The sequence below is a fragment of the Spirillospora sp. NPDC049024 genome (assembly GCF_040649235.1).
Taxonomy (GTDB): domain Bacteria; phylum Actinomycetota; class Actinomycetes; order Streptosporangiales; family Streptosporangiaceae; genus Spirillospora.
In genome coordinates this window covers 112,138-331,321 of the sequence record NZ_JBEZFD010000006.1, presented here as the reverse complement: position 1 = coordinate 331,321, position 219,184 = coordinate 112,138, and the positions used below count along the sequence as shown (strand labels likewise).

Below are 219,184 nucleotides of genomic sequence, written 5' to 3'. Positions count from 1 at the left end.
GCCCCATCTCGGCACCGGCGCTCACCCCGAACAGCGAGGCCGCGATCTTCGCCGTGCCCTCCTTGCCGACCTTGGTGTACTGCGACTGCACCATGCTCCGCCGGAGCCCGTTCAGCGCCGCCTTCTTCATGATCAGTTCGTCGGGCGACTTCACCTCCCCGGTGAGGACGCCCATGTTGAGCTCCCCGTTCGCCTTGAAATACGCGAGGTACCGGTCGCGGTCCTCCGGAGTGGCGAAATAAAGGATCTCGCCCTGCTCGACGATGTCGTTCGAGGTCAACTGGACCGAGCCGCTCACCCCTTTCGGCAGGTCGAAACCGAAGCCGATCGACGTGCCCTCGCCGTGGACCGTGCCCTCCTTGAGGACCGCCGCGCCGTTGGAGAAGATCTGCACGCTGCGCGTCTCCCCGTCGATCTCGGTGTCGAGCCCGAGGAGGGTCTGGCGCACGGTGTTGCGCTCCACGGTCGACGTCACGCAGGGCTGCTGCGCGGCCACGGGCCTGGGGTCGTCGCCGTCCTGCCCGTCCCCGGGCTCAGCGGGTTTCCCCGGCTTCCCGGAGTCGCACTCACCGCCGAACATCCGGCAGACGGCGTCGCGGATCTTCGGCTCGGCCACATCGGGCACGGCGGTGACCAGCACGCCGATGATCACCGAGGCGACCGCCAGAAGCGCGCCGTATTCCAGCGCGCTGGCGCCCCTGTCATTTCCTGACTTCGGCCCCCGAACCATTTACGGCCCCGTTCGATCGCCCCCGCGTCGTCCCTTCTTTAGATGACGAAGGCCGCTTTCCGGTTCCCTTCCCCCATGTTGGGCGATAGTGGAGGCATGCTGCGGGACGAGTTGTTACGGCGCGCCGAGCGCGACCAGCGGGTCCGGGAGGCGGCGACCGCGCGCGGGGGACAGTTGACGATCGTGCAGGGGCTGCGCTTCCTCTGGACCGACCTGCGGAACGCCGGATGGCTGGCCCGGACCGTCCGCCGGCACGGGTGGCCCGGTGTCGCCGCGGTCGGCACGGAGGGGGCGCACGCGGCCTGGCTCCTCGCCCAGCACGCCGACTGGCGGCCACGCCTCCAGCGCCGGTTCCTGGAGGCGATGCGCGAGGCGGTCGAGGCCGGGGACGCCGACCGGGCGGACCTCGCCTACCTGGAGGACCGCGTCCGGGTCAACGCCGGGCGCCCCCAGCTCTACGGGACGCAGTACCACACGACCGAGACCGGCTTCGGGCCGCGGCCGATCGAGGACCCGGACCGCGTCGACGAACGCCGCGCCGAGGTCGGGCTGCCGCCGATGGCCGAGAACGACGCCCGCATGCGGCGCCTGGCCTCCGGCGAGGGGCCGTGACCCCGGGTCAGCCGACCGTCGCCTCGACGGGGGCGGGGCGTCCGAGTCGCTCGTCCAGGAAGTCCTCCCAGGTGCGCTCGCCCCGGTCGGCCCCTTCGACGGACAGGTTGTCGCCCGCGCGGTAGGCGCGCCCGGCCTTTCCGGGGATGCGGACGGGAATCGTCGCGCGACGCTTGCCGCTCGCCCGCAGGTAGCCGCGCACGAGCACGCCGATGGGGTAGACCGTGGGCCCGGCCAGGTCGGGGACGCGTCCGGCGGGCTCGTCGAGGGCCAGTTCCACGAGCCGCTCCGCGACGTCGCGCGCGTCCACCGGCTGGAAGCGCAGCCCGCCCGGGAGCGGGACCACCGGGGACTTCGCCATGCCCTGCACCACCTTGAGCACCAGGTCATGGAACTGCGCGGCCCGCAGGATCGTGTACGGCACCCCCGACTCGGCCACGGCCCGCTCCGTCTCCAACTGGGTCTTCAGCCAGGCCAGCGGCACGCTGTCGGCCCCGATGACCGAGATGAGCACCAGGTGCCGCACGCCCGCCCGCGACGCGGCCCGCACCAGGTGCCGCGCGGCCACGTCGTCGCCCTTGGTGGCGCCCGCGAGGTGCATGACGATCTCGATGCCGTCCAGCGCGGCGTCGATCCCCTCGTCCTTGAGCAGGTCGCCGGTCACGTACTCGACGCCGTCGGCGGACTCGTGCGCGCGCCTGCTGAGCACCCGCACGTCGCGCCCGGCGTCCCGCAGCAGCGGGACGACCCGCCGCCCGATCGTGCCCGTGCCACCGGTGACCAGGATGGTTGATGCCATGACCCCTCCAAGCGAACCCGCTTTGCAGTTACCCGTCACGACTGCTGCGGTGCCCGGAAACGTGACATCCGCGCGGAACTTTTCGTCCGTGCCGCCGGCCGGACAGGACCGCCGATATCCCGCCTATTGGCGCCAGGCGTCCAGTACATCGTCCGGACCCCAGCTCAGAGCGACATCGCCGGTGAGATCCGTGCCGGAAAGGGACACCACGACGAGGCCCGCTGTCGCCGGGTCCAGGCCGGGCACCTCGTTCGCGGCTCGGCGGAGGTCCGCCAGATCGCGGTCGTCGAACGGCCCGTTGAGCCATTTGATCGAGCCGGCGAAGCGGATCCGGTTCGCCACGGGAGCGCGGTCGGCGCCGACGAGGTCGACCTCCGGGTCGAACCGCCGGTTCCACCAGCCGCCGACCGCGCCGACGTCCGGCCAGGGCAGGTCCGACAGCTCCAGGGCCTGCCGGACGAGCGGTTCCACGGCCCGGCCCCGCCAGGACGTCCAGCGGCGCTCGATCAGGCGGAAGCCCGCATCCGGCCGCCCTCTGCGGGCCTGCTCGTGGGCCGCCCGGAGGACCGCCAGGTAGAGGCGCAGGTTGCTGTCGGCGACCCGGTACAGGGCGGGCTTGCCGGGCTTCGTGGAGAGGGGGTGCTCCTCGGCGAGGACGTGCTTCTCCCGGGTCAGCCGGCGCAGGAGGGGCGAAAGGGTCCCGGACGGGAGGGCCTCGCCGCGGCCGCCGGCCGCCGCGGCGATGTTGGCGTGCGTCCGGTCGCCGGAGCCGACCGCCTCCAGTACGCGCCGCGCGGTGTCGGGGTTGGGGAACTCCGCCAGGAGGGACGCCTCCGGGACGCCGAACAGGGCCGCCGCCGGGTCGGCGCACTCGTCCCGCATGAAGTCCAGCGCGGGCGTGCCATGGGGCCAGGTCCGGACGATGCCCGGCAGCCCTCCCGAGATCAGGTGCGCGTCGATGGCGTCGGCGGCGCCGAGTCCGAGCGCACCGCCCACGTCGGCCGGGTTCAGCGGACCGAGCACCAGGTTGTCGGCCCGTCCGTAGAACGGGCGGTCGTACGCGGTGAGACGCTCCATCATGTGGAGGTCGCTGCCCAGGAGCAGGAGCAGGACGGGCTTGGACGACAGCAGCCGATCCCACGCGGTCTGGAGCGCGCCGTCGAACACGGGGTCCTGCTCGGCGAGCCACGGCAGTTCGTCCAGGACGACGATGGACGGTGCGTCCGGCAGCATCGACGCCAGGACCCTGAACGCGTCGGGCCAGTTGCCGCCGTCCAGCCTGGGCACGAGGTCGGGCTCGCTCGGCAGCGCCGACTCCCTGAGGTCGCGCGCGAAGGCGGCCACCGCCTCGACGGGCGACGCTCCCTTGGTGGCGGCGGAGAAGAGGTACGGCACGCCGGCGCGGTCGCAGAACTCCTGGACGAGCCGCGACTTGCCGACCTGCCGACGCCCGCGCAAGGCCACCGCCGCCCCGGCCCTCGTGGCCGCGACCCGCTCCAGCCGCTTGCCCAGCAGCGCCAGCTCGGCCCTCCTGCCGATGAACACCGCGCCTCCGAACCAGGTAGCACGAATCTATGTAGATTCAATCTACATAGATTGCCGCTACCAAGAAAGACCGCCGCCGGTGGACTGTCCGAGGCGCCTGGTTGGCTGCCCGCCATGACCGACGAGCGATTCTGGGACCTGATCGAAGCCGCGTGGGCGCCGCTGGGCGCCGAGGTCGGTGCGGCACGGCGGGCCCTCACCACCCGGGATCCGTCCACGGACGCCTGGGAGATGCCCGAGAACTCCGTGGTCGAGAAGGCCCTGGACGCGTTCCTCGGCAACCTCGAAGCCGCCGCCCGCGACCTGTCCGCCGACGAGCTGACCGACCTCGACCGGACGTGCGAGCGCCTCCTCTACGACATCGACCGCGCCGACATCCACGAGGTGACGGACGGCTCCGACGACGGCTTCCTCTACGCGCGCGGCTTCATCGTCGCCATGGGCCGCGACTTCTACACCGCGGTCGCCGCCGACCCCCGCGTCGCCATCCTCGACGCCGACTGCGAGTCGATGTGCTACTTCTTCGCCCACGTCCACCACGAACGCTTCGGGACGTTCCCCGACACCGGCTCGGGCATCTCCCGCGAGAGCTGCTCGAACCGCGCCGGCTGGCCGGACTGAGGCCGCCGACTCCGCGAACGGCACCCGGCCGGTCGGTGAGGCGGACCTCAAGGCGTCGACCCGCTGGAGGCGTCAGAACCGGACGCTGGCACCCGGTCGGTTTCCCTCTGCCCGCTTGTCAGCCGGCGGCGTGATATTGGCGGATGAGCCAGGCATCGTCACAGTGTTCGGCGACGAGCGACAACCGCACACGGCGATCCTCACCGGTGGGGGCGATGAAGGTCACTTCGGCGAACCCGCTCACCAGGCGTTCACTCAGACGGGTCTCGCCCAGCACATCGACCGTGGCCGTCGCGCCTTCGGGGACGTCGCCGTAGTAGCCGGCGATCTCCGCCGTGCCCCGGCGCAGTGACGGGGTGGTGCCCTGGAAGAGCGCGTCCGAGCTGAAGAGCGAGGCCATCTCGGTGGGCCGGTGCCGGTCGAAGGCGCGTCGCCAGGCGTCCAGCAGCCCCGCGAGGACGCCGGTCGGCGCCGGCCGCGCGGTGTGCAGGACCTCGTGCTCCCACCGGTGCCGCGGCTGGACGTGCAGGCGCCAGTAGTGCTCGGCGATGTCGTCGGGGTCGAAGTCGGTGCCGGGCGCCACGGGTCCGTCGACGGTGACGCTGGCGGCGTGCACTCCGGCGGCCCCGTACTGCTGGTCGAGGATTCGGACCAGTGTCCGAACCCCTGCCTTGCCCAGGGAGAGGCTGGTGTACTGCCATTTCGGCTCGGGCATGCCTCCCGTGACGAGGATCGATCCGCTTCCTCGCCGCGCCATCGCCGGAGCCAGATGGTCGGCGGCGGTGAGCGCGCCCACCACGTTGACCGCCCAAGCCTCCAAATTCGCACGCGCAGGCAGTTCCCCAGGCGCGTCGGCCTGGACGACGGCGGCGTTGTAGACCACGACGTCGGGCAGGCCGTGTTCGGTGACGACCCGGTCCAGGGCTCCCCGCAGGGCGTCCTCGTCGGCGCAGTCGGCCGCGACGGTGACGACCGGCACCCCGCTCGGCCCGACGGCGCGCGCCGCGGCTCGCAGCGTCTCGTCGCCGCGGGCTATGAGGGCGATCGGGTATCCCTCCCGGGCGAACCTGCGCGCGACCGCCTGACCGATCCCCGGACCTGCTGCGATGACCACCGCTCCGGACACTCTCCGCCTCCTCGAAATCGTTCGGTCGGGAATATTCGGCACGCTAAGGCGTCACATTCGTGTGAGGGTCAACTCCGGAGGGGGAGAAGCATGCGGATCGGTGAGCTCGCCGACACGACGGGGGTGAACCGGCGGCTGCTGCGGTACTACGAGGAGCAGGGCCTGCTGCACCCGGTGCGGCTGGCCAACGGCTACCGGGAGTACACCGGCGCCGACGTCGCGGCTGTGCGCCACATCCGCGCCCTGCTCGCCGCCGGACTCCCCACCACGACCATCGCCCAGCTCCTGCCCTGCGTCCACGACGAGGAGGGCCGGATGGTGCCGTCGTCCTGCCCGACCACGATCACCAGGCTGCGGCAGGAGCAGACCCGCATCACCGGGGCGATCACCCGTCTCAGGACCGCCCAGCAGGCGCTCGACTCGATCCTCGCCACCGCCCTGGAGCGCCTCGACCCCGTCCCCACGAACCCCCCACCACCGCAACCACAAGAGGCATGAGTCCGCAGCCTCCAAGCCGCGGCCCGCGACCTGTCCGCCGCTGAGCCGACCCTGACCGGGCGTGCAAGCGTCTCCTCTACGCCATCGACCGCGACGGCCGGCCGGACTGAGGCCCGCGGCTCGGCGGTGTGATTGAGTCGACCGGTGCGACTCACCATGATCGCGGTCCTCGCCGTCACGGCCCTGGCCGCCGTCGGCTGCGCGGACACCACGGCCGAAGAGAACGCCGCGAACGACGCGCGCGACAAGGCCAAGCAGGTGGGCAACGCCATGTACGGCACCCGGCTGGTCAAGGCGGACGACATCGGCCACCACATCGCGGACCTCAAGGGCGTCGAGGTTCGGAACGTGACAGGTGCCGGAACCGGCGATCCGCGCGGCGTCCGGGTGACCGTGCGGGTCTCCGGTGTCGCGCAACGAAGCGAGGGGCTGTTCCATGGGCCCGGGCGGGTCACCGTTGACCGCTGCTTCGAGCTGGCCTTCGACGGCGGGCCCGGCGAGTGGAACGCCGTCCCGCCGCAGACTCCCTGCCCGGCCGGAGCTCCCCCGACGTTCACCCCTTGGCCCGAGGCACCGCCGATCTCCGCTGCGCGGATCGAGCAAGCCCTGCCCAAGGTGAATACACTTCCCTCAGGCCGGGGTGTGGAGGAGAAGGACGTCCGAGCCGCGCTCGCGAAGCTCGGCCTGCACCCCGCGATCAGGGTCGAGACCGAGGCCGAATCCGACTTCGCCGTCGGCGTGGCCCTGGTCACCGGCACGGCACCCCAGGCGAAATCGCGCTGCGTCCTCGCCAGGGTCGTCCCGGGCAAGACGACGGCGTGGCTTCCGTCCCCGACCGAGGCCGGGCAGGGCTGCAACGCCCACACCGCCCTGGGGACCGGCCGTTAGCACGGCCCGCGATCGACAGCACATCCGAGGCCGCATGCCGCCGGCATGCCGTCCGGCCTCGCCGCCACATGGACTCGGGCCGCATCCGGTTCACCGCCGACCGGACCGTCGCGGACGCGTGGAGCGCTCTCCGTGCGGCCGGCCGGACCGCTAGATCGGGTAGCGGGTGGCCTCGTCGATCGGCGTGGGGGTCGTTTCCGCTATCGCCTGGGGCTTGGGCGGGACCTCCTGGCCTGGAACCGTGTCCTCCAACTGGACGCGCGGCGGCAGCGCGCGCCATCGGCCTTCCGGGTTCTCGGACCGCTCGTGATCGCTCATATGTCCATGATGCCCGTCAACGAGGGCGGGGTGGGTGTTTGGCTATGAAGAGGCCCTCGGCGGTCACGCAGTCGTGGCCGCCGGCCTGGATCGCTCCGACCGTGCGGATCTTGCGGCCGTCTACGGAGACCTGGCGGGCGCTGATCGTGAGGGGCTCGAAGAGGGGCGTCAGGCGGTGGTAGCGCAGGGTCAGTTCCGCCGTCATGCCCGACTTGCCCGCCCAGCCGTTCGCCACGCCGAGGGTGTGGTCGAGGAGGAGGGCCGAGATTCCGCCGTGGACGCTGGACGGCGGCCCCTGGTAGGGCAGGCCCAGCGTCGCGGTGGCCTCGATGGTGCGGGAGTCGGCGGCGGTGTATTCGAGGGGCGGGGCGATCGGGTTCTCCGGGCCGGTGACCGGGTCGTGGCGGGTGTTGCCGTCGCCGCGCCACATGTGCACCAGGCGGTCGCGCAGCGGCGGGGCGGCCGCCTCCAGGTCGTCGGCCACGGCGTTCAGGCGGTCGGCCACGTCGGACATGTCCGCACCCGAGAGGTCGCCGGAGCGGACCAGCGCGTCGAGGACGCGGCGGGCCGCCGCGGCGGCCGCGTCCACGCCGGTCGCCTGGAACTCGGCCTGCAGATCAAGGGTCATGACTTCGCCTGGGGGTCGCGAGGGAGGCCGAGGAGGCGCTCGCCGATGATGTTCAGCTGGACGTCCGTGGTGCCGCCCGCGATCGACATGTTGCGGGAGTTCAGGAACATCCAGGTCGGGTCGTCCATCCCGCCCTCGCCCTCGCCGGAGAGGGCCTCGGGGCCGAGCCAGTCGACGGCCGTCTCCCACACCTGCTGGATGTGCTCGACGCCGATCAGCTTGCCGATGCTGGACTCGGCACCCGGCTGGCCTCCGGCGAGGGAGCGCAGGGTGGTGCGCAGGCCGAACAGGCTGCTCGACTGCGCGTCGCAGAGGATGCCGCCGAGCGTGCTGAGACGCTCGTCGTCGGCGTCCGTCGCCAGCTTGAGGAGGGCCTCGCCACCGCTGCCCAGGGACGAGTCGTTCGAGAGCGAGACGCGTTCGTTGGCGAGGGTGGTGCGGGCGAGCTTCCAGCCGTCGCCGGGAGCGGCGACGAGCAGGTCGTCGGGGATGAGGACGCCGTCGAGGAACACCTCGTTGAAGAGGGTGTCGCCGGTGAGTTCGCGCAGCGGGCGGATGTCGATGCCGGGCGACTTCATGTCCAGCAGGAAGTAGGAGAGTCCCTTGTGCTTCGGGACGGACGGGTCGGTGCGCGCGAGCAGGATGCCCCAGTCGGCCTCGCGGGCCATGGACGTCCACACCTTCTGGCCGGTGATCCTCCAGCCGCCCTCCACCTTCTCGGCGCGGGTGCTGAGGGCGGCGAGGTCGGAGCCCGCGCCGGGCTCGGAGAACAGCTGGCACCAGCGGATGTCGCCGCGCAGCGAGGCGGGCAGGAACCGCTCGTGCTGGGCGGGCGAGCCGTGCGCGATCAGCGTCGGGACCACCCAGTTGCCGATGACCATGTCGTGCGCGCGCAGGCCGGCGGCGCGCATCTCCTCGGCGATGACGAGCTGGGCCACGGCGTCGGCGCCCTTCCCCCAGGGCTCGGGCAGGTGCGGGGACGTGTAGCCGCGGTCGGCGAGGTAGGCCGTGCGCTCCTTGCCGGTGAGCGCCTTCGCCGGTTCGAGTTCCGCGCGGACGCCGGCGCGGACCCGCTCGGCCTCCGGAGGGAGTTCGACGCGGAGTTCGCGGCGGACGCCGTCGAGCGTGAGGCGGGCGACGCGGCGGCGCCAGGACGCGGTGGAGCCGAGCAGGACGCGGAGGGTCTGGGCGCGGCGCAGGTAGAGGCTCGCGTCGTGCTCCCAGGTGAAGCCGATGCCGCCGAGGGTCTGCACGCAGTCCTTGGCGGTCTGGAACGCGGCCTGGACGCTGGTGGCCCCGGCGACCGCCGCCGCCAGCGACGCCTCCGGAGTCCGGCCCTCGTCGTGGGCGCGGGCAGCGTCCCAGGCGCAGGCGCGGGCCTGCTCGGCGTGCGCGAGCATCCGGGCGCAGCGGTGCTTGACGCCCTGGAACTGCCCGATGGGACGGCCGAACTGCTCGCGGACCTTGGCGTACTCGGCGGCGGTCGTCGTGGCCCGGTCGGCCAGGCCGGACGCCTCGGCGGCGAACAGCACCGCCGCGAGGTCGCGCACGGCCTGCGAGTCCAGGTCCAGGACCGAAGCTTCGGGGACGGTCAGGTTGTCCAGGCCGATCCGGGCCAGCCGCCGGGTCAGGTCGTGGCTGGGCAGTTCGTCCACGCTCGCGGCGTCCCGGGGCAGCACGATCCAGGCCGTCGCGTCGCCGTCCTTCGCCGGGAGGACGAGGACGTCCGCCAGCGGGGCGCCCATCACAGGCCCCGATGTGCCGGTGACCGTGACCTCGCCGCCCGCGCGGGACAGCACGAGGCTTCCCGCGTCCAGCCCCACCGCGCCGACCGTGCTCCCGTCTGCGAGGGACGGCAGGTGCTCGGTGCGCCCCGCCCGGTGCAGGACGGCGCTCGCCAGCACCGTCGGGAGGAACGGCCCCGGAGTGACCGCGCGCCCCAACTCCTCCAGGACGACGGCCAGTTCGACCAGACCGTAGCCCGCGCCGCCCGCGTCCTCGGGCAGGTGCAGGCCGAGCAGGCCCTGCGCGGCGAGGTCGTCCCAGAACGCGGGCGCCTTCTCCCGCTCGGCGTCCACGGCCTCGCGGACGGCCGCCGAGGTCACCTGCCGCGAGGTGAACGCGCGCACGGCGTCGCGCAGGTCGCGGTGCTCCTCGGTCAGTCCGATGGTCATGTGCTCCTCAGATCCGTTCGATGATGGTGGCCGTCGAGTGCGCGCCGCCCGCGCACATCGTGACGAGCGCCGTCGACCCGTCCGACCGCTCCAGCTCGTTCACGGCCTGCGTGATGAGGCGGGCGCCGGTGGAGCCGACCGCGTGGCCGAGGGCGATGGCGCCGCCGTTGACGTTGACCCTGTCCATGTCCGCGCCGAGCACGGACGCCCACGACAGGACGACCGACGCGAACGCCTCGTTGATCTCCACGAGGTCGATGTCGGACAGCTTCATGCCGGCCCGTTCCAGGACGTGCCGGGTCGAGTCGATCGGGCCGTCCAGGTGGTAGTACGGATCGGAGCCCACCATCCCGGACGCGACGATCCGGGCGCGGGGGCGCAGCCCCAGCTCGGCGGCCCGCTCCGCCGACATCAGCAGCACCGCCGCGGCGCCGTCGCTGATCTGCGAGGAGTTCCCCGCGGTGTGGATGCCGTCCGGGATGACCGGCTTCAGCCCCGCGAGCGCCTCGGCGGTGGTGTCGCGCAGGCCCTGGTCGCGGGTGACGACGGCGGTCTCCCCGGTGGGGCCCTCCCTGGTCATGACCGGCGCCTCGATCTCCAGGATCTGCCCGGCGAAACGGTCCTCCGCCCATGCCGCCTTGGCCTTGACCTGCGAGGCCAGCCCGAGCGCGTCCACGTCCTCCCGGGTGATGCCGCGCAGCTTCGCGATGCGCTCGGCGGCGGTGAACTGGTCGGGCATGTCCAGTTCCCAGCCGTCCGGCGCGGGACTGCCGGTCTCCGGCGTGAGCGCCTGGCCGAGGAAGACCCGGCTCATCGCCTCGACGCCGCAGCCGATCCCGGTGTGGACCGCCCCGGACGCGATCAGCCCGGCGACGATGTGCACGGCCTGCTGGGACGACCCGCACGCGCAGTCGACCGTCGTGCACGCCGTCCGGTACGGCAGGCCGGCGTACAGCCATGCGTTGCGGGTCACGTTGTTGGACTGCTCGCCCGCCTGCGTCACGCACCCGCCGACGACCTGACCGACCGTCGCGGCGTCCACGCCGGCGCGTTCGAGCAGCCCGCGCTGCGTCGCCCCGAGCAACTGCACCGGGTGGAGCCCCGACAGGGCCCCGTACCGCTTGCCGACCGGGGTCCGGACGGCGTCGACGATGACGGCTTCGGGCATGAAGACGCTCCTTTACTGCGAACACGCTGAACTGGGGCAAGCTGATGGGTCCGCCGGCGGTGGTCCGGCGGCGGCGTTCTCGGGGCCGGAAGTCAGGCCGTGGGGGTCTCGCCGGTGAGGACGCGTCTGGCCCAGCGGTAGTCGGCCTTGCCGCTCGGGGAGCGGACCACCGGGGTGAAGGCGACCAGGGCCGGGAGCTTGTAGCCCGCCAACTGGGCGCGGCAGTGGGCGCGCAGGTCGTCGGCGGTGGCGGACGTCCCGGGACGCAGTTCGACGACGGCGGCGACGCGTTCGCCGAAGCGGTCGTCGGGGACGCCCGCGACCAGGGCGTCCATCACCGCCGGGTGCGACTTGAGCGCCTGCTCGACCTCTTCGGGGAAGACCTTCTCGCCGCCGGAGTTGATGCAGCCCGAGCCGCGCCCGAGGACGACCACCGTGCCGTCGGCCTCGACGCGGGCCATGTCGCCGAGGATCGACCAGCGCCTGCCGTCGATGACGGGGAACGTCCGGGCGGTCTTCACCGGGTCGTTGTGGTAGCCGAGCGGGACATGACCGGAGCGGGCGACATAGCCGACCTCATCCGAGCCGGACGGGATCGGCTTCATGTCCGTGTCGATGACGGTGACGCGCGGGTCGGCGGCGAGCCGCATGAGGCCGTCCTCGCCCACGCTGATGTTCCCGTCGACGCCGGACTCGGAGGCGCCGAAGCCGTTGGCGATGTGGAGACCGGGGACCAGCTCGGCGAACTCCTCCTGGACGCTCCGCGACAGGATCGCGCCGCCGGACCCGAGCACCTTGAAGGACGACAGGTCGTGGCGGGAGCCGTGCGCCCGGATCGCGTCGGCGAGCGGGCGGGCGATCGCGTCCCCGACCACCGCGACGATCACCGGCTTCTCGCGGTCGATCAGGCCGAGCGCCTCGACCGGGTCGAAGCGGCGCATCAGGATCGTCGTGGAGCCGGTGAACAGCGCCATCAGCAGCGTGTAGGCGGCGGCGCCGTGCATCAGCGGCATGGTGAGCAGGTAGCTGAGCGCGAACCCTTCCCGTGCGGCCTCGGCGAGGGACTCGGCGGTGAGGTGCGGGTCGCCGTAGGGGTTCCCGCCCCTCACGGCGGCCATGTAGAAGTCCTCGTGGCGCCAGACGACCCCCTTGGGCAGCCCGGTGGTGCCGCCCGTGTAGAGGACGTAGTGGTCGTCGGCGCTGCGGCCCTCCCGGAGGGACGGGTCGGGCTCGCGCTCGTCCGCCTCGTACGCGGTGACGTCGATCTGGGGCGGCCATGTCGCGGATTCGCCGTCCGTCCCGACGACCTCCACATGGCGGAGCGCGGGGCAGTCGCCGGCCACCCGGGCGGCGGCGGGGGCGAACTCCGCGTCCACGACCAGGCCCGCCAGCTCGGCGTCGGTGTAGATGTGGCGCAGCTCGCGGTCGGTGTACCGGTAGTTGACGTTGACCGGGACGGCGCGGGCCTTCAGGCAGCCGAGGAGCGTCTCGACGTACTCGGCGCTGTTCAGCATGTGGACGCCGACGTGCTCCCCGGGAGCGACGCCCGCCGCGCGCAGCCGATGCGCCACCGTGTCCGCGCGCCGGTCGAGCTCGGCGAAGGTCAGCCTGCGGTCGCCGCAGACCAGGGCGGGACGGCCGGGCACGGCCGCGGCCACCGCCTCGAAGAGGGTCGCCAGGTTCAGCGTCATGGCGCGAGACTAGAATTCATTCTCATCAGCGGGCAACCGATGTCCCACTCAGCGGTCGCCGCCCCTCGCACTACCTGCGGACATCCGCTCAGCGGGACGCCTCCGGCGGCGAAACTAGAATACGTACTAGCCTCCCCGGCGGACGATCCCGAGAAGACCGAGCCGGAGGCTCCGATGAACGCTGACCTCTCCCTGGCGGGCCGTACCGCCGTCGTCACCGGCGCGGGCGCGGGGCTGGGCCGCTGCGAGGCCCTCGCCCTGGCCGCGCGGGGCGCCAACGTCGTCGTCAACGACATGGGCCCGGCCGCCGAGGAGGTCGTCGCCGAGATCAAGCAGGCGGGCGGCCAGGCCGTCGCGGTGACCGGGGACGTCGGCGACTGGTCGATGGGCGACACGCTGGTGTCGGCCGCCGTCGACACGTTCGGGTCGCTGGACGTGGTGGTCAACAACGCGGGCGTGCTGCGCGACAAGATGCTGTTCAACCTGTCGGAGTCGGACTGGGACGACGTCATCCACGTCCACCTGAAGGGCCACGCGTCGGTGTCGCGGGCCGCCGCCGTGCACTGGCGCGCCGCGAGCAAGGCCGCGGGCGGTCCGGTCTACGGACGGGTGATCAACACCGCGTCGGAGGCGTTCCTGTTCGGGTCGGCGGGCCAGCCGAACTACTCGGCGGCGAAGGCCGGCATCGTCGCCCTCACGCTGTCGACGGCGGCGGGCCTCGGCCGGTACGGGGTGCGCGCCAACGCGATCTGCCCCCGCGCCCGGACGGCGATGACCGAGGCGACGTTCGCCGAGGGCACCTCCCCCGGCGGGCTCGACTCCATGGCGCCCGAGCGGGTCGGGACGTTCGTCGGCTACCTCGCGTCCCCGGCGGCGGAGAAGATCAGCGGGCAGGTGTTCGTCGTGTACGGCGACATGGTCGCGCTGATGGCCGCGCCGACCGTGGAGCACAAGTTCACCGCCGCGGAGGGCGTCTTCTCCGTCGAGGAGCTCGGCGAGCAGATCAGCCCGTACTTCGAGGGGCGGGACGCGCACCGGACCTACGCCGCCTACAGCGTCGCCTCGCTCGACAACACCGGCACCAGCAAGCACTGATCCCCCGAACGCCGGTGGCCGCCCTCGGCGCGAGGGGCGGCCACCGGTTTCCACGCGGGCGGTCGCGCTCAGAACACGTCCGGGCCGCGGAGGGTGGCCTCGGCGCCGCCGTCGACGTAGATGACCTGGCCGGTCATGTGGGTGTTGACCGGGGAGATCAGCCAGCGCAGCGCCTCCGCGATCACCTCGGGGCCGGCGAAGCCGTTCAGCGGCATCGGGACGGCCTCCTTCATGATCTCGAACATGCCCTCGTCCTCGAACAGCGGGACGGTCATCGGCGTCCTGACGACGCCCGGCGCGATCGCGTTCAGCGCGATGCCCGCGCCCGCCCACTCGGGGGCGGTGCAGACCCGGCGCATCCACTGCGCGAGCGCCGACTTCGACGACGGGTAGAGCCGGCCGCCGGCGCCGCTCTCCTCGACCTTCGTCGCCGCCGCGATCGCCGCCGGCTCGTCCAGCTCCAGGCAGGCGCGGACGGTGTCGTCGTCCACCGGGTGGGTGCCGGAGATCGAGCCGACCACGGCGGCGCGCGGCGCCTCGGCCTTCGCGAGCGCGGGACGCAGCCCGTCCAGCAGCCCGACGACGCCGAAGAAGTTCACCTTGACCGGCATGATCGTGAAGTCGGAGACGCCGGCGCAGGCCACGACGGCGTCGAGCCGCCCGCCCGCCTTGTCCAGCGTCTGCGCGACCGCGCTCGCGCGGCCGTCGGGGACGCTGAGGTCGGCGCAGACGTCCGCGTCGTGGCGGTCGATCCCGATGACGGTCTCCCCCGCGTCGCGGAGCATCCCGGCGAGGGACTCGCCGATGCCGGACGCCGAGCCGCTGACGGCGATGGTGCGTGCCATGGTGGGGTGTCCCCTCTCAGGTGTGGGCGCCGCCGTCGACGCGGAGGTCGGCCCCGGTGAAGTAGGCGGCGTCGGACGAGGCCGCGAACGCGATCGCCGCCGCGATGTGCTCGGGCTCGGCCGCGCCGTAGTAGGAACGGATCTTGGTGAAGTAGTCGAGGTCCAGCCCGTCGGGGAACATGCCCGGTGCCCTGGTGAGCGGGGTGTCGACGGCGCCCGGGGAGATCGGCACGACGCGGATGCGGCGGGCGGCCAGCTCGGCGGCGAGGCTCAGCGAGAACGCCAGCACGGCGCCCTTGGACGCCGCGTACGCCGTCATGAACGGGTTGCCCTGCGTCGCCGCCAGCGAGGCGGTGTTGACGATCACGCCGGTGCGGTCGGGGAGGTGCTTGAGCGCCTCGCGGCAGAACAGGGCGGTGCCGACCAGGTTGACGGAGAACATCCGGTGCAGGTCGTCGACCGTGAGGGTCTCGATCGGGGTGGTCTTGTGGACGCCCGCCACGTTGACGAGGACGTCGATGCCGCCGAGCGTCTCCGCCGCGCCCGCCACGGCCGCGATCACGGCGGACTCGTCGGTCACGTCCGCCACGCGGGTGGCGACGGTGCCGGGGCCGCCCGCCGCGGCGGCCGTCTCGGCGAGGCCGGGCTCGGAGACGTCCACGGCGTACACCGCGGCGCCCTCGGCGGCCAGGCGGATCGCGGTGGCCCGTCCGATGCCCGACGCCGCCCCGGTGAGCAGCACTTTCACGCCGTCAAAGCGATTCATGGCGGCACGCTAGCCGCCGTCGCGGGCCGGCCGCCGGGACCATCCCGATCACCGGGAGGCGTCGGTCCCGCCGTCCGGCGCGGTGCCCGTGCCGCCGCCTCCCGGGGCGTTCGAGCGGGGCGCGAGCAGCAGCTTGCAGGCCAGGCGGATGTCGCTCTCGACGTCGGCCATGGACGCGCGGCCGTTCAGGCTCGACTGGAGCACGCCGTACCAGCACTGCATCAGCAGCCGGACGAGCGTGACGTCCCGCGCGGTCGGCACCTCGATCCCCACCGCCCGCAGCAGGATCTCCCGGAACGTGTTGTCGATGTGGACGGTGTCGGCGACGGTCGCGACGTGCGCGGTGTTGGACGCGTGCAGCATCGACGTCGACAGCACGGGCTGCGCCATGAGGTGGCGGCTGGCCTGCACCAGCAGGTCGGCGACCGCGTCCTCGGGGCTCGTGCCGGGAGAGGGCTCGGTGACCTGGTCGCGGAGCCGGTCGACCTGCTTGGCCATCACCGCGGTGAACAGGTGGACCTTGGACGGGAAGTACCGGTACAGGGTGCCGATCGCGACCCCGGCGGCCTTGGCGACCTCGTGCATCTGGACGCGTTCGAGGGACTTCTCGGCGCCGATGCGGGACGCGGCGCGCAGGATGCGCTCGCGCCGGTCGTGCTGCTCCGGCGAGCTCGGCTCGGCGGACAGCCTGCCCGCTGCGATCCTCGCCACGGTCCTCCCCCGGTCCCCTCGTGTCCGGCCGGTCTCGTCCCGCCGGTCCCGTCCTGCTGCTCCCGTCCTGACAGGGAACAATATCCGGGCTCCGGGCCGTCCCCGCGAACGTCCGTACCGGTCAGTGGGACCGTCCGCCCCTCCCGGCGCGGGCCGCGCTCTACGGTGTGCCGCGCCGAGATCCCGAGGTCGGAGGGGCTGCCACATGGGACGAGCCGGGTGGGACGACGAATACGACGTGGTGGTGGCCGGCTCCGGGGCCGGGGCGATGGCGGGCGCGCTCGCCGCCGCGTCGGGAGGGCTGCGCACCGCCGTCCTGGAGAAGACGGGCCTGCTCGGCGGGACGTCCGCGTACTCGGGGGCGGCGATCTGGCTGCCGGGGACGCGGGTGCAGGAGCGCGCCGGGCTCGCCGACTCGACCGAGGGCGCGCGGGCCTACCTGCGCGCGCTGCTGGGCGACGCCGAGGAGGAGCGCCGCGAGGCGTTCCTGGAGACGGCTCCCGAGCTGGTGGACTTCCTGGAGGGCGACCCGGCGATCGAGTTCCGGTTCCAGGCGTTCCCCGACTACTTCGACGCGCCGGGACGCCTCGACATGGGGCGGTCGTTCGTCCCGGTGGAGCTGCCGTCCGAGCGGCTCGGGGAGCTGGCGGGGCTCGTCCGGCCGCCGGTCGACCGGGACAGGGCGGGCCGGGGGCACTCCGCGACCAAGCCGCTGGCGCAGGGCCGGGCGCTGATCGGGCGGCTGCTGCTGGCGTTCACCGCGACCGGCGCCGGGGAGGTCCGCACCGGCACCGCCCTGACGGACCTGGTCGTCGAGGACGGCCGGGTGGCCGGGGTCGCGGCGATGACGGCGGACGGCCCGGTGCGGCTGCGGGCCCGGCGCGGCGTCCTGCTGGCGGCGGGCGGGTTCGAGGCGTCCGCCGCGCTGCGGGCCGAGCACGGCGTGCCGGGCGGCGCGGGCTGGACGATGGCCCCCGACGGCGCGAACACCGGCGACGCGATCGAGGCCGCCGTCCGGATCGGCGCCTCCACCGGCCTGCTCGACCAGGCGTGGTTCTGCCCCGGCCTCGTCACCCCCGACGGCGGGCCCGCGTTCACGCTCGGGTTCCGCGGCGGGCTGATCGTGGACGCCGCGGGCCGCCGGTTCGCCAACGAGTCCCTCCCCTACGACCGGATGGGCCGCCGGATGGCCGCCGCCGAGGGACCGTTCCACCTGGTCTGGGACTCGCGGTCGGACGGCCTGCCTGCGGTCTCCGTCCCGCCGCTGCGGGCGGACGAGCAGCTCGCCTCGGGCGCCTGGGTCCGGGCGGACCGGCTCGACGAGCTGGCCGGGATGATCGGGGTCCCGGCGGACGCGCTCACCGGCACGGTCGAGCGGTTCAACGGCTTCGCCGCCAAGGGCGCCGACGAGGACTTCCACCGCGGCGAGGACGCCTACGACCTGTACTTCTCCGGCGGCAGGCCCTGCGTCGTGCCCGTCGACCGGCCGCCGTACCTCGCGGCGCGGGTCGTCCTCAGCGACCTCGGGACGAAGGGCGGGCTGCGCACCGACGCCGACGCCCGGGTCCTGGACGCCTCGGACCGCCCCATCGCCGGCCTCTACGCCGCCGGCAACACCAGCGCCTCGTTCACGGGCCCCGTCTACCCGGGGCCCGGCGTACCGATCGGGTCGGCGATGGCGTTCGCCTACCGCGCCGTCCAGGACATCAGGAGGAACCACACGTGAGATCCACCGGAAGGGCCGCCGTCGCGGCCGCCGCGCTGGCCGGGGTCGCGCTGGCGGGGGTCGCCGCCGCGCCCGCGCAGGCCGCTCCGGCGAAGCGCGGGACGCTGGTCGGCGTCCGGCCGCTGGCGAACGCGGCGGCGCTGCCGAGCGCGGCCGCCAACCGCTTCGTCACCTACGTCTCCGAGGGGGTGGGCGGGAAGCGGATCACGGTGTCGGGAACGGTCGCCGTCCCGAAGGGCACCCCGCCGCGCGGCGGGTGGCCGGTGCTGAGCTGGGCGCACGGCACCACCGGGACGGCCGACGCCTGCGCCCCGTCCGCGGACACCGCCGGCGGTCCGGCCCACGACTACCTGTCGATCACCGAGTCGTACCTGGACAGGTGGGTCGCGAACGGCTTCGCCGTCGTCCAGACCGACTACGAGGGCCTCGGCACGCCCGGCGGACACCCGTACATGAACGGGGCCAGCGAGGCCAACACCGTCACCGACATCGTCCGGGCCGCCCGCAGCGCCGACCGCCGCATCGGACGCGACTGGTTCGTCGCCGGGCACAGCCAGGGCGGCCAGGCCGCGCTCTACACGGCGGCGGCCGGCCAGAAGCCCCGCGACATCCGGCTCAGGGGCGCGGTGTCGATCGCGCCCGGCTCGAACATGAGCCAGACCGCGCAGTACGTCAGGGCGCAGTACCCGGGGGCGGAGACGGCGCTGCCGTTCCTGTTCGTCCTGCTGAACGGCGCCTACGCGGCCGACCCGTCGATGCCGCCGGAGGACCTCCTGACCCCCGAGGCCGCGTCGGTCGCCAAGGCGGGCCGGACGAACGCCTGCCTCGCGCAGCTGCGGCAGCTCGGCGCGAGCCTGCCGCTCGACAAGGTCTTCCGCCCGGACGCCGACCTGACGCGGTTCGAGAGCTACTACGACTCGCAGGAGGCGCTGGGCCTGACCCTGAAGGTCCCGACGCTGGTCGCCCAGGGCACCGCCGACCGCGAGGTCTCCCCCGCCGCAACGCGGAACATCGTCACCGACCTGTGCAAGCGCTACGGGACCGTCGCCTACCGGACGTTCGAGGGCGCCGACCACCGGGGCAGCGTCAACGCGTCCTTCGAGGCGTCGCTGGCGTTCGCCCAGGCCGTCCGCAGGGGCGAGACACCGTCCACGACCTGCTGAGCGCACGCGTGGTCCCGCCCGCGGTTCCGTCCACCGGACCGCGGGCGGGACCGCGCCCGAGGCAGCAACTTGACCCTCTATGGGCCCGATTCGGGTGGTGCTTATGACCGCTGCTCACTACATGTAGTAATTGTCCGACTGCATGGAGTGAACGACCGTCTGAGAGGAAGAAGATGACCACCTCAGGGCTCACCCGGACCTGCGCCGGCCTCGCGGGGGCGGCGCTGCTGATCGGGACCCTCGTCCCCGCGGCGACCGCCTCGGCCAAGGAGCCGCCGTCCGCCTCGGCCGCGGAGTCGCCGTCCACCTCCACGGCGATCGCCTGGCGCAGGACCATCGAGAACACCCTCACCGCGATGCGCGGCGAGGCCCTGGCGCATGCGAGCTACCACTTCTACGGCGAGCAGGCCGGGTACGAGCATCTGCCCAAGGTGCGCGCACTGTTCGCGAAGACCGCGCACACCGAGCTCCACGACCACTTCACCAAGGAGGCGCAGCTCATCCACTACGTCCGCGACGACGCCGCCAACCTGCGCAGGAGCATCGCGGGCGAGATGGAGGAGGCCACCCGCACCTACCCGCGGTTCGCCAAGGAGGCGCGGGAGGACAAGGACTACAACGCCGCCCGCCTGTTCACCGAGCTCGCGGGTGACGAGAGGTCGCACGCCCGCAACTTCGCGAAGGCGCTCTACGCGATCACGCATCACCGCGGGGAGATCCCGGAGGGCCCGACCGTCGACCCCGTCAAGGTCGTCGCGGGCAAGCCGAAGGTGCACTCGGCGAGGACGCTCCGCAACCTGGAGACGGCCCTGCGCGGCGAGTCGTTCGCGAACGCGAGCTACACGCTCTACGCCGAGCACGCCAGGGCCCGCAGCCCGAGGCTCGCGCAGCTCTTCGAGCGGACCGCCGCGGTCGAACTCACCGAGCACTTCGCCGAGCTGGCGAACCTCGCCGGGTACGTCCACCGCACCAGGGAGAACCTGCGCAGGAGCATCGCGGGCGAGACCTACGAGGCCACGAAGATGTACCCGGGCTTCGCCCGCACCGCCCGCGAGGAGCGCGCCTACCGGGCCGCGGCCCTCTTCACCGAGATCGCCGGTGACGAGGCCGCCCACGCCCGCGCGTTCGCGTACGCGCTCAAGCACCTCCACCACCACGGCCACCACGGCAAGCACGAGCAGCACGGCCAGCACGGCCAGCACGGCCAGCACGGCCAGCACGGCCAGCAGAGCCAGCAGAGCCAGGGCCAGCAGGGCCAGCAAGGTCAGCAGAGCCAGCACCACATGATGGGCTCCGACTTCTGACACGGCCCCGGCGCACGCCCCCCGAGGGCGTGCGCCGGATGTCAGACCAGGTTGTCCTCCACCTTGAGCCCGAACTCGCCCCGTCCGTACATGGACAGGGCGTGTTCGACGTCGTTGGCGACGTGGACGCTGCCGGCGTGGGCGTCGCGCCAGGCGCGCTCGATGACGTTGCCGCGGTGCAGGGAGTTGCCGCCCGCGGTCTTGAAGAGGATGTCGATGGCCTCGATGGCGCGCTCGGTGCCGCGGACCTGGTCGCGGCGGGCGCGCAGCCGCAGCTCCATCGGGATCTTCTCGTTGCGGACGGCGTACTCGTGGATCTCGCGGACGTTGCGGTCGGTCTGCAGGATCGCCGCATCGATCTCCGAGGCGGCGCGGGCGACGGCGACCTGGGCGAACTGGTCCTCGACGAAGCGGCCGCCGCCGAGGCTGAGGCGGATCCGGTCGCGCATCCGGGTCACGTACAGGTCGTGGCAGCCGGACGCCATGCCGATGACGCTCGCCGCGACGGTGCTGGTGAAGATCGTCCCGAAGGGCATGCGGTAGAGCGGGCCCGTGTTGACCTTGCGGCCCGGGTTGCGGAGCTGGGCCTGCTCGAAGTTGCGCATCGCGCGGTGCGACGGAACGAACGCCTTCTCCACCACGATGTCGTCGCTGGCGGTGCCGCGCAGGCCCATCGAGTCCCAGACCTCGGCGATCTCGTAGTCGCGGCGCGGGACGAGGACGGTCATGAAGTCGACCGGGCGGCCCTCGGCCCCCACGACGAGCGCGCCGAGCAGCGCCCATGAGGCGAACTCGCAGCCGGACGAGAACGACCAGCGCCCCGTCACCTCGTAGCCGCCGTCCACGGGGGTGAGGCGGCCGATCGGGGCGTAGGAGGAGGCGATGAGGGTGTCCGGGCCGGCGCCCCACACCTCGCGCTGCGCCTCGTCGGCGAACAGGCCGAGGTGCCAGGAGTGGACGCCGAGCACGGCGGCCACCCACCCGGTCGAGCCGCACGCACCGGAGATCGCGCGGATCACCTCGTAGAAGGCGACCGGGTCGTCCTCGGCGCCGCCGTACCGGGTGGGCTGGAGCATCCGGAACACCCCGGCGGCGGTCAGCTCCCGGATCGACTCGGCGGGGATGCGTCCCTTCTCGTCCACGGACCGGGCCCGCTCGGCGATGCCGGGCAGCAGTCCGCGCACGGCCTCCAGGACCTCGTTGCTCATCCCCGCTCCTTTCCTAGTACGGCCATTGCAGGAGACCATGGTCGCGCGTCGGCGCGGGGACGCGCGTCCCGGCCACCGGGACTCGGCGGTCGGGACGGTGACCTGCGACCTAACGTTCGAATCACCCGTCCATCGCCGAAGGGATGATCCACGTGACCGCAACCGAGTCGGACGCCGTCCGCGCCATCGAGGCGGAGGCGATCAACCGCCGTTTCGCCCGGGGATGGCACTGCCTCGGGCTGGCCGAGAAGTTCCGGGACGGCAAGCCCCACACGGTCAACGCGTTCGGGCAGAAGCTGGTGGTCTTCACCGGTGAGGACGGCAAGACGAACGTCCTGGACGCCTACTGCCGGCACATGGGCGGGGACCTGTCCCAGGGCACCGTGAAGGGCAACGAGATCGCGTGCCCGTTCCACGACTGGCGCTGGGGCGGCGACGGCCGCTGCAAGAAGATCCCTTACGCGCGCCGCGTCCCGCTGCGGGCCCGCACCGCCGCATGGCCGACGATGGAGCAGGACAAGCTGCTGTTCGTCTGGAACGACCCGGAGGGCAACAAGCCGCCGGCGGACGTGACGATCCCGGTGATCGAGGGCGCCACCCGCGACGACTGGACCGACTGGCGGTGGACGGAGACGGTCGTCCACACCAACGCCCGCGAGGTCATCGACAACGTCGTGGACATGGCGCACTTCTTCTACATCCACAAGTCGTTCCCGACCTACTTCAAGAACATCTTCGAGGGCCACACGGCCACGCAGATCATGAAGGGCCGGACGCGCGAGGACGCGCGCCGGGAGGGCGGGGGCGGCGGGCCGCGGATGCTCGGCAACACCTCCGTCGCGTCCTACCACGGCCCCTCCTTCATGATCGACGAGCTGACGTACCACTACGAGGGGTACGACCTGCACTCCGTCCTGATCAACTGCCACTACCCGATCGACGAGAACTCGTTCTCGCTGCACTCGGGGATCATCGTCCAGCACAGCGACGCGCTGCCGCCCGAGGCGGCCGAGGCGACCGCGCAGAAGCTGTCGGAGTTCATCCTGCTCGGCTTCGAGCAGGACATCGAGATCTGGCGGAACAAGGCCCGCATCGACAACCCGCTGCTGTGCGAGGAGGACGGCCCCGTCTACCAGCTGCGCCGCTGGTACGAGCAGTTCTACGTGGACGTCGCCGACGTCACGCCGGAGATGACCGACCGGTTCGAGTACGAGATCGACACGACCCGTCCGGTGGAGTCCTGGCAGAAGGAGGTCGACGCGAACATGGCCCGCCGGGAGGCCGAGGGGGCGTCGGCGTGACGACCCGCCAGGACGAGCGCCTCCTGGACGGGCCGCTGCTGCCGGTGAGCTGCCGCCGCTGCGCCGCCGAGGTGCTGGTGCGCAAGTCGAGCTGGGAGCAGACGAGCATCCAGTGGAACGCCGAGGCCAGGCAGGCGTGCACGGGTCTGGACGACCCGCACGCGACCTGCCCGGCGCTCCGCTCGGCGATCCAGGAGGCCGCGCTGAACGGCGCCATCACGGTGGTCGAGTGACGGGCGGTCCGGTGGCGGGCGGCCGGCTGGCCGGGCGGGTCGCGGTCGTGACCGGCGCGGGCGACGGCATCGGGCGCGGCGTCGCCCGCCGCTTCGCCGCCGAAGGGGCCCGCGTGCTGGTCGCGGAGCTCGACCCGGAGTCCGGGGAGCGGGTCGCCGCGGAGATCGGGGCGGACGCCCGGTTCGTCCGGACGGACGTCACCGACAAGGCGCAGGTCCACGCGATGGTGGCCGCGGCCGTCGACACGTGGGGCTCGGTGGACGTCCTGGTCAACAACGCCTGGGGCGCCGGGACGGTGGGCCGGGTGGAGGCCAAGACCGACGAGCAGCTCGCCCGCGGCTTCGCGATGGGCTACTACGGCCCGCTGTGGGCGATGCAGGCCGCGTTCCCGCACATGAAGGCCCGCGGGTGGGGGCGCGTCATCAACATGTGCTCGCTGAACGGCGTGAACGCCCACATGGGGACCCTCGAGTACAACTCGGCCAAGGAGGCGCTCCGCACGCTGACCCGGACGGCCGCCCGCGAGTGGGCGCCGACCGGCGTCGTCGTCAACGCGATCTGCCCGGGCGCCAAGAGCGCCGCGTTCCGCCGGATGGCGGCCGCGCACCCGGAGATCGAGGCGGCCGCCGACCGGGCCAACCCGATGGGCCGCCTCGGCGACCCGGAGGCCGACATCGCCCCCGTGGCGGTGTTCCTGGCGTCCGAGGACGCCCGCTACCTGACCGGAAACACCCTGTTCGCGGACGGCGGCTCGCACATCAACGGCGTCGCCTGGACCCCGGACCTGGACGGAGAACAATGATCGACCGATACGGCCCGTGGGCCGTCATCGCGGGCGGCTCGGAGGGCGTCGGCGCGGCCTTCGCGCACCGCCTCGCCGACGCGGGCCTGAACCTCGTGCTGATCGCCCGCAAGCCGGGACCGCTGGCGGAGACGGCCGCGGCCGTCCGCGCGAAGGGCGTCGAGGTGCGCACCCTCGAACTGGACCTGGTCGCCCCGGACCCCGTCAAGGCGGTCCGCGAGGTGACCGACGGCCTGGAGGTCGGGCTGCTGGTCTTCAACGCGGGCGCGAACAGCTACGGCCACGAGTTCGTCACCGGCGACCTGGACCGCTTCCAGGGCGTCATCGACCTCAACATCACCGCGCAACTCGCGCTCACGCACCACTTCGGCGCGCTGATGAAGGAGCGGGGCCGCGGCGGCATCCTGCTGGTCGGCTCCCTCGCCGGCTACATGGGCCAGCCGCAGATCAGCATCTACTCGGCGGTGAAGGCGTTCGGCCGCGTGTTCGCCGAGGGGCTGTGGCTGGAGATGCGCGAGCACGGGGTGGACGTCCTGGAACTGGTCCTCGGCGTGACCCGCACCCCGGCGATGGAGCGCGCCGGCCTCAACATGGACATGCCGGGCCTGAACGTCGCCGAGCCCGACGACGTCGCCCGCGAGGGCCTCGAACACCTGGCGGACGGCCCGGTCTGGGTCGCGGGCGGCAACTACGACATGGCGCGCAAGCGCGCCGGCTTCCCTCGCGAGAAGCTCGTCGCGGGGGCGCACGCCGCGATGAAGCGGATACTTCCGAAACCGTCCTGACACCCGCCGCGGTCCGCGTCCAGTAGGGGTGATGGACGCCGCGCCGCCCGAGGCCCGCCTCATCGCCGTCGACCTGCCCGGCATCGATCGGATTTCACTTGTCTCCCCCTCTCACACCCCTTCAGAATCGGCTGCAAGCTTCCGTGAAGCGCACCTCGATCCTGCGAACAGGGGGCGACCGTGATTTCGGGCACAGCATGGGCGACGCCCGCCGGGCAGTCGGGCAGCGGCCTGGCCGCGGTCCTCTGGGGCCTGGGCACACTCGCCCTGTGCATACCGGTCGTGTTCAATTACCGTGGCGCCGCTGATTGGCTCGCAGGCATACGCTGGAACAGGGCGCAGCACAAGACCACTCGCCAGGCCGTGTGGTATCAGCGTGGTTCGGCGGCCGTCTTTGCCGCATTGGGCGTTGCCGTCCTCGTCATTGGCGCCACTGAGATGATCCGCGGATAGGCCCGGCATCCGGAATGGCGCCCCCGACGCGTCGCCCTCCGATTGCCACGAAGAACTGCTCGACGCGGCGACGCCGCCCGCCGCTGCCTTGACCAGCCCGTCTCGGCGGGGTTCGTCCGCTCATCTGGGTTCGTAGGTGCCGTCGCGGTGCTCGTAGACGGGGTCCTGGGTGTCGCGGCCCTCGGCGCGGAGCGTGCGCTTGACGACCTTGTTGGTGGGGGTGCGGGGCAGCTCGGTGACGATGCGGATGTAGCGGGGCGTCCACTTCGTGCCGAGATCGGGCTGCGCGTCCAGGAAGGCCGTGAAGGCGGACGGGTCGAACGCCTCGCCCGGGGCCAGGGTCACGGCGGCCATCGCCTGGTCGCCCACGCGGTCGTCCGGGACGGCGTAGACCGCCACGTCGGTGAAGGGCTCGAAGCGGGCCAGGAGGCGCTCGACGGGGGCGGCGGCGAAGTTCTCGCCGTCCACGCGCAGCCAGTCGTCGTCGCGGCCGGCGAAGTACCAGTAGCCGTCGGCGTCGCGGTAGGCGAGGTCGCCCGACCAGGTCCAGCCGTTGCGGACGCGCCTCGCCGTCGCCTCGGGGTTGTTGTAGTAGCCCTCGAACTTGGCGGCGCCCATCGTGTCGACGATCTCGCCGATGGCCTCGTCCGCGTTGAGCAGCACCCCGTTCGCGTCGAACTCGGCGCGCGGGCACTCCCGGAGGGTCTCGGGGTCCATCACGACGGTGCCCGCCTCGGCGACTCCCAGCGATCCGGGCGGCGTGCCCGGGACGCGGTTGAGGCGGATCTCCCCCTCGCTCGACCCGTAGGAGTCGATGACGGTGCAGCCGAAGCGGCGGGCGAACGCGTCGATGTCGCGCTGCGCCGCCTCGTTGCCGAACGCGATGCGCAGCGGATTGTCGGCGTCGTCCGGCCGCTCGGGGACGGCCAGGATGTAGCTGAGCGGCTTGCCGACGTAGTTGAAGAACGTGACGCCGTAGCGCCGCACGTCCGGCAGGAAGCCGGAGGCCGAGAACCTGCGGCGCAGAACGATGCGGCCGCCCGTGGCGACGGCGGGCGCGATCCCCGCCATCAGGGCGTTGGAGTGGAACATCGGCATGACCACGTAGAACACGTCGTCGCGGGTGAGGCCGCGCCGGTCGCGCTGCTGGACGGCGATCCGGCCCAGCCTGCGCTGCGTGCAGATCACCGCCTTGGGCGCGGACGTCGTCCCGGACGTGAACACCAGCGAGAAGATCGTGTCGGGGTCCACCGGGGCGGGGGCGGTCAGGCGGGCTGAGGCGAGGCGCTCGGCGTGGGCGGGCGTGTCGACCGCCAGGGACGGGACGTCCGCGAGCCCGTCGAGCAGCGGCGCGCGGGACGTCTCGGTGACCAGCAGCGCGCAGTCGGTGTGGGCGATGTCGCGGGCCAGCTCGGCGCCCCGCCGCGTCGGGTTCAGCTCCACCACCGGGACGCCCGCGAGCGCCGCGCCCAGCAGCCAGAACAGGTGCTCGGGCCCGTTCTCCAGGAACAGGCCGACGTGGCCGGTCAGGTCCCGGACGAGCGAGGCCCGCCGCAGCGACTCCGCGACGACCTCGCGCCAGGTCCAGGAGCGGTCCTCGAAGCACAGGCCGGTCCGGTCGTCGTCGCCGCGCGCCGCCACCAGCTCCGCGAACGCGGGCTCGCGGGCCGGGCGGTCGTCGCCCAGCATCGTGCCCTCCTTCGGCACCGCGCCCTCCTGTGGCACCGCGCTCTCCTGTGGCACCGCGCTCTCCTGTGGCACCGCCGTCTTCCCGTCCTGCATGCGACACGGCCCCTCTCGTCTCGAAGCGCCCCCTAGGCGCGGTGCGGGCGGTTCGTCCAGCCCTGGTCGTCGGCGCGGACGAACCAGCCGGATGCGGCGAGCGTGCCGCCGTCCACCGGGATCGTGTGGCCGGTGACGAAGCGGGCGTCGTCAGAAGCCAGGAACGCGACGACGGCGGCGTAGTCGTCCGGCTCGCCGAAGCGGGCCAGCGGGACCCAGGTGTGCTCCAAGCCCTCGTCATAGCCGCGTCGCATCCACTCGACCGGGGTCTGTTCGGTGTTGGCGAGGTCGGGAGCGATGGCGTTCACACGGACACCGTGACGGCCGACGGCGACTGCGAGGCTGCGAGTGAACGCCGACACGCCCGCGTTGAACGCCGAGTACACCGGATGCTGCGGGATCCCCCGGAACGCCTCGACCGTCGAGTTGTTGACGATGCTGCCGGACCCCTGATCGATCATGGTCGGGAGCAGCGCGCGGGTCAGTTTGAAGACATGCAGCAGGTTCAGCTCGTAGAGCCGCTGCCACTGGTCGGGCGTGCTGTCCTGGAAGGACGGCGCGGCCGGACGGAAGTCCCCCACGTTGTTCACCAGCACGTCCACCCGACCGGGAACCGCCGCCGCGACCCGCTCGACCGTCTCGTCCTCGACGATGTCGCCGATGACCGCGACGCACCGGCCGCCGGCCGACTCGATGCCGGCCTGTGCACGGGCGGCGGCGTCCGCGTCGATGTCGTTCAGAATCACCAGGTCGCCCCCGGCCGCCAGGCGGCGGGAGATCGCCCCGCCGATGCCGAGCGCGCCGCCCGTGACGACACTGACCCGAGGGCCGTCACTCACCGCGCCACCTCCTGACGGGACGGGTCTCGATCGAGTCGATGCGCTGCTCGCGCCGGGCGATCCGCCAGGTCCGGCCGTCCGCCCGGTAGGTGTCGGTGTACCGGCAGTGCCAGACGAGGTCGGACACCTTGCCGTCCTCGCGAGAGGTCACGTGGTGGGCGACGCAGGCGATCTCCCCGATGGCCGTGCCGGGCTCCGGCCCCGCACCGAACACCTGCCCCACGAGCGCGTGGAACGTGAGGGGGATACCGTCCAGCACCGACAGCGTGGCGGCGATCTCCGAGCGCCCCGTGAAGACGCGCACCGGGTCGAGTTCGTCGGGAGCGTCCGGCAGGACGAGGACGGCGTCCTCGGTGAACAGGTCCGCCATCGCGTCGATCTCGCGGCGGTCGGCGTGCAGCGCGTACCGGGCGACCAGATCGCCGAGGGCGATCCGGTCCACGACTCCCGGCGTCATGAGAGGCCCAGGCGCTCGGCGCAGGCCGACAGCTCGTCCTTCGCCTCGTTCAGATCCTTGGTCGGCGCACCGCGCAGGACGAGACGGCCCGCCCCCAGCCCGGCGAGCCTCTCCGCCTTCTCCGGCGTGACGGCCGACAGCGAATGGCCGAGCGTCAGTTCCAGCGCGTCCGGGTCGCGGCCGTTCTTCTCGGCCACCTCCCGCATCAGCGCGACCAGCGAACGAAGCTCGTCCCCCGCCACGCCCAGCGGCTGCAATCCGTCCCCGTACCGGCCGGCACGGCGTGCCGCGGCCCTGGTGTGCCCGCCCACATGAATGGGCACGCCACCCGCCTGGACGGGCTTCGGGTAGCTCATCGCCCCCTTGAACTGGAAGAACTCCCCGTCATGCGAAGCCCCCGAAGGCGCCGTGTCGGCCCACAGCTTCCGGAGCACTTCGAGCTGCTCATCGCCGCGCCGCCCCCGCGAGTCGAAGTCGACGCCGCACGCCTCGATCTCCTCGCGCATCCAGCCCATCCCGACGACCAGCCGCAACCGTCCGCCCGACAGGGCGTCGATCGTGGCGAGCCGCTTGGCCAGCACCACCGGGTGATGGTCGGGCAGGACGAGCACGCCGGTGGCGAGCCCGATCCGCGACGTCTGCCCGGCCAGGAAGGCCAGCAGGTCCAGCGGGTCGGGGATGTCCAGATCGTCGGCCAGCTCCATGCGCCCCGACGCGTCGTACGGGTAGACGCTCGAATAGGAGCTCGCCACCACCGCGTGCTCGACCGCGCCGACCGACTCGAAGCCGCAGGCTTCGGCGTGCCGGGCGTACTCGCCGATCCACGCGGGATCGGCGGTCACGCCCGCCGCCACGGGGAGCAGGACGGCGTACTTCATTCAGAAACCTTCCTGGAGGCGGCGGCGCGCCCGGCGCGGCGGCCGAAGAACGTGCCGTCGCCGAGGGACGTCCCGCTGATGTAGCCCTCGCCGTGGATCCCGGAGGCCGCGCGCCCCGCGGCGTACAGGCCGGGGATCGGCTCACCGGAGTTGTTGCGGACCTCGCCGTCCACGCTGGTGTCCAGGCCGCCGAGGGTGAATCCGCCGGCGCCCGTCCCGGCGCCGTGCCTGCCCGCGCCGAAGAACCCGTCGGCGGGGTCGATCGCCGCGAACGGGCCCTTCAGGGGACGCAGCCACTTGGGGTCCTTGTGGAAGTAGGGGTCCTCGCCCCTCTCCGCGAACCTGTTGTAGGTCTCGACGGTCGCCTCCAGCGAACCGGGCGGCAGGCCGAGGGACTCCTCCAGCTCCGCGATCGTCTCCGCCGCGTGCTTGGGGCGGACGCCCCACATGTCGGCCTCGGCGATCTCGTCGTGCCCGGCCTCGTCGATGATCGCCCAGTAGGGTCCGGGCTGGTGCTGGACGGCCTGGTGGCTGAACAGCCCCGGGTAGACGTCCTCGTTGATGAACCGGCGTCCGAGGCCGTCCACGAGCATGCCCCGGCAGACGACGGCCGGGTTGGCGGTGAGCGCGATCTCCACCGCCGCCATGCGGCGCGTCGCGGCGCCGAGCGCGGTCGCCATCCGGATGCCGGACCCGTCGCTGGTGCCGTCGCTGACCTTGTCGTGCCCGAGCAGCACCGGGGCGTGGTCGGCGAGCATCTCCTCGTTGTCGACGAACCCGCCGGAGGTCAGGACGACACCCCGGCGCGCCCGGTAGGCCACCCGGTCGGAGAACTTGCGCGCGACGACGCCGGCGACGCGGCCCTCGTCGTCCACGACGAGGTTCGTGGCGTAGGTGTCCTGATGGGCGACGGCACCCGCCTCGACGGCGGCCGCGATCAGCTTCTCCATGAGGATCCCGCCGGCGAACATCGGCGCCTCGGGGCGGTGGCCGCGCGGCACGGGCCGGGCGATCGTGTTGTACGGCCAGGCGTTCTCGCCGAGCCACATCAGGCCGTCCTCGGTGTACGGCATCCAGCCCGGCGCGTCGAACAGGCTCTCCTTGAACGGGACGCCCCGCGCGCGGAACCACTCGAAGTGCTCCACGCTCCCGTCGCAGTACAGCCGCAGCTTCTCCTCGTTCGCGTGCGGGCCGAGCGCCGCCTTGAGGAACGCGAACATGTCGTCGGGCGTGTCGTCGAAGCCGCACGCCTTCTGCACCCGCGTGCCGCCGCCGAGGTACAGCTCCCCGCCCGACTGGGCGGACGTCCCGCCGGGGCCGCTCGACCGCTCCAGGACGAGCACGTCCGCGCCCGCCGCCGCGGCCTCGTACGCCGCGGCGGCGCCGGCCGCTCCGAAGCCGACCACCAGCACGTCGCACTCGTGGTCGAACTCCACCTCCGCGGCGCCGACCGGTTCCACCGAGGACCTCGCCACCGGCGTCAGCCCTTCTTCGGCGGGACGAAGGCGGCCAGCGGTTCGGAGCCCGACCAGTCGTGGCCCCAGTAGCTGTCCCTGGTGATCTCCTCGGCGGTGTAGTACGCCTCGTCCACGAGCATGCCCTCGCAGCCGTACTCGACGTCCCAGCCGCCGGGGGCGCGGACGTAGAACGACACCATCTTGTCGTTGGTGTGGCGGCCCAGCGTTGAGGAGATCGAGAAGCCCCTCTCGGTGACGGTGTCGAGCGCGATGCCGACGGCGTCGAGGGTGTCGACCTCCACCATGAGGTGCACGAGGCCCGGGTCGCCGTCGAACGGCGCGGGGCAGATCGCGATGCTGTGGTGGCGCTGGTTGACGCCCATGAACCTGACTTTCGCGCCGCCGCCGCCGACCTTCATCGCGCCGCGCGGCAGGAACCCGAGGACCTCGGCGTAGAACGCGGTGGTCTCGGCGAACCTCGGCGTGGGCAGCACGACGTGGCCCATGCCCATGCCACCGGTGACGAACTTCTGCGCGAAGCCGGTGCGCACCGGGCTGTGGTCGAGCACCGGGCCCCAGAACACCTCGACCGGCGTGCCGCCGGGGTCGGTGAACGCGATGGCCTCCTCGGCGTCGCGCTCCGCCGCCTCCTTGGACGTCAACTCCGTCACGGCCGTCCCGGACTTCTCGACGGCCTCGCGGACGGCGGCCAGCGCGTACTGGTCGCGGACCTCCCAGCCGACGGCCAGCACCCGGTCGCTGTCGCCGGGCAGCACCCGCAGGCGCGAGCGGCGCTCGTCCATGCGCAGGTACAGGCCGTCCGGGTCCGGTCCGCTCCCCTCGGCGAACCCGAGCCCGTCCAGGGCGAACTCGCGCCAGCGGTCGATGTGCCGGGTCTGGACCTTCAGATACCCCAGCCCTCGGATCTGCGTCACTGTCCTCGGTCCCTTCTGGATAGCCCGCCGCGGCGGGGTGGTCGATGCGCGGCGTGCCGGGCGGTGGAGGCGCCCACGCTCCCGGCACGCCGCGGGTCTGCGGCGCTCAGATCATCGAGCGCATCGGGCCCTGGGGCGGCTCGATGTCCAGCTCCGTCAGGGCGGAGACGTGGTAGACCGAGCCCGGGACGTGGATGGCGTGGGCGAGGCCGACGTGCGCGTCCCGCCAGAACCGCTGGATCGGGTTGTCGTTGCGCATCGCGTTGCCGCCGGACCGGACGACGATCTCGTTCATCGCCTGCACCGCCCGCCACGCCGCGCGGACCTGGGTGCGGCGCCCGGCGGCGCGCTCGGCGAACGTCGGCTCGTGCCCGGCGGCGACCATGTCGTACATGCGCGAGCAGTTGTCGAGCAGCGCGGTGCGGGACGCCTTGATCTCCTCGGCGGCCTCGCTGATCGCGTACAGCACGTACGGGTCGTCCTTGATCTTCGTGCCGGTGATCTGGACGCGGTTGCGCTGGTAGGCCAGGTGGTGGTGCAGCGCGCCCTCGGCGATGCCGATCACCGCGGAGGTGATGCCGAGCGGGAACACGCAGGAGAACGGCATCAGGTAGGACGGGTTGGTCAGCCCCGCCTCGCGCGGCGCCGACCCGTCCACGACCTTGGAGTACTCCAGCGTCCGGTACGTCGGGACGAACGCGTCCTTGACGATGATGTCCTTGCTGCCGGTGCCCTTCAGCCCGGCGACGTCCCAGGAGTCCTCGACGATCTGGTAGTCCGAGCGGGGCAGGATCATGTGCAGCGACCGCGGCGGCTGCGCCATCTTGCCCTCGTCGTCGCCCAGCATCGCGCCGAGGAAGATCCAGTCGCAGTGGTCGGTGCCGGAGGAGAACTGCCAGCGGCCGTTGAAGACGTAGCCGCCGTCGACCGGCCGGGCGATGCCCATCGGCGCGTACGGGGACGCGATCCAGGTGTCGGGGTCCTCGCCCCAGATCTCCTCGCGCACCTTCGGGTCGGCGTAGGCCATCTCCCACGGGTGGACGCCGACGATGCCGGCGATCCAGCCGGTGGAGCCGTCCAGGGAGGCGATCCCCATCACCGTCTCGGCGAACTCGCGCGGGTGGACCTCCAGCCCGCCGTGCGCCTCCGGCTGCAGCAGCCGGATGACGCCCGCGTCGCGCAGGATCCGCGCCGCCTTGTCGTCGAGCCTGCCGAGCGCCTCGTTGGCGGGGCCGAGCTCGCGGATCTGCTCCGCCCTCTCCATGATCGTGTCAAGCACGCGGTTGGCCATCGCCTGTCTCCCGTATGTGTCGTCAGCCGTCGTAAGTGATCTTCAGCCGGTCGGTGACCGGCCTCGCCTGACAGGCGAGGATGAGGCCGTCGGCGAGATCCTGCTCGTCGAGGACCGTGTTGGCGTCCAGGGTGACCTCGCCCTCCAGCGCCACGCAGGCGCACGCAGAGCAGGAGCCCTCCCGGCAGGAGAACGGGGCGTCCACCCCGGCGCGCAGCAGCGCGTCGAGGAGCCGCTCCGACTTCGGCCACGGCACCGTGCGGGTCTCGCCGTCCATCTCGACCTCGATCTCCCCCGCGTCGCCGTCCTCCGCCTGCTCCTCCGGCGCGTCGGGCTCCTCGAACGGGTCGCCCTCAAGGGAGAAGAACCGCTCGACGTGCACCCGCGCGCCGAGGCCGGCGAGCGTCTCGGAGACCAGGTCCATGAAGATCTCGGGCCCGCACACGTACGCGGAGCGGCCGGAGTAGGGGCCCGCCAGGGACCGGACGGCGGCGGCCGTCGGCAGCCCCTGCACCGACTCCAGCAGGTGGAGGACGGTGAGCCTGTCCGGGTACCGCTCGGTCAGCTCCCTCAGCTCGTCGGCGAAGATGACCGACCGCTCGTCGCGGTTGGCGTAGAGCAGCGCCACCTTCGCGGAGCCGCCCGCCAGGCACGACTTGAGGATCGACATGACCGGGGTGATGCCGCTGCCGCCCGCGACGAGCAGCAGGTCCTCGTCCAGCGAGGGCGGCGTGAACGTCCCCGCCGGGCGCAGCACCTCCAGGACGTCGCCCGCCGTGACGTTGTCGCAGATCCAGTTGGACCCGAGACCGCCCGCGACCCGCTTCACCGTCACCTTGAGCCGGTCGTCGGTGAGCGGTGAGCTGCACAGCGAGTAGCAGCGCGCGGCCCAGCCCCCCTCGGCCGGCACCCGGACGGTGAGGAACTGCCCGGGACGGTAGGTGAACCGGCCCCGGTCGCCCTCGGCGGGTTCGAGGACGAGCGAGTGGGCGTCGGCCGTCTCGTGGACGACCTCCACCACCCGCGCCTTCAGTGCCGTCATGAGCTTTCCGCGGCCTTCCCGGCGGGCGTGCCCGCGGCGTGCAGGGCCGCGATGTAGCCGAACACGATGGCCGGGCCGATCGTGGCGCCCGGGCCCGCGTACTCGTTGCCCATCACCGACGCCGACGAGTTCCCCGTCACGTACAGGCCCTCGATGACCGAGCCGTCCTCGCGCAGGACGCGGGCGTGCTCGTCGGAGACGAGGCCGCCCTTGGTGCCGAGGTCGCCGACCTCCATCCGGAACGCGTGGTACGGCCCGCCCTCGATCACGTCGAGGTTGGGGTTCTTCAGGTTCGGGTCGCCGTAGTAGCGGTCGTAGGCGGAGTCGCCGCGGCCGAACTCGGGGTCCTTGCCCTCGCGCGCGTACCTGTTGAACGTTTCGACGGTCTCGGTCAGCGCGTCCGCCGGCACGCCGATCTTGCCGGCGAGCTCGGCGAGGGTGTCCGCCTTGAACGCGATGCCGGCCTCGTAGAACGCCTTCGGGATCGGCGCGCCGGGCAGGATCTGCGCGAACGGGTAGCGCGCCCGCGCCTTGGCGTCCATCACGAACCAGCAGGGGACGTGCCCGCCCTCAAGCTGGTCGTGGACGAAGTTGACGTACGGGGCCGACTCGTTGGTGAACCGCTTCCCGTCCTGGGAGACGATGACCGACCTCGGGATGCACCGCTCGGACAGCAGCGGGATCGTCGCCCCCGCCGGGTGCCGGACGGCGGGCATCCACCAGGCGTCGTCCATCAGGTCCAGTGCCGCGCCGACGCCCTCACCGGCGCGGATGCCGTCGCCGGTGTTCTCGCGGGCGCCCATCGCGAAGTCCTCCTGGCCGCCCTTCGGGAGGTACTTGTCGCGCATCTCCTGGTTGTGGTCGAAGCCGCCCGTCGCGAGCAGGACGCCCTTGCGCCCCCGGACGCGCAGCGTCTCGCCGTCCCGCCGGACGACGACGCCGGTGACGCGGCCGTCCTCGACGACCAGCTCGGTCATGGGGGTCTTCAGCCAGAGCGGGACGCCGGCGTCCTTCAGCGCCATCCGCAGCCGCGCGGCGAGCGCCCGGCCGCCCGTCGCCATGTGGCGGCGGCGGACCATGTTGGACGACACGCGCCACGCGGCGACCAGCGACGCGCGCCGGCCCGTCCAGGTGCGCTTGGCCATCGCGAGGTCGTGGTAGTCCTTCGCGGTGATCCACAGGCCGAGCGGGCCCTTCATGCTGTTCGGCCGCTGGTACCGCTCGTCCTCGCCGAGCTTGCGGGTGTCGAACGGCTTGGCCTCGATGGACCGGCCGAGCGGCCGCCCGCCCTCGTACTCGGGGTGGTAGTCGGCGTAGCCCTTCGTCCAGAAGAACCGCATCCACTTGCTCTTGCACAGCAGCTCCATGGCGGCGGGCCCGTGGTCGACGAACGCGTCCAGCCGCGCCGCCGGGACGCGCCCCTCGGTGAGCCGGTCCAGGTAGGCGCGGATCGACTCGCGGCTGTCGTCGTGCCCGCGGGCCTTCAGCGTCGGGTTGTTGGGGATCCAGATCCCGCCGCCGGAGATCGCGGTGGAGCCGCCGAACTTCTTGCCCTTCTCCACGATCAGCGCCGAGAGCCCGGCGTCGTGCGCGGTCAGCGCGGCGGTCATCCCGCCGCCGCCGCTGCCGACGATGACGAGGTCGTACTCGTGGTCCCAGCCGCTCCCGGGCTTCGTGCCGCCGTCGCTCATTCCTCGTCCTTCCGGGTCAGGAACGCCAGCACGGCGCTCTCCCAGGCGGACTTCTGCTCGATCATCACCCAGTGCCCGCAGTTGGGGAAGATGTTCACCTGGACGTCGGGGATCGTGCGCATCGGCACGAGCACCATGTCGACGGGACTGACCCGGTCGTCGCGGCCCCAGGTGATGAGGGTCTTGGCCTTGAGCTTGTGGAGCATCGCCCAGTAGGGCGGCTCGTTCGAGGCGGCCATCGCCTTGGCGCGGGCCGCCATCGCCTTCGACCCGTACATGCGGCGGGCGCTCGCGAGGGTGTCGGGGTCGGTGGCCTGCCGCCAGCGCTCCTCGATCATCTCCTCGGTGACGATCCGCGGGTCGTACACCATCGAGTTCAGCCACCGGACGAGGCCCTCGCGGGTCGGGTCGTCGGTGAACTCGGCCAGCAGCCTGATCCCCTCGCCCGGCGCGGGGCTGAAGACGCTGGTCCCGATCCCGCCGATGGTGACCAGCCGCCCGACGCGGCCCGGATGCCGGATCGCCACCTGCGCCGCGACGATGCCGCCCATGGAGTTGCCGACCACGTCGACCCGGTCGAGGCCGAGGCCGTCCAGGAACCGGACAACGGCGCCGCCGGCGGCCATCATCGGGTGCTCGTCGGTCGGGTCGCTGACCCCGAAGCCGGGGAACTCCAGGACCAGGCAGCGGAAGTGCTCGGCGAACCGGGCGAGGTTGCCGCGGTAGTTGCGCCAGCCGGTGACGCCGGGACCGGAGCCGTGCAGCATCAGCAGCGGCGGGCCCTCACCGGCCTCGTGGTAGCGCAGGACGCCCTGGTCGGTGGCGAGCTCGCGCAACGTCGACTCGTAGGTCAGCTCCGCAGGCATGATCTCCCAGTCCTTCGACGGTGGCTTGTCCGGAACGTAATCGGCGGGGCGGCGCGGTCACGCCGTGGATCCCGATCAGCGGGACGCGGGTCCCAGGGCGGCTCCGCGGGGCCGCCGGGGCGCCCGCTTCCACTCATCGGGATCGCGGGGAGTGGCCGCGGCGGAGCGTGCCTACGTTCGAGCCCACCGGCCGCCGCTTGACCGGTGCCGGGTGGGTACCCCTTAGTGGAAATACCGCATAGTTGACCCGACCGACCGCACGCTCGCAGCCCCGAGGTGAACACATGCCAGCCGAGCCAGCGCTCACCCCCCTGCACGACGCCGACGCGAACGACTGGCAGGCGGACGCCGCCGCGGCGGCGCCGGAGCCGGCGGACTTCCGCAAGGCCATGGCGGAGTTCGCCACGGGCGTCACCGTCGTCACCGCCCTCGACGGCGGCGAGCCGGTCGGGTTCGCCTGCCAGTCGTTCGCGTCGGTGTCGCTGGACCCCCCGCTGATCCTCTTCTGCGCCGACAAGCGCGGCCGGTCGTGGCCGCGGATCCGCTCGGCGGGGCGGTTCTGCGTGAACGTGCTCGCCGAGGAGCAGCGCGAGCTGTGCGAGCGGTTCGGGTCGAGCCGGGGCACCAAGTTCGAGGGCCTGGACTGGGAGGTGTCGCGGTGGGGCGCCCCCGCCCTGCCGGACGTCCTGCTCGCGGTCCACTGCGTCGTGCACGACGTGCACGAGGCCGGCGACCACGAGGTGGTGATCGGGCGGGTCCTCGCGGTGGACCGGCACGAGGTGGTCGACGGCGCGTGGCGGCGCCCGATGGTGTTCTTCCGCAGCCGGTTCGGCGTCGGCGAGCCGGACGCGCCGATCGCCCCCGACCCGTGGGGCATCGGCGACCGGTGGGGCTGGGGCTGAGGTCTTCGGGCCGGCCGTCACATCGGGTCCGCCCGTCACATCCAGTCGCCGCGGCCGTCGACCGCGAGCAGCCGGTTCATGGTCTCCGGTGACCAGCTGGTCTCCTCGCCGGTCCGGACGGCGCGCCGGGTGCGCCCGCCGGGGCGTCCCGCGCGGGAGCCCGGGGCCGAGCCGGGGAACAGGATCTGCGACGCCTCGCGGGCGGCGGTGACGACCAGCGGCGCGACGTTCTCCAGGGGCGCCCGGATGTCGCCGGCCAGCGAGATGCCCGCGACCGGCCCCTCGGCGCCGCGGATCGCCGCGGCGACGCAGGCGATGCCCGGGTAGGACTCGCCGCGCTCGAACGCCAGGCCGCGGCGCTGCCGGATGCGGTGCAGCTCCTGGTGGAGCGTGCCCAGCTCGCCGATCGTGCGGCTGGTGAACCGGCTGATGCCCGAGCCGAGCAGCGCGTCCACCTGCTCCGGCTCCAGCCAGGCCAGCATCGCCTTGCCGAGCGCGGTGCAGTGCGCCGGGGCGCGGCCGCCGACCCGCGACGGGACGGAGGTGGCGAGCCGCCCGCCGAGCTTGTCCAGGTAGAAGACCTCGGCGCCGTCCAGGACGGCCAGGTGCGCGACGAGCCCGGTGGTGACCTGCAGCTCGTGCAGCAGCGGCGCGGCCGCCTCGCGGATCTTGCCGTGCCCGCCGTCCTGCCCGCCGAGGCCGAGGGCGCGCTGGCCGAGGCCGTAGCCGAACGAGTGGTGCGCGAGCCAGCGCTGCTTGACGAGCTGGTCCAGGATCCGGTGCGCCGTCGAGCGCGGCAGCCGGGTGCGGCGGGCCACGTCCTCCAGGGTCAGCCGGGCGGTCGGTCCGTTGAACGCGTCGAGGATCAGCGTCATCCGCTCGATCATCGACGGCGGCGACTCCCGGCGCGCGTTCGCCGTCGTCATGACGCCCCGCCGCGTCATCGACTCCGGCGCGGTCATGGCCTCCGGCGTCGCTGCCTCCGGCGTCATGGCCTCGGTCATCGCACCTCCCAGAACATGACTGAAATGAATTCTTGTTACCTGGAATGTAGCAACCGCTTGCTCTCAACGGAAGAGGTGACGTAAGACCAGGTCAGCCGGAGCATACGAGACGGGGACCGCGGCCCAGGTCGTGCCGGGGGCCGTGATAGAACGTTTTTCTGCCAACGAGGGGAGCAGCGATGCGTGTCGGGATCGTCACGCCGGTGGCGGCCCAGCCGCCCGGCCATGCCGCCTGGGAGCGGGACGCGGGCGTCGAGGAGATCGGCCTGATCGCCGCGACCGCCGACCGGCTCGGCTACCACCACCTGACGTGCAGCGAGCACGTCGCCGTCCCGGCCGAGGCCGCCGAGCAGCGCGGCGGCGTCTACTGGGACCCGCTCGCGACCTTCGGGTACCTCGCCGCCCGGACGTCCCGGATCCGGCTCGCCACGCAGGTGCTCGTGCTCGGCTACCACCACCCGCTCGCCATCGCCAAGCGCTACGGCACGCTCGACCGGATCAGCGGCGGGCGGCTCACGCTCGGCCTCGGCGTCGGCAGCCTGGAGGAGGAGTTCGACCTGCTGGGCGCGCCGTTCGCCGACCGAGGGGCGCGCGCCGACGACGCGCTGGCCGCGCTCCGGGCGTCCCTGTCGCGGCGGACGCCGGAGTACCGCGGCGAGTACTACGCCTACTCGGGGCTGGTGGTGGAGCCGCACGCCGTCCAGGAGCGCGTGCCGCTGTGGATCGGCGGCCGCTCCGGCCGCTCCCTGCGCCGCGCGCTGACCGCCGACGGCTGGGTCCCGTTCGGCCTGCCGCTGCGCACGCTCGCCGGGATGCTCGCGGACGCCGACGTGCCGCCCGGCTTCGACGTGGTCCTCGCGCCGACGCGCCCGCTGGACCCGATCGGCGCGCCGGACGCGTCCGGGACGGCGCTCGCCCGGCTGCGCGAGGCGGGCGCGACGATCGCCGGCGTCCGGATGGAGTCTCGTTCGGCCGCGCACTACTGCGAGCAGCTCGCCGCCCTCCGCGCGCTGGCCGCCGACTACGACCTGGTCTTCGGGGAGGAATCGTGAGCGTCGAAGCCCGCCTGGCCGCCCTCGAGGAGCGTCTGCGCGCTCTGGAGGACGAGCGCGAGATCACCCGGCTGATCCTGTCGTACGGCCCGCTGGTCGACAGCGGCTGCGCGTCCGAGGTCGCCGCGCTGTGGGAGCCGGACGGCGTCTACGACGTCGACGAGCTGATGATGGCCGGCCGCCCGGAGATCGAGGCGATGGTCCGCTCCGACGGCCACCAGCGGTGGATCTCCGGCGGGTGCGCGCACGTCGTCGGGCCGCCGCACGTCACCGTCTCCGGCGACGAGGCCACCGCCGTCGGCTACACCCTCATGATCGTCAAGCGGCCGGACGGCTTCGTCCTGCGCCGCGCGACCGCCAACCACTGGCGCCTGCGCCGCACCGCGTCCGGCTGGCGCGCCGTCACCCGCACCAACCGCGTCCTCGACGGCCGCGAGGAGTCCCCCGACCTGCTCGCCTCCCACTTCCCGGGCGCCGTCCGCCACCGCTGACCGCCCCGGAGGGAAGCCGCTTTACCCGCCCGGCGATGACATCATGCAGTAGTATTCCGATTACTTAGAGCAGGGGTTCCGAAGCTCCGCTCGAGCCGTACTCGAGCTTGATCGAACATACTTTCGACAGACCCGGAGAGGTGGCGGGCTTGAGCCGCGGACATACACTGGTCGACGTGACGGCTCCTGCGCCCCTTCGCGGTCCGGCGGCGGCCATCGCCTACCTGCTGGCGTCCGCCCGAGCCCACGGCATGCGCGTGAACCGCACCAAGCTCACCAAGCTCCTCTACCTGGCCGATCTGCGAGCCGTCGAGCACGGCCTGCCGCCGGGCTCCGGCGTGGAGTGGAGATGGCGGCACTACGGGCCGCACAGCCTCCGCCTCAAGGAGATCGAGCGCGACCTGCAAGACGCCGGGCACGTGCAGGTCGAAGGGACCGTCGATCCCTTCACCGGGAACTGCGAGTACACCATCCACCTGATGGACGCCCCGCAGACCGTCGTCGACGCCGCGTTCACCAGGATCGTGGACAGCGTCCTCGACGATTTCGGCGACTGGTCCGCAAGCCAGCTCCGCGACCTCACGTACCAGACGCCCCCCATGCAGGAGGCCGCGAAGCGCGGCAAGCGCGAGGTGCGGCTCGACCTCTCCGGCGGGGCGCCCTTCCCGGACCTCGGCCCAGGGCTCGCCCACCTGCGCGACTGGGCCGCGCGCAACCCCCTCCCCGCGGACGAGCCGGGCGGCACCGACGACCTCGCCGAGGAACTGGACGACCTCGCCGAGCACCGGGCCGACGCCACACGGCGCTACCTGGACGAGTGATGCCCGGCCCTTACCTGGCCGGCGGCATCTACCTCGTCCCCGACAAGACGCTGCGCCTCATTCCCGAGGAGGGCAGGGAGGTCCACGACGAGCGCCGTCCCGTGGTGGTGGTCACCGGCGGCGAGACCAACGGTGACGCCGACTGGCCCTTCGTCCTCATCTGTCCCGTCTCCGGCTCGACACGGCGCCGCACCCGTTTCGACGTGCAGCTCTCCAAGGGCCAGGGCGGCGCCACCAAGAAGTGCTGGATCCGCGTCCCCGCCGTCCAACCGCTCATGAAGGACGTTCTGGAAGATCGTACGGGCGTCCTGGACGAGGACCTGCTGACCCAGGTCCAGGGACGGCTCGCGCAGTATCTCGGGCTGCTCGGCTGATAAGGGGCGAGCGTCAGGGTGTGATGCCCATGGTGGAGACGATCCTTTCCGCCAGCTCCCGGTCGCCCTCGGTGCGGACGGTCACGTCGGCGGCGGTGCAGCGGCCGGCGGCCAGCCGGACGTAGGTCTCCCAGTCCATGGCGAGCCGCGCCGACGGGGACTCCGGAACGTCCGACCACGTGCCGCGGCCGTCGTCGCCGACCGTGACGGCGACCTCGAAGTCGGGCGGCCCGGAGATCGCGAAGACGGCGCTCCGGCCGGGGACGCCCTCCGCGGCGCGGGAGGCGATGCGGGGCAGGGCGCGGCTCAGCAGCTCCCAGAAGCACCGCGCCGCCGGGGCGTCGAGGTTGCCGGGACGGCCGACCGCGCGGCGGATGTCCTGCTCGTGCGTCCAGCAGTCCATGGCGCGGAACTTCATGAACCGCGTGTAGGGGCCCTGCTTGCCGTCCGGGCACATCAGGACGCGGTCGGGGTCCTCGCCGGCCACCTGCACGAGGCGCCGTTCGAGCGCGTCGGCCAGCTCCGCCGCCACCTGCGGGCCGGGGACGGGGCGCCGCGCGTGCACCGCGGCCTCCAGGTAGCGGCCGAAGTCGTTGCGGACGTGGCCGAGCTCCGGCAGCTCGACGGGCTGGGCGGGATCGCCGAGCAGGTCGCGCTCCACCCCGACGAGGTGGGCGAACTGGTCCTTGACCGTCCAGCCGGGACATTCGGTGGGGCGGTCCCAGTCGTCCTCGGCGAGCGTCGCGGCGAGCGCGAGAGAGGAACGGATCGTCTGCTCGTAGGCGGCGCAGTTGGCGCGCATCTCGTCGTTCATGTCGGCCCTCCATCGGCCGCCCGAGCCGCGCGGCCGGGCGTTCGGCGCGTTGCCGACGATAGTGGCACAGGCGGTGTCCTTCCCCGCGTCCGGGTGCGCCACCGGGCGGCGGAACCGGGTATTGCGCGGAGATCATTTATAAGTGATCATGGTCGCGTGGCCACGGCCGACCGGTAACCCAGTTCCTGGGAAAGGACGCCTGTCGTGATTTTCGCTTCAGTGGGGCTGATATTGGTCGGCGTCGTCGGTGTGCTCAACCTGGCGATTCTCCTCACCATGCTCCGGCGGTGGCGGGAACTGGCCGAGACGGGCGGGGTCCCCGCCGCCGGAGCCGCCTCCACCGTCCGGATGATCGATCGGATTCCCGCCTTCTCGGCCCGCGCCCTCGACGGCACCGCCGTGACGGAGCGGACCCTGCTCGGGACCGAGACCCTGGTCGGCTTCTTCTCCCTGACCTGCAAGGCCTGCGCCGACGCCGTGCCCCTCTTCGCCGAGCACGCCGAGCGGCTGCGGGCCACCGGGGGGTCCTCCCTGGCGATCGTCCACGGAGACGGCTCGGCCGGAAGCGACCTGGCCGCGGCGCTGAGCGAGGTGATGGACATCGTGATCGCCGAGGACGCGAAAGCCGAACTGTCACGGCGGTACGGAGCCAAGAATTACCCGACCTACGCCTGGTACGACGCCAACGGAATAGTGACGTCGGCAGGCGCGGGCATCGCCGCCATGCGCACCGAACTGGTCACTTCATAGCGCGCCGGAAAAGCCGCTACCGAATGCCCCGCGGGCCCCGGCCCACCGCGTATCACCCGTTCTCGGCGGTACTCGGCCCGTGCGCGGAAACAGATCCCCCACTCCAAGGAGGAACCATGCTCCAGAGCGTGACCCGGCGCGTCACCCGCGCCATCGAGGTGCTGCTTCCCGCGGCCGACGCCGACGCCGGCTGCCCGCCGGACTCCTGGATGGAGTTCAAGTACATCAACGGCATCTGCTTCGGCCGCACCTGCTCGGTCAGCGGCGACTGCAAGACCCACTGCGGCACCTGGTACAGCTACAGCAGCAACTACTGCTGATGCCCCGCAGGCCGGTATGACACCTGCCTGACGCCGGTGCGGCCGCCCTCGGGCGAGAGCGGCCGCACCGGCCCCGGTGCTCCCCGGCCCCGCCTCGGTCCAGCCCTCGTCCAGGAGCCCCCGTGCTGTTCGTATCGTTCGCCTGCCGCCTCACCCTGATGGCGGTGCTGACGCTGGCGGCGGTGGCCAAGCTCCGCGCACCGGGCGTCTTCGCCGCCTCGCTGGAAGGCCTCGCCTTCGTTCCCGCGCGGCTGCGCCGCCCGCTGGCCGTGCTCGTCCCGGCGGCCGAACTGCTCATCGCGCTGCTGCTGGCCCTGCCCGCCACCGTCACCACCGGGTTCCTCGCCGCCGCGCTGTTCTGCTGCGGCCTGACGGCAGTCCCGGTCCTCGTCGTCGCCCGCGGGCAGAAGGTGGAGTGCGCCTGCTTCGGAGCGGCCAAGGCGCCCATGGACGGCTGGCACATCGCACGCAACGCGGTGCTGCTGGCCGCGGCGTGCGCGGGCTCGTCCGTGGCGATGACCCGCGGCGGCGGCGTCCCCGGCGAGGCGCCGGGGATCGCGCTGGCCGCGGTCTCGGCGGGCCTGCTCACCACCCTCACCGTCTTCGTCGACGACATCGCCGCCCTCTTCCGGTCCCCGGTCGCGGCGGGGAACCGCGGCCGGTGAGGCGCCGGAACCGGAAAGGACATCCGTGGAATTCCTCGTCGCAGGGCTCGTCCTGGTCGCGGTGCTCACCGCGCTGAACCTCGCGCTCACCGCGGCCGCGGTGCGCCGCTGGCGGGCCGGGCCGGCCGCTCCGCCGGGCGCCGGCCACCACGGCCGCTCCGGCGGGGAGCCGGAACTGGGCATCGCGCCCGGCGACCGGATGCCGGAGTTCCGCGCGACCGCCGCCGACGGCGCGACGCTCACCAGGGACGGGCTGGCGGGCCGTCCGGCGCTGATCGCCTTCCTGTCGCTGGACTGCCCCGGCTGCGACGACAGCGTGCCAGGGTTCGCCGAGCACGCGCGCCTGGTCCGGGACGCGGGCGGGCGGGTGCTGGCCACGGTGGTCGGCGCCGACGCGGCCGGCAGCGACCTGGCCGCCCGGCTCGCCGGCGTCGCCGACCACGTGGTGCCCGAGTTCCTCGACGCGCCGCTCGGCGCCGCCTTCGGCGTCCGCCGCTACCCCGGCTTCGCGCACTACGGCCCGGACGGGATCGCCACCGCCGCCAGCGTCGGCCTGCGCGGACTGGACGAGTCCCTGCGGCCCTCGACGCCGTGAGCGGCGGCGACGACGTGACGGGGCCCGGTGTCTCCGTCCTCCGCGGTATGAAGGCGGCCTACGCGCTCGCTTGGCGGGCATGCCCCGGCATGCTGCTCCTCCAGCTCGCCATGGCGGTGACCGGCGGCGCGGCGCCGGTGGCGACCGCCTGGCTGACCAAGGTCGCGCTGGACGAGCTCACCGCCGCGCATCCCCGCATGGGGGCGCTGCTGTGGACGGCGGCCGGCATCGGGGCCGTCGGTGTCGCGACGGCCGCCGCCTCGGCCGTCACCGCCTACGCGCAGGGGCGCGCCCGGCGCGCCATCGGCCTGCTCTCCCAGGACCGCCTGTTCGACGCGGTCAACCGGATGAACGGGTTGTCGCGCCTCGAGGAACCGCGCTTCCACGACCGGCTGCGGCTGGCCCAGCAGTCCGCCGAGCACGCCCCCGACCAGCTGGTGCAGATGGGCCTGTCCACCCTGCGGGGCACCCTCGGCATCACCGGGTTCCTGGGCACCCTCGTGGCGATCAACCCGATCATGGCGGGCGCCGCGCTGGTGGCGGCCGCGCCCGCGCTGCTCGCCCACCTGGCGCTGAGCCGGCGGCGGGCCGGGCTGCTCTGGCACGTGAGCCCCGGTCTGCGGCGCAAGCTCTTCTACCAGATGTTGCTGACCGACCTGCAGGCCGCCAAGGAGGTCCGCCTGTTCGGGCTGGGAGGCTTCCTGCACGGCCGGATGCTCACCGAACTGCGCGCGGCCAACGGTGCCGAGGACCGGCTGGAGCGCAGCGTCGTGCGCGTCCAGGTCCTCCTCGCCGCCCTCGGTGCGCTGCTGGCGGCCGGGGGCCTGCTCTGGGCCGTGCACGCCGCGGCCGTCAGGACGATCAGCATCGGCGACGTGTCGGTCTTCATCGCGTCCCTGGCCGGCGTCCAGTCCGGTCTCCTGGCCCTGGTGGAGGGCATCGCCCAGGGGCACCAGTCGGCCCTGGTCTTCCACCACTACATGACGGTGGTCGGGATCGGCGACGACCTGGCCGAGCCCTCGCGGCCCCGCGAACTCGCCCCGCTGACACGTTCCATCGAGCTGCGCGATGTGTGGTTCCGCTACAGCGAGGACTCCCCGTGGGTGCTGCGCGGGCTGGACCTGACCATCCCGCACGGCACCAGCCTGGCCGTGGTCGGCCTCAACGGCGCCGGCAAGAGCACCCTCGTCAAGCTGCTGTGCCGCTTCTACGATCCGGAGCGCGGCGTCGTGCTGTGGGACGGGGTGGACGTCCGCGACGTCCCCGTGGAGCAGTTGCGGCAGCGGATCGGGGCGGTGTTCCAGGACTACATGGACTACGACCTCACCGCCGCCGAGAACATCGGGCTCGGGGACCTGGAGGCGATCGGCGACCCCGACCGGATCCGGGTCGCCGCCGAGCGCGCCGGCGTCCACGAGACCGTCGAGCGGCTGCCGGCCGGCTACCGGACGATGCTGAGCAGGCTGTTCCACGCGGGGGACGAGGACGGCGACGAGGAGGAGGCCGCGCGGACGAGCGGGGTGCGCCTCTCCGGCGGGCAGTGGCAGCGCTTGGCGCTGGCCCGCGGGCTGATGCGCCAGGGCCGCGACCTCATGATCCTGGACGAGCCCAGCTCCGGTCTCGACGCGGTGGCCGAGCGGCAGGTCCACGACCGGCTGCGGGAGATGCGCGCGGGCGCCACGAGCATCCTGGTCTCGCACCGGCTCAGCGCCGTCCGCCAGGCCGACCGGATCGTCGTCGTGCAGGACGGCCGGATCCTGGAGAGCGGGGACCACGCGTCCCTCATCGCGGCCCCCGGCGGGGTCTACGCCCGGCTCTTCCGCAGCCAGGCGGAGGGCTACCGGGAGGACGTGCCCGCCGTGCAGGAGCGCCCGGCACCGCCCGAGGTGCCGGGAGACGCCGTGCCGCCCGCGGTGACCGCCGGATGAGCCGGGCTCTCGGCCGGGCCGTGCTCCCGGCTCTGGTGGCCGGGGCCGCGGCGCTCACGGCCCGGCTCCTGCTGTCCACCGTCACCGTGCGGGGCGGCAGCATGACCCCGACCCTCCACCCCGGTGACGTGCTGCTGGTGCTGCGCCACCGCCGCCGGGCCCGGCCCGGCCGGATCGTGGTCGTCCAGCGGCCCGACCGGCACGCGGGGTGGCGCGGCCCCGCGGCCCCCTCCGGCGGCGCCGGGTGGTACGTCAAGCGGATCGTCGCGGCGCCCGGGGACCCGGTGCCGGCCTGGGTGGCGGGGGACCTGCCCGGCCGCGTGCCGCCGGGCATGCTCGTGCTGCGCGGAGACCACCCCCGCTCGGAGGACTCCAAGCAGTGGGGCCTGTGCCCGGCGGACCGGATGTACGGGGTGGTCCTGGTGCGGCTGCGCACCGGCGGGAGGGTCGGCTAGCGGCCGGGGTGCCCCGCCGACCCGGCCTGGAGCACCGGCCCGCCGGTGCGTCCGCGAAGGAATCCTCGAGTTCCCCGTGTCAGGCGTTGAGGGCGGCGCCGATGACGGCGGCGTAGGCGGCCTCTCCCTGCGCGTTCGGGTGGAGGGGTGCGGCGGAGTGGACGGGGACGTAGCCCTCGACCCAGCGCGCGGACGCCGACTGGCAGGCGTCATGGCCGGCGCTGGGCGTGACCAGGTCGATGTAGGTGCCGCCGTGGGCGGTCGTCTGCTGGCGGATCACATCGTTCATGGCGTTCACGGAGCCCTGGAGGAAGTTGGCGTCCGTGGGCAGCACCGGCTGGACGGGCCAGCATCCGTTCTTCTTGATGTAGAGGCCGTACCCGGTGACGACGATCCGGGCCTGCGGGGAGCGGGCGCGGATGCCGTCCAGGACGGCGGAGAGCTTCGGGCCGAGGTCGCTGGTGCGCTGGGCCACCTCGTCCTCGAACTTGCCCTTGCACGGGGTGGCGGTGGGGTCGAGGGTGGCGCAGTCCTGGGCGATGCCGACGAGGCCGACGTCGTTGCCGCCGATGGTGAGGGTCACCAGTGCGGTGGACGCGGTGAGCGCGTCGAACTGCGGCGGGACGGTCCCGGTGTCGACGCCGCCGACGCTCGTGCTCTGCGACTGCGTCATGTGGGTGGTCTTGGCGCCGCTGCACGTGACGTCCCGGAGGCTCGCGCCGATCTTGGACGCCAGTTCGTGCGCGTAGTTGTGGGTGGAACGCCCGCAGCCGATCGGACCGGTGATGTCGGGGATGAGCGGGCCGGAGGCCATCGAGTCGCCGAGCGCGACGTACTCCACCGCGGCCGCCGACGCGGGCACGGCCGTCCCGCCGAGGGCCGCCCCCGCCAGAACGAGCGCGCCGGCCGCGCTCCTGACGACCCGGCCCTTGCCGGCCCTGCTCTTGCCGGTTCCGCCTTCGACGACCAGGCCCTTGCCGACCCTGCCTCTGCGGACCACGCCAGTGAACGGACGGCCGTTGAACAGACGCTTCATGAGCTGACTCCCGGCGCCATGGACGATGTCGCCGTGATCGTCCAGAATCTGGACACGCCGTTCAATTGGCGTAAAAACAGACTCTTTCGGGAGCCGTTGTGACGCGGGACAAGACGCCGGCGCTGCGGGTGGCCGGCCGGCCGATGGCGGCCCATCTGCGGGTCCGCGCGCCGCTGCTGACCCGCCGCGTCGTGGCGCGGCTGCTCGCCGAGCTACCGGTCTACGCCGAGCTTCCGCAGGAGGAGGTCGCCGGGGACATCGCCGGGATCGTCCAGCACAGCCTGCGGCAGTTCGCGGACGTCCTGGAGCGGCGGCGCCCCGCCCGCGCCGCCGACTTCGCCCGGCAGCGCGACTCGGCGGCGCTGCGGGCCGAGGAGGGCGTGCCGCTGGACGCGATCCTCGCCGCGTACCAGATCGGCGCGGCCATGGCGTGGGAGGAGCTGACCGCCGGGGCGGAGCCGGCCGACCTGCCCGCCTTCCAGGAGGCGCTCGGCTACTTCCTGGACTTCCAGCGGCTCCTGACCTCGGCCGTCAGCGCCGCCTACCTGGAGGTGCGGCAGATCCTCGACAGCCAGGAGCACGGCGGCCGGCACGCCCTGATGACCGCGCTGCTGGCCGGGGAGACGCAGGGGCACCGACCGGCGCCCCGGTACGCGGTCCTGACGCTGGCGTTCGCCCCGCATCCGGACGAGTCCGGCTCCGGCCAGCGCGCCCGCATCGCCGCCCGCCGCAAGATCCGCCGCGTCCGGACCGCGCTGGACGCCGTCGCCGACGAGCCCGCCCTCACCGCCCTGGACGCGTCCGGCGGGACGGCCCTGCTCCCCTTCTCCGCGGGCTGGGAGGCGCTCGACGACCTGGTCTCGGGCGCGGCGAAGGCGGCCGACATCGACGTGACGGCCGCGGCGGAGATCACCGGTCCGGCCGGCGTCCCGGCCGCCGTCGCCCAGACCGCAGAGATCATGGACCTGGTCCGCCGCGCGGGCCGCCCGCCCGGCCTGTACCGGCTCGCCGACGTGCTGCTGGACTACCAGCTGAGCCGGCCGAGCGGCGCGCTCGCCGCGCTCGCCGCCCTGCTGGCGCCCCTGGAGCGCAGGCCCGACCTGCTGAGCACGCTGGAGCGCTATCTGGCGTTCGATCTGGACCGCAGGGCGACCGGGGCGGCCCTGCACGTCCATCCGAACACGGTCGCCTACCGCGTCCGCCGCATCAGCGTCCTCACCGGCCTGGACCCCGCCCGCCCCGGCGACCTGCAACTGCTGAACGCCGCCCTGGTGGCCCGCCGCTCGCTGGGCGAGCCGCCTCGGCGGCGATGATCCTGAACTGTGATCCCCTGATCACGAAAACGCGCGCCGGGCACGCCCGTGGAGCCGGGGGGGTGCGTCAGGCGTGCTCGGTGCGGAGGTGGTGCTTGAGCGTCGAAAGCTCGAGGTGCGGCTCGTGGCAGCGGTCGCACGCCCAGATGCCGCTGGGCACGGTAATGCCGCGCGCACGCGCGTCCTCGCGTGCGCACAGCAGGTTGTATGACTGGACGAGGCGCCGCCACGTCCGCCGGACCGCCGTTGACATTCCCGCTCCCCCTCCGAGCCGGTTCGTACTCTTTGGCTCAGCATAGGGTAACGGGAATGTCAAGGCGAAACGCCGGACATCACTGCCCGATCTTCACGCCCGGTTCGCCCTGCCGGTACTCCAGGGGCCGGACCGCCCGGCCGCCGGGCAGGTTGGCGCCTCTGCGGATCTTGCCGGTGGGCAGGATCGTCCGCCCGTAGCTGTTCTCGAACATCAGCGAGGCGGCTCCGTACAGCGCGATCACCGCGGCCGCGACGAACAGCCAGCCGCCGACGTCCAGCGGCCATGTCGAGCCCGCCCAGAACCCGGCGGAGGTGAACCCTGCGGCGACTCCCATGCAGGCCCACACCAGGGCGATCACGAGGTTCTCGCCCAGCGCGGCGAACGCGCCCAGGCCGCTGATCACCGCGAGCGGTACGAACCAGATCGCGAAGCCCTCGTAGGTGGAACCGAGGACCGGCGCCAGCGCCACCGGCGCCGCGCCGATGCTGACCAGCAGGAACAGCAGGCTCCAGCCGATGAACAGGGCGCCCCACATCCCGTGCATCGCCGTGGCGATGCCGTCGCGCGCGCGGTAGCCCCACAGGCCGGCCAGCAGCTGCGCGATGCCGCCGAAGGTCAGCACCAGCGGCCACAGGACGAGCGGGGTTCCGGCGTTGCCGTACCAGCCGGCCTGCCAGGCGCCCACCATCATGGCCGCGGTGGCGAGCCCGAACAGGCCGAGGATCGACGGGGCCGCGATGGGCTGCAGGAAGACGCGGGTGCGGTCCTCCCAGAGCGCGTGCTCGCCGGGCTGGTCGGCGCCCCTGCCGGGCGCCATCGCCGCGCCGCGCGACGGTGCGGCCGCGCCGTATCCCGGTTCGGCCGCGCCGTACCCCGGCGTGGCCGCGCCCTCCGCGGGCATCGCCGATCCGGTGTGCTCGCCGGGCGTCGGCGCGGATTGATGCTCTCTACGCCTTGCCATGAGATCCCCCTCTGAATCGGAGAGCTGTAAACCCCTCCTAACCGTGTTCTAGCAGGTCAAACGGCATATGACCGTTTCCTGAAGAGGTTCGTATTTGTCCGGATGATCCTTTGCCGCCCGGTGACGCGGGCATGGTCGTCCGGTGATCCAGGGGCCCCGGACGGCTCAGGCGGCGGCGCCTCGGCGGGGCGGGGGCACGACGGTCCGGCGGCTCAGCGGCGCGGCGGGCAGTGGATCTCCAGGCCCGGGGAGGCGTTCCACCCGATCAGGCTGAAGAGCCGCTCGATGTGCGGGGGGACCCCGTGCAGGACGAGCAGGCCGCCGCGGTCGTGCAGGGACCCCGCGGCCTCGGTGAAGGCGCGCAGGCCGGCCACGTCCATGAACTCCACGCCCGCCAGGTCGGCGTGGACGTCGCCGGGCACGCGGTCCTGGACGGCGCGCAGGGCGCGCGTGACGGCGGCGGTGTTGGAGACGTCGACCTCGCCCGTGATCAGCACCCGGGGCAGGCCCGACGCGGCCGTGATGCGCAGCAGCGCGGACTCGTGCTCGACGATGTCGTAGCGGGGGCCCTCCCGCGCACCGGGATCCGGGCCGCCCTCGCCGCCGGTGATCCGCCAGACCGTCATCCGCTCCTCACCCTCAACGGGGCGCCGCCGCTACCGTGCGCGGCCCCGTATATGCAAGGCTCTCACCTGTCGGGACCATCTGGCCCCCACCAGAGCGGAAAACCACGATCGGAAGCCATTTCATGGACGAGAAGGCGATCCTGGAACGTATCAACGACTTCATCGAGGAGGAGCACGCCCTTCGCCAGTCCCACGAGCGGGCCGAGACCTCCAACGCCGAGGCCCAGGGACGGCTACGCGAGCTGGAGGTCGCCCTCGACCAGTGCTGGGACCTGCTGCGGCAGCGGCGCGCCCGACTCGCGGCGGGACAGAACCCGGAGGACGCCGCGGTCCGTCCCGCCGGCGAGGTGGAGGGCTACCAGCAGTAGCCCGAGACTCCAAGAGAAACGGCCCGTATTCGCAGGTCAGCGGCCCGCGTGGCCCTAGGTCCAGTTTTCGCGTCAACATCCTGTCATCACGTCGCATTCTCGCAGGTCAGCGCGTTGCGCTAATGCGCCGCAGTGCTGACGCCAAGGTCACCGGAGGAGAACGCGTCATCGATGGCGTTACGCGTCCGGTCATCCTCGGCCGGGTACAGATGCCCGTAGATATCAGCGGTCACCTTGATGGAGGCGTGCCCCATCCGGTCGCGAATCACCATCAGGTGAGTGCCTGCTGCGATCAGGAGTGATGCATAGGTATGGCGCAGCACGTGGAAGCACACCGACGACGCCAGCCCCGCCGCGTTCCGCGCCCGGACGAACGGCCGGCGCACGTTGTCAGCGTTCGCCGGAGTCCCATCGTTGCGGGTGAACACCAGCGCCGTCCGGTGCACCGTCCTGCCGTCGCAGTCCCCCACATCCTGAACAACGGGCGGGAACGCCTCACGGTGCGCTCGGAGCGCGTCAGCGACCATCACCGGCATGGGCACTACCCGCCGGGATCGACGGGTCTTGACCGGCGCCAGGAGCCGCCCAGTCGTCATCTGACGATCTACGGTGATGGTCCCGGCGTCCAGGTCGATCCGGTCCCAGGACAGCCCCACCACTTCGGAGATGCGCAGGCCCGTACCGGCCGCCAGCAGTACCGCAGCACGCCAGGGTTCGGGCATCTTGGCCGCTAGCGCGCATACCTGCTCCGCAGTGAGGATCTCTACCGTGCGGTCGGGGATCTCGGGGAGGACGATGCCGACACACGGAGAGGCGGGGATCTTGTTGTCTAGGTTCTGCGCAGCGCCGAACAGCGCAACCAGGGTCTTGTAGACGGCCCGCACTGTGCTGGGAGCCAAGTCCAGCCCGTTGACGAACTTCTGTACGTCGTCACGCGTGACGGCCCTGAGCTGACGACCCCCCAGCGCCGGAACGATGTACAGCCGCACGTACTTCTCATAGTTCCGGTAGGTGTTAGCGCGCTTCGCCCGCGCCACATCCAGCCATTGATCAGCGTACGCGGACACCGAGATGCGGCCCGCTTTCGGATCGATCGTAAAACCTTCGTCACGCTGCCGCCGAACCTTGTTACGAAAGCGCTCCGCCGCCTTGAGCGTCGCGAAAGTTTCGCTGGTCTGCTTTCCGTTGGCGTCCCGGTATGGCACCTTGAAGGAGTAGACGTCTTTACCTGCCGACTTGGAGGCCCGAGCGTTCCGCACCTTGCGGATACCGTCCCGCATTTCGCCGTCTCGCCATTCGCGACCCATGGCCACCTGACCTTTCGTTGACCGATGCCACAATTCTATTCTTGTTGACGTGCGGAAAGCCGCGCCACCAGGACCACTTTCGGCCTTTTCTTTTCGCGAATTAAGCTTGACGGCCAAGTGGCGGCACTCCCACCATTCCGTCCCCCGACCACCCGCCCCAATAAATGAGCCGCGTTCGCGGCGCTGAATTCATTCATGCGGCTCGGCCGGCGTCGGCCTGGGCGCTATGTCGCAAGTCGCCCAGGCCGATCGGCTATCTCATCTGCTCTCAGCCACTCCGCTGCCTGCGCACCATCGGCAGTCTTCGCGCCGAGGCTCAGTACACCCAGCGGGGTCGAGGGCCCGTAGCGTCAGGGACCGTGCGGGGCTGACCAGTTTCCAGCCGCGCCCGCCACAGGAAGGGCAGGGGCTATCGTCGTTCACCTCCTCCATCCGCTCCCCTCTCGCCTACTTCTCGACGCTCACGCCACGGAGCGCAGCCCGGACCTCGGCAGGGTCGAAGCGGACTTGTTGCCCGATCTTGTAGTACGGGAACAGGTCGCGGTAATTGTCGTACACCCAGGATTTTGGTTTGCGGAGGAAGTGCGCGAGTTCTGCGATCGTCCACAGCGCTTCGTCCGATTTCATGACGCCTCCGAATCGCCCGGCTCCGCCGTTTGGTCGGAAGTGGAATCGGACTCTCTTTCTACGCGTTCGGTGGCGATTCTTCGTGCGGTTTGGGCACGCTGGCCGATGTGCTCTGCAAGGAGTTGCTCGGCTTCGCTGTAGCCCTGCCCGGCGAATCGCCAGTGGCCGAGCACTTCCGTGGTTTCGGGCGAGGGGAGCCCTTGCCGTTCACGTGCATCGGCGGCCCGGTGATTGGCGCGCGTCTGGCGGAGCGCCCCGAGAGTGGTGGAGTACCGGCGGGATTTGGTGGCGAAGTGGCCCCGGAATCTGAGCATGTGCGCCCAGGGCCGCAACCGCAGGTCCGCCAGTTCGGGAAGCCCGCCCAGGTCCCAGCACGTACGGATCATCCGGCGGGCGTGGTCGGAGACCGGGAGCCGGTCCAGGTCCACCCCGAAGGCAGTACCGAGGCCGCCGCACCGCTTGCACACCCCGACGCCGCCGTAACCGTCCACCCGCCCGGCACCCTTGCAGCGGGCGCAGGTGAGCCGCCGGTCGATCGTCCCCGACACCTCCGCGCCCTTGGTGGAGTACTTGGCGATGTAGCCCGCCACCGCCTGATCCGACAGGCCGCCGCCGTCCCCGGACACCAGGATGGGCCGAACGTCGATCTGCGCGCCCCACCGCAGGATCCGGTCGCCGCGCTCAGGATCCAGCGACCGCACCTGGACCCGTCCGGCCGCTTGCGGAACCGCGTTGGCGAGCAGCTCCGCCGTGGCCCAGCGCGGCGGGGGATCGTCGTAGCCGCCCGGACCGTCGAGCCGGATCACCGCGTGGAAGTGCACCAGGCCGCGCCGCTGGTACTCGGCGACCTTGGCGAACGACACCCGCACCTGCGCCTCGAACCGCCGCCGCGACATGTCGGCCCGCCGCGCCATCTGCCGCCGCAGCTCCAGCGAGAACCGGTGCCACAACTGTCCGGCGTGCGCTTGCCACAGCACCGCCCCGACGTAGTCGTAGCAGTCACCGCACAGCGGTTGCCCCACCGCCGGATCGTCGGTCATGTGCGGCACCCCGCAGCCGTCCGGCACCCCGTGCTCGCATCGCACCGGGCGGCGGCGGGGATGGCACGCCACCGGCTTGCCGTTCCGCTCCCGCAGGGTGTGCACGGCCCCGAACGAGGGCGCGGTCAGGGTGGCGAACACGCGCGGGTGATCCCGCACCGTCTCCGCCAGACCCTTGCCGCCCGCCAGGCCCGCCCGGATCAGGTGGAACACGTCCCGCCGGTAGGTCTCCGAGCAGGCCGGGCACACCGACGCCCGCCGGTTCCCGCACGCCACCAGCAGATACCCCGTCGCCTCGTCCGCCGTCCGGTAGACGTGCAGTACCTCCCCCGTGCTCTGGTCGATCACCGCCGACTCGCCCACCAGCCGAACCGGCGCGCTGCAACCGCCCGTCCCGGCGACCTGCTGAGTCCACCGCTCATACCCCGGTGCCGACACCACCTCCGCCACCGCCCGCAGCCACGCGGGCGCACCCTCCGGCAACCCCCGCGATCCCGGATCCGAGTCCGGGTCGTCCGCACCTTCTTTCTTCTTTCGCGCGCCGTCGTGTGCTCCCTGCTCCGTCACGACACCACCTCTGCACGATCCACGAGACGTAGGCCGACATGTGCTACATCTTGCGCCATGCGTGACACGTTACACGAGACGTGCTACATCTTGTATGTACGAAGTGAGCCCGACAGCCGACTTTCGAAGGGGCGGCATTGATGACCAGCCACAACAAGGCCGGAGACACCCGGACCGAGGACAAGAGCGCCGCACGCTGGCGTCAGATCACCGAGTTCATGCGCAACGATCTGGCCGACGGCTACTACCAGCCAGGGCAGGCCCTCCCCGGCGAGACCCAGCTCGCCGAGTTCTACAACACCTCACGCCCCACCGTCCGCAAGGCCATCGCGCAACTGGCAGCCGAAGGACTCCTGACCGTCTCCCACGGACGCGGCACCTTCGTACGACCCCGCCCCGACCGCCGACTCATCACCACCGAGCACGGCGGCGGTCCACGCGCCGACCTGCTCAGCCCCGCCTACGACCTGCACGCCGCCGGATGGGAACCAGTCACCGTCCCCAGCGACGCCGAGCGCGAAGGGATCGAGCATTTGGCGCCTCTCCCCAACCCGTGCGGCATCGAGACAGCCGAGATCTTGGGCGTGCGCCCCGGACACACCGTCATCTACCGCTTCGCCTACTGGCAGCACAGCAAGACCCGCGCCCGCATCCACCTCGAATCCAACACACCCGCCGAACTCCTCGGCACCGTCGAAGGCCAGGGCCTCGACCGGCATTTCACCGCCGACACCGAGGCAGCCGACTACTACGCCCACCTTGCCGCCAAGCACGGCCCCCTCAACTGGACCACCACCGTCCATGCCGAGATGCCGACCGGCGACATGATCGAAGACCTTCGCATGGAGCCCACCGGAACACCCGTGCTGGTCATCCGTCGCGTTATGCTCAGCCACGACGGCCGCCCCCTGGAGTACACCCAGCTCTACGCCCCCGGCGACCGATTCGAGGCAGCCAGCAGCCACGACCACGGCAGCGACAACGCAGCAGCCGACTATGCGGTTCTGCGCCTCTGACCAAGGATGCGTGATCTTGGTGGGCTCATAGTTTCTTTACTAGTTCAAGGGCCCGCGCAAGCGCGGGCCGAGCGCGTGGCCGGGCCCGCCCACCGCAGGCCAGGGGCCGATGGACGGCCGCACGCGCTTTGCGCGTGCGGCGCTGGGGCGCCGTTCGCAGCGCGGCGGCCGCCCACAGCCCCCGGCAACGCCGTGGACGGCCCGCACCCACCGCACCGCGCAGAGCAAGCCACAAACCCAGAACCCGCCCAGGCAGCGCACGCTATTTCCAGCCCATCCCGCCCTTTCGCCGCCGCCGCAGCTTGCCCGCCGGAGCGGGCTTACTCAACGCCCCCGTGATGTGGTACGCGTCGCACTGCTCGCACTGCTGGACCTGCGTCGGAAGCCGCGACCCCGCCCGCGCGTTCCCGCTCTCCCGGTAGCGCCGCATATCCGCTTCCGCCTCCTCGTAGGTGGCGAAGGGCTTCTTGCGGCACGCCCCCGACCGGTCCACCCGCCGCCCGCTGGCACTCCGCCCGTCCCAACTCTGCGCACGCTTACGCCGACCCATGGCACTCTCGCCTTTCCTTGATGAACACGTACCGAACCCGCACCGGCACCAGCCCGACCCAGCAAGGCCGGAACCGGGCAGCGGCCCCTACGCCGACGACGCCTTAGGCGGAATCTGCCCAGGGACGGGGCAGCGCCGGCCGAACTCCCTTAGCGGTCGCCCCTACGGGGTGGCCTACGGCCATATCCGCCGGCCCTGCCCCTCAGCCATCCCCACCAGGGGCCGCGGCCCTTCACCCAGCGGCCCGCCTACACCTCGTCGCGCGCCACCCGCAGTACCTCACTACGACCGAGCCCCAGCAGATGACGTGCCACCATCAGCCCTTCCTTCCCGTAGACCAGGTGCACCAGCGCGTCATCCACCACATCAAGCGCCGACCCCTCCCGCCGCTCCAGCAGTTCCCGGTCCCGGATCTGCTCGGTACGAGCCGTCACCGCCCCCACGATCGCCCACACCACATCCAGCGCATCGACGGTGGTCTCCAGCGCCCGGCCCGCCCCCTCCAGCGAAAGACCGTCCGCGCCGCGCTTGAGCACCGCCCATGCCACTTCGGCGTGCCGGTACAGCGCCTCCAGCGCCTCATCCACCGTCAACGACTCCGAGCCGCTCATCCCGCATCCCCATCTACGCCCGACGACTCCCCGGCCGCCGTCCTCAGCCGAGCCCGGACGGTGTTGTCCGCCACCCCCAGCTCCGCCGCCAGCCGGGCCACTGACTCACCCGCTTCCCGACGCCTGCGCAACTCCACCAGCGGGATCGCCAGCGTCACCAGGTTCCGCCCCTGCCGCCCGCCCACCGGCCGCATCGTGGTCCCGGCCTCCAGCAGCCGGATCTTCACCGTCCCGACCGCCACCCCCAACTCGGCCGCCAGGTCATACAGGGACTCGCCCTCTTCGTATCGCCGCCGCAGCACCTCTGGGGGCAGCGGCAGTTCCATCCGCCCGCCCGGCTCCTCACGCGACCGCAGCACCGCCCCCGCCTCGGCCAGCCGCACCTTCACCGAGTTGGCCGACACCCCCAGCGCCCTGGCCAGCCCGCTCAGCGATTCACCCGCCTCGTACCAGCCCCGCAACTCCTCCAGCGAGATCGGGAACTCATCCCACATCGGCGCTCCCGGAGGCCGCCGATTGATCCGCTCATGACGCATCCAGCGGTACACCTGACGCGGCGTCAGTCCCATGCCCGCCGCGATCGACGGCACCGACCATCCAGCCGCGTACTTGTCCCGCAGTACCTCCACCGACACCACAAGGCTTGCCTTGCGGTTCATGTGCTCGCTCACCAGGGGGTTCCATCTCGTTGAAGGTGACAACGGCAGGCGCAGGCGGAGGCACTTCCACACCCCGCATGGCCAGGACGAGCCGGGCGTGCCGGACACGCGCGCACGCCGTGCGCCACTCTCCGCACGGGAGTACGTCCGAGGACAGCCACGGCTCGTAAACGCGCACCACCGCGCGTTGATACAGCAGATCGGCGGCGATCTGTTCCGAGGAACTCACGACGCCGCCCACTCGGCGAACACGGTCTTGCCGCCTTTCTCGTCGAAGCGAACACCCCAGCGAGTGACGCACTCGGCGACAGCCCGTAGACCCCAGCCACCCTCACCGAGGGTCTCGGCCTCCCGAAGGACCGGAAGGGTTATGTCCCCGTCCCAGACCTCCACGACATACGCGCCACCGGACGCGTAGGCGTTCACCGTGACCAGCTCCGTCTTTGCGTGACGCACGGCGTTGGTGACCAGTTCGGTCGCGATCAACCGGGCCGAGTACTCATCGACCGGCCACCCCTCGGCGGCGATCTTCCCGACGTAATCGCGAGCGGCCTTGACACTGGCCGGTTCAGCCTTCAGATAGATCATCTAGCTTTCACCTCCCGAGCATCTGCTGAGCCGACGCATCACCGACTACGCAGGCCGCCCATCGCGACCACCGCTCAGCGCGCTTGAGCCGTCACCGAATGTTCGGGTGCCGCACTCAGGAGGACTTTAATGGAAGTCGCGATAAGCACACAAGTGGTTCGCGCGCGAACCCCACCTGCGGCCCGGAGAAGGTTTATCTACCTGGGCGGTCAGGCGGGCAAGCGGTAGACCAGTTCGTACAGATGGGAGCCCTTGACCAGCACTGATACCTCTACGGGCCGGTCATCGTGAGAGTAGGCGACCCGGAATTGCCGGATCACCGGAACGTCTGGCAGCGCCAGGAGGTCGATCTCTTCGTTCGTGGGCATCCGGGAGGACACAGCGTCCACGAAGTGCTGTAGGTCGTATCCCAGGTCAGCCAGAACACGTGGCGCTCCGCCGGGGATCCTCTGCGAACCAGCCAGCTCGGTCCCAGCCGCCAGCTCCAATGGGTAGTACGACCACTCGACCTCCACCGGCCGACCAGCATGGCGCAACAGTCGCCGCCGCACGAGCACCCGTTCTCCAGGGCCGATGTTGAGCGCCTCCGCAACATCATTCGGCGCGGGCAGCTCCGCGACTTCCAGCAGCTCGTAGGAGTAGCCGCCGGGAGTCGGCTCGAAGTAGGCCCCGACCTCTACCCGGAACGGCTGACGGTCGCGCACGAAAACGCCCTTGCCCTGACGGCTGGTCAGGTACCCCTCAACCTTGAGCACCGCCAGAGCCTTCTGCACGGTGGTGTTCGAAACACCGAACTCCGTGACCAGGTGCGCCGTGGAAGGAAGCTGCGTACCCGCCACCAGATCCCCGGCCATGATCCGAGCCCGCACCTCCGCCGCCATCTGCTAGTACGGCGGCCGATCATCCGCTCGTTGTGTCAACGTCGGGAACCCGCCACGAGTCGGTAACGCAGATGGCGCCCCTCAGCGACCATCACCATCACCGATGCTTCAAACGCCACGCCGTCCGCGTTCAAGCAGGTACGCGACAGGACGATCACCGGCGTACCCGGAGACAGTCCCAGCTCGGCGGCTTCATCGCCGGTAGCACTCCGAAACACGATGTCCTCCCGAGCTTCGTGCACCGCGTAGCCCATGTCTGCAAGCAGGGTGACGGCTCCGCCTTTGATCTTCCCCGGAGAGGCCAGAGCCGTTCCCTCTGCAATCCTTGCCGGGTACCAGGAGTCGGTCAGTTCCACAGGCTGACCGTCGAGGAGCATTGTCCTGCGCCGGGTCACCGCAACCTCTCCCGGAGCAAGACTCAGCGCCGAGCGCACGTCTGAAGGTGGGACCTCCCGCGACACCCCGCGCAGCCGCTGAGTGCCGACGCGGCCAGCCTCTGCGGCTTCCTGCGTCCAAGCGTCAACCTCGCCCTCCTGTCGAGGAGACAGGTATGGCAGCGAACTCACGATCCACACAGCACTTCGCCCTTCCTGTCACTTCCCGCGAAACCCATTATGGTCTCGGCCAGCCCCGGCACGCACATCAACGATCACCGACTCAACCGCATACCCAGCAGCCAGGTCATACGACACCTGCGTGAGGGATTTAGCGGCGGTGGTGACCATGACGGCTGAGCGTGCGCACGGGCGGCCGGATGCGACCTTGACCGGGGACCCCTCCGGCAGGCCGCCCCTGGCCTGATGTGGGCAGCCCCAAGGGCAGCCCGAAGCCCGGAGAGGCTAGCAGCCCGCCGCCCCGGTCAAGGCCGCATCCGTCCGCCCACACCGTTGCGGCCCCAAGGCCCCCGAGGTTCGATGACACTGGGGAGAGAGCGTCCACCGAGGGGAAGCGATGAGCCACGATCAGGACCAGGCCGCCGCACTGGCCGCCGCACTGGCCGCCGCCTGGATCCCCGACCTACGCCGCACCGGAGGCGTACGAGTCCCCTTCGACACCGACGCCGACCGCGATCTCTACCGAGCAGCCGCACGCGAGGCCGCCCGTATTCTCGACCGCCCCGTCGAAACCACGACCATCGGCACCCAGGTGCACGTACTTGTCAGCGATTGGGCAGAGCGCCCCCTAGAGCAACGGCTTGAAGACGCGCGCACCCGCAACGCCATCGACGCTGCATTCGCCTCGCTGGATGAACCGCCCACCGACCGCGCCAGCGTCACGCCGCTGCGACCCGAGCAATAGCCCCACCAGCGCGCCCGAGGCGTCATCACCGCGTCAACACCACGTCATCCGGAGGGGTCACAACGCCCACGAACGGACCCGAACGGATCCCAACCGCGCCAGGCTCTCCGGCCCGGAAAATCGGGGTTGACCTGGGCGGACGCCACCATACCGGACTCATCCGGAACGGGCGGGAACACCCAGGCCAACCCCTACCAGGAACCAGCAGTAGCCCTCCACGACCCGTTACGGGACCATCCAGCCGAGCACGGCGGTGGACTGGAGGCCGGACAGCAGGCACATCCCGGCGAGGAACAGCAGGCTCCACAGCACGACGCGGCGGAAGATGTCGCCCTCGCGCCCGTCCAGGCCGACCGCCGCGGCGGCGATGGCGAGGTTCTGCGGCGACACCATCTTGCCGAGGACGCCGCCCGAGCTGTTGGTCGCCGCCATGAGGACCGTCGACAGGTCGGCCTTGTTCGCCGCGGTGACCTGGAGGGCCCCGAACAGCGAGTTGGACGAGGTGTCCGACCCGGTGACGGCGGTGCCGAGCCAGCCGAGGATCGGCGACAGCAGCGCGAAGGCGCCGCCCGCCCCTGCCATCCACGTGCCGAGCGTCACGGTCTGCCCGGAGGCGTTCATCACGAACGCCAGGGCCAGGACCGCCATGACGGTGATGATCGCCCACCGGAGCTGGACGAGGGTCGTCCAGTAGGCGCGCAGGGCCGTGCCGAAGCCGACGCCGAGCGCGGCCATGGTGATCAGACCGGCGACGAGCATCTGCGTGCCGGGCGTGGTCAGGTAGTTGAAGTTGAAGGTCGGCAGGGCCAGCGGCTTGCCGGACGGGCTCGTCAGGTGCAGGCCCGGCCAGGAGAACGTCCGCGTCGCCCGGTCCAGGAGGTCCTTGACCGGCCCGATCTGGCAGACGACGAACACCGCGATGATGATCGCGTAGGGGGCGTAGGCGCGGGCGACCTCGGCGCGCGAGTCCCCGCCGTGCCCGCCCCGTCCCTCGACGCGGGCGGCGAACTCGGGGGTCGGCTCGTCCGCGGCGCCGCCGGCGACCGGGGCGGGCTTCGCCGGCGCCGCGGACGGGCGCAGCCGGACGGCGAGGACGACGGCGGCGGCCGACACCAGCGACGCCACGACGTCGGCGAGCGGCACCGAGATGAAGTTCGCGGTGACGTACTGCGCGGCGCCGAACGCGGCGCCGCACAGCAGGGCGATCGGCCAGGTCTCGCGCAGGCCGCGCCGCCCGTCCACGATGGCGACGAGGACGAGCGGGACGAACAGCGCGAGGATCGGGGTCTGCCGCCCGACCACGGCGCCGAGCGTGTCGCTGGACTCGCCGGTGACCTTGCCGAGCGTGAGGATCGGCGTCGCCATCGCGCCGAACGCGACGGGCGCGGTGTTGGCGGTGAGGGCGAGGACGGCGGCCTTGAGCGGCTGGAAGCCGAGCGCGATCAGCATCACGGAGGTGACCGCGACCGGCGTGCCGAACCCGGCCAGCGCCTCCAACAGCGCGCCGAAGGAGAACGCGATCAGCACGGCCTGGAGCCGGCTGTCGTCGCTGACCTGCGCGAACGACCGGCGCAGCACGTCGAAGTGGCCGGTGGTGACGGTGATGTTGTAGACCCAGAGCGCGTTGATGACGATCCACAGGATGGGGTAGAAGCCGAACGCGGCGCCTTCGGAGCCGGCGAGGAGCGCCTGGTCGGCGGGCATGCCGTACGTCCAGACGGCGACGGCGAGCGAGACGGCCAGCGCGATCAGGGACGCGAGCCAGGCGCGCATGCGGACGCCGCCGAGCAGGACGAACAGCACGGCCAGCGGCAGCGCGGCGACCAGGGAGCTCCAGCCGAGCGAGTCGGCGACGGGATCGAGGACCTGCTGGTACACGGCGATCACCTCGCGGGTTGGCGGTGGCCCCCGAGTACGTCTTCTCTACCCGCCCGGGTGACGGAGATCACCTTGATAGTGAACTTTTCAACTGGTCAGAGCTCCTGAAGGATCCGGGCGGGGGTGAGGGGCAGGTCGCGGAAGCGGACGCCGGTCGCGTGGTGGACGGCGTTGCCCACGGCCGCCGCCGCGCCGACGATGCCGATCTCGCCGATGCCCTTGGCGCCCATCGGGTTCAGGTGGGGGTCTGACTCCTCCACCCACACCGCGTCGATGTCGCGGACGTCGGCGCAGGCCGGGACGTGGTACTGGGCCAGGTCGCGGTTCAGGTAGTCGCCGAACTCCCGGTCCATGACGCTCTGCTCCATCAGCGCCATGCCGATGCCCATGGTCATCCCGCCGATGAACTGGGACCGGGCCGTCGTGGGGTTGATGATCCGTCCGGCGGCGAACACGCCGAGCATCCGGCGGACGCGGACCTCGCCGGTGTCGGCGTCCACCTCCACCTCGGCGAACTGCGCGCCGAACGCGTGCCGGGCGTACTCCTCCCGCCCCTTCAGCTCCTCGCCCGTGTCGGCGGACGCCTCGATCCCCTCGGGCGGGACCTCGCCGTCCAGCTCGCCGAGCAGCGCCTCGCAGGCGCGGACGACGGCCGTGCCCCAGCCGGCCGTCCCGCCGGAGCCGCCCGCCACCGACGCCCTGGGGAACGAGCTGTCGCCGATCTCGACCCTGACGTTGCCGAGGTCCTCCTTGAGCGTCTCGGCGGCGATCAGGGCCAGGGCGGTGCGGGCGCCGGTGCCGATGTCGGCGGCGGCGATCCGGACGGTGAACGTCCCGTCGGGCTCGGCGCGCGCCAGGGCCCGGTTGGGGCGCTGGTAGGCGGGATAGGTGGACGAGGCGACGCCCATGCCGACGAGCTTGCGGCCCTCCCGGCGGGCGCGCGGCCGGGGGTCGCGCGCCGCCCATCCGAATCGCTCGGCGCCCTCCCGGAGGCAGGCGACGAGGTTGCGCGAGCTGAACGGCAGCCCGCTCTCCGGGTCGCGGTCGGTGTCGTTGCGCACGCGGAGTTCGACCGGGTCGACGCCCGCGGCGACGGCCAGTTCGTCCATCGCGGTCTCGAGCGCGTACATGCCCGGCGTCTCACCCGGGGCGCGCATCCAGGACGGGGTGGGGACGTCCAGGGCCACCACACGGTGCGCCGTACGGCGGTGCGGCGCCTGGTACAGCATGCGGGTGGGCGTCGCGGTCTGCTCGGCGAACTCCTTGACGGTCGAGGTCTGCTCGGCCACCTCGTGGATGATCGCGTTGAGCCGTCCGTCCTCGTCGGCGCCGAGCCGGAGGCGCTGGACGGTCGGGGTGCGGTAGCCGGTGGTGGCGAACATCTGCTGGCGCGGGACGGCGAACTTGACCGGCCGTCCGGCGGCGCGGGCGGCCATCGCGGCCAGGACGACGTTCGGCCTCGGCGTCCCCTTGGAGCCGAACCCGCCGCCGACGTGCGGCGACACGACACGGACCTGGGAGGGGTCGAGCCCGAACACCTTCGCGATCATGGACTGGACGGTCGACGCGCCCTGGTTCGAGTCGTGGAGCGTGAGGGACCCGTCCGCGTTCCACTGGGCGATCGTCGCGTGCGGCTCCATCGGGTTGTTGTGCTCGGCCGGCGTCGTGTAGACGGCGTCCACCCGCACGGCCGAGTCCGCGAACGCCTCGTCGGGCTCGCCCTGCTCGGTGTCCGCCGGGAACACCGGGTTCACCTTGTCCGGCTTGTAGAGGCCCTTGTGGTCGGCGACGAGCCGAACGTCCGGCGCCTCCTCGGTGTACTCGACGCGCAGGAGGCGCGCCGCCTCCCGGGCGGTCTCCAGGGTCTCCGCGACCACGGCGGCGACGAACTGGCCGCGGTAGGAGACCGTCCGCGACTGGAACAGGGCCAGCTCGCCGTCCGAGACGTCGCTGAGTTCGGGGGCGTTCTCGCAGGACAGGACGGCGAGCACGCCGGGCAGCTTCAGCGCGGCCTCCGCGTCGACCGACTCGATCCGGCCCTTGGCCACGCCCGCCTGGACGGCGGCGGCGTACGCGGCGTTCTCCACGGGGTACTCGAACGCGTACCGCGCCGTCCCGGTGACCTTCTCGCGGCTCTCCAGCCGGTCGGTCATGAGTCCTCCCCCAGCTCGATCAGCGTCCGAACGATCAGGTTGCGGGCCAGCGGCACCTTGTAGGCGTTGTCGCGCAGCGGCTCGGCGGCCTCCATCTCGGCCTCGGCGGCGCGCAGGAACGACTCCTCCGTGGGCTCGGCGCCGCGCAGGGCCTCCTCGGCGCGGCGCGCCCGCCACGGCTTGTGCGCGACGCCGCCGAGGGCCAGCCGGACGTCCCGGATCCGGCCGTCGGCGACGTCCAAGGCCGCCGCGATGGAGACCAGCGCGAACGCGAACGACGCGCGCTCGCGGACCTTGCGGTAGCGGGACGGCATGCCCAGCGCGGGAACTTCCACGGCCGTGATGAGGTCGCCCGGTTCGAGCGTGGTGTCGCGCTGCGGCTCGTCGCCGGGCAGCCTGTGCAGGTCTTCGAAGGGGATGGTCCTCTCCCCGCCGCGCCCCTGGACCCGCACGGACGCGTCCAGGGCCGCCAGGGCCACGGCCATGTCGGAGGGGTGCGTCGCCACGCAGGCGTCCGAGTGGCCGAGGATCGCCAGGTTGTGGTGCTCGCCCTCACGCGCCGGGCACCCGCTGCCGGGGTCGCGCTTGTTGCAGGGCTTGGAGGCGTCCTGGAAGTAGGAGCAGCGGGTCCGCTGGAGCAGGTTGCCGCCGACGGTGGCGAGGTTGCGGATCTGGCCGGACGCCCCCGCGAGCACGGCCTGCGCCAGGACGGGATGCCCTTCGCGAACGGTCCGGTCGGCGGAGAGGGCGCTGTTCGTCACCGCCGCGCCCACGACGAGGCCGCCGTCCGGCCGCAGTTCGATCCGGTCGTAGGGGAGATGCGCGACGTCGACGAGCCTGGTGGGCTCCTCCACACCGAGACGCATCAGGTCCACGAGGTTGGTTCCGCCGCCCAGGTAGACGGCTCCGTCGTGGTGGCGCTGGAGGGCGTCCTCGGCGCTGGTGGCGCGCTCGTAGGTGAAGGGCCTCATGCCTCGGCCGCCTCCGTGCGCCGGGAGGCCTGCTTGAGGGCCGCGACTATGCCGACGTAGGCCCCGCACCGGCACAGGTTGCCGCTCATGCGCTCGCGTATCTCGTCGTCGTCCAGGACGGGGTCGGTCCCGAGGTCTGCGGTCACGGCGCTGGGCCAGCCGCGTTCGGCCTCGTCCAGCATCCCCGTGGCGGAGCAGAGCTGGCCGGGGGTGCAGTACCCGCACTGGAAGGCGTCGTTCTCGATGAACGCCTTCTGGACGGGACTGAGCTCTCCGTCCCGCGCCAGGCCCTCGACCGTGACGACGTCCGCTCCGTCGTGAGCGACGGCCAGCGCCAGGCACCCGTTCGCCCGGCGCCCGTCGAGCAGGATGGTGCAGGCTCCGCACTGGCCGTGGTCGCAGCCCTTCTTCGACCCCGTCAGGCCGAGATCCTCGCGCAGGACGTCCAGGAGGGACGCTCGTGTGTCGACGTCGAGACGGTGCTCCGTCCCGTTCACGACCAGGGTGATGCCGGCGTGCACCGGGGAGGCTTCGCTTTCCATGCGGGGGTGCCTACCCCGGATCTCCCTCTCGGTCACAGAAGACCGGGGCGGCGTCCGGGTGGTCTCCCCCACCGCCCTCAGTCGGAGTCGGTGAGGATCTCCACGACCTGCCGCGCCGTATCGGTCGGCAGCGGCGCCGGCAGCCCCTTCCACTTGCGGGACGCCGCCACCGCCGCGGCGCCCGCGCCGCCCCCGTACACGGCGGCGGTGATGAACGACGCCAGCTCGGGCGGCAGCTTCTTCTCCAGAAGCAGCACGTTCATCCGGTAGGTGGCGGCGGTGGCCATGACGCCGAACGCCCCGGCCACGGCCCCCAGCCGCAGCGCCGGGATGCGCTGCCTGGCCTTATCGATCATTTCCTGCTGCGCCGCCTCGACCACACGCCGGGCGAGCACGAGGTTCTGCTCCAGCGGTTCGGCGGCCGCGGCGGGTTTGCGCGACTCCGACATGACCTCGGCTTACCCGTCTGAGGGGAGGAGATTCCGGCAAGCATGATGTCACTTTCCGTGACTTTGACGGTGCTGTAAGTTGCCGGAACGGACCCGACAGAGAGGCCGGTTCATGCAACCCTTCGAGCTGCCCGACTTCTACGTCCCGTACCCCGCCCGGCTCAACCCGCATCTGGAGGGCGCGCGCCGGCACACCATGGCGTGGGCGCGGGAGATGAGGATGCTGGACGACCACCGCGACCCCGGCACCCCCGACATCTGGGACGAGCGCGCACTCGAAGCGATGGACTACGCCCTGCTCTGCGCCTACACGCACCCCGACTGCACCGCCCCCGAGCTCGACCTCGTCACCGACTGGTACGTCTGGGTCTTCTACTTCGACGACCACTTCCTGGAGGTCTTCAAGAAGCCGCAGGACCAGGAGGGCGCCCGCGCCTACCTCGACCGGCTGCCGGCCTTCATGTCGCTCGACCCGCCCGAACCGGTGAACGCCGTCGAGCGCGGCCTCGCCGACCTGTGGGCGCGCACCGTCCCGGCGCGGTCGGACGCCTGGCGCCGCCGCTTCTCCCTGAGCACCCTGAACCTGCTGCGCGAGTCGCTGTGGGAGCTGTCCAACATCAGCGCCGGGCGCGTCCCGAACCCGGTCGAGTACATCGAGATGCGGCGCAAGGTCGGCGGCGCGCCCTGGTCGGCAGACCTCGCCGAGCACGCCGCGGGCGTCGAGATCCCCGAACGCGTGGTGGGGACGCGGCCGCTGCGCGTGCTGAAGGACGCGTTCGCCGACGGCGTCCACCTGCGCAACGACATCTTCTCCTACCAGCGCGAGACCGAGTCCGAGGGCGAGGTCAACAACTCGGTCCTGGTGATGGAGCGCTTCCTGTCGGTGGCGCCGCAGGTCGCCGCGGACACCGTCAACGACCTGCTCACCTCGCGGCTGCGCCAGTTCGAGAACACCGCGGTCACCGAGCTGCCGCACGTCTTCGAGGACCACGCCCTCGACCCCGCCGAGCGGGCGGGCGTGGCCGCCTACGTGAAGGCCCTCCAGGACTGGCAGTCCGGCGGCCACGAATGGCACCTGCGGTCCAGCCGGTACATGAACGACAGATCGCTCGGCATGTCCGCCGCGCGCATCCCCGCGCTGCTGAAGTCGGCCCGGATCAGCCTTCCGCACATCCCGTTCCAGAGGGTGGGGCCCACGCCGCTGCCGGAGTTCGACGTCCCGTACCGGGCCCGTGTGAACCCGCACCGCGACCGCGCGGGGCGCGACCTCCTCGCCTGGGCGCGGGACATGGGCATGTTCTCTCCCCATCCCCGCACGCCCGTCCCGGTGTGGGACCCCGACCGGCTCTCGGGGATGGCGCTGGAGGTCTGCGCCGCGTCCCTCGCGCCGGACGCCGATCCGGAGGCGCTCGACCTCGCCGTCCAGTGGCTCGCCTGCGGCACCTTCGGCGACGACTTCTTCCCCGCCGTCTTCAACCGCGACCGCGACATGGCGGGCGCGAAGGCCTTCAACGCCCGCGTCCCCCGGTTCCTGCCGCTGGACCTCGGGCCCGCCCCGACTCCGGAGAACCCGTTCGAGGCCGCGCTGGCCGACCTGTGGCCGCGCACCGCCGGGCCCATGGACGACGCCGGCCGCCGCGAGTTCCGCGCGTCCGTCGAGCACATGGTCGAGAGCTGGCTGTGGGAGCTGAACAACCACCTCCAGGCGCGCATCCCCGACCCCGTCGACTACGTCGAGATGCGGCGGCACACGTTCGGCTCCGAGCTGACGATGAGCCTGACGCGCATCGGGCGCGGCAAGGAGATCCCCGCGCACGTCTTCGAGACCCGCACCCTGCGCGAGATCGACGCCTCCGCCATGGACGTCGCGTGCCTGCTGAACGACTGCTTCTCCTACCAGAAGGAGATCGAGTACGAAGGGGAGCTGAACAACGGCATCCTCGCCGTCGAGAACTTCTTCGGCATCGGCCGCGACGAGGCGCTTCCCGTCGTCAACGACCTCATCACCTCGCGCCGCCGCCAGTTCGAGCACCTGGCCGGGAACGAACTCCCCGCGCTGTGCGACGAGCTCGACCTGGACGACACCGCCCGCGCCGCCCTTTCCGCGTACGTCGAGGAGCTGCGCGACTGGATGGCCGGCATCCTCAAATGGCACCGCGAGACCGACCGCTACGACGAGCGCGAGCCCGTCTTCCACCTCCCCCGGCCCTCCGGCCTCGGGACGTCGGCCCTCCACCTGTTCACCCGCGCCTCGCACTGAGGCGGACTTTCAGACCGGTTTGTCAGGCCCTTCCCCAGGTCATCCCGCACATCACCGCCCCGGGTCCCCGCCCCGGGGCGGTGGTCCGCGGGATGAAGCGAAATGCTGTGCCATGTGCGGACATGTGCCCTGCGTCCGGCCAGAACGCCGCGACGAGAGGAGAGGGCTTGCCATCCCCATTGCAGGCATCGCACCCGCCCGACGACAGGCGGCGCCGTTTCGAAGACATCTACGCGGCCAACCGCGCCCGGATCCTCGGGTACGCGCTGCGCCGCACCAGCGACCCGCAGGACGCCGCCGACGTCCTGGCGGAGACGTTCCTGACCGCCTGGCGGCGGCTCGACGACGTCCCGCCGGGTGACCAGGCCCGGCTGTGGCTGTACGGAGTGGCGCGGCGCGTCCTGGCCAACCACCACCGCGGCGAGCGCCGCCGGTCCGCGCTGGCCGCCGACCTCGGCGCCCGGCTGCGCGACGGCCTGGGCGTCCAGGACGCGTCCGGCGACGACCTGACCCGCGTGGGCGCCGCGTTCCGGAGCCTGTCCGAGGCCGACCGCGAGCTGCTGTCCCTGATCGGCTGGGAGGGGCTCGGCCACGCCGAGGCCGCGACCGTCCTCGGCTGCTCCCGCAACGCGCTGCGGATCCGCCTGCACCGCGCCCGCCGCCGGTTCGCCCGCGCCCTGGCCCGCATGGACGCGGACGTTCCCGCCTCCCTGCCCGCCACGACGCTTCCTCCCAAGGTGCGGATCCCGAACGGAGACACCCCATGAACCGCGACATCGACACCCTGATCGGCGGACTCGCCTCCGTCACCGACCGCCAGGCCGCAGACCTCCTGCCGGAGGACGCGGCCGCCGCCCTCGCCGACCGCATCACCGCCACCGCGGTGCCCTCGGCCGCCCCGCGCAAGCGGCGCTCGCCGATCACGTTCGTCGGCGTCCCGCTCGCGGCGGCCGGCCTCGCCTGCGCGGCCGTGACGGCGGTCGTGGTGACCCACGACGGCGGCTCCGGCGGAGCCCCGGCCGTCACGCCGTCGAGCCCGCGCGTCCAGCTGGCCGCGGCGCTGGCCTTCACCCGGAAGGGCGAGTACATCGACGTGCGGGTCCGCGACCCGCTGGCCGACCCGAAGCGCTACAAGGAGGAGTTCGCCGCCCGCGGCCTCAACGTGACGCTGTCGATGGTGCCGGCCTCCCCGTCCATCGTCGGCACGGTCGTCATGGAGGAGGCCAGCGACAACACCGACGAGCGGGACTTCAAAACGATCATCTCCAAGGGCGAGTGCGAGACCGGCGGCGGGGGCGACATGTGCCCGGTCGGCGTCCGGATCCGCATCGGCTACAAGGGCGCCGCTTCCGTCGTCTTCGGACGGGAGGCCCGCCCGGGCGAGAAGTACAACAGCACCGGGCCCGTGACCGCCCCGGGCGAGGTCATGCATGGCATGACCTACCGCAGGCACCACGTCGGCGAGGTCCTGGCCGCCCTGCGCAAGCGCCACGTCACCGTCCCCGAGTACCGCGTCATGGAGGGGAACATCAGCATGGTCCGGAAGCCCGGCCAGATCCCGCCAAACTGGTACGTCCACGGCGCGAGCCCCTGGGCCAAGAACCAGGTCCTCCTCTTCGTGGGGCCCAAGCCCACCGAGGAGATGTCGAACCAGCCGCCCGCGTCGGCGCCCGCCTCGCCCACCCCCACGGCGACCCCGTAAGGAACGCCGGACCGCCCCTCGCCGGGGCGGTCCGGGCTTCCTTCACAGGCTCTTATGGCCTCTTCCCTGCGGTCTCGCCCGCTGACGGGGGCGGCGGACCGTGCTCTGGGGCCAGAGCCCGTCCATGCCGCGGGGGCGCCGCCCCCGTCCGCGGTCCGCGCCGGGAGAGCGTCCGGTCGAGGAGGACGGCCGGCACGACGGCCGCCGCCAGCCCGGCGCCGATCCAGGTGACGGAGGTGAGGTCCGCGCCGGCGTTCATGGCGGCCCCCGCGAGCGCCGGGACGAGGCTGATGCCGAGCTGGAACGCCGAGACGGTGGTGGCCCCGGCGAGCGTCGGCGCGTCCGAGGCGATGGCGAACACCCGCCCGTAGATGGCCGGGTTCAGCACGAACCCGGCGACCCCGAGCAGTAGGACGAGCGGGACGACGGCCAGCGCGTGCCGGGCCAGGAGGGCCAACAGGACGGAAATCGCCGCGATCCCGAGCGCCCCGGCCAGAAGCGCGGGCGTTGGCCGCCTGTCGGCGATCCTCCCTCCGATGGACAGCCCGACGAAGGCGCCGCCGCCGAACAGCGCGAGGATCGCGGGCGTCCAGACACCGGGAACGCCGGTGACATCGGTCAGGAACGCCGCGAGGTAGTTGAACGAGATCATGTAGGCGGCGGTGCTCAGGACGGTGACGGCATAGACGGTCCACAGCCGCGGCCGCGTCATCGCGCGAAGCTCGCGCCGCACGCTCGGCCGCGCGTCCGCGCTCGCCGCGGGCACCGCGAGCAGGCAGAAGACCGCGCCGGCGCCGGTCAGGACGACCACGCCCCAGAAGCCTCCCCGCCATCCGGTGAAGTGGCCGAGCAGCGCGCCCGCCGGACCGCCTGCGATCATCGCCAGGCCGAGCCCGCTGACGACGACCCCGGACGCGCGCGCGGCCCGGTCCGGGGCGACGAGGCCGATCGCGGTGACGGCCGCGACCGCCCAGTACCCCGCGTAGGCCAGGCCGCACAGGAAGCGGGTGGCCAGCAGCACCGTGTAGCCGTCGGACACGAGGCCGACCGCCACCGAGGCCGCGAAGACGACCTGGGTGGCCACCAGCGTGGCGCGCCGCGGCCACCGCAGCGTCAGGACGGCGAAGGGCGGCCCGCCGACGACGACCCCGACGGCGAACGCCGAGATCAGCGCGCCGGCGGACGACAGGCTGATCCGGAGGTCGTCGGCGATCTCCGGCAGGACCCCGGCCAGCAGGAACTCCGCACTGCCCATCGCGAACAGGCTGAACGCGAGCAGGTAGACCCCGAGCGGCAGGCTCCCCTTCGAGCCCGGCACCCGCCGTGCCGCGCTCTCGCCGCTCACCGCCCTCCGCCCCTCACCCCGGCCCGGGACTGCTCGACTGCGGCGGGCTGGTCGGGGGCGCGGTGCCGCTCGACGGCGCGGGCGATGTCCTCGTCCAGCAGGTCGGTGTTGACGGCGATGGCGGCGGCGGAGCCCGCCCCGGCGGCGGTGACGACCTGGGCACGCGGGTCGGCGACGTTCCCGACCGCCCACACGCCCGGCACGGTGGTGCGCCCGGTCCGGTCGGTGACGACCCGGCCGTCCTCGGTGGCGCAGCCAAGCCCGGTCAGCAGGGCGTCGTTCGGGACCATGCGCGGGAACAGGAAAACCGCGCGGCGCCGCACCGTCCGGCCGTCGGCCAGCTCGACCCCGCTCAACCGGTCGTCCTCGGCCACCACGCGCTTGATCTCGCCGTCGACGACGCGCACGCCGCGGGCGGTGAGACGCTCGTGGTCCTCCCCGCTCAGCTCCAGGGTGTGGGCGAACAGCACCACGTCGTCGGACCACTGCCGCAGCAGCAGCGCCTGATGCACCGCGCCGGGCGAGGTGCCCAGCACGCCCACGGGCTCGTCACGGACCTCGTACCCGTGGCAGTACGGGCAGTGCAGCACGTCCTTGCCCCACCGTCCCGCCACGCCGGGGACGTCGGGCAGTTCGTCGCGCAGACCGGTGGCCACCACCAGGCGCCGTGCGCCCAGCGCCGCGCCGCCGACGAGCCGCACGGTGAATCCGGGGTCGACGCGGTCCACCCGAGCATTGATCAGCGCCGCTCCGTACCCGGCGATCTCGGCCCGGCCGGCCTCCAGCAGCGCATCGGGCGGCATCCCGTCCCGCGAGAGAAATCCCTGCATGTGCGCGGCAGGAGCGTTGCGGGGCTCGCCCGCGTCCACCACCGCGACCCGGCGCCGCGCCCGTGCCAGCACCAGTGCGGCGTTCAGGCCGGCGGCGCCCCCGCCGACCACCACGACGTCGTAGTCCGTGCCTTGAGTCACATCGCTCATCGCGATCACCTCCGCCGCGGAGGATGCCTTCGCCGCTTTGAGAACGGCAATCTTTGTTGCCATTTCCGGGACGGCCGAAGTGGAATGGGGGCATGCACCACCCTCCCGCGATCGCCGACGCGCTCGCCGAAGTCGGCCCGCGCCTCAAGCGGCTGCGCACCGAGCGCGACGTCACGCTGGCCGAGCTCTCCGAGACCACCGGGATCTCCAAGAGCACGCTGTCGCGGCTGGAGTCCGGTCAGCGCCGTCCCAGCCTGGAGCTGCTGCTGCCCATCTCGCACGCCCACCAGGTCCCGCTGGACGAGCTGGTGGGCGCGCCCGAGGTCGGCGACCCCCGCGTCCGGCTGTCCCCTCGGCGCGTGAACGGCAACACCGTCCTCCCCCTGACGCGCCAGCCCGGCCCGATCCAGTCGTACAAGATGGTCCTCCCGGCGTCCCGGCGCGTGCCCGACCTGTGCACCCACGAGGGCTACGAGTGGATCTACGTGCTCTCGGGGCGGCTGCGCCTGGTCCTGGCCGACCACGACCTGCTGCTGGGCCCGGGCGAGGTCGCCGAGTTCGACACCCGGCTGCCGCACTGGTTCGGCACCACCGGCGAAGGCCCGGTCGAGATCCTCAGCCTTTTCGGCCGCCAGGGCGAACGCATGCACATCCGCGCCAGACCGCGCCCCAAGCACGAACCGACCTGGCCCTCTTCAGCATCGCGGGCGACGAACTCGACGGCCTGACCATCCCGATCGGCGGCCGGCGGCGTTCGGTCAGCCTCGCTCTCGCACCTGATGGCCACCCCATGGCGGTGGGCGACGACCTCCTGCTCCTCGAACTGGATCGGCATGCGTCCGCGCCGCATCCGGCCACCGCGACCCCGTGCCGGCACGCGTCTGCGGGGCCCGTTTGTCTGTCGGCGCTGCCATGATCTAGAAGCCATGCCGCCAGCCCCCCGGAGGAGCCATGCTCAAGGTGACGGACGACGACCTCGAGTGGGCCGAGACGCTCGGTGAGATCTTCTGTGTCACCTTCGTCAGAGGAGTCGACGAGACCGAGGCGCTGTCACGGCTGGGCGCTCTTCCCGACACGCTGGGCCGCCGCACCCTGGAAGAGGCGCGCGAAGCCTACGACTCCTACGAGGCGGGCTACCCCGACTTCGCGTCCGCGATCAGCCTCGGCGCCTGGACCGTGCTGATCGAGCCCAACGGCTTCCTGGGCTCGCAGACCGAGTCGCTGGCGGCGCTGTCGCGCGGCACCGAGGCCGTCTCGGTGCTGCGGCACGACTACGCCGACCACGGCTTCCGCTATGTGGTCGACGGCACGCTGGTCACCGGGTTCGAGCCCACCTGGCCCGAGCACCGCTGGGGCAGCGAGCCCGACCTGCTGCTGGGGAAGATGCGGGCGGCGGGCCTGGACCCCGACGCCGAGGACGACGACGACCTCGTCCCGGGCGCCTACCTCTCGGCCCTTCTGCTGGCGGGCCTGGTCACCCGCGTCCTCCCCCATCCCGACTCGCTGGACGGGGAGCTCCTCACCGCCGCGATCGAGCCCTGGTTCTGCGCGGCCCCGCCCCCGCTCACCCACGGGCCCGCCGCTCCCGCCATGCTCGAAGCCCTCGACGCCGCGCCGCCGCACCTGCTCCGCGCGGTCGCCGCCCGCGAGACGATGCGGCTGGCCGCCGTCCTGGATCTCGACGGCACTCCGGGCCTCGCCGAGGCGGTCGCCGCCGCCGAGCGCGGCGAGCGGGTCACGGTGTCCCCCGGCTCGGAACTCGGCACGCACGTCCGCTCCTGGGTGACGCGCTCGCGCCAGGCAGGACGATCGCTCAACGATCCCGTCGCCCGCCACCACATGAGCGACGCCGAGCGGGACGCCGCCCCCCTGCTGGGATGGTTCGCGAGTGCGCTGCAAGCCGCGCTGTGGCACGAGCCTCACGCCGCCGCGCGTGCCGCGCTCCGTCCGCTCACCCAGGGCCCTCCCGCCCTCCGCGACCCGGCTCAGGAGGCCGCCATCCTGGAGACCCTCCAGGGCCGCACCGCTTAGCCGCGACGCCGCCGCCGGACGGTCGAGAAGGCGCGGTCAGGAGGAGAGCGCGTCGCGGGCGGTCATCAGGGCGAAGCCCAGGAGGTTCTCGCCGCGCCAGGCGGCGGGGGTCTCGGCGCGGGGGTCGTCGGCGGCCAGGCCTATGCCCCAGACGCGGTCCAGGGGGCTCGCCTCCACGAGGATGCGGTCGCCGGTGCCGAGAAGGTAGTCGCGGAGTTCTTCGTTCTGGGCGAACTTGGCCTCGCTGCCCTTTGTGACAATGGTCACACGATTGTCGCGCCACGTCTGCTCGTCGAAGTCGCGGACGCGGCGGCCGAGCTCTTTCGCGTCGCGGGGATGGGACGCCGCGACGATCGCGGCGGCCGTTTCCTCGTCGCCGAAGAGGCGGGCCTTTTCCGCCATCATGTAGTGCTCGGCGGTCGCGTAGGTGACGCGGCCGAGGGTGAACGGGGACGGCCACCACTGGCTGAGATAGCCGCGGCCAGGGGTCTGGTGGCCCCAGAAGAACAGGAACTTCAAGCGCGCGCCCTGCTCCTGGAGGCGGGCCAGCTCGGCAACGTCCATGGATGAGAGCGTGCCAGGGACGGCCGCCGCGGTCCATCCCGTTTTCCCGCCGGGAATGGATGATCGATTGGCGTTGTTGGGATGTTTGCCGCGGTCCGGGGTGGGGATCGCGGTCTAGACCATTTTGCGGTCCCGGCACCCCGCCGGGACCATCTATTGATCCGGCCCGGCCTTGAACAGGAGGACTGCGGTAACAATGGACAACGCCCTGGCGAACCCCCGGCGCACCAAGATCGACGCGTGGCCCGAATGGCGGCCCGCGGAACCGGACTCCGAGCGTCCCGCGGAGGCCGACGCGTCCGAGGACGAGCTCGCCGCGCACTGACGGCCCTCCGGCCGATAGATGAGGACCCGCCCGGTTCCCCGGGCGGGTCTTTCGCGTCCGGGCCAAGCCCTCTGCCCGGCCGAGCGCACGGCCTGGTCGAGCACGCGGCCTGGTCGGGCGTGGGCGGTCCGGTGCGGCGGGGACGTGGCCCGCGGATTCTCGGGCGGCGTGGTCAGGCCGGGGTGAGGAGGCCTTCGATCGCGCGGCGGGCCTTGCCGGTCGCGCCTTGGTCGCCCAGGCGCAGGGCGGTGTTGGCCGCGTTGAGGACCGCGTCCACCTGGAAGGCGGCCAGGTCGGGATCGAGGGGGCCGATCTCGCCCGCCTCCATCGCGTCGCGCATCTCCCGTTCGAGCAGCGCCAGCCACTGCCGGCGCTGGTGCGCCAGCGCGTCCCGGACGGGGCCGGGGCGGCTGTCGAAGTCGGGGAGGTTGGCCGCCCAGAAGCAGCCGCCGGTGAACAGCGGCTTCTCCGCGTATTCGATCCAGTGCTCGGTCAGGGCCCGCACCCGGGCGACGCCGGCGGGCGCGGCCTGCGCGGGGCGCACGACCGCGTCGACGAACAGTTCGCGCGCCGCCTCGACGGTGGCCAGATGCAGGTTCTGCTTGGTGCCGAACAGCGTCTGGATGCCGCTCTTGCTCACCTGGAGGTCGGTGGCCAGCCGCCCGAAGCTCAGCCCGTCGAGTCCCTCCAGTGACGCGACGTCCACGGCGTGCCGGGTGATGGTCCGCCGCGCCCGGGCGCCGCGCAGGAGCCGCCCATCGGTCACGCCCGGCTCCGGGGACGGGACGTTCTCGCTCATCCCGGCCATCCTCCCACAGCATTGCCTATACGTACGATCGACCGTATTGTTTGTTCCGCCCCTGGGGGCGGCGTCCGGCACCGGCCCACCCCGCAGCGGCACCCCGGTATCGCCATCGACGGAGGGCCGATCGTGGACAGCGACCGCATGTTCGAGCTGGCGCAGGCACTCGCCGCCGCCAAGAGCCGCCAGGACGTCCCCGCGGCGATGAAGCTGCTGCACCCGGAGATGCTGCTGGAGAGCCCGGCCTTCGGGACGGCCGTCCGCGGCACGGCCGCGAACGAGAAGGCGCTGCGCTGGTTCTTCGCCTCGTTCCCCGACTACGACGTCGTCCTGCGGGGCCACGCCGCGAGCCGCGACGCGCTGGTCTGCTGGGGCACCGTCCGCATGACCATGACCGGCGACCGGTTCGGCGTCGTGCCCAACGGCAGGCGCGCGGAGCTCCCGGTGTACATCCGGTTCGGGTTCCGGGACGACCTGATCGCCGCGGAGCACTTCTTCTTCGACCTGTCGGAGCTGTGCGCCCAGTCGGGCGTCTCGACCGACGCCGTCCGCGCGGTGCTGTTCGGATCACACGATGCCGCTCGGGGCTCCGCCTGAAGCCCTCCGACGACGAAAGGCGATGAGCCATGCCGACGGACCCGCGCGTGAAGGACGTGGGCGAGATCCGCGCCGAGTTCCTCTTCGACATCGTGGTCGATCTGGACCCGCGCCTGGACTTCGGCCGGGGGCCGGTCGGGCGGCGCGTCCTGTTCGGCGCGGCCGGCGGGGCGTTCGAGGGGCCGGCGCTGCGCGGCGAGGTCCTGCCGGGCGGCGGTGACTGGGCGCTGTTCCGGCCCGACGGGACCATGCTCCTGGACGTCCGGCTGACCCTCCGCACCGACGACGGCGCCCTGGTCCACATGACCTACGGCGGCCGCTACGCCACCCCGCCGGACCTGCGCGCCGAGATGGCCGACCCCGACACCAGGCACCGGGTCGACCCGTCGCGGTACTACTTCCGCACCAATCCGCTCTTCGAGACGGGAGCCGAGCAGTACGCGTGGCTGAACGACATCGTCTGCGTGGGCTTGGGCTACCTCGTCCAGGACGGGATCGCCTACAAGGTCTTCCAAGTGGTGTGAAAGAGCGTCGCAGGCGGGGCCGCTAGAGGACGTTCACCGCCAGCTCGCGGACGACGTTTTCGTCCACCTCGACGCCGAGGCCGGGGGCGTCCGGGACGCGGGCCGTGCCGTCGCAGACCTCGACCGTCGGGCCCGCGTACGGCGACTCGATGAACTGGCGGCCGTTGAGGTCGACCGGGGTGCCGACGCCGTAGGCCGAGAAGAGGTGCAGGGACGCGGCGAGGCCGAGGTCGGAGTCGGTGAGCCCGGAGCCCATCAGCGCGACGCCGCAGTCCTCGGCGAGGGAGCACAGGCGCCGCGACAGGGTCAGGCCGCCGGTGCGCTGGACCTTCGCGATGGCGACGTCGACCGCGTCGAGGCGGACGAACGTCGCCAGGTCGGACGGGTGCCGGAGGCTCTCGTCGAGGGCGACCGGGATCGGGCATGTGTCGCGGAGGCGGCGCAGGCCCGCGATGTCGTTGGCCGGGAGGGGCTGCTCGAACGCGGTCACGCCGAGGTCCTCCAGGCGGCGGGCCATCCCGAGGGCCGAGCGGACGTCGTAGCCCTGGTTCGCGTCCACCCAGAGGGCCGCGTCGTCGCCCGCGTGGAGGCGGACGGCCTCCACCACCTCCGCGTCCTCGGGCCCCAGGCCCACCTTGACCTTGAAGGCGCGGTAGCCCAGGTCGCGGCCCTCGGCGACGCTGTCGGCCACCTCCTCGGGGGACCGGCCCGACACGATCCAGCCGAGGTCGATCGTCTCGCGGCGGCGCTGCCCCCACATGACCCCCAGCGGGACGCCGGCGGCGCGGCCGAGAAGGTCGTGGAGGGCGACGTCCACGGCCGACTTGGCCAGCGGCGCGCCGATGCTGAAGCCCCGGTTGACCGCGCGGTCGAAGGCGGTCGTCACGCCGTCGAGGTCCCAGGCGGGCCGGCCGGTGATCGCGGGCGCGAGGTACCGGTCGACGGTGGTGACGATGGACTCGGCGGTCTCGTACGTCCAGGCCGGGATGGGGGTCGCCTCGCCCCAGCCGTGCGCGCCCTCCGCGCTGACCTTCACCAGGACGCGCAGGCTGGGCCGTCCGGCGACGGCGACCGCGCCGCCGGACACGCCGAACGAGCGCCGGGTGGGCAGGGCCACGCAGAACGTCTCGATCCGTTCGATCTTCATTGCGCCTCCGGGTGCGGGGCGGCGCGCCCGCGGCGCCCCGGACGGCGGGGCGGCGGGCGCGCCGCGGGACATGCGGGCACCGCCAGGCGGGCGGGCGCCGCGGGTCAGGCGGGCGGGGCCGTGCTGGCGCGCAGCACCACCTCGCCCGCGACCCGCTCGATGCGGCTGCGGCGCGCGGCGGGCTCGCGCAGGGCCAGGCCCATGACGCGCTCCCCCATCGCGTCCAGCGGCAGCGCGACGGTGGTGAGCGCCGGGGTCACGTCGCGGACCATCGCGATGTCGTCGAAACCGGCGAGCGACATCTCCCCCGGCACTAACACGCCGTTGTCGCGCAGCGCGGCGAGCGCGCCGATCGCCATGACGTCCGTGACGGCGAAGACGCAGGTCGGACGGTTCTCGCGGCGCAGCAGCTCGGTCGCCGCCTGGTAGCCGCCGTCGCGGGTGAAGGGTGCCTCGACGATGTGCTCGGGCGCGAGGCGGACGCCCGCGTCGGCGAGCGCGTCGGTGAACCCGCCGAGCCGGTCGTGGACGGTCGTCAGGGCGCGCGGGCCGGTCAGCACGCCGAAGCGGCGGTGGCCGAGGTCGAGCAGGGCGCGGGCGAGGGCGGCGGCGCCCTCCCTGTTCTGCGGCAGGACGGCGTCGACCTTGAGGCTGCGGTGCCGGCTGAGGACGGCGACGCGGCCGCCGGTGCGCTGGTAGGGGTCGAGCTCGGCGGCCATCGCGCGCTCCCAGTCGCGGTCCTCGAAGCCGGAGCCGATGAGCAGGATCGCGCGGGCCCGCTGGGCGCGCAGCATCGCCACGTACTCGATCTCGCGGGCCGGGTCGCGGAACGTGCTGGCGAGCATCACCAGCATTCCGTGCTCGGCCGCCGTGCGCATGACGCCCCGGGCCACGGCGGCGAAGTACGGGTCGCTGACGTCGTGGCAGATCACCCCGACGGACTTGCTGGAGGAACTGGCCAGGGCCTGCGCGTGCGCGTTCGGGGTGTAGCTCAGCTCGGCCGCCGCTGCGAGCACGCGTTCCCGCAGGTCGGCACGGACCTGCGCGGTCCCGTTCAGGACGCGGGACGCGGTGGCGAGCGAGACGCCGGCCTCCCTCGCGACGTCCTGCAGGGTCACGTACGCACGGTCGCCGGTGCGCTCCTCCTCGGCCGCCTCCGTCATCACCGCTCCCTAGGCCGGCGCGGGGCCCTCGCGGCGGGTTCCTGGCGAAGACCCTCTTGACCGCGGCGCGCGCCGCTTCTTACGGTACATCAGAAAGCGCTTTCTGAACGCGCTTTCCGAACCACCCCGTCCGGAGGAACCCCATGGTGAGTCAGGGTACGACGGCCGCGCCGCCCTCGGCGGACGCGGCGGGCGTCGTGGAACGCGCCAGGCCCGGCGCCGGCGAACGGATCCGCGACGGCCTGGAACGGTCGTGGCGGCCGGTCGCCCTGCTGGTGGCCTGCTTCGCCGCGTGGTGGGCGGTCAGCGCCTTCAAGCTGGTCGAGGCCTACCTCGTCCCGTCGCCCGGCGCGACGCTGCGGCTAATGAGCGACAAGTGGGGCTATATCTGGCAGCACACGTGGGTCACCACGTACGAGACCCTGATCGGCTTCGCGCTCGCGGTGCTGATCGGCGTCGCGTCCGCGGTGGTCATGGTGTACTCGGCGACGGTCGAGCGCACCCTCTATCCGATCCTGCTGTTCGCGCAGGTCATCCCGAAGATCGCGATCGCCCCGCTGTTCGTGGTCTGGCTCGGCTTCGGCATCGGTCCCAAGATCGTCGTGGCGGTGCTGATCGCCTTCTTCCCGGTGGTGATCTCGATGGTCGCCGGGCTCAAGGCGGTGGACCCGGAGATGCTCCAGCTGTCGGCCACGATGGGCGCGAGCCCGATGGCCACCTTCACCAAGATCCGGCTGCCGGCCTCGCTCCCGCACCTGTTCTCCGGCCTGAAGGTCGCGGTCACCCTCGCCGTCACCGGCGCCGTCGTCGGCGAGTTCGTCGGCGCGAACGAGGGCCTCGGCTACGTGATCCTGCAGGCCAACGGCAACCTCGACACCCCGATGCTGTTCGCCGGGCTGCTGGTCATGTCGGCCATCGGCGTCGTGCTGTTCGTCGTCGTCGAGGTCGCGGAGAAGCTGCTGCTGCCGTGGCACGCCAGCCGCCGCGGCGAGGCCGTCACCACCACGTACTGACGGCGCCGCCGTCCCCGACGGCGCCCCACGGGCCCCCCGCCACCCGAAACCGCCCGCCCGGAACCACCGGACGGGACGTCCCGACACCAACGGCCGAGACAACCCACCCCCCTACGGAGGGCCGTCCTATGAAACTCCGCAACCTCGCCATCGCCGTCCTGGCTCCGGCCGTGGCGCTCGCCGCCACCGCCTGCGGCGGTGACTCCGGAGAGACCACCAGCGCCTCGGGCAAGAAGCTGACCAAGGTCACGCTGACCCTGAACTGGTACCCCTACGGCGAGCACGCGCCGTTCTACTACGGCAAGAAGAAGGGCATCTTCGAAAAGCACGGCATCGACCTGGAGATCAAGGCGGGCCAGGGCTCGCAGAAGACCGTCCAGGCCACCGGCGCCGGGCAGACCGACTTCGGCTGGGCCGACACGCCCGCCCTGCTCGCCGCCGTCGACAAGGGCATGCCGGTCAAGAGCATCGGCGTCTTCCTGCAGACGACGCCCGCGTCCGTGCAGTCGTTCACCTCGGCCGGGATCAAGAAGCCCGCCGACCTGAAGGGCAAGAAGATCGCCGGGACGGCCGGGGACGCGCTGGCGCGCACCTTCCCGGTGTTCCTGCAGAAGAACGGGATGAGCGCGAGCGACGTCCCCGTCCAGAACACCGACCCGGCCGGGAAGATGGCCGCGGTGCTGTCCGGGAAGACCGCCGGGCTGATGGGCTTCGCCAACGACCAGGGCCCGACGATGGCCGCCAAGTCCGGCAAGGAGGTCTCGATCCTGCGGTACTCCGACTTCGGGCTGAACTTCTACTCCAACGGCCTGCTGGCCGGCGAGCGGAAGCTGAAGAGCGACGCCGAGCTCGTCAAGGAGATGGTCGCGGCCACGAGCGAGTCGTGGACGGCCGCGGAGGCCGACCAGGCGGGCGCCATCGCGAGCATGGCGGGCGCGTCCGAGCAGCTCCCGCCGGAGAAGGTCCTCACCGAGCAGTTCAAGACCACGCTGACGCTGCTGCACACCCCCGCGACGCAGGGCAAGGCGCCCGGCGTGAACACCGAGGACGACTGGAAGCAGACGATCAGCACCTTCCAGCAGGCCGGGGTCATCGGGAAGGCGCAGGCGCCGGCGGAGTACTGGCAGTCGTCGGCCGCGCCGCAGACCTGACGGGACGAGCGATGAGGATCATGAGCAAGCAATCCACCGGCACTCCGGGCGCGGAGCGGAGCGCGGACCGGGAGACGGCCGTCAGCCTCGACGAGGTCGCCGTCCGGTTCCGCAGCCGCAAGCGCGACGTCACCGCCCTGCGCGAGGTCTCGCTGGACGTCCCCATGGGGGAGTTCGTCGCGATCGTCGGCCCGTCCGGCTGCGGCAAGTCCACGATGCTGAAGCTGGTCGCGGGGCTGCTGAAGCCCTCGACCGGGGACGTGCGGCTGCGCGGCGAGAAGGTCGCGGGCCCGCGCCACGACATCGGCTACGTGTTCCAGCGGGCCGCGCTGCTGGAGTGGCGCAGCGCCCGCAAGAACATCCTGCTCCAGGCGGAGATGCGCAAGATGCCGGCCGAGCAGGCGCGCAGGCGGACCGCCGAGCTGATCGAGATGACCGGTCTGAAGGGCTTCGAGGACGCGCTGCCGCACGAGCTGTCCGGCGGCATGCAGCAGCGGGTCGCGCTGTGCCGCGCCCTGCTGCACGAGCCGCGCGTCCTGCTGATGGACGAGCCGTTCGGCGCCCTCGACGCCCTCACCCGCGAGCAGCTCAACATCGAGATGAACCGGATCTGGCGGGAGACGGGCACGACCGTGCTGCTGGTCACGCACTCGATCGCGGAGGCGGCCTACCTGGCCAACCGCGTCGTGGTGATGACCGACCGGCCCGGCTCGATCGCCGAGATCATCGACGTCGACCTGCCCCCGGAGCGCGACTACGCCGCCACCATGGCCCGCCCGGAGTTCGCCCGCGTCACCAACCGCGTCCGGGGCCTCCTCGGCGCGGGCGCCGCGGCCGACTGACCGGGCCGGGGCGGCGGACGGCCGACCGGGGGCGGAGCCGCGGCCGGCCGACCGGGCGCGCGCCGAGCAAGGCGCACAGCACACGACACACGACAGGCTAGGAAGGAACGGGATGGCACGCAGGTCCATCGGGATCGTCATGAACGGCGTCACCGGCCGGATGGGGTACCGCCAGCATCTCCTCCGCTCGATCCTCGCGATCAGGGAGCAGGGCGGGGTGCGCACGGCCGAGGGCACCGTGCTGTGGCCCGAGCCCGTGCTGGTGGGACGCAGCGAGGCGAAGCTGCGCGAGCTGGCGGAGCGGCACGGGTTGACGGCGTGGACGACCGACCTGGCCGAGGCGCTGGCGCGTCCGGACACCGACGTCTACTTCGACGCCCAGGTCACCAGCGCGCGGGTCGACGCGATCCGCGCGGCGGTGGCGGCGGGCAAGCACATCTACACCGAGAAGCCCCTCGCCGAGGACCTGGAGACCGCGGTCGCGCTGGCCCGGCTCGCCGACGAGGCGGGGGTCAAGCACGGCGTCGTCCAGGACAAGCTGTTCCTGCCGGGGCTGCTCAAGCTCAAGCGGCTGGTGGACGGCGGGTTCTTCGGGCGGATCCTGTCGGTGCGCGGCGAGTTCGGCTACTGGGTCTTCGAGGGCGACTGGCAGGAGGCGCAGCGGCCGAGCTGGAACTACCGGGCCGAGGACGGCGGCGGGATCATCCTGGACATGTTCTGCCACTGGCGGTACGTCCTGGACGGGGTGATCGCGCCGGTGCGCTCGGTGCAGGCGCTCGGGGCCACCCACATCCCCGAGCGGGTGGACGAGCACGGCAAGCCCTACCAGGCCACCGCCGACGACGCCGCCTACGGGATCTTCGAGCTGGACGGCGGGATCGTCGCGCAGATCAACTCCTCCTGGGCGACGCGGGTGTTCCGCGACGAGCTGGTGGAGTTCCAGGTCGACGGCACCGAGGGGTCGGCGGTCGCGGGGCTGCGGCGCTGCCGCGTCCAGCACCGCTCGATGACGCCCAAGCCGGTGTGGAACCCCGACCTCCCCGCCACCGAGGACTTCCGCTCCCAGTGGCAGGAGGTCCCCGACAACACCGAGTTCGACAACGGCTTCAAGGCCCAGTGGGAGATGTTCCTGCGGCACGTCGCCGACGACGGCCCCTTCCCCTGGGACTTCTACGCCGGGGCGCGCGGCGTCCAGCTCGCCGAACTCGGCCTCCGGGCATGGCGGGAAGGCCGCCGGCTGGACGTCCCGGAGCTGACGCCATGAGGATCGATCTGCCCGGGGCGCCCGGCCACGCGATGAGCGAGCCGCGCACCTACAAGCCGCCCGCCGGGCCCAGCGCGTCGCGGGTCGCGTACGCGGCCGCGCACGTGGTCGCGGGCGGCGAGACGCTGGACTGGGACGCGACGCTCGCGTTCCGGCGGCACCTGTGGTCCTACGGGCTTGGCGTCGCCGAGGCGATGGACACCGCCCAGCGCGGCATGGGCCTGGACTGGACGACGACCCGCGAGCTCATCGTGCGGAGCAGTGAGGAAGCGCTTTCAGAAGGGGGCCGGATCGTCTGCGGCGCGGGCACCGACCAGCTGCCGCCGGGGCCCGCGTCCCTGGCGGAGATCGCCGCCGCCTACGAGGAGCAGCTGGCCGTCATCGAGTCCGTGGCCGCGGTGCCGGTGCTGATGGCGAGCCGCCACCTGGCCGCCGCGGCGAGCGGCCCGGAGGACTACGCCTCGGTGTACGGGCGGCTGCTCGCGCAGGTCGAGCGGCCGGTCGTGCTGCACTGGCTGGGCCCGATGTTCGACCCGGCGCTGGAGGGCTACTGGGGTTCCGACGACCTCGACGTCGCGGCCGGCGCGCTGCTCGCCCTGATCGGCGAGCACGCGTCCCGGATCGACGGCGTCAAGATCTCGCTGCTGGACGCGGGGCGGGAGGTCGACCTCCGCCGCCGGCTGCCGTCCGGGGTCCGGCTCTACACCGGGGACGACTTCAACTATCCGGAGCTGATCCGGGGCGACGCCGAGGGGCACAGCGACGCGCTGCTCGGAATCTTCGACCCGATCGCGCCCGCCGCCGCGGCGGCGCTGCACGCGCTCGACGACGGCGACACCGCGTCCTACGAGGAGATCTTCGAGCCGACGGTGCCGCTGGCCCGGCACCTCTTCGAGACCCCCACCTACTACTACAAGACGGGTGTGGTGTTCCTGGCCTGGCTGACCGGTCACCAGCGGCACTTCCGGATGGTCGGCGGGCTGGAGACCGCGCGTTCCGTGCCGCACATGGTCCGCCTCTTCCAGCTCGCCGACGCCGCCGGCCTCTTCCCCGACCCCGGCCTCGCGGCGCACCGGATGCGCGCCTGGCTGACCGTCCAGGGGGCCGCGTGATGAGGGGAGGCACCCGATGAGGTTCAGCCTCAACCAGTGGACGACCCGGTACTGGGCGCTGCCGGAGCTGGCCGCCGGCTGCGCGTCCGCCGGGGTGACGGGCGTCGGGCTCTGGCGGGAGCCCGTCGCCGAGTACGGCCTGGCCCGCACCGGCAGGCTCATGCGCGACCACGGGCTGGCGGTCACGTCCCTGTGCCGGGGCGGGTTCTTCCAGGAGCCGGACGCGCTGGAGAGCAACCGCCGCGCCGTCGAGGAGGCGGCCGAGCTGGGCGCGCCCGCCCTGTGCCTGGTCAGCGGCGGCCTGCCGGAGGGCTCCCGCGACCTGGACGGGGCGCGCTCGCGCGTCGCCGACGTCCTGGCCGAGCTCGCGCCCTTCGCGGGCGAGCACGGCGTCCAGCTCGCGATCGAGCCGCTGCACCCGATGTTCTGCTCGGACCGGTGCGTCGTCTCCACCCTCGGCCAGGCGCTCGACCTGGCGGCGCCCTTCCCGTCCGCCCAGGTGGGCGTCATGGTCGACACCTACCACCTGTGGTGGGACCCGGCGGCGTGGGACGGCATCGCCCGCGCGGGCGCCGAGGGCCGGATCTCGCTGTTCCAGGTCGCCGACTGGGTCACGCCGCTCCCCGAGGGCGCCCTCACCGGACGCGGCATGCTCGGTGACGGATGCGTCGAGCTTCGCCGGTTCCGCGAGGCCGTCGACGCCACCGGCTACACCGGCCCGATCGAGGTGGAGATCTTCAACGGCGCGCTGTGGGCCATGCCGGGCCCCGAGGCCCTCGCCCTCACACTGGCCCGCTTCGAGGAGCACGTCCTGAAGGAACCCGCCATCAAGGAAGACCGGGCGTGACGTCCGCTCCGGCGCGCCCGCGCACGTCCGGGGCCGGCGGCGGCCGGACGTGGCGGGCGGCGGCCGGGGCGTGGCTCGGGATCGGGACGGCGCCCGGCGCGCTCGTCCTCGGGGCGCAGATCGGCGGGCGGCACGGCGGCGCGCTGCCCGTCCCGGTCCTGGTGGTGGGCGGCGCCGCGCTGACCGTCCCCACGGTCGCGGTGCTGGTCGCCGGCAGCGGCCGGTGGAACGCGGTCGCGGTCGTCACCACCCTGACCGCGGTCGCGCTGATCGGCCTCGTCGCGCGGGGCGGTGCTCGCGGCGCTCCGGGTCGACCGGATGCTGCTCGAATGGCTGACGGTGCTGGCGGCGGCGCTGCCGGCGCTCGTCCCGCCGATGGCGGCGGAGTTCGCGCGGCGGCGGCGCGGGCGCGCGGGACGGCCCGTGGCGACGTGGATCTGGGCGCCCGGCGCGGCGGCGGCCGTGGCGCTGACCCTGGCGGGCCATGCGGCCGCGGCCCCGGTCGGCCTCGTCGTCTCCGCGGCCGCGACGCTCGCCCACGCGTGGTCCCGGCGGGCTTCCGGCGGACGGGGTCATGACGCGATGTCCACATCCGGCTGGCCCGAAATTCGTCCTTGACGTGCGGGCGAGACCGGTCGTACGTTCTGGAAAGCGCTTCCAGAAAGCGCTTTCCAGCCACCGATCCCCACCCTAGGACGGCCGGAATGCGAAGAAAACTCAGCTGGTGTCTCCTCACGATCGCGGCGCTGCTGCTGCCGCTGCTCACCGTCCCCCCGGCGGCGCAGGCGCGCGACGACGCGCCGATCCTCGACCCGATCCCCGAAGACCCCGCCCCGTCCGGCCTCGGCCTCGTCCTCCAGGAGGTCGCGCAGCTGCCGAAGTCGACGCCGACCGGCACCCCCACCGACCCGCGGCTGCTGCGGTGGAACCGCATCAACTACGTCGGTGAGGTCCCCGACCACTCGGGCCGCCTGTACGTGCCCGACCTGAACGGCAACCTGTACCTGCTCGACAAGAAGACCCGCACCCCGCACGTCTACCTGGACGTCGCCGCCACGTTCGCGCCCGACTTCTTCTCCCAGGCCGGACTCGGACAGGGCTTCGGATTCGTCGCGTTCCACCCCGACTTCCGGAAGAACGGGAAGTTCTACACCGCGCACGTCGAGGCGGGCAACGCGCTCAAGACCAAGACGCCCGACCTCACCCCGCAGCCGAAGACCGGCTACCACGGCGTCATCGACGAGTGGACGGCGGACGACCCCAAGGCGGACACGTTCTCCGGGACGCACCGCGAACTTCTGCGCATCGGGTTCGCCGGCCGCATCCACAACCTCCAGCAGATCGACTTCAACCCCAACGCCCGCCCGGGCGACGCCGACTACGGCAAGCTCTACCTGTCGGTCGGCGACGGCGGCAACGGCAACGTCGGCGACAACGGCGGCGACCCGCAGAACCTGGCCGTCCCCCAGGGCAAGGTCCTGCGGATCGACCCGGCCGGGAACAACAGTGCGAACGGCAAGTACGGCATCCCCGCCGACAACCCCTACGCCGGGCAGCCCGGCAAGGTCGGCGAGATCTACGCCTACGGCATGCGCGACCCGCACCGGTTCAGCTGGGACACCGGCGGCACGCACCGGATGTTCCTCGCGCACATCGGCGAGCACGAGATCGAGTCGATCCACGAGCTCTACCCCGGCGCGAACATCGGGTGGAGCGAGCGGGAGGGCGCGTTCACGTTCCGCAAGGACGACCGCTGCCACCTGTACCCGCTGCCGGCCGACGACGACGAGTACGACTACGAGTACCCGCTCGCGGCCTACGACCACGACCCGCCCGCCGACTGGAACTGCAGCAGCGACGTGGGCCACGCCATCTCCGGCGGCTACGTGTACCGGGGCGCCCGGCTGCCCGCACTGCGCGGCAAGTACCTGTTCACCGACATCGTGGACGGCCGGCTCATGTACACCGAAGAGTCGGAGATGAAGCACGACGCGACCGGCAGGAACCGCGCGCAGATCTACGAGCTGGCGGCCTACGACACCTCCGGCAAGCCCGTCACGATGCGGGAGCTGGCCGGTGACCAGCGCGTCGACCTGCGGTACGGGTCGGACGCGAAGGGCGAGCCCTACCTGCTCGCCAAGGCCAACGGCAAGATCTGGAAGGTCGTCGGGACGAAGCGGGTCGCGGCCGGCGCGGCGGGCCCGGTCCGCATCGGGAACGCGATGGACGCCAAGGACTGGGCTCCCGTCACCCCGTCCAAGTGGGAGTTCCCCGGCGACCAGGTCGTCCTCGCCGAGGAGGGCCAGCAGCGCCCCGGGCCGCGCCGCCCGTTCGAGTACGCGGTGCTCAACAAGGGACCGGTGCTCAGCTCGGCGCGGATCGACGCGCAGGTGCGGCTCGACACCCCGGTGTCGGTCAGCAACCGGGACGTGATCGTCATCTTCGGCTACCGGGACGACACGCACTTCTACTACGCGCACCTGTCCAGCGACAACACCATCTACCCGCACAACGGGATCTTCCTGGTGAACGGCGCCGACCGGCTGCGCATCGACCAGCAGTGGAACGCCAACCGGTCGCACGGCGCCCCGCCGGCCATCACCGACGAGGCGTGGCACCGCGTCCGGGTGGACCGCCGGGCGGACACCGGTGAGATCGCCGTCTACGTGGACGGGTCGTCCAAGCCGGTCTTCACCGCCCTCGACAGGACCCTCGGCTCCGGCCGGGTGGGCTTCGGCTCGTTCGACAACATCGGCCGGCTCCGCGACCTGACGGTCCGCGGAACCCAGGCGAAGTAACGGCCTCCTCCGGGCGGGCGCCGGCTCGCGGCGCCCGCCCGGAGGACTCCAAGGAGTCGACATGATCATCCGCCGCGGCACCGCCGCACTCACCACCGCGCTGCTGGGCGCCTCACTCTGCGTCGCAGCACCGGCCAGCGCCTCGACCGGCGGCGTCTTCCCGCCGCTGAAGAAGAACCTCGTCTCCTACTACGACTTCGAGCACCCCGTCCCGGGCGACCCGTCCCGTGAGGCCGACAGCGGACGGTCCGGCACCGCGATCAACCTCATCAACGGCGGCACGGACATGCGGGTCCGGGACGGCGCGCGGCGGCACGCCATCCAGCTCGGGCAGGTGAACCCGGCCGCGAAGGGCAACGACGACTGGAAGGCCGGGATCTACTCGGCGACCGGCGTCCCGTCGCTGCACGCGTTCAGCTCCGCCAAGGGCGCGACCCTCGCGGGCTGGTTCAAGATGACCGGCACGAACCCGAGCCCCAACACCGAGACGTCGAACCCGAGCGACGTCTACAACGCGGTCGGCCTGTCCGGCCTGCTCACGGGCGACTCCGACGGCCACGCGGTGCGCGCGCTGCTGGAGATCATCGAAGTTTCCGGCACCCTGCACGTCGTCGCGCTCGGCCGCCGCGTGGACGGCTCGAAGTCGCAGACGTTCGCCGCGAGCGAGGACTGGCGGAGCATCCTCCCGCAGAACACCTGGGTGCACCTCGCCGCGACGTTCGACTACGACACCGGCGAGATGGCGCTCTACAAGAACGGCAGGCCGCTGGAGGGCTTCTACACCACGGCCGGCGACCCGTGGGGCCTCGAAGGCGAGCCCGAGCCGGACGTCACGTCCGCCACGGACCCGCGCGGCATCAAGATCGGCGGCAGCTTCCCGCAGAACACCGCGGAGAAGAACCCCTGCAACTGCCGCATGGACGGCCTGATGTTCCTCGACCGCGCCATCACCGCGAAGGAGGCCGCCATCCAGTACAGGTTCGCGAACCGCTGACCCCCTTCCCACCCCGGCACCGCCGGCGCCCGCCAGGCGCCGGCGGTGCTCGTCTTTGCTCCGGTTCGCTCCGGTTCGCTCCGGCCCCTGCTCAGCGGCGCCCGAGACGCGCGGCCCACCGCTGGAGGCCGTCGACATGCCGGCGGGTCAGCCCCTCGTGGGGCCGGACGGGCACCAGGCGCAGCCCTCGGCGGTACGGGAGCGCCTGGCGCCGGACCGTCAGGGGGATGACATCGTCCACCCAGGCGAAGGGACGGCCGTCCGCGTGGCGGAGAATCGGCGCCCACTTGCGCATGCGCGGCAGTTGCAGCAGCGGGGTCCGGGGGTCACCGGGCCGGGGGACGTAGTCGGAGATCGCCACGTGGGGAAGCCGCGGCAGATCCAGCAGCGGGCCGATGTACCGGTTGGCGTGCTCCTCCCAGGTCGTCGCCCAGACCAGGTCATAGGGCACCGAGAGGTCGCGGAGCCAGGCGGCGTGCGCCGGGTTGATGCGTACGGTGAGCCGCCCGACGGCGTGCTCGGCGAAGCCCGCCACCGGGGCTTCCGGGTTCAGGACTCCGTCCACGTCGAGGTAGAGGAGGGGACGGGCGCCGCGGGATCCCGGACGGGGCACGTCTCCTATCCACATAAGCGGGCGGTGTAGAGGGCGGTGTCGGTGGCGGCGAGGAGGGTGCCGTCCGGGGCCAGGGCCAGGTCGTTGGCGGGGGCCGGGAGCTTGACGCGGTGGGACGGGGCCGGGGCGGCGGCGTTCCAGGCGAAGAGGGTGTCGGGGGCGTCCTGGAGGACGGCGGCCACCAGGAGGTGACCGTCGACCAGGGCGGCGGCCGTCTGGTCGACGGGGGCGGGGACGGACAGGGACGCGAGGCGGGCGCCGTCCAGGCCGTGCACGCCCAGGTCATCCGGGGTCGGGCAGACGAGGACGAGGCCGTCCGGGGACGGGGCGAGGGACCCGGCGGCGGTCGGCACGGCGGCGATCTCCTCGCCGCGTTCGAGGTCGAGGAGGGTGGTCGCGGAGTCCCCGGTCAGGGCGGCGAGCGGGCCCGTCGCGGGCGTCGCGTGCAGGAGGCGGCGGTCGACGGCGCTGCCGTGGCCGAGCCAGAGGTGGAATCCGGCGAGCCGGTCGCCGGTGAGGGCGTCCCACACCGCCACCTCGGCGTCGCTGGCCGGGCCGAAGACCGCGACGACGGCGGCGCGGCCGTGGTGGACGGCGAGGCCGAGCAGGTCGGGGTGGGCGTCCAGGATGACGTCGCGGCCCGTGCCGAGGTCGTGGACGTGGAGGCGGTCGCGGTGCGTCCAGGCGACGGTCGGCGACCCGGCGGGGACGCCGAACGCCCAGTCGGCCCGGTCGGCGGGGAAGTCGGGGATCGGCGGCCCGAGCGGCGCGCCGGCCGCGAGGTCCCACGCCTGGCCGGTGTTCACGCCCTGCCCGACGCGGGACGTGAAGGCCAGCGGCGGTCGCTCCGCGGTGGCGGCGACGCCGTCGAAGGACCCGCGCGCCAACGGGCCCGCCAGCACGCTTTCCGGCATGCGTGGGAGCGTAGGCCACCCGGCGCAGATCGTTCCACGCAGTCGCGAAATCGGGCGGGTGAGGCCCGCGTTACCCGTCGGCCGCGCGTGTCACCCGATGGTGACGCCCGTCATCCGCCGGCGGCGCGCAGGCGGGCGGCGACGTCCTCCGGGGGGACGTCGTTGATCCAGGCGGCCATGCCCGACTCCGAGCCCGCCAGGTACTTGACCTTGTCGGCGGCGCGGCGGATCGAGAACAGCTCCAGGTGCAGGCGGAGCAGGTCGCGGCCCTCGCCGACCGGCGCCTGGTGCCACCCCGCGACGTACGGCAGCGGCGTGTCGTAGAGGGCGTCGCAGCGGCGCAGCAGGTCCCGGTAGAGGACGGCCAGCTCGTCGCGCTCCCCCGCGTCGAGGGCGGTCAGGTCGGGGACGTGGCGGTGCGGCGTCAGGTGCACCTCGACCGGCCAGCGGGCGGCGGCGGGGACATAGGCCGTCCAGTGCTCGCCGGACAGCACGACGCGGCTGCCGGCGCGCTCGGCCTTCAGCACGTCGCCGAACAGGTCCGGGTTCGCGGCGGCCGACGCCAGCATCCGCTCGGTGCGCGGGGTCACGAACGGGTAGGCGTAGATCTGGCCGTGCGGGTGGTGCAGGGTCACGCCGATCTCGACGCCGCGGTTCTCGAACGCGAAGACCTGCGCGACGCCGGGGATCGCCGACAGCTCGGCGGTGCGGTCGGCCCACGCGTCGATCACCGTCCGGACGCGGGAGACGGGCAGCAGCGACATCGACGCGGAGTGGTCGTCGGTGAAGCACACGACCTCGCAGCGCCCGGCGCCGCGGGACCGCTCGACGCCGTCGATCGAGGGCGGCACCGGCGGGGTGCGGACGTCGAAGGACGGGAAGCGGTTCTCGAACACCGCGACGTCGTAGGACGGGTCGGGGATCTCCGAGGCGGGGCCGCCGGGGCACAGCGGGCACTGGTCGGCGGGCGGCAGGAACGTCCGCGTGTTGCGGTGCGCCGTGATCGTGACGTGGTCGCCGGTCAGCGGGTCGCGGCGGGTCTCGCACACCGGCTCGACGGGCGGGAGGCCGCGCGGGTCGGCGACGGGCACCCGGCCGGGCGACTCGTCGTAGTAGACGATCTCGCGGCCGTCCGAGAGCCGCGCCTTTGTCCGGTTCATCTCGACCGGCAGCCTACAGCGCCGGGGCGCCCGCGCGCGTCTCCTCCTCGTGCACCGACAGCAGGTACCTGACCAGCGTCGTCAGCACCTCCTTGCCGGACGTGCGCTCCCGGACGTCGCAGAGCACGACCGGGGTGCCCTCACTGAGGTCGAGCGCCTCGCGGATCTCCACGGGCGTGTAGTCGTAGCCGTCGTCGAAGCAGTTCACCGCGATGACGAACGGCAGGCCCCGGTTCTCGAAGTAGTCGACGGCGGGGAAGCAGTCCGCGAGGCGGCGGGTGTCGGCGAGCACGACGGCGCCGAGCGCCCCGAAGGACAGCTCGTCCCACATGAACCAGAACCGGTCCTGGCCGGGCGTGCCGAACAGGTACAGCACGAGGCCGTCGCGGATCGTGATGCGGCCGAAGTCCATGGCGACCGTGGTGGTCGTCTTCTGCTCGACGCCCTCGGTGTCGTCGACGCCGACGCCCCGGTCGGTGAGCAGTTCCTCGGTCTGGAGCGGGCGGATCTCGCTGACGGAGCCGACGAGCGTGGTCTTGCCGACGCCGAAGCCCCCGGCGACGAGGATCTTCACCGCGACGGGGGTCGCCGGGGCGGACCCCTCGTGGGGGGACGGCCCCGCGCTCCCTCCGGCGGCCGCGCCGGCGTTCTCAGAGGGCTTGGAGACCATGGAGCACTTCCCTCAGCAGACGTTCCTTGGAGAGCGTGCTCTCCTGTTGGGGACGGGTGGCGGTGATGAGCCGGTGGTGGAGCAGGTCGCCGAGCAGCACCCGCACGACGACCAGCGGCAGCCGCATCCGCGCCGCGATCTCCGCCACCGGCTGCGGTTGCAGGCACATCTCCAGGATGTCGAGATGCTCGGGGCCGATGCCGGGCGAGCCGGAGCGGGGCCGCGCCGCGGTCGAGACTATCGTGATCATGTCGAAGGCCTCACCGGTCGCGGGCCTGGCCCGCCCGCGGGTGAGCGCGTACGACCGGACGATCGGGCCGGCCTCGTCATCGAGCCATTCGTTGCCAGGACCGGTCATGGTCCGTCACGATTCCTCGGTGTCGAGGGACTCGGCGCGGCCGCGCCGGGTGCCCTGCTGGATGGACGACATCATCGACCGCAGCTGCTCGGGCGACCGGTCGGCGCGCGGGGCCGGTGCCGGCGCGGCGGGCGCGGAGCGGTCCTCGCGCAGCTGGGAGGCCATGTTCTCCTGCCGGACGCGCTTCGGCAGCGAGGGCTTCTCGCCGGCCGACGCGCCGGGGGGACGGCGCCGCACCTCGCGGGGCGAGCGCGGCACGCTCGGCGGGGGCGGCGGTGATGCGGGTTCGGACGGCGGGTCGCCCCACGGCGAGGGCGCCGACCGGGGCCCCGGCGCCGGGCCCTGCATCGGCTCCTCGAACACCGGGATGGGCCCGGTCAGCGCGTCCGGTTCCCCGTTCGACGCGGAGGACTGCATGGAGGACTGGATCGGGGACGGCGCCGAGTGCGGGGGCGCGGGGGCGGCCGGAGGGATGAAGGGACGAGCGGGCTGGACGAGGGGCTCCTGCGGCGGAGACTGCGGAGGCTGCGGGGACGGCGCGGACGGCGCGGCGTGCCTCCCGGACGGCAGGTGCAGCACGGACCCGCCCTCGCCGCCGTCCAGCGCCGCCTGCGGGCCGCCGCGGCCGCCGCCGACGACCGTGCCGACGGGGACGAGCGCGTCCTCCGCGCGGCGGGTGGTGAGCGCGGGCGCGCCGCTCACCGTGTCGCCCTCGTCGGGGACGACGAGTTCCTCGGGCAGCAGCACGATCGCGGTCATGCCGCCGTAGGGGGACGTCCGCAGGGTGACCTTGATGCCGTGCCGGCGGGCCAGCCGCCCGACGACGAACAGGCCGAGTTGCGCGCTGTCGGACAGGTCGAACTCGGCGGCGGTGGCGAGCCGCTCGTTGGCGGCGGCGAGGCTGGGCTCGTCCATGCTGAGGCCGCGGTCCTCGACCTCCAGCGTGAAGCCGTGCGAGACGGCCTGCCCGTGCACCTGGACGGTCGTGTGCGGCGGCGAGAACGTGGCGGCGTTCTCGATCAGCTCGGCGAGCAGGTGGATGACGTCGGCGACGGCCGGGCCGACGATCGCGGCGCGGGTCATCGGGGCGACGTTGACCCGGGTGTAGTCCTCGACCTCGGAGGCGGCGGCGCGGGCGACGTCCACGATCGCGACGGGGCTGCGCCAGCCGCGGCCGGGCGCCTGCCCGGACAGGATGATCAGGCCTTCGGCGTGCCGGCGCATGCGGGTGGCGAGGTGGTCGACCCGGAACAGGTCCTCCAGGTCGTCGGGGGTCTCGATGCGCCGCTCCATCGAGTCCAGCAGCTTGAGCTGGCGGTGCAGCAGCGTCTGGCTGCGGCGGGCGAGGTTGACGAACACGTCGCTGACGTTGCGGCGGAGCGTCGCCTCCTCGACCGCGCTCTGGATCGCGGTGCGGCGCGCGGCGTTGAACGCGTCGCCCACCTGGTCGATCTCGCGGGTGCCGAACGACAGCGGCGGCGCCTCGGCGGCCACGTCGACCTCCTCGCCGCGGCGCAGCCGGCGGATGACGCCGGGCAGCCGGACGTCGGCCAGGTCGATCGCCTCGCGGCGCAGCCGGGCCAGCTCGCGGATGACCGACCGGGCGACCCAGATCGCGAGGACGAGGGTCGCGACGACCGCGACCACTCCGAGCGCGCCCGCGAGGACGACGCGGGTGATGATGCCCTCGGAGATCGGCTGGGCGCGCTCCTCGGCGCCCGCGGACACCGCCAGTTCGAGGCCGCGCAGCCGGGTGAGGTTGGAGTCGGCGGTGGTCTTCCACAGCACGCCGGCCGTGCCGGCGGAGTTGACCAGCCGGGGCGAGGCGACGAAGCGGTCCTCCAGCGTCCGCAGCCGGCCGTACTCGGGCATCTCGACGATGCGCTGGTAGTAGGACTGGTCGGGCGAGCGCAGCTCGGCCGCGGTGTAGGTGTAGAGGGTGCGCTGCGTGCCGACGAGCTTGGTGTACTGGGCGTGCTCGTCGGGGGTGATCCTGCCGGCGGCGATCGCGCCCGCCAGCAGCGCGTCCTCCTGCGCGAGGGCCTCGCGGGCACGGGTCAGCGACGCCTCGTTGCGGGCGTCCTTGGCGACCTCGGAGTTGTTCAGCGTGGCGAGTGAGCCCTGCAGGGCGCCGACGTCGCCGAGCAGGGTCGTGTAGTCGGCGAAGGCGCGCGCCCGGTTCAGGCGGCCGGCGTCGATGGCGCGGCGCCGGTCGTCCAGCCCGTCCAGCTCGGCGAGGATCTTGCCGGCGATGCGCCGGGCGTCCTGCGAGGCGGCGCCCTGGACGGCCTCGGACCTGGCGAGCCGGCGGAACAGCTCGGCCTGCCGGTCGGTGACCAGGCGGCCGGACTCCATGGCGGCGCGGTCGCCCTCCGCGTGGCCGCCGAGGTAGACCATCGACAGCCGCCGCTCGGCCTGCAGGGCGCTGCCGAGCGCGCCCGACGGGTAGCCGTAGTGGTCCTGGACGGTCTTGACGTGGCGGAGGTTGAGCCCCTCTCCGAGCGCGATGCTCGCGGCGAACGCCCACAGCACGCCGAGGGAGACCACCGACACGGTGACCATCAGGACGACCTTGAAGCGGATGGACCGGAAACGCGCGGCTTTGGGAGCCCGCCGGTGACCGGCGGACGAGTCCGTGGTGCGGCCTCGATTTGGCACTGCGGCTGAACCTTCACTCGGGGCGGACGGGACGGGCAGGTGGCGGGTGGCGGACGGGCTTCGACTGCGCGGGGCGGCTCGCGCGGAACGCAGGAGAGCCTAGGCCGGACGGCCGCTATGTGTCGACAGTTTCCAGATCATCACGTTTTGTGGCGACGGATGGCCCAAAATACCCCTACGATGCCTCAGCGTGATGGCTCGTACCCCAGAAGCGACGACGACCGTGCGCTCTCCGGCCCGTCCCCGCCGGGCCCTCCTCGCCGCGGGGGCACTGGCCGCGGCGGCGCTGACCGGCGCCTGCAGCGGCGACTCCGGCGGGACCGCCGCGCCGCCCGACGTCCCGATGCTGCAGGAACTCGGCACCCCGGAGGGCCGGCTCGACCTGGTCGCCTGGGCGGGGTACGCCGAGAACGGCACGAACGACCCGAAGGTCGACTGGGTCACGCCGTTCACGAAGGCGACCGGCTGCAAGGTCTACACGAAGGTCGCCGACACCTCCGACTCGATGGTCGCGCTGATGAAGACCGGGCAGTACGACGGCGTGTCGGCGTCCGGCGACGCGAGCCTCCGGCTCATCTACGGCGGGACGGTCGCGCCCGTCAACACCGGCCTGGTCGCGAACTGGGAGGACGTCGCCAAGTACCTGAAGAACCAGCCGTACAACTCCGTCCGCGGGCAGATGTACGGCATCCCGCACGGCTACGGCGCCAACATGCTGATGTACCGGACGGACAAGATCACGCAGCGTCCGACCTCGTGGAACGTGGTGTGGGACAAGAACTCCCCCGCGGCCGGGCACGTCGTCGCCTACGACTCCCCCATCTACATCGCGGACGCGGCGCTCTACCTCAAGACGCACCGCCCCGACCTGAAGATCACCGACGTGTACGAACTGGACGAGAAGCAGTTCGACGCCGCGGTCGACCTGCTGAAGCAGCAGCGCCCGAACGTCAACCAGTACTGGGCGAACTACCTGGACGAACTCCAGTCGTTCAAGAGCGGCTACAACTACGCCGGCACCGCCTGGCAGGTGACCGCGAACCTGGCCATGACGGACAAGGCGCCGGTCGCCACGACGATCCCGACCGAGGGCGCGACCGGCTGGTCCGACACCTGGATGATCTCCTCGAAGGCCCAGCATCCGACCTGCATGTACAAGTGGATGAGCTGGATCACCACGCCGAAGGTGCAGGCGGAGGTCGCCCAGTGGTTCGGCGAGGCGCCCGCCAACCCCAAGGCGTGCGGTTACACCGCCAAGGGGTTCTGCTCGACCTACCACGTCGGCGACCCGGAGTTCTACAAGCGCCTGGCGTTCTGGAAGACCCCGGTGAAGGACTGCGGCGACGACCGCGGCAGCAAGTGCGTGGACTACTCCCGCTGGGCCCAGGCCTGGACCCAGATCAAGGGCTGAGACGCTCCTCCCCGGCGCCCCGCGGGTCGGGTCGCGGACGTCAGGGCCAGCGGTACTCGGCGCCCTCCGACGGGACGTGGTGGGGCAGGTAGCACTTCGTCGTGACGTGCTCGTCCTTGCAGTCGAGGCACAGGTAGGTGCGGTGGCCGCGCAGCCCGCGGCCCCGCCTGTCGCAGGGCGGGCAGACGCACGGCGACCAGCCGACGATGACCCGGCCCGGGTGGAGCCTGTGCCCCGCCGGACACAGGAACGGGACGTGTTCGAGAGCCTGCACGCCTCGACCCTACTCGAACAAACGATCGATCGAGAAGCGGCCTTCCGCACGTGGCGGGGTGGGGGGTCAGTGGTCGCGGGTGGTCGTGTGGTGGGCGAGGGTGCGCAGTTCGGCGGCGGCGCAGGGAGCGGCGTCGGCGGCGTCCAGCTCGGCGAGGGCCTCGGCCAGGAGCTCGTCGGCGCGGGCGGCGGCCCAGGAGCGGCCGCCCGCCGCGTCGGCGAGGCCGGCGGCGCGGACCACCTCCTCGTCGGTGAGCGGCGTGTCGCGCAGGTAGAGCGCGGCGAGCTCGGCGCCGGCCGCGCCGCCCGAGGTGAGGGCCGCGACGAGGGGCAGCGACTTCTTGCGGCGGCGCAGGTCGGCGTGGACGGGCTTGCCGGTGACCGCCGGGTCGCCCCAGATGCCGAGCAGGTCGTCGGCGAGCTGGAAGGCGAGCCCGAGGCGCTCGCCGAAGGCGCGCAGGCGCGACACCTGCCCGGCGGTGCCGCCCCCGTACACGGCGCCGAGCGCGCAGGAGGCGCCGAGCAGCGCGCCGGTCTTGCCCGCGGCCATGGCCAGGCACTCGTCGAGCGTGACGTCCGCGCGCTCCTCGAACGCCAGGTCGGCGCGCTGGCCCTCGACCAGGTCGAGGACGGCGCGGGCGAGGATGCGGACGCCGCGCGCGACCACCGCGGACGGCTCCTCGGCGAGGAGCTCGTAGGCGGCGGCGAGGAGGGCGTCCCCGGTGAGGATCGCGGCGTTGGCGCCGAAGACGGCCCAGGCGGTGGGGCGGTGCCGGCGGGTGAGGTCGCCGTCCATCACGTCGTCGTGCATGAGGGAGAAGTTGTGCGCGAGCTCGACCGCCACGGCGGCCGGCAGGGCGGCCCGGACCGTCCCGCCGACCGCCTCCGCGGCCAGCAGCGTGAGCGCGGGCCGGATCGCCTTGCCGCCCGCCCCGGCGGCCGGGCGGCCGCGCTCGTCGCGCCAGCCGAAGTGGAAGCCCGCGGTGGAGCGCGACGCGTCCGGCATGGCCTCGACCACATGCCGCAGCGCGGGGTCGAGCAGGCGGCGGCTCCAGGTCAGCACCTCCGCCGCCGTCCGGGGGCGGTGCCGCGGCTCCGTGCGGTGGTCGCAGCCGACCACGGCCGGGTCGTCTCTCCAGGCGGGCATGGCGCGTCCCCTCTCCTCAGCGGGCGATCTCGACGTTCTCCAGGACGCCGAGGGCGTCGGGGACCAGCACGGCGGCCGAGTGGTAGGCGCTGACCAGGTAGGTCAGCAGCCCCCGGTCGTCGATGCCGGTGAACCGGACCGACAGGCCCGGCCGGACCTCGCCCTCCAGCCCGGTGCGGTGCAGGCCGATGACGCCCTCGTCGTCCTCGCCGGTGCGCAGCGCGAGGATCGAGCTGGTCCCGGTCGGGGAGATGGGGATCTTGTCGGACGGGAGGATCGGGACGCCGCGCCAGGCGTGCGCGCGGCGTCCCTCGACCTCGACCGGTTCGGGGTACACGCCGCGGCGGGTGCACTCCCGGCCGATCGCGGCGATCGTCTTCGGGTGGGCGAGGAAGAACCGGGTCTTGCGGCGCCGGGCGAGCAGCTCGTCCATGTCGGCGGGGGTCGGGGGGCCGCCGAGGGTCTGGATGCGCTGGCGCAGGTCGGCGTTGTGCAGCAGGCCGAAGTCGGGGTTGTTGATCAGTTCGTGCTCCTGGCGCTCCCTGATCTCCTCGATGGTCAGCCTGAGCTGCTGCTCGACCTGGTCCATCGGCTCGCTGTAGAGGTCGGCGACCCGGGAGTGGACGCGCAGGACCGTCTGGGCGACGGCCAGCTCGTACTCGCGGGGCGAGGCCTCGTAGTCGGCGAACGTGCCGGGCAGGACGGGTTCGCCGCCGTGCCCGGACGCCACCTCGATCGCCGCCTCGCCGTGCCTGGTCTGCGGCGGGACGGGCGCGGCCCGGTACTCCTCCAGGTGCGCGCGCAGCGGCGCGGACCGCTCGGTCAGCTCGGCGATCGCCCCGCGCGGCAGCGTCAGGACGATCACGGGGGTGAGCGCGCGGAACGTGTGCGCCCACTCCCCCGGCTCGCCGAGCAGCGCGTCGGCGCCGAAGAACCGGCCGTCGGCGAGGACCCCGACCCGGCTCTCGGCGTCGTAGGCGCCGGGCGCGGTCTGCTCGACCTTGCCGTGCGCGACGAGGTGGACCGCGTCGAGAGGCCCGCCCGACTCCGCGATCACCTCGCCGGGCCGGTACTCGCGCTGCTCGAAGCGCGCGGCGAGACCGTCCAGGACCGCGGGGTCGGGCAGGCCGCGCAGCGGCGGCAGCTCGGCCAGTTCGGGCGGGACCACGCGGACCGCCGCGCCGTCGTTGACGAACGTCACGAGGCCGTCGCCGAGCCGGTAGGTGAGCCGGCGGTTCACCCGGTACGACCCGGCGTCCGCCCGCACCCACGGCAGCTGCGACAGCAGCCACCGCGGGGTGGTGCCCTGCGTCTGCGGGACGGACTTGGTCGTCGTGGCGAGGTTGCGCGCGGCCCGGGTGGAGAGGGCCGACCGTTCCCGCGTCACGCGCCGGCACCGCCGTGCGCGACCTCGACCGACTCCAGCATGCCGAGCGCGTCGGGCACCAGGACGGCCGCCGAGTAGTACGTGCTGACCAGGTAGTTGATGAGCGCCCTCTCGTCGACGCCCATGTAGCGGACCGACAGGCCCGGCTGGTACTCGTCGGGCAGGCCGACCTGGTGCAGCCCGACGACGCCCTGCGCCGCCTCGCCGGTCCGCATCAGCAGGATCGAGCTGGTCAGCGTGCGGCTGATCGGGATCTTGTTGCACGGGAAGACGGGCACGCCGCGCCAGCCGGGCACCTTGTGGCCGCCGACGTCGACGCTGTCGGGGTAGACGCCGCGGGCGCTGCACTCGCGGCCGAACGCGGCGATCGCCTTCGGGTGGGCGAGGAAGAACGCCGGGTCCTTCCAGACGAGGGTGAGCAACTCGTCCATGTCGTCGGGCGTGGGCGGGCCGGAGCGGGTGTGGACGCGCTGGGAGAGGTCGGTGTTGTGCAGCAGGCCGAAGTCGCGGTTGTTGACGATCTCGTGCTCCTGCCGCTCGCGCAGCGCCTCGATGGTCAGCCTGAGCTGCTGCTCGATCTGGTCCATCGGCTGGTTGTAGAGGTCGGCGACGCGGGTGTGGACGCGCAGCACGGTCTGCGCGACGCTCAGCTCGTACTCGCGGGGCGAGGCCTCGTAGTCGACGAACGTGCTGGGCAGGACGGGCTCGCCGTCATGCCCGGAGGCCACCTCGATCTCCGCCTCGCCGTGCGCGTTGTGGGCCCGCGGGGGGCTCGTCCGGTACTCCTCCAGGTGCGCCTGGAGGGAGGCGGACTGGCCGAGCGTCTCCTGGAAGTCGGCCCGGCTCATGCTGAGGATCGTGCAGGTGGTCACGGCCTTGACGGTGTGCTCCCAGGTCGGGGGCTCCTCGCCCGCCGGCGTCCGGAGGAGGGCCTGCTCCCCGAAGAAGTCGCCGTCGGCGAGCGTGCCGAGGACGGCGTCGGCGCCGTACTCGCCGGCGCCGATCCTGCTGAGCTTGCCGTGCGCGACGAGGACGACGCGGTCGACGGGCCGCCCCCGCTCGACGACGACGTCGCCGGGCGCGTACTCCTGCTGGGTGAAGCGGCCCGCGATGGCGCCGAGGGTCGCCTCGTCGTCGTAGCCGCGCAGCGGGGCCAGCTCGCCGAGCTCGCGCGGGATCACGCGGATGTCGGCGCCGGTGGTGACGAACGTGACCCGGCCGTCGCCCAGCGTGTAGGTGAGGCGCCGGTTGACGCGGTAGGCGCCGCCGGAGGCCTGCACCCAGGGCAGCAGCTTCAGCAGCCACCGCGACGTGATGCCCTGCATCTGCGGGACGGACTTGGTCGTGGTCGCGAGGTTCCGCGCGGCGTCGGTGCCGAGGCTCAGCCGGTGGTCCTGTTGCTGCTGGTCCTGGAGCTGCTGTTCCGTCACGTCACACACCACCGATTCGTCGTGGGTCCGAGGGGATGGCGGCCTTTGGCCACCGGTGACGCTACAGACGGTAATGAGACGGTTGCAAGCAGCCATGGGCTCCACCTCTGATTCGCCCTCGGGCCACACAAGTCGCACCGGTACGCGACTTCCCCTGCAATATGCATTCTTAGGCATATACGCAGGCGGTTATGATGACGCCATGACATCCGCGTTCGCCGTGCTCGCCGAGCCGGCCCGCCGCCGCATCCTGGACCTGCTGCTGGAACGTCCGCGCCCGGTGGGCGAGCTCGTCGAGCGGCTGGGGCTCACGCAGCCGGGGACGTCCAAGCACCTGCGCGTGCTTCGCGACGCGGGTCTCGTCCAGGCGCGCCAGGACGCGCAGCGCCGCGTCTACGAGGTCCGCTTGGAACCCCTCGCCGAGGTGGACGCGTGGCTGGCCCCCTACAGGCGCGCCTGGGCGTCGCGCCTGGACGCCCTCGAAGAGCACCTCGACGCGGCGGAATGACATGGGACGCCGCCGTTACCGCAGGCTCCTGGTAGGCGCCGACAGCTACCGATGGGTGGTGGGGCACCAGCACGAGAGGGACGAGGAGGGCATCCACGGCTGCCGTGAGGTCCTGCTTCTCAGCAAGGACGGACGTCCGGGGAACATCAACGTCGTCTTCCGAGAAGGGCCCGGCAGGATCGTCCCGGACGGCGGCCCCTACACGCACAGCGGAAGCGTGTGCCGCGCGGAGGACGAGTCCATGCTCAACCTGCACAAGCCGAGCGTCGTCCGCGCGCTGGTCGACGTCGTGGTGGAGCGCGGCGAGGACTTCGGCGCCCGCGTCGAGCTCGACGGCTGGACCGTCATCGACGCGGTCTACGCGCGCCTGCGAGCGGCGGAACGCTGACCACCGGTTCTCACCGTCTGGAGGCACCCACCGGTTCCGGGGCCTTCTCCTCCCCGGCCTGGTCGATCGGCACCCGGGCGGTCTCGGGGATCCTGAGGATCGGCAGCAGCGCGACCAGCGCGACGATCATCAGGTAGTAGGCCGGGACGTAGTCGGAGCCCGTGGCGTCGATCAGCGAGCCCACCAGCACGGCCGCCGTCCCGCCGAACAGCGACGTCGAGATGTTGTAGCCGATCGCGAAGGCCCCGTACCGCACCTTCGTCGGGAACATCGCCGGGAACGTCGCGCCGATCACCGCCAGCATGAGGACCAGCAGCCCGCCGATGATCGCATAGCCGACCGCGACCCCCGCCGGGTCGTGCGTCTGCATCAGCGCGAACGCCGGCCAGGACAGCACCAGGAAGCCGGTCGCCGCGGCGACCAGCAGCGGCTTGCGGCCGACCCGGTCCGACAGCGCGCCCAGCGGCAGGATCACCGCCATCATCGCCGCCTCCACGCCGATCGTGGTGAGCTGCGATGTGGTGTCGTCCATGTCCAGGAAGTCGACGAGGTAGGACGGCATGAACGTCAGCAGCGTGTAGACGGCGACGTTCAGCAGGACCACGATCCCGATCAGCCTCAGGATGGTGCGCCAGTGGTGCTCGACGGTCTCCTTGAGCGGCGACCGGGCCTTCCTGCCCTCCGCCTCCATGTGCTGGAAGGTCGGGGTGTCCTCGATCCGCGTCCGGACGTAGAGCCCGACGGCGCCGAGCGGCAGCGCGATCAGGAACGGGATGCGCCAGCCCCACTCGTGCATCGCGCCCTCGCTGAGCGCGAGGTCGATCCCCAGCACGAGCCCGGCGCCCAGGATGTAGCCGCCGAGGGTGCCGAACTCCAGGAACGCGCCGTAGAACCCGCGCCGGCTCGTCGGCGCGTATTCGGCGATCATCGTGGCGGCGCCGCCGTACTCGCCGCCCGTCGAGAAGCCCTGGACGAGCCGCACGGCGAGCAGCAGCAGCGGCGCGGCCATCCCGATCGTGGAGTACCCGGGCAGCACGCCGATCACGAACGTGGAGCCCGACATCAGGATGATGGTGGCCGCCAGCACCCGCTTGCGGCCGAGCCTGTCGCCCATGGGCCCGAAGAACAGCCCGCCGAACGGACGGGCGAGGAACGCCGCCGCGACCAGCGCGAACGAGCGCAGCGTGGCGCTGCCGCCCGCGTCCTCCGGGAAGAACACCGTGCCGATGATCGCGGTCATCACCCCGGCGCTGAACACGCCGAAGTCGAACCACTCGATGCAGTTGCCCATCGCCGAGGCGATCACCGCCTTGCGGACGGCGCCCTCGTGGGGCTCCGCGCCCTCCGGCGGGCCCGCGCCCTCGCCTCCGCGTCCCGGATCCGCTCCCTGCCGCGCGTTAGTCGACTCGTCCACGGCCGACCTTCTGCCCGAAGATCAGCGGAAGTAACACCGGAGTGAGGCTCCGCTGACGGTGCGGCAGAACGCCCTGGTCACGCCTTCGCGGTCACGCCTTCCGGGACTTGCGCGGTGTACGCGCGGTGTCTTCGTCGTCGTCCTCGGAGGTTCCGTTTCCCGCGTCGCCAGCGCCGCCGAGGAGGTCGTCCGGCAGCGACGGCAGGACGGTCGTGCGCTGCGGGTCGCCGCCCAGCGGATCGTCGTTCCGCGCGCCGCCGGCGCGGGGCGGGGCTTCGCTCCGGGCGGACGGCTCGCCGGTGCTCCCCGGGTCGTCCGGCAGCTCGTCGGTGCGCTGCGGGTCGCCGCCCGACAGCTCGTCGGTGCGCTGCGGATCGCCGTCCAGCAGCTCGTCGAGGGTGGCGGTGGCCTGCGGGTCGGCCGGCTCGTCGAGCAGGTCGTCCTCGGGGATGGCGACGAGGGCCTGCGTCTCCTGCGCCTCCCGCGTGATCACCCCGCTGGCGAGGACGGTGTTGCGGTGCCGCAGCGCGCCGTTCTCGCGGAGCAGGTTGTCGTTGTCGGAGCGGGCGCGGGCGATGCGGCGGCTCAGCCGGACGTGCACGAGGAGGCCGCCGACGGCGGCGCCGAGGACGAACCCGGCGACCGGGAGGCCGACGGCCGGGGGCGCGAGCGTGGCGACCAGCGCGACGACGACCAGCGCGACGACGACCGCAAGCGCGAGCAGGTGCTCTTCCACCCAGTCCAGGACGGTGTTGACGCGCTTGGGGATCCTCACTCGCCTTCTCCTCCACTCGGTTGGGAACCGGGGCGACGACCGGGCCGGGGCGCGGTGTTCCGGGGCCGTGGCTCCGCCGTTCCAGGGGACGCCGCCGGGCTCCGCGGCCGGGACGGCTCCGGGCTCGCGCCCCTTGCGCGCCGCCCTGTCGTTCGACGGGCTCCCGCGGATCGTGATCGGAGGGAGACCTTGCCGAAACCCTAACAGGATGTGACGGCCGCATCCGACCCGGCGCCCCCGCGCGCCGCCCCCGGACCGCCGCGCCGCCGTCCGGTGCGACCGCGCCGCGTGATGCCCCTCTCTGGTGCGCCCGCCGGGATGCGAGCACGTGGTCGCGGCGAATATCGTCCATTGATATGAGCGAACACTTTGACGTCGTGGTCCTGGGCGCGGGCCCGGGTGGTTATGTCGCCGCGATCCGGTCGGCACAACTGGGGCTGAAGACGGCGATCATCGAGGAGAGGTACTGGGGCGGGGTCTGCCTCAACGTCGGCTGCATCCCCTCGAAGGCGCTGCTGCGCAACGCCGAACTGGCGCACATCTTCACCCAGGAGCAGAAGACCTTCGGGATCAACGTCGAGGGCAGCGTGTCCTTCGACTACGGCGTCGCCTACCAGCGCAGCCGCCAGGTGTCGGACAAGCTCGTCAAGGGCGTCCAGTTCCTGATGAAGAAGAACAAGATCACGTCCTATGACGGGCGCGGCACGTTCACCGACCCGAACACCCTGCAGGTGGCCCGGCAGGACGGGTCGAGCGAGACGGTGACGTTCGACAACTGCATCATCGCGGCCGGCGCGCACACCAAGCTGCTGCCGGGCACGTCGCTGTCTGAGCGGGTCGTCACCTACGAGGAGCAGATCCTCAGCTCCGAGCTGCCGGGCAGCATCGTCATCGCGGGCGCGGGCGCCATCGGCGTCGAGTTCGCCTACGTGCTGCACAACTACGGGGTGAAGGTCACGATCGTCGAGTTCCTCGACCGGATGGTGCCGAACGAGGACGCCGAGGTGTCCAAGGAGCTGGCGAAGCGGTACCGCAAGCTCGGCGTGGACGTCCTCACCTCGACCCGGGTCGACGCGATCGACGACTCGGGCGAGAAGGTCAAGGTCACCGTCACCGGCAAGGACGGCGCGCAGCAGGTGCTGGAGGCCGACAAGGTGCTCCAGGCGATCGGGTTCCAGCCGAACGTGGAGGGCTACGGGCTGGAGAAGACCGGCGTCGCGCTGACCGAGCGCGGCGCGATCGACGTGGACGGCCGCTGCCGCACGTCCGTCCCGCACATCTACGCCATCGGCGACGTCACCGCGAAGCTGATGCTCGCGCACGCCGCCGAGGCCATGGGCATCGTCGCCGCCGAGACCATCGCCGACGCCGAGACGATGGAGCTCGACTACGTGATGATCCCGCGCGCCACCTACTGCCAGCCGCAGGTCGCCTCGTTCGGCTGGACGGAGGCGCAGGCGAAGGAGCAGGGCTTCGACGTCAAGACCGCGAAGTTCCCGTTCAGCGCCAACGGCAAGGCCCTCGGCCTCGGCGAGGGCGAGGGCTTCGTGAAGGTGATCAGCGACGCGAAGTACGGCGAGATCCTCGGCGCGCACATGATCGGCCCCGAGGTGACCGAGCTGCTGCCGGAGCTGACCCTGGCGCAGCAGTGGGACCTCACCGTCAACGAGGTCGCCCGCAACGTGCACGCCCACCCGTCCCTGGGCGAGGCCATGAAGGAGGCCGTGCACGGCCTGGCCGGGCACATGATCAACCTCTGATCACAGCGCTCCGGCGCTACGGCGCGAGGCCGCCGCCACGGTTCTTTCGTGGCGGCGGCCTCGCCCTTCTCCAGGGTTCTTCAGGGGGTCAGGGCCAGCGCTTCAAGGCCCGGTAGGCGGGCTGCCACTGCGTCTCGAACGCGGTGCGGGCCGGTTCGGGCAGGACGGCCAGCGAGGTCGCCACCGTCGCCTCGTCCGCTCCGTCGAGGATCCAGGGGAGCAGGCGCGGACCGTTCGGGCCGACGTGGCGGCCGTGGGCCTGGCCGAAGTTCTGGAACTGCTCCAGGGTCAGGGTGGCGTCGAGCAGCGGCAGCGCCTCCTTCTCCTCGTGCGCGAGGTGCGCGGTGAGGGCGGTGGCGAGGGCGTCGACGAGTTCGCCCACGGGTTCGGCGCCCGTGTCGATGGCCTCGATCAGGGGGTCGACGGCGGCGTGCTCCGCCTCCATCGCGTCCAGGAGGGCCAGGTCGTCGCCGCGCCCGTCGAGGGCCTTCCGGACGACGGGCCAGAGGGCCTCGTCCTCGGCGGTGTGGTGGGCGTGCAGGGCCGTCTTGAACAGCTCCCAGCCCGCCGCCGCGGCGAGGAGGCGGCGGGGGTCGTCGTCCTCGCGCGCGGTGACCTTGGCGAGGTGCTCCAGTTCCCTCCTCAACGCGTCGTGCATGGCGTACATCAGGGTCCAGTCGTATTCGCTCATCGTTCCTCCTTCACCGCACTGACGGAGCGGCCGGAGGAAAGGTGACGAACCGGAGAGAACCGGGGGTCAGCGGAGCGGGTCGAACGGGTCCAGTTCGCGGGGGCGGCGGCCGGTGGCGATCATCTCCGCGAGGAGGCTGCCGGTGGCCGGGCCGAGCGTGATGCCCCACATGCCGTGGCCGCCCGCGGCGAAGACCCGCGGCGACCGGGTGGCGCCGATCAGCGGGAGGCCGTCGCGGGTGCAGGGGCGCGACCCGACCCACTCGTCCAGCCGGGCGTCCAGGTCGGCGCCGTGCAGCAGCGGGCGGGCGGCCTCGACGATCGCCCTGATCCGGCGCGGGTCGAGCGGCGCCTCCGGACGGCGGAACTCCATCATCCCGGCGACGCGGAGCCGGTCGCCGAGCGGCGTGCACGCGACCCGCTGCGCGGGGAAGTACACCGGGCCGTCCGGGACGCGCTCCATCGGCACGCTGAAGCTGTAGCCGCGGCCCGCCTGGACGAGCGCGCCGACGCCGAACCGCCGGGCGAGGTCGCCGAGCCACACGCCGCTCGCGAGGACCACCGCGTCGAACGCCTCGAAGTCGCTGCCGCCCGTGCGGACGGCCACGCCGCCCGGCTCGTCGCGGACGTCGGCGACCTCCGCGCCCACGCGGATCTTGCCGCCGCGGTCGCGGACGGAGTCGGCGAGGGCGTGCACGAACACGCCCGGGTTGATGAAGCGCTGGCCGCGCAGCAGGATCGCGGCGCCGATCTCGTCCGAGAGCGCGGGCTCCACCCGGCGCGCCTCGTCGCCGGTCAGGACCTCGTACTCCAGTTCCTGGCCCGCAGCGCGGATGTGCTCGATCTCCTCCAGCAGGACGCGGCGCTCGTCCGCCGTCCGGTACGCGGCGAGGAAGGACCCGGCGTCGTTCGTCTCCGCGCGGACGCCGCCGTCCAGCAGGGCGTCGAAGCTCGGCAGCGCCCGGCCGTTGATGGGCACCAGCGCCTCCATCGCGCGCCGCCACCGGGCCGCCGTGCTGTTGCGGGCGAACCCGGCGAGGAACCGCAGCAGGCGCGGGTTCGCGCTCGGCGGGACGTAGACCGGCGACGACGGGCTGAGCACCGCGCGCACGCCGTAGGAGAGGACGGCCGGTTCGGGAAGCGGGGTCGCCAGGCCGGGGGTCAGCCACCCGGCGTTGCCCCAGGACGCTCCGGCCGCGACGTCCCGCCTGTCGAACACGGTGACGTCGTCGCCGTGCTCCTGCAGGAACCATGCGGTGGACAGACCGACCATGCCCGCCCCCACGACGGCGACTCGGCGCGCCATGACCTCTCCTCTCCTTCGTGAAACACGTCACTTCGATGGTGATGCGTCCACCCGCCGATGCCCCTGTCGCATTCGGCCAATCTGGACGACGGCCATGATGCGAAGCGCACAATGGAGGAGGGAGAGGAGAACCCATGATCAGCGTGACCGGCCTGGTCGACGCGCTGGGCCCGGGGCTGCTGCGCCTGGTCGCGCCCGGCCGGGACGCGCAGGTGCACGACGTCGTGCTGGCCGAACCGGGCGAGGCGGCCGGACGGCCGGGCGAGATCGTCCTCGGCGCGGGCGTCACGGACCCGGCGGGCGCCGTCGCGCTCCTGGAACGCGCCGACGCGGCGGGGGCGAGCGGTGTCGTGCTCAAGTCACCCCTCGCCGGTGCCGCCGAGGTGGCGGCCGCGGCGCGCCGCCTGGAGCCGGCGCTCATGGAACTCCAGCGGGACGCGTCCTGGACGCACGTCATCTGGCTGGCGCGCGGCGCCATCGACCGCGCCGCCGCGCCGTTCCCGGGACCGTCCGGACCGCAGGACGACCTGTTCGCCCTCGCCGACACGGCGGCGGAGATCGCGGACGCCCCGGTGACGCTGGAGGACGCGCGCTCCCGCGTCCTCGCCTACTCGGGCCGCCAGGACAGCACCGACCCGGCCCGCGTCTCCACGATCGTCGGCCGCCGCGTCCCGCCGCAGGTCATCGCCCACCTGCGGGCCTCCGGCGTGTTCCGCAAGCTGGCCCGGTCGAGCGACCCGGTCCTCGTCCCCGCGGGGCCGGACGGCATGCTGCCCCGCCTCGTCATCCCGGTCCGCGCCGGCGGCGAATGGCTCGGCTCGATCTGGGTGGTGGCGCGCACGCCGATCCCCCCGGACCGCGTCCTGCGGCTGGCCGACCTGGCCTCCGTCCTGGCCCTGCACCTGCTCCGCCTCCGCGCCGAGGCCGGCGTCGCCCGCCGCGTCTCGGCGGACCAGTTGCGCACCGCACTCCAGGACGGCTCCCAGCCCGTCCCGGCCCCGCCGCCCTGGCGCGTGGCCGTCCTCGGCAACCAGGCCGAACCCGAGGACATCCGCCAGCGCCTCGACCTGTGGGACGGCCTGACCCGCCGCTACGGCTGGCACCGCCCGCTCCTCACCGACCTGGCCGGCACGGTCTTCGCAGTGGTGACGGAGCCGGGCCGCGACACCGCCGAGTCAGGCACGATGCCCTGGCTGCGCGACGTCCTCGCGCGCGCCCGCGCGCACGACCGCACCCTCTACGCCGCGGCGGGCGGCCTGGCCCGCTCCCCCGCCGACCTCCCCCGATCCCGCACCGAGGCCACCGAACTCGCCGCGCTAGTCGCATCCGGTCGCCTCACCGCTGGAACGGCCCTCCTGGAGGACGCCTGGGACGCCGTGGTCGTGGAACGCGCAAGAAAGGCCGTCGGCACCGACCTCCTGGGCGGCCCCCTACCGGCCTTGCGCGCCCACGACGAGAAGCATGGAACGTCCTACCTCCCGACCCTCGCCGCATGGCTGGACCACTACGGCGACCCCAAGGGAACGGCCCAGGCCCTGGACGTCCACCCCAACACCCTCCGCCACCGCCTGCGCCGCATGGCAGAGGTCACCCCCGTAGACCTGTCGACTAACCAGAAACGCCTGGCCCTCCGCCTCCAACTGACCACCCTCGGATAGCCCGCGAGTCAGTGGACCCGGTCGTTCGGGAGTGGGCGGCATGCCCGATCCATGATCCCCGCGGCGCGGGTGTGGAGCGTCCGGGTCACGGCTGCGACCAGAACGGGTCGCGACCGATGAAACCCATGAGCTTGGCCTGAACGTCCGCATCAGCGGGTACCTCGACCCGGGCGCCGAACTGGCCGGACGAACGGAGCGCGTCCTCCATCGACTCCATCTGGCCGAGGATCTGGCCGCAGAACTCGGGGTCCAGCCGGTCGTCCTGGCCGGTGGCTCGGGACAGATCCCAAGTGTGCATGAACACGTCAGTGGTGTAGAACCGGTCGATCGCGGTCTGCAAGGGCAGGTGGCCGACGTGCGGGTCGGAGAATCGGCGGTGCACCGTCTCCGGATCGTCCAGCACCGCCTGCACGCCGTCGCAGTGCACCTGCCACGCGGCGACCGGGTCGTCGTCCACCGACGGACCGCGGGGCAGTTCGACGCCGGCGCCGGAGGAGAGAAAGCCGGGGAGCCATTCCGTCAGGTGACGCACGACGTCGCGGGCGGTCCAGCCGGCGACCGGGGAGGGCGCGTCCCAGGACCGGGTACCGCGGACCCGGTCGGTGAACAGCCCGGCGACCTGCCGGTGCCGCTCGGCGGGGTGGTCAGGCAGCACCACAGGTCAGCGTCCTCTCCAGCTTCGGCTCGGGCGTTGCCGCGCAATCACGACTCGTCCGGATCCTCGGCGATCTCGGGTGAGCTTCGCTCACCGTCTCCGCGATCTCGCTCATACCCGTCTCTCTCCGTCTGCGCCAGCAGGGTGTCAAGGCGCCGGTAGCGCTCCTCGACCTGGTCCCGGTAGCGCTCGATCCAGGCGTCCATCAGTTCGAAGGCCCGGGCCTCCAGTCGCACCGGCCGGGGCTGCGGCCCCGGCGGTCGGCTGACGAGCCCGGCGTCCTCAAGCACTCGCAAGTGCTTGTAGACGGCCTGCAGTGACATCCGGTACGGCCCGGCCAGTTGCCTCACGGTCGCGTCGCCCGCCGAAAGCCTGTCCACCATGTCGCGCCGGGTCGGATCCGCGAGGGCCGCGAAGACCTGGGACAGCGCGTCCGCGGTCATCGCCCCTCCCGTTTCAACACGTTGGTTGAAAGAACCGTAGAAGTTCGCACCGAGCCCTGTCAACCATGCGGTTGAAAGCGCACCTCCGGGCGCATGAACGCCAACGGGAGAGCGCGACTGGAACTTCGCCGACCGGCCGCCAGAGATCGGGCGGATGCCGCCGACCCCTGCCCGGGAGCCGCCCTCCCGGATGTCAAGGCCCCTCGGGGCCATTTCGCGCGATGCCGGCACGCGTTCACGAGATGGCTTTCTCAATTCTTGCAAATATACTCATGTCCGTTTTCTGGACGCATTTTTGGTGAACCGTAAGTTAATTCGTGGCCAATGACGAGAAGGCATGTCGCGCGAGCGTCACCTGGCGGCAGCGGGCTGTGATGCGGCGTCGCGCACCGTTTCGTCGACCTGGTGCGCAGTCTTCGTCCGCCGGAGAGCCAATAGTGCCGAGGACCCCATTGGCGAATGGTCCCCGAGGCCCTGGGGGCGGCAGATTTCGGTCTCGATAATCGACATGCCGTCGATCGTCCGCGGCCTCCGGGAAACGCGTGGCGATCACAGATCCGTTCGAGGAGAACAAGCGTGTCGATGAAGAAGTTCGTGCCGCTCGCCGCTGCCGCGCTCACCACGGCGGGCCTGGTGGCGGCCGCTCCGGCGGCCTCCGCCTCCCCGTCCGGCGCCGGCGCGGAGACCGGGAAGGTCACCGTGGCCAAGGTCGGCAAGCCCAAGTACATCGCCTACACCACCTGCAAGGCGAAGGGGCGCTGGGGGAAGGGCTACATCAAGACCGACGGCAAGCCGACCAAGAAGCACCCGCTCGTCACGGTCGTCGAGTGGGGGTACGCCATCCAGAAGACCAAGGGCAACCACAAGAACTCGATGGTCAGGTCGCTGCTGGCCGTCCATGAGAGCACCGGCAAGTGGCGCCTGTCCGGCGGCCCCGGCTACACCGGGAGCAACGCCGTCGAGGACAGCAAGTGGCACAAGGGCAAGCTGGTCCAGTGGACCTCCATCGGCCGGGGCCGCATGGGCGAGAACGCCATCGAGTTCTGGTTCGACTTCGACAAGGGCACCGGCGGCCACTGCGACGCGCCGCTGATCCGCTACACGCAACTCAAGCCCATCAAGTAACCGGACGCCGACGGCGGGGCCCGGCACCTGCGGGCCGAGCCCCGCCCCGGGTCCCAGCGCCGCGGGAGGCCGGCTGCCTGGATGCGGTCAGGCTGGTCACTATGCTCGGGCGAACCGGCTCGTCGCCGTAGGTGGCCGCTCTGCTCCCGAGGTGTCCCATGAACTCCGTGTACTCGCCCGTAGCCGAGCTGAATCTGCTCAAAGAGTTCGACGACCGGTGCGCGGACTTCTACTCGCCGGGGTTCGAGCTGCGCGAGTACGACAATGATTCGTCCTGGTCGGACGAGGAGAGCCCGGAGTTCCACGACCGAGTGATCCCTTTCGCCCAGGCCACCTCGTCCGGCTCCTTCTACGCTCTGTGGCGATGCGATGACCGCGCCGACCTCGCCACCCTGCCGGTCGTGTTCTTCGGCGACGACGGGGACCTGTACATCACCGCGCACGATCTGCGAGACCTGCTCTACGACCTCGCCGACGAGAGTGCCGATGGCCCCGCCCCAGCGCGCCAGGAGTACATCGCCTGGCTGGAGAGCACCTTCGGGCCCACGCGCCCCGAGCACGTGAACGGCCCCATGGAAGAGCACGGCTGGAAGTTCGTCGACTGGCTGCTGAGCGTCGGATCGCAAGACGCCGCCGAAGCAATGGTCGACAACCTCGAAATCTACGGAGTGCCCCGCCCCTGAGCAGGCCGGGCCCTCGTTCCCGCGCGCGCAATGCCTCGGCCGACCGGACGGCACGCGACGCGCTGCGGACTGCGGCCGGTCAGGTGGCGGTGGCCAGGGCCCGCAACTCTCGTGCCGCCGGCAGGGCACGCGCTTGCTCGGGGAGGGCGTGGAGTATCTGGGCGGTCATGCGTCGGCGGGCGGGGCTCACTGGGAGGTCATGCAGGGTGGTGAGGGTCTGGCCGAGCCCTGCGTCGACCTCTCCGTTGTGGACGGCGCCCATTGCCTCGATGACGTCGAGGTTGGCGATGGGGCCGAGGGTTTCGGGTGGGTAGAGGCTGCGGGCGTCGTCCACGGCTTGGCGGGCCTTGGCGTCTCCCATCAGCGTGTAGATGTACGCCTCGTTCCAGCGGAAGCGCGCTTCGCTCCACCCGAAGGTGGCCGGGTCCTCCGTCACCGAGTCCGGCAGGTTCTCGAACAACTCCGAGAGGTCGTTCATCGTCTTGCGGGCGGCTTCCCTGTCTCCGTGCTCCGCGGCGACGCTGGCACGCACGGCGTAGGCCCTCGGCAGACCGCCGCTGGGCCTTCCATCCGCGATCGCGATGGCCTCGGCCGTGCGGGCTCTTATCTCCTGCGGTGAGAGCCCGAACCAGAAAGCCTCCTCGGCTTCGCGCACCCGGATCCAGACCTGGAGGTCGCGGTCGCCGGAGGCGTCGGCGGCCCGGCGCGCCGTCCCCCACGTCAGGCGGGCGCCCCTCCGGTTCCCGATGTCGCCGAACTCGATCGCCAGCAGCGACGACAGCCCCGCACTGATGCGGAGCAGGTCCGATCGCGGCGCGTTGTCGCGCTTGATGAGTTCACCGATGCCGATGATGTCGGCGGTCAGGTCGTTGATCAGCGAGCCGACCGGCTGGCGATTGATGAGAAAGCCGTACTCGCGGATCGCGCTCTCCCATTCCTCAAGGTCGACGGGCCGATCGAGGGCGCGGTCGATGCTGGAGAGGATCTGCTCCAGGGCTCCGGGTGGGATCGCCGTTCCGGCGCCCAGGGCGGCGAGTAATCGGAGTGCTGCGCGGCGTTTCACGTCGTCGGTCCGATCGTCGGGAGTGGCGCTCGGTTCTTTGGTACCCGTCGGACAAACGGGCGATTCCTGGCCGAAGAGGTCCTTCTCCTCCAGGCCGAATGCGGTGGCGTAGGCGGAGCCCCAGTCGGACGGGAAGACCTCGCCCTTCTCGTGCCGGTTGATCTGCCGGGAGAGGTTCTTGACCTGGCTCGCGTCCGGGTGGTCGATCCCGGCGGCCGCATAGAGGCGGCGGGCCGCTTTGAACGGGCCCCAGCCGCGTGCGCGGCGTTCGGCTTCCAGGCGTACGGCCCATGGGGGGCGCGGCTGTTCGGTCACGGGGGGCACCTTTCGACCGGAGAGGCGCGAGCGGACTTGTGTCCCTCCTACGGCCCCATTGTCGCCTTTCTCGGTACGTGTGCGCGCGGTTTCACTGAGTTACGCGGGACATTCGCGTCCCGCGCTCAGAAGCGGGACAACGGAGGTCGAGGCGCATGGACGGCCGTATCAGCACACTGCTGCGGCGGGGCGGCATCACGCGGGCGAGGCGGGCGCGGACGTATGTGTGGGGGTTGTCCGATCGGGCGCCGGGGGCGGCGCGGCGGGCGGTGCGGGACGCGCTGGACGGGTGGGGCGTCGCCGAGGCCGACATCGTTGTGGCGGTGCTGCTCACGTCCGAACTCGTCACGAACGCCGTCCGGCATGTGCGGGACGAGTTGCGGCCCGGCGGGGTGGTCAAGGTCCGGGTCCGGGTGATGGACGGGGTGCTGCGCGTGGACGTGACCGACCCCGAACCGGGGCTGCCCCGGCTCATGGCGGCGTCCGACACCGACGAGGGGCATCGGGGCATGGCCATCGTCGCCGCGTCCGCCGACCGGTGGGGGTGGCATCCCGGGACGGACGGCGGCAAAACCGTGTGGTGGGCGCAGGTGCTGGAGGTGCGCGGGTCGGGGGCGGCAAGCCGGGGCCGAGGCCGCTGAGCTGCGCAACGAATCGTGCGCGAAGGGCCGGAAGACGCAACGAAATACCAGGTCAGAGCAAGATTGGCGCATTGGATTGCGCGGACTTCGTTCTTAGGCTTTCGCTCAGTCGATCCCCCCTTCGGACGTTCTTGGAGACACGTATGACCGTCATGCCGGCAATGGAGCCGACCGCCGTCCGGACCGCGCTGCGGAGGCACTACCTGATGTGCCGTCCGGAGCACTTCGCCGTCACCTACGCGATCAACCCGTGGATGGACCCGGCGGCCGGCGCCGAGGCGGCGAAGGCCGTGGCGCAGTGGGAGGAGCTGCGGGCGGCGTACCTCGCGCTCGGGCACGAGGTGAGCCTCATCGACCCGATCGAGGGGCTGCCCGACATGGTGTTCGCGGCCAACGGGGCGCTGGTGGTCGGCGGACGGGTGTACGGGGCGAAGTTCACGCACCCGGAGCGGCACGCCGAAGGGCCCGCGTACGCGAAGTGGCTGCTGGAGAACGGGTTCTCCGAACTGCTGGAGCCGCAGCACACCAACGAGGGCGAGGGCGACTTCCTCACGCTGGACCACGTCATCCTGGCCGGGACGGGGTTCCGGACGGACATCGCGGCGCACCAGGAGGCGCAGGAGTTCCTCGGCCGCCCGGTGGTGACGCTCCGGCTCGTCGACCCGCGCTTCTACCACCTGGACACGGCGCTGTTCCCCCTCGGCGGCGACAACGTGGCCTACTACCCCGGGGCGTTCTCCCCCGGCAGCCGGGCGGTGCTGGAGCGGCTGTTCCCGAACGCGGTCCTCGCGAGCGAGGCGGACGCGGCGGTGCTCGGGCTCAACGCCGTGTGCGACGGGCGCAACGTCGTCATCAACGCCGAGGCGGTCGAGCTGATCGACACCCTGCGGGTCCACGGGTACGAGCCGCTGCCGGTCGACCTGTCCGAGCTGCGCAAGGCGGGCGGCGGCCCGAAGTGCTGCACGCTGGAGCTCCGCTCCTGACGGGTGGCGCCGCGCTTCATCCGGGGTGCGGGACGTCGCGCGCGGCTTCCAGGAGAGCGGTCACCGCTGCGCGCGCGTCCTGCCCCGCGGCACCGGAGTTGTCGACCAGGCCGCGGGCCTTGACGCCGTCGTAGAGCACCAGGAGTTGCCGGGCCAGAGCGTCCGGGTGCCGTGCACCCGCGTCGGCGGCCAGGCGTTGGAACACCGTGAGCATGCGCTCGTCGTGCGTCGCCAATGCGCGGTGGGCGGGATGCTCGGCGGAGAGGAAGGCGGCCGCGCTGTTCACCAGGAGGCAGCCGTGGTAGGCCGGGTCGGGCAGGCCCGCTGTCAGCAGGTCGAACGGCGCCAGCAGCCGTGACAGCGGGTCGCCCGCGCGCCGTTCGAGTTCGGCGTCCAGTTCCGCGAACCACTCGTCGCAGGCTGCGACGAGCACGGCGTCGACCAGGGCGTCCTTGGACTTGAAGTGCGCGTACACGGTCGGCTTGGCAACGCCGGCGCGTTCGGTGAGGGCGTCGATCGAGACACCGTGGCCCTCGGCGTAGAACAGCTCGCGCGCGGCTTCCAGCAGGCGGTCGCGGGCGGACGGGCGTGGCGGCATGAGGTAATCCTAACCGGTTAGTTCAGTCTGTTATATTTCCCGACTGAACTAACCGGTTAGAAACCAGAGGAGACAGGCATGCGAGCCTTGGTCTACGACCCCGACGCGCCCCAGGGTGTGCGGTTCGGCGAGGTCGAGGAACCCCGCCCGGGCCCTTCGCAGGCGCTGGTCAGGGTGGAGGCGGCGGCCCTGAACTTCGGTGAGCTCGCCTTCGCGGCGCGGCAACTGCGCCCCGGCGAGGTCTTCGGCAAGGACGCCGCCGGTGTCGTGGTGCAGGCCGCCGCCGACGGCTCGGGACCGCCGGCGGGGACGCGTGTCACCTCGTTCGCCGGGACGGGAGGGTGGGCCGTCCTGCGGGCCGTCGACACCACCGACCTGGCGGCCGTCCCGGACGGTGTCGACCTCGGCGCGGCCAGTGCCCTGCCCGCGGCGGGGGTCACCGCCCTGCAGGCGGTGCGCCGGCTGGGGCCGGTGCTCGGCCGCAGGGTGCTGGTGACCGGGGCGTCCGGAGGCGTGGGGCGCTTCGCCGTGCAACTGCTGGCACGGGCGGGCGCGCACGTGATCGCCGCCGTGGGGCGTCCCGAGCGTGCCGAGGGACTGCGCGAGCTGGGAGCGACCGAGGTCCTGGTCGGGTCGGCCAAGCCGGCCACCCCGGTGTTCGGTGTGCTCGACAACGTCGGCGGCGGGCTCCTCGCCGATTCCTTCGAGCGGCTGGAGGACGGCGGCATCGCCCTGTCGATCGGGTGGGCGTCCCGCGAGCCGACCGTCATCGACTTCGAGGAGATGCGCATGAAGGGCGGCGTCAGGCGCCTTGAACCCTTCGCGGTGGCGGCCCCCTTCGGCCCCGGCCTCGGCTACCTGCTCAGACTCCTCGAGAACGGAGAGCTCGACCCCCAGGTGGGCTGGCGCGGCCCCTGGGATCGCATCGACGACGCGGTGGAGGCTCTTCTAGGACGTCGCGTCCCGGGCAAGGCCGTACTCGACCTCACTCCCTGAACAGCCCCCCGGGTACTGCGCTAATCGGCCAGGGCGAGGCGGCGGCGGGCCAGGGTGCGGGTGCGCAGGACGCCCGTCACGCCGATCGCCCAGATGCCGATCTGGACGGTCCAGGCCGCCCGGAACGCTCCAGGTGTGAACTCGCCCCCGGGCGACAGGGCGTCCAGGACGAGCCCGATCAGCAGGATCGTGACGAGGGAGGCGACGAAGCCGCCGACGTTGACGATGCCGGTCGCGGTGCCCTGCCGCCCGGGCGGGTTGAACGTCCGGGCGTAGTCGAAGCCGATCATCGAGCCGGGGCCGCCGGGCGCGACGCACAGCACGAGGAGCACCAGCAGCCAGGACGGCGCGGGCGGCGGCACGGCGAGCACGGCCGCCCACGCCGTCGCGTTGAGCGCGACGATGCCGAGGACGAGCCACGAGCGGCGCAGCGGGTAGCGCGCGACGAGCCGTCCGATGAACGGCCCGGACACGACGTTGACCAGCACGAACAGCGTCAGCAGCGTCGAGGCGGTCGCGGGCCGCATGCCCTGCCCGGACACCAGGTACGGGTAGCCCCACATCAGCGCGAACGTGTTGGACGAGAACTGCGTGACGAAGTGCGACCAGAGGCCGAGGCGCGTGCCGGGGTGCCGGAACGCCTCGGCCAGGTTGGTGCGGGTCTCGCGCAGGGACGGGACGTTCGCGCGGCCGGGGCCGTCCCGCAGCACGGCGACGGCGAGCACCGCCATGAGGGTGCCGAGCGCGGCGGCGGAGCCGAACGCGGTGCCCCAGCCGGGGCCGTGCAGCAGGGCGACCAGGGGGATCGCGCTGAGCACCTGGCCGAGCTGTCCGAGCTGCCCGGTGAGCTGCGTCACGACCGGGACGTAGCGTCCGGGGAACCGGGTCGCGACGATGCCGAGGACGCTGATGAACGTCATGGCGTCGCCGGCGCCGACCATCACGCGGGCGGCGACGGCCGTCCCGACGCCGGTGGAGACCGCCATGAGCGCCTGCCCGCCGGCCATCAGCAGGGCGCCGCCCGCGACCATCCAGCGCGGGCCGACGCGGTCGAGCAGCAGTCCCACGGGGATCTGCAGGCCCGCGTAGACGAGCAGTTGCAGGACGGTGAAGGACGCGAGGATCCCGGCGGACGCGTCGAACCGGTGGACGGCGTCCAGGCCGGCGACGCCGAAGGATGTCCGGTGCAGTACCGCCACGGCGTAGGCGAGGACGCCGACGCTCCACAGGACCCACGCCATGGGGGCGGGTTTCTGACGGGCAGGGGCTTTCTGGGGGGTTTGGGCGGTCTGCACGGATATCAAATTTATGTCACGACATGCGGGGTCACGACTGGCGGGGTCTCGCGCGCAGGTGCATGCGCTCCCCCTGGGGCCCGAACAGGCTGAGCACCTCGGCCGGCCCGCCCTCGCCGCCGAACGAGTGCGGCAGCCGGGTGTCGAACTCGGCCGCCTCCCCCGGCTCCAGCACCATCTCGCGGCCGGCGAGGTGCAGGCGCATGCGCCCGTTCAGCACGTACAGCCAGTCGTAGCCCTCGTGCGTCCGCGGCTCGGGCAGCGGGACGCGCTCGGGCACGAACATCTTGAACGCCTGGACCCCGCCGGGACGCCTGGTCAGCGGCAGGACGGTCATGTCGTGCATGCGCAGCGGCCGCGGTCTGATCCGCGGGTCCCCGACGGCCGGGGCGCCGACCAGCTCGTCCAGCGGGACCTGGTGGGCCTGCGCGAGCGGGAGCAGCAGCTCCAGGCTCGGCCGCCGCTTGCCCGACTCCAGCCGCGACAGCGTGCTCACCGAGATGCCGGTCGCCTCGGCGAGCGCGGTCAGAGTGACGTTCCTCTCCTGCCGCAGCCTCCTCAGCCTCGGCCCGACACCGGCCAGGACCTCCTCGGTGGTCTCCATGCCCTCATTGCAGGAACGGCAAAGGAGTTTGTCAAATCCGGAAGGCGCCGCGCACCCTCGTGCCATGACCGAACGAGACTTGACCGAACGGGACGTACTGATTATCGGTGCCGGGCCGCAACTGTCCTGGTGCCCCGCCTGCCAGCCGCCCGCCTGACCGGCCCAGAACCAAGCTCGCCCCTATCGGGTGATCAGCCAGTCGGCGACGTCGGAGATCACCGCCGGGTCGACGTGCTGGGCATTGAGGTAGTCCGCGGGCGTGGAGGGGCCGACTCCGGCGAAGAACAGATGGTCGGCGGCCTCGTACACCCGGATCGTCACATTCGCACGATGCCCAAGGCCCGCCTCCCAGCCCGCCAGATCATCGGCGACCGTCACCTGGTAGTCGCGGCCGCCCTGCAGGATGAGCATCGGTACGTCCAGCGCCGACGCCTCCGCGACCGGGTCGTAGGCGCGCAAGTCGAGCCAGTACGAGGCGGGCAGTCCGAACGGCAGGTCCTCGGCAGGCGTCTCGGGGGTCAGGCCAGGGCCGTCGACGACCGCGGCCTGTCGCGTGATCTGCTCCACCGCCGCCTGCGCGGCCGGGCTGGGATCCAGCGAGGCGAGATGGCCGATGACGCGTATGGCCGCGTGCTGCATCGGCTGCGTGTCACCGGCCATGATCACTAGACCGGCCACCGACGGCTCGGCGGCCACGACCCGTGGCGCGACCTTGCCGCCCATGCTGTGGCCAAGGACGAACACCCGCGCGGGATCCACGCCCGGCTGACCCTGGAGGCGGGTGACGGCCGCGACGGCATGCGGGACGTACTCCTGGGTCATGGTGGCGACGGGGTTCTGCGGATGGGTGAAGGTCACCTTGTCAAACCGCAGCACCGCCACGCCCCGGCATGCCAGCCCCCACGCGATGTCCTTGAACGGTTTGTTCGGCCCGCTGGTCTCGTCGCGGTCGAACGGCCCTCCGCCGCTGAGCAGCACGACCCCGGGCCAGGGCCCGGGCCCGTCGGGCACGGTCAGCGTCCCCGGTACGGCGAGGGGGCCGTCCCCGACCATGACGTCCTGCTCGTGGAATGTCTCCACCATCCGCTACCTCTCTCAATTTCTGGAAAGGTAGCACATGTGAGAACATAGGCCGGGTGGACGCGTTGGAGCTGTTGGCGCACCCGGTGCGGTTGCGGGTGGTGCACGCGATGAAGGGCGGGCGGACGCTCACCACAGCAGAGCTGTGCGCACGGATCACCGACGTCTCCAAAGCCACGGTCTACCGGCACATCGACCTGCTCGTGGCCGGGGGTGTGCTGGAGGTGGCCGAGGAACGGCGGGTGCGCGGTGCGGTGGAGCGCCACTACCGGCTCCGGCAGGACGGCGCGGTGATCAATCCCGATACGGCCGAGACACTGTCGGCCGACGACCACCGGCGGGCGTTCGCGGCCGCGATGGCGAGCCTGCTCGCCGGATTCGGCGCCTACCTCGACCGGGACGAGGCCGACCCGGCCGCCGATCTCGTCGGGTACCGCCAGCATGCGATGTGGCTCAGCCCGGATGAGCTCCGCGAACTGATCGGCGAGCTCCGCGCCGCGATAGGGCCCAGACTGGCCAACGAGCCCGTCATCGGCCGTGCGCAATACCTGCTCAGCCCGATCCTGTTCCCGATCGGGACGGGCTAGGCGGCCGCGATGATCAACGGCGACCTGGTCGAGGAGGAGGTCACGCGGGGGCTCGCCGCCTAGGCTCGGCATGTGGCGAGCGACGAGCTGTCGGCGGGCGAGGTGCGGTGGCGGCGGGAGCGGGCGGCGCTGAACGACGCCCGCGGTCCGCTCGGCGAGGTCGCGGACGGGCTGTACCCGGACGTGCCGCGCGTCGCGGGAACGCCGCTGCTCTGCCGGGACGCCTGGATCCCCGGCGCACCGATCCCGCTGGAGCAGATCCGGTTGGAGTGGGAGGACCGTCCCGCCCCGCCCGCGGTCGCCGACCCGGCCGAGGGGCTGCCGGACGGGTACCGGACGTACGCCGAGGCCGTCGCCGCCCTCGCCCCGCCGAAGGTCTTCGAGGACCGTCCGAGCTACCGCCTCCTGGCGGCCGATCCGCCGGTGCTGCGGCTCGGTCCCGCCCGCTACTTCGACGCCGTCAACGTGGGCGAGTCCGTGGCGCACGAACTGGCGGCCGGGGTGGCCGGGCTGCCGCTGCGGGACCGGGTCGGCGACCCGTGCGACCTGGCCCGCCGGCCCGCGCTGCCCGCCGTCACGACGGTCACCGTGACGACGTCCGGACGGTACGTCCTGCATCGGCGCGACCCGGCGAAGGTCGCGCACGCCGGCGGGCTCTACCAGGTGATGCCGGTCGGGGTGTTCCAGCCGCTCGGTGACGAGCCCCCTGACCTGTGGCAATGCATGGTCCGCGAGTACTTCGAGGAGTTCCTCGGCGCGGCCGAGGACTACGGCGACGGCTTCGTCCAGGAGGACTGGCCCTTCCACCGGGCGATGACCGCCGCCCGGAGCGAGGGGCGCATCCGGGCACATTTCCTCGGGCTCGGCGTCGACCCGCTGACGCTCGCGCTCGACCTGCTGACCGTCGTCGTCATCGAGGACGGGCTGTTCGGCGAGCTCTTCGGCGGGCTCGTCGCGGTCAACGACGAGGGCGAGGTGTCGATGGCGCCGTTCGGCGGGGCCGCCCCCCGGCCGATGCAGCCGGCGGGAGCCGCCGCGCTCGGCCTGGCCCGGCGGCACCGCGTGACACTCGGGTTGTGATGGCGCTCGGGCTCACTCGCGGCTGAGCGAGCGCAGTTCGTCCAGCGCGTCCACCAGGTGGTCGATGATCTCGGACGGGTCGGGGACGAGGTCGCGGCAGGCGACGATGCCGACGTCCACCTTCCCGTCGTAGGAGAACACCGTGATGTTGAGGCCGCCGCTGACGTCGGTGATGACCGAGATCGGGTAGTAGCCGAGCACCTTCGCCCCGCACAGGTAGAGCGGGAACTGCGGGCCCGGGACGTTCGAGATGACGAGGTTGACCGGCCGCAGCGACACCGCCGGCACGGCCTGCATCGCGAGCCGCGTGACCGCCGCGGCGAAGGGCGCCGGGAGCAGCCCGCTCATCTCCCGCACCCAGTCGCCCGACGACCCGGTGAACCGCCGCTTCGCGACGTCCATGTCGCTCCGGACGGCGGCGTAGCGGTCGGCGGGGTCGGGGACGTGCGTGGCGAGCGGCGCCGTCATGATCGACACCTGGTTGCCCGGCTGCACGGCCGCGTTCGCGCCCCGCCGCATGGACACCGGGACCGCCGCGACCAGCGGGCGCTCGGGCAGCTCGCCGCGCTTGTCGAGCCACTGCCGCAGCGCCGTCGCGCACAGCGCCATGACGACGTCGTTGACGCTGCCGCCGAGGGCGCGCCGGATCTCCTTGATGTCGGCGAGCGGCAGCTCCCCGCACGCGACGGCGCGGCGCCGTCCGATCGGGTGGTTGAAGGGCGTCGGCGGCGCGGTCACCCGCGGCGCCTTCGGCAGCTCCGGGCGGCGCAGCGCGCCCCGCGTCACCGACGACATGAGCCCGACCCCCGGAATGGCCGAGATGCCCGGGACGTCGCCCAGGTAGGGGACGGTGCGCGCCGCCGAGATCGCCGAGCGCACCGGGTGCAGCGCGGTCCTCAGCAGTCCGGTGCCGAGCATGCTCGCCATCCCGGGCGCGCGGGCGGGGACGGTCTCGTCGGCGGGCAGGTCGCGGGGCTCGGGCGTCAGGTCGAGCAGCGCGGCGAGCGTCTCGGCGGCCATCACGCCGTCGATGGCCGCGTGGTGCACCTTCACGTAGACGGCCGTCCGGCCGCCGGCTAGGCCCTGGATGAGGACCATCTCCCACAGCGGGCGCGACCGGTCGAGCGGCTGCTCGTGCAGCATCGCGACCAGGTTGAAGAGCTGCCGCTCGGAGCCGGGCTCCGGCAGCCCGAACTCGGAGATGTGCCGCTCGGGCTCGAAGTCGGGGTCGTCCTCCCAGTACGGGTGGTCGAGGCCGAGCGGCACCTGGACGAGGCGCTGCCGCAGCGGCCGGGCCGCGAGGTGCGCGCGGCTGCGGATCAGCTCGGCGACGTGCGGGACGGTCAGCCGGCCGCCGGGGCACGTCCCGGGGTCGACGATGCCGAGCCCTGCGATGTGGGCGTGCGTGGTGGCGTTCTCGGCATGGAGGAAGGTGGCGTCCACGGTGGTCAGCTGGGTCATCGGTTCTCCGTAAGGTTTGACACTCCGGCCTTCAGGCCGGGCAGGACACGAAGCCCCTGCCGAGCAGGGCGAAGAAAGACGAAGCGACTCCTGGGCGGTTCGGGGTCCGCGCGCACACTTGAGCCGATAGGTTGCGGGCCATGACGCGGCAGGTCAGGCGGGCGTTCAAGTACCGCTTCTACCCCACGAGCGGGCAGGCGGCCGAGCTGTCGCGCACGTTCGGTTGCGCGCGTCTGGTGTACAACAAGGCGCTTGAAGAACGCACCCGGGCCTGGAACGACGAGAGGCGCCGTGTCTCCTATGCGCAGTCGTCGGCCGCGCTGACCGAATGGAAGAAGACCGCGGAACTGGCGTTCCTGTCGGAGGTGTCGTGCGTGCCGCTCCAGCAGGCGCTGCGGCATCTGCAGACGGCGTTCGCCAATTTCTTCGCCAAGCGGGCCGCCTATCCGCGGTTCAAGTCGCGCAAGCGGTCGCGTGCGTCGGCCGAGTACACCCGCAGCGCCTTCACCTGGCGCGACGGGCACCTCACGCTGGCCAAGATGACGACGCCGCTGGACATCCGCTGGTCGCGTCCGCTGCCCGAGGGCGCGGAACCGAGCACGGTGACGGTGTCGCGCGACAGCGCGGGCCGGTGGTTCGTCTCGATACTGTGCCAGGACGCCATCCCTGCCGCCCCGGCCACGGAGAACGCGGTCGGGATCGACGCCGGGATCACCTCCCTGGTCGCCCTGTCCACCGGAGAGAAGGTCGCCAACCCCCGCCATGAGCGGCGTGACCGCGCGCGCTTGGCCAAGGCGCAGCGGAACCTGTCGCGCAAGGCTCCCGGTTCGGCGAACCGGGACAAGGCCCGCCGCAAGGTGGCCCGGGTGCACGCGCGGATCGCCGACCGGCGCCGCGATTTGCTGCGCAAGCTGTCGACCCGTCTCGTCCGTGAGAACCAAACGGTCGTGATCGAAGACCTCGCCGTCGGCAACATGCTCAAGAACCACAACCTCGCACGCGCCATCTCCGACGCCGCGTGGGCGGAGCTGCGCTCGATGCTGGAGTACAAGTGCGCCTGGTACGGCCGCGACCTGATCGTGATCGACCGCTGGTTCCCCTCCACCAGACTGTGCGCAACCTGCGGCACGACCCGCGCCAAGCTGCCGCTGAACGTCCGCACATGGACGTGCGAGTGCGGCGCGGTGCATGACCGCGACGTGAACGCCGCGCGCAACATCCTGGCCGCCGGGCTGGCGGCATCCGCCTGTGGAGACGGTGTAAGACCTCAACGGGACACCTCCCGGACGGGGCACTCGTCGATGAAGCAGGAAACCCAGCGGGCGACCGCTGGAACCCCCGCCTTCAAGCGGGAGACGAAGTCAAGCGTTCGTCCGTCCGCTCGTCCTGCGCCCGTCCTTACCTCTCTAGGAGTTATGCGCTCGACGGCCGTAGGTCAATGAAGGCCGCCATGAAGTAACAGCGACTTAACGGGACGTTTCACCCAGTTCATCGCCCACTTTCCGATGCGCTGGAGAACATTTGCCCGCTACCCGACCTCATGTGGTCAGAAAACTTCACAATGCAGATCACAGGGGCGAACTTTCGCCGGGCCCGAGATCACTCAAGATCATCGCACTAGGGTGGTGGGCCATGACGGGACGACCACTCTCGGAGATCGTAGAAGCGGGTTGGGCGACCGCGCTGGCCCCGGTCGCCGGGACGATCGCCGCTGCCGGCGACTGGCTGCGCGCCGAGGTCGCCGCCGGCCGGCGCTACCTCCCCGCGGGAAACCACATCCTGCGCGCCTTCACCCAGCCGTTCGACGACGTGCGCGTCCTCATCATGGGGCAGGACCCCTACCCGACGCCCGGGCACCCGGTGGGCCTCAGCTTCTCGGTCGCCCCGGACGTCCGGCCGCTGCCCGGCAGCCTGATCAACATCTTCCGCGAGTACTGCGACGACCTCGGCCACCCGCAGCCGTCCAACGGCGACCTCACCCCCTGGACGGAGCAGGGCGTCTGCCTGCTCAACAGGTCGCTGACCGTCATGCCGGGCACGCCCGGCTCGCACCGCAACAAGGGCTGGGAGGAGGTCACCGAGCAGGCCATCCGCGCCCTCGCCGCCCGGAACCGCCCCCTCGTCGCCATCCTGTGGGGCCGCGACGCCCGCAACCTCAAGCCGCTGCTCGGCAACGTCCCCTGCATCGAGTCACCCCACCCGAGCCCCATGTCGGCCGACCGGGGCTTCTTCGGCTCCCGCCCCTTCTCCCGAGCCAACCACCTGCTCGAACAGCAAGGCGCACCCCCCGTCGACTGGAAGCTGTGCTGACCCAGGGGTAGCGCCCCCCTGGAATCCCCCGTTGCGAGCCGGGCGATCCTCACGCCACGGTTCCGGTGTGTTGTGCCCGTGCGGGTTTGTGTCGTGGCGCTACGGTCGCCCGGCTCGGCGGGTCGTGCGACCTCCAGGCGCCTAGAGCGCCTTCCGGCCGCCCGACCCGCGCCCCGGCTCAGGTCCACTCCAAGAGTGTTTCTGGTGGCACGGCCCAAGAGCGGGGGCCGCCCTCACTCTTCGGGGAGTTTGCGGAGGAAGAGGGCGAATTCGCCAGCGCCGCCTGCTGCGTCCGGGGAGAGGGGGGTGAGGCGGCGTTCGCCGTGGCTCCAGTAGACGCCGGGGGCGCAGGGGTCGTCGGCGGCGGCGTGCATCTCGCGGACGACGTCGGCGAAGACGGGCAGCACCTCGCGGACGGCCGTGGAGGTGATCGGGTACAGCAGCAGCGTGCTGTGGCAGGGGACCCCGACCAGGGCGCCGTGCTCGTTCGGCCACGGCACGAACTGGTGGACCTCGCTGAGCAGCGCCGACACGTAGCGGCTGCCCGGCTTGCCGACGACGCGGACGTTGCGGCCGGGCAGGAGCGGCTGGTCGTGGACGGACACGTCGGCCAGCTCGCGGTCGTGGGTGTTCGTCATCACGTAGCCGAGCTTGTGCAGGCCGAGCAGGCCCGCGCGGGCCTTGGTGAGGGGGCCGCCGTAGCGGGGGTGCTCGATCATCACCATGGCGTCGAAGTGGTCGCCGGCGGGGACGACGACGAGGCCCTCGCGGTCGCGGGGGTCGAGCTTCGGCACGATGCGCAGGCGCAGCAGCTCCCGGACGTCGCCGAACAGCTCCATCTCACCGACGGCGAGGAACGCGCGGTCGCCGACCTCGCGGACCCACTCGTCCACCACCTTCGGCCACGCCGAGCGCGGCTCGCGGGCGCAGCGCTCCAGCACCGTCCAGCTGGAGGCGCGCGCCTCCGACCGGCCCACGGGCAGCACCACCTCGGAGGTGCCGGGATCGAACCAGGCGCTGGGCGCCAGGGCGGGCAGCACGTCGCGGATGAGCGCGTGCACGTCCGCCGCCGCGTCCAACGGTTCCATGGGGCTCATCCTCCCTCAGCCTTCGGCGGATCACGTCGTACACCACCTTCTCAGAGTTGGGCCCGGTTGTGCGATGCATCCCGATCCCCGCCTCGCACTCGCTGATCAGGAGTTGCTCAAGTACGGTGCCTACATGCGCGAACTCGTTTACCCACCGGTGATCAAGACGGCTCTCGGCGTGTTCAAGGCTCTGAACATCAGAGTCCGTCTGGAGGGGACCGACCAGATCCCCAGCACCGGTGGGGCGGTGCTCGTCAGCAACCACGTCAGCTACCTCGACTTCATCTTCGCCGGCCTCGCCGCCCACCCCAAGGGCCGGCTGGTGCGGTTCATGGCGAAGAAGGAGATCTTCGACAACCGGATCGCCGGGCCGCTGATGCGCGGCATGCACCACATCCCGGTGGACCGCAACGCGGGCGCCTCCTCGTACGCGGCGGCGCTCAAGGCGCTGCGGAGCGGCGAGATCGTCGGGGTGTTCGCCGAGGCGACTATCAGCCGCTCGTTCACGGTGAAGGACATCAAGAGCGGCGCGGTGCGGATGGCGGTGGCGTCCAAGACCCCGCTCATCCCGGTCGCGCTCTGGGGCCCGCAGCGCATGTGGACCAAAGGCCGCAAGCGCCGGCTCCTCCAGCGCAACGTGCCGGTGACGATCCTCGTCGGCGAGCCGATGTACCCCAAGCGCGGCGACGACTACGAGCAGGTCACCCGGGATCTGCAGGCCCGGATGTCGGAGCTGCTGGAGCGTGCGCAGCGCGAGTACCCCGAGGTCCCGGCCTCGGACGAGACGTGGTGGCAGCCCGCCTACCTCGGCGGCACGGCGCCGACGCCGGAGGAGGCCGAGAAGCTCGACCTGGAGGAGGCCGAGGCGCGCAAGGCCGCCCGCGCGGAGCGCGAGGCCAAGGAGGGCGGCGACTCCTGAACCGCGCCGGTTCCTGACGTACGTCGACGCGGCGCGCCCGGCTAAATCGGTGGACGCGGCGCGCCGCCGGGCGTGATCATCGTTGCCATGACCATGTCGCAGGAGAGGCCGCAGGAGGTCCTGCATCTGATCGAGCCGCTGGAGGGCGCCGACGCGCCGGAGCCCGCGCTGCCCGTGGTCTTCAACCTGTCCGACAACAACTCGCCCGCCGACGTGATGGACGTGCTGTCGCTGCGCCCGTTCGCGTCCGGGGAGCAGCCGTGGTCGCGCTCGACGCGGCTGGAGAACGTCCGCGCGGAGGCGCCGCTGCGCCCGGACGACGCCAGGCTCGTGCGGGTCGCGCACGAGAAGGGCAAGGAGTCGGTGCTCGCCGAGGGCGACGGCTGGACGCTGCTCACCAACCGGTGGAAGAGCGGCGTCGCCTACGTCGCGGTGTCCGCCGTGACCGACGAGCTCGCCGAGACCGTCCTCGAGGCGTCGGTGAAGGACGCGACCGAGCCGCCGAAGGTGGACGAGACCAGCGTCGAGATGGGCTTCTGGCACATGGGGGCGCACGGCCCCGTGCGCAGCGAGCGCGCCATCACCGCCGACGCGTGGGAGGACATCCGGCGCAACTACACCGCGCCGGTCGCCGAGGCGCTCGACTCGGTGATGAAGCTCACCCGCGAGGAGGTCTCCGGACGGCTGCTGCTCCTGCACGGCCCGCCCGGCACCGGCAAGACGACCGCGCTGCGCGCCCTCGCCCGCGCCTGGAACGGCTGGTGCCAGTCCGACTGCGTCCTCGACCCCGAGGCGCTGTTCGGCACGCCCAGCTACCTGATGGAGGTCGCGGTCGGCGACGACGAGGACGAGAACCGCCGCTGGCGGCTGCTCATCCTGGAGGACTGCGACGAGCTGATCCGCGGCGAGGCCAAGCAGTCGACGGGCCAGGGCCTGTCGCGGCTGCTGAACCTCACCGACGGCATGCTCGGCCAGGGCCGGGACGTGCTGGTGGCCATCACCACCAACGAGGACCTCGCCATGCTGCACCCGGCGGTGGTCCGTCCCGGCCGCTGCCTCGCGCAGATCGAGGTGGGCCGGCTCACCCGCGCGGAGTCGCTCTCCTGGCTGGACGGCTCGGACGTCCCCGCCGCGGAGATCGGCGCCGACGGCGCGACGCTCGCGGAGCTCGCCGCGCTCCGCAAGGGCGAGAAGCGCCCCGAGGGTCAGGACGCTCCCGCCACCGACACGGGCTTCTACCTCTAGGCCCTCCGGTCAGGTCGCCTTCCGAAGGGCCTGGTCGATGTCGGCCCAGAGGTCGTCGGGGTGTTCGAGGCCCACCGACAGGCGCACCGTTCCCTCGCCGATGCCGGCCGCGGCGAGGGACGCGGCGTCGAGCTGCCGGTGCGACGTGCTGGCCGGGTGCATGACCAGGGTCGCGATGTCGCCGAGCGACGGCCCGAGCGATACGAGCTCGACGGCCTCGGAGAACGTCCGGCCCGCGTCCCGGCCGCCGTGCGGCTCGAACGCGAGGACGCCGCCGGCGCCGTCCGGCAGCAGCCGCCGGGCGATGTCGTGCTGCGGGTGGTCCTCCAGCCCCGGGTAGTGGACGCGGGCGACGGACGGGTGGCCGGCCAGGCGCCGGGCGAGGTCGAGGGCCGACGCGCTCTGCCTGGCGACGCGCAGCGGCATCGTGGCGAGGCCCCGGACGGTCAGCCAGGAGGCGAACGGGTCGGGGGTGGAGCCCAGCTCGACGGCGTGCTCCCAGACGCGCTGGTGGACGGCCTTGTCGGCGAAGACGGCGGCGCCGCCGATGGTGTCGCCGTGGCCGCCGAGGTACTTCGTGGTCGAGTGGACGACGATGTCGACCCCGTGCTCGATGGGCCTGCACAGGAGCGGGACGAAGGTGTTGTCGACGACGGTCAGCACGCCCGTCCCGCGGACGGCCTCGGTGAACGCGGGCAGGTCCGTCACGTGGGTGGTGGGGTTGGCGACCGTCTCCAGGTAGAGGACCCTCGTCGTGTCGCGCAGCGCGTCGCGCACCTCGGCCGGGTCGTCGCCCGAGACGAACGTCACCTCGACGCCCCACCGCGCGGCGAGGTCCTTGAGCAGCGTGTGGGTTCCGCCGTAGAGGGCGGCCTGCGCGATGACGTGGTCGCCGCTGCGCAGCAGCCCCATCAGGACGGCGTTGACCGCGCCCATGCCGGACGCGGTGGCGAGCGTGCCCGATCCGCCTTCCAGTTCGGTGAGGGCGTGTTCCAGCGCGCGGACGGTCGGGTTGCCCATGCGGGCGTAGAAGAACGCCTCGTCCGGGCCCTGGAACGCGGCGGCCAGCTCGTCGGCGGCGTCGAAGGAGAACAGGTGGCCCTGGTAGAGCGGCACGCCGAGCGGGCGGCTGCCCTCGGGGACGATCACGGGCGGGTGGACGGCTCGGGTCTGCGGGTGGTGTCCGGTCATGTCCTCAAGCCTGCGCCGGGATCGGCGCGGCGGAAACGGCCAATCGCGACCAGTGGCCCGGACCGCGCCCCCGTTCCGAGCTCCCCGATCGCGCTCGCACGGAGCCGGACCACCGGCCCGGCCGAAGGCGCCGCGTCCCTCGCCGGCCGGTACGGTCCCGCCACCGGCCCGCCCACCCCGCGAGGGCGGACCGGTGGTCGGGGTCGTCCGGACGGGGAGCGGAGCCCCTCGGCCGGAGACCCGATCATCACCCGGCGGGGGCCCCTCCCACCATCCGTGGGATCACCGGTATTCCGGGGCCGGAACCCGTACCCGCCGCCCGCGAACTACGGGGTCGCCCGGGCGAACAGCCGCCGGTACACCTGCCGCAGACCGTGGAGATCACTGACAGGCTCCGCGAACGCGAGCCGCACGTCGACCGGCCCCCGCGCACTCGGCGGCGCGTCCGGCGGCGCCGCGCAGCGCAGCCACATGCCGTACCGGTCGAGCCCGAGCGGCCGGACCGGCCCGGACGGGGCCGACTCCGGCAGCAGCCGCGGCAGCTCGGCCCGGTGGGCGGAGTCCAGGTGCGTCAGTATGCCCGCCTCGACGGCGACGAACGGGTCCGGCGCGGCGGCCGCGTACTCCTCGGGCTCCAGGAGCGCGCTCCCCCACGCGTCGGCGACCTCGACCTGGGCGACCTCCAGGGCGAGGACCGTCCACTCGCGCCGGCCGCCCCGCTCGGCGCCGAGGTCGAGCAGTTCGGGACGCGGGTGCGCGCGCGACAGGCGCAGCGCGGCGGCGCGCAGTTCGCCGTCGGGGACCTCGGTCACCCAGCCGTGCAGCCAGGCCCGGCCCCGGACGCGGTCCGGCAGCGGCACCGGCGCGACGTCCGAGATCCGCAGCGTGGCGGGCACGTCCTCCTCGCCGGCCAGGGCCGCGAGGACCGGCGCGTCCGCCCGGACGAGAAGCAGCGGCCTGCCGTCCCGGTCGGTCGCGTGCGCCGGGACGGGCGCGCTGGAGACGCCCGGTGCGACGAGCACGCCGTCCGCGAGGCCGTAGGCGAGGGTCCGCGCGCGCTCCGCCGCCGTCGGGCCCTGCGTGCTCTGCATGGACTGGGTGGGCTGCGTGGACTCCGCTCGCGGCACCGTGCCTCCTTGACGTTGAAGTTAGGCTTGCCTAACTTAGGTTTACCTAACCATCAAGGAGCGTGATGAACAACCCCCGTCCCAAGGTGCGGCTCTCGCGGGCCCTCGGCATCCCGCTGACGCCGAAGAGCGTGAAGTACTTCGAGGCCCGCCCGTACCCGCCCGGCGTGCACGGCCGCGCCCGCAAGCAGGAGAGCGACTACAAGGTCCGGCTCCGCGAGAAGCAGCGGCTCCGCGCGCAGTACGACATCCGCGAGGCGCAGCTCCGCAACGCCTTCGACAAGGCCGCCCGGACGGGCGGCAAGACCGGCGAGGCACTCCTGGCCGACCTCGAATGCCGGCTGGACGCGCTCGTCCTGCGCGCCGGCTTCGCCCGGACGATCTACCAGGCCCGCCAGTTCGTCGTGCACCGCCACGTGCTGGTGAACGGGCGCCGCGTGGACCGCCCGTCCTACCGGCTGCGGCCCGGCGACGTCGTCACGGTCGCCGAGCGGAGCCGCGCGATGGCGCCCTTCCAGGTCGCGGCGGCCGGCGGGCACGCCGCCGAGGTCCCGCCCTACCTGGAGGTCCGGCACGACGCGCTCGCCGCCCGGCTCGTCCGGCTGCCCGAGCGCGCCGAGATCCCCGTCATCTGCGACGAGCAGCTCGTCGTCGAGCACTACTCCCGCTAGCGCAGGTCGCCGAGTTCCTCGCGGGCGGTCGTGCGCAGGACGCGCAGGGCGTCCACGAGGACGCGGCGCTGCTCCTCGGCGAGCGGGCCGGCGAAGTGCCGGCGCAGCGTCTCGGCGTGCACGGCAAGGGCCTCGTCCAGCTTCGCCCGCCCGGCAGGGGTGAGCCCGACCAGCTGGCGGCGCCGGTCGCCGGGCGCCGGCTCGCGGCGGACGAGCCCGGCCTCCTCCATCCGGTCGATGATGCGGGTCATGCCGCCGCTGGTCAGGATCAGCTCGCCGGCCAGCCCGCCCATCGACACCGCGCCGTCCTCACCCGCGCAGTCCCCGCCCGCGCCGGACAGCCTCAGCAGCACCTCGAAGACCGCGTGCCGGATGCCGCAGCGGCGCTCCAGTTCGCGGCCCGCGATCCGCTCCAGCACCGACGCCGCGCCGAGCAGCGCGCCGAACTCGTGCACCAGCTCGTCCGGGACGGTCGTGCCCGGTCCGTCGTGCTCCGTCACGGTCGCCATGATGCCCCCGCCTCGCTCCCGCGGCCCCGTCATCCGCGGAACACCGTCATCGGCATAACGCGCGAGCGCCCCGCACGGCTTCCGTGCGGGGCGCCCTGCGCCGTCTCAGCTCTTCACGGGCGGACTCAGTTCTTCGGCTTGTCGCTCTTCTCCGCCTTCGGCGACTTCGACGCGCCCCCGCCCGGGACGGCCGGCAGCTGGTTCTGGTTCTGCTGCTGGTTCTTGTTCTCGTCGTTGACGCCCGACGGGTACTGCCGGGTGATCCTCCAGTTCCCGTCGATCTTGGCGAGGGCGAGCCGGAGCAGCGTCGCGGGCTGGTTGACCGCGCCGTCCTTGGTCTTCAGCGAGATGTCCATCGTGATCACCGCCGTGGCGAACCGCTCGTCGACGCTGCCCACGAAGACCTGGTTGGTCTTGGAGGTCAGCACCACCGTGGGATCGGCCTGGAAGGCGCCGGCCACGGTCGGCACCGTGTTCTTCTTGTACTCCTCCAGCAGGTCGCCGGCCAGCAGCTTCTGCGCCTTGGCGGTCACCGCCTGGTAGTTCGAGGCGTTGTAGTTGTAGGCGACGTCGCCGTAGGCCGAGGCGACCTTGCTCACGGCCTCCCTGTCGTCCTGCTCGGACGACAGGGAACTGGCGCTCGTCCACTGCCAGATCGCCAGGCTCGCCAGCAGCGCGACCACGACCACCACCACGACCGCCTGCACCATGCTGAGGCCGAAGACCCCCGGTCGGTCCTCCGCGGACGCGGCGGCGGTCGTGCCGGCCGAGGCCTTCTTCGGCGCCTCCTCCTCGGCCTCGTCCTCCGGAGGCTCGAGACGGCTCGGACGCGGCTTGGGCTTGGCGGCGGGCTTGGCGGGGGCCTCGGCAGCGGCCTTGGCCGCCGGCTTGGCCGCCTTCGCCGGACGGGCCGGGGCCTCGTCCTCCGCCTCCTCGTCCTCGGCGTCGAGGGCCTCCAGGACCTCGTCGAGGTCCTCGTCGTCGATGACCTCGATGACCCGCACCCGGCGCTTGCGCCTGGCGGCGGGCTTCGCCGTCCGCTCCGCGGCCTCCGACTCGGCCGCACCGCTCTCGGCGGCCTCCGTCTCGCGGGCCGCGGTCTCGCGGGCCTCGGTCTCCTCGCGCGCCTCCTCGGCCGGGACCGCCTCGACCTCGTCGGCCTCGCCCTTTGTGGTCTTGGCTGTCACTTCGGATACTCCTCGGGGTCGGGATCAGTCCTTGCGCCGACGTAGTCGGGAAAGCCGGGACACCACGGGCACAGAGCCCATCATGACCCTGATCAGCACCAGCAGGGCGATGATCGGCGGAACGTACACCAGCCAGATCGGCGGTCCGCCCGAGGAGTCGCTGTTGTTCGCGGCCTTCCTCGCCTGCAGGTCCTTCTTCTCGTCGAGCGCGGGATCGTGGGTGGGGATCGTCTGGCCCGGGTCCTTGGCCTTGTAGGGCTTCTGCTTGGTCACCGCCGGGGCGCGGCCGCCCGGGCAGGTCGGCACCTGGTTCACCCGCGGCTGCGCGAGCGGGTACTTGTACTCCAGCGTGGCGGGCCTGTTCACCGTGACCTGGAAGACGACGTTCAGGACGGGCTTGCCCTGGTCGGTCCCGATCACGTTGTCCAGGACGACCTTGAGAGGCGGCGCCGCCGCGAGCGTCTGCCGCAGGTGGTTCAGGTAGTCGGGGTCGTACTTGCTGATGCCCAGATTGCCGAGCATGTCCACGGCGCAGCCGAAGTCCGGCTCGGTCTTGTCGAGCAGGTCGTTGACGGTGGTGAGCAGCCCGGGGCCCCGGTCCCGCAGCTCGGCGATCTGGCCCCGCACCTGGCTGAGCGCGGCGGTGAGCGCGGCCAGGTCGTCGATGCCCGAGCCGAGCGAACCGCGGTTCTCGTTCAGCACGTGGGTGATGCGGCCGAGGTCGTTGGTCAGCCCGTCCAGCAGCTCGGTGTTCTGCGCGAACGTCTGGGTGAGGTCGTCGCCGCCGTTGATGATCTGGCGGAGCGAGTCCTCGCGCCCGGCCCACCCGGCGGCCAGCTCCTGGGTGAGCACCTTGGCGTCGTCGGGGTTGATCGCCTTCAGGGTGTCGATGACGGCGCCGAACAGGTCGCCGTACTTCGGCGGGACCTTCGTCTGCGACACCGGTATGACGGTGCCGGGCTTCATCGGCGGGGCGTCGGCCTTGCCGGGGCCCGGGGTCAGCTCCACCACCGGCTCGCCCACCGCGGACTTGCGGGCCGCGGCGGCGGTGACCCCCTGCGGGATCTTGACGCCGCGGTCCATGTCCAGCCGGACGACGACCTTGTTCTTCGCCAGCCGCACGGAGTCGATCTTGCCGACCCGCAGGCCGAGGTAGTCGACCTCGAAGTTCGGGTGCAGGCCCGGCGAGGACTCGAACTCCGCGGTGATGTGGTAGGGCCGGTCGATGAAGTCGAACCGGACGACGTTGTTGAACGCCCACACCACCATCACCGCGGCGAGCACGCCGAACGCCGCCAGGTTGATCGTCAGCCGTCTGTTCATCCGCGCGGCTCCAAGATCTTTTCGAGGTCCGGAAGGGCGCCCTGGAGCTGCTTCGGGATCTCGGGCGTGCGAGCGGTCTTCTGCTTCTTCCGCGGGTCCTGGCCCAGTCCCGGGAAGACCGGGCTGCCGTCCGGCCAGACGATCCGCAGGAGCGGGTACAGCAGCAGCTGGCCGTCATAGGTCGCCAGCGGGAGCTTGTAGCTGAACTCGACCAGACCGTCCACCAGGTCCGTGAGCCGCTTGCGGTTGCTGCCGAGCTGCTCGAGGACGGGGTCGAGGTCGCGCAGCAGCGCCCGGAACCGCAGGATGCGCCCCTCCAGCACCTTGTCGTTCAGCTGCCGGGCCATCGTGGTGAGCTTGTCGACCATGTCGATGATCTTGTGCTTGTCCCGGTTCAGCATCCGGGTGGTGCGTTCGAGCTGCTCGGGGGTCCCGCCGAGGGCGTCGCTGCCCTTGGCGAGGGACCGGCCGAGCCGGGCGAACCGGTCCACCGACTCGCCGAGCTCGCGGCGCTGCTCCGCGAACATCCTGAGCAGCTCGCTCGCCTGCGCGATCGTCTTGTTCAGCTTCTGGCCGTTGCCGTCCAGGGCGGTGGCGCCCGCGTTCACGACCGTCGCGACGTCGTCCCCGGCGAGGGCCTGGATCAGCGGCCCCGCCTGCCCGACGACCTGCTCGAACGCCGGCTGGACGCTGGTGTCGGTGAGCACCGCGCCGGTGGCGAGGAACGGGCCGCGCTCCATGCTGGCGCCGGGCGGCATCTGCAGGTCCACGTAGTTCTCGCCGAGCAGCGAGGTCACCTTGATCTCCGCCCGGGTGCCCTGCGGGATCTTGACGTCGTCCTCGATGGACAGCGTCGCCTTCGCCTTGTACCCGGCGAGCTCGACCTTCGTGACGGTGCCGATCGTGATGTCGGACATCTTCACGCTGTGCCCCGCGACGAGGCCCTGCGCGTCGTCGAACGTGGCGGTGAGCGTCAGGTCGCCCTTCGGCGCTCCCGCCGTCTTGTACGAGCAACCGGAGACGGCCAGGGCCGCGGCCGCGACGAGCACCAGCAGCAGCCTGCCGCCGGCGGACGCGCGCCGCCGCGCGGCGTTGACGGGCCTGCCCATCAGTTGCCTCCGTTCTGCCAGGGACAGTTGGAGTTGGGTGCGGGCAGCGGGCATCCGACCTCGTCGGAGTTCATCAGCCCCTTGATCCAGGTCCGCAGGAACGCGTCCGTGGCGAACCGGATCTGCAGCGACTTGTTCTTCGGGTTGTAGCCGCCGATGATCGCGCCGCTGATGCCGGGCATCACGCGGATGAGCTGGGCCAGCTCCTTGGAGTTGCCCTTCAGGATCAGGGCCGTTCTGGTGAGGACCGCCAAGTCGTACGGCAGGTTGCCCTTGTACTTCTGCAGCAGCTTGTCGCCGTTCTTCGCCAGCTCCAGGATGCCGCCGATCAGCTGCTGCAGCTCGCCGCGCTCGGAGCTCAGCACCTGGCTCGCGGTGCCGAAGTCGCGGATCATCGTGCCGAGGATCTGCTCGCGCCCGCGCACCACCCCGGCCAGCCGGTCGAGGTTCCGCGCGACCTCGATGAGCTCCTTGTCCTGCCCGGCGACGTTCTCGACGAGCCGGGCGCTCTGCTCCAGGGTGGCGTTGAACTCCCCGCCGTTGCCCTTCACCGTGTCGGCGGCCGTGCCGAGCGCGCTCTGCATCTTCGTCGGGTCGAGCGCGTTGGCCAGGTTGGTGAAGGAGCTGAGCGCGTCGTCCACCTCGACGGGCACGTGGGTGCGCTCGATCGGGATGACGTTCGAGGTCTCCTTCTGCTGCCCCGGCTTCCACGCCGGATGCAGGACGAGGTTGCGCTCGCCGATCAGGTTCAGCGGGACGATCGAGGCCTGCACGCCCTCCGGCAGCGGGACGTCCCGGCGCAGATGGAACGTGACCTTGACCCGGTCGCCCTGGTTCTCGACCTTGTCGACGAGCCCCACGTCGGCGCCCATCACCTTGACCTTCGACTCCTCGTAGAAGGAGCGGGCCTTCGGTACGTACACCACCATGGTGCGGTCGCCGCTCGCGGACGGGGCGAGCGAGCAGCCGCCGAGCGAGGCGGTCATGGCGAGGCCGAGCGCGACGGCGACGCCTCTCACCCGGCCTCTCTCCCGGCCGCCGCCGGGGCCTGCGGGGGGCCGTCCCCCCGTGCCGACGCCGCTCATCAGTTGCCTCCCTGCGGTCGCCGCGACGAGATCGGACCGGGCGGCTGCAGCGGTCCGAGCCCGGTGAGCACGCCTTCGACGTACTGGCCGTTCCCCCTGAGGTTCGCGACCTGCTGGAACGTCGGGCCGAGCAGCGAGAAGTTCGTGTTCAGCGCGTCCATGTTGGGCGCGAGCCGCGTCGTCAGAAGGTGCAGGTTGGACAGCAGGCCGTCGAGCTCCTTCTGGTTCTTGGAGATCACGTTGGACAGCGTCCGGACGGTCCGGTTGCCCTGCCCGATCGCCGCGGCGAGCTCGTTGCGGCGGCGGACGAGCGACTGCAGCAGCACCTGGCTGGCGTCGATGATCTGCCGCAGCTCCTGGTCCTTGCCCGCCAGCGTGCCGGTGATCGTCTTGCTGTTCTCGATCAGCCGCTGGATCTCCGGGTAGGAGTCGTTCAGCGTCCGGGACAGCTCCTGGATGTTGACCAGGATGCGGCGCAGCTTCACCGCGCCCGGCGACTTGATCTTGTTGACCTCGGTGAGCAGCTTGTCGACGCTGCGCTGGTCGAGCTTGCCGACGATGTTCTGCGCGCCCTCCAGGGCGTCCGGCACGGTGAACGGGACGCTGGTGCGCGCCAGCGGGATCCGCCGCCGCGACTCCGGCACGTCCGCCATGTAGGGCTTGGAGACCGGACCGGAGAGCCGCAGGTAGCGGCCGCCGAGGAGCGTCGTCGTCTGGATCTCGGCCCTGGTCTTCGGGCCGAGGTCGATGCCGGCGTTCACGTGCCACCTGACGATGACCCTGCCGTGGGCGAAGTCGGGTTCCACGGAGGTGATCCGGCCGGACTTCACCCCGGCGACCCGCACGTCCTGGCCCTTCTTCAGCCCGGCGGTGTCGCTGAACTCCCCGCTCATCGTGTAGCCGCGGTCGAGCAGGTGCAGCTGGCCGATGGCGAACGCGAACACGCAGGCCGCGCCGAGCGCGGCCAGGGTGACGATGGCGACGACCTTCTGGTTGACGTCGCGCAGCGATTTCAGCGCCATCAGCCGCCACCCCCCAGCAGCATCTTCTTGAGCTTGGTGAGGTCGTCCTTGCTCGGCTGGCCCGCGCCGGCCGACCTCGGGACCTCCATCGGGAACGGGCAGGGGCCCTGCACGACGTTCAGGCAGAGCGCGTTGGTGCGCAGGAAGTGGCCGCCGTTCGCGGACGCGAACAGCTGCCGGAGCGTGAGCGGGAGCTGCTGCACCATCTTCTCCAGCTGGTCGACGTTCAGCCGGAACGTCTCGCTGAACCTGCCGAGGTTGGCGATGATGCGGGCGAGCTGCGCGTCGTTGCCGCCGAGCACCTGGTTGAGGTTGGTGGTGACGCCGGAGATCTCCACGACCGCGTTCTCCAGCAGCCGCCGGTTGTTCGCGAAGACCCTGGTCAGCGACTCCAGGTTGTCGACGCTGGCGGCGATCTGCCGGTCCCGGGTGGCGATCGCGTCGCTCACCGTCTCGTAGTCGTCGATCATCCCCTTGATCGTCTTCTTCCGGGCCGCGAACGTCTGGAGCAGCATGTCCAGGTTCTGGGTCAGCAGCGAGATGCTCTGCTCGTTGCCGTCCAGCGCCTGGGAGAAGGCGAAGAGGATCTTGTTGAGCTGGTTCGGGTCCAGGTTGCGGGTGAGCGGGCCGAGGCTGTTGACGATGTCGCCGAGGTCCACCACCGACCTGGTGTGCGGGACGCGGTCGCCGTTGCCCAGCTTGGCCTGGCTCGACCCGGGCTCCAGGTAGACGACCCGCTGGCCCATCACGTTGCGCCAGCGGATCGCCGCGGTGGAGTCGGCGGGCAGCCGGACCTCCTTGTCGACGGCCATCTTGACCACGGCCTTGCCGCGCACGACCTTGATGCTCTCGACCTGGCCGACGGGCGTGCCCGCGACCTTCACGGCGTCGCCCTCCAGCAGGCCGGTGACGTCGTCGAACGTCGCGGACAGCCGGTAGCGGGACTTGAAGCTCGTGCCGAGGATCTGCTGGCCGATGTAGAAGGTGAGCAGCCCGGTCAGCACCACGAACACCCCGAACTTCAGGATCGTGGTGTACTCGGGCCCGCGCGCGGCCTTGCCGCGCATCCGCGGGCTCACGGCCGCGTCCCCGTCGCCGCGCCGCCCTGCCGGCCCTGCTTGCCGCCCGCACCGGGCCGCGGTACGTCGAAGGCCGTCGCCTTGGGGGTGCCCGGGCAGACGTCGATGAAGATCTGGCAGAAGTCCAGCGGGAGGTCGTTGCGCGCCTGGGCGATCAGTGTGCCCTCCGGCCCGGGGATGCGGATGACCTGCGCCAGCAGGCCGAAGAACCCGGTCAGGCTGTCGATCAGGACCGGGACGTTGCGGCGCTGCCCGTTGACCACGTGCACGACCTGGCCGCCCGTGTCGATGATCTTGCCGAGGTTGCGGCCGTGCTGCTCCAGGTTGGTCCCGACCGTCTGCCCCAGCCTGGCCGACTGGTCCAGCAGCTGGGTGACCTTGTCGGGACGCTCGTTGATCACCCGGGACAGCTGGTTGAAGTCCCCGGCGAACCTGGTGATCGTGTCGCCGCGCGCCTCGAACGTGCCGGACAGGCCGTTGATGTCGTTCAGCAGCGACTGGATCGCGGCCCGGTCCTTGTAGGTCGCGTCGACGACGATCGCGCCGTTGTCGATCGTCCGGCGGAGCGCGGGCCCCTGCCCGGAGAGCCCGGCGCCGAAGGTGTGCAGGATCGTCGCCACGTCGTCGGGGTTGATCGCCCGCGTGAGCCGGTAGGTGGGCCAGGCCGTGTCCGACAGCTCCTGCGGGTCGTTGGTCTTCGAGATCCGCCCGCCGTCCTTCAGGTAGGGGCCGCTCAGCTCGTGCGCGCCGAGGTCGAGGGCGAGGTCCTTCGGGCCGAACACCGAGACCGGCTCGACGGTCGCGACCGCCGTGTCGGCGATCTTTATGCCCTTGTCGACCCGGAGCCGGACGGTGACCTTGCCGTTGCCGTCGAGCTTGATGCGGTCGACGGCGCCGACCGCGATCCCGCGGACCTTCACATCGGACTTGCCCGGGTCGAGCCCCTGCCCGGCGCGGTCGAACGTCGCCTCGTAGTAGGTGGAGCCCGCGTGGGACGGCGTGGAGCCGACCGCGACGAACGCCGCGGCCGCCGCGATGACGCCGGCGCCGACCAGCCCGAAGGCCGTCCGGGATCGGCTGGAGAGTGATTCGTCGCTCATCCGGTCAGCCTCACCGTGCCGCCGTTGCCCCAGAAGATGTACGACAGGACCAGGTTCATCAGGATCATCAGGATGGTCGACTCCCGGATGGCGCGGCCGGCGGCGACGCCGACGCCGACCGGGCCGCCCGCCGCGTAGTAGCCGCGGTAGCAGTGGATGAACATGATGATGAAGGCGAACACCGCGACCTTGATGACGCTGTAGAACACGTCGATCGGCGGCAGGTAGAGGTGGAAGTAGTAGTCGTAGATGCCGGGTGACAGGCCGAAGTACTGGATCGTGATGAACCTCGTGGCGAAGAACGCCATGAAGAGCGAGACCAGGTACAGCGGCACCAGCGCGATCACGCCGGCCGCGACCCTGGTGCACACCAGGTAGGCCAGCGAGTTGATGCCCATGACCTCCAGCGCGTCGATCTCCTCGGAGATCCGCATCGCGCCGATCTCGGCGGTGAACCCGGTGCCGACCTGCGCGACCAGCGCGACGCCCGCGATGATCGGGGTGACCTCGCGGACGTTGGAGTAGCTCGCGACCAGCCCGGTGAAGGCCTCGGCGCCGATGCGCTCCAGGCCCGGGTAGCCCTGCAGGCCGACCATCGCGCCGGTGGCGAGCGACATCGTCGCGATCACGAAGATCATGCCGCCGCCGATGACGAGCGCGCCGACGCCGACGGTGATGTCGCTGACCTGCTTGGCGAGGGTCTTGCCGTACTTGCGGCGGATGATGATGTCGAAGAACAGGTGGTACAGGACCCTGCCGAGGAAGACCGGCAGGTCGGCCGACGCGGCGAGGCCCGCGGTGCGGCCCCTGACGGCGCGGCCCAGCTTGCGGACGGGGGATATGGCGACCATCAGAACCTCGGGGGGAACAGGACCTGGTAGATCATGGTGAGGATGTAGTTCGTCGCGAACACCACGATCGAGGTGACGACCACCGCCTTGTTGACCGCGCGGCCCACACCGACGGGCCCGAAGTCGCAGTTCATGCCCATGTAGCAGGCGACGGCGGCGGCGATGAACCCGAACACCCACGCCTTGAACAGGGTGATCATCAGGTCCGAGAACTGCAGCAGGGCCGTGGCTCCGTCGAAGAACGCGCCGGGGCTGACGCCCTGCTGGATGACGTTGAAGTAGTAGCCGCCGACGATGCCCGCCAGGATCACCACCGAGCACAGCAGCCCGGACACCATGCTCGCCGCCCACAGCCTGGGGGTGACCAGGCGGTGGATCGGGTTGATGCCCATGACCTCCATCGCCGCGAGTTCGTCGCGGATGTTGCGGGCGCCCATGTCGGCGGTGATGGCCGACCCGCCCACCCCGGAGACCAGCAGCGCGGCGGCCAGCGGCGCCACCTGCTGGATCATCGCCGCGGTGAGCAGCGCTCCGGTGCCCGACTGGGCGCCGAGCTGCCGGGCGATGTCGCCCACCTGCAGGGAGATCGTCGCGCCCAGCGGAACCGCGATGAGCATCACGGGGACGCTGGTGACGCGCGCGAGGAACCAGCACTGCTCGACGAACTCGCCCCACCACTGGCGCAGGTCCCAGGTGCGGCGCAGCCCTTCGAGAAGGGTCACGCACAGCAGTCCGGTCTCGTCGAGCGCTCGCCCGACGCGTCTGCGTGCCAGGTCCGGGGCCTTGTTCAGGCTCAGGGCCATCAGCCGGTGCCCTCCCCCGGGGCGGGGATGCGAAGGGTCACTCCAGCCTCCTTTGTGCTCGGACGTCGGCGCCCATCCGAAACACCGGATCCTGCCGTGCCACGGCGGCGCCCTCGTCTGCTCTGTCGTGCGCGCCACAGCGGTCTCGGCCGAGACCGGTTACCACACGCGGATCCGCGCACCGTCAAGAGCACACGGGCACCGCCTGTGATTTGAGGCACTCTATTGGAAGAAGGTCTAAGAAGCGAGTACTTACATCTGGTTTTGTCCGAAGCTACGATCAGCCGGTGCAGACCGAGGCGCGACGAGGCGTAGAAGAAGAGATGAACGACCGCGTGGACCCCCTGGTCATGGGCGTCCGCGACCGCTGGGAGGACCAGGGGCTGCTCGGCGATCCGTGGCAGTTCCTGGCGATCTGCTCGGTCGGGCGGCTCAACCAGTTGCTCAAGAAGGCGCTGGACGTCGAGCTGAAGCGGCTGGATCTCACCCAGACCGGATACTTCCTGCTGACCACGCTGGCCCTCACCGTCCACGGGCGTGCCCGGCTGAGCACGCTCGGCCGGATCCTGATGATGCATCCGACGACGGTGAAGCTCACCGTGGACCAGCTGGAGGCGGTCGGGCTCGTCCGCCGTACCCCGCACCCCCGCGACCGGCGCGCCACGCTCGTCGAGGTCACCGAGGCGGGACGGGAGCGGGCCAACGAGGTGAGCCTGGCGCTGGAGGCGCCCGGCAGCGCCCTCGCGGCGTTCGACGGGATGCACCGCGAGCTGTTCGAGGCGCTGCAGCCGGCGCGTCTCGCCGCCGGCGACGTGGAGCTGCTCAACCCCGGCGGGGAACGCGGCCGTGGACGCCGGGCCGGGTGAACCGGGTATCGTCCGGCCTGCGTACTTGCTCGTCGATGGCACGTAGCGGCTCATCGACGACACGACACCCGGGCGATAAGGCGGTCTTCTCCTATGCCACAGAGTCACGGCACGCGCAGACGTCCCGCCGAGGAAGCCGGAGCCGCTCGCCGAGGCGCGGGGGGCCGCCGCTCCTCCAGGAAGGCCGGCACCAGGCGCGCCACGCGCGTGCCGGAGCCGCGCACGGCCCCTGACGGCCGCGACGCGGCGGACCCCTACGGGCCGGACCCGTTCGGGCCGGACGAGCCCCGCGACCCGTACGGGAGGCCCGAGGCGCCCGGCGACGCCCCCGAAGGCGGCGGCCGCGTGCGCCGGGTGCTCACCAGCAACGTCACCATCACCATCGCGGCGATCGCCGCGCTCGGCACCGCGCTGACGGTGGTCGACCTCGGCAGCTTCGTCGACGACGCCAGCGAGCCGCCGAAGGCCGCCAGTGCGGGCCTGTCGACCAACGACATGCTCGCCAAGCTGACCTCGGCGTCCGACATGGACAAGGTCGCGGCCGACGCCGTCGCCGTCGCCAAGGAGCGCGCCTACAAGGAGCACCAGCGCGAGCTGAAGCGGCTCAAGGAGAAGGCCAAGCGGGACGCGGCGGCGCGGGCGAAGCTCAAGGCCCAGCAGGAGCGCGAGCGGCTCGCCAAGTCGAACCCGAGCGCCGGGCAGAACAAGGCGTACGGCAAGAAGATGAACGAGCTCAAGGGGTGGGGCCGCTGCTGGCCGTCCCTGCTGACGCTGTGGAACCACGAGAGCGGCTGGAACGAGCGCGCCGAGAACCCCTCCAGCGGCGCCTACGGCATCCCGCAGGCGCTGCCCGGCTCCAAGCTGGCCAGCGCGGGCGCCGACTGGCGCACCAGCTCCCCCACCCAGATCGCGTGGGGGCTCGGCTACATCAAGGCGCGCTACAAGGACCCGTGCGGCGCCTGGTCATGGTGGCAGGCGCACCACTGGTACTGAGCGTACTGACCGCGATACGGCGGGCCCGCGTCCCGCGAACTGGCACCATGGAGGGATGCGGACGAGCAGGGCGCGCCGCGCCGGCGACGAGCGCGCGAACGGCACGGGTGAGGGCGCCGGAGGCGAGGGCGGCGGGGGCCGCCAGTGGGCCCGGGCCGACGCGACCCGGCAGGCGCTGCTGACCGCGGCGCTCCAGGTCTTCGCCGACCGCGGCTACGCCGACGCGGGCATCGCCGAGATCGTCGAGCGGTCCGGCATCAGCGTCGGCAGCCTCTACCACCACTACGGCGGCAAGGCCGGGCTGTACGTGGCGCTGTGGGAGGACCTCACCGCCGAGCAGGAGGCGAGCGCCGCGCAGGCGGTCTCCGCCGCCCGCAAGGAGGGCGAGTCCGACCCGATCGCGCTGTTCATCGCGGGCGCCCGCGCCTACCTGCGGGTGTGCTGGGAGCGGCGCGAGGCGGCCCGGCTGTTCCTCGCCGGCGAGGGCCCGTCCGGGTCGTCGCTGATGCGCCGCAGCCGCGCCCAGCACTGGATCGCGCAGAACACCAAGCTGCTGCGCGGCCGGTCCGGCGACGCGCCCGCCGGGCGGCCCGAGCAGGTGCTCAGCCTCGTGCTCACGACGGTGATCGGCGAGGCCGGGCGGGAGATCGCCACCGCCGAGAGCGAGGCGGAGGCCGCGGAGATCATCGACGAGGTCTGCCGCATCCTGATCCGCCTCGCCCGCTGAGCCCGCGCGTTGCTCCCGGGCGGGAGAATGCACGCATGACTCTTGGGACGATCGTGCTGACGGGTGCCGCCGGACGGGTCGGCACCGCGCTGCGGGCGCCGCTGCGCGAGGAGGCGGAACGGCTGGTGCTGGCCGATCTCGCGCCGCTGCGCGCCGAGGCGCCGAACGAGGTCGCGCACCGGACCGACCTGTCGGACGCGGCGCGGATCGTCGAGGGCGCCGACGCGGTCGTCCACCTGGCCGGCGTCCCGGACGAGGCGCCGTTCCCCGAGCTGGTCGAGGGCAACATCCTCGGCACCCACCGCGTGCTGGAGGCCGCCCGCACCGCCGGGGTGCCGCGGGTCGTCCTCGCCAGCAGCAACCGGCTGACCGGCTGCTACCCCTCCACCGAGACCGTGTCGCCCGCCATGCCCCCGCGGCCCGACGGCCTGTACGGGGTCAGCAAGGCCGCGGTCGAGGCGCTCGGCCGGCTCTACGCCGACAAGTTCGGCATGGACGTGGTGTGCCTGCGCATCGGCAGCCTCGAACCGCGCCCGACGGAGCCGCGCCACCTCGCCACCTGGCTGAGCCACCGCGACTGCGCGGGGTTCGTCCTCGCGGCGCTGACCGTCCCGTCGCCGGGGTTCCTCGCCGCGTACGCGGTGTCGGCCAACGCGCGCCGGTTCTGGGAGCTCGACGAGCGGCTCGGCTACGTCCCGCAGGACGACGCCGCCTCCTACGGCGTGCCCGACACGTTCGTCGCGGACGGCGTCCCGCAGGGCGGCGACTTCGCGTCCGCCCAGTTCACGCTGCGGCACCTGGAGGGCTCCGCGGGACGTGCGTGACGTTCGGGTCACAAGGGGTGCGACGGACCGTTATCCTGACCTTCTGGTTACCGGTTCCTGACGGAAAGTCGAAGGGGTCCATGCCGACGTCGACCTGGTTCCGCCTCAACGTCGCCAAGCGCGAACGCGTCCTCGAAGTGGCGATGCGCGAGTTCGGGGAACACGGGTACTCGACCGGCAGCCTCAACACGATCGCGCGCGAGGCCGGCATCGCCAAGGGCTCGCTGTTCCAGTACTTCAGCGACAAGCTGGAGTTCTTCGCGTTCGTGTGCGACGAGACGTCGCGCCGCATCCGCGAGGAGATGGAGCGCCGCATCGCGCGGATCGAGTTCGACCAGCCCTTCGACGAGTGGCTGGTCGACGTCCTGTGCGACTGGACCGAGTACATGGCCGACCACCCGCTGGAGCGCGGCGTCACCGCGGCCACGAACTTCGAGCTCGACAACAGCGTCCGGTCCGTCGTCCGCGACACGGCCAACCAGCACTACCTGCTCGTCATCCACCCGACGCTGGAGCTGTGGAAGGCGCAGGGCGCCATCCGCGAGGACGCCGACCTGGAGGTCCTCGCCACCTGGCTGATGACCATCCTGCCGTTCCTCGCGCTGGCCCCGTACTACGACGGCCTCGACCCGATCCACGACCTGCGCGGCCGCGCCCCCGCCGAGCAGCGCCCGGTGATCCGCCAGCTCGTCGCGGGCTTCAGCCCCATCTTCGCCCCCAGAAAGTGACCCGGGTCCTCCGGCTCAGGCCTCCAGCTCCGCGACCAGCACGTCCATGTGGCGGGCGGCCATGCGGGCGGGGCGCGGGAGTTCGGCGGCGTCGGCGGCCGTCAGGACGCGCGGGTTCGCGAGCCGGCGGACGCGGCCGAGCCGCTCCACGCCGCCGCGCCCCTCGGCGAGCAGGTTGCGGACCCAGTCGGCGTCCCGCCCGTACGGCAGCCCGACGATGAGCCGGTCACCGCTGCGGAACGCGGTGACCGGCGTCCGGTACTCGCGGCCCGACCTGCGCCCGCGGTGGACGATCATCGCGAAGGGCGGGAGGTAGGGGGCGTAGACGCCCTGCACGCGGTTCGTGACGACCTTGTTGAACCGGGCGACCGATCTCGGCATCAGCGGTTTCACCATGCCTCCTCCCTAGCACGTCCTCAGCGGGTGAGGATGTACTCCTCCGGCTTCGCCTTGCGGGAGCCGGCCCAGAACTCGAACGTGTGGCCCGGCCAGATGGTGCGGTTGACGCCCTGGTCGTCGAGGTACCAGCTGTTGCAGCCGCCCTCGTTCCAGACGGCGCGGCGCAGCCGCCGCTGCATGCGGTCGTTGAAGCGGCGCGCGGCGTCCGGCTTCGGCTCGATGGCGTCGGCGCCGGCCTCCTGCATCAGGCGCAGGCAGCTCAGCACGTGCTGGATCTGCACCTCGATCATGAAGACGACGGAGTTGTGGCCGAGCCCGGTGTTCGGGCCGAGCAGCATGAAGAAGTTCGGCATGCCGGGGATCGTGGTCCCGCGGTGCGCCTCGATGCCGTCCGCCCAGATCTCCTGGAGCTTGACGCCGTCCCGGCCGGTGACGCGCAGGTCGGTGAGGGCGTCGGTCACCTTGAAGCCGGTGCCGTAGATGATGCAGTCGACCTCGTACTCGCGGCCGTCCGCGGTGACGACCGAGTTCTCCCGCACCTCGGCGATCCCGGAGGTCTCCACCTCCACGTTGGGACGCGCGAGCGCCGGATAGTAGTCGTTGGACAGCAGGATCCGCTTGCAGCCGATCGTGTAGTCCGGCGTGACCTTCGCGCGCAGCTCCGGGTCGGGGACCTGGTTGGCGATGTGCCGGCGGGCGATCTTCTCCTGCGGGGTGGACAGCCGCGGGTCGATCGTGAAGCCGACCGCGCGGGCCTCCAGCGCCCAGTAGATGCCGCCGCGGAACGCGCGGGCGGCGCCCGGCACCTTCCCGAACAGCGTGCGGACGGGGGCGGGGATGGGCACGTCCGGCTTCGGCTGGATCCACGGCGGCGTCCGCTGGAAGACGACGAGCTCGCTCGCCTGCTTCGCGACCTTCGGCACGAACTGGATCGCGGACGCACCCGTCCCGACGACGGCGACGCGCTTGCCGGTGAGGTCGTAGGAGTGGTCCCACTCGGCGGAGTGGAACGCCGTCCCCTGGAACCGCTCGACGCCCGGCAGGTCGGGGTAGGACGGGACGTGCAGCGCGCCGATGCCGGACACGATGGCCTTCGGGGTGAGGACCGTCCCGTCTGCGAGCGCCACCTTCCAGCGGCGGGCCTCGTCGTCGTACTCCATGGAGTCGACCTCCGCGCCGAAGCGGATGTGCTCGCGCACCCGGTACTTGTCGGCGGTGCGCTCCATGTAGGCGCGGATCTCCGGCTGCGGCGCGAACATCCGCGTCCAGCCCGGGTTCAGCTCGAAGGAGAAGGAGTACATGTGCGACGGGACGTCGCAGGCGCAGCCGGGGTAGGTGTTGTCGTGCCACGTCCCGCCCAGCGCCTCGCTCTTCTCCAGCACGACGAAGTCGTGGAAGCCGGACTGCTTGAGCCGGATCGCCATGCCGAGGCCGGCGAACCCTGAGCCGATGATGACGATCGCCGGGGCGCGCTCGCTCATGACCTCTCCTCTCGGATAACCTACTTCCGGTAAGTTACCGGGAGTAGGTTACTGACGGTAGGTCCAACAGAGGGGAATCTCCTGTGAGTGCCGCCACACCCCCTACCCGCAGGCGCCGCATGTCGCGCGCCGAACGCGAGCAGCAGATGCTGGACGTGGCGGAGCGGGTGTTCGGCGAGCGCGGCTACCAGGCCGCCTCCATGGACGAGATCGCCGAGCGCTGCGGCGTCTCCAAGCCGATGCTCTACGAGTACTTCGGCTCGAAGGACGGCCTGCTCGTGGCGTGCGTGAGCCGCTCCAAGGCCGAACTGTTCGAGGCCACCCAGAAGGCGATGGCGGGCGCCACCGCCCCCGAGGACATCCTGTGGCGCGGGATGGTCGCCTACTTCCGGTTCATCGACGAGCACAGCAGGTCGTTCGCGATGCTGCTGCGCGAGCCGACGGCCGCCACCCCGGACGCCGTCCAGGCCGTCGACGAGACGCGGCGGCAGCAGAGCTCGCTCATCGCGGGGGTGCTCCGCACGTTCGCGCCGGCCGCGCCGGACGGGGTCGTCGAGGCGTACACGCAGATCATCATGGGCGCGAGCGAGCGGATGGCGCTGTGGCAGACGAGCCGCCCCGACGTGTCGGCGGAGGACGCGGCCCGGTACATGACCGACTTCTGCTGGAACGGCCTCAGTCCCTATCTCGCGACCGCCGCCGGGGAAGCGCGTCCAGCGCCCCGATGAGCAGGTCGAGGCCGAACTCGAAGTCGGTCTCGGGATCGACGTCGGCCAGCGCGGGGCCGTAGGCGAGCACGTGCGGGAACTCCTCCGGGTCGAGGCGCGTCCACGACTCGGCGCCGTTCTCGGCGAGGTGCCCCAGCATCTTCGCCATGCCGATCTCGCGCATCTGGGCGCCGAGCGCGTAGGCGATGAGCGCCCGCATGATGCGCACGGCCGTCGCGCCGTCGAAACCGGCCGCGTCGGCGAGCGCCAGGGCGCGCTCGGCCGGCCGCAGCCCGACCGGCGTGTCGACCTTGTGGGTCAGGACGATCGACATGCAGCGCGGATTGTCGTGGGCGACCTTCCGGAACGCCCGGACGAGCGCACGCGCGCGCTCCTGCCACGGCTCGGACGGGTCGTCGGGAAGTTCCAGCCCCGCGACCACATGCTCGGCCACGCCCTCCAGCAGCGCCTCCTTGTTGGGGACGTGGTTGTAGAGCGACATCACGGCGACGTCCAGCTCGGCGGCGACCCGGCGCATCGACAGCGCGTCCGCGCCCTCGCGCTCGATCATCTCGACCGCCGCCTGCACGATGCGCGCCCGGGTCAGCCCCGGCCGCGGGGTGTCGGACGTCACACGCCTCGCCATCGCTCGCGCTCCTCCTCGCCGTTGACAGCGATAAGTGTCCCATGACACGGTACGTACACCGTACGTAAGACGTACACCGTACGTATCGGCTCGGTGAGCCGCGGCATCGTACGTATCGGCGCGCGGCCCGTGTCCGCGCTCGGGGAGGACGCCCATGTCGACCCACGACCTCTACACCGATCCCGTCCAGTCCGGCGCCTGGACCGTGCCGATGGCCGGCGACGCCAGGTTCACCTGGGAGTACGACGACGGCCGCGACCGCCTCCTCGCCCTCTACCAGAAGGGCAAGGACAAGCAGTGGGACTCGGTCAAGCGCATCGACTGGGACCTGGAGGTCGATCCGCACGACGTGCTCGGCGTGCCCGACCAGTCCCTCGCCATCTACGGGACGAAGTACTGGGACAGGCTGTCGGAGAAGGAGCGCGGTGAACTGCGGCAGCACTCCACGTCGTGGCAGTTCTCCCAGTTCATGCACGGCGAGCAGGGCGCCATGGTCACCGCCGCCCGGATCGTGGAGTCGGTGCCGGACCTCGACTCCAAGTTCTACTCCGCCACCCAGACGATGGACGAGGCCCGCCACGTCGAGCTGTTCGCGCGGTTCCTGCACGAGAAGGTCGGGATGGTCTACCCGATCAACACGAAGCTGCAGGACCTGCTGGACGAGACCCTCACCGACTCGCGCTGGGACATGCCCTACCTCGGCATGCAGGTGCTGATCGAGGGCCTGGCGCTCGCCGCGTTCGGCGTCATCCGCGACATCACCACCAAGCCGCTGCCCAAGCAGATCCTCGCCTACGTCATGCAGGACGAGGCGCGCCACGTCGCGTTCGGGCGGCTGGCGCTGCGCGACTACTACAAGCAGCTCTCGCCCGCGGAACTGCGCGAGCGCGAGGACTTCGTCATCGAGGGCTGCTACCTGATGCGCGACCGCATCCGCGGCCGGGAGATCTGGACCAACTTCGGGATCGACCCGAAGGAGGTCGACGAGATGGTCGAGAACTCCCCGTACATGCGGATGTTCCAGAGCCTGCTGTTCAGCCGCATCGTGCCGTGCGTGAAGGACATCGGGCTGTGGAGCGACCGCATCCGGCGCGCCTATGACGACATGGGCGTCCTGGACATGTCCAAGGCCGACCTCGACGCCCTCATGCACCAGGACGAGGAGATCGCCGAGAAGGTCGACGCCGAGCGGTTCGCCGCCGAGGAGGCCGCCCGCAAGGCCGAGGTGGACGGGGTCATCGCCGACGCGGCGGCGGGCTGAGTAAGTTCAGATCATTCGATCCGCCGCACACCTCGGAGGTCTGGATGCCCCTCGCGCACTTCGACGGAGCGCTCGCCGTCGTCACCGGAGCCGGCAGCGGCATCGGCCGGGCCGTCGCCCTCGCCCTGGCCGAGAACGGCGCCACCGTCGTCGCGGCGGACATCGACCTGCCCGCCGCCGAGCGCACGGTCTCCCTCGCCAAGACGCTCGGCGCGGGCGGCACCGCCTACCAGGTGGACGTGGCCGACGAAGCCGCGATGGAGGAGTTCGCCGCGCGGGTGAAGGAGACCCACCGCGTCCCCGACATCGTCGTCAACAACGCGGGCATCGCGGTCACCGGCCCCTTCCTCGACACCGGCGTCGAGGACTGGGAGCGCATCCTCGGCGTGAACCTGTGGGGCGTCGTCCACGGCTGCCGCCTGTTCGGCCGCCAGATGCGCGACCGCGTGCACGCCCTGCCCAACAAGCCAGACAAGCCGAACTTCGGCGGCCACATCGTCAACATCGCGTCCGCCGCCGCGTTCGCCCCGTGGCGCGCGATGCCCGCCTACTGCACGACCAAGGCCGCCGTCCTCATGCTCAGCGAATGCCTGCGCGCCGAACTGGCGGGCTCGCGCATCGGCGTGACGGCGGTCTGCCCCGGCTTCGTCAGCACCAGCATCGTCGACAACGCGATCCACCTGGAGGGCGACGCCGAGGCCCGCGCACGCCTGCGCAGCCGCGGCCAGCGGGCCATCAAGCTGCGCAACTACCCGCCGGAGAAGGTCGCCGAGCGGGTCGTCCACGCCATCATCAAGAACAAGCCCGTCGTGCCCGTCAACGCCGAGGGGCACCTCCTGCACGCCCTGTCCAGGGTCTCCCCCGCCTCCCTGCGCCTCCTGGCCAGGATCCCCGCCCGGGGTTAGCGTCCCCTCCGGGCGCGGCCCCCCGACTCTCCACGCGGTGAGAGGAGAAGGATCGATGCCCCCCGACGTCCTTTCGAGCGACGGCCGTCCCCGGAACTGGACGGCGCGGATCCGGTGCGGCGACGGCGACCACACGCTGGAGCTGACCCACCGGGAGGTGGTCGCCGAGCGGCTGCTGCGCGCGTCCCGCAAGCACTCCTTCGACCCGGACGTGGACGTCGACTGGGACGCCCCGCAGGACCCGGACATGTTCTACCTCCCGCCGCGGCTCGTCTCGATCTACGAGACGCCGCTCTGGGACGGGCTGACGCACCGGCAGCGGGTGGAGCTGACCAAGCGGGAGATGTGCAGCATCGCCTCGTTCGGCATCTGGTCGGAGATGCTGCTGATGCAGTCGCTGGTGATGCACGCCTACCGCCACCGCTACGACAGCGACCACGTGGCGTACGCGCTGACGGAGATCGCCGACGAGTGCCGCCACTCGAAGATGTTCGGCCGGATGGTGCGCACCTGCGGGCTGCGCACCCACCGGCCCCGGGCGCTGGAGTTCCACCTCGCCAAGCTGTACGGGGCCGTGTACGACCCGATGCCGATGTTCGCCGGGACGCTGATCGTGGAGGAGTTCACCGACGCGTTCCAGCGGCTGACGTTCCCCGACGAGGAGATCCAGCCGGTGATCCGGCAGGTCACCCGGATCCACGTGGTCGAGGAGGCCCGGCACATCAGGTACGCGCGGGAGGAGCTGAAGCGGCTGGTCGCGGAGGTCCCCGCGGTCCGGCGGCGGATGGCGGCCTACGGGATGGCGCACGCGACGCGGCTGATGACCACGCAGGTCATCCATCCGTCCTGCTACACGGCGGTGGGGCTGGACCCGCGGCTGGCGCGGCGCGTGGCCGCGCGCAGCCCGCACCGGCGCGCCACGATGGCGTGGGCGTTCCGCAAATGCACCGCGTTCTTGGACGAGGTCGGTTTCCTGGACGGCCGGGCGCGCGAAGTGTGGATCAGGGCGGGCCTCCTGGAGCGGTGAGCGGGACGCCGGGCGGCCATTTGTCTCACCGTCGAACCGAGTATTAGAAAATGGTTCACAAATGGCGGGGCATTGGTCCTTGTGCGGGCATGAAAAAGGGCCGCGGAGCGGGGACCACTCCGCGGCCCGTCGACGAATAAGGGCAGCTAGACCCGGGTGTTGCGCACCCAGGACACTCCTAGCGATGGCATGGTCACGTCGTCGAACGCCTCCTCCCCGCGCATTGCGGCGCAACCGATCTTCGACTGGCGCGGGAGCTCGATCGGCACGCCCCTCCCCTTTACCGCCTCACCTTAGAAGGTATTGACAGAAGTGATGCCATGATCGGCCGATTCAGGTCAGAAATGATTTAGTGCGGTGAGGACTTCGCGGGCGACGGCGGCGGCGGTGCCGAGGCAGGCCCGCTCGCGCGCGTCCCGCCGTCCGCCGCGCGGCGCCTGCTCGCTGTAGCTGACCGTGAAGACCGCGTTGCGGACGCGGGCCGTGATCTGCCCGACCACGGTCGGCTGCCCCTCGTCGGTCTTGAACCAGCGGTACGCCTCGTCTCCGATGCCCTGCTGGCGCTCCAGGGTGACGGTCCGCACGAGCGGGGCGTCGTGCGCCTGCGCCCACTGCGCGTCGTAGTAGCCCTCTGCGTCCTGGACGGGGGTGGCGGTGTCGCCCGGCGCGTACAGGTGCGCCTCGACGCGCAGCCAGCGGAACGCCGAGCCGGTCGAGGAGTAGGTGCAGGTGGTGAGCGTCGAGTTCGCGCTCTGCCGCCGCGTCGCCTTCGGGACGGCCCGCTCGACCGTGCTCGCCGCGACCGTCCCGCACGGCGCCGGGAGCGCGGTGATCACCCGCTGCGCCGGGGCCGGCGACCCGCCGGCGCTGCTCGGCGGCGGCTGCGACCGGCCGTCCGGCGGCGTCCGCCGCGGGGCCGCCGCGTCGTCCCGCTGCCCGGACACGACCAGGACGACCGCGACCGCCGCCGCGGCGAGCGCCACCGCCGCCGCCAGCAGCGCGATCAGCCTGCGCGGCCGGCGCCCCGGCTGCGGCGGCTCCGGCCCCGAGTACGGCCGGTGGAACGGTTCGACCGGACGCCGAAGGCCCACGCCGCGCTCCTCACTCCGTCTCGTCGATCGGCCCGCATCCGCCAACGTAACCAGGGCCGCGGCGCCTGACCAGGGCCCCGGGCGGTGCCGACTGTCAGGCCCGGTGGTCACAATGAGGGGATGCTGATAGCGGACATCGCGCGGACCTCGGAGGCGGTCGCGGGCACCTCGGGCCGCAAGGCCAAGGTATCCGCGCTCGCGGAGTGCCTGCGCGCGGCCGACCCGGGCGAGGCCGCGACCGTGGTCGCCTACCTGTCCGGTGAGCTGCCGCAACGCCAGATCGGGGTGGGCTACGCCGCGCTGCGGGACGTGCCGCCGCCCGCCGCCGCGCCGTCCCTGACGGTGCCCGAGGTCGACGCGGCGTTCGGTGAGATCGGCGCCGTGTCCGGGCCCGGGTCCGTCGCGCGGCGGCGCGAGCTGCTCGCGGCGCTGTTCGGCCGCGCCACCGCCCCCGAGCAGGACTTCCTCATCAGGCTGCTGGCGGGCGAGCTGCGGCAGGGCGCGCTGGACGGGGTGATGGCCGAGGCGATCGCGTCGGCGGCCGGGGTGCCCTCCGCCGAGGTCCGGCGCGCGTTCATGCTGCGCGGCTCGCTCGGCCCGGTCGCGACGACAGCACTGGCCGAGGGCGTGGAAGGGCTGCGCGGGTTCACGCTGGAGGTCGGGCGGCCGGTCAAGCCGATGCTGGCCGCCGCCGCGCCGTCGGTCGACGAGGCGTTCGCCAAGCTCAAGGCCGAGGCGGCCGTGGAGTGGAAGCTCGACGGCATCCGCGCGCAGGTGCACGTGTCCGGCGGCGAGGTCCGGGTGTTCACCCGGACGCTGGACGAGATCACCTCCCGGCTTCCCGAGGTCGTGGAGGCCGTGCGCGGGCTGCCCGTCCGGGCGGCGGTCTTCGACGGCGAGCTGATCGCCCTGCGCCCGGACGGCCGTCCCCACCCCTTCCAGGTCACCTCCGCCCGCACCGCGACCCGCACGGCGAAGGACACCGAGCCCGTGCCGCTGGCCGTCTTCCTGTTCGACGTGCTGCACCTCGTGGAGGCCGAGGGCGACGCGCGCGGCGAGAACCTGCTCGACGCGCCCGGGGCCGAGCGGTACGAGGCGCTCGCCCGGGTCGTCCCCGAGGAGCTGCGGATGCCCCGGGTGGTCACCGGCGACCCCGCGCGGGCCAAGGAGGTCTTCGACGAGGCCGTCGCGCGCGGCCACGAGGGCGTCGTGGTCAAGGCCCTCGACACCCCGTACACGGCCGGGCGGCGCGGCGCCGGCTGGATCAAGGTGAAGCCCCGGCACACCCTCGACCTCGTCGTGCTCGCCGTCGAGTGGGGGCACGGCCGCCGCCAGGGCCTGCTGTCCAACCTGCACCTCGGCGCCCGCGACCCCGAGACCGGCGGCTTCGTCATGCTCGGCAAGACGTTCAAGGGGCTCACCGACGAGCTGCTCGCCTGGCAGACGAAGCGGCTCCGCGAGCTCGCCGTGCGCGAGGACTCGTGGACCGTGCACGTCCGGCCCGAGCTGGTCGTCGAGATCGCGTTCGACGGCGTCCAGCACAGCCCCCGCTACCCCGGCGGCATCGCGCTGCGGTTCGCCCGCGTCCTGCGGTACCGGCCCGACAAGTCGGCCGCCGAGGCCGACACGATCGACACCGTCCGGGCCGTCGCCCCGGTCATGGACTGAGCGACCCCGTCAGGGGCGCAGCTCGGTCGTCTCCGCGGGCGGCGCCTCCCCAGGTGCCGCTCCCCTCGCCGGTGCTCCCCTGGAGGGCGTGCCCCTGGGCGGCTGCTCCTCTTCATGGGCGCGGCCGCGAGCCCGCCGGGTGGACGCGGCGCGGTCACGGATCCGCGACCCGGTCCGTCCCCGCACGCGCGGCAGAGCGCGGCGGCGCGCGCGGGCGGCGGCCTCCCGCCGGGCGCGGGCCACGGCGCCCCGCTCGGCGCGGGCGGCGGCCTCCTGCTCGGCCCGGACGGCCGCGCGGCGCGCCGACCGGCGCTCGGACCGGCGCGCCCGGCCGCGTTCGGCGCGGCGCTCGGCCCGGCGCTCGGCGCGCGCGGCCGCGCGGGCCATCCTGCGTCGGCGGGCCCGCTCGGCGACGTCGGCGCGGCGCTGCAGCAGCTCGGGCGGGATGAGGTCGTGCCGGCCCGCGATGAACTCCTGCACCCAGATCTTGGCCTGGATCAGCGGCCGCCTGAGCCGCTTCTCGCGCCGGACGGCCCGCTGGTAGCGGCGCGAGTCGGGGTCGTAGCGCCAGCGCGACCAGGGCGAGCCGGGCCGCGCCACCCGGATCGCGCCGAAGATCAGCAGCGCGGGCACGAACAGCCCGAGCAGGCCCGTCCAGATCTTGCCCTTGAGCAGCGTGATCACGGCGAGCACGAGGTTGACGGCCAGGGAGGCGACGTAGACGCGGGTGATCAGCCCGGTGCCCGGGTCGGGCGCGATGCCCTCGTAGCCGAGGGGGCGGATGCCGAGCAGGAGCAGCCCGGTCACCGCCATGGCGACGAACACGGCGTCGACGGACGCCCGGCCCTTCTCCGTCCAGTAGACGTCGCTGAGGTGCAGGATCAGCGCGAACTCGTCCAGGACGAGGGCGGAGCCCATCCCGAACACCACCGCCGCCGCGAGGTCGAGGCCGACGTAGGCGTCCGGGACGGCGAGGCTCGCCACCCCGCCCACCAGCATCAGCACGACGCCGAACACGACGTGGTGGATGTGCACGTCGCCGACCGCCACGTTCCGGAACCACCAGCGCACGTTGGCGCGGATCAGCCGGACGTTCACCCGCGTCAGCACGAAAGTGACCATGAACGCGACGAAGAAACCGAACAGCGGAAGCCGCCCGGTCGCCACGATGCGTTCGTCGAACATCTCGATCATCTGCCCCCCGCCATCTCAATGATGCACCCTGACATGCGCGGATATCGTGGGACCCTGCCGACGATCAAGAGGAGCACCGCCGTGAGCCGTATCGTGGACCGCTGCGATCCCGGGTACCGGGCGTGGATCGCCGAGGCGGTCCGACTGGTGGAGGCCGACGCCAACCGCAGCGCCGACACGCACCTGCACGTCTTCCCGCTGCCCCCGGAGTGGGGCATCGACCTCTACCTGAAGGACGAGTCCGTCCACCCCACGGGTTCACTGAAGCACCGGCTCGCGCGGTCGCTGTTCCTGTACGGGCTGGCGAACGGCTGGATCCGCCAGGACACGACGATCATCGAGGCGTCCAGCGGGTCCACCGCCGTGTCGGAGGCGTACTTCGCGCGGCTGCTCGGCCTGCCCTTCGTCGCGGTCATGCCCGCCACCACCAGCCCGGAGAAGATCCAGCTCATCGAGTTCCACGGCGGCCGCTGCCACCTGGTGGACGACCCGTCGGCGATCTACGAGGAGTCGCGGCGGCTCGCGGCCGAGTGCGGCGGCCACTTCATGGACCAGTTCACCTTCGCCGAGCGGGCGACGGACTGGCGCGGCAACAACAACATCGCCGAGTCGGTCTTCGAGCAGATGCGGCTGGAGCGCTTCCCCGAGCCGTCCTGGATCGTGGTCGGCGCGGGCACCGGCGGGACGTCCGCGACGATCGGCCGGTACGTCCGGTACCGGATGTTCCAGACGCGGCTCGCGGTCGTCGACCCGGAGGGGTCGGCGTTCTACGGCTCGTTCTGCGACGGGGACCCCGAGCGGACGGCGGCGGGCTCGCGGATCGAGGGCATCGGCCGCCCGCGCGTCGAGCCGTCGTTCCTGCCCACCGTGATCGACCGGATGATCCGGGTGCCGGACGCGGCGTCCATCGCGGCGATGCGCTGGACCAGCGAGGTCGGGGGCCGCAGCGTCGGCGGCTCGACCGGCACGAACATGTGGGGCGCGGCGGAGCTGATCGCGCAGATGCGGGCGCGCGGGGAGCGCGGCAGCGTGGTCACGCTCCTCTGCGACGGCGGCGAGCGCTACGCGGGCACCTACGGGTCGGACGCGTGGCTCGCGGAGCGGGGCATCGACATCGCCCCCTACCGGGCCGCGCTGGACGGCTTCCTCAAGACCGGCACGATGCCGGACGTCACCCCGTGACGCGGATCGGGTTGAACAGGTCGGCGTAGATGAGCAGGCCGCCCATGATGATCAGGACGGCCGCCATCACGTACGTCACCGGCAGCGCCTTGGCGACGTCCACGTAGCCCGGGTCGGGGCGGCGGAAGATCTTGGCGAACGCCTTCTTGACCGCCTCCAGCAGGGCGCCGGCGATGTGCCCGCCGTCCAGCGGCAGCAGCGGGATGAGGTTGAACAGCCCGACCGCGAGGTTCAGCGAGCCGAGCAGCATCACGAAGAAGGAGACCTTCTGGGTGCCGGTGAGGTCGTCGGACGCGGCGACCTCGCCGCCGATCCGGCTGACGCCGACGACGCCGATCGGGCCGTTCGGGTCGCGCTTCTCACCGCCGAATGCGGCGTTCCACACGCCGACCATCTTCTGCGGCATCCGCACCAGCGCGCCCGCGGTCCGCGCGGTCAGGTCGCCCATCGTGCTCGCGACCGCCCCGGGCCCCTGCCGCTCGATCGCGCTGGTCGGCGTGATGCCGAGGAAGCCGACGTTGACGACCTTGTTCTCGTCCTCGAGGTCGTACATCTGGTTGCGGGTGATCGGGACGTTCAGCCGCACGTCCTGGCCGCCGCGCCGGACGGTCATCGGGACGGTCTTGCCGCCGTCGTCGCGGATCAGCCGCTGGAGCTCCCCGTAGTCGTCGACCTTCCTGCCGTCGAACGACACGATCCGGTCACCGGGCCGGAGCCCGACCTGCCGCGCGGGCGTCGGCGCCGCGTTCGCCGGGCACGCGGTGACGTTGGCGCTGGCCGGCACCATGCACTCGGCGACCTCCTTGATCACCGGCTGCGGCTGGTTGGTGCCGATGCCCATCAGCAGGATCGCGAAGAACAGCACCGACAGCAGCAGGTTCATCGCGGGCCCGCCGAACATGATGAGCAGCTTCTGCCACCACTTCTTGGCGTAGAACACGCGGTTCTCGTCGCCCGGCCCGACCTCCTCCAGCGCGGCGCCGCGCGCGGACTCGATCAGCCCCTGCCACGGCCCGGTGCTGATCCGCCGCACCTGCCCCGGGGCGTCGCCCTTGCGCGGCGGCAGCATGCCGATCATGCGGATGTAGCCGCCGAGCGGGATCCACTTGACGCCGTACTCGGTCTCGCCCTTGCGCTTCGACCACATCGTGGGCCCGAACCCGACCATGAACTGGGTGGTCCGCACCTTGAACAGCTTGGCGAACGAGAAGTGCCCGAGCTCGTGCAGCGCGATGGAGACCAGCAGCCCGAAGAAGAGGATCAAGGCTCCAGCCAGGTAGTAGACCATGCGGCGTGCCCCTCCGGGTCCGTGTTACCCCGCGCCCGGGGTTGATCTCCAGCGACCAATTCAGAGTACGTTACGGCCCCCGATCCGGTTGAAGCGAACGAAGAACCCGCACAACGCCGCCTCCTTTGCGTCGAGGTGCTAACCCGGCCGCGCGGCATTGGCATGCGGATGCGTATCCGCAGGTACCGCCGACCCCGCATCATGGGCGCTCCCACCCCGGTCGACGGAGGTTCCCACCTTGAAGCGCGGTCATGTAGCGGTACTCGCCCTGGCCCTGGCCCTGGCCCTGCCCCTGGCCGGCTGCGGGGGCTCCGACGAGGGCGGCCAGGCAGCGGGCACGTCGAACTCCCCCGCCCCGACCGCCGCGTCCCCGGCCCCCTCCACCCCCGGGCAGGGAACGGGCAAGGAGGCCACGCCCCTCCCCCCGGCTCAGTCGAAGGCGGTCAAGGCCTTCAACGACTGCATGCAGAAGCAAGGCGTGCAGATGCCCACCCCCAACCCCACGAGGACCCCGGCCCCGGACGAACTGCAAAAGATCAAGGCCGCCCTCCAAACCTGCGTGAAGTCGATGTCACCCCCACCGACCACCCCCTCCAACTGACGAGTCCCACGCAAGAGGGCACGAAGACGGGGACGGGCGCACCGACCTGAGCCGCCGCCTCAACCCGGTGACGACCCGGGGAGTCGCGATCGCGTCCGAAGGCAGATTCGAGCGAAGCGAGAATCTGATCGCGCAGCGAGCCGCAAGGCGAGCCGGAGCGATGCCAGCGATCGCCCGCGTTTCCCCAGGGTCGAGGCCCCCAGGCCTCGACCCTGGGGAAACGCAATGAATACTGCTAGCCTCTTCGGCAGCCGACTATCCCGTGCGGGAGAGTCCCCTGCAGCCGGTGGGGGACGCCGAAGGAGCAAATCCTCCCCGGAACCTCTCAGGCCCACGGACCGCACGGGCCAGGCGACCTCTGGAAAGCGGGGACCCCGGTCCCCCGCCGAAGGTGAAAGCCCGCCGCGCGGCGGGTGAAGCTCTCAGGCGCCGATGACAGAGGGGGAGGCACCGATACGCCCGGTGCGCGAGTGGGACGATGGACCACGCGCGCCCGTGACGAAGGAGCCGAACCCATGTCCGCCGACAAGACCGCGAAGAAGACGCCGCTGCACGACGTCCACGAGGACCTCGGCGCGAATCTCGTCGACTTCGCCGGCTATCTGATGCCGCTCCGCTATGCGAGCGAGACCGCCGAGCACCAGGCCGTCCGGACCGGTGCCGGGCTGTTCGACCTGTCGCACATGGGGGAGATCTTCCTCTCCGGCCCGGGCGCGGGCGACGCGCTCGACTACGCGCTGGTCGGGAACCTGTCGCCGATGCCGGTGGGCAAGGCCCGCTACACGATGATCTGCGGGCAGGACGGCGGCGTCCTGGACGACCTGATCGTCTACCGGCTGGCGGACGAGACGTGGATGGTGGTCGCGAACGCGGCGAACGCCGCCGTCGTGCGGGACGCCCTCGTCGAGCGCGCCGCGGGCTTCGAGGCCGCGGTGGACGACCGCTCCGACTCCTACGCGCTGATCGCCCTGCAGGGGCCGCGCTCCCAGGGGATCCTCGAAGGGTTCACCGACGCGCCGCTGGACGGCCTGAAGTACTACGCGATCCTCGCGGGGCGGGTCGCGGGCGTGGACGCGCTCGTCGCCCGCACCGGGTACACGGGCGAGGACGGGTTCGAGCTGTTCGTCGACGCGTCCGACGCCGTCCCGCTGTGGAAGGCGCTCGCGGCGGTGGACGGGGTGGTCCCGGCGGGGCTGTCGGCCCGCGACACCCTGCGCCTGGAGGCGGGGATGCCGCTGTACGGGAACGAGCTGACCGCCGAGACGACGCCGTTCGAGGCGGGCCTCGGCCGGGTGGTGAAGCTGGACAAGCCCGTCGATTTCGTGGGGAAGACCGCCCTGGCGGCGCAGGCGCAGACCCCTCCGGGCCGTAGGCTCGTGGGACTGGTCGCGCGGGGGCGTCGCGCGCCCCGCAAGGGGTACCAGGTCGTCACGTCCGGCGGCACGCCGTGCGGGGTCGTGACGAGCGGCGCCCCGTCGCCCACACTGGGCACGCCGATCGCCATGGCGTACCTCGACAGCGGCGTCGAGGAGACGGGCCTCGCCGTGGACGTCCGCGGCCGGCACGAGCCGGTGGACGTGGTGGCCCTGCCGTTCTACAAGCGGTCCTGATCTGCAAGCGTTCCTGAACAAGTTGTCCGGCGGTGTGGGGCCCCGCCCCACAGTGGAAAGAGAGAAGTGATCGTGAGCGTTCCGGAGGAGCTCCGCTACAGCGAGGAGCACGAGTGGGTGTCGGGCCTCGGTGGCGAGGACGGCATCGTCACGGTCGGCATCACCGCGCACGCCGCCGACGCCCTCGGCGAGATCGTCTACATCGAGCTGCAGCCCTCGGAGGGCGACACCGTCGAGGCGGGCGAGCCGTGCGGCGAGGTGGAGTCGACCAAGTCGGTCAGCGACATCTACTCCCCCGTCAGCGGCGAGATCACCGCGATCAACAGCGCGGTGGTGGACGAGCCGAAGGTCATCAACGACGACCCGTACGGCGAGGGCTGGATCTTCAAGGTCCGCATCTCGGAGGAGCCGGGCGACCTGCTCGACTCCGCCGCCTACGACAAGCTGATCGAGGAATCATGAGTCTGTACGACTCCCTCGCGACGGCCGATCCCGAGGTCGCCGAGGCCGTCACGGCGGAGCTGCGGCGCCAGCAGGGCACCCTCGAGATGATCGCGTCGGAGAACTTCGCGCCCGTCTCGGTGCTGGAGGCGCAGGGGTCGGTCCTGACGAACAAGTACGCCGAGGGGTACCCGGGGCGCCGCTACTACGGCGGCTGCGAGTTCGTCGACGTCACCGAGCAGCTCGCCATCGACCGGGCCAAGGCGCTGTTCGGCGCCGAGCACGCGAACGTCCAGCCGCACAGCGGGGCGCAGGCCAACACGGCGGTCTACTTCGCGCTGCTCCAGCCCGGCGACACGATCCTCGGGCTCGACCTCGCGCACGGCGGGCACCTCACGCACGGGATGCGGCTGAACTACTCCGGCAAGGTCCTGAACGTGGTGCCCTACCACGTCCGCGCCGAGGACGGCCTGGTCGACATGGCGGAGGTCGCCGCCCTCGCGGCCGAGCACCGCCCCAAGATGATCGTGGCGGGCTGGTCGGCGTATCCGCGGCAGCTCGACTTCGCGAAGTTCCGGGAGGTCGCCGACTCGGTCGGGGCGCTGCTCATGGTCGACATGGCGCACTTCGCGGGCCTGGTCGCGGCGGGGCTGCACCCCTCGCCCGTCCCGTACGCCGACATCGTGACGACCACGACGCACAAGACGCTCGGCGGTCCGCGCGGCGGGCTGATCCTCGCCCGCGAGGAGTACGGCAAGAAGATCAACTCCGCGGTGTTCCCCGGCATGCAGGGCGGCCCGCTGGAGCACGTGATCGCCGCCAAGGCCGTCGCCCTCAAGATCGCCGCGTCGGAGGAGTTCCGGGCCCGGCAGGCGGTCACCGTGGAGGGCGCGAAGCTGCTCGCCGAGCGCCTGCTCGCCGCGGACTCCGCCAAGGCCGGCGTCAAGGTGCTCACCGGCGGGACGGACGTCCACCTCGTGCTGGTCGACCTGGTGGACTCCGAGCTCACCGGGCGGGACGCCGAGGACCGCCTGCACGACATCGGCATCACGGTCAACCGCAACGCGGTGCCGAACGACCCGCGCCCGCCGATGGTCACCTCCGGCCTGCGGATCGGCACGCCCGCGCTCGCGACCCGCGGCTTCACCGCCGAGGACTTCGCCGAGGTGGCGGACGTGATCGCGCTGGCACTGCAGCCGTCCTTCGACCGGGACCGGCTCGCGGAGCGGGTGAAGGCGCTCGCCGCCAAGCACCCCCTGTACCCGAACCTGTGACGTTCCGGCGCCCTCTCCTCTCCGGAGGAGGGGGCGCGGCTACAACGAGGTAGCTATGGCCATCAGCGTTTTCGACCTGTTCAAGATCGGTATCGGCCCGTCGTCGTCCCACACGGGCGGTCCGATGGCGGCCGCGCACCGGTTCGCCCGCGGCCTGGACCGCGACGGGCTGCTGGAGAAGACCGCGTCCGTCGCCGTCACCCTCTACGGCTCGCTCGGCCTCACCGGCAAGGGCCACGGCTCCGACAAGGCCGTCATCCTGGGTCTCGAAGGCGACAAGCCCGAACTCGTCGACGTGGACCGGGTGGACGAGCGCCTCGCGGCGATCCGCGAGCGCGGGGCCCTGCGCCTGTTCGGCGACCACGACGTCCCGTTCGTGGTGAACGAGCACCTGGTCTTCGAACGCAAGGAGTCGCTGCCCGGCCACCCCAACGGGATGCGGTTCACGGCCCTGGACGCCTCGGGCCAGGAGCTGCGCGCCAAGGTGTACTACTCGGTGGGCGGCGGCTTCATCGTGGACGAGAACGCCACCGGCGCCGACCGCATCAAGCCCGACGACACCGTCCTGCCGCTCCCCTTCGACACCGCGGCCGAGCTGCTCGACCGCTGCCGGGAGACGGGCCTGTCGATCTCCGCGCTCATGCTGGAGAACGAGCGGGCGTTCGGCCGCACCACCGCCGAGATCCACGACGGCCTGCTCGAACTCTGGCAGGTGATGCGCGCCTGCGTCGCCCGGGGCTGCACCCGCGAGGGCCTGCTGCCGGGCGGGCTCAAGGTGCGCCGCCGCGCTCCCCAGCTGCACCGCCAGCTCTCCGCCGAGAAGGCGTCCGACCCGCTCCACGCGATGGACTGGGTCACCCTGTTCGCCCTCGCCGTCAACGAGGAGAACGCGGCGGGCGGCCGCATCGTCACCGCCCCCACCAACGGCGCCGCGGGCATCATCCCGGCCGTCCTGCATTACTACGACCGGTTCGTCCCGGGGTGCGACGACGAGGGCGTCGTGCGGTTCCTGCTGACCGCGGGGGCGATGGGCGTGCTGTTCAAGCAGAACGCCTCCATCTCCGGCGCCGAGGTCGGCTGCCAGGGCGAGGTCGGCTCGGCCTGCTCGATGGCCGCCGCCGGGCTCACCGAGGTCCTCGGCGGCACCCCCGAGCAGGTGGAGAACGCCGCCGAGATCGGCATCGAGCACAACCTGGGCCTGACCTGCGACCCCGTCGGCGGCCTGGTCCAGGTGCCCTGCATCGAGCGCAACGCGGTCGGCGCCATCAAGGCCATCAGCGCCGCCCGCATCTCCCTGCGCGGCGACGGCCGCCACTTCGTCTCCCTCGACAAGGCCATCAAGACCATGCGCGACACCGGCCGCGACATGCTCGACAAGTACAAGGAGACCTCCCGCGGCGGCCTCGCCGTCAACGTCATCGAATGCTGACCGCCGCCGCTACTGGAGCGGGATGTCGAGGCCGTGTTCGGACCGGGGGCGGGGGCCGCGGATGCGGCGGGCGGTTTCGGGGATCGCGACGTCGTTGATGCTCGCCTCGCGGCGGCGCATCAGACCGTGCTCGTCGAACTCCCACAGCTCGTTGCCGTAGCTGCGCCACCACTGGCCGGCGGCGTCGTGCCACTCGTACTGGAACCGGACGGCCATGCGGTTCTCGCGGAACCCCCACAGGCTCTTGCGCAGCGCGTAGTCGAGTTCGCGCTCCCACTTCTCCGTCAGGAAGGCGATGATCTCCTCCCGTCCGGTGACGAACCGGTCGCGGTTCCGCCACACCGAGTCGGGCGTGTAGGCGAGCGCCACCCGCTGCGGGTCGCGGGTGTTCCAGGCGTCCTCGGCCGCCTGGACCTTCTGCTTCGCGGTCTCCAGGGTGAACGGCGGGCAGGGCGGACGATCTTCCGGCACTGAGGCCTCCTCAAGTTGAGAACGGTCGTTCTCCATCATTGCCGCTAAGGTAGGGAACGACCGTTCTCAACGTCAAGCCAGGAGCGCCGATGCCGGCCGCGATCACCGAGGAGCAGCAGGAGCGCGACCGCGAGGCGCTGCTGGACGTCGCGGAGCGACTCTTCTACCGGCAGGGCGTCCAGGCGGTGGGCATGGACGAGCTGCGCACGGCGGTCGGCCTGCCCCTCAAGCGCATCTACCGGCTCTTCCCCACGAAGGAGGCCCTGGTCGTGGCGATGCTGGACCGCCGCGACCGCCGCTGGCGAGGCAGTCTGGCCGCGCACCTGGACGCGGTGCCCGACCCCCGAGAGCGGGTCCTCGCCCTGTTCGACTGGCTCGGGGAGTGGTTCGCCGAGCCAGGCTTCCGCGGCTGCGCGTGGGTCAACGCCCACGGGGAGCTCGGCTCGTCGTCACCGGCGATCGCGGACGCGGCCCGGGCCCACAAGCGGGCGTTCCACGAGCAGGTCGTCGCCCTGGTCTCCCCCGTCGCCGCGCCGGCCGCCGAGGCCGTCTACCTGCTCGCCGAGGGCGCGATCGTCGTCGCCGGCGTCCACGGCGACCCCACCGCCGCCGCCCGCGCCCGGACCGGCGCCCGACTCCTCCTGGCCGGGGTCCGATAGCTCCGCCGGGGTTGACCTTGCCGTTGGCGGCAGGGTTCCAGGGTGGGGGCATGGAGACGAACTCGCAGGACAGGGTCGTCCTGGTCACTGGGGCCGGGACCGGGATCGGACGCGCCACGGCGCGCATGTTCGCCGCCGAGGGTGCGCGGGTGGTGGCCGTGGGGCGGCGGACCGAGCCGCTGGCCGAGACCGCGCAGGGGCATCCCGGCATCGAGCCGCTCGCCGCCGACATCACCGGCGAGGGCGCCGCCGAGGAGATCGTCCGCAGGGTGACGGACGCGCACGGGCGGCTGGACGTGCTGGTCAACAACGCGGCGATCGTCCGGAGCGGGACGCTGGAGGCCATCAGCCCGGAGACGATCGCGCCGCAGCTCGCGACGAACCTGGTCGCGCCCGTGCTGCTGACCCAGGCGGCGCTGCCGGCGCTGGACGGCGGCGGAGTGGTCGTCAACGTCAGCACGTCGATCGGGCAGCGGGGCTGGCCGGGCAACGCCTTCTACGCCGCGACGAAGTCGGCGCTGGAGACGCTCACGCGCAGCTGGGCGCTGGAGCTCGCGCCGCGCGGGATCCGGGTGGCCGCCGTGGCGCCGGGGGCGGTCGCCACGCCGATCGGCGCGCACCAGGGGCTGTCGGCCGAGCGCCTGGCCGCGCTGCGGCAGTGGCAGATCGAGCACACCCCGCTCGGACGCGTCGGCCGTCCCGAGGAGGTCGCGTGGGCGATCACGAGGCTGGCCTCGCCGGGCGCCTCGTTCGTCACCGGCGTCGTGTTCGCGGTGGACGGCGGCGCCGTGATCGGCTGAGCCGGCGGCGGGCGCCCCCGGCGCCTGGTAGGACTGGGGCCGGAGGTGGTGACGGTGCGGATCGGCGAGCTGGCGCGGATCACCGGGACGACGCCGCGCGCGCTGCGGCACTACGAGGAGGCGGGTCTGATCACGTCCCGCCGGGCGGGCAACGGCTACCGGGTCTACGACGAGGGCGCGGCCGTGCGGGTCCGCAACATCCGGGAGCTGCTCGCCGTCGGCCTCACCCTCGACGACGTGCGCGCGTTCTCGGTCTGCCTGGACGGCGACGTGGCGGCCTCGCCCCCGTCCGAGCGGGGCCTCCGGATCGCCATGGAACGCCTCGCCGTCCTCGACGCGCGCCTCGCCGCCCAGACCGAGGCCCGCGACCGCCTCGCGACCGCCCTGGCCCGGGCGACCGGGCGACGCCCCGCGCCCGCCCGCTGACGCGCACCCGCGGCGGACAATCCGGTTCCGCTCGCTCCGGGGGCGTGTGATGATCGCGGTATGCCGGTCGACTCGCATCTGCTCGCCGTGTTCCTCGTGACCTCGATCATCGCCATGGTGATCCCCGGCCCCGACATGCTGTTCATCCTCGGATGCGGCATGCGGGGCGGGCCGCGGGCGGGGCTGCTCGCCACGGCGGGGGTCGCGACGAGCGAGGCCGTGCACGTCGCCGTGGCCGCGGCCGGGCTGGCCGCGCTCTTCGCGGCGGTGCCGGTCGCGTTCACGGTGGTCCGGGTCGCCGGGGCCGCCTACCTGATCTACCTGGGCGTCCAGACCCTGCGGCACCGCAGGGACGTGGACGTGGAACCGGCCGGGGTCTCGGGGCGGCGGGCCTACCTCAACGGGCTGCTGACCAATCTGCTGAACCCGAAGATGGTCACCTTCACCATCGCGTTCCTGCCCCAGTTCATCGACCCCGCGCTCGGGCACGTGTGGGCGCAGTTCGCGATCCTCGGCGCCGTCCTGATCGCGCTGGAGTTCCTCGTGGACGGCACGGTCGGCGTCCTCGCGGGACGCATCGGGGACTGGCTGCGCCGCCGGCACACCGCCCGCCGCAGGCTCAACGCCACGGTCGGGGCCCTCTTCATCGGCCTGGGCGTCCGCCTGGCCGCGGAGCGCTGACGCGCCGTCCGGCGGACGGACGGCGGGTCAGGCGCGGGCGCCCCGGCCGGTGGGCGAGTGGGCGCCCCGGCGGGCCTCGGTGCCGCAGTGGCGGCAGACGACCACGGGGGTGACCGTCTCGCCGCACGAGTGCCGCCAGCTGACCGGCGGGTCGTCCGGGTGCAGGTGCCGGTCGCCCCAGGCCATCAGCACGAGCAGGACGTCGCACAGCTCCCAGCCGGCGGGCGTGAGGTGGTACTCGTGGCGCACCGGATGGTCGCTGTAGCGCTCGCGGCGGACGATGCCGTTCGCCTCCAGCTTGCGGAGGCGGGAGGTGAGGATGTCGCGGGACGCGCCGGTGTTGCGGACGATCTGGTCGAAGCGCCGCACCCCGTAGCTCAGCTCCCGGATCGCCAGCAGGCTCCAGCGCTCGCCGACCAGGTCCAGGGTGTCGGCGATGGAGCACTCGCGCGGGTCGGCGTCCTTCGGCATACCGGGAAGCCTAGCCGCCGGGTCCGGGCGCCCCGCCCCGTCAGAGCCGCTCGACGACGGTGGCGTTGGCCAGGCCGCCCGCCTCGCACATCGTCTGCAGGCCGAACCGGCCGCCGCGGTCCTCCAGGGCGTGCAGCAGCGTCGTCATGAGGCGGGCGCCGCTCGCGCCGAGCGGGTGGCCGATCGCGATCGCGCCGCCGCGCACGTTGACGCGCGCCAGGTCGGCGCCGGTCTCGCGGGCCCACGCGAGCACGACGGGGGCGAACGCCTCGTTCACCTCGAACAGGTCGATGTCGTCCAGCGTGAGGCCGCCGCGCTCCAGCACCTTCGCGGTCGCGGGGATGATCGCGGTGAGCATGAGCAGGGGGTCGTCGCCGGTCACGGCGAACGCGTGGAAGCGGGCGCGCGGGCGCAGGCCGAGGCGCTCGGCGACGTCGGCGCCCATGACCAGGACGGCGGCGGCGCCGTCGTTGACCGGCGAGGCGTTGCCGGCGGTGATCTTCCAGGCGATCTCGGGGAACCGCTCGGCCATGCGCTCGTCGTAGTAGGCGGGCTTCAGGCCGGCGAGGACCTCCGGCGACGTCCCCGGGCGGACGGTCTCGTCCCGCTGACCCGTCCAGGCGACCTCCCGGTCGAACTCGCCGTTCTTCCACGCCTCGGCGGCGCGGCGGTGGGACTCGTAGGCGTAGGCGTCGAGCTCCTCCCGCGACAGGTTCCAGCGGGCGGCGATCAGTTCGGCGCTGATGCCCTGGCCGACGAGCCCGTCCGGGTAGCGCGCGTGGAGCCCCGGCCCGAACGGGTCGCTGCCCGGCAGGACGCTCGACCCCATCGGCACCCGCGACATCGACTCGACCCCGCACGCGATGGCGATGTCGTAGGCGCCGCTCTGCACGCCCTGCGCCGCGATGTGCAGGGCCTGCTGGGACGAGCCGCACTGCCGGTCGACCGTCATGGCGGGGACGCTCTCGGGGAACCCCGCGGCCAGGACCGCGGTCCGGGTGAGGTTGAGCGCCTGGTCGCCCGCCTGGGTGACGACGCCGCCGATGACGTCGTCCACGGTCGCCGGGTCGATGCCCGCCCGCTCGACGAGCGACCTCAGCGTCCGCGCCAGCAGGTCGGCCGGGTGCTCGCCGTGCAGGGCCCCGTTCGCCTTGCCCTTGCCCAGCGGAGTGCGCACGGCCTCCACGATCACCGCGTCCCGCATGATCCCCACCTCCGTTGTGTTTTCCAACTCACCCGCGAGTATCGGCTCGGCGGGCGGCCGGGCACAATCCACCGCGGCCGTGAGTTGGATTACACAACTAAGCAGACGGCACGAGTACGCAGAAAAGAACCCGGGGACTGCGGCGTACCGCAGCCCCCGGGCCGTCGGGCCGCTCAGCGGGAGGGGCCCATGCCGTGGTCCGTCCGTACCCTCCATGCGTCGAAGAGTCCCTCGCCGGAGCCGCCCGAGTACCGTCGTTCGGACAAGCGCGCCTCCTCGATCTCCTCGACATCACGTTCACTTCGGACGTTAGCCCGGCAAGTCGACATAGCCCCCAAATGGGCGGCCAAGGTGTCGTCAAGCATCGGAGCCGCCGTCCGGGACGTGACCGTCCAGCCCCGGCACATCCCGCGGGCCGCATCCCCCAACCTCACGGGGCACTTCGCTAGCCCTTGTACATCTCCCGCATCTTGCGCGCGGCATCGCCCGGTTTGCGCTTCGGCCCCTTGCCCGTGGTGGCCTCCTCGGCGCGGCGCGGCCTCTTCTCGCGCTCCGGTTCGGTCTCCGCCTTGCCCGTGGGCTTACCGGGCCTGCCAGGCTTGTCGTTCACGACAACTCCCCCGATGTCGTTCCAACTGTCCCCTCATAGGTACCCCGTCTACAGGGGATAGAAGCGCACCTCGGGGCGACCGACCTGACCGTAGTGGGGACGGCGGTCGGCCAGCCCGTTCTCCGCCAGGTACTCCAGGTACCGGCGCGCGGTGACCCGGGAGACGCCGGTGAGGTCGGCGGCAGCGGCGGCGGACAGGCCCTCCGCGGCGGACGCCAGCACGTCGGTCACGGCCTGGAGCGTCTCCCCGCTCATCCCCTTGGGCAGCGCGTGGTGATCGGGGGTGCGCAGGGTGGCGAGCATCCCGTCCACGTCGGCCTGCCCGCTGACCTCCCCCGCGCCGACCGCCTGCTCCCGGAACCGCGCGTACCGGACGAGCTTGTCGCGCAGCGACGCGAACGTGAACGGCTTCAGCAGGTACTGGACGATCCCGACCGCCACGGCGGTGCGGACCACCGCGAGGTCGCGCGCGGAGGTCACGGCGATGACGTCCACGTCCCGCCCGCCGGCGCGCAGCGCGCGGCAGACGGTGAGGCCGTGCGTGTCGGGCAGGTAGAAGTCCAGGAGGACGACGTCGACCTGCGTGCGCTCGAAGAACCGCAGCGCGTCCGCGCCCGAGTGCACGACCCCGGCGACGGTGAACCCGGCGACCCGCTCGACATAGGTCCGGTGCGCCTCCGCGGCCACCGGGTCGTCCTCGACCACCAGCACTCTGATCACTGTTCACCGCCCCCCGGCCGGGCCCCGGCCGCCTGCTCCGGAAGGACTCTCCCATGGAGCGGCAGCCGGACGGTGAACACGGCCCCGTGGCCGGGGGCGGCGGCCCTCACCCGGATGTCGCCGCCGTTGCGGCGGACGGCCTGGCCGACCAGGGCGAGGCCGAGTCCGTGCCCGACCGGGCCGCCGGACGTCTTCGTCGTCCAGCCGCGCCGGAACATCGCGGGCACCGCGGACGGGTCCACGCCCGGCCCGCTGTCGGACACCTCCAGGACGAGCACCCCGTCCTCCTCGCGGACGCCGACGCCGACGCGCGGCGGCCGGTCGGCGGCGCCCTCGACGGCGGCGTCGACCGCGTTGTCGATCAGGTTGCCGAGGATCGTGACCAGGTCGCGCGGCTCCACCGCCCCCTCGATCGCGGTGTCCTCGCCGATCACGAGCTCGACGCCGCGCTCGCCCGCCTCGGCGGACTTGCCGAGCAGCAGCGCGGCCAGCACCGGCTCGCCGACCGAGCCGACGACCCGGTCGGTCAGCCGCTGCGCGCTCGCCAGGTCGGCGGTCGCGAACTCCACGGCCTGGTCGGGGCGGCCCAGCTCCACCAGGGACACCACCGTGTGCAGGCGGTTGGCGGCCTCGTGCGCCTGCGAGCGCAGCGACTCGGCGAACCCGCGCACCGTGTCCAGCTCGCCCGTCAGCGCCTGCAGCTCGGTGTGGTCCCGCAGGGTGACGACGTTGCCCATCGCCCGGTCCCGCGACCGGACGGGCGAGGTGTTCACCACGAGGACCCGCGTGTCGCCCACGTGGATCTCGTCAGAGCGCGGCTCCCCGGAGACCAGGGTGGCCACGAGCTCGTCCGGGAGCCCCAGCTCCGCGACGTCCCGCCCCCGCAGCTCCCCCACGACCGGCGCGGGCGGCGCGCCGGTCCCGTGTTCCGCGGCATGCGGGGGCGGCTCACGATCCAGGTCCAGGAGGTCTCGTGCGGCGTCGTTGCAGAGGACGATGCGGCCCGCGCGGTCGAGGATGAGCAGGCCCTCGCGGACGGCGTGCAGGATGGCCTCGTAGTACTCGAACATGCCGCGCAGCTCGTCCGGGGCGACGCCGCGCGTCTGGCGCCGGAGGCGGGCGGAGACGAGGTAGCTCCCGGCCATCCCCACCGCGAGGACGGCCGCGGCGACGGCGCCGAGGGCCAGCAGCCGCTGGCGGAGTTCGGCCGAGATCGCCTTGACCGTGATACCGACCGCGACCAGCGCCACCACCCGGTGGTCGTTGTCGAAGACGGGCGCGACGGTCCGGACGGACGGCCCGAGCGTGCCGGTGTAGGTCTCGGTGAACGTCCGGCCGGCGAGCGCGGGGGCGGTGTTGCCGACGAACGTCCCGCCGATGCGGGACGGGTTCGGGTGCGTGTAGCGGATCCCGGCCGGGCTCATGATCGTGATGAAGTCCACGCCGGTGTCGTGCCGGACGCGCTCGGCGTACGGCTGCAGGAGCCGGCTCGGAGCGGGGTCGGCGAGCGCCGCCCGGACGGTCGGGGCGTCGGCGATGGTCGCCGCGACGGCCGAGACCGTCTGCGTCGCGCTGTCGTCGACGGCGCGGCCGGAGTCCATGAAGGCCAGCGCCGCGCCGGCCGCCACGAGCAGCCCGACGATCGCCGCCTGGAGCACCAGCAGCTGCCGGGCCAGGCTCCAGCGGCCCGGCGCCGCCCATCGAGGCCGCACCCCGCCCCCTCTCCATCACACCGCGGCCCATCACACCGCGGCCCATCACACCGCGGCCCATCACGCCTCGGCGTCACCGCATCGCACCTTGTCGTGAACGAAATGTACACAAGGGTGACCGCCGTCACAGAACCGCGCATAGTCGCCTGTGGACAGACCCCCACCCCCTGCCTGACCTGCGAGCTCCCCTCCAGAGCGGCGCCCATGGTGTGCATGCTCCGGCTCCCGCCGGAGGATGGGCGCCGCCGCGGGGCGGTCGCCCGCCCGGAGCTCCCACCGGGCGGGCGCCGCCCCTCGCACCGAGGCCGGGGTCCTGAGCCGAGGAGATCCACCGTGTCCCCACCCGCCACCGAGCCCTCCCCTGCCCCCGCACCCGCCGGCCGGAAGCAGAACCGCGTCCACTACCTGTACCTCGCCGTCGTCGCCGCCGTCGTGGCGGGCGCGGTCGTGGGGCTGGTCGCGCCGGACTTCGCGCAGGAGCTGAAGCCGATCGGCACCGCGTTCGTCAACCTGATCAAGATGATGATCGCGCCGATCATCTTCTGCACGATCGTGCTCGGCATCGGCTCGGTCGCCCGGGCGGCCGAGGTCGGCAGGATCGGCCTGGTCACCATCGGCTACTTCCTGGTGATGTCGACGCTGGCCCTGACCATCGGGCTCATCGTCGGGAACCTGCTGCACCCCGGCTCCGGGCTGCACCTCGATCCGTCCTCGGTCGCCGAGGCGAAGTCGCAGGCCAAGGGCGGCGAGAGCACCACCGACTTCCTGCTCGGGATCATCCCGGACACGCTGGTGTCGGCGCTGACGGAGGGGCAGGTGCTCCAGGCGCTGCTGGTCGCGATGCTCACCGGGTTCGCGCTCCAGGGCCTCGGGCCGGCGGGCGCGCCGATCCTGCGGGGCATCGAGCACCTGCAGCGGCTCGTGTTCCGCGTCCTCTGGATGATCATGTGGGCGGCGCCGGTGGGGGCGTTCGGCGCGATCGCCGCGGTGGTCGGGTCGAGCGGCTGGGACGCGCTCAAGAGCCTCGCGGTGATCATGCTGGGCTTCTACGCCACGTGCGCGGTGTTCGTGTTCGCGGTGCTCGGCGCGGTGCTGTGGGCGGTCAGCCGGATCAGCGTGTTCGCCCTGCTGCGCTACCTGGCCCGCGAGTTCCTGCTGATCCTGTCGACGTCGTCGTCGGAGTCGGCGCTGCCGCGGCTGATCGCGAAGATGGAGCACCTCGGGGTGAGCCGCCCGGTCGTCGGCATCACCGTGCCGACCGGGTACTCCTTCAACCTGGACGGCACCGCGATCTACCTGACGATGGCGACGCTGTTCATCGCGTCCGCGCAGGACCAGCCCCTGTCGGTGGGCGCGCAGATCCCGCTGCTGCTCTTCATGATCGTCGCCTCGAAGGGCGCGGCGGGCGTCACCGGCGCGGGCCTCGCCACCCTCGCGGGCGGCCTCCAGTCGCACAAGCCCGCGCTGGTGGACGGGGTGGGCTTCATCGTCGGCATCGACCGGTTCATGTCCGAGGCCCGCGCGCTGACGAACTTCGCGGGCAACGCGGTCGCCACCGTGGTGATCGGCACGTGTACGAAGGAGTTCGACGCGGAGCGGGCCCGGCGCGTCCTCGCCGGGGAGGACCCGTTCAACGAGGACACCCTGCTCGACGACCACGGCCCCGCCGCCGAACCGTCCGGCACGCGGAAGGAGCCGGTCCCCGCGACCGGCGCCGCACCCGCCTAGACCCTGTCTCGAAGTGGCCTCGGCCACGCGCGCGAACGCGTGACCTGGCCGGTGCCGCGACGCCGGAGGCGAGCGGCACCGGCCAGATCGCGAAGCGATGCCGCGTTCGCCCAGGCCCGGTCACGTAGCGAGCCGCCAGGCGAGCGAAGTGGGCCGGGACTGTGTGAACACAGCCCCGCTCCGGCACCGGGCGGCCGTTCACGCGGACTCGGGCTGCGGACGGCGGCGGCGCAGGCGCCTGCGCGGGCGCTCGACCGACGGCCGGAAGCGGATCACCACCGGAAGGTCGGGCATGCCGACCGCGCGGCGGTACCGCTCGACGGGACCCGCGCCGAGTTCCCCGTAGACCTCGCTCACGAGGGCGTCGCCCTCGCAGGCCACCTTCAGCCGGAGGCGCGGCCGGTCGGCCGTCCCGGTGAGGCGGGCGCGGGCGCCGTGGACGCCGGGCAGGCCGCGCGCGTCCCGGTTCAGGGAGTCGGCGGCGGCGCGGGCCCGGGACCGGGTCTCGGCGTCGAGGTCGGGGAACCACTGGTGGACCACGGCGCGCCCCTGGACGACAAGCCACACCTGGCCGACGAGCGCCAGCACCTCGGCGGCCCCCGCCGCGGCGGGCAGGAACCAGGCGGTGTCCTCCGTGAACCGCGCCAGCGCGGGGTCGAGCAGCGGGCGCTCCGACAGGGCACCGAACGCGTCGAACGCGCCGAGCCCGAGGGCGAGTCCGGACGCGCCCGCCAGCAGCAGCACCGCCCCGGTCACCGCGATCGCGATCCTCATCGTCAGTCCTCCTGCCAGCACCGTCCGTCTTTCCCGCACCGTCAGTCCTTCCGCCAGCCGAGCCGCACGTCGACCGGCGGCCGGTGCATCGGCTCGATCCGGTCCAGGCGCGCGTCGACCGCCTCGTGGACGAGGTCGGCGAGGTTCGCCGGGTTGCGGTAGTGGGTGGCGGCCCGCACGAGGATCCCCCGGCGGAAGACCCCGAGGCCCCGGACGCGGGCGCGCTCGATGCCGGGCACCTCCAGCGCCGCCGCGGCGAGCATCCGGCGCAGCGCGGCCCTGCCGATGACGCCCGCGAGCCGCGGATCGGCGCCCGCGAGCGGCACGCCGCGCAGCCGTCCGGGCAGCGCGGCCACCAGGAACGCCGCGCCGAGGGCGGCCACCGCCCCCGACGTCGCCAGGACGTCGCGGTCGTTCCACGAGTGGCGCCGCAGCATTTCCACGACCGGGGCGACGCCCGGCACCGGATGGACGCCCGAGCCGAGCGCGCCGGCCATCAGCTCGATGGCGGCCACCCCGCCGAACCCGGTCACCAGCAGCGCAGCGGCGAACCCGGCGAGCGCGCGGCGGGCGCGCAGCTCCCGGACGGCGAGCCGGCGCGCCAGCCGCCTGCCCTGCGCCTCCTCGATCAGCTCCTTGACCAGCGTCTCGGCCATAGCCACCCCCGTAGCCGTCGGCACGTCCGACTTCGTCACCCATGGTGCGCGAAAGTTACGCGGAGTGAAACACGCCATGCCGACATCTCACGCGTTCGCCGGCCGGAAAAGCGCAGGTCAGCGGAAGACGACCGTGCGGTCGCCGTTGAGCAGCACGCGGTGCTCGGCGTGCCAGCGCACCGCGCGGGCGAGCGCGAGGCACTCCACGTCGCGGCCCACGGCGACCAGTTCCTCGGGGCTGTGGGTGTGGTCGACGCGCGCGACCTCCTGCTCGATGATCGGCCCCTCGTCCAGGTCGGCGGTGACGTAGTGCGCGGTCGCGCCGATCAGCTTGACGCCGCGCGCGTGCGCCTGGTGGTAGGGGCGGGCGCCCTTGAAGCTCGGCAGGAACGAGTGGTGGATGTTGATGATCGCGCCGGGCAGCTTGGCGCAGAAGTCGTCGGACAGGATCTGCATGTACCGGGCGAGGACGACGAGGTCGGCGCGGTAGTGCTCGACCAGCGTCAGGATCTCGGCCTCCTGCGCGGGCTTGCCGCCCGGCCCGACCGGCAGGTGGTGGTAGTCGATCCCGTACGACTGGGTGAGCGGCCGCAGGTCGGGGTGGTTGGACGCGACCGCGACGATGTCGATGTCGAGCAGCCCGGAGCGCGTCCGGTACAGCAGGTCGTTCAGGCAGTGCCCGCCCTTCGACACCATGATCAGCACGCGCGGGCGCTCGGCCAGCGGGTGCAGCCGCCACTCCAGCCCGAGTTCGGGCACCAGGGAGGCGAACGCGCCGCGCAGCTCGTCGGGGTCGGTGTCGTCGAGCGCCGCGAACTGCACCCGCATGAAGAAGGTCCCGGACCCGCCGTCGCCGAACTGCTGGCTCTCGACGATGTTGCACCCGCGCTCGGCCAGCAGCCCCGAGACGGCGGCCACGATGCCGGGACGGTCGGGGCAGGACAGGGTCAGCACGTACTCGTTCGCGGCTTCGTTCACGGGTCTCACTCTTGCCTCGGCGCGGGAAGCGCCAGCTCAGGACGGTCAGGTCGCTGCCGAGCTTACGCGGCGGCACCCCGTCCCGCCGCCGTACCGGCCGGTCGGGCGGGAGGCGCGCGGCGAACGCCGCCGGGACGGCGCCCGCGATGGCCGCCTTGCCCGCGACGCCCGTCTACCGGTGAGTAGTTTGAAGGCTCCCCTTGGGGTTACCTTTGCCCCCATGCGGCGAATCGCGCTCGTGGCGCTGGCTGTCACCCTGGCTCTGGCGGGCTGCACCGACAAGACAGGTGAGAAGGGCGGCGAGGGCGGGAAGAAGGGCGGCCGTCCCGCGACGGTCGACGGCGTCCCGACGTCCGAGGGAACCCACAAGCAGAAGCTCGACGTGGGGACGGTCGGGCACCGCGAGTACCTGCTGCACGTCCCGGCCAAGGTCGCCGACGGCGACTGGAAGGACGGCCGGCCGGCCGATCGGCCCGCGCTGGTCATCGCCCTGCACGGCGGGCTGGCCAACATGTCGAAGATGCAGGACCTGACCGGGTTCGACAGGCTCTCGGACGAGCACGGCTTCCTCGTCGCCTACCCCGACGGGTTCATGACCACGTGGAACGCGGGCGACTGCTGCGGCGCCGCCAAGGTCGGGAACATCGACGACGTCGGCTTCCTCGGCAAGCTCATCGACAAGCTCACCGGCGCCGGGCTGGCCGACCCGAAGCGCGTCTACGTCACCGGGTTCTCCAACGGCGCCGGGATGGCGTACCGGATGGCCTGCGAGAAGCCGGACAAGGTGGCGGCGATCGGGGTGGTCGAGGGCGCCCTCGTGACCGAGTGCGATCCGGGCCGGCCGGTGTCTGCGATGATCTTCCACGGGACGGCGGACGGGAACGTGCCCTTCAACGGCGGCGGGGACCGCGACTTCAACGACAAGCGCCCGTTCCCGCCGGTGTCGGACGCGGTCGAGTTCTGGCGGAAGGTCGGGGGGCTGCCTCGGCCGAGCAGGCAGGTGAAGGCGCTGAGCGGCGACACCCGGTGCGAGAGCACGGGCAAGGGGCGGCAGGGCGTCGCGGTGACCTTCTGCAAGATCGATGGTGGGCGGCACGCGTGGCCCAAGGAGGCGAGCCCGATGCTGTGGGACTTCTTCGCCTCCCATCCGCGCACCGGCGGGTGAGGCGGTACCCGGCGCGGCCCGCGGGACAGGACGCGAAAGCGTACGTGAGACCTTTTCACATTTGCCCGGTAGAGTGGCAGCGTGACGAGCATGAACCTCCGGGACCGCTACGACGCCGCGACCGCCGGGCTTGAGGCGCCGTTCGCCGTCGTCGACCTCGCGGCCTTCCACGCCAACGCCGCCGACCTCGTCCGCCGCGCCGCGGGCAAGCCGATCCGGGTCGCCAGCAAGTCGGTGCGCTGCCGGGCGCTCCTGGAGGACGTCCTCGCGATGGACGGGTTCGCCGGGATCATGGCGTTCACCCTCCCCGAGGCGCTCTGGCTGGCCGCGGAGGGCGTGAGCGACGACATCCTCGTCGCCTACCCCACCGCCGACCGCACCGCGATCGCCGCGCTCGCCGAGGACCCCCGCGCCGCCCGCGCCGTCACGCTGATGGTCGACTCCCCCGAGCACCTCGACCTGATCGAGTCCGCCGCCGGCGACCGGCGCGTGCGGGTCTGCATCGACATCGACGCCTCCTTCCGCACCCTCGGCGGCCGGGTGCGGATCGGAGCGCTGCGCTCCCCGCTGCACACCGCCGCCGACGTCCGGGCGTTCGCCGAGCTCGTCCTCAAGCGGCCCTCGCTCGACCTCGTCGGGCTGATGGCCTACGAGTCGCAGATCGCGGGCGTCGGGGACGTCCCGCCGGGCCGCCCCGCGCGGGGCCGCGTCATCCGCGCCATGCAGCGGCAGTCCCGGGCGGAGCTGGCCCGCCGCCGCGCCGCGATCGTCCGGGCCGTCCGGGAGCTCACCGACCTGGAGTTCGTCAACGGCGGCGGCACCGGCAGCGTGGAGACGACCGCGGCCGAGCGCGCCGTCACCGAGGTCGCGGCCGGCTCCGGCCTCTACCAGCCGCACCTGTTCGACCAGTACTCCAACTTCTCCGGGCGCCCCGCCGCGCTCTTCGCGCTGCCGGTCGTGCGCCGTCCCGCGCCGGGCGTCGTGACGTGCCTCGGCGGCGGCTACCTCGCGTCCGGGCCGGCCGACACCGTCCGGCTCCCCCAGCCCTACCTGCCGACCGGCCTGTCCTACGACGGCAACGAGGGGGCGGGCGAGGTGCAGACGCCGCTGCTCGGCCGCGCGGCGGACCTGCTGTCGGTCGGCGACCGCGTCTGGTTCCGCCACACCAAGGCCGGCGAGCTGTGCGAGCGCTTCGACGCCCTGCACCTCATCGAGGACGGCCGGCACGTCCGCACCGTCCCCACCTACCGGGGCGAGGGCCGCACGTTCCTGTGACGATCCGCCCGACCGTCTAGGTTGGGGGGATGAGCGACGCTCCAATGATCAGTGTCCGCGGCGAGGCGGTGCTGGAGGCCGAGCCGGAGATCGCGCGGCTGTCGGTGCACGTCGAGTCGCAGGAGTCCGACCGGCGCACGGCCCTCGACCGCCTCACCGAGCGCAACCAGCAGTGCCTCGACCTGGTCAAGTCCTACGGCGAGGCCGTGGAGAGGCTGGAGACCGGTGGCCTGTCGATCACGCCGCTGCTGAAGTACCGCAGGCGCGAGGGCGACATCCGCGCCTACCGCGGCACCGTCTGGATCAAGATCACGGTCAGCGACTTCGCGGTGCTGGGCGAGCTGGTCACGCGGCTCGGCGACCTGGAGCGCACCTACGTCACCGGGCCGGAGTGGGAGCTGCGGCAGGACAGCGAGGTCTACCGGCGGGCCGCCCGGCAGGCGGCGCACGCGGCCGTCGAGCGGGCCCGCGGCTACGCCGAGGCGCTCGGGGCCCGGCTCACCGGCCTGGTGGAGCTGTCGGACGAGGGGCTCGGCCGCGACACGGACGCCGGCGGGCCCGTCGCGCTCGCCGCCGCCTACGGGCGCGCGGGCGGGGGCGCCGCCGAGGAGCCCGAGCCGATCGACCTGGAGCCCGAGACGCAGATCGTCCGCGCCACCGTCGAGGCCCGGTTCACCGCGACCGCCCCCGACCTCGGCTGAACCGCCCGGCCACCGCACGGCCCCGCCACCGCACGGCCCCGCAGCCGAACGGCCCTGCCACTGAACGGCCCTGCCACTGAACAACAGGGGCGCCGCGCCCGTACTCAGGGTGTGGGAGGAACGGACTGCGGGGTGTACCGGATCGGCCTCGGCGTCTACGCCATCGGACGGCTGGCCGGCGCCGAGGCGGACGCGCTGGCGGCGCACCTGAGCGGCTGCCCGCCGTGCCGCGCCGAGCTCGCCCGGCTCCGCGACGTCGCCGACCTGCTCGCCCGCTCCGCCCGGCAGTGGGGCGGCGCCGTCCCGCCGCACCCGGGCGCCGTCCCGCCGCACCCCGGCGGCGCCGGGAAACGCGGAAGCGCCGGCCGCGGACCGCGGACCGGCGCCTCCAGAACGGGGCTCAGCGGCGCCTGCGCCTACGGCGCCGCAGGACCAGGGCGGTCACGATGACCGCCGCGCCGACGCCGGCGAGCACGAGCCGCTTGTCGAGCTGACCACCCTCGCCCTCCTCGTCGTCGGAGGGGCGCACCATCGCGCCGATGGCCTTGACGACGTGGTCGGCCTCGTCCTTCAGCCGCTCCGCGCCCCGCTGCGCGACGTTCTTGGGGTTCACCCTGTCGGCGATCTCGTCGACGGCGCGGGCCAGTTGCTGGCGGCTGCGCTCTATCTCCCGTTCCAGCGCCTCCGGGTCGCGGCTCTTGTCAGCCATGCCGTGTCCTTATCCTGTCGGGCGTACTCGCGCGGGCGAGAACCGTGCCGAGCCGAGCGTGGTCCGCACGGACTCGGCCGAGCGTGATCCGGACAGTCTTGCAGGTCTTCCCGGCGGATGCCCGCCGCACCCCAGCCGGTACCGTTGGAGCCACCATCCGAGCGAAAGGCGGGACAGGGTGTCCGAGCGGTTGCAGCCGGGCGACGTCGCCCCAGAGTTCGAGCTTCCCGACGCCGACGAGACCGCGGTGTCGCTGGCCTCGCTGCGCGGCAGGCGCGTGATCCTCTACTTCTACCCGGCGGCCATGACCCCCGGTTGCACCAAGGAGTCGGTCGACTTCGAGAGCAGCCTGCCCGAGCTGGAGGCCGCCGGCGTGACCGTCGTCGGGGTGTCCCCCGACAAGCCGGCCAAGCTCGCCAAGTTCCGGGAGAAGGAGGGGCTCACGTTCCCGCTCCTGTCCGACCCCGACGCGCAGGTCCTGCAGGCCTACGGCGCCTACGGGGAGAAGAAGCTGTACGGCAAGGTCGTCGTCGGCGTCATCCGGTCCACCTTCGTCATCGACCCCGAGGGGAAGATCGAGAAGGCGTACTACAACGTGAAGGCGACGGGGCACGTGGAGCGCCTCCGCCGCGAACTCGGCGTCTAGCCGGCGCCCCGTCCGGACGCGGGAAGCACCGCGGCCCGCGCTCAGCGCGGGCCGGGTGCGGGCGGGGGGATTCGAACCCCCACGGTGTCGCCACCAACAGGACCTAAACCTGCCGCGTATACCTGATTTCGCCACGCCCGCCCGTGCCGCCCGGGCGTCCGTGCTACCGGCCGGGGGCCGGGTTCAGCTTAGCGTCCTGATCGGCGGGCGCGGCAACGGATTCCGCGTCCTCCCGGCGGGGCGCCCGGTACAGGACCGCGACGACGACGGCGGCGACGGCGAGCGCGACCGAGGCGGTGAGGAACGCCGACTGGAGGCCGTCGCTGAAGGCGGCCCGCGCCCGGTCGGCCGCCTCCGGGCCGAGCCGCATCGCCATCGCGAGGGACGTCTTCGCCTGCTCGGCCGCCGGGCCCGGCACGTTCCCGAGGTCGAGGTTCGCGCGGTAGGCCGACTGCAGCAGGCTGCCGAGGACGGCGATGCCGAGCGCCCCACCGAGCTCGCGGGCGAGGTCGTTCATCGCCGAGCCCACACCCTGCTTCTCGGCGGGCAGCGCATCGGTGATCGAGGCGGTGGACGGGGTCATCGCGAGGCCCATCCCCGCGCCGAACGGGATGAGGCCCGCGAGCAGCAGCCAGTAGGTGCTGTCCTCGTCCAGCAGCGAGAAGACCAGCATCGCGACGCCGACGAGCAGCAGCCCCGCCGTGATGACGCGGCGCGCGCCGATCCTGGCGGCCAGCCTCGGCGCGACGCCCCGGGCGAACGGCATCATCGTGAGCGCCATGGGCAGCAGGCTGAGCGCGCCCACGAGCGCGCTGTCGCCCTTCACCAGCTGCAGGTACTGCAGGACGATGAAGACGAAGCCGAAGAAGGCGAAGAACTGCAGGGTGATCGTGAGGGCGCCCGCGGAGAACGCCCGGATGCGGAACAGCCGCGGGTCGAGCAGCGGGTTCGGCCGCTTCAGCTCCCACAGCACGAACCCGGCCAGGACGACCGCGGCGGCGGCGAGGCCGAGCAGCGTCCGCGCGGAGGACCAGCCGTGCGTCGGCGCCTCGATGATGGAGTAGACGCCGGCGCCGAGCCCGATCACGGTGATCAGCGCGCCGGTCAGGTCGAGCCTCGGGGCCTCCGGGTCGGCTGACTCGGGGACGACCGCGAGCGTGGCCGCCAGCGCGACCACCGCGAGGACGACGTTCATCCAGAACACCGACCGCCACGACCAGAACTCCAGCAGCGTGCCCGACACCAGCAGCCCGAAGATGCCGCTGGCCCCGGCGACGCCCGCCCAGGCGCCGACCGCGCGGGTGCGCTGCTCGGCCGGGAACGTCGAGGTGATGGTGGACAGCGTGGCCGGCATCACCAGCGCCGCGCCGACGCCGAGGACGCCGCGCATCGCGATCAGGTGGTCCGGGTCGCTCGCCAGCGCCGCCGCGGCCGAGCCCGCGCCGAACACGACGAGCCCCGCGGCGAGCGCGCGGCGCCGCCCGTAGCGGTCGCCGACCGCGCCGCCGAGCAGCAGCAGCGCCGCGAAGACCAGCGCGTAGGCGTCGATGATCCACGACAGTTCGGTCAGGCCGGCGCGGGTGTCGCGGGCGATGGACGGCACCGCGGTGTTGAGGGAGGCCACGGCCGACACCACCGTGGCGAGGGACAGCATCACGGCCGGCAGCACCGCTCGGTGGACGGCGCCCGGCCCCTGCTTCGTGGTGTTCATGCCTCGAATGTCGTCCCGGTCCGGCTATATTTCAACTGTGATGAATAAATCCGGGAACGGGCGCGGGCGGCGCCCCGGCAGCCCGGGCACCCGGGAGGCGATCCTCGCGGTGGCCCGCCGCCGCTTCCTGGCCGACGGGTACGGGCCCGTCACGATGCGGTCCATCGCCGCCGAGGCCGGGGTGGACGCGGCACTGATCAGCTACTTCTTCGGCTCGAAGAAGGGGCTGTTCGGCGCCGTGCTCGGCCTGGTCGCCAACCCGCCCGAGGTGCTGGCGGGCGCGCTGCCCGGCGACCCCGCCACGCTGCCGGAACGCGTCCTGCGCGCGATGGTCGCCGCCTGGGACGACCCGGAGCGCGGCGCGCCGCTGCTGATGATGGTGCGCGCTGCCGTCCAGGACCCGGAGCTGGCCCGGCTGGTGCGCGACATCCTGGAACGTGAGATGATCAACCGGATCGCCGAGCGGCTGGGCGGCCCCGACGCCACCGCGCGGGCCGCGGCGTTCGGCACCCAGCTCGCCGGGCTGATCTTCGCGCGCTACGTCCTCGCCGTGGAACCCGTCGCCTCCATGGGGCCCGATGAATTAATCCGGTACCTCGCCCCCGGGCTCCGCGCCGCCGTCCACGGCCCGCCCCGCAGGCCCCGGATGCGGTGAACCGCCCGGCGGGGCCGCGCCGCCGCCGCGAGGCGGCGCCCACCGCCGGCCCGCGGCCGGGGGGCCGGAAGCGGCCGGACTATTCGGGTGAAAGTTCGCGGCATACCGGAGGCGGGCGTTCTAGGCTGGTCGGGTCCGTTCGCCGCGCGCAGTGGGTGACATCGTGATCACACACCTGGCGGGACCGCCGTGAGCGCCGGCCCCGCGAGTGCCGGCCCCGCGGGCGGCGGCTTCACGCACCGCCTGCTGCCCTTCTCCGGGGTGGAGGAGTACCTCGGCGGCGCCGTGCCCTTCCTGCGCGCCGGCCTCGACGCGGGCGACCGCGTCCTCGCGGTGTGCGGGACCGGCCGCGAGATGCTGCTGCGCGACGCCCTCGGGCCCGCCGCGGCCGGGGTCGAGTTCACCGAGCCCGCCGCCTGGTACGCGCACCCGTCCCGCACGCTCGCGGACTGCCTCGGCGACGCCCGTGAGACCGCGCGGCGGGGCCGGCGGCTGCGCCTCCTCGGCGAGCCGGTCTGGGCGACGCGGTCGCCGCTGGAGGTCGTCGAATGGCAGCGGACCGAGGCCGTGCTGAACGACGCGTTCCGCGGCACCGGCGCCGCGATCATGTGCCCCTACGCGGCGACGCTGCCCGCGTCCGTCGTCGCGGCCGGGCGCCGGACCCACCCCGAGACCGTGCGCGGCGCGCGGGCCCTGCCCAACCCCGGCTTCGTGAGTCCCACGGCGTACTGCGCCCGGTGCGACGGCGAGCCGCCCCCTCCGCCGCCGGACGGCGCCGACACCCTGGTGATCGAGCGTCCCGACCTCTACTGGCTCCGCGCGTGGGTCGCCGAATGCGCGCGGCACACGCCGCTGCCCGGCGGCGACCGGCAGCGCCTCCTGGTCGCGGTGACCGAGGTGGTCACCAACGCGTTCCGGCACGGGAAGCCGCCCGTCGCCGTGCGCCTGTGGGCCGACGCCTCGCCCGGCGCGGCCGCGCTGGTCTGCGAGGTCACCGACGAGGGGCGGTGGGAGCCGGAGGGCGGGTTCGGGCTCGTCCCGCCGCGCCCGGACGGCGGGACACCCGGCGGCCGGTTCGGGCTGTGGGCGGTGCGGCTGCTGTGCTCCCTCGTCCAGATCCGGACAGGCGAGAACGGCACCGCCGTGCGGCTGAGGCTCGCCCTGCCCGTCGACGCGGCAGTGGCGGGCTCTCGGCGGGGTCCGTCCGCGGGGCCCGGCGGCTCGAACGGCGCGTGAGGAACTCCCGGCGTTGGGCTTCCAATGGCGCGGGACCGGCGTACGCTGAACGGATCCGCCTCACAGCGATGGGGAGGTCATGGAGACATCCTGGTTCGCCGAGCGCTCAGTGAGCGCCGTCCGCCCTGGAGACCACGGCTGGCTGGCCTACAGCAACAGGGAGGAACGTGACCGTATCATAGGCCCATTCGTCCGGGAGGGCCTGGAGAACGACGAGAAGGTCGTGTACGTCACCGACGTCCCGGCCGAACTGCTTCCCGGCCTCGGTCCCGGGCAGCCGATCGACGTGGAGGCCCGCGTCAGGTCGGGCCAGCTGCGGGTCATCCCGCGCCGGGATGCCTGCCTCGACCGCGGCGGCGCCTTCGAGCCGGCCCGGATGGCCGACACCATCGGCCGCGAGGTCGGCGCCGCGTTCGGCCAGGGCTTCCGCGCGGTGCGCGTCACCACCGACTACACCTGCCTGCTGAACGGTCCCGGCCGGTCCGACCTCGGCCGGATGCTGGGCTGCGAGCACCGGGTCGGCGACGCCGTCTCGCCGAGCACCATGGCGATGGCGATCTGCCAGGTCGACCGGCACGCGTGCCGGCCCGCCGAGCTCACCGCCCTCCGCGACACACACGAGGTCCTCGTGGAAGTGAACCCCGAGTTCGACGACGGGATCCTGAAGATCGTGCGCACGTTCGAGCCCGAGGGCCTGCGCGTCGAGGGCGAGCTGGACGCCGCGCGGCACGCGGTGTTCGCCGAGCAGCTCGCCCAGGTGCGGCCCGGCGGCAGCGTCCACCTCGACATGTCCCGCCTCGGGTTCATCGACCTCGGCGCGCTGCACCTGCTGGCCAGGCACGCCATCCGGCTGCCCGCCGACGCCGCGCTGGTCCTCGACCACCTCTCGCCCGACGTCGAGAGCGTCATCGACATGGTCGGCTGGCACCGGCTGCCCGGCCTCGCCCGGGGGCGGCGGCTGCCGGACACGGAGGGCATCGCCTGATGGCACTGGAGCACAAGGCGTTCATGTACCGGGGCACCGACGAGTTCCTGTCGGTCACCGTGCCCTATCTCGAATCGGGCCTGGAGCGCGGCCAGGTCGTGATCGCCGTCGCCCGCGAGCCCAACCTGACCGCCCTGCGCGACTCGCTCGGCGCCCGCGGCGACACGGTCGCCTTCCTCGACTCGGCCACGTTCTACCAGCATCCCGTGCGCACCCTGCGCGACTACCAGAGCATCGTGAAGGGCAGCGCCCCGCGCACCGTCTGCGCGCTCGCCGAACCGCTCTGGACCGGATGGGACGAGCGCCAGACGCTCGAATGGGTCCGCTACGAGTCCCTCATCAACGTGGTCTTCGGCGACTCGGGGGCACGCGCCCTGTGCCCCTACGACACCGGGGAACTGCCGCAGCGCATCCTCGACGAGGCCCGCCGCACGCATCCGCTGCTGCTCGCCCCGGGCCACGACGGCCAGAACGCCGACTACGTCGACCCGGTGGAGTTCGGGTCCGGCTGCGACGGCCGGTTCCGCTCCGACCGCCCGGCCGGCGCGGAGTACCTCCCCATCGACGGCGACGACCTGCACGCGCTGCGCGTGTTCGTCGGCGAGCGCGCCCACCGGCACGGGCTGGCGAAGCAGCAGGCGCAGAACCTCGTCACCGCCGCCAACGAGGTCGCCGCGAACGCCCTCCAGCACGGCACGCCGCCGATCGGGCTGTGGGTCTGGCAGGACGGCGCCGACCTGGTCTGCGAGGTCGGCGACAACGGCTTCTGGTCCCCCGGGCCCGACTCCCTGACCGGCTTCATCCCGCCCGACTCCGCCCTCCAGCGCGGCTTCGGGCTGTGGACCGTCCGCCTCCTGGTCGACCTCATGGAACTCCGCGCCGGATGGGACGGCACCTTCGTCCGGCTGCGCTGCAGATGACGCGGTGCGGCTGACACGGTGCGCTGAGGCCCGTGGGGCGCCTCAGGCCAGGCCCGCGGCCTTCAGCGCGTCCGGGACGATCTCCGCGAGGGCGCGGAAGGCCCGGCCGCGGTGGCTGATGGCGTCCTTCTCGGCGGGCGTCAGCTCCGCGGTCGTGCGGGTCCCGCCCTCCGGCAGGAAGACCGGGTCGTAGCCGAACCCGCCGGTGCCGCGCGGCTCCCGGATGACGGTGCCGTGCATCCGTCCCTCGACGCAGTGCTCGGCGCCGCCCGGGACCACCAGCGCCGCCGCGCACACGAACGAGGCGCCGCGCCGGCCGTCGGCCACGTCGGCGATCTGGTCGAGGACGAGCCGGAGGTTGGCGGCGTCGCGGTCGCCGCCGGCGCCGAACCGTCCCGACCAGCGGGCCGACAGCACGCCGGGCATGCCGTTCAGCGCGTCCACGCACAGGCCGGAGTCGTCGGCGACGGCGGGCAGCCCGGTGAACGCGGCGATCGCGCGGGCCTTCAGCAGCGCGTTGCCCTCGAAGGTCAGCTCGGTCTCGGGCACGTCGGGGGCGCCGGGGAAGTCGTCGAGGCCGACGACGTCGAGGTCACCGAGGATGCGGTGGAGTTCCGCCACCTTGCCCTGGTTGTGGGTGGCGAGGACGATCCGGCTCATCGGCCGAGCGCCTCGTTCTGGATGCGGGTCAGCTCCGCGCAGCCGGCGGCGCCGAGGTCGAGCAGCGCGTCCAGCTCCGCCCGGTCGAACGGGGCGCCCTCGGCGGTGCCCTGCACCTCGACGAACCGGCCGTCGCCGGTGCAGACGACGTTCATGTCCGTCCCGGCGGCCGAGTCCTCCTCGTAGCACAGGTCGAGGCGGGGCTCGCCGTCGACGACGCCGACGCTGACCGCCGACACCGAGGTGATGAGCGGATCCCCCTTGAGGAGGCGGCGCTCGCGCATCCAGCTCACCGCGTCGGCCAGCGCGACGTACGCGCCGGTGATCGCGGCGGTGCGGGTGCCGCCGTCGGCCTGCAGGACGTCGCAGTCGAGCTGGACGGTGTTCTCGCCGAGCGCCTTGAGGTCCAGGCACGCCCGGATCGACCGGCCGATCAGCCGGGAGATCTCGTGGGTGCGGCCGCCGATCCGGCCCTTGACCGACTCGCGGTCGTTGCGGGTGTTGGTCGCGCGCGGCAGCATCGCGTACTCGGCGGTGACCCAGCCGAGCCCGCTGTCGCGCCGCCAGCGGGGCACCGAGTCCTGCACGGACGCGGCGCACAGGACCCGCGTCGCGCCGAACTCGACGAGCACCGACCCTTCCGCGTGGTCGAGCCATCCGCGCTGGATGCGGACGGGACGGAGGCTGTCGGGTGCACGGTCATCGGGGCGAGCCATGCGCCCACCCTAGCGCTCGGTCCCCACCGGGGCGGCCCGCCGCCGGCGGAGCCGCACCCGTCGCCGGAGGCGCCGTCAGAGGTCGTAGACGGCGCCGACCTCCGCCAGTTCGATGGGGCCCCGGTAGCCGCTGTCCTTCGCCTCGGAGAGGGTCTGGGACGGGTCGTTCCACGGCAGCAGGTGCGTGAGGACCAGCCGTCCGACCTCGGCCCGCTCCGCGTGCTCGCCCGCCTCCCGGCCCGTCAGGTGCATGTCCGGCGGCAGCCCGGGGCGGTCCGCGAACGCCGCCTCGCAGAGGAACAGGTCGGAGCCGCGCGCCAGCCGCACCAGCTCGTCGCTGTGCCCGGTGTCGCCGGAGTAGGTCAGCGCGCTGCCGCCGTGCTCGATCCGCAGGCCGTACGCCTCGACCGGGTGGTTCATCAGCGCGGTCGTCACCGTGAACGGGCCGATGCGCATCGGTCCCGGCTCCAGCGGGCGGAAGTCGAAGGTGTCGGTCATCTCCGGGTTGGGTTCCAGCTCGTACGCCTTGATCATGTGCTCCGCGGTGCCGCGGGGGCCGTACACGGGGATGCGCGGGGCCGGGCCGTCCGGGCAGTACGTCCGCGCGATCCAGTAGACGGTGAGGTCGAGGCAGTGGTCGGGGTGCAGGTGCGAAATGCAGATGGCGTCGATGTCCAGCACGCCGTGGAAGCGCTGGAGGCTGCCGACCGCACCGTTGCCGATGTCGAGGAGCATGGAGAAGCCGTCCGCCTCGATCAGATAGCTGGACGCGGGGCTGTCCGGCCCTGGGAAGCTGCCGGAGCAGCCGATCACAGTGACCCGCACGCTCACTCCTCCTCTTGGGTTTCCCGAGGAATCAGGTCGTCAAAGCCTTGCTCAACGTGCTCTCCACCGGGCCGATCTCCGGTCCGAGGAAGCGGCGGCCGAGCTCGGCGAACACGGCGGGGTCACCGGTGGCGCGGAACCGGTGCCGCGGCCGGGGCTTCGCCTCGGCGCGGGCCAGTCCCCGATCGTGCAGCACTCGGTACACGTCCTTGGCGGTCTCGTCGGCGCTTGAGACCAGTGTGACCCCGTCTCCCACCACATACGAGATGACGCCCGCCAGGAGCGGGTAGTGCGTGCAGCCGAGGATGAGGGTGTCGCAGTCCGCGTCCACAATCGGACGCAGGTAGCCGCGGGCGGCGTCGAGCAGCTCGTCGCCCATCGTCACGCCCGCCTCGACGAACTCGACGAAGCGCGGGCAGGCGGCGCTGACCAGGTCGATGTGCGGCGCTGCGGCGAACGCGTCCTCGTAGGCGCGGCTGTTCACGGTGGCCTCGGTGGCGATCAGCCCGACCCGCCCGTTGGACGTGGCGCGAGCGGCGCGCCGGGTCGCGGGGTTGATGACCTCCACGACCGGGACCTCGTAGCGCTCGCGGGCGTCGCGCAGCATCGCGGAGCTGGCGCTGTTGCAGGCGATCACCAGCATCTTCACGCCCTGGTCGACCAGCTCGTCCAGCATCTCCAGGGCGAACGCGCGGACCTGCGCGATCGGGCGCGGCCCGTACGGCTGGCGGGCGGAGTCGCCGAGGTAGACGATCGGCTCGTTCGGCAACTGGTCGAGAATGGCACGGGCCACTGTGAGGCCCCCGAAACCACTGTCGAAGATCCCGATGGGCGCGTCTGGGAGGCCGTCCCCCCGGGATGGATCTGACATGGTGCACAAGGCTAAGCGACAGGACCCCGCCGGGGTGCGTCATGCGTTGGACATCACACCGTCACGCACCGGAAAACCGTCCAGCTCACGGCGCGGGCGCATGATCCGTTCGTTTCCGATCCGGAACACCGGTGTGTCGCGGCGGTCAGGGACGAGCGGGCACCGAGGCGGCCGGCTGGGAGCGGGCGAGGGGCACGCGGGCGATCTGCCTGCTCTGCGCGACGAGGCGGCCGGCGCTGTCCCACACCTCGACCTCCTCGTCGAACCAGCCGCCGGCGAGGAGCCGCCCGGTGCCGTGCACGGCGAGCCAGCCGGGCGCCGGGACGGCCCGCATGTGCCAGGTCAGCTCGACGGTCGGGGCCCAGCCCTGCGCGCCGAGGTTGAGCGCCACGGGCGGCAGCGCGTCGACGGCGAGGGCGAGGGAGTAGCCGTCGGGCTCCTGGCCGCAGCGGTGCCGGAACCAGGCGCGGATGTCCGGGCGCCCGCTCGGCCGCCCGTCCAGCCAGCCCATCGTCGTCCGGTCGAAGCGCATGTCGACCTGGTCGGCGAAGCCGCTGTCGACGGCGGAGGGCGGGCGGAACCCCGTGCACTCCTCCAGCGGAGGCAGCTCGGCGGGCGGCGCGGCCGCGAAGTCGGGCTCGGCGGCCGGGTCGAGGGTGCCGGTCGTGATCAGCGCGTCCACCACGGGACGGCCGTCCTGGACGAGGGTGACGAAGGACGAGGCGGCCGTGCGCCCCACCTTGCGGGAGTCGACGACCAGCTCGGCGGGGCCGGGCTTGGCGACGCGGTGGAAGTTCGCCGCGGTCGAGACGGGGTGCTCGTGCGGCGAGGCGTCCACGGCGGCGCGGGCGAGCACGGCCATCAGGTAGCCGCCGTTCAGCGCCTGGGCGATGCCGTAGCCCTCGTCCAGGACGGCCTCGTACCGGCCCTCGCCGACCGGCTTCACCGCGGTCGACTCCCCGAACCCGCTCATCCGCACTCTCCCGGGTCGACCGTCCCGGCGGGGCGTCCGCCGAGACGGTTCTAGAATCACGTTCGAGTACGCACTCTACCCTGCCGCCCCGCGGCCCGACCGGGCGGTCAGGCCCAGAGCTGGCCTTCGAGGCGGGCCTCGGCCTCCTCCAGCGTGCCGCCGTAGGCGCCGGTCGACAGGTACTTCCAGCCGCCGTCGGCGACGATGAACACGATGTCGGCGCGCTCGCCGGCCTTCACCGCCTTGTTCGCCATCCCGATCGCCGCGTGCAGCGCCCCGCCGGTCGAGATCCCCGCGAAGATGCCCTCCTGCTCCAGCAGCTCGCGGGTGCGGCGCAGCGCGTCGCGCGACCCGACCGAGAACCGCGTCGTCAGGACGGAGTCGTCGTACAGCTCGGGGATGAAGCCCTCGTCGATGTTGCGCAGCCCGTACACCAGCTCGCCGTACCGGGGCTCCGCCGCGACGATCTTGATGTCCGGCACCCGCTCGCGCAGGAAGCGGCCGACGCCCATCAGCGTGCCCGTCGTGCCGAGCCCGGCGACGAAGTGCGTCACCGACGGCAGGTCGGCGAGGATCTCCGGGCCGGTCGTCTCGTAGTGCGCGAGCGCGTTGGCCTCGTTGCCGTACTGGTAGAGCATCACCCAGTCGGGGTTCTCCTCGGCCAGGCCCTTCGCGACCCGCACGGCCTCGTTCGAGCCGCCCGCCGCCGGGGAGGAGATGATCCGCGCGCCCCACATCTCCAGCAGCTGGCGGCGCTCGGCGGAGGTGTTCTCCGGCATCACGCACACCATCGAGTAGCCGCGCAGCTTGGCGACCATGGCCAGCGAGATGCCGGTGTTGCCGGACGTCGGCTCCAGGATCGTGCAGCCGGGCGTCAGCAGCCCCTCCTTCTCCGCCTTCTCGATCATGTGGAAGGCGGGGCGGTCCTTCACCGAGCCGGTGGGGTTGCGGTCCTCCAGCTTGGCCCAGAGCCTGACGTCCTCGCTCGGCGACAGCCGCGGCAGCCCGACCAGCGGGGTGCCGCCGAGCGAGTCCAGCAGTGAGTCGAATCGCATGTGGCGCTCGTCCCGACCGGCTCAGCCGCCGGCGACGGCCGGCAGGATCGTCACGCTGTCGCCGTCGGCGACCTCCGTCTCCAGCCCGCCGAGGAAGCGCACGTCCTCGTCGTTCAGGTAGACGTTGACGAACTTGCGCAGGCCCTTGTCGTCCACGAGCCGGTCGCGCAGGCCCGCGTGCCGGGTGTCCAGGTCGGCGAACAGCTCGTCGAGCGTGCCGCCCTTGCCCTCGACGGCCTTGGCGCCGTCGGTGAGGTTGCGCAGGATCGTCGGGATCCGGACCTCGATCGCCATCGCGATGATCTCCTTAAAACGTCGTACGGGACTGCCCGCCCCCTGGCGTAGAACCGGGCGGGCGGCGGGATGATTCCAGGCGTGATCAGCGCGTCAGCGACAGTCGTAGACGACCTCGGCGCGCGAGTGCCCGAACAGGAAGCTCTGCACGGGTGGCACCGCTGGGGCCACGGCGCGGCGCTCAACGCCGCCCGTCCCATGCCCGCTCGTCCACATGTCAACCAGTTTACCGGCCGGGAGGCCGCCGATCCCGGCCGCCTCCGGACCTCGCGCGCCGCTCACCCCGGTCGCCCCGTTCCTGCTGCCGGCGCCGTCAGGAACCGTCGACGATGAGGACCTCTTCCTCGGTGACCTCGCCGTCCACGATGCGGAACGAACGGAACTCGGCCTCGTCCTCCTCGCGGGTCGAGACGAGGACGTAGTGCGCGGTCGGCTCGGACGCGTAGGAGATGTCGGTGCGGGAGGGGTAGGCCTCGGTCGCGGTGTGGGAGTGGTAGATCACCACCGGCTCCTCGTCGCGGTCGTCCATCTCCCGCCACACCTTCAACTGCTCCTGGGAGTCGAACCGGTAGAACGTCGGGGAGCGCTCGGCGTTGACCATGGCGACGAACCGGACGGGGCGGTCCGAGCCGACCGGGCCCGCGATGATGCCGCAGGCCTCGTCGGGGTGGTCCGCGCGCGCGTGCGCGATGATCTGGTCGACCAGGGCCCGTTCAATCGTCAGCATGCCCGCAAGCTTAGAAGGCGCCCGCTCCGGAACTTTCGCCCCGGGCGGCTAGTCCAGAGGCGGCTCATCCGGCGGCGGCTCATCCAGGAACGGCTCTTCCAGGGCGTGGACGAGACCGTCCTGGAGCATCGTCAGCCAGTCGTAGGCGGCGAACATGGGGGCGCGCGGGTCGCGCGGGTCGAGGGCGCCCGCCTCCTCGTACCAGTCCTCGGTGATGTCGAGCCGGGTGCCGAGCGCCAGCCGGACGTCGTTCAGCGCCCGCAGCCACTCCTGCATCCGCTTCTCGTCGATGACGGTGTCGGTGTCGGTCTCGCCGAGCGCGCCGAGGACCGCCCGGGCGGCCTCGCGCTTGCCGTCGCGCAGGCCGATCTCGGTGTAGCGGCGGAACTCCCCGGCGGCCTCGCCGTCGTCGCGGTAGGCGTCGGGGAACAGCCGCGCCAGGACCGGGTCGTCCGGCTTCACGGCGTTCTCGGCGATGCCCATGGAGGCCAGTTCGTCGTCGGGGCCGGGCGCGTCGCCGAGGAGCGCGAGCAACTGCTCCATGAGGGCGCGCAGCAGCGCGGTCTCCTCCGGCTCCAGCCGCACCCGGAAGCCCTGGCGCGTCTTCGTCACATGGCTCATCGGGTCAATCATCCCGCTTCACGGTCGCCCACAGGCCGTAGGAGTGCAGGATCTCGACGTCCCGCTCCATCTCCTCGCGGGTGCCGTTGGCCACCACGGCGCGGCCTTTGTGGTGCACGTCGAGCATCAGCTTCTCGGCCTTGGTCTTGGGGTAGCCGAAGACGGCCTGGAACACATATGTGACGTACGACATGAGGTTGATCGGGTCGTTCCAGACGATCGCCAGCCAGGGCCGGTCGGCGCTCACGTCCTCCGCTGCGCCCGGCCGCTCCTGTTCGACCGGTGCGGGCGCCGTGTTCATGGCGCTCATTGGCCGGGTCGCCCCCTTTCTGCGCGCGGTCGGTCCGCCCACCGCATCCGATGCTATGCGTCTATCCCTCTCCTTGTGGGGAACGATCCCCCGCGCCGCCCGGTTCGCCGCGCTCAAGCGTTTCCTTGAAGGGGACGATCGCCCACGCCCCCTGGTTCGCCGCGGTGCCCGCAGTCGGCCCTAAAGTGCCACTTGTGAACCTTGGTGACGGCACGGCCCTGCTGACCGACCAGTACGAGCTGACCATGCTCCAGGCGGCCCTCCGCAGCGGGACGGCCGGCCGCCGCGCTGTGTTCGAGGTGTTCGCGCGGAGCCTGCCCGCCGGCCGCCGGTACGGCGTCGTCGCGGGCATCGGACGGCTCCTCGACGCCATCGAGGCGTTCCGCTTCGAGGACGCCGAACTGGAGTTCCTCACCGCGAACGGCATCGTGGACGAGCCCACGGCGCGCTGGCTGGAGAAGTACCGATTCACCGGGAATGTATGGGGCTATCCCGAAGGCGAGTGCTATTTCCCGGAATCGCCGATCCTGATGGTCGAGGGGACGTTCGGGGAGGCGGTCCTGCTGGAGACCGTCGCCCTGTCGATCCTCAACCACGACTGCGCGATCGCGTCCGCCGCGTCCCGGATGGTGCAGGCCGCGCAGGGGCGCCCGATCATCGAGATGGGGTCGCGGCGCACCCACGAGCGCGCCGCCGTGGCCGCCGCCCGCGCCGCCTACATCGCCGGGTTCACCACCACGTCCAACCTGGAGGCGGGCCGGCTGTACGGCGTGCCGACCGCCGGGACCAGCGCGCACTCCTTCACCCTCCTGCACGACAGCGAGCGGCACGCGTTCGAGGCGCAGCTCGCGGCCCTCGGCGAGGGCACCACGCTGCTGGTCGACACCTACGACGTCGAACGGGCCGTCCGCGCGGCGGTGGAGCTGGCCGGCCCGACGCTCGGCGCCGTCCGGATCGACAGCGGCGACCTCGGCGTGGTGGCGCGGCGCGTCCGCGAGCAGCTCGACTCCCTCGGCGCGCACGGCACGCGCATCGTGGTGACCGGCGACCTGGACGAGTACGGCATCGCGGCGCTCGCCGCGGCGCCCGTGGACGGGTACGGCGTGGGGACGTCCCTGGTGACCGGTTCCGGCGCCCCCACGGCGTCGCTCGTCTACAAGCTCGTCGCGCGGGCGGACGGCTCCGAGGAGGACGCGCCCATGCGCCCCGTGGCGAAGCGCTCGACGGGCAAGCCGAGCCGGGGCGGGCGCAAGACGGCCGTCCGCCGCGTCGACGGGCACGGCACCGCCTACGCCGAGACCGTCTTCACCACCGAACCGACCGCCGGCCCCCGCGACCGCGTCCTCCAGGTGCCGCTGGTGCGCGACGGCGAGGTCGTCGGGAGCGAGGCGCTCGGCGACGCCAGGGAACGCCACGCCCGCTCCGTCGCCGAACTGCCCGCCACGGCGCTCCAGCTCTCGAAGGGCGAGCCCGCCGTCCCGACCGAGTTCGTCGACGGCGGGCCACGCCGTTGAGCCGTCCCGCTTGGGGGAACGAGCCTGGGGTACGGTCGGAGCGGAGCCGGTGGGGCAACCGGTAGAGGGAGCGGTCATGGGCAAGAAGGCTCTGATCATCGTGGACGTGCAGAACGACTTCTGCGAGGGCGGGTCGCTCGCGGTCGCGGGCGGGGCCGGGGTCGCCACCGCGATCTCCGAGTACGTGGCCGCCCACCGGTCCGAGTACGCGCACATCGTGGCGACCCGCGACTTCCACCTCGACCCGGGCGGCCACTTCTCCGCCGAGCCGGACTTCGCCGACACCTGGCCGCCGCACTGCGTGATCGGCACCCCGGGCGCCGACTTCCACCCCAACCTGGCCCTCGCCCCCATCGAGGCCGTGTTCAGCAAGGGCCGCGAGACCGCCGCCTACAGCGGCTTCGAGGGCTTCTCCGACGACGAGACCCCGCTCGCCGACTGGCTCGCCGCCCGCGGCGTCGACTCCGTCGACGTCGTCGGGATCGCCACCGACCACTGCGTCCGGGCCACCGCGGTGGACGCCGTCCGCGCGGGCCTGCGCACCACCGTCCTGCTCGACCTCACGGCCGGCGTCAGCAAGGCCACCGTCGACCGTGCCCTCGACGAGCTCGCGCAGGAGGGCATCGTCCTGTCCGGCGCCCCGGTGGTGACCGCCTGACCATGCCCCCCACCACGCCCCCGCCCCCGGACACGACGGAGCCCACGGTCATCCTGATCGCCGGCGTCTCCGGCAGCGGCAAGACCACCATCGGCACGCTCCTCGCCGAGCGCCTCGGCTGGGACTACGCCGAGGCCGACGCGTTCCACTCCGAGGCCAACGTCGCCAAGATGCGCGCGGGCCACCCGCTCACCGACGAGGACCGCCTCCCCTGGCTGCGCGCCATCGCCGCGTGGATCGCCGACCGGCTCGACACCGGCCGCCCCGGCGTCGTCACCTGCTCCGCCCTCAAGCGCCGGTACCGCGAGATGCTGGTCGACGGGCACGAGGGCGTCCGCCTGGTCCTGCTGGACGGCGACCGCGACGCGATCGCCGCCCGCATGAAGGCCCGCAAGGGCCACTTCTTCAAGGCCGAGATGCTCGACTCCCAGTTCGCCGACCTGGAACGCCCCGCCCCCGACGAGAACGTCGTCACCGCCCCCATCACCGGGACACCCGAAGAGACGGTCGCCCACATCCTCAAGGCCCTCGACCTGGCCCCGCCCTCCCACTGACGTCCCGAAGCCGGCCGCGGTCGGACGCGGCAGTCGACGAGGCGTGCCGCACCGACCGGCCGGAGCCTCCGCCCCCTGGGTCGGCGTAGAGCGGGTCGTCTCAGTCGCGCACGTAGCGGTGCCGTGGGCGCCGTCGCAGCGTCCGGTCACGGCGCCCTCCTTCCCCGGGACCGGACGTCCACCCGCCACCAGGACCGCGAAGCCGCCAAAGCCACCGTGTTGCGCCAAAGCCACTGAACTGTTGCCGACGATCCGAACCATATGATCTCATCTGAGATTATCTCAGATAGACAGTTCACGTCGATCGACGGGAGACATCCATGCTTGAGCCGACCCGCCGGCGCACGCCCGAGGCGGACGGCACGCCGCCGGCCTTCCGGAAGCCCGCGCCGCGCCCGCTCCCGCGCCGTGCGGGAGGGCGTCGATGATCGCGGCCTCCCCTGACGAGCAGGTCCGCGACGAGGTCATGACCGCGGCCGATGTGGTGAAGTCCCATGGGACCGGTGACGGCGCGGTGACCGCGCTGCGCGGGGTGTCGGCGGCGTTCACGCGGGGCCAGTTCACCGCGATCATGGGGCCGTCCGGGTCGGGGAAGTCGACCTTCCTGCACTGCCTGGCCGGACTGGACACCGTGACGTCCGGCACCGTCGTCGTCGGCGGGGCCGAGCTCACCGGCCTGTCGCGCACCCGGCGCACCGAACTGCGCCGCGACCGGATGGGGTTCGTGTTCCAGTCGTTCAACCTGCTGCCGATGCTCACCGCCGAGGAGAACACCCGGCTCACCGGACGGCTCGCGGGCCACCGCGCGGACCCGCGCTGGTTCGACACGATCGTGGACGCGCTCGGGCTGCGCGAACGGCTGGCGCACCGGCCCACGCAGCTGTCCGGCGGGCAGCAGCAGCGGGTCGCCGTGGCGCGGGCGCTCCTGACCCGGCCGGAGGTGCTGTTCGCCGACGAGCCGACCGGCAACCTCGACTCCCGCTCGGGCGCCGAGGTGCTCGGGTTCCTGCGCACCGCCGTCGACGCCTACCGGCAGACGGTGGTCATGGTGACGCACGATCCCGCGGCCGCCGCGCACGCCGACCGGGTGCTGTTCCTCGCCGACGGGACGATCGTCGACGAGCTGACCGCGCCCACCATCGACGCCGTGCACGCCCGGATGCGCGAGATGGAGGCCTGACGGTGGGGAACGCCATGTGGCTCATCGCGCGACGCTCGTTCGCCGACAGCTGGATGCGGCTGTTCGCGACGCTGCTGGCGGCCCTGGGCTCGATCGCGCTCATAGCCGGCTCGCTGCAGTTCGCGCTGCGCGCGCAGGAGGCGGTGTCGGGCAGCGACGCGAGCGAGTACTTCCGCGCCGACGTGCTCGTGCAGGGCGGGACGGTCGATCCGGACGACGCGGCCGCGCCGCCCACCGGCGCGGTCCCCATGGACCGGATCGCCTCCCTGCCCGGGGTGGCGGCCACCGCCGGGGACGCCGCCGTGGCGGTGACGGCCGCCCGTCCCGACGGCCGGGCGATCACCGCGGCGGCCGAGGGCAGGACGCTGCTGCGCCCCTGGGTGCCCGACCCGCGGCTGAATCCCTACCGGCTGGAGGCCGGGCGCGCCCCCGCAGCCGACGGCGAGGTGGCGGTCGTCCGGTACATGGCGCGCGCGGGGAGGGTGCGCGTCGGTGACACGATGACGCTGACGCTGCCCCGCCAGACGCGCCAGGACCGGATCGTCGGGATCGTCAGCGTCCAGGACCGCGATGCCGTGGCCGCCGGCAACCTGGTGCTGGCGCCGCCCGAGACGGTGCGGCGCGCCGCCGCGCTGCCCCCGGGCACCTGGCCGAGCGTCTGGCTGAAGGCCGCCCCGGGCGTGCCCGCCGCCCGCCTGCGCGACGGGGCGGCCCGGGAACTGGGCGGCGCGGCCACGGTGCGCACCGCGGAGTCCGTGCGGCGCGCGCAGGCCGCCGCCGCGGAGGGCGAGGGCGCCTCGATCGCCGGCGTCATCGGCGGGCTCTCCCTGGTGGCGATCTTCGTCGGCCTGTTCGTGGTCGCCAACACGTTCGGCACGCTGGTGCGGCAGCGCACCCGGCTGCTGGCGCTGCTCAGTGCGATCGGCGCCACCCCGCGGCAGGTCAAACGGCTGATCCGCCTGGAGGCGCTGATATTGGGCGCCATCGCCGCCGTGGGCGGCACCGCCGCGGCCTTCCCGCTGTCCGCGCTGATCATCCGGCTGTTCGCGCGGGACGGCTTCGACGTCTCGGCCGCGGCGCCCCAGTTCGGGTGGGTCGCACTGGGGATCCCGGCGGCGGCCGGGATCCTGGTCACCCAGGCCGCCGCCTGGCGGGCGGCGCACCGCGCCGCGGGCACCTCGCCCGTGCAGGCGCTGCGCAGCACCGTCACCGAGACCCGGGGGCGCCGGTGGCCGCGGCTGTCGGCCGCCTGCGCGATCTTCACCGGCGCGGCCTTCTGGTGGGCGGTGGCGGCCGCGGTGCGCGCCGACGATCCGCCCGGCCCGGACCGCACGTTCGGGATCTCGCTGATGGTCCTCTTCGGGACGCTGCTCGCCATGACCGGCCTCGCCGTCCTCACCCCCTTCTTCGTCGGACCGCTCGGCGGGCTGGTGGGACGCATCGGGCCGCTGGTCAGCGGGGAGGCCGGACGGCTGGCGCACATCACCGTCATCCGCAGCCCGCGCCGGGTCTCCTCGGCCGCCTCGTCACTGATGCTGGGCATCGCGCTGGTCGCCTCCGTGGTGCTCATCACCATGTCGGTGCACGACCGCTTCCGGGAGGCGGGCCGAGAGGTGATGGCGGCCGACCACGCGGTCACCGCGACCGCCCGGTCCTCCGAAGGCGCGCCCGCGCCACTGGCCCGGGACGTGGCGGCCCTCGTCGCGGACGCGCCGGGGGTGTCGCGGACGACCGCCCTCACGCAGACCGAGGTCAAGCTGGTCTCGGATCCGGAGCCGCTCGACCCCGGCGGGGCACCCGAGCCGTTCCGCTTCCTCGTCAGCGGCGCCGAGCAGACCGGGCTGCGCGACGTCCTGCGGCTGGGCGGCCGGCCGCCGGCGCTGCGGCAGGGGGAGATCGCACTGTCGGGGAACGTCATGAAGGAGCGGGAACTGCGGCGCGGCCAGGAGATCGTCGTCCAGGGCGCCCGGGGCCGGGTCCCGCTCAAGGTGGCGGGCGCGTACCACGACCCCTCCCACCTGTTCGCCGACCAGGCACTGGTGGCGCCCGCGACCATGGACCGGATCGACGCCGACGCGGCGACCCGGGCGGTCCTCGTACGGGGCGGCTCTCCGGAGGCGCTGGAGCGCGCGGTGGCCGGGGTCCCGGGGGTGCGTGTCGTCGGCCGCGACGCGTACGTGAGTGCGGCGTCGGATTCGCTCACCCGGCCGCTCAGGGCGACCTACGTCTTCGTCGGCATGGCGCTGCTGCTGGCCCTGTTCGGCATGGCGACCACGGTTTCGATGAGCGTCGCCGACCGGACCCCGGAGTTCGGACTGCTGGGCGCCGTGGGGGCGACCACGAGGCAGATCCGCTCGATCGTCCGATGGGAGGCGGCCACCGTGGTCGTTCTCGGCACGATCCTCGGCAGCATGATCGCGATGGGAGTGCTGACCCTGCTGCACGTGGCCACCGGGAGCTCGTTCCTGCGCCCGGACCCGCCGTGGTGGTTGTTCCCGCTGCTGGCGGCGGGCGCGGCCGTGACGACGCCGGCGATCTCGGCACTGCCCGCACGCCGGGCCGCCGCCGTCCCGGTCCTGGAGGCCGCCAAGGCCCAGTGAACCGCGACCGTCACCACGTCGGAACGAAAGAAACGATCGAGATCCGCATCATGCATTCCCGTTACATGCGCACCCGGGCCGCCTGACAGGGCGGCCTGCGCGAGGAGGCTCGCGCCTCTTCGCTCCGTTGACGGGGACCTGGCCGAGCCAGGTCCCCGTCTTCGCTTCGACGCGAGGGATCCGATCACTTCAGCGCCACGCGGCAAACCTCCCGACCGCGGTGGGGGCGCTTCAGTGGCGGCGGCCCGTTCGCGAATCCCGGCTGTGCGCTCGCGGATCCCGGCGGCGCTCGCCTGTCCGGACGGACGGGCGACCGGAGGAGCGGCGCAGCGTTGGTGACGTGCGCGGCTAAGCCTCAGCGGGCGGCGAGGCCGGTCGAGTAGGTGCGCTGGTACGAAGCAACCAATGCGCGACGACCAATGGGATGACGCCTACGGGATACCAGGCCACGTCAATGAGGTCGAACTGGGCGCCCAGCAGTTGGCGCGCGAACCAGCTGCGTTGGGAGATCTCGCTGGGCAGGGGGGTGAGCTGCGCGAACTCGATGAACCAGCAGTAGGCGACCGCGGTGATTCCGGCGGGCAAGGGAGAGATCCGCGGCCGTACGAAGAGCACGATCGTGTAGACGATGGCCCCTGACAAAGCGGCGCCGGAATACTGGTCGACAAGCCCGTCCGCCACGGCGCGGATCGCATAGGCCGCGCCGGCGAGGCCGACTGCCGACACGACCATCAGCAGCCGGACCCAGCGCACTGCGAGCGTCATCGCACGATCTTAAGCCGCAACGCACACCCCATGCCGCCGCAGCGCCTACGCCCGCCCGTACTGCTAGGCGTTCTTGATGGCCTCGCCGAGGTGCCGGAGTGCCTGGGGGGTGATGAGGAGCTTGGGCCCGTCCGGGTCCTTGCTGTCACGAACGGCCACGACCTCGTCGACGCGGGCGACCTCGACGCAGTTGCCGCCGTTGTTGGAACTGCGGGACGCCTTGCGCCATACGGCGGTGCTCAAGTCCATTTCTCCTGCGCCACCTTCGCTGAGGCGGCGAGGGGTCAGTGGCGGCGTTTGGCGGCCCAGTCGCGGATCTTGGCTATGCGCTCGCGGATCTCCTCGGCGCTCGCCTGCGGGACGGGCGGGCCGCCGCAGGCGCGGCGCAGCTCGTTGTGGATGACCCCCTGCGGCTGGCCCGTCCGGTGGTTCCAGGCGTTGACGAGGCCGTTCAGCTCGCGCCGCAGGGCCGCGATGTCCTCGGCGGCGGTGCGGTCGGCGCGCGGGTCGCCGGTCTTGCGCCGGCGCTCGTTGGCGATCTGCTCGGCCTGCCGCTTGCGCAGCAGCGCCGACACCTGGTCGGGCTCCAGCAGGCCGGGGATGCCGAGGTACTCCTCCTCCTCGGCCGACCCCGGCTCGGCGTTCATGCCGAACTCGCCGCCGTCGTAGAGCACGCGGTCGAACGTCGCGGACGCCTCCACCGTCTCGAACGGCAGCTCCTCGCCGACGTCGGGCGTGTCCTCCCGGCGATTGGCCTCCGCGAGGAGCTCGTCGTCGAGGCCGTCCTCGCGGACGGGGCGGTCGAGGACGTGGTCGCGCTCCTCCTCCATCTCGGAGGCGTGGCCCATCAGCGTCGGCACCGACGGCAGGAACACCGACGCGGTCTCGCCGCGCTTGCGGGCGCGGACGAAGCGGCCGATGGCCTGCGCGAAGAACAGCGGCGTGCTGGTGGAGGTGGCGTAGACGCCGACGCACAGCCGCGGGATGTCGACGCCCTCGGACACCATGCGGACCGCGACCATCCAGCGGTCGTCGGTCTCGGCGAACGCCTTGATCTTCTTGGACGCGGTCGGGTCGTCCGACAGCACGATCGTGGCGCCCTGCCCGGTCACCGCGCGCAGCATCTTCGCGTAGGCGCGGGCGGCCTCGTGGTCGGTGGCGATGACCAGGCCGCCCGCGTCCGGGATGACGCGGCGCAGCTCGGTGAGGCGGCGGTCGGCCGCGGCGAGCACCTGGTTGATCCAGTTGCCCTTGGGGTCGAGCGCGGCCCGCCACGCCTGGGACGTCTGGTCCTGGGTGAGCGGCTCGCCGAGGGTCGCGGTGATCTCGTCGCCGGCGCGGGTGCGCCAGCGCATCTCGCCCGCGTACGCCAGGAAGATGACCGGACGGACGACGCCGTCGGCGAGGGCGGGCCCGTAGCCGTAGGTGTAGTCGGCCCGGCTGCGGCGGACGCCGTCAGGCCCCTCCTCGTACTGGACGAACGGGATCGGGTTGATGTCGGTGCGGAACGGCGTGCCGGACAGCGCGAGCCGCCGCGTCGCCGGCTCGAACGCCTCCCGGACGGCGTCGCCCCACGACAGGCCGTCGCCCGCGTGGTGCACCTCGTCGAAGATGACCAGCGACTTGCGCGACTCGGTGCGGTTGCGGTGCAGCGCCGGGCGCGCCGCGACGGTCGCGTACGTGACGGCGACGCCGTGGAAGTCCTTGCCGACGGGGCCCTGCCCGTTCTGGTACTCGGGGTCGATCCTGATGCCGACGCGGGCCGCCGACTCGGCCCACTGCCGCTTGAGGTGCTCGGTCGGGCACACGATCGTGAGCGACGAGACGACGCGGCGCTCCATCAGCTCGCGGGCGAGCCGGAGCGCGAACGTCGTCTTGCCGGCGCCGGGCGTCGCGACGGTGAGGAAGTCGCGGGGGCCCGGCGCCGTTCCGTCCGCGCCGAAGTACGCCTCCAGCGCCTGCTGCTGCCAGGCGCGCAGGGACTGCGCGGTCCCCCAGGCGGCCCGCTCGGGGAAGGCGGGGGGCATGCTCGATGCGGCGAAGGTGCTCACGGTCATTGAAGGCTACCGAGCCGCACCGACAGATCGGGCCGCGCCCGGCGCACCTGTGCCGAGATCCACACCCTGGCGGGCGCGCCCGGAGGACCGGTACGCCGCCCACACCGCGCGGATGCGACGGCCCTGACCTGCGGTGAAGCCCCGCATGCAGGCGTCCTGCGCGTAGTCCATGAAGTTGTGGATCGGGTCGAGACCCCGCTGCGGACACGTGTCGCGGCCGTGGGGGCAGCCCTGCGCCGGCTCCTCCTCGTACGGGGTGTCGGCCACCCCGTCGCCCGGCGCGGTGCACCCGCCTTCGAACGTGTGCATCAGGCCGAGCCAGTGCCCGATCTCGTGGACGGCCGTGTACCCGTGGTTGAACGGCGCGTAGGAGCCGTACGGCAGGCTGCGGTAGTCGACGGTGACTCCGTCCATGCGCGGGTCGCGCCGGTACCACTGGGGGAAGGTGGAGAAGCCCAGCACGTCCGCCCCGACGGCCGCCGTGTAGAGGTTGAGCGTGCCGCGACCGCCCTTGCGGAGGCGCCGCTTCATCGCGCCCTCGTTGCGCTGCGGGTGGTAGAACCAGGCCGCGTTGTCGGTGCGGTCGAGCGAGACGAGCCGGAACCGCACGCGGGTGTCGGCGCCGCCGAGGCGTCCGCCGTAGGCCGCGTTCAGCGTGGCGATCTGCCGCCGGACCGCCGCCGTGGACAACCGCCCCGTACCGCCGCTGTGGAGGACGTGGAACCGCACCGGGACGACGAGGCTCCCCGCCCTGCGCTGTGCCCGGTAGGGGCGGGCCGCGTCGATGCGGGCCTCGTCGGACGTCCCGAACCGGTCGAGGAGCGTGCGGCGGAGGTCGGCGAGCATCGCGACGGCCTGGTCGTGGCCGAGGTCGACCCGGTCGCGCGGACGGACCGAGCGGACCGCGCCGTCCCTGGCCCCCGCCGCGTGCAGCGTCCCCGGCCCGCCCGACGTGCCCGGCGTGCCCGCGGGGTGCCGGACGCACCCGTCGTCGCCGTGCGCGACCGGAGCGGCGCGGAGCCGCTCCCGCTCCCGCTCACTGAAAGAACCCGGAACGGCACACACGGTAACCATCAGTGCGCACAGTGAAACCCCGGCAATCCGCCGCATCGAATCCCCCGATTGTTCAGGGACGCCCCATTCGGGACGTCCCGCGATAAGAAACGCCGAGGTCCCGCGGCACCTGACCGCAGGACCTCACGCGCGCACGCCTATCCGGTGGCGCGCCCTCGACCGCCGTTCAGCGGCCGGTCACTCCTTGCCGTCGCCGCCGGACTGCATGGATTCGTAGATCTCCTTGCACTCCGGGCAGACCGGGTACTTCTTCGGATCCCGGTTCGGCACCCAGACCTTGCCGCACAGCGCGATCACCGGCGTGCCGGTCACCGCACTCTCGGTGATCTTGGCCTTCTTCACGTAGTGGGCGAACCGCTCGTGGTCGCCGTCACCGTGGGAGAGGTCCGGCCGGACATCGCTCTCGGTGTCGCTGTTTGGAAGGATCTTCGTACTCACGTCGTTCACCTTAGTTCAGCGTGGGGTCGTCGGGGAAAGTGGAGACGAAGGCCAGGTCGCCGCCCTGCCGGCGCAGCACGTGCTGCCACAGCCGCTCCGGGTCGGCGGCGAACACGTCCCCGGCCTCGGCGGGCACCAGGTACCACGAGCCGTCCTCGATCTCGGCGCGCAGCTGCCCGGGCGACCAGCCGGCGTATCCGGCGAACACGCGCAGCTGCAGCAGTTCCGCCGCGAGCAGGCCGGGCGGGGCCTCCAGGTCGACCAGGCCGACCCGGGCGACCTCGGCGCCTCCGTCCAGGGCGCGCCAGCCGAGCGGCTCGTCCTCGCCGGGCAGGCGGGCCAGGGCGAGGGCGTTCTCCAGCGCGACCGGTCCGCCCTGGAAGACCACGGCGGGGCCCGTCACCAGCTCCGCCCACGGCGGCAGCACCCGGTCGACCGGGACCTCGGTCGGCCGGTTGAGGACGACCCCCAGCGTGCCGCCGTCGCCGTCGTGCTCGACCAGCAGGACGACGCTGCGCCGAAAGTTCGGATCCTCCAGCTGCGGGGTGGCCACCAGCAGGAGACCGACCCTGATCCCGTCTTCCATGGGTCCCATGATGCGTTGCCCGGACCCCCGGCGGCACGTCCCTGGACTCGTTAGCCTGTTACGCATTCCTATCGATGGGGATATCGGCACCACGAGGTCCAGGGTTAAGAATGATCTAGGATCATCGGCCACCCGCTTGGTCCGCGCCGGGAGGACAGCGATGCAGTTGCCCAGGGTCATCATCGCCGCCGTGTTCATCGTGATCGGGGCGCTGATCGCGATCCCGGCCCTGGTGAAGTCGACCGGCTCCGCGTCACCGGCCTCCAGCACGGAGTCGACCTCCCCGAGCCCGAGCCCGTCCGGCGGTTCGCCGTCCGCCTCGGGCAAGCCGACCCGCACCCCGTCGCACACCCCGACCCGCACGCCGACGCACCCGCCGACCACCGCCGCGCCCGCGCAGCCGGTGACGGCCACCATCGGCTCGGTGTCCTGCCCCGACCGCACCGTGAACGTCAAGGTCCGCAACACCGGGACGCAGACCGAGGACTTCTCCATCGAGAAGAACGACGACTCCGCCGCCGTCCCCGGCAAGATCGGCCCGGGCGCCACCCGGACCGTCGCGGTGAAGCTGCGCGAGGACCGCCGCACCCGTGTCACCGTCCGGTGGGCGAACCGGCAGATCGAGAGCGCCACGGTCAAGGCGAACTGCAAGAAGGCGGGCGGCGCGCCGCACGAGACGCCGCCCGGCAAGCTGCCGCACACCGGTCCCGACACCGTGCTGTGGGCGCGGGCCGCGACCGGCGTCGCCATCATCCTGACCGGCGCGATCATCTTCTGGTACGGCGGCATCTGGCCCCGCCGCCGCGAGCAGATCTTCGCGGGCCGCAAGTCCGACTGAGCGCGCGGGCCCGAGCCCCGAGGCCCGAGCCCGCCGCGCGGACGACCGCCGCGCCTAGGCCTCGGTGCGGGGGCGGCCGCCCGCGGCCTCGCGGACGGCGCCGGCGACGCGGGTGCTCACGTCCGGGTGGAAGACGCTCGGCACGATGTAGTTCGGGCCGAGCTCGTCCGGGGTGACGACCTCGGCGAGGGCCTTGGCCGCGGCGGCGAGCATGTCGAGGGTGACGCCGTCGGCCTGGGCGTCCAGCAGGCCGCGGAACACGCCCGGGAACGCCAGCACGTTGTTGATCTGGTTCGGGTAGTCGCTGCGGCCGGTGGCGACGACCGCGGCGTGCTCGCGGGCCTCGTCCGGCGACACCTCCGGCTCCGGGTTGGCGAGCGCGAACACGATCGCGTCGTCGCTCATGGTGGCGATGTCGTCGCCGGTCAGGATGCCGGGGGCCGACACGCCGATGAACACGTCGGCGTCCTTCACCGCGCCGCGCAGGTCGCCGGAGTAGCCGCCCTCGTTGGTGTGCTCGGCGATCCAGCGGAGCGAGTCGTCCAGGTCGTCGCGGTCCTTGTGCACGGCGCCGCGGTAGTCGCAGACGACGAGGTTGCGGGCGCCCGCGTGCATCAGCAGCTTCAGGATGGCGGTGCCGGCCGCGCCCGCGCCCGCCATCGTGATGCGGACGGCGCCGATGTCCTTGCCGACGACGCGCAGCGCGTTGGTCAGCGCGGCGAGCACGCAGATCGCGGTGCCGTGCTGGTCGTCGTGGAAGACGGGGATGTCGAGCAGCTCGCGCAGCCGGGCCTCGACCTCGAAGCAGCGCGGCGCGGAGATGTCCTCCAGGTTGATGCCGCCGAACGCGGGCGCGATGATCTGCACGGTCCGGACGATCTCGTCGGTGTCCTGCGTGTCGAGGCAGATCGGCCAGGCGTCGATCCCGGCGAACCGCTTGAACAGCGCCGCCTTGCCCTCCATGACCGGCAGCGCGGCCTCCGGGCCGATGTTGCCGAGGCCGAGCACCGCCGAGCCGTCGGTCACCACGGCGACGCTGTTGCGTTTGATCGTCAGCCGGCGGACGTCCTCGGGGTTGCGGGCGATGGCCAGGGAGACGCGGGCGACCCCGGGCGTGTAGGCCATCGACAGCTCGTCGCGGTTGCGCAGCGGCACCTTCGACTGCATCTCGATCTTGCCCCCGAGGTGCATCAGGAACGTCCGGTCGCTGACCTTGTGGATCTTGACGGAGTCGATCCGCTCCAGCTCGCCCGCGATCGCCTCGGCGTGCTGGGTGTCTCGGGTGGCGATCGTGACGTCGATGCGCAGCGTCTCGTGCCCGGCGGTGTTGACGTCAAGGGCCGTGACGATGCCGCCGGCGTTCTCGACCACGTGGGTGATCTGGCTCACGGCCCGGCCGCCGGCCGGGACCTCCAGCCGGACGGTGATGGAGTACGACACGCTTGGCACGCTCGCCACGACAGCTGCTCCCTATTTATACGGGTTTGTCCACATCCGAGCGCGCCGAGCCGAGGGGACGGTGCGTCCGGGGCCGCCGCCCGGTCCCGTCCGGCGGCTCCTGGCGCCCGGCCGCGGCGCCGATCAGTTCGGCGGTCGCGGGGCGCGGGCGGCCCCCGTGGTGTCGATCACTGGATGGTGTCGGGCACGGGCTGGCAGAGCCGCGGATCGGCGGAATGGGCCCCGTAGAAGTGCTTCACCCGTGGAAGTGCTTCATGTGGGCCGCACGGGCGCGGTCATCGCCATCGAGCATACGCTCAACATCGCGGTCGAGGGGCCCGCTCGGCCCGGACGCCCGTGCTCGGAACCCTGGTTCCGAGCACGGGCTTCGCGGCACGGGCGCGGGGGTCGGGCTCAGAACAGGGCGGACTGGAGGCCGCGGCGGGCCTTGCCGACGCGCGGGTCGTCGGGCGGCAGCAGCTCGAACAGCGACAGCAGGTGCTTGCGCACCGCGTCGCGGTCGTCGCCCGCGCTGCGCCGCACCGCGCCCACCAGCCGGTCGAAAGCGTCGTCGATGCGCCCGGACACCATCTCCACGTCGGACGCGCTGATCTGCGCCTGGACGTCGCCGGGCTTCTCGGCCGCCTCCTGGAGCGCGCGCTCGGCGTCGAGCGACCGCACCCGCAGGCTCAGCTCGACCAGGGCGAGGCCCTGCTTGGCCTGGTCGTCCCTCGGGTCGGCGGCGAGGACCCGCTCGAACGCGCCCTTGGCCGCGTCCAGGTCGCCGCGCTGCAGAGCCTCCTCGGCCTCGGAGTACACCGGGTCGGCGGCGGGGGCCGCCGCGCCGGCGGCCGGCTGCTCGCCCCCGGGGGCGTCCGGCAGGATTCCCTCGCTGCGCAGCGCCTCGAAGAGCTGGTCGATGGCCTGGCGGACCTGCGGCTCGGGCGCGGCGCCGTTCAGGAACGGCAGCAGCTGCCCGGCGACGACCGCCGCGACGAACGGGATGCCGCGCACGCCCATCTGCTGCATGTAGGCGCCGAGCTGCGGGTTCGCGTCGATGTCGACCTTGGCCAGGATCCACTTGCCGGCCGCCTCGGTGGCGAGCTTCTCCAGGATCGGGCCGAGCTGCTTGCACGGACCGCACCACTCGGCCCAGAAGTCCACCAGGACGGGGACGGACTGCGACCGCTCCACGACCTCGGTGTTGAAGGTCTGGTCGGTGACGTCCACGACGTAGGGGCCGCCGGGCGCGCCCGCGGCGGGCGCCGCGCCGCCGGCCGCGCCGCCGGACTGGGCCCGGCGTTCCTGCTGCTTCCTTGCCGCGGCCTGGCGCGCTCCCAGGTCGATGGCCCCGTGCAACGAAAAGTCCCGAGAAGGCATGGGTCCATCCTGCCCCATGACCGCGCCCGGCCGTACGTCCGTACGCTCCCAGCGGAGCGCGGGCCCCGCGCCGGACGCCCAGTGTGTCCGCATAAATGGCACAATAAGAGAATTGCTCGCCTTCTTCGATTTCCTTCCCCGGGCGCCCCGGGCAAAGACTTCAGGCGTCCTGCCGTAAAGGCAATAAGATTGCTGACAGCCATCACCAAGCCCGGTTATAGTCACGATGTCGATGCATTGCGGCCCGGCAAAAGCGACCGGGCCGGCGCCGCCGGGGGGCGGCCCCGGCCCGCGGGCGCGCCGCGTGGCGGGTTGGGGGACCCGAGGCCACCGGGGCGGCGGGGGTGCCGTCCGGCCGCCGCGACCGCATGACGAACAACGGGGGGAAGACTTGTGATCGCGGAGCATTCCGTGATCGTGGCCCGAGGAATGGGTGTCCGCCGCGGGGGGCGGTGGCTCCTGCGCCCGGTGACCTTCGGCGTGCCCGAAGGCGTGGTCGGCCTTGCCGGTCCACCTGGTGCCGGTAAATCCACTCTGCTGGCCACGTTCGCGACCTTGCGCAGGCCGAACGCCGGCGCGCTGCACATTCTCGGGCACGACATAACGAACGCCGCGGGGCAGCGGGCCGCCCGTGCCGGGATCGGATACCTGCCCGCCCGGTTCTCGCAGGCCGAGGGCATGACGGCCGGAGAGTTCGTCGCCTACGCCGCGTACTACAAGCGGACGAGCGCGTCCGCCGCGCAGAGCGTGCTCCGCCGCTTCGACCTGACCGACGCCGCCGGGACGGAGCTGGCGCTGCTGCCGCCGGAGGTCCGGCTGCGCGCCGGGCTGGCCGCCGCCTGCGTCCACGAGCCCGGCCTCGTCCTGCTCGACGACCCCTTCGGCGAGTTGTGCGCCGCCGCCGAACCGTGGCCCACCGGCGCCGCCGGACCCGGCCGGCAGACGCTGACCACGGCCATGGCCGAACTGATCCCGGTGCTGCGCTCGCTGGCGCCCGCCGTGGTCGTCACCGCCGACGCCACCGAGACGCTCACCGGCTGGTGCGACCGCCTCTTCACGCTCGCCCGCGGCCGGCTCAGCGAGCAGCCCGCGCAGTCGGCCACCGCCCGCCGCGGCCGCACCGCCGCCGACCGGCGCGGTGCCTCCGAACGACGGGGCGCTCCGGAACGGCGGGGGGCCGCTGACCGGGTGGGCACCCCGGGCGCGCGGGACGCCCTCACGCCGCAGGCGGTCGACGCGATGGCCCGGCGGCGTCCCTCCCTGCGCACGATGCGGCAGGTGTCCCTGCCGCAGCTGAGCCTGCCGCACCTGACGCTGCCGCCCTTCTCCCTGCCGACCCTGCCCCTGCCGCCCCGGGCCCTGCCGCCCCTGACGAAGGCGCGGGCGGGGCGGTCGCCCGCCGAGAGCGCCACCGGTGTCTGACCTCGGGCGGGTGCTCCGGCTGGACGCCCGCCGCACGGCGCTGCTCGTCGCCGTGCCGGTCCTCACCGGGCTCGGGACGGCGGCGGCGTGCCTGTCGCTCTCCCCGCCCGTCGCCTACTGGGACAACACCGTCGTCGCGCTGGTCAACGCCGTCCGCCTCCTGGGCCCCGCCGCCGCGGGGCTGGCCGCGTGGACGGCCGTCCGGGAACGTCCGCTCGACTACCTGCGCGACCTCACCGCCCGATCTCCCGCGACCGGCGCGCTGTTCGACCTGCTGCTGCTCTCGTCCGCCGCCCTGGTCTCCTACGTCGTGGTCACCGCCGTGGCCGTCACCGTCACCCTCGTGCACGCGCACGCCGGGCAGCCCCAGCCGCTCGGCATGCTGTCGGGCGCGGGCGCGCTCGTCCTGCACGTCGTCGTGGGCTACCTGACCGGACGCGTCGCGCCGCACCGCGCCACGGCGGCCCTCGTGCTCGCCGCCACGTCCCTTTGGGCCGCCCTGCGCATCCCCGGCATGTCCTGGTGGAGCCTCCTGCCCCCCGCCGCGCTCCCCCGCATCCGGCTGTTCACCGCCCTGCGCCCCGAGGTGTTCGCCGACCAGATCCTGTGGACCACGGGGCTGACCGCCGCGCTGATCCTCGGCTACGTGATGTGGGCGACACGCCGGCTCCTGCTCGTCCTGCCGCTGGCGGTGGCGCTGGCCGCGACCGTCTCGGCCTCCCTCGGCCTGCACGACTCCGGCGGCGGAACGGTCGTGCCCGCCCGCGCGGAGCCGGTTTGCCGGCGGTGGCCCCTGACCGTCTGCGTGCACCCCGCCCTGCGGGACGCGCTGCCCCCGCTGATGGAGGCGGCCACCCCGCTCGCCGCGCGGCTGAACGGCACGCCCGGCGCCTTCACGAAGGTCGAGCAGCGTCCCTCCTGGGAGCCCGTCACGGTGGTGGGCGGCGTCGCCGGCGTCCACCTCGACGAGGACCTCTCCCCCGGATACGCGGCCCGCGCCGTCCGGCAGATCAGCGACGGGCTCAAGGACGCCAGGTTCTGCACGGCCGACGGCGACTCACGCGGGGGCTACCGCGCACTGGTCGACGCGTGGCTCCTCGGCGACGAGCCCCCGGCCGTCGCCGACACGCGCACGGCGCGCCGGTTCGCGTCCTGGACCGAGCAGCGGCGCCGCGACTGGCTGCGGCTGCACTTCGCCCGGTACCGGGCCTGCGCGCTCGGCCCCCGCGACTTCCGCACACCGCGTTCCACGGAGGGCCGCCGGCGCGAAGCCCTGGCGACCCGCCCTGCGTGACCGCGGCAGGACCCCCACCCGGCCGCGGTCACGCAGGAGGTCAGGCGCCCCGGCCGACGGGCTCAGGCTCGGCGGCGGGGCGCGTCCAGTGGCGCTCCACGAAGAACGGGGCGACGGGCAGGACGGCCGCGCCGAGGGCGAGGACCGTGCGCTTGAGGTCCCAGCCGAGCTGCTCGCGGACGAGGAAGACCAGGCCGACGTAGGCCATGAAGAGGACTCCGTGCACCGGCCCCATCAACTGCACGCCGACCGGCGCGTCCGCCCCGTACTTCAGCGGCATCGCGACCAGCAGCAGGAGAAGGAACGAGACCGCCTCGGCGACGGAGACGAACCGGAAAGCACGAATCATGTCCACGCCCCGCTCAACGGCGCGCCCTCGGTCCGCGGTTTCCGCCCCGCCTATGACGTCGCTCACACGGCCGTGCGCGAACCGTGAACACCGCAAGCCGTGAACGTGCGCAAACCGTGACGTGTGCGACGCCCGGCGGGCCTCTACTGTGGCCGCGTGGACTGGAGCCTGCTGACCTGCGCGCGCAAGGGACACATCACCTACGCGCCGGACGAGGAGGGGCTGCGCGAGCGGCTCGTCGTCTCGTCCCCCATCGGCGACGCGTGGCGCTGCCTGCGCTGCGGGACCTACGTGCACGGCGAGCCGCACGGCGCGGGCCCGGCCGACCGGGCGCCGCTGGTCAAGCGCGGCCGGGAGCTGCGCGACGCCTTCATCATGCGGTTCTTCGCGGTCGAGCGCGGCATCCGCGGCCTGATCGTCCTGGTCGCCGCGTACGGGGTGTGGCGGTTCGCGGGCAGCCGCGGATCGATCGAGCGGATCTTCGAGAAGGAGATCCCGCTGCTGCGCCCGCTCGCCGAGCAGATCGGCTGGGACCTCGACCACTCCAAGGTCGTCACGTCCATCCGGCACGTGTTCGACCTGGACGCGCGGACGCTGCGCTGGCTCGCCGTCGGCCTCGTCGTCTACGGCGCGATCGAGCTGATCGAGGCGGTCGGGCTGTGGCTGCTGCAGCGCTGGGGCGAGTACTTCGCGGTCGTCGCGACGTGCTTCGGGCTGCCGATCGAGATCTACGAGCTGGTGGAGAAGGTCACCGCGCTGCGCATCGGCGCGCTGGTGCTCAATATCGGTCTCATCGTCTACATCGTCGTCACCAAACGGCTATTCGGCGTGCGGGGCGGGCGGGCCGCGCACGAGGCGCATCTCCGCAGCGAGTCGCTGATAGAGGTCGAGCTGGCGACGCACGAGTCGGACCTGCGGCACCCGTCCCGGCCCGAGCCCGAGCCCACCGGATGAGGTAGCGGACGCCGTTGCCGGGAACATCGGGTACATGGCTCGCTCGGAAACGAAGAACGACGCGAAGAAGGGCACGCCCGCCAAGGCGTCCCCCGACCGCTCCCGCCCCCCCAGGCGCGGCCTCCTCACCCCGGTCGCGATCATCGTCGCCACCGTCGCGATCGTCCTGGTCGCCCAGCAGGCGCTGCACGGCCTCCCCCACTGGCTGAACCCGTTCGGGGAGGAGACGAAGGACCGCAGCGGCCCCGTCCTGCTCAAGTCGATCCGCGACCTGCACCGCTACGAGGCGGCGAGCGGCAACTTCCAGGTCGTCGTGGACCTGGAGAAGGACGCCAAGTTCCTGCCGTCCTCGCTGCGCGGCAAGCGGACCCTGTTCGTCGGCAACGGCTCGGTCGACGCCTACGTGGACTTCTCGAAGCTGGGCTCCGGCGCCATCAAGGTCAACGAGGACCGGACGGCGGCGACGATCACGCTCCCGCCCGCCCAGCTGGAGAAGACCAACCTGGACCCGAAGAACAGCTACGTCTACGCGACCCAGCGCGGCGTCTTCGACCGCTTCGGCGACTTCTTCAGCAGCAACCCGAACAACCAGCAGCAGCTCTACGTCCTGGCGTCCCAGAAGATCCAGACGGCCGCCGCCCAGAGCGGCCTGAAGCAGCGCGCCGACGCCAACACGAAGTCGATGCTGGAGAACATGCTCAAGGCCCTGGGCTTCAAATCGGTGACCATCACCCCGGCCCCCCAGTAGCACCCTGAACCATCAGCACTCCGATCCGGCCCCGAGCCCCAAGCCGGTGGCCCGATCGGAGCGCACTGACACCAGCCGCCACCGCAACCACGCGACGACCCCAACACTCGCGATCGCGTCCGAAGGCGGATTCGAGCTTGCGAGAATCCGATCGCGAAGCGAGCCGCAAGGCGAGCCGGAGCGATGCAGCGATCGCACGTGGTCTGAACCAGGCGCGAGCCGCTAGGCGAGCGACTGGTTCGGAACACGAATAAGCAGCGCGTCTCCTTGGCCGCCGCCGCCGCAGAGGCCGGCGGCGCCGGTGCCGCCGCCGCGGCGCTTCAGCTCGTAGGCCAGGTGCAGGACGATGCGGGCGCCGGACATGCCGACCGGGTGGCCGAGCGCGATGGCGCCGCCGTTGACGTTGACCTTCTCGGGGCCGACGCCGAGGTCGCGCATCGACTGGATGCCGACCGAGGCGAAGGCCTCGTTGATCTCGATGAGGTCGAGGTCGTCGACGGTGCGGCCCTCCTTGCCGAGGGCGTGCTTGATCGCGTTGGACGGCTGGGACTGCAGCGAGTTGTCCGGCCCGGCGACGTTGCCGTGCGCGCCGATCTCGGCGAGCCAGGTGAGGCCGAGCTCCTCGGCCTTGGCCTTGGACATCACCACGACCGCGGCGGCGCCGTCGGAGATCTGCGAGGACGACCCGGCGGTGATCGTCCCCTCCTTGCTGAACGCGGGGCGCAGCCTGGCCAGGCTCTCGGCGGTGGTGTCGCCGCGCACGCCCTCGTCGGTGGCGAACACGACCGGCTCGCCGCGCCGCTGCGGGATCTCGACCGGGGCGATCTCCTCGTCGAAGACGCCGTTCTTGATCGCCTCGGCGGCGCGCTGGTGTGAGCGGGCGGAGAACTCGTCCTGCTCCTCGCGGGAGATGCCGAGCCTGGCGTTGTGGCCCTCGGTGGACTCGCCCATGGAAACGCCGTCGAAGGCGTCGGTGAGGGCGTCGTGGGCCATGTGGTCGAGGACCTCGACGGAGCCGTACTTGTAGCCGCCGCGCGACTTCGGCAGCAGGTGCGGGGCCTGGGTCATCGACTCCATGCCGCCCGCCACCACGATGTCGAACTCGCCGGCCCGGATGAGCTGGTCGGCCAGCGCGATCGCGTCCAGCCCGGACAGGCAGACCTTGTTGATCGTGATGGACGGGACGCTCATCGGGATGCCCGCCTTGACCGCCGCCTGGCGGGACGGGATCTGGCCCGCGCCCGCCTGCAGCACCTGGCCGAGGATCACGTACTGGACCTGGTCGCCGGACACCCCGGCCCGCTCCAGCGCCGCCTTGATCGCGTGCGCGCCGAGATCGGCCGCGGAGAAGTCCTTCAACGAGCCCATCAGGCGCCCGATGGGGGTGCGCGCTCCGGCGACGATCACGGACGTGGTGCTCATGTGGGGGCCTCCAGGGTGGTGCTGCGGCGACGTTTGCCACGATACCCACGGGAGCGGCGTTCGGTTCCGTTCGCCCCCGCCTGGCCGTCCGAGGAGGGACAAAGCCCATGCTGACCCGTATCGACCACATCGGCATCGCCTGCCGCGATCTGGACGCGACCGTCGAGTTCTACAAGGCCACCTACGGCTTCACCGACGCGCACTTCGAGGTGAACGAGGAGCAGGGCGTGCGGGAGTGCATGCTCAAGATCAACGAGACGGGCGACGGAGCGGCGAGCTACCTGCAGCTCATCGAGCCGATCCGGGAGGACTCGGCGGTCGCCAAGTGGATGGAGAAGAACGGCGAGGGCGTCCACCACATCGCGTTCGGGACGGACGGGACGGTCGCCGACGAGGCGGCGGGCATCGCCGGCAAGGGCGTGCGGGTGCTGTACGACGCGCCGCGCAACGGGTCCATGGGATCCTTGATCAACTTTTTGCACCCGAAGGACTGCCACGGCGTCCTGACGGAGCTGGTACAGAAGCGCCCGGACGGCGAATGATCTTGCCTGGGCGGGGCACGGCGCGGGCGGGCCAGGATCGTGACGTGTTCGGTATCACGGTCACGGTCCGCACGGCGCCGACCGCCGCTCTGTGACTGTTCGGACACATCTGGTGCATTTGCACCCCCACACCTGGGCTCACAGGGGCATGCCGCACGGGCGAACAAAAAGGACATTCCACGCAGCGCGTCAAGATGAGCCCCCAACACGGCAGTGTCCGGAGTACGCTTCAGTCGCCGGAAGAGGTCTGGGGCACTGCGTCCGTCATGCCAGGCGATCAACCGGTCCCCGGAACCACCCGTAGCCCCGTCACATCAGGATTGAGCCACATGCAGTCCGACATCGACGCCCAGCTCAGCAACTTCTTTGAAGACACGCCCCCGCGCGAGTTCGACGTGGTGCTTCGCGGCTACGACCGGCACCAGGTCGACGAGCACATCAAGCAGCTCGACAACGAGGTGCGGCAGACCCGCGAGCAGACCCAGGCCCTGCAGCGCGAGCTGTCGGACGCCCACCGTCAACTGCAGGAGCAGGAACGTCCGACCTACTCCGGCCTCGGCGCCCGCATCGAGCAGCTGCTGCGGCTCGCAGAGGAGCAGGCGACCGAGCTGGTCCAGGCGGCCCGCTCCGAGGCGAACGAGATCAAGGCCGCGGCCAAGGTCGACGCCGCCGAGCAGCGCGCCACCGCCGAGAACGACGCCTCCGAGCTGCGCGCCAACGCCCAGCGCGAGGGCGACGACATGCGGCAGGCGGCCGAGCGGGAGGCCGAGGAGGTGCGCACCTCCGCCCGCCGCGAGGCCGACGAGCTGACCTCCACGACCGAGCGCGAGGTCGCCAAGCTGCGGGCCACCGCCGACCACGAGGTCGCCGAGAAGCGCGCCGCCGCCGAGCGCGAGATCGCCAAGCTGCGCACCACCACCGAGCGCGAGGTCGCGCAGCTGCGCGCGTCCACCAAGCGCGAGCGCGACGAGATCCTCACCACGGCCAAGCGGCAGGCCGACGAGATGCGGGCCCAGGCCCAGCGCATCCTGGAGGAGAGCGAGGCCCAGCGCGCCCAGGCCGAGGCCGAGTTCGAGATCCAGCTCGCCGCCCGCCGCGAGGAGGCCGACCGGCAGGACGCCGAGCGCCACAACGCCGCGCAGGCCGCCACCCAGAAGCTGGTCGCCGAGGCCGAGCAGCGCGCCGCGTCCGCCGAGCAGCGGGCCGCGAAGGCCACGCAGCAGGCCGAGCAGACCCGGCGCGAGGCCGACTCGCACGCCAAGCAGCTGATGGCCAACGCGCGCAAGAACTCCGACAACGTGATCGCCGAGGCCAAGGCGCAGGCCGAGCAGCTGCTCGCCGAGACCAAGTCCGAGGCCGACCGCGTGCGGACGGCGGCGCAGCGCCAGGTCGACGAGCTCACCCGGCAGCGCGACAGCATCACCAGCCACCTCAACCAGCTGCGCCAGCTCATCGGCGGCGTCGCGCCGACGATGGGCGCCGAGCCCGAGCTGGCCGCGCCCCCGGAGAAGGCCGCGATCCCGGCGGCCGAGCCGAAGCCGGCCCCGGCGCAGCAGGCCCAGCCCAAGCAGCAGCCGGCCGCCAAGGCCGCGCCCGCGAAGCCGGCCCAGGCCAAGAAGTCCGAAGAGGACGACGAGGACTGGTGGCAGGAGTGACCACCTGACGGTCGGGCATGACGGGAAAGCCTGGAGGCGGTGAAACGCCTCCGGGCTTTCCGTCGTCTCAAACCCGTAGACGCAGGACAGAGGAGAGCGGCGTGCCCGACCAGACCCCCCACGACGACGGCCGCGACCCCTCCCCCGGCGAGGGGCGGCCCGCGACCGGCAGCCGAGTCCCCGCTCCGGCGCCGCCCGCCGACGACGCCGACGACCCCCGCGACGGCGAGGCGAGCGGTGGCGAGGCGCGTGACGAAGAGGCGCGTGACGAAGAGGCGCGTGACGGTGAGGTCGGCTCCGGTGGGACGGACGACGACGAGAGCGTCGCGCCGAGCGGTGCGCTGAAACCCGAGGAGATCGAGCAGCCCGTGGGCGAACGCGACCCGGCGACCGGCGGCCCCGTCACGCTCCCGGCCGCGCAGGCGGCCACCGAGCCGGTCGTGCCCGAGCCCGGCGCGCCCGACCCGGCGCACGACGTCGAGCAGCGCAAGCGCGAGGCGGGCGTCGACCACCTGTTCCCGTTCGGCAGGCCCGGCCAGCCGCTCGGCCGCGCGCACCCGTTCGTGTTCGGGTTCACCGCGGCGCTCGGCGTCATCACGGCCTGGATGCTGGTGAAGGCCGCGACGAACGCCAAGTCGGTGCTCGTCATGATCCTGGTCGCGATGTTCCTCGCGGTCGGCCTCAACCCGGCGGTGGAGCGGCTCCGCAAGTTCGGGCTCCCGCGCGGCGCCGCCGTCGCCACGGTGTTCCTGATCGTGATCCTGTTCTTCGCCGGGTTCGTCGCGTCCCTCGTCCAGCCGGTGTCCGAGCAGGTCACCGAGCTGCGGCACAACATCCCCGAGTACGTCCAGCAGCTGCAGAACAACAAGCGGCTCGCCGACTGGGACAAGCGCTACGGCCTGCTCGAACGGGCCGAGAAGACGGTGAACGGCGACGGCTTCCAGAAGGGCCTCACCGACACCGCCACCGGCATCGGCAAGGTCGCGATCAACGGCATCTTCCAGACGATCACGATCCTGATCCTGACGCTGTACTTCCTCAGCTCGCTGCCGCAGATCAAGACGTTCTTCTACCAGCTGGCGCCGCGCTCCCGCAGAGCCCGCGTAGCCCTGCTCGGCGACGAGATCCTCGACCGGATCGGCGGCTACGTCGCGGGCCAGTTCACGATCGCGCTCATCGCGGGCGTGTGCTCGTACGTCTTCCTGTCGATCCTCGGGGTGAAGTACGCGCTCGCGCTGGCGCTGATCGTCGCGGTGACCGACCTGGTCCCGCTCATCGGCGCCACGATCGGCGCGGTGGTCGTCTCCCTGGTGGCGTTCCTGACCGGGAACACGACCGACCTCATCGTCTGCGCGATCTTCTACGTCGTCTACCAGCAGGTGGAGAACTACCTCGTCTACCCGCGCGTGATGAAGCGGACCGTGGACGTCCAGCCGGCGGTGACGATCGTGGCGGCGCTGGTCGGCGCGGCACTGCTCGGCGTCGTCGGCGCGCTGCTGGCGATCCCGACGGCGGCCGCGATATCGCTGCTGATCCGCGAGGTCGCCATGCCGCGCCAGGAGACGCTGTAGGCCCGGCCGGGCTCAGCGCGCGGTGCGGGCGAGGGCGGCGGCGAACTCCGCCACCGCCTGGTTGAACAGGTCGGGCTGCTCCACCGAGCACAGGTGCCCGGCGCGCGGGACGACCAGCAGTTCGGCGTTCGGCATCGCGTCGGCCATGGCGCGGGCCTCGTCCTCGGTGGCCAGCGCGTCCTCGTCCCCGGTCATGACGAGGGCGGGGACGCGCAGGGCGCGGAGCGTCTCGAAGGAGTCCGCACGTCCCGCCATGGCGCGCTGCGCCCACGCGGCGGCGTGCGGCGGCGTCGCCTGGACGAGGCCGCGGACCCGCCCGTAGACCAGCGCCCGCTGCCGGTAGGTGGTGGGG

Annotated in this window: 228 protein-coding genes, 1 tRNA gene and 2 riboswitches (2 of these 231 running past the window's edge); of the genes, 104 read left to right on the top strand and 125 right to left on the bottom strand. The window is 72.4% G+C overall.

The window, feature by feature from the left end; translation table 11 throughout:
* Positions 1-730 carry the 5' portion of a hypothetical protein gene (locus AB0C21_RS14095; protein ID WP_500204390.1) on the bottom strand. The gene continues 644 nt to the left of window position 1, outside the view, so only the first 730 of its 1,374 coding nucleotides appear in the window; it begins with the start codon at positions 728-730; the stop codon falls past the left edge of the window.
* A 96-nt stretch (positions 731-826) separates the two neighbouring features.
* Here AB0C21_RS14095 and AB0C21_RS14090 point away from each other — a divergent pair, with 96 nt between their 5' ends.
* Complete coding sequence (locus tag AB0C21_RS14090; protein ID WP_500204389.1) at positions 827-1,342, top strand: DUF6624 domain-containing protein; 516 nt, start codon at positions 827-829, stop codon at positions 1,340-1,342.
* Positions 1,343-1,349: 7 nt separating this feature from the next.
* Here AB0C21_RS14090 and AB0C21_RS14085 read toward each other — a convergent pair whose 3' ends face one another.
* Positions 1,350-2,141 carry an SDR family oxidoreductase gene (locus AB0C21_RS14085; protein ID WP_500204388.1) on the bottom strand — a complete coding sequence of 264 codons (792 nt, stop codon included), beginning with the start codon at positions 2,139-2,141 and terminating at the stop codon, positions 1,350-1,352.
* 123 nt (positions 2,142-2,264) lie between these two features.
* The gene (locus AB0C21_RS14080) at positions 2,265-3,686 is read right to left on the bottom strand and encodes an AAA family ATPase (protein WP_500204387.1); all 1,422 of its coding nucleotides are present in this window, start codon (positions 3,684-3,686) and stop codon (positions 2,265-2,267) included.
* 114 nt (positions 3,687-3,800) lie between these two features.
* Between AB0C21_RS14080 and AB0C21_RS14075 the strand changes: the two genes are divergently transcribed.
* Positions 3,801-4,307, top strand: a complete 507-nt coding sequence (locus AB0C21_RS14075) for a DUF4240 domain-containing protein (protein WP_500204386.1) — start codon at positions 3,801-3,803, stop codon at positions 4,305-4,307.
* Between the two features lie 118 nt (positions 4,308-4,425).
* Here the strand turns inward: AB0C21_RS14075 and AB0C21_RS14070 are convergent, their stop codons facing one another.
* Complete coding sequence (locus AB0C21_RS14070; RefSeq protein ID WP_500204385.1) at positions 4,426-5,433, bottom strand: SDR family NAD(P)-dependent oxidoreductase; 1,008 nt, start codon at positions 5,431-5,433, stop codon at positions 4,426-4,428.
* A 90-nt stretch (positions 5,434-5,523) separates the two neighbouring features.
* Here AB0C21_RS14070 and AB0C21_RS14065 point away from each other — a divergent pair, with 90 nt between their 5' ends.
* On the top strand, positions 5,524-5,931 hold the full coding sequence (locus AB0C21_RS14065; RefSeq protein WP_500204384.1) for a MerR family transcriptional regulator: 408 nt from the start codon (positions 5,524-5,526) through the stop codon (positions 5,929-5,931).
* A 144-nt stretch (positions 5,932-6,075) separates the two neighbouring features.
* Positions 6,076-6,819 (top strand): hypothetical protein, encoded by a 744-nt coding sequence (locus AB0C21_RS14060; RefSeq protein ID WP_500204382.1) that lies wholly within the window; start codon positions 6,076-6,078, stop codon positions 6,817-6,819.
* A 150-nt stretch (positions 6,820-6,969) separates the two neighbouring features.
* Here the strand turns inward: AB0C21_RS14060 and AB0C21_RS14055 are convergent, their stop codons facing one another.
* The 5 genes from AB0C21_RS14055 to AB0C21_RS14035 form a co-directional block, all read right to left on the bottom strand.
* Positions 6,970-7,137, bottom strand: coding sequence for a hypothetical protein (locus AB0C21_RS14055; RefSeq protein WP_363974359.1), 168 nt, complete (start codon positions 7,135-7,137; stop codon positions 6,970-6,972).
* A gap of 16 nt (positions 7,138-7,153) precedes the next feature.
* Positions 7,154-7,765, bottom strand: coding sequence for a PaaI family thioesterase (locus tag AB0C21_RS14050; RefSeq protein WP_500204381.1), 612 nt, complete (start codon positions 7,763-7,765; stop codon positions 7,154-7,156).
* On the bottom strand, positions 7,762-9,939 hold the full coding sequence (locus AB0C21_RS14045; protein ID WP_500204380.1) for an acyl-CoA dehydrogenase family protein: 2,178 nt from the start codon (positions 9,937-9,939) through the stop codon (positions 7,762-7,764). The genes AB0C21_RS14050 and AB0C21_RS14045 overlap by 4 nt, the downstream gene beginning before the upstream one ends.
* Positions 9,940-9,946: 7 nt before the next feature.
* A complete protein-coding gene (locus AB0C21_RS14040) occupies positions 9,947-11,107 on the bottom strand; it encodes a steroid 3-ketoacyl-CoA thiolase (RefSeq protein WP_500204379.1) in 1,161 nt (386 codons plus the stop codon).
* A 92-nt stretch (positions 11,108-11,199) separates the two neighbouring features.
* Positions 11,200-12,798, bottom strand: a complete 1,599-nt coding sequence (locus AB0C21_RS14035) for an acyl-CoA synthetase (RefSeq protein ID WP_500204378.1) — start codon at positions 12,796-12,798, stop codon at positions 11,200-11,202.
* Positions 12,799-12,972: 174 nt separating this feature from the next.
* Here AB0C21_RS14035 and AB0C21_RS14030 point away from each other — a divergent pair, with 174 nt between their 5' ends.
* The gene (locus AB0C21_RS14030) at positions 12,973-13,893 is read left to right on the top strand and encodes a 3-oxoacyl-ACP reductase (RefSeq protein WP_500204377.1); all 921 of its coding nucleotides are present in this window, start codon (positions 12,973-12,975) and stop codon (positions 13,891-13,893) included.
* A 68-nt stretch (positions 13,894-13,961) separates the two neighbouring features.
* Here the strand turns inward: AB0C21_RS14030 and AB0C21_RS14025 are convergent, their stop codons facing one another.
* Genes AB0C21_RS14025 through AB0C21_RS14015 form a run of 3 tightly spaced genes read right to left on the bottom strand, consistent with a single transcriptional unit; the run spans position 13,962 to position 16,215 of the window.
* Positions 13,962-14,738 (bottom strand): SDR family oxidoreductase, encoded by a 777-nt coding sequence (locus AB0C21_RS14025; RefSeq protein WP_500204376.1) that lies wholly within the window; start codon positions 14,736-14,738, stop codon positions 13,962-13,964.
* 16 nt (positions 14,739-14,754) lie between these two features.
* On the bottom strand, positions 14,755-15,504 hold the full coding sequence (locus tag AB0C21_RS14020) for an SDR family NAD(P)-dependent oxidoreductase (RefSeq protein WP_500204375.1): 750 nt from the start codon (positions 15,502-15,504) through the stop codon (positions 14,755-14,757).
* Between the two features lie 48 nt (positions 15,505-15,552).
* A complete protein-coding gene (locus AB0C21_RS14015; protein ID WP_500204374.1) occupies positions 15,553-16,215 on the bottom strand; it encodes a TetR/AcrR family transcriptional regulator in 663 nt (220 codons plus the stop codon).
* A gap of 205 nt (positions 16,216-16,420) precedes the next feature.
* Between AB0C21_RS14015 and AB0C21_RS14010 the strand changes: the two genes are divergently transcribed.
* The 3 genes from AB0C21_RS14010 (at position 16,421) to AB0C21_RS14000 (ending at position 20,408) form a co-directional block, all read left to right on the top strand.
* Positions 16,421-17,941 carry an FAD-binding protein gene (locus AB0C21_RS14010; RefSeq protein WP_500204373.1) on the top strand — a complete coding sequence of 507 codons (1,521 nt, stop codon included), beginning with the start codon at positions 16,421-16,423 and terminating at the stop codon, positions 17,939-17,941.
* Complete coding sequence (locus AB0C21_RS14005) at positions 17,938-19,104, top strand: alpha/beta hydrolase (protein WP_500204372.1); 1,167 nt, start codon at positions 17,938-17,940, stop codon at positions 19,102-19,104. Before AB0C21_RS14010 ends, AB0C21_RS14005 begins: the two co-directional genes overlap by 4 nt.
* Before the next feature lie 173 nt (positions 19,105-19,277).
* Positions 19,278-20,408, top strand: a complete 1,131-nt coding sequence (locus AB0C21_RS14000) for a ferritin family protein (protein WP_500204371.1) — start codon at positions 19,278-19,280, stop codon at positions 20,406-20,408.
* 41 nt (positions 20,409-20,449) lie between these two features.
* On the opposite strand, the gene hsaA is transcribed toward AB0C21_RS14000, so the two are convergent.
* Positions 20,450-21,616 carry a 3-hydroxy-9,10-secoandrosta-1,3,5(10)-triene-9,17-dione monooxygenase oxygenase subunit gene (gene hsaA, locus AB0C21_RS13995; RefSeq protein ID WP_353817461.1) on the bottom strand — a complete coding sequence of 389 codons (1,167 nt, stop codon included), beginning with the start codon at positions 21,614-21,616 and terminating at the stop codon, positions 20,450-20,452.
* A 143-nt stretch (positions 21,617-21,759) separates the two neighbouring features.
* Between hsaA and AB0C21_RS13990 the strand changes: the two genes are divergently transcribed.
* The 4 genes from AB0C21_RS13990 to AB0C21_RS13975 are packed head-to-tail and all read left to right on the top strand — an operon-like array spanning position 21,760 to position 24,738.
* Complete coding sequence (locus AB0C21_RS13990; protein ID WP_500204370.1) at positions 21,760-22,917, top strand: 3-ketosteroid-9-alpha-monooxygenase, oxygenase component; 1,158 nt, start codon at positions 21,760-21,762, stop codon at positions 22,915-22,917.
* Positions 22,914-23,150: a ferredoxin gene (locus AB0C21_RS13985; RefSeq protein ID WP_500204369.1), complete on the top strand. Its 237-nt coding sequence runs from the start codon at positions 22,914-22,916 to the stop codon at positions 23,148-23,150. The genes AB0C21_RS13990 and AB0C21_RS13985 overlap by 4 nt, the downstream gene beginning before the upstream one ends.
* Positions 23,147-23,953, top strand: a complete 807-nt coding sequence (locus AB0C21_RS13980; protein ID WP_500204368.1) for an SDR family NAD(P)-dependent oxidoreductase — start codon at positions 23,147-23,149, stop codon at positions 23,951-23,953. Before AB0C21_RS13985 ends, AB0C21_RS13980 begins: the two co-directional genes overlap by 4 nt.
* Positions 23,950-24,738: an SDR family NAD(P)-dependent oxidoreductase gene (locus tag AB0C21_RS13975; protein WP_500204367.1), complete on the top strand. Its 789-nt coding sequence runs from the start codon at positions 23,950-23,952 to the stop codon at positions 24,736-24,738. The genes AB0C21_RS13980 and AB0C21_RS13975 overlap by 4 nt, the downstream gene beginning before the upstream one ends.
* A gap of 573 nt (positions 24,739-25,311) precedes the next feature.
* Here AB0C21_RS13975 and AB0C21_RS13970 read toward each other — a convergent pair.
* The 10 genes from AB0C21_RS13970 to AB0C21_RS13925 all read right to left on the bottom strand — a co-directional run bounded on the left by AB0C21_RS13970 (position 25,312) and on the right by AB0C21_RS13925 (position 36,429).
* Positions 25,312-26,934, bottom strand: a complete 1,623-nt coding sequence (locus AB0C21_RS13970; RefSeq protein ID WP_500204366.1) for an AMP-binding protein — start codon at positions 26,932-26,934, stop codon at positions 25,312-25,314.
* Positions 26,935-27,005: 71 nt separating this feature from the next.
* Positions 27,006-27,812: an SDR family NAD(P)-dependent oxidoreductase gene (locus AB0C21_RS13965; protein WP_500204365.1), complete on the bottom strand. Its 807-nt coding sequence runs from the start codon at positions 27,810-27,812 to the stop codon at positions 27,006-27,008.
* A complete protein-coding gene (locus tag AB0C21_RS13960) occupies positions 27,805-28,254 on the bottom strand; it encodes a nuclear transport factor 2 family protein (RefSeq protein ID WP_500204364.1) in 450 nt (149 codons plus the stop codon). The genes AB0C21_RS13965 and AB0C21_RS13960 overlap by 8 nt, the downstream gene beginning before the upstream one ends.
* 11 nt (positions 28,255-28,265) lie before the next feature.
* Positions 28,266-29,147: an LLM class F420-dependent oxidoreductase gene (locus tag AB0C21_RS13955; RefSeq protein ID WP_500204363.1), complete on the bottom strand. Its 882-nt coding sequence runs from the start codon at positions 29,145-29,147 to the stop codon at positions 28,266-28,268.
* Positions 29,144-30,622 carry an FAD-dependent oxidoreductase gene (locus tag AB0C21_RS13950; protein ID WP_500204362.1) on the bottom strand — a complete coding sequence of 493 codons (1,479 nt, stop codon included), beginning with the start codon at positions 30,620-30,622 and terminating at the stop codon, positions 29,144-29,146. Before AB0C21_RS13950 ends, AB0C21_RS13955 begins: the two co-directional genes overlap by 4 nt.
* Before the next feature lie 5 nt (positions 30,623-30,627).
* Positions 30,628-31,539: a VOC family protein gene (locus AB0C21_RS13945; RefSeq protein WP_500204361.1), complete on the bottom strand. Its 912-nt coding sequence runs from the start codon at positions 31,537-31,539 to the stop codon at positions 30,628-30,630.
* Positions 31,540-31,645: 106 nt separating this feature from the next.
* On the bottom strand, positions 31,646-32,830 hold the full coding sequence (locus tag AB0C21_RS13940) for an acyl-CoA dehydrogenase family protein (protein ID WP_500204360.1): 1,185 nt from the start codon (positions 32,828-32,830) through the stop codon (positions 31,646-31,648).
* Between the two features lie 22 nt (positions 32,831-32,852).
* Complete coding sequence (locus AB0C21_RS13935; protein ID WP_500204359.1) at positions 32,853-33,872, bottom strand: 2Fe-2S iron-sulfur cluster-binding protein; 1,020 nt, start codon at positions 33,870-33,872, stop codon at positions 32,853-32,855.
* Positions 33,869-35,563: an FAD-binding protein gene (locus AB0C21_RS13930; protein WP_500204358.1), complete on the bottom strand. Its 1,695-nt coding sequence runs from the start codon at positions 35,561-35,563 to the stop codon at positions 33,869-33,871. The genes AB0C21_RS13935 and AB0C21_RS13930 overlap by 4 nt, the downstream gene beginning before the upstream one ends.
* A complete protein-coding gene (locus tag AB0C21_RS13925) occupies positions 35,560-36,429 on the bottom strand; it encodes an alpha/beta fold hydrolase (RefSeq protein WP_500204357.1) in 870 nt (289 codons plus the stop codon). Before AB0C21_RS13925 ends, AB0C21_RS13930 begins: the two co-directional genes overlap by 4 nt.
* A 284-nt stretch (positions 36,430-36,713) precedes the next feature.
* Here AB0C21_RS13925 and AB0C21_RS13920 point away from each other — a divergent pair, with 284 nt between their 5' ends.
* Positions 36,714-37,331, top strand: a complete 618-nt coding sequence (locus AB0C21_RS13920) for a flavin reductase family protein (protein ID WP_500204356.1) — start codon at positions 36,714-36,716, stop codon at positions 37,329-37,331.
* Between the two features lie 35 nt (positions 37,332-37,366).
* On the opposite strand, the gene AB0C21_RS13915 is transcribed toward AB0C21_RS13920, so the two are convergent.
* Positions 37,367-38,335, bottom strand: coding sequence for an IclR family transcriptional regulator (locus AB0C21_RS13915; protein ID WP_500204355.1), 969 nt, complete (start codon positions 38,333-38,335; stop codon positions 37,367-37,369).
* Between the two features lie 179 nt (positions 38,336-38,514).
* Between AB0C21_RS13915 and AB0C21_RS13910 the strand changes: the two genes are divergently transcribed.
* The 4 genes from AB0C21_RS13910 (at position 38,515) to AB0C21_RS13895 (ending at position 41,073) form a co-directional block, all read left to right on the top strand.
* Entirely contained in the window at positions 38,515-39,387 is an 873-nt protein-coding gene (locus AB0C21_RS13910) for a TIGR03619 family F420-dependent LLM class oxidoreductase (protein WP_500204354.1), read from the top strand.
* On the top strand, positions 39,384-39,878 hold the full coding sequence (locus AB0C21_RS13905) for a nuclear transport factor 2 family protein (protein WP_500204353.1): 495 nt from the start codon (positions 39,384-39,386) through the stop codon (positions 39,876-39,878). Before AB0C21_RS13910 ends, AB0C21_RS13905 begins: the two co-directional genes overlap by 4 nt.
* 176 nt (positions 39,879-40,054) lie before the next feature.
* Complete coding sequence (locus AB0C21_RS13900) at positions 40,055-40,699, top strand: type II toxin-antitoxin system antitoxin SocA domain-containing protein (RefSeq protein WP_353817451.1); 645 nt, start codon at positions 40,055-40,057, stop codon at positions 40,697-40,699.
* The gene (locus tag AB0C21_RS13895) at positions 40,699-41,073 is read left to right on the top strand and encodes a type II toxin-antitoxin system PemK/MazF family toxin (protein ID WP_160161077.1); all 375 of its coding nucleotides are present in this window, start codon (positions 40,699-40,701) and stop codon (positions 41,071-41,073) included. Before AB0C21_RS13900 ends, AB0C21_RS13895 begins: the two co-directional genes overlap by 1 nt.
* A 13-nt stretch (positions 41,074-41,086) precedes the next feature.
* Here the strand turns inward: AB0C21_RS13895 and AB0C21_RS13890 are convergent, their stop codons facing one another.
* A complete protein-coding gene (locus tag AB0C21_RS13890) occupies positions 41,087-41,887 on the bottom strand; it encodes a maleylpyruvate isomerase family mycothiol-dependent enzyme (RefSeq protein ID WP_500204352.1) in 801 nt (266 codons plus the stop codon).
* 204 nt (positions 41,888-42,091) lie between these two features.
* On the opposite strand from AB0C21_RS13890, the gene AB0C21_RS13885 reads away from it, so the two are divergent.
* From AB0C21_RS13885 to AB0C21_RS13860, 6 genes are all read left to right on the top strand, one after another.
* Positions 42,092-42,637, top strand: a complete 546-nt coding sequence (locus AB0C21_RS13885) for a redoxin domain-containing protein (RefSeq protein WP_500204351.1) — start codon at positions 42,092-42,094, stop codon at positions 42,635-42,637.
* A 116-nt stretch (positions 42,638-42,753) separates the two neighbouring features.
* Complete coding sequence (locus tag AB0C21_RS13880; RefSeq protein WP_500204350.1) at positions 42,754-42,957, top strand: hypothetical protein; 204 nt, start codon at positions 42,754-42,756, stop codon at positions 42,955-42,957.
* 122 nt (positions 42,958-43,079) lie between these two features.
* Positions 43,080-43,622: a MauE/DoxX family redox-associated membrane protein gene (locus AB0C21_RS13875; RefSeq protein WP_500204349.1), complete on the top strand. Its 543-nt coding sequence runs from the start codon at positions 43,080-43,082 to the stop codon at positions 43,620-43,622.
* Positions 43,623-43,647: 25 nt separating this feature from the next.
* Positions 43,648-44,217, top strand: a complete 570-nt coding sequence (locus AB0C21_RS13870; protein ID WP_500204348.1) for a redoxin family protein — start codon at positions 43,648-43,650, stop codon at positions 44,215-44,217.
* On the top strand, positions 44,214-46,145 hold the full coding sequence (locus AB0C21_RS13865) for an ABC transporter ATP-binding protein (protein ID WP_500204347.1): 1,932 nt from the start codon (positions 44,214-44,216) through the stop codon (positions 46,143-46,145). Before AB0C21_RS13870 ends, AB0C21_RS13865 begins: the two co-directional genes overlap by 4 nt.
* A complete protein-coding gene (locus AB0C21_RS13860; protein WP_500204346.1) occupies positions 46,142-46,600 on the top strand; it encodes a S26 family signal peptidase in 459 nt (152 codons plus the stop codon). The genes AB0C21_RS13865 and AB0C21_RS13860 overlap by 4 nt, the downstream gene beginning before the upstream one ends.
* Positions 46,601-46,679: 79 nt before the next feature.
* On the opposite strand, the gene AB0C21_RS13855 is transcribed toward AB0C21_RS13860, so the two are convergent.
* Positions 46,680-47,636, bottom strand: coding sequence for an SGNH/GDSL hydrolase family protein (locus AB0C21_RS13855; RefSeq protein WP_500204345.1), 957 nt, complete (start codon positions 47,634-47,636; stop codon positions 46,680-46,682).
* A 98-nt stretch (positions 47,637-47,734) separates the two neighbouring features.
* On the opposite strand from AB0C21_RS13855, the gene AB0C21_RS13850 reads away from it, so the two are divergent.
* On the top strand, positions 47,735-48,949 hold the full coding sequence (locus tag AB0C21_RS13850; RefSeq protein WP_500204344.1) for a PucR family transcriptional regulator: 1,215 nt from the start codon (positions 47,735-47,737) through the stop codon (positions 48,947-48,949).
* Positions 48,950-49,016: 67 nt separating this feature from the next.
* On the opposite strand, the gene AB0C21_RS13845 is transcribed toward AB0C21_RS13850, so the two are convergent.
* From AB0C21_RS13845 to AB0C21_RS13835, 3 genes are all read right to left on the bottom strand, one after another.
* Complete coding sequence (locus AB0C21_RS13845; protein ID WP_149262494.1) at positions 49,017-49,202, bottom strand: hypothetical protein; 186 nt, start codon at positions 49,200-49,202, stop codon at positions 49,017-49,019.
* Positions 49,203-49,281: 79 nt separating this feature from the next.
* The gene (locus AB0C21_RS13840; protein WP_500204343.1) at positions 49,282-50,166 is read right to left on the bottom strand and encodes an acetate uptake transporter family protein; all 885 of its coding nucleotides are present in this window, start codon (positions 50,164-50,166) and stop codon (positions 49,282-49,284) included.
* A 212-nt stretch (positions 50,167-50,378) separates the two neighbouring features.
* The gene (locus AB0C21_RS13835) at positions 50,379-50,792 is read right to left on the bottom strand and encodes an STAS domain-containing protein (RefSeq protein ID WP_500204342.1); all 414 of its coding nucleotides are present in this window, start codon (positions 50,790-50,792) and stop codon (positions 50,379-50,381) included.
* Between the two features lie 122 nt (positions 50,793-50,914).
* Here AB0C21_RS13835 and AB0C21_RS13830 point away from each other — a divergent pair, with 122 nt between their 5' ends.
* Positions 50,915-51,160 (top strand): DUF2630 family protein, encoded by a 246-nt coding sequence (locus AB0C21_RS13830; protein WP_500204341.1) that lies wholly within the window; start codon positions 50,915-50,917, stop codon positions 51,158-51,160.
* A gap of 119 nt (positions 51,161-51,279) precedes the next feature.
* Here AB0C21_RS13830 and AB0C21_RS13825 read toward each other — a convergent pair whose 3' ends face one another.
* From AB0C21_RS13825 to AB0C21_RS13815, 3 genes are all read right to left on the bottom strand, one after another.
* On the bottom strand, positions 51,280-52,467 hold the full coding sequence (locus AB0C21_RS13825) for a tyrosine-type recombinase/integrase (RefSeq protein WP_500204340.1): 1,188 nt from the start codon (positions 52,465-52,467) through the stop codon (positions 51,280-51,282).
* A gap of 447 nt (positions 52,468-52,914) precedes the next feature.
* Complete coding sequence (locus AB0C21_RS13820; protein WP_500204339.1) at positions 52,915-53,094, bottom strand: helix-turn-helix domain-containing protein; 180 nt, start codon at positions 53,092-53,094, stop codon at positions 52,915-52,917.
* Positions 53,091-54,617, bottom strand: a complete 1,527-nt coding sequence (locus AB0C21_RS13815; protein ID WP_500204338.1) for a replication initiator — start codon at positions 54,615-54,617, stop codon at positions 53,091-53,093. The genes AB0C21_RS13820 and AB0C21_RS13815 overlap by 4 nt, the downstream gene beginning before the upstream one ends.
* A gap of 224 nt (positions 54,618-54,841) precedes the next feature.
* Here AB0C21_RS13815 and AB0C21_RS13810 point away from each other — a divergent pair, with 224 nt between their 5' ends.
* Positions 54,842-55,717, top strand: coding sequence for a GntR family transcriptional regulator (locus tag AB0C21_RS13810; RefSeq protein ID WP_500204337.1), 876 nt, complete (start codon positions 54,842-54,844; stop codon positions 55,715-55,717).
* A gap of 262 nt (positions 55,718-55,979) precedes the next feature.
* On the opposite strand, the gene AB0C21_RS13805 is transcribed toward AB0C21_RS13810, so the two are convergent.
* The 6 genes from AB0C21_RS13805 to AB0C21_RS13780 form a co-directional block, all read right to left on the bottom strand.
* Positions 55,980-56,267, bottom strand: coding sequence for a hypothetical protein (locus AB0C21_RS13805; protein ID WP_500204336.1), 288 nt, complete (start codon positions 56,265-56,267; stop codon positions 55,980-55,982).
* 248 nt (positions 56,268-56,515) lie between these two features.
* The gene (locus AB0C21_RS13800; RefSeq protein WP_500204335.1) at positions 56,516-56,878 is read right to left on the bottom strand and encodes a hypothetical protein; all 363 of its coding nucleotides are present in this window, start codon (positions 56,876-56,878) and stop codon (positions 56,516-56,518) included.
* Positions 56,875-57,549, bottom strand: a complete 675-nt coding sequence (locus tag AB0C21_RS13795) for a helix-turn-helix domain-containing protein (protein WP_500204334.1) — start codon at positions 57,547-57,549, stop codon at positions 56,875-56,877. Before AB0C21_RS13795 ends, AB0C21_RS13800 begins: the two co-directional genes overlap by 4 nt.
* 213 nt (positions 57,550-57,762) lie before the next feature.
* Positions 57,763-58,125: an ATP-binding protein gene (locus tag AB0C21_RS13790; RefSeq protein ID WP_500204333.1), complete on the bottom strand. Its 363-nt coding sequence runs from the start codon at positions 58,123-58,125 to the stop codon at positions 57,763-57,765.
* Positions 58,126-58,334: 209 nt separating this feature from the next.
* Positions 58,335-59,006 carry a GntR family transcriptional regulator gene (locus AB0C21_RS13785; RefSeq protein WP_500204332.1) on the bottom strand — a complete coding sequence of 224 codons (672 nt, stop codon included), beginning with the start codon at positions 59,004-59,006 and terminating at the stop codon, positions 58,335-58,337.
* A gap of 35 nt (positions 59,007-59,041) precedes the next feature.
* On the bottom strand, positions 59,042-59,572 hold the full coding sequence (locus AB0C21_RS13780; protein WP_500204331.1) for a GntR family transcriptional regulator: 531 nt from the start codon (positions 59,570-59,572) through the stop codon (positions 59,042-59,044).
* Positions 59,573-59,957: 385 nt separating this feature from the next.
* On the opposite strand from AB0C21_RS13780, the gene AB0C21_RS13775 reads away from it, so the two are divergent.
* Positions 59,958-60,305, top strand: coding sequence for a hypothetical protein (locus AB0C21_RS13775; protein WP_500204330.1), 348 nt, complete (start codon positions 59,958-59,960; stop codon positions 60,303-60,305).
* Between the two features lie 225 nt (positions 60,306-60,530).
* Here the strand turns inward: AB0C21_RS13775 and AB0C21_RS13770 are convergent, their stop codons facing one another.
* From AB0C21_RS13770 to AB0C21_RS13750, 5 genes are all read right to left on the bottom strand, one after another.
* Positions 60,531-62,183 (bottom strand): L-lactate permease, encoded by a 1,653-nt coding sequence (locus AB0C21_RS13770; RefSeq protein ID WP_500204329.1) that lies wholly within the window; start codon positions 62,181-62,183, stop codon positions 60,531-60,533.
* Positions 62,184-62,278: 95 nt separating this feature from the next.
* Positions 62,279-64,336 (bottom strand): xanthine dehydrogenase family protein molybdopterin-binding subunit, encoded by a 2,058-nt coding sequence (locus AB0C21_RS13765; protein ID WP_500204328.1) that lies wholly within the window; start codon positions 64,334-64,336, stop codon positions 62,279-62,281.
* Positions 64,333-65,307, bottom strand: coding sequence for an FAD binding domain-containing protein (locus tag AB0C21_RS13760; protein WP_500204327.1), 975 nt, complete (start codon positions 65,305-65,307; stop codon positions 64,333-64,335). Before AB0C21_RS13760 ends, AB0C21_RS13765 begins: the two co-directional genes overlap by 4 nt.
* A complete protein-coding gene (locus AB0C21_RS13755; RefSeq protein WP_500204537.1) occupies positions 65,304-65,828 on the bottom strand; it encodes a (2Fe-2S)-binding protein in 525 nt (174 codons plus the stop codon). Before AB0C21_RS13755 ends, AB0C21_RS13760 begins: the two co-directional genes overlap by 4 nt.
* A 98-nt stretch (positions 65,829-65,926) precedes the next feature.
* Complete coding sequence (locus AB0C21_RS13750; RefSeq protein WP_500204326.1) at positions 65,927-66,298, bottom strand: phage holin family protein; 372 nt, start codon at positions 66,296-66,298, stop codon at positions 65,927-65,929.
* Positions 66,299-66,410: 112 nt separating this feature from the next.
* On the opposite strand from AB0C21_RS13750, the gene AB0C21_RS13745 reads away from it, so the two are divergent.
* The 3 genes from AB0C21_RS13745 (at position 66,411) to AB0C21_RS13735 (ending at position 70,260) form a co-directional block, all read left to right on the top strand.
* On the top strand, positions 66,411-68,558 hold the full coding sequence (locus tag AB0C21_RS13745) for a terpene synthase family protein (protein ID WP_500204325.1): 2,148 nt from the start codon (positions 66,411-66,413) through the stop codon (positions 68,556-68,558).
* A 167-nt stretch (positions 68,559-68,725) separates the two neighbouring features.
* A complete protein-coding gene (locus tag AB0C21_RS13740; protein WP_500204324.1) occupies positions 68,726-69,325 on the top strand; it encodes an RNA polymerase sigma factor in 600 nt (199 codons plus the stop codon).
* Complete coding sequence (locus AB0C21_RS13735) at positions 69,322-70,260, top strand: hypothetical protein (RefSeq protein ID WP_500204323.1); 939 nt, start codon at positions 69,322-69,324, stop codon at positions 70,258-70,260. Before AB0C21_RS13740 ends, AB0C21_RS13735 begins: the two co-directional genes overlap by 4 nt.
* Before the next feature lie 52 nt (positions 70,261-70,312).
* Here the strand turns inward: AB0C21_RS13735 and AB0C21_RS13730 are convergent, their stop codons facing one another.
* Positions 70,313-71,605: an MFS transporter gene (locus AB0C21_RS13730; RefSeq protein ID WP_500204322.1), complete on the bottom strand. Its 1,293-nt coding sequence runs from the start codon at positions 71,603-71,605 to the stop codon at positions 70,313-70,315.
* Positions 71,602-72,585: an NAD(P)/FAD-dependent oxidoreductase gene (locus tag AB0C21_RS13725; RefSeq protein WP_500204321.1), complete on the bottom strand. Its 984-nt coding sequence runs from the start codon at positions 72,583-72,585 to the stop codon at positions 71,602-71,604. Before AB0C21_RS13725 ends, AB0C21_RS13730 begins: the two co-directional genes overlap by 4 nt.
* A 92-nt stretch (positions 72,586-72,677) precedes the next feature.
* On the opposite strand from AB0C21_RS13725, the gene AB0C21_RS13720 reads away from it, so the two are divergent.
* Together AB0C21_RS13720 and AB0C21_RS13715 are read left to right on the top strand one after the other, a co-directional pair.
* Positions 72,678-73,313: a helix-turn-helix domain-containing protein gene (locus tag AB0C21_RS13720; protein WP_500204320.1), complete on the top strand. Its 636-nt coding sequence runs from the start codon at positions 72,678-72,680 to the stop codon at positions 73,311-73,313.
* Positions 73,314-73,536: 223 nt separating this feature from the next.
* Positions 73,537-74,616, top strand: coding sequence for a DUF6461 domain-containing protein (locus AB0C21_RS13715; RefSeq protein WP_500204319.1), 1,080 nt, complete (start codon positions 73,537-73,539; stop codon positions 74,614-74,616).
* Positions 74,617-74,652: 36 nt separating this feature from the next.
* On the opposite strand, the gene ybiA is transcribed toward AB0C21_RS13715, so the two are convergent.
* Positions 74,653-75,180, bottom strand: a complete 528-nt coding sequence (gene ybiA, locus AB0C21_RS13710) for a riboflavin biosynthesis intermediates N-glycosidase (RefSeq protein ID WP_500204318.1) — start codon at positions 75,178-75,180, stop codon at positions 74,653-74,655.
* 196 nt (positions 75,181-75,376) lie between these two features.
* Between ybiA and AB0C21_RS13705 the strand changes: the two genes are divergently transcribed.
* The gene (locus AB0C21_RS13705; RefSeq protein ID WP_268843285.1) at positions 75,377-75,505 is read left to right on the top strand and encodes a hypothetical protein; all 129 of its coding nucleotides are present in this window, start codon (positions 75,377-75,379) and stop codon (positions 75,503-75,505) included.
* Between the two features lie 172 nt (positions 75,506-75,677).
* Here the strand turns inward: AB0C21_RS13705 and AB0C21_RS13700 are convergent, their stop codons facing one another.
* Positions 75,678-76,304 carry a TetR/AcrR family transcriptional regulator gene (locus AB0C21_RS13700; protein WP_500204317.1) on the bottom strand — a complete coding sequence of 209 codons (627 nt, stop codon included), beginning with the start codon at positions 76,302-76,304 and terminating at the stop codon, positions 75,678-75,680.
* A gap of 132 nt (positions 76,305-76,436) precedes the next feature.
* Here AB0C21_RS13700 and AB0C21_RS13695 point away from each other — a divergent pair, with 132 nt between their 5' ends.
* Both AB0C21_RS13695 and AB0C21_RS13690 read left to right on the top strand, forming a co-directional pair.
* Positions 76,437-76,904, top strand: coding sequence for a nuclear transport factor 2 family protein (locus AB0C21_RS13695; protein ID WP_500204316.1), 468 nt, complete (start codon positions 76,437-76,439; stop codon positions 76,902-76,904).
* Between the two features lie 29 nt (positions 76,905-76,933).
* Positions 76,934-77,428 carry a DUF3237 domain-containing protein gene (locus AB0C21_RS13690; RefSeq protein ID WP_500204315.1) on the top strand — a complete coding sequence of 165 codons (495 nt, stop codon included), beginning with the start codon at positions 76,934-76,936 and terminating at the stop codon, positions 77,426-77,428.
* Positions 77,429-77,450: 22 nt separating this feature from the next.
* Here the strand turns inward: AB0C21_RS13690 and AB0C21_RS13685 are convergent, their stop codons facing one another.
* On the bottom strand, positions 77,451-78,575 hold the full coding sequence (locus AB0C21_RS13685) for a mandelate racemase/muconate lactonizing enzyme family protein (RefSeq protein ID WP_500204314.1): 1,125 nt from the start codon (positions 78,573-78,575) through the stop codon (positions 77,451-77,453).
* A gap of 104 nt (positions 78,576-78,679) precedes the next feature.
* Positions 78,680-79,738 (bottom strand): LacI family DNA-binding transcriptional regulator, encoded by a 1,059-nt coding sequence (locus AB0C21_RS13680; RefSeq protein WP_500204313.1) that lies wholly within the window; start codon positions 79,736-79,738, stop codon positions 78,680-78,682.
* A 143-nt stretch (positions 79,739-79,881) separates the two neighbouring features.
* Between AB0C21_RS13680 and AB0C21_RS13675 the strand changes: the two genes are divergently transcribed.
* The 6 genes from AB0C21_RS13675 to AB0C21_RS13650 all read left to right on the top strand — a co-directional run bounded on the left by AB0C21_RS13675 (position 79,882) and on the right by AB0C21_RS13650 (position 85,967).
* Positions 79,882-80,751, top strand: a complete 870-nt coding sequence (locus AB0C21_RS13675; RefSeq protein WP_149262476.1) for an ABC transporter permease — start codon at positions 79,882-79,884, stop codon at positions 80,749-80,751.
* Positions 80,752-80,879: 128 nt separating this feature from the next.
* Positions 80,880-81,902: an ABC transporter substrate-binding protein gene (locus tag AB0C21_RS13670; RefSeq protein WP_500204312.1), complete on the top strand. Its 1,023-nt coding sequence runs from the start codon at positions 80,880-80,882 to the stop codon at positions 81,900-81,902.
* 20 nt (positions 81,903-81,922) lie between these two features.
* A complete protein-coding gene (locus AB0C21_RS13665) occupies positions 81,923-82,744 on the top strand; it encodes an ABC transporter ATP-binding protein (protein ID WP_235037172.1) in 822 nt (273 codons plus the stop codon).
* A 112-nt stretch (positions 82,745-82,856) separates the two neighbouring features.
* Positions 82,857-84,008, top strand: coding sequence for a Gfo/Idh/MocA family protein (locus AB0C21_RS13660; protein ID WP_500204311.1), 1,152 nt, complete (start codon positions 82,857-82,859; stop codon positions 84,006-84,008).
* The gene (locus AB0C21_RS13655; RefSeq protein ID WP_500204310.1) at positions 84,005-85,120 is read left to right on the top strand and encodes a dihydrodipicolinate synthase family protein; all 1,116 of its coding nucleotides are present in this window, start codon (positions 84,005-84,007) and stop codon (positions 85,118-85,120) included. Before AB0C21_RS13660 ends, AB0C21_RS13655 begins: the two co-directional genes overlap by 4 nt.
* Positions 85,121-85,136: 16 nt before the next feature.
* Positions 85,137-85,967 carry a sugar phosphate isomerase/epimerase family protein gene (locus tag AB0C21_RS13650; protein WP_500204309.1) on the top strand — a complete coding sequence of 277 codons (831 nt, stop codon included), beginning with the start codon at positions 85,137-85,139 and terminating at the stop codon, positions 85,965-85,967.
* On the opposite strand, the gene AB0C21_RS13645 is transcribed toward AB0C21_RS13650, so the two are convergent.
* Positions 85,948-86,214: a hypothetical protein gene (locus AB0C21_RS13645; RefSeq protein WP_500204308.1), complete on the bottom strand. Its 267-nt coding sequence runs from the start codon at positions 86,212-86,214 to the stop codon at positions 85,948-85,950. The genes AB0C21_RS13650 and AB0C21_RS13645 overlap by 20 nt on opposite strands.
* A 44-nt stretch (positions 86,215-86,258) precedes the next feature.
* Between AB0C21_RS13645 and AB0C21_RS13640 the strand changes: the two genes are divergently transcribed.
* The 3 genes from AB0C21_RS13640 to AB0C21_RS13630 all read left to right on the top strand — a co-directional run bounded on the left by AB0C21_RS13640 (position 86,259) and on the right by AB0C21_RS13630 (position 89,759).
* Positions 86,259-86,585 carry a hypothetical protein gene (locus AB0C21_RS13640; RefSeq protein ID WP_500204307.1) on the top strand — a complete coding sequence of 109 codons (327 nt, stop codon included), beginning with the start codon at positions 86,259-86,261 and terminating at the stop codon, positions 86,583-86,585.
* Between the two features lie 86 nt (positions 86,586-86,671).
* Positions 86,672-88,765, top strand: a complete 2,094-nt coding sequence (locus AB0C21_RS13635; protein WP_500204306.1) for a PQQ-dependent sugar dehydrogenase — start codon at positions 86,672-86,674, stop codon at positions 88,763-88,765.
* Between the two features lie 61 nt (positions 88,766-88,826).
* Positions 88,827-89,759, top strand: coding sequence for a LamG-like jellyroll fold domain-containing protein (locus tag AB0C21_RS13630; RefSeq protein WP_500204305.1), 933 nt, complete (start codon positions 88,827-88,829; stop codon positions 89,757-89,759).
* Positions 89,760-89,850: 91 nt separating this feature from the next.
* Here AB0C21_RS13630 and AB0C21_RS13625 read toward each other — a convergent pair whose 3' ends face one another.
* From AB0C21_RS13625 to AB0C21_RS13600, 6 genes are all read right to left on the bottom strand, one after another.
* A complete protein-coding gene (locus AB0C21_RS13625; protein WP_500204304.1) occupies positions 89,851-90,372 on the bottom strand; it encodes an HAD domain-containing protein in 522 nt (173 codons plus the stop codon).
* 5 nt (positions 90,373-90,377) lie between these two features.
* Entirely contained in the window at positions 90,378-91,286 is a 909-nt protein-coding gene (locus AB0C21_RS13620) for a WD40 repeat domain-containing protein (RefSeq protein ID WP_500204303.1), read from the bottom strand.
* A 110-nt stretch (positions 91,287-91,396) separates the two neighbouring features.
* Positions 91,397-92,446 (bottom strand): galactose-1-phosphate uridylyltransferase, encoded by a 1,050-nt coding sequence (galT, locus tag AB0C21_RS13615; RefSeq protein ID WP_500204302.1) that lies wholly within the window; start codon positions 92,444-92,446, stop codon positions 91,397-91,399.
* A gap of 13 nt (positions 92,447-92,459) precedes the next feature.
* A complete protein-coding gene (locus tag AB0C21_RS13610) occupies positions 92,460-93,116 on the bottom strand; it encodes a GTP-binding protein (RefSeq protein WP_500204301.1) in 657 nt (218 codons plus the stop codon).
* Positions 93,097-93,474 (bottom strand): DUF742 domain-containing protein, encoded by a 378-nt coding sequence (locus AB0C21_RS13605; RefSeq protein ID WP_149262465.1) that lies wholly within the window; start codon positions 93,472-93,474, stop codon positions 93,097-93,099. Before AB0C21_RS13605 ends, AB0C21_RS13610 begins: the two co-directional genes overlap by 20 nt.
* A gap of 6 nt (positions 93,475-93,480) precedes the next feature.
* Positions 93,481-96,036 carry a sensor histidine kinase gene (locus AB0C21_RS13600; RefSeq protein WP_500204300.1) on the bottom strand — a complete coding sequence of 852 codons (2,556 nt, stop codon included), beginning with the start codon at positions 96,034-96,036 and terminating at the stop codon, positions 93,481-93,483.
* A gap of 289 nt (positions 96,037-96,325) precedes the next feature.
* Here AB0C21_RS13600 and AB0C21_RS13595 point away from each other — a divergent pair, with 289 nt between their 5' ends.
* Positions 96,326-97,543, top strand: coding sequence for an ABC transporter substrate-binding protein (locus AB0C21_RS13595; protein ID WP_500204299.1), 1,218 nt, complete (start codon positions 96,326-96,328; stop codon positions 97,541-97,543).
* A gap of 40 nt (positions 97,544-97,583) precedes the next feature.
* Here AB0C21_RS13595 and AB0C21_RS13590 read toward each other — a convergent pair whose 3' ends face one another.
* The 4 genes from AB0C21_RS13590 to AB0C21_RS13575 form a co-directional block, all read right to left on the bottom strand.
* Positions 97,584-97,817 carry a hypothetical protein gene (locus AB0C21_RS13590; RefSeq protein ID WP_149262463.1) on the bottom strand — a complete coding sequence of 78 codons (234 nt, stop codon included), beginning with the start codon at positions 97,815-97,817 and terminating at the stop codon, positions 97,584-97,586.
* A 66-nt stretch (positions 97,818-97,883) separates the two neighbouring features.
* Positions 97,884-98,963 carry a family 2 encapsulin nanocompartment cargo protein polyprenyl transferase gene (locus tag AB0C21_RS13585; protein WP_500204298.1) on the bottom strand — a complete coding sequence of 360 codons (1,080 nt, stop codon included), beginning with the start codon at positions 98,961-98,963 and terminating at the stop codon, positions 97,884-97,886.
* Positions 98,964-98,979: 16 nt separating this feature from the next.
* Entirely contained in the window at positions 98,980-100,350 is a 1,371-nt protein-coding gene (locus AB0C21_RS13580; RefSeq protein ID WP_500204297.1) for a family 2B encapsulin nanocompartment shell protein, read from the bottom strand.
* Positions 100,347-101,780 (bottom strand): family 2B encapsulin nanocompartment shell protein, encoded by a 1,434-nt coding sequence (locus AB0C21_RS13575; protein ID WP_500204296.1) that lies wholly within the window; start codon positions 101,778-101,780, stop codon positions 100,347-100,349. The genes AB0C21_RS13580 and AB0C21_RS13575 overlap by 4 nt, the downstream gene beginning before the upstream one ends.
* 202 nt (positions 101,781-101,982) lie before the next feature.
* On the opposite strand from AB0C21_RS13575, the gene AB0C21_RS13570 reads away from it, so the two are divergent.
* Together AB0C21_RS13570 and AB0C21_RS13565 are read left to right on the top strand one after the other, a co-directional pair.
* Positions 101,983-102,288: an ArsR/SmtB family transcription factor gene (locus AB0C21_RS13570; protein WP_149262459.1), complete on the top strand. Its 306-nt coding sequence runs from the start codon at positions 101,983-101,985 to the stop codon at positions 102,286-102,288.
* Position 102,289: 1 nt separating this feature from the next.
* On the top strand, positions 102,290-102,676 hold the full coding sequence (locus AB0C21_RS13565) for a hypothetical protein (RefSeq protein WP_500204295.1): 387 nt from the start codon (positions 102,290-102,292) through the stop codon (positions 102,674-102,676).
* A 10-nt stretch (positions 102,677-102,686) separates the two neighbouring features.
* Here the strand turns inward: AB0C21_RS13565 and AB0C21_RS13560 are convergent, their stop codons facing one another.
* Together AB0C21_RS13560 and AB0C21_RS13555 are read right to left on the bottom strand one after the other, a co-directional pair.
* Positions 102,687-104,090, bottom strand: coding sequence for an MFS transporter (locus tag AB0C21_RS13560; RefSeq protein WP_500204294.1), 1,404 nt, complete (start codon positions 104,088-104,090; stop codon positions 102,687-102,689).
* Positions 104,091-104,181: 91 nt separating this feature from the next.
* A complete protein-coding gene (locus tag AB0C21_RS13555) occupies positions 104,182-104,865 on the bottom strand; it encodes a hypothetical protein (protein WP_500204293.1) in 684 nt (227 codons plus the stop codon).
* Between the two features lie 356 nt (positions 104,866-105,221).
* Between AB0C21_RS13555 and lpdA the strand changes: the two genes are divergently transcribed.
* On the top strand, positions 105,222-106,625 hold the full coding sequence (gene lpdA, locus AB0C21_RS13550) for a dihydrolipoyl dehydrogenase (protein WP_149262456.1): 1,404 nt from the start codon (positions 105,222-105,224) through the stop codon (positions 106,623-106,625).
* 88 nt (positions 106,626-106,713) lie between these two features.
* Here the strand turns inward: lpdA and AB0C21_RS13545 are convergent, their stop codons facing one another.
* Both AB0C21_RS13545 and AB0C21_RS13540 read right to left on the bottom strand, forming a co-directional pair.
* Complete coding sequence (locus tag AB0C21_RS13545) at positions 106,714-107,316, bottom strand: hemerythrin domain-containing protein (RefSeq protein WP_500204292.1); 603 nt, start codon at positions 107,314-107,316, stop codon at positions 106,714-106,716.
* Positions 107,317-107,382: 66 nt separating this feature from the next.
* The gene (locus AB0C21_RS13540) at positions 107,383-108,621 is read right to left on the bottom strand and encodes an NAD(P)/FAD-dependent oxidoreductase (protein ID WP_500204291.1); all 1,239 of its coding nucleotides are present in this window, start codon (positions 108,619-108,621) and stop codon (positions 107,383-107,385) included.
* A gap of 134 nt (positions 108,622-108,755) precedes the next feature.
* Between AB0C21_RS13540 and AB0C21_RS13535 the strand changes: the two genes are divergently transcribed.
* Complete coding sequence (locus AB0C21_RS13535) at positions 108,756-110,279, top strand: PucR family transcriptional regulator (RefSeq protein WP_500204290.1); 1,524 nt, start codon at positions 108,756-108,758, stop codon at positions 110,277-110,279.
* An 85-nt stretch (positions 110,280-110,364) separates the two neighbouring features.
* On the opposite strand, the gene AB0C21_RS13530 is transcribed toward AB0C21_RS13535, so the two are convergent.
* A complete protein-coding gene (locus tag AB0C21_RS13530; RefSeq protein ID WP_500204289.1) occupies positions 110,365-110,937 on the bottom strand; it encodes a TIGR03086 family metal-binding protein in 573 nt (190 codons plus the stop codon).
* Positions 110,938-110,981: 44 nt separating this feature from the next.
* Complete coding sequence (locus AB0C21_RS13525) at positions 110,982-111,377, bottom strand: ArsR/SmtB family transcription factor (RefSeq protein WP_500204288.1); 396 nt, start codon at positions 111,375-111,377, stop codon at positions 110,982-110,984.
* Between the two features lie 576 nt (positions 111,378-111,953).
* Here AB0C21_RS13525 and AB0C21_RS13520 point away from each other — a divergent pair.
* Complete coding sequence (locus AB0C21_RS13520) at positions 111,954-112,502, top strand: hypothetical protein (protein WP_500204287.1); 549 nt, start codon at positions 111,954-111,956, stop codon at positions 112,500-112,502.
* 158 nt (positions 112,503-112,660) lie between these two features.
* Complete coding sequence (locus AB0C21_RS13515) at positions 112,661-113,185, top strand: hypothetical protein (protein ID WP_500204286.1); 525 nt, start codon at positions 112,661-112,663, stop codon at positions 113,183-113,185.
* 79 nt (positions 113,186-113,264) lie between these two features.
* Here AB0C21_RS13515 and AB0C21_RS13510 read toward each other — a convergent pair whose 3' ends face one another.
* A complete protein-coding gene (locus tag AB0C21_RS13510) occupies positions 113,265-114,563 on the bottom strand; it encodes an XRE family transcriptional regulator (RefSeq protein ID WP_500204285.1) in 1,299 nt (432 codons plus the stop codon).
* A gap of 155 nt (positions 114,564-114,718) precedes the next feature.
* Between AB0C21_RS13510 and AB0C21_RS13505 the strand changes: the two genes are divergently transcribed.
* Positions 114,719-115,204, top strand: a complete 486-nt coding sequence (locus AB0C21_RS13505) for an ATP-binding protein (RefSeq protein ID WP_500204284.1) — start codon at positions 114,719-114,721, stop codon at positions 115,202-115,204.
* 143 nt (positions 115,205-115,347) lie between these two features.
* Positions 115,348-116,187 carry a dimethylargininase gene (gene ddaH / locus AB0C21_RS13500; protein WP_353817506.1) on the top strand — a complete coding sequence of 280 codons (840 nt, stop codon included), beginning with the start codon at positions 115,348-115,350 and terminating at the stop codon, positions 116,185-116,187.
* Between the two features lie 16 nt (positions 116,188-116,203).
* Here the strand turns inward: ddaH and AB0C21_RS13495 are convergent, their stop codons facing one another.
* Positions 116,204-116,785, bottom strand: coding sequence for a TetR/AcrR family transcriptional regulator (locus AB0C21_RS13495; protein WP_500204283.1), 582 nt, complete (start codon positions 116,783-116,785; stop codon positions 116,204-116,206).
* Between the two features lie 78 nt (positions 116,786-116,863).
* Between AB0C21_RS13495 and AB0C21_RS13490 the strand changes: the two genes are divergently transcribed.
* Positions 116,864-117,781, top strand: coding sequence for a zinc-binding dehydrogenase (locus AB0C21_RS13490; RefSeq protein WP_500204282.1), 918 nt, complete (start codon positions 116,864-116,866; stop codon positions 117,779-117,781).
* A gap of 20 nt (positions 117,782-117,801) precedes the next feature.
* Here AB0C21_RS13490 and AB0C21_RS13485 read toward each other — a convergent pair whose 3' ends face one another.
* From AB0C21_RS13485 to AB0C21_RS13475, 3 genes are all read right to left on the bottom strand, one after another.
* A complete protein-coding gene (locus AB0C21_RS13485; protein ID WP_500204281.1) occupies positions 117,802-119,022 on the bottom strand; it encodes an MFS transporter in 1,221 nt (406 codons plus the stop codon).
* Positions 119,023-119,107: 85 nt separating this feature from the next.
* Positions 119,108-119,680 carry a helix-turn-helix domain-containing protein gene (locus AB0C21_RS13480; protein WP_500204280.1) on the bottom strand — a complete coding sequence of 191 codons (573 nt, stop codon included), beginning with the start codon at positions 119,678-119,680 and terminating at the stop codon, positions 119,108-119,110.
* A 180-nt stretch (positions 119,681-119,860) separates the two neighbouring features.
* Complete coding sequence (locus AB0C21_RS13475; protein ID WP_500204279.1) at positions 119,861-120,763, bottom strand: alpha/beta hydrolase family protein; 903 nt, start codon at positions 120,761-120,763, stop codon at positions 119,861-119,863.
* A gap of 53 nt (positions 120,764-120,816) precedes the next feature.
* On the opposite strand from AB0C21_RS13475, the gene AB0C21_RS13470 reads away from it, so the two are divergent.
* Both AB0C21_RS13470 and AB0C21_RS13465 read left to right on the top strand, forming a co-directional pair.
* Positions 120,817-121,347: a helix-turn-helix domain-containing protein gene (locus AB0C21_RS13470; protein WP_500204278.1), complete on the top strand. Its 531-nt coding sequence runs from the start codon at positions 120,817-120,819 to the stop codon at positions 121,345-121,347.
* Between the two features lie 72 nt (positions 121,348-121,419).
* On the top strand, positions 121,420-122,427 hold the full coding sequence (locus AB0C21_RS13465; RefSeq protein WP_500204277.1) for a hypothetical protein: 1,008 nt from the start codon (positions 121,420-121,422) through the stop codon (positions 122,425-122,427).
* A 12-nt stretch (positions 122,428-122,439) separates the two neighbouring features.
* Here the strand turns inward: AB0C21_RS13465 and AB0C21_RS13460 are convergent, their stop codons facing one another.
* A complete protein-coding gene (locus AB0C21_RS13460) occupies positions 122,440-123,888 on the bottom strand; it encodes a WS/DGAT/MGAT family O-acyltransferase (RefSeq protein ID WP_500204276.1) in 1,449 nt (482 codons plus the stop codon).
* Positions 123,889-124,028: 140 nt separating this feature from the next.
* On the opposite strand from AB0C21_RS13460, the gene AB0C21_RS13455 reads away from it, so the two are divergent.
* Positions 124,029-125,330, top strand: a complete 1,302-nt coding sequence (locus AB0C21_RS13455) for an RNA-guided endonuclease InsQ/TnpB family protein (RefSeq protein WP_500204275.1) — start codon at positions 124,029-124,031, stop codon at positions 125,328-125,330.
* A 190-nt stretch (positions 125,331-125,520) separates the two neighbouring features.
* The gene (locus AB0C21_RS13450) at positions 125,521-126,198 is read left to right on the top strand and encodes a uracil-DNA glycosylase (RefSeq protein WP_500204274.1); all 678 of its coding nucleotides are present in this window, start codon (positions 125,521-125,523) and stop codon (positions 126,196-126,198) included.
* A gap of 233 nt (positions 126,199-126,431) precedes the next feature.
* On the opposite strand, the gene AB0C21_RS13445 is transcribed toward AB0C21_RS13450, so the two are convergent.
* On the bottom strand, positions 126,432-127,286 hold the full coding sequence (locus AB0C21_RS13445) for a hypothetical protein (protein WP_500204273.1): 855 nt from the start codon (positions 127,284-127,286) through the stop codon (positions 126,432-126,434).
* Between the two features lie 133 nt (positions 127,287-127,419).
* Between AB0C21_RS13445 and AB0C21_RS13440 the strand changes: the two genes are divergently transcribed.
* Entirely contained in the window at positions 127,420-128,205 is a 786-nt protein-coding gene (locus AB0C21_RS13440) for a lysophospholipid acyltransferase family protein (protein WP_500204272.1), read from the top strand.
* Between the two features lie 87 nt (positions 128,206-128,292).
* On the top strand, positions 128,293-129,450 hold the full coding sequence (locus AB0C21_RS13435) for a DUF5925 domain-containing protein (protein WP_308800793.1): 1,158 nt from the start codon (positions 128,293-128,295) through the stop codon (positions 129,448-129,450).
* Between the two features lie 9 nt (positions 129,451-129,459).
* Here the strand turns inward: AB0C21_RS13435 and AB0C21_RS13430 are convergent, their stop codons facing one another.
* Both AB0C21_RS13430 and AB0C21_RS13425 read right to left on the bottom strand, forming a co-directional pair.
* On the bottom strand, positions 129,460-130,641 hold the full coding sequence (locus AB0C21_RS13430; protein WP_500204271.1) for a trans-sulfuration enzyme family protein: 1,182 nt from the start codon (positions 130,639-130,641) through the stop codon (positions 129,460-129,462).
* A 326-nt stretch (positions 130,642-130,967) separates the two neighbouring features.
* Positions 130,968-131,768: a DUF2470 domain-containing protein gene (locus AB0C21_RS13425; protein ID WP_500204270.1), complete on the bottom strand. Its 801-nt coding sequence runs from the start codon at positions 131,766-131,768 to the stop codon at positions 130,968-130,970.
* Positions 131,769-131,833: 65 nt separating this feature from the next.
* Between AB0C21_RS13425 and rpsD the strand changes: the two genes are divergently transcribed.
* On the top strand, positions 131,834-132,439 hold the full coding sequence (gene rpsD / locus AB0C21_RS13420; protein ID WP_500204269.1) for a 30S ribosomal protein S4: 606 nt from the start codon (positions 131,834-131,836) through the stop codon (positions 132,437-132,439).
* On the opposite strand, the gene AB0C21_RS13415 is transcribed toward rpsD, so the two are convergent.
* From AB0C21_RS13415 to AB0C21_RS13370, 10 genes are all read right to left on the bottom strand, one after another.
* Positions 132,436-132,948, bottom strand: coding sequence for a MarR family winged helix-turn-helix transcriptional regulator (locus AB0C21_RS13415; RefSeq protein WP_500204268.1), 513 nt, complete (start codon positions 132,946-132,948; stop codon positions 132,436-132,438). The genes rpsD and AB0C21_RS13415 overlap by 4 nt on opposite strands.
* A 125-nt stretch (positions 132,949-133,073) precedes the next feature.
* On the bottom strand, positions 133,074-134,135 hold the full coding sequence (locus AB0C21_RS13410; protein WP_500204267.1) for a hypothetical protein: 1,062 nt from the start codon (positions 134,133-134,135) through the stop codon (positions 133,074-133,076).
* A gap of 24 nt (positions 134,136-134,159) precedes the next feature.
* Positions 134,160-135,458: an MCE family protein gene (locus AB0C21_RS13405; RefSeq protein ID WP_500204266.1), complete on the bottom strand. Its 1,299-nt coding sequence runs from the start codon at positions 135,456-135,458 to the stop codon at positions 134,160-134,162.
* Positions 135,455-136,567, bottom strand: coding sequence for an MCE family protein (locus AB0C21_RS13400; RefSeq protein ID WP_500204265.1), 1,113 nt, complete (start codon positions 136,565-136,567; stop codon positions 135,455-135,457). Before AB0C21_RS13400 ends, AB0C21_RS13405 begins: the two co-directional genes overlap by 4 nt.
* Positions 136,567-137,586, bottom strand: a complete 1,020-nt coding sequence (locus AB0C21_RS13395) for an MCE family protein (RefSeq protein ID WP_500204264.1) — start codon at positions 137,584-137,586, stop codon at positions 136,567-136,569. The genes AB0C21_RS13400 and AB0C21_RS13395 overlap by 1 nt, the downstream gene beginning before the upstream one ends.
* 65 nt (positions 137,587-137,651) lie before the next feature.
* Entirely contained in the window at positions 137,652-138,674 is a 1,023-nt protein-coding gene (locus AB0C21_RS13390) for an MCE family protein (protein ID WP_500204263.1), read from the bottom strand.
* Positions 138,674-139,753, bottom strand: coding sequence for an MCE family protein (locus tag AB0C21_RS13385; protein ID WP_500204262.1), 1,080 nt, complete (start codon positions 139,751-139,753; stop codon positions 138,674-138,676). The genes AB0C21_RS13390 and AB0C21_RS13385 overlap by 1 nt, the downstream gene beginning before the upstream one ends.
* On the bottom strand, positions 139,750-140,853 hold the full coding sequence (locus AB0C21_RS13380) for an MlaD family protein (RefSeq protein ID WP_500204261.1): 1,104 nt from the start codon (positions 140,851-140,853) through the stop codon (positions 139,750-139,752). Before AB0C21_RS13380 ends, AB0C21_RS13385 begins: the two co-directional genes overlap by 4 nt.
* A complete protein-coding gene (locus AB0C21_RS13375) occupies positions 140,850-141,704 on the bottom strand; it encodes an MlaE family ABC transporter permease (RefSeq protein WP_149259504.1) in 855 nt (284 codons plus the stop codon). Before AB0C21_RS13375 ends, AB0C21_RS13380 begins: the two co-directional genes overlap by 4 nt.
* Complete coding sequence (locus AB0C21_RS13370) at positions 141,704-142,507, bottom strand: MlaE family ABC transporter permease (RefSeq protein WP_500204260.1); 804 nt, start codon at positions 142,505-142,507, stop codon at positions 141,704-141,706. Before AB0C21_RS13370 ends, AB0C21_RS13375 begins: the two co-directional genes overlap by 1 nt.
* A gap of 323 nt (positions 142,508-142,830) precedes the next feature.
* On the opposite strand from AB0C21_RS13370, the gene AB0C21_RS13365 reads away from it, so the two are divergent.
* From AB0C21_RS13365 to AB0C21_RS13345, 5 genes are all read left to right on the top strand, one after another.
* A complete protein-coding gene (locus AB0C21_RS13365) occupies positions 142,831-143,373 on the top strand; it encodes a MarR family winged helix-turn-helix transcriptional regulator (protein WP_500204259.1) in 543 nt (180 codons plus the stop codon).
* Between the two features lie 207 nt (positions 143,374-143,580).
* Positions 143,581-144,366, top strand: a complete 786-nt coding sequence (locus AB0C21_RS13360) for an aggregation-promoting factor C-terminal-like domain-containing protein (RefSeq protein WP_500204258.1) — start codon at positions 143,581-143,583, stop codon at positions 144,364-144,366.
* A gap of 55 nt (positions 144,367-144,421) precedes the next feature.
* Positions 144,422-145,093: a TetR/AcrR family transcriptional regulator gene (locus AB0C21_RS13355; RefSeq protein WP_149259500.1), complete on the top strand. Its 672-nt coding sequence runs from the start codon at positions 144,422-144,424 to the stop codon at positions 145,091-145,093.
* Between the two features lie 35 nt (positions 145,094-145,128).
* A complete protein-coding gene (locus AB0C21_RS13350; RefSeq protein ID WP_500204257.1) occupies positions 145,129-145,917 on the top strand; it encodes an NAD-dependent epimerase/dehydratase family protein in 789 nt (262 codons plus the stop codon).
* A gap of 80 nt (positions 145,918-145,997) precedes the next feature.
* Positions 145,998-146,645 carry a TetR/AcrR family transcriptional regulator gene (locus AB0C21_RS13345; protein WP_500204256.1) on the top strand — a complete coding sequence of 216 codons (648 nt, stop codon included), beginning with the start codon at positions 145,998-146,000 and terminating at the stop codon, positions 146,643-146,645.
* A gap of 15 nt (positions 146,646-146,660) precedes the next feature.
* On the opposite strand, the gene AB0C21_RS13340 is transcribed toward AB0C21_RS13345, so the two are convergent.
* Positions 146,661-147,041 carry a nitroreductase family deazaflavin-dependent oxidoreductase gene (locus AB0C21_RS13340; protein WP_500204255.1) on the bottom strand — a complete coding sequence of 127 codons (381 nt, stop codon included), beginning with the start codon at positions 147,039-147,041 and terminating at the stop codon, positions 146,661-146,663.
* A gap of 20 nt (positions 147,042-147,061) precedes the next feature.
* Positions 147,062-148,525 (bottom strand): flavin-containing monooxygenase, encoded by a 1,464-nt coding sequence (locus AB0C21_RS13335; RefSeq protein WP_500204254.1) that lies wholly within the window; start codon positions 148,523-148,525, stop codon positions 147,062-147,064.
* 119 nt (positions 148,526-148,644) lie between these two features.
* Between AB0C21_RS13335 and AB0C21_RS13330 the strand changes: the two genes are divergently transcribed.
* On the top strand, positions 148,645-149,253 hold the full coding sequence (locus tag AB0C21_RS13330; RefSeq protein ID WP_500204253.1) for a TetR/AcrR family transcriptional regulator: 609 nt from the start codon (positions 148,645-148,647) through the stop codon (positions 149,251-149,253).
* Here the strand turns inward: AB0C21_RS13330 and AB0C21_RS13325 are convergent.
* Positions 149,201-149,878, bottom strand: a complete 678-nt coding sequence (locus AB0C21_RS13325) for a TetR/AcrR family transcriptional regulator (protein WP_500204252.1) — start codon at positions 149,876-149,878, stop codon at positions 149,201-149,203. The genes AB0C21_RS13330 and AB0C21_RS13325 overlap by 53 nt on opposite strands.
* A 154-nt stretch (positions 149,879-150,032) precedes the next feature.
* Between AB0C21_RS13325 and AB0C21_RS13320 the strand changes: the two genes are divergently transcribed.
* The 3 genes from AB0C21_RS13320 to AB0C21_RS13310 are packed head-to-tail and all read left to right on the top strand — an operon-like array spanning position 150,033 to position 153,071.
* Complete coding sequence (locus AB0C21_RS13320; RefSeq protein ID WP_500204251.1) at positions 150,033-151,139, top strand: ferritin-like domain-containing protein; 1,107 nt, start codon at positions 150,033-150,035, stop codon at positions 151,137-151,139.
* Between the two features lie 44 nt (positions 151,140-151,183).
* On the top strand, positions 151,184-152,044 hold the full coding sequence (locus AB0C21_RS13315; RefSeq protein WP_149259494.1) for an SDR family NAD(P)-dependent oxidoreductase: 861 nt from the start codon (positions 151,184-151,186) through the stop codon (positions 152,042-152,044).
* A gap of 55 nt (positions 152,045-152,099) precedes the next feature.
* A complete protein-coding gene (locus AB0C21_RS13310) occupies positions 152,100-153,071 on the top strand; it encodes an AurF N-oxygenase family protein (protein WP_500204250.1) in 972 nt (323 codons plus the stop codon).
* Positions 153,072-153,409: 338 nt separating this feature from the next.
* Here the strand turns inward: AB0C21_RS13310 and AB0C21_RS13305 are convergent, their stop codons facing one another.
* Entirely contained in the window at positions 153,410-154,162 is a 753-nt protein-coding gene (locus AB0C21_RS13305; RefSeq protein ID WP_500204249.1) for a hypothetical protein, read from the bottom strand.
* 120 nt (positions 154,163-154,282) lie between these two features.
* Between AB0C21_RS13305 and AB0C21_RS13300 the strand changes: the two genes are divergently transcribed.
* Positions 154,283-155,830, top strand: coding sequence for an ATP-dependent DNA ligase (locus tag AB0C21_RS13300; protein WP_500204248.1), 1,548 nt, complete (start codon positions 154,283-154,285; stop codon positions 155,828-155,830).
* Between the two features lie 9 nt (positions 155,831-155,839).
* On the opposite strand, the gene AB0C21_RS13295 is transcribed toward AB0C21_RS13300, so the two are convergent.
* Complete coding sequence (locus AB0C21_RS13295; protein ID WP_500204247.1) at positions 155,840-157,024, bottom strand: hypothetical protein; 1,185 nt, start codon at positions 157,022-157,024, stop codon at positions 155,840-155,842.
* Positions 157,025-157,057: 33 nt separating this feature from the next.
* On the opposite strand from AB0C21_RS13295, the gene cds1 reads away from it, so the two are divergent.
* Complete coding sequence (cds1, locus tag AB0C21_RS13290; RefSeq protein ID WP_500204246.1) at positions 157,058-158,206, top strand: L-cysteine desulfhydrase Cds1; 1,149 nt, start codon at positions 157,058-157,060, stop codon at positions 158,204-158,206.
* Here cds1 and AB0C21_RS13285 read toward each other — a convergent pair.
* Complete coding sequence (locus tag AB0C21_RS13285; protein ID WP_500204245.1) at positions 158,196-159,494, bottom strand: M50 family metallopeptidase; 1,299 nt, start codon at positions 159,492-159,494, stop codon at positions 158,196-158,198. The genes cds1 and AB0C21_RS13285 overlap by 11 nt on opposite strands.
* Before the next feature lie 238 nt (positions 159,495-159,732).
* Between AB0C21_RS13285 and AB0C21_RS13280 the strand changes: the two genes are divergently transcribed.
* The 5 genes from AB0C21_RS13280 to AB0C21_RS13260 all read left to right on the top strand — a co-directional run bounded on the left by AB0C21_RS13280 (position 159,733) and on the right by AB0C21_RS13260 (position 164,849).
* Positions 159,733-160,095 (top strand): hypothetical protein, encoded by a 363-nt coding sequence (locus AB0C21_RS13280; protein ID WP_500204244.1) that lies wholly within the window; start codon positions 159,733-159,735, stop codon positions 160,093-160,095.
* Between the two features lie 255 nt (positions 160,096-160,350).
* Positions 160,351-160,446, top strand: a riboswitch (glycine riboswitch).
* 4 nt (positions 160,447-160,450) lie between these two features.
* Positions 160,451-160,537: riboswitch (glycine riboswitch) on the top strand.
* A gap of 73 nt (positions 160,538-160,610) precedes the next feature.
* Positions 160,611-161,705, top strand: a complete 1,095-nt coding sequence (gene gcvT, locus AB0C21_RS13275; protein ID WP_500204243.1) for a glycine cleavage system aminomethyltransferase GcvT — start codon at positions 160,611-160,613, stop codon at positions 161,703-161,705.
* Between the two features lie 72 nt (positions 161,706-161,777).
* Entirely contained in the window at positions 161,778-162,167 is a 390-nt protein-coding gene (gene gcvH / locus AB0C21_RS13270; RefSeq protein WP_500204242.1) for a glycine cleavage system protein GcvH, read from the top strand.
* Positions 162,164-163,420, top strand: coding sequence for a serine hydroxymethyltransferase (glyA, locus tag AB0C21_RS13265; RefSeq protein WP_500204241.1), 1,257 nt, complete (start codon positions 162,164-162,166; stop codon positions 163,418-163,420). The genes gcvH and glyA overlap by 4 nt, the downstream gene beginning before the upstream one ends.
* Before the next feature lie 55 nt (positions 163,421-163,475).
* Positions 163,476-164,849 carry an L-serine ammonia-lyase gene (locus AB0C21_RS13260; RefSeq protein WP_500204240.1) on the top strand — a complete coding sequence of 458 codons (1,374 nt, stop codon included), beginning with the start codon at positions 163,476-163,478 and terminating at the stop codon, positions 164,847-164,849.
* A 9-nt stretch (positions 164,850-164,858) separates the two neighbouring features.
* Here the strand turns inward: AB0C21_RS13260 and AB0C21_RS13255 are convergent, their stop codons facing one another.
* On the bottom strand, positions 164,859-165,320 hold the full coding sequence (locus AB0C21_RS13255) for a nuclear transport factor 2 family protein (RefSeq protein WP_500204239.1): 462 nt from the start codon (positions 165,318-165,320) through the stop codon (positions 164,859-164,861).
* Between the two features lie 89 nt (positions 165,321-165,409).
* Between AB0C21_RS13255 and AB0C21_RS13250 the strand changes: the two genes are divergently transcribed.
* The 4 genes from AB0C21_RS13250 to AB0C21_RS13235 are packed head-to-tail and all read left to right on the top strand — an operon-like array spanning position 165,410 to position 167,886.
* On the top strand, positions 165,410-165,979 hold the full coding sequence (locus AB0C21_RS13250) for a TetR/AcrR family transcriptional regulator (protein ID WP_500204238.1): 570 nt from the start codon (positions 165,410-165,412) through the stop codon (positions 165,977-165,979).
* A 50-nt stretch (positions 165,980-166,029) separates the two neighbouring features.
* Complete coding sequence (locus AB0C21_RS13245; RefSeq protein WP_500204237.1) at positions 166,030-166,779, top strand: SDR family NAD(P)-dependent oxidoreductase; 750 nt, start codon at positions 166,030-166,032, stop codon at positions 166,777-166,779.
* A 54-nt stretch (positions 166,780-166,833) separates the two neighbouring features.
* Entirely contained in the window at positions 166,834-167,205 is a 372-nt protein-coding gene (locus AB0C21_RS13240; protein ID WP_500204236.1) for a MerR family transcriptional regulator, read from the top strand.
* A gap of 60 nt (positions 167,206-167,265) precedes the next feature.
* A complete protein-coding gene (locus tag AB0C21_RS13235; protein WP_500204235.1) occupies positions 167,266-167,886 on the top strand; it encodes a LysE family translocator in 621 nt (206 codons plus the stop codon).
* 27 nt (positions 167,887-167,913) lie between these two features.
* Here AB0C21_RS13235 and AB0C21_RS13230 read toward each other — a convergent pair whose 3' ends face one another.
* From AB0C21_RS13230 to AB0C21_RS13210, 5 genes are all read right to left on the bottom strand, one after another.
* Entirely contained in the window at positions 167,914-168,357 is a 444-nt protein-coding gene (locus tag AB0C21_RS13230) for a winged helix-turn-helix transcriptional regulator (protein ID WP_149259477.1), read from the bottom strand.
* Between the two features lie 40 nt (positions 168,358-168,397).
* Positions 168,398-169,561: a thiolase family protein gene (locus tag AB0C21_RS13225; RefSeq protein ID WP_500204234.1), complete on the bottom strand. Its 1,164-nt coding sequence runs from the start codon at positions 169,559-169,561 to the stop codon at positions 168,398-168,400.
* A gap of 445 nt (positions 169,562-170,006) precedes the next feature.
* Positions 170,007-170,171 (bottom strand): hypothetical protein, encoded by a 165-nt coding sequence (locus tag AB0C21_RS13220; protein WP_160160917.1) that lies wholly within the window; start codon positions 170,169-170,171, stop codon positions 170,007-170,009.
* 48 nt (positions 170,172-170,219) lie between these two features.
* Complete coding sequence (locus AB0C21_RS13215) at positions 170,220-170,891, bottom strand: response regulator (protein WP_500204233.1); 672 nt, start codon at positions 170,889-170,891, stop codon at positions 170,220-170,222.
* Positions 170,888-172,603 carry a sensor histidine kinase gene (locus tag AB0C21_RS13210; protein WP_500204232.1) on the bottom strand — a complete coding sequence of 572 codons (1,716 nt, stop codon included), beginning with the start codon at positions 172,601-172,603 and terminating at the stop codon, positions 170,888-170,890. Before AB0C21_RS13210 ends, AB0C21_RS13215 begins: the two co-directional genes overlap by 4 nt.
* A gap of 333 nt (positions 172,604-172,936) precedes the next feature.
* Here AB0C21_RS13210 and AB0C21_RS13205 point away from each other — a divergent pair, with 333 nt between their 5' ends.
* Positions 172,937-174,331, top strand: coding sequence for a cation:dicarboxylate symporter family transporter (locus AB0C21_RS13205; RefSeq protein ID WP_500204231.1), 1,395 nt, complete (start codon positions 172,937-172,939; stop codon positions 174,329-174,331).
* 198 nt (positions 174,332-174,529) lie between these two features.
* On the opposite strand, the gene AB0C21_RS13200 is transcribed toward AB0C21_RS13205, so the two are convergent.
* From AB0C21_RS13200 to purU, 3 genes are all read right to left on the bottom strand, one after another.
* Positions 174,530-175,105, bottom strand: a complete 576-nt coding sequence (locus AB0C21_RS13200; RefSeq protein ID WP_500204230.1) for a hypothetical protein — start codon at positions 175,103-175,105, stop codon at positions 174,530-174,532.
* Between the two features lie 41 nt (positions 175,106-175,146).
* A complete protein-coding gene (locus AB0C21_RS13195; protein ID WP_500204229.1) occupies positions 175,147-175,761 on the bottom strand; it encodes a DUF6286 domain-containing protein in 615 nt (204 codons plus the stop codon).
* A gap of 117 nt (positions 175,762-175,878) precedes the next feature.
* Positions 175,879-176,739 (bottom strand): formyltetrahydrofolate deformylase, encoded by an 861-nt coding sequence (gene purU, locus AB0C21_RS13190; protein WP_149259471.1) that lies wholly within the window; start codon positions 176,737-176,739, stop codon positions 175,879-175,881.
* A 220-nt stretch (positions 176,740-176,959) separates the two neighbouring features.
* On the opposite strand from purU, the gene AB0C21_RS13185 reads away from it, so the two are divergent.
* From AB0C21_RS13185 to AB0C21_RS13170, 4 genes are all read left to right on the top strand, one after another.
* Positions 176,960-177,904, top strand: a complete 945-nt coding sequence (locus AB0C21_RS13185; RefSeq protein ID WP_500204228.1) for a CE1 family esterase — start codon at positions 176,960-176,962, stop codon at positions 177,902-177,904.
* A gap of 90 nt (positions 177,905-177,994) precedes the next feature.
* On the top strand, positions 177,995-179,179 hold the full coding sequence (locus AB0C21_RS13180) for an amino acid deaminase/aldolase (protein WP_500204535.1): 1,185 nt from the start codon (positions 177,995-177,997) through the stop codon (positions 179,177-179,179).
* Between the two features lie 29 nt (positions 179,180-179,208).
* Positions 179,209-179,880: an SIMPL domain-containing protein gene (locus AB0C21_RS13175; RefSeq protein WP_149259469.1), complete on the top strand. Its 672-nt coding sequence runs from the start codon at positions 179,209-179,211 to the stop codon at positions 179,878-179,880.
* A 111-nt stretch (positions 179,881-179,991) separates the two neighbouring features.
* The gene (locus tag AB0C21_RS13170) at positions 179,992-180,330 is read left to right on the top strand and encodes a zf-HC2 domain-containing protein (RefSeq protein WP_500204227.1); all 339 of its coding nucleotides are present in this window, start codon (positions 179,992-179,994) and stop codon (positions 180,328-180,330) included.
* On the opposite strand, the gene AB0C21_RS13165 is transcribed toward AB0C21_RS13170, so the two are convergent.
* Positions 180,281-180,589, bottom strand: coding sequence for a DUF3618 domain-containing protein (locus tag AB0C21_RS13165; protein ID WP_500204226.1), 309 nt, complete (start codon positions 180,587-180,589; stop codon positions 180,281-180,283). The genes AB0C21_RS13170 and AB0C21_RS13165 overlap by 50 nt on opposite strands.
* Before the next feature lie 178 nt (positions 180,590-180,767).
* Between AB0C21_RS13165 and bcp the strand changes: the two genes are divergently transcribed.
* Positions 180,768-181,235, top strand: a complete 468-nt coding sequence (bcp, locus tag AB0C21_RS13160) for a thioredoxin-dependent thiol peroxidase (protein ID WP_149259466.1) — start codon at positions 180,768-180,770, stop codon at positions 181,233-181,235.
* A 56-nt stretch (positions 181,236-181,291) separates the two neighbouring features.
* Here the strand turns inward: bcp and AB0C21_RS13155 are convergent.
* A tRNA-Leu gene (locus tag AB0C21_RS13155) sits at positions 181,292-181,376 on the bottom strand.
* 22 nt (positions 181,377-181,398) lie between these two features.
* Complete coding sequence (locus tag AB0C21_RS13150; protein WP_500204225.1) at positions 181,399-182,946, bottom strand: MFS transporter; 1,548 nt, start codon at positions 182,944-182,946, stop codon at positions 181,399-181,401.
* A gap of 40 nt (positions 182,947-182,986) precedes the next feature.
* On the opposite strand from AB0C21_RS13150, the gene AB0C21_RS13145 reads away from it, so the two are divergent.
* The 4 genes from AB0C21_RS13145 (at position 182,987) to AB0C21_RS13130 (ending at position 186,742) form a co-directional block, all read left to right on the top strand.
* Positions 182,987-183,601 (top strand): TetR/AcrR family transcriptional regulator, encoded by a 615-nt coding sequence (locus tag AB0C21_RS13145; RefSeq protein WP_500204224.1) that lies wholly within the window; start codon positions 182,987-182,989, stop codon positions 183,599-183,601.
* 189 nt (positions 183,602-183,790) lie between these two features.
* Positions 183,791-184,837 carry an anti-sigma factor RsbA family regulatory protein gene (locus AB0C21_RS13140; RefSeq protein ID WP_500204223.1) on the top strand — a complete coding sequence of 349 codons (1,047 nt, stop codon included), beginning with the start codon at positions 183,791-183,793 and terminating at the stop codon, positions 184,835-184,837.
* A gap of 79 nt (positions 184,838-184,916) precedes the next feature.
* On the top strand, positions 184,917-185,822 hold the full coding sequence (locus tag AB0C21_RS13135; RefSeq protein WP_500204222.1) for an MEDS domain-containing protein: 906 nt from the start codon (positions 184,917-184,919) through the stop codon (positions 185,820-185,822).
* Entirely contained in the window at positions 185,822-186,742 is a 921-nt protein-coding gene (locus AB0C21_RS13130) for an anti-sigma factor RsbA family regulatory protein (RefSeq protein WP_500204221.1), read from the top strand. Before AB0C21_RS13135 ends, AB0C21_RS13130 begins: the two co-directional genes overlap by 1 nt.
* A gap of 42 nt (positions 186,743-186,784) precedes the next feature.
* Here AB0C21_RS13130 and rdgB read toward each other — a convergent pair whose 3' ends face one another.
* From rdgB to clpS, 11 genes are all read right to left on the bottom strand, one after another.
* Positions 186,785-187,402 (bottom strand): RdgB/HAM1 family non-canonical purine NTP pyrophosphatase, encoded by a 618-nt coding sequence (gene rdgB / locus AB0C21_RS13125; RefSeq protein WP_149259459.1) that lies wholly within the window; start codon positions 187,400-187,402, stop codon positions 186,785-186,787.
* Positions 187,399-188,118 (bottom strand): ribonuclease PH, encoded by a 720-nt coding sequence (gene rph, locus AB0C21_RS13120; RefSeq protein WP_500204220.1) that lies wholly within the window; start codon positions 188,116-188,118, stop codon positions 187,399-187,401. Before rph ends, rdgB begins: the two co-directional genes overlap by 4 nt.
* A 75-nt stretch (positions 188,119-188,193) precedes the next feature.
* Positions 188,194-188,943 (bottom strand): MBL fold metallo-hydrolase, encoded by a 750-nt coding sequence (locus AB0C21_RS13115; RefSeq protein ID WP_149259457.1) that lies wholly within the window; start codon positions 188,941-188,943, stop codon positions 188,194-188,196.
* Positions 188,944-188,974: 31 nt separating this feature from the next.
* Entirely contained in the window at positions 188,975-189,814 is an 840-nt protein-coding gene (murI, locus tag AB0C21_RS13110; protein ID WP_500204219.1) for a glutamate racemase, read from the bottom strand.
* A 145-nt stretch (positions 189,815-189,959) separates the two neighbouring features.
* Positions 189,960-190,787, bottom strand: coding sequence for a thioesterase family protein (locus AB0C21_RS13105; RefSeq protein WP_500204218.1), 828 nt, complete (start codon positions 190,785-190,787; stop codon positions 189,960-189,962).
* A gap of 107 nt (positions 190,788-190,894) precedes the next feature.
* A complete protein-coding gene (locus AB0C21_RS13100) occupies positions 190,895-191,842 on the bottom strand; it encodes a PLP-dependent cysteine synthase family protein (protein WP_500204217.1) in 948 nt (315 codons plus the stop codon).
* A 21-nt stretch (positions 191,843-191,863) separates the two neighbouring features.
* The gene (locus AB0C21_RS13095; protein ID WP_345184173.1) at positions 191,864-192,136 is read right to left on the bottom strand and encodes a MoaD/ThiS family protein; all 273 of its coding nucleotides are present in this window, start codon (positions 192,134-192,136) and stop codon (positions 191,864-191,866) included.
* Positions 192,137-192,229: 93 nt separating this feature from the next.
* The gene (locus tag AB0C21_RS13090; RefSeq protein WP_500204216.1) at positions 192,230-192,352 is read right to left on the bottom strand and encodes a hypothetical protein; all 123 of its coding nucleotides are present in this window, start codon (positions 192,350-192,352) and stop codon (positions 192,230-192,232) included.
* A 97-nt stretch (positions 192,353-192,449) separates the two neighbouring features.
* Complete coding sequence (locus AB0C21_RS13085; RefSeq protein ID WP_500204215.1) at positions 192,450-192,863, bottom strand: M67 family metallopeptidase; 414 nt, start codon at positions 192,861-192,863, stop codon at positions 192,450-192,452.
* Positions 192,864-192,911: 48 nt separating this feature from the next.
* Positions 192,912-193,484: a DUF2017 domain-containing protein gene (locus AB0C21_RS13080; RefSeq protein ID WP_500204214.1), complete on the bottom strand. Its 573-nt coding sequence runs from the start codon at positions 193,482-193,484 to the stop codon at positions 192,912-192,914.
* Positions 193,485-193,488: 4 nt separating this feature from the next.
* The gene (clpS, locus tag AB0C21_RS13075; protein WP_149259596.1) at positions 193,489-193,785 is read right to left on the bottom strand and encodes an ATP-dependent Clp protease adapter ClpS; all 297 of its coding nucleotides are present in this window, start codon (positions 193,783-193,785) and stop codon (positions 193,489-193,491) included.
* A 203-nt stretch (positions 193,786-193,988) separates the two neighbouring features.
* On the opposite strand from clpS, the gene AB0C21_RS13070 reads away from it, so the two are divergent.
* From AB0C21_RS13070 to AB0C21_RS13050, 5 genes are all read left to right on the top strand, one after another.
* Positions 193,989-195,308, top strand: coding sequence for a nicotinate phosphoribosyltransferase (locus tag AB0C21_RS13070; RefSeq protein ID WP_500204213.1), 1,320 nt, complete (start codon positions 193,989-193,991; stop codon positions 195,306-195,308).
* Positions 195,309-195,384: 76 nt separating this feature from the next.
* A complete protein-coding gene (locus AB0C21_RS13065) occupies positions 195,385-195,966 on the top strand; it encodes a nicotinamidase (RefSeq protein ID WP_500204212.1) in 582 nt (193 codons plus the stop codon).
* A gap of 2 nt (positions 195,967-195,968) precedes the next feature.
* Positions 195,969-196,520 (top strand): gluconokinase, encoded by a 552-nt coding sequence (locus AB0C21_RS13060; RefSeq protein WP_500204211.1) that lies wholly within the window; start codon positions 195,969-195,971, stop codon positions 196,518-196,520.
* Positions 196,521-196,944: 424 nt separating this feature from the next.
* Positions 196,945-197,700: an ABC transporter ATP-binding protein gene (locus tag AB0C21_RS13055; RefSeq protein ID WP_500204210.1), complete on the top strand. Its 756-nt coding sequence runs from the start codon at positions 196,945-196,947 to the stop codon at positions 197,698-197,700.
* Between the two features lie 2 nt (positions 197,701-197,702).
* Positions 197,703-200,300 carry an FtsX-like permease family protein gene (locus AB0C21_RS13050; RefSeq protein WP_500204209.1) on the top strand — a complete coding sequence of 866 codons (2,598 nt, stop codon included), beginning with the start codon at positions 197,703-197,705 and terminating at the stop codon, positions 200,298-200,300.
* Positions 200,301-200,648: 348 nt separating this feature from the next.
* Here the strand turns inward: AB0C21_RS13050 and AB0C21_RS13045 are convergent, their stop codons facing one another.
* The 6 genes from AB0C21_RS13045 to AB0C21_RS13020 all read right to left on the bottom strand — a co-directional run bounded on the left by AB0C21_RS13045 (position 200,649) and on the right by AB0C21_RS13020 (position 205,220).
* A complete protein-coding gene (locus AB0C21_RS13045; RefSeq protein ID WP_500204208.1) occupies positions 200,649-201,065 on the bottom strand; it encodes a ribosomal maturation YjgA family protein in 417 nt (138 codons plus the stop codon).
* 63 nt (positions 201,066-201,128) lie between these two features.
* Positions 201,129-201,314 (bottom strand): DUF397 domain-containing protein, encoded by a 186-nt coding sequence (locus tag AB0C21_RS13040; RefSeq protein WP_500204207.1) that lies wholly within the window; start codon positions 201,312-201,314, stop codon positions 201,129-201,131.
* Between the two features lie 35 nt (positions 201,315-201,349).
* Positions 201,350-203,092, bottom strand: a complete 1,743-nt coding sequence (locus AB0C21_RS13035) for a DEAD/DEAH box helicase (RefSeq protein WP_500204532.1) — start codon at positions 203,090-203,092, stop codon at positions 201,350-201,352.
* A gap of 36 nt (positions 203,093-203,128) precedes the next feature.
* Positions 203,129-204,196 (bottom strand): zinc metalloprotease, encoded by a 1,068-nt coding sequence (locus AB0C21_RS13030; RefSeq protein WP_500204206.1) that lies wholly within the window; start codon positions 204,194-204,196, stop codon positions 203,129-203,131.
* A 177-nt stretch (positions 204,197-204,373) separates the two neighbouring features.
* The gene (locus tag AB0C21_RS13025; protein WP_200841858.1) at positions 204,374-204,634 is read right to left on the bottom strand and encodes a DUF3039 domain-containing protein; all 261 of its coding nucleotides are present in this window, start codon (positions 204,632-204,634) and stop codon (positions 204,374-204,376) included.
* Positions 204,635-204,644: 10 nt separating this feature from the next.
* On the bottom strand, positions 204,645-205,220 hold the full coding sequence (locus AB0C21_RS13020) for a YqgE/AlgH family protein (protein ID WP_149259444.1): 576 nt from the start codon (positions 205,218-205,220) through the stop codon (positions 204,645-204,647).
* A 160-nt stretch (positions 205,221-205,380) separates the two neighbouring features.
* Here AB0C21_RS13020 and AB0C21_RS13015 point away from each other — a divergent pair, with 160 nt between their 5' ends.
* On the top strand, positions 205,381-206,058 hold the full coding sequence (locus AB0C21_RS13015; RefSeq protein WP_500204205.1) for a hypothetical protein: 678 nt from the start codon (positions 205,381-205,383) through the stop codon (positions 206,056-206,058).
* A 54-nt stretch (positions 206,059-206,112) separates the two neighbouring features.
* On the opposite strand, the gene AB0C21_RS13010 is transcribed toward AB0C21_RS13015, so the two are convergent.
* Positions 206,113-207,516, bottom strand: coding sequence for an NAD-dependent malic enzyme (locus tag AB0C21_RS13010; protein ID WP_149259442.1), 1,404 nt, complete (start codon positions 207,514-207,516; stop codon positions 206,113-206,115).
* Between the two features lie 393 nt (positions 207,517-207,909).
* A complete protein-coding gene (locus tag AB0C21_RS13005) occupies positions 207,910-208,875 on the bottom strand; it encodes a tetratricopeptide repeat protein (protein WP_500204204.1) in 966 nt (321 codons plus the stop codon).
* Positions 208,876-209,304: 429 nt separating this feature from the next.
* Here AB0C21_RS13005 and AB0C21_RS13000 point away from each other — a divergent pair, with 429 nt between their 5' ends.
* Together AB0C21_RS13000 and AB0C21_RS12995 are read left to right on the top strand one after the other, a co-directional pair.
* Positions 209,305-210,297: an ATP-binding cassette domain-containing protein gene (locus tag AB0C21_RS13000; RefSeq protein WP_500204530.1), complete on the top strand. Its 993-nt coding sequence runs from the start codon at positions 209,305-209,307 to the stop codon at positions 210,295-210,297.
* Positions 210,290-211,591 (top strand): hypothetical protein, encoded by a 1,302-nt coding sequence (locus AB0C21_RS12995; RefSeq protein ID WP_500204203.1) that lies wholly within the window; start codon positions 210,290-210,292, stop codon positions 211,589-211,591. The genes AB0C21_RS13000 and AB0C21_RS12995 overlap by 8 nt, the downstream gene beginning before the upstream one ends.
* Before the next feature lie 40 nt (positions 211,592-211,631).
* Here AB0C21_RS12995 and AB0C21_RS12990 read toward each other — a convergent pair whose 3' ends face one another.
* Positions 211,632-211,940, bottom strand: a complete 309-nt coding sequence (locus tag AB0C21_RS12990; protein WP_500204202.1) for a DUF3817 domain-containing protein — start codon at positions 211,938-211,940, stop codon at positions 211,632-211,634.
* Between the two features lie 156 nt (positions 211,941-212,096).
* Here AB0C21_RS12990 and AB0C21_RS12985 point away from each other — a divergent pair, with 156 nt between their 5' ends.
* On the top strand, positions 212,097-212,894 hold the full coding sequence (locus AB0C21_RS12985; protein WP_500204201.1) for a DUF2127 domain-containing protein: 798 nt from the start codon (positions 212,097-212,099) through the stop codon (positions 212,892-212,894).
* 34 nt (positions 212,895-212,928) lie between these two features.
* The gene (locus AB0C21_RS12980) at positions 212,929-213,642 is read left to right on the top strand and encodes a DUF4230 domain-containing protein (RefSeq protein WP_149259438.1); all 714 of its coding nucleotides are present in this window, start codon (positions 212,929-212,931) and stop codon (positions 213,640-213,642) included.
* A gap of 222 nt (positions 213,643-213,864) precedes the next feature.
* On the opposite strand, the gene AB0C21_RS12975 is transcribed toward AB0C21_RS12980, so the two are convergent.
* Positions 213,865-215,064, bottom strand: a complete 1,200-nt coding sequence (locus AB0C21_RS12975; RefSeq protein ID WP_500204200.1) for an acetyl-CoA C-acetyltransferase — start codon at positions 215,062-215,064, stop codon at positions 213,865-213,867.
* A 107-nt stretch (positions 215,065-215,171) separates the two neighbouring features.
* Between AB0C21_RS12975 and mce the strand changes: the two genes are divergently transcribed.
* The 3 genes from mce (at position 215,172) to AB0C21_RS12960 (ending at position 218,832) form a co-directional block, all read left to right on the top strand.
* Positions 215,172-215,606, top strand: coding sequence for a methylmalonyl-CoA epimerase (gene mce, locus AB0C21_RS12970; protein ID WP_149259436.1), 435 nt, complete (start codon positions 215,172-215,174; stop codon positions 215,604-215,606).
* Between the two features lie 329 nt (positions 215,607-215,935).
* The gene (locus AB0C21_RS12965; RefSeq protein ID WP_500204199.1) at positions 215,936-217,261 is read left to right on the top strand and encodes a DivIVA domain-containing protein; all 1,326 of its coding nucleotides are present in this window, start codon (positions 215,936-215,938) and stop codon (positions 217,259-217,261) included.
* Positions 217,262-217,362: 101 nt separating this feature from the next.
* Positions 217,363-218,832, top strand: coding sequence for an AI-2E family transporter (locus tag AB0C21_RS12960; protein WP_500204198.1), 1,470 nt, complete (start codon positions 217,363-217,365; stop codon positions 218,830-218,832).
* 12 nt (positions 218,833-218,844) lie between these two features.
* Here the strand turns inward: AB0C21_RS12960 and AB0C21_RS12955 are convergent, their stop codons facing one another.
* Positions 218,845-219,184, bottom strand: partial view of an alpha/beta fold hydrolase gene (locus tag AB0C21_RS12955; RefSeq protein WP_500204197.1) — the 3' end only. Its footprint extends 452 nt past the window's final position; 340 of the gene's 792 nt are visible here — the last part of the coding sequence; the start codon falls outside the window, past its right edge; it ends in the stop codon at positions 218,845-218,847.

What these genes read in the sequence shown, in the direction of transcription:
- AB0C21_RS13745 (WP_500204325.1), top strand. Translation starts at nt 66,411, where the DNA reads ATGCAACCCTTCGAGCTGCCCGACTTCTACGTCCCGTACCCCGCCCGG.
- AB0C21_RS13400 (WP_500204265.1), bottom strand. Translation starts at nt 136,567, where the DNA reads ATGGGCAGGCCCGTCAACGCCGCGCGGCGGCGCGCGTCCGCCGGCGGC.
- AB0C21_RS13860 (WP_500204346.1), top strand. Translation starts at nt 46,142, where the DNA reads ATGAGCCGGGCTCTCGGCCGGGCCGTGCTCCCGGCTCTGGTGGCCGGG.
- AB0C21_RS13585 (WP_500204298.1), bottom strand. Translation starts at nt 98,963, where the DNA reads ATGCCCGCCTGGAGAGACGACCCGGCCGTGGTCGGCTGCGACCACCGC.
- AB0C21_RS13525 (WP_500204288.1), bottom strand. Translation starts at nt 111,377, where the DNA reads ATGACCGCGGACGCGCTGTCCCAGGTCTTCGCGGCCCTCGCGGATCCG.
- AB0C21_RS13810 (WP_500204337.1), top strand. Translation starts at nt 54,842, where the DNA reads ATGACCAGCCACAACAAGGCCGGAGACACCCGGACCGAGGACAAGAGC.
- AB0C21_RS13455 (WP_500204275.1), top strand. Translation starts at nt 124,029, where the DNA reads ATGACGCGGCAGGTCAGGCGGGCGTTCAAGTACCGCTTCTACCCCACG.
- AB0C21_RS13165 (WP_500204226.1), bottom strand. Translation starts at nt 180,589, where the DNA reads ATGGCTGACAAGAGCCGCGACCCGGAGGCGCTGGAACGGGAGATAGAG.
- AB0C21_RS14050 (WP_500204381.1), bottom strand. Translation starts at nt 7,765, where the DNA reads ATGACCCTTGATCTGCAGGCCGAGTTCCAGGCGACCGGCGTGGACGCG.
- AB0C21_RS14020 (WP_500204375.1), bottom strand. Translation starts at nt 15,504, where the DNA reads ATGAATCGCTTTGACGGCGTGAAAGTGCTGCTCACCGGGGCGGCGTCG.
- AB0C21_RS13060 (WP_500204211.1), top strand. Translation starts at nt 195,969, where the DNA reads ATGCCCCCCACCACGCCCCCGCCCCCGGACACGACGGAGCCCACGGTC.
- AB0C21_RS13700 (WP_500204317.1), bottom strand. Translation starts at nt 76,304, where the DNA reads ATGAGCGAGAACGTCCCGTCCCCGGAGCCGGGCGTGACCGATGGGCGG.
- ddaH (WP_353817506.1), top strand. Translation starts at nt 115,348, where the DNA reads ATGACCGTCATGCCGGCAATGGAGCCGACCGCCGTCCGGACCGCGCTG.
- AB0C21_RS13035 (WP_500204532.1), bottom strand. Translation starts at nt 203,092, where the DNA reads ATGCCCCCCGCCTTCCCCGAGCGGGCCGCCTGGGGGACCGCGCAGTCC.
- AB0C21_RS13175 (WP_149259469.1), top strand. Translation starts at nt 179,209, where the DNA reads ATGAGCGACGCTCCAATGATCAGTGTCCGCGGCGAGGCGGTGCTGGAG.
- AB0C21_RS13595 (WP_500204299.1), top strand. Translation starts at nt 96,326, where the DNA reads ATGGCTCGTACCCCAGAAGCGACGACGACCGTGCGCTCTCCGGCCCGT.
- AB0C21_RS13785 (WP_500204332.1), bottom strand. Translation starts at nt 59,006, where the DNA reads ATGGCGGCGGAGGTGCGGGCTCGGATCATGGCCGGGGATCTGGTGGCG.
- AB0C21_RS13490 (WP_500204282.1), top strand. Translation starts at nt 116,864, where the DNA reads ATGCGAGCCTTGGTCTACGACCCCGACGCGCCCCAGGGTGTGCGGTTC.
- hsaA (WP_353817461.1), bottom strand. Translation starts at nt 21,616, where the DNA reads ATGAGCAACGAGGTCCTGGAGGCCGTGCGCGGACTGCTGCCCGGCATC.
- AB0C21_RS13145 (WP_500204224.1), top strand. Translation starts at nt 182,987, where the DNA reads ATGAATAAATCCGGGAACGGGCGCGGGCGGCGCCCCGGCAGCCCGGGC.
- AB0C21_RS13535 (WP_500204290.1), top strand. Translation starts at nt 108,756, where the DNA reads ATGATCAGCGTGACCGGCCTGGTCGACGCGCTGGGCCCGGGGCTGCTG.
- AB0C21_RS13680 (WP_500204313.1), bottom strand. Translation starts at nt 79,738, where the DNA reads ATGACGGAGGCGGCCGAGGAGGAGCGCACCGGCGACCGTGCGTACGTG.
- AB0C21_RS13320 (WP_500204251.1), top strand. Translation starts at nt 150,033, where the DNA reads ATGTCGACCCACGACCTCTACACCGATCCCGTCCAGTCCGGCGCCTGG.
- AB0C21_RS13100 (WP_500204217.1), bottom strand. Translation starts at nt 191,842, where the DNA reads ATGCGATTCGACTCACTGCTGGACTCGCTCGGCGGCACCCCGCTGGTC.
- AB0C21_RS13065 (WP_500204212.1), top strand. Translation starts at nt 195,385, where the DNA reads ATGGGCAAGAAGGCTCTGATCATCGTGGACGTGCAGAACGACTTCTGC.
- AB0C21_RS13715 (WP_500204319.1), top strand. Translation starts at nt 73,537, where the DNA reads ATGCTCAAGGTGACGGACGACGACCTCGAGTGGGCCGAGACGCTCGGT.
- AB0C21_RS14090 (WP_500204389.1), top strand. Translation starts at nt 827, where the DNA reads ATGCTGCGGGACGAGTTGTTACGGCGCGCCGAGCGCGACCAGCGGGTC.
- AB0C21_RS13685 (WP_500204314.1), bottom strand. Translation starts at nt 78,575, where the DNA reads ATGAAGATCGAACGGATCGAGACGTTCTGCGTGGCCCTGCCCACCCGG.
- AB0C21_RS13630 (WP_500204305.1), top strand. Translation starts at nt 88,827, where the DNA reads ATGATCATCCGCCGCGGCACCGCCGCACTCACCACCGCGCTGCTGGGC.
- AB0C21_RS13735 (WP_500204323.1), top strand. Translation starts at nt 69,322, where the DNA reads ATGAACCGCGACATCGACACCCTGATCGGCGGACTCGCCTCCGTCACC.
- AB0C21_RS14010 (WP_500204373.1), top strand. Translation starts at nt 16,421, where the DNA reads ATGGGACGAGCCGGGTGGGACGACGAATACGACGTGGTGGTGGCCGGC.
- AB0C21_RS13300 (WP_500204248.1), top strand. Translation starts at nt 154,283, where the DNA reads ATGCTGATAGCGGACATCGCGCGGACCTCGGAGGCGGTCGCGGGCACC.
- AB0C21_RS14075 (WP_500204386.1), top strand. Translation starts at nt 3,801, where the DNA reads ATGACCGACGAGCGATTCTGGGACCTGATCGAAGCCGCGTGGGCGCCG.
- AB0C21_RS13975 (WP_500204367.1), top strand. Translation starts at nt 23,950, where the DNA reads ATGATCGACCGATACGGCCCGTGGGCCGTCATCGCGGGCGGCTCGGAG.
- AB0C21_RS14000 (WP_500204371.1), top strand. Translation starts at nt 19,278, where the DNA reads ATGACCACCTCAGGGCTCACCCGGACCTGCGCCGGCCTCGCGGGGGCG.
- AB0C21_RS13565 (WP_500204295.1), top strand. Translation starts at nt 102,290, where the DNA reads ATGGGACGCCGCCGTTACCGCAGGCTCCTGGTAGGCGCCGACAGCTAC.
- AB0C21_RS13485 (WP_500204281.1), bottom strand. Translation starts at nt 119,022, where the DNA reads ATGGCGTGGGTCCTGTGGAGCGTCGGCGTCCTCGCCTACGCCGTGGCG.
- AB0C21_RS13915 (WP_500204355.1), bottom strand. Translation starts at nt 38,335, where the DNA reads ATGACCGAGGCCATGACGCCGGAGGCAGCGACGCCGGAGGCCATGACC.
- AB0C21_RS13335 (WP_500204254.1), bottom strand. Translation starts at nt 148,525, where the DNA reads ATGAGCGAGCGCGCCCCGGCGATCGTCATCATCGGCTCAGGGTTCGCC.
- AB0C21_RS13380 (WP_500204261.1), bottom strand. Translation starts at nt 140,853, where the DNA reads ATGAGCGACGAATCACTCTCCAGCCGATCCCGGACGGCCTTCGGGCTG.
- AB0C21_RS13660 (WP_500204311.1), top strand. Translation starts at nt 82,857, where the DNA reads ATGGCACGCAGGTCCATCGGGATCGTCATGAACGGCGTCACCGGCCGG.
- AB0C21_RS13445 (WP_500204273.1), bottom strand. Translation starts at nt 127,286, where the DNA reads ATGGAACCGTTGGACGCGGCGGCGGACGTGCACGCGCTCATCCGCGAC.
- AB0C21_RS13805 (WP_500204336.1), bottom strand. Translation starts at nt 56,267, where the DNA reads ATGGGTCGGCGTAAGCGTGCGCAGAGTTGGGACGGGCGGAGTGCCAGC.
- AB0C21_RS13030 (WP_500204206.1), bottom strand. Translation starts at nt 204,196, where the DNA reads ATGGTTACCGTGTGTGCCGTTCCGGGTTCTTTCAGTGAGCGGGAGCGG.
- AB0C21_RS13040 (WP_500204207.1), bottom strand. Translation starts at nt 201,314, where the DNA reads ATGGACTTGAGCACCGCCGTATGGCGCAAGGCGTCCCGCAGTTCCAAC.
- AB0C21_RS13990 (WP_500204370.1), top strand. Translation starts at nt 21,760, where the DNA reads ATGATCCACGTGACCGCAACCGAGTCGGACGCCGTCCGCGCCATCGAG.
- AB0C21_RS13890 (WP_500204352.1), bottom strand. Translation starts at nt 41,887, where the DNA reads ATGAACGACGAGATGCGCGCCAACTGCGCCGCCTACGAGCAGACGATC.
- AB0C21_RS14030 (WP_500204377.1), top strand. Translation starts at nt 12,973, where the DNA reads ATGAACGCTGACCTCTCCCTGGCGGGCCGTACCGCCGTCGTCACCGGC.
- AB0C21_RS13435 (WP_308800793.1), top strand. Translation starts at nt 128,293, where the DNA reads ATGACCATGTCGCAGGAGAGGCCGCAGGAGGTCCTGCATCTGATCGAG.
- AB0C21_RS13325 (WP_500204252.1), bottom strand. Translation starts at nt 149,878, where the DNA reads ATGGCGAGGCGTGTGACGTCCGACACCCCGCGGCCGGGGCTGACCCGG.
- AB0C21_RS13310 (WP_500204250.1), top strand. Translation starts at nt 152,100, where the DNA reads ATGCCCCCCGACGTCCTTTCGAGCGACGGCCGTCCCCGGAACTGGACG.
- AB0C21_RS13440 (WP_500204272.1), top strand. Translation starts at nt 127,420, where the DNA reads ATGCGCGAACTCGTTTACCCACCGGTGATCAAGACGGCTCTCGGCGTG.
- AB0C21_RS13350 (WP_500204257.1), top strand. Translation starts at nt 145,129, where the DNA reads ATGACTCTTGGGACGATCGTGCTGACGGGTGCCGCCGGACGGGTCGGC.
- AB0C21_RS13925 (WP_500204357.1), bottom strand. Translation starts at nt 36,429, where the DNA reads ATGCCTGCGGAGCTGACCTACGAGTCGACGTTGCGCGAGCTCGCCACC.
- AB0C21_RS13415 (WP_500204268.1), bottom strand. Translation starts at nt 132,948, where the DNA reads ATGGCGACCGTGACGGAGCACGACGGACCGGGCACGACCGTCCCGGAC.
- AB0C21_RS13495 (WP_500204283.1), bottom strand. Translation starts at nt 116,785, where the DNA reads ATGCCGCCACGCCCGTCCGCCCGCGACCGCCTGCTGGAAGCCGCGCGC.
- cds1 (WP_500204246.1), top strand. Translation starts at nt 157,058, where the DNA reads ATGCGCGGATATCGTGGGACCCTGCCGACGATCAAGAGGAGCACCGCC.
- AB0C21_RS13675 (WP_149262476.1), top strand. Translation starts at nt 79,882, where the DNA reads ATGGTGAGTCAGGGTACGACGGCCGCGCCGCCCTCGGCGGACGCGGCG.
- AB0C21_RS13540 (WP_500204291.1), bottom strand. Translation starts at nt 108,621, where the DNA reads ATGGCGCGCCGAGTCGCCGTCGTGGGGGCGGGCATGGTCGGTCTGTCC.
- AB0C21_RS12990 (WP_500204202.1), bottom strand. Translation starts at nt 211,940, where the DNA reads ATGATTCGTGCTTTCCGGTTCGTCTCCGTCGCCGAGGCGGTCTCGTTC.
- AB0C21_RS13830 (WP_500204341.1), top strand. Translation starts at nt 50,915, where the DNA reads ATGGACGAGAAGGCGATCCTGGAACGTATCAACGACTTCATCGAGGAG.
- AB0C21_RS13610 (WP_500204301.1), bottom strand. Translation starts at nt 93,116, where the DNA reads ATGGTCTCCAAGCCCTCTGAGAACGCCGGCGCGGCCGCCGGAGGGAGC.
- AB0C21_RS13650 (WP_500204309.1), top strand. Translation starts at nt 85,137, where the DNA reads ATGAGGTTCAGCCTCAACCAGTGGACGACCCGGTACTGGGCGCTGCCG.
- AB0C21_RS13195 (WP_500204229.1), bottom strand. Translation starts at nt 175,761, where the DNA reads ATGGCCGAGACGCTGGTCAAGGAGCTGATCGAGGAGGCGCAGGGCAGG.
- AB0C21_RS13760 (WP_500204327.1), bottom strand. Translation starts at nt 65,307, where the DNA reads ATGAGGCCCTTCACCTACGAGCGCGCCACCAGCGCCGAGGACGCCCTC.
- AB0C21_RS13665 (WP_235037172.1), top strand. Translation starts at nt 81,923, where the DNA reads ATGAGCAAGCAATCCACCGGCACTCCGGGCGCGGAGCGGAGCGCGGAC.
- AB0C21_RS13235 (WP_500204235.1), top strand. Translation starts at nt 167,266, where the DNA reads ATGCCGGTCGACTCGCATCTGCTCGCCGTGTTCCTCGTGACCTCGATC.
- AB0C21_RS13940 (WP_500204360.1), bottom strand. Translation starts at nt 32,830, where the DNA reads ATGGCCAACCGCGTGCTTGACACGATCATGGAGAGGGCGGAGCAGATC.
- AB0C21_RS13765 (WP_500204328.1), bottom strand. Translation starts at nt 64,336, where the DNA reads ATGACCGACCGGCTGGAGAGCCGCGAGAAGGTCACCGGGACGGCGCGG.
- AB0C21_RS13545 (WP_500204292.1), bottom strand. Translation starts at nt 107,316, where the DNA reads ATGAGCGAATACGACTGGACCCTGATGTACGCCATGCACGACGCGTTG.
- AB0C21_RS13150 (WP_500204225.1), bottom strand. Translation starts at nt 182,946, where the DNA reads ATGAACACCACGAAGCAGGGGCCGGGCGCCGTCCACCGAGCGGTGCTG.
- AB0C21_RS13020 (WP_149259444.1), bottom strand. Translation starts at nt 205,220, where the DNA reads ATGGAAGACGGGATCAGGGTCGGTCTCCTGCTGGTGGCCACCCCGCAG.
- AB0C21_RS13340 (WP_500204255.1), bottom strand. Translation starts at nt 147,041, where the DNA reads ATGGTGAAACCGCTGATGCCGAGATCGGTCGCCCGGTTCAACAAGGTC.
- AB0C21_RS13005 (WP_500204204.1), bottom strand. Translation starts at nt 208,875, where the DNA reads ATGCCTTCTCGGGACTTTTCGTTGCACGGGGCCATCGACCTGGGAGCG.
- AB0C21_RS13345 (WP_500204256.1), top strand. Translation starts at nt 145,998, where the DNA reads ATGCCGACGTCGACCTGGTTCCGCCTCAACGTCGCCAAGCGCGAACGC.
- rpsD (WP_500204269.1), top strand. Translation starts at nt 131,834, where the DNA reads ATGAACAACCCCCGTCCCAAGGTGCGGCTCTCGCGGGCCCTCGGCATC.
- AB0C21_RS14040 (WP_500204379.1), bottom strand. Translation starts at nt 11,107, where the DNA reads ATGCCCGAAGCCGTCATCGTCGACGCCGTCCGGACCCCGGTCGGCAAG.
- AB0C21_RS13370 (WP_500204260.1), bottom strand. Translation starts at nt 142,507, where the DNA reads ATGGCCCTGAGCCTGAACAAGGCCCCGGACCTGGCACGCAGACGCGTC.
- AB0C21_RS13285 (WP_500204245.1), bottom strand. Translation starts at nt 159,494, where the DNA reads ATGGTCTACTACCTGGCTGGAGCCTTGATCCTCTTCTTCGGGCTGCTG.
- rph (WP_500204220.1), bottom strand. Translation starts at nt 188,118, where the DNA reads ATGGCTCGCCCCGATGACCGTGCACCCGACAGCCTCCGTCCCGTCCGC.
- AB0C21_RS13000 (WP_500204530.1), top strand. Translation starts at nt 209,305, where the DNA reads ATGGGTGTCCGCCGCGGGGGGCGGTGGCTCCTGCGCCCGGTGACCTTC.
- AB0C21_RS13055 (WP_500204210.1), top strand. Translation starts at nt 196,945, where the DNA reads ATGATCGCGGCCTCCCCTGACGAGCAGGTCCGCGACGAGGTCATGACC.
- AB0C21_RS12965 (WP_500204199.1), top strand. Translation starts at nt 215,936, where the DNA reads ATGCAGTCCGACATCGACGCCCAGCTCAGCAACTTCTTTGAAGACACG.
- AB0C21_RS13505 (WP_500204284.1), top strand. Translation starts at nt 114,719, where the DNA reads ATGGACGGCCGTATCAGCACACTGCTGCGGCGGGGCGGCATCACGCGG.
- AB0C21_RS14055 (WP_363974359.1), bottom strand. Translation starts at nt 7,137, where the DNA reads ATGAGCGATCACGAGCGGTCCGAGAACCCGGAAGGCCGATGGCGCGCG.
- AB0C21_RS13515 (WP_500204286.1), top strand. Translation starts at nt 112,661, where the DNA reads ATGAACTCCGTGTACTCGCCCGTAGCCGAGCTGAATCTGCTCAAAGAG.
- AB0C21_RS13095 (WP_345184173.1), bottom strand. Translation starts at nt 192,136, where the DNA reads ATGGCGATCGAGGTCCGGATCCCGACGATCCTGCGCAACCTCACCGAC.
- AB0C21_RS13835 (WP_500204342.1), bottom strand. Translation starts at nt 50,792, where the DNA reads ATGACGGTCTGGCGGATCACCGGCGGCGAGGGCGGCCCGGATCCCGGT.
- AB0C21_RS13655 (WP_500204310.1), top strand. Translation starts at nt 84,005, where the DNA reads ATGAGGATCGATCTGCCCGGGGCGCCCGGCCACGCGATGAGCGAGCCG.
- AB0C21_RS13600 (WP_500204300.1), bottom strand. Translation starts at nt 96,036, where the DNA reads ATGGTCACCGTGTCGGTGGTCTCCCTCGGCGTGCTGTGGGCGTTCGCC.
- AB0C21_RS13920 (WP_500204356.1), top strand. Translation starts at nt 36,714, where the DNA reads ATGCCAGCCGAGCCAGCGCTCACCCCCCTGCACGACGCCGACGCGAAC.
- AB0C21_RS13750 (WP_500204326.1), bottom strand. Translation starts at nt 66,298, where the DNA reads ATGTCGGAGTCGCGCAAACCCGCCGCGGCCGCCGAACCGCTGGAGCAG.
- rdgB (WP_149259459.1), bottom strand. Translation starts at nt 187,402, where the DNA reads ATGAGCCGGATCGTCCTCGCCACCCACAACCAGGGCAAGGTGGCGGAA.
- AB0C21_RS13840 (WP_500204343.1), bottom strand. Translation starts at nt 50,166, where the DNA reads ATGGCAAGGCGTAGAGAGCATCAATCCGCGCCGACGCCCGGCGAGCAC.
- AB0C21_RS13825 (WP_500204340.1), bottom strand. Translation starts at nt 52,467, where the DNA reads ATGGGTCGCGAATGGCGAGACGGCGAAATGCGGGACGGTATCCGCAAG.
- AB0C21_RS13185 (WP_500204228.1), top strand. Translation starts at nt 176,960, where the DNA reads ATGCGGCGAATCGCGCTCGTGGCGCTGGCTGTCACCCTGGCTCTGGCG.
- AB0C21_RS12980 (WP_149259438.1), top strand. Translation starts at nt 212,929, where the DNA reads ATGGCTCGCTCGGAAACGAAGAACGACGCGAAGAAGGGCACGCCCGCC.
- AB0C21_RS13135 (WP_500204222.1), top strand. Translation starts at nt 184,917, where the DNA reads ATGGAGACATCCTGGTTCGCCGAGCGCTCAGTGAGCGCCGTCCGCCCT.
- AB0C21_RS13085 (WP_500204215.1), bottom strand. Translation starts at nt 192,863, where the DNA reads ATGCTGACGATTGAACGGGCCCTGGTCGACCAGATCATCGCGCACGCG.
- AB0C21_RS13260 (WP_500204240.1), top strand. Translation starts at nt 163,476, where the DNA reads ATGGCCATCAGCGTTTTCGACCTGTTCAAGATCGGTATCGGCCCGTCG.
- AB0C21_RS13405 (WP_500204266.1), bottom strand. Translation starts at nt 135,458, where the DNA reads ATGAACAGACGGCTGACGATCAACCTGGCGGCGTTCGGCGTGCTCGCC.
- AB0C21_RS13930 (WP_500204358.1), bottom strand. Translation starts at nt 35,563, where the DNA reads ATGAGCGACGGCGGCACGAAGCCCGGGAGCGGCTGGGACCACGAGTAC.
- AB0C21_RS13605 (WP_149262465.1), bottom strand. Translation starts at nt 93,474, where the DNA reads ATGACCGGTCCTGGCAACGAATGGCTCGATGACGAGGCCGGCCCGATC.
- AB0C21_RS13355 (WP_149259500.1), top strand. Translation starts at nt 144,422, where the DNA reads ATGCGGACGAGCAGGGCGCGCCGCGCCGGCGACGAGCGCGCGAACGGC.
- AB0C21_RS13705 (WP_268843285.1), top strand. Translation starts at nt 75,377, where the DNA reads ATGGACAACGCCCTGGCGAACCCCCGGCGCACCAAGATCGACGCGTGG.
- AB0C21_RS12975 (WP_500204200.1), bottom strand. Translation starts at nt 215,064, where the DNA reads ATGAGCACCACGTCCGTGATCGTCGCCGGAGCGCGCACCCCCATCGGG.
- galT (WP_500204302.1), bottom strand. Translation starts at nt 92,446, where the DNA reads ATGAACCGGACAAAGGCGCGGCTCTCGGACGGCCGCGAGATCGTCTAC.
- glyA (WP_500204241.1), top strand. Translation starts at nt 162,164, where the DNA reads ATGAGTCTGTACGACTCCCTCGCGACGGCCGATCCCGAGGTCGCCGAG.
- AB0C21_RS13635 (WP_500204306.1), top strand. Translation starts at nt 86,672, where the DNA reads ATGCGAAGAAAACTCAGCTGGTGTCTCCTCACGATCGCGGCGCTGCTG.
- AB0C21_RS14045 (WP_500204380.1), bottom strand. Translation starts at nt 9,939, where the DNA reads ATGACCATCGGACTGACCGAGGAGCACCGCGACCTGCGCGACGCCGTG.
- AB0C21_RS13720 (WP_500204320.1), top strand. Translation starts at nt 72,678, where the DNA reads ATGCACCACCCTCCCGCGATCGCCGACGCGCTCGCCGAAGTCGGCCCG.
- AB0C21_RS13230 (WP_149259477.1), bottom strand. Translation starts at nt 168,357, where the DNA reads ATGCCGAAGGACGCCGACCCGCGCGAGTGCTCCATCGCCGACACCCTG.
- gcvT (WP_500204243.1), top strand. Translation starts at nt 160,611, where the DNA reads ATGTCCGCCGACAAGACCGCGAAGAAGACGCCGCTGCACGACGTCCAC.
- lpdA (WP_149262456.1), top strand. Translation starts at nt 105,222, where the DNA reads ATGAGCGAACACTTTGACGTCGTGGTCCTGGGCGCGGGCCCGGGTGGT.
- AB0C21_RS13245 (WP_500204237.1), top strand. Translation starts at nt 166,030, where the DNA reads ATGGAGACGAACTCGCAGGACAGGGTCGTCCTGGTCACTGGGGCCGGG.
- AB0C21_RS13090 (WP_500204216.1), bottom strand. Translation starts at nt 192,352, where the DNA reads ATGTGGACGAGCGGGCATGGGACGGGCGGCGTTGAGCGCCGCGCCGTG.
- AB0C21_RS13855 (WP_500204345.1), bottom strand. Translation starts at nt 47,636, where the DNA reads ATGAAGCGTCTGTTCAACGGCCGTCCGTTCACTGGCGTGGTCCGCAGA.
- AB0C21_RS13180 (WP_500204535.1), top strand. Translation starts at nt 177,995, where the DNA reads ATGAACCTCCGGGACCGCTACGACGCCGCGACCGCCGGGCTTGAGGCG.
- AB0C21_RS13365 (WP_500204259.1), top strand. Translation starts at nt 142,831, where the DNA reads ATGAACGACCGCGTGGACCCCCTGGTCATGGGCGTCCGCGACCGCTGG.
- AB0C21_RS14085 (WP_500204388.1), bottom strand. Translation starts at nt 2,141, where the DNA reads ATGGCATCAACCATCCTGGTCACCGGTGGCACGGGCACGATCGGGCGG.
- AB0C21_RS13845 (WP_149262494.1), bottom strand. Translation starts at nt 49,202, where the DNA reads ATGTCAACGGCGGTCCGGCGGACGTGGCGGCGCCTCGTCCAGTCATAC.
- AB0C21_RS14035 (WP_500204378.1), bottom strand. Translation starts at nt 12,798, where the DNA reads ATGACGCTGAACCTGGCGACCCTCTTCGAGGCGGTGGCCGCGGCCGTG.
- AB0C21_RS13570 (WP_149262459.1), top strand. Translation starts at nt 101,983, where the DNA reads ATGACATCCGCGTTCGCCGTGCTCGCCGAGCCGGCCCGCCGCCGCATC.
- AB0C21_RS13080 (WP_500204214.1), bottom strand. Translation starts at nt 193,484, where the DNA reads ATGAGCCATGTGACGAAGACGCGCCAGGGCTTCCGGGTGCGGCTGGAG.
- AB0C21_RS13460 (WP_500204276.1), bottom strand. Translation starts at nt 123,888, where the DNA reads ATGACCCAGCTGACCACCGTGGACGCCACCTTCCTCCATGCCGAGAAC.
- AB0C21_RS13480 (WP_500204280.1), bottom strand. Translation starts at nt 119,680, where the DNA reads ATGGAGACCACCGAGGAGGTCCTGGCCGGTGTCGGGCCGAGGCTGAGG.
- AB0C21_RS13800 (WP_500204335.1), bottom strand. Translation starts at nt 56,878, where the DNA reads ATGAGCGGCTCGGAGTCGTTGACGGTGGATGAGGCGCTGGAGGCGCTG.
- ybiA (WP_500204318.1), bottom strand. Translation starts at nt 75,180, where the DNA reads ATGGACGTTGCCGAGCTGGCCCGCCTCCAGGAGCAGGGCGCGCGCTTG.
- AB0C21_RS13330 (WP_500204253.1), top strand. Translation starts at nt 148,645, where the DNA reads ATGTCGCGCGCCGAACGCGAGCAGCAGATGCTGGACGTGGCGGAGCGG.
- AB0C21_RS13295 (WP_500204247.1), bottom strand. Translation starts at nt 157,024, where the DNA reads ATGATCGAGATGTTCGACGAACGCATCGTGGCGACCGGGCGGCTTCCG.
- AB0C21_RS13375 (WP_149259504.1), bottom strand. Translation starts at nt 141,704, where the DNA reads ATGGTCGCCATATCCCCCGTCCGCAAGCTGGGCCGCGCCGTCAGGGGC.
- AB0C21_RS13105 (WP_500204218.1), bottom strand. Translation starts at nt 190,787, where the DNA reads ATGAGCGGGTTCGGGGAGTCGACCGCGGTGAAGCCGGTCGGCGAGGGC.
- mce (WP_149259436.1), top strand. Translation starts at nt 215,172, where the DNA reads ATGCTGACCCGTATCGACCACATCGGCATCGCCTGCCGCGATCTGGAC.
- AB0C21_RS13670 (WP_500204312.1), top strand. Translation starts at nt 80,880, where the DNA reads ATGAAACTCCGCAACCTCGCCATCGCCGTCCTGGCTCCGGCCGTGGCG.
- AB0C21_RS13130 (WP_500204221.1), top strand. Translation starts at nt 185,822, where the DNA reads ATGGCACTGGAGCACAAGGCGTTCATGTACCGGGGCACCGACGAGTTC.
- AB0C21_RS13225 (WP_500204234.1), bottom strand. Translation starts at nt 169,561, where the DNA reads ATGCGGGACGCGGTGATCGTGGAGGCCGTGCGCACTCCGCTGGGCAAG.
- AB0C21_RS14065 (WP_500204384.1), top strand. Translation starts at nt 5,524, where the DNA reads ATGCGGATCGGTGAGCTCGCCGACACGACGGGGGTGAACCGGCGGCTG.
- AB0C21_RS13315 (WP_149259494.1), top strand. Translation starts at nt 151,184, where the DNA reads ATGCCCCTCGCGCACTTCGACGGAGCGCTCGCCGTCGTCACCGGAGCC.
- AB0C21_RS13390 (WP_500204263.1), bottom strand. Translation starts at nt 138,674, where the DNA reads ATGGCGCTGAAATCGCTGCGCGACGTCAACCAGAAGGTCGTCGCCATC.
- AB0C21_RS13955 (WP_500204363.1), bottom strand. Translation starts at nt 29,147, where the DNA reads ATGAAGTACGCCGTCCTGCTCCCCGTGGCGGCGGGCGTGACCGCCGAT.
- AB0C21_RS13250 (WP_500204238.1), top strand. Translation starts at nt 165,410, where the DNA reads ATGCCGGCCGCGATCACCGAGGAGCAGCAGGAGCGCGACCGCGAGGCG.
- AB0C21_RS13790 (WP_500204333.1), bottom strand. Translation starts at nt 58,125, where the DNA reads ATGATCTATCTGAAGGCTGAACCGGCCAGTGTCAAGGCCGCTCGCGAT.
- murI (WP_500204219.1), bottom strand. Translation starts at nt 189,814, where the DNA reads ATGTCAGATCCATCCCGGGGGGACGGCCTCCCAGACGCGCCCATCGGG.
- AB0C21_RS13450 (WP_500204274.1), top strand. Translation starts at nt 125,521, where the DNA reads ATGACGGGACGACCACTCTCGGAGATCGTAGAAGCGGGTTGGGCGACC.
- AB0C21_RS13880 (WP_500204350.1), top strand. Translation starts at nt 42,754, where the DNA reads ATGCTCCAGAGCGTGACCCGGCGCGTCACCCGCGCCATCGAGGTGCTG.
- AB0C21_RS13620 (WP_500204303.1), bottom strand. Translation starts at nt 91,286, where the DNA reads ATGCCGGAAAGCGTGCTGGCGGGCCCGTTGGCGCGCGGGTCCTTCGAC.
- AB0C21_RS13895 (WP_160161077.1), top strand. Translation starts at nt 40,699, where the DNA reads ATGCCCGGCCCTTACCTGGCCGGCGGCATCTACCTCGTCCCCGACAAG.
- AB0C21_RS14025 (WP_500204376.1), bottom strand. Translation starts at nt 14,738, where the DNA reads ATGGCACGCACCATCGCCGTCAGCGGCTCGGCGTCCGGCATCGGCGAG.
- AB0C21_RS13015 (WP_500204205.1), top strand. Translation starts at nt 205,381, where the DNA reads ATGCAGTTGCCCAGGGTCATCATCGCCGCCGTGTTCATCGTGATCGGG.
- AB0C21_RS13475 (WP_500204279.1), bottom strand. Translation starts at nt 120,763, where the DNA reads ATGGTGGAGACATTCCACGAGCAGGACGTCATGGTCGGGGACGGCCCC.
- clpS (WP_149259596.1), bottom strand. Translation starts at nt 193,785, where the DNA reads ATGAACACGGCGCCCGCACCGGTCGAACAGGAGCGGCCGGGCGCAGCG.
- AB0C21_RS13200 (WP_500204230.1), bottom strand. Translation starts at nt 175,105, where the DNA reads ATGAGGATCGCGATCGCGGTGACCGGGGCGGTGCTGCTGCTGGCGGGC.
- AB0C21_RS13690 (WP_500204315.1), top strand. Translation starts at nt 76,934, where the DNA reads ATGCCGACGGACCCGCGCGTGAAGGACGTGGGCGAGATCCGCGCCGAG.
- AB0C21_RS13725 (WP_500204321.1), bottom strand. Translation starts at nt 72,585, where the DNA reads ATGAGCGATGTGACTCAAGGCACGGACTACGACGTCGTGGTGGTCGGC.
- AB0C21_RS13430 (WP_500204271.1), bottom strand. Translation starts at nt 130,641, where the DNA reads ATGACCGGACACCACCCGCAGACCCGAGCCGTCCACCCGCCCGTGATC.
- AB0C21_RS13045 (WP_500204208.1), bottom strand. Translation starts at nt 201,065, where the DNA reads ATGACGCTCGCAGTGCGCTGGGTCCGGCTGCTGATGGTCGTGTCGGCA.
- AB0C21_RS13820 (WP_500204339.1), bottom strand. Translation starts at nt 53,094, where the DNA reads ATGAAATCGGACGAAGCGCTGTGGACGATCGCAGAACTCGCGCACTTC.
- AB0C21_RS13910 (WP_500204354.1), top strand. Translation starts at nt 38,515, where the DNA reads ATGCGTGTCGGGATCGTCACGCCGGTGGCGGCCCAGCCGCCCGGCCAT.
- AB0C21_RS13775 (WP_500204330.1), top strand. Translation starts at nt 59,958, where the DNA reads ATGAGCCACGATCAGGACCAGGCCGCCGCACTGGCCGCCGCACTGGCC.
- AB0C21_RS13935 (WP_500204359.1), bottom strand. Translation starts at nt 33,872, where the DNA reads ATGACGGCACTGAAGGCGCGGGTGGTGGAGGTCGTCCACGAGACGGCC.